This is a genomic window from Paenibacillus sp. J22P277, from assembly GCF_059383675.1.
On record NZ_JBXENS010000009.1, the window covers coordinates 114,754 to 340,166 of the forward strand.

A 225,413-nucleotide genomic window follows, 5' to 3' on the forward strand; every position below is an offset into this window, starting at 1 on the left:
GCCGCCGATATCGTCCGCCGTTCCCCATCTCCCGAGCTCGCGCAGCGCACTAATGGCAAGCGCCGAGTAGATGAAATTATGCCCGACCCAGTGGAGCCCGTCCAGCGTATCGGCCAGCGCCTGCACGATCTCGCGCTCCGCGTCCCCGCAGGGCGTCTCCCCGATCGAACCCGGTCTCGCAGCATGATCGTCCCCGCGCAACGCATGCGCGGCGATCATGCGGTCCGTCTGATGCGCGATAGCCGATTCCGCGGCAGCGGAGAGCCCGTTATCGCGCCGGAACAGATCGCTCGCGATCGCAGCCGCGCCGTAATGCGCTTCCCAGATATCGCCCGTCCGCGCCTTGCAGGAGGCGATGATTCCAAGACCCGCCGACAAGTGCCGAAGATCCGGCTTCGACATCGGTTCTCCTCCTTTTCCTTGTATTCCCCAACTCCCTTTGCTTCTCCGTCTGCCTCCCCGGTCTCTCGCACTCGCCGCCCGCTTACGCTTGCAGCCGCTGGATCAGCGCTTCCAAGCCGATGTCCGCCAGCGACGACAGCCGCAAGTCCACGGCTTCGAACGCCAATTCGCGCGTGACGCCGTTGGGCACCGCGACGCAGCGGAGACCGGCGGCTTTGGCCGCCTTCGCGCCGTTCGGCGAATCCTCGAACGCGACCGCTTCCTGCGGCTCGATGCCGAAGGCTTGAATCGCCTGCAGGTACAGCTCGGGATCGGGCTTCACCAATTTCACGTCGTCGCTCACCCGGATGCACTCGAAGTACGGCAAGATATTCAGCTTGTCCAGATACCCCGTCACCCAAGCGCGGCTGGAGCTCGACGCCAAGCCGATGCGCAAGCCCAGCGCCCGGGCCGTCCGCAAATACGCCTCCACGCCCGGCCGGATCGTCTCCTCCGCCATCAGCCGCTCGAATTTGGACTTGTGCAGTGCCCGGAGCTCTTCCCGGTTGACGGGTCTGCCCAGGCAAGCCGCCAAATGATCGTACGGATCGAAGCCGCTGTTGTTCGTGCCGACGCACTGTCCCCAGACGCCCAGCTCCAGCTCATGCCCATGCTCGGCGAATATTTCCCGGAACGCCGTGTATTCCGGAACCTCGGTATCGTAGATCAAGCCGTCAAAATCGAAAATTATCGCTTTTATCAACGCTGGCTGCCTCCCGAAAATCGAATCTCGCTCTTTAACTACTTCTCGCTCCGGCTTCCCAACCCTTCCGGACGCCGCCCTGCAAAACGCGAAAACGGCAAACCCCGCAGGGTCCGCCGTTCGCCCAAAGCCGTCTCCAAGTGCAGCGGTACGGGTAGATACGCGCATATACCCGGCTGGCCGGCATGCCCCTTCCCCGCTCGACTACGAACCGGCCGACGCTCTCGTCAGCGTCGTCACGATGATGCCGCCCCGATTATCGCCCGACACCATATAAGCGCCCGCTAGGGGTACGCGGATCGCCGTATCGCCGGCGGCCGAAGCCGCATAATACGTCACTTGGTACTCCGTGCCGTCCATGACCGCACTCATCGACCTTCGCTCCTTCAGCGCCGCCAGGTACTCTTCCAGCGTCCAGCCGTACCGGTGCATCAGCGCGCTGTGCGGCATGCCGACATAGCGCAGATGCCACGGCTCGAACCGGAATTCCGTGACGGCGGCCTGCTCCTTGGGATAACGCAGGATGAATCCGTATTCCCAAGCATGCTTGCTCAGCCATCTTCCCTCCGGCGCCCGATCCATCTCCGCCGCGGCCGAGCCGACGTCGAAGGACAGTCCCAAGCCATGCTCGCCGAAGCCCTGCGGCAGCTCGTATAGAGATCCCTTCTCTTCGTATAGCCGCGCCTGCTCCGCGTCATTCCGGTAGCCGCTTAGGATGACGAAACGGCTGATCCCGTCCTTTCGCGCGGCGTCTGCCAGCAGCTGCCACTTATCCGCCGCCCGCTTCGACAGCGACACCGCCGTATTCGCCAAGCCGTACCCGTTCCTCAGCTCCGGGTGGTCGAACAGACGGACGATATCGGTCTGCCTGCCGGCCTCGCGCACGGGATGCGCGCCGTCGATCAGCACCAGGTCCCCCCGGTACGGCTGATCCCGGCCCGCATGCACGGTATGCATCGCCGCCGGCGCGTTCGGCAGCGGCCCCGCGAACTCGCGGCTCATCCAGGCGTTCGCTTGCCGCCCGGCTTCCGCGACGATCAGCGCAAACACGACGAGTCCCGCCAACCGCGCCATCTTCATGCGCCCCATCCCCCCGTACCGCTTTGCTCTCCCAAGCGTAAGACAAGGGGATAAAGAAGAACCGGAGAAATAGTAAACTTTTTCTTAAATTCAGCCGCATTCGGTAAGAAAATCGCCCCGACATCCGGCATGGAAACGCGCCCGGCGCGAAGAATGCCTTCCGTCTGCCCCGAATCGGCAAAGGCCCCCGATCGCGCCTGTCGGGGCGGAACGAGGGCCAATGGATTCAGAACTGCCAAGCATACCGGGCGGAGGCTGCGAATTAGTTATAGTTGGACGCGATCGTTTCCAGATACTGTTCGATCGGAACCGAATTCCGAAGCGCCATCAAGCCCTTCCCTGCCTCGCCGATGACGGTCCGGAACTGCTTGCTCGCCCCGGTGGCTTGCGCCGCGATGGCGTCCACGATCGTTTGCGGATCGTCGAGCTGGCTGGTATCCCGGCTTCCCATCAGCGCGGATAATTTGTTCATCAGATCGTCGTAGGCCGTAATGTTCTCGTCCTTGTTCCAGATGATGCTGTTCACGAAATTATTGCCCGTGGAGCCGCCTTGCTCGATGAGCCGAAGCTCGATGTTCAGCGGCTTGAGCTCGTAATAGAGCCCTTCGGTCAAGCCTTCCAAAGCAAACTTCGACATGTTATACAGCGAGCCGAGCGGAACGGCCGTCGTGATGCCCATAAAGGAGCTGATGTTGATGAACATGCCGCCGCCCTCCGCTCTGAAATGAGGCAGGAATTTGCGGATCACGTTGATCGGACCGCGGGCATTCACGGCAAACTGCCAATCGATGGTATCCTCCGCGGCCAATTCCAGCGGTCCGTACGAGCCCATGCCCGCGTTGTTGACGACAACGTCGATTTTACCGAACGCCGCGATCGCATCGTCCACGGCCGCGGCGACCTCCGCCGGCTTCGTGACGTCCAGCTTGAAGAGTTTAATGTTGTCGTACGCGGTAAGCTCCGCTTCTTTCTCCGGCGTGCGCATCGTCGCGGCCACGTTCCAGCCGAGCTTCGCGAAATGAATCGCCGTCAATTTTCCCAGTCCCGAGCTTGTGCCGGTAATAAAGATCGTTTTCTTTGCCATGATAGAAATCCCTCCAAATTGTGATGTGCATTGTGATGCGCAATTGACCGTTCTAACCAGCTTCCCAATTGAACGTTCATTCTATAAATTGCAAACTTTCTATTCGGACAAGGGAACCAGCTTCATTCCTTGGTAGCCTGCCCAAGCTTCACGACCGATACTCGCAGTCTCGACCAACCTCAATCGAACGTTCGATCTAAAACTAGCAAAAGATTCGGGCCGAACCTACTCGTTCCAACCCTTTTCTTTGCTTACCGCGTTCCAACAGGCGAGAATCGCTTCGTCCTCAAGGTCCTCCGTCAGTTCCATGTAATGCTGCGCGTGCCCCTTCAGTATATACACGATCGATCCGTAATGCATCTGCACCATGAATCGGGGCTCCATCCCGATGAACAAGCCCTGTTCGATCGCCTCTACGTACAGCTTCGCGACCCGTCCGCACCAACCGCCCTTATAAGCCTCGAGCTTGGACTGCTCGTAGATATACGGCGAGAACGAATATTGCTCGATGAACCGAAATCCGTTCGGATACTTCTTGCCGAGCGCGATGACGTTCTTCCACGCCAGCCGAAAACGCGTCTGGATGCTGTCTCCTTCTCGCAAATCTCGGGTCACGAACTCCCCGTTGAACAGCACGATCGCTTTATACAGCTCGTTGACGATATCTTCCTTGCTGCTGAAATAGTGGTAGATGTTGCCCGTCGACACGCCGGAGTTTTTGGCGATGAGCGACATCGACGCCGCCTGCAGTTCCTTGTCGACGATCAATTCCAGCGTCGTTTCCAGTACCGCCTGCTGCACCTTGTTGTAGCGTTCGAACATGTGATTCTCCACCTCCTTTACGCTGCGTTTCGTTTAGATCGAATGATCGTTCTAATCATAAAACAAAATCATGCCCCCGTCAACCCGACCGCGAAGCCGCATGCGCCGGCGGCGGGTTTAAGCCTGAGGGATTCGTCGCCAAGCGACGCCGGAACCGTACATGACAGGTTCGAGCGCGACCGCCCCTTCGCCGCCTTGATCGCTACCCTGGCCGACTTTTTGCCGACCGACGACAACTCACTCGCCGACGCACCCGGTCGGACCATGCCGTGCCGGGTCGGGATTATTTCGCCGTATGCACGGGGTTTCTTGGCGAAGAAAGCGCGAGCTCCCCGCTCCGCAGCGGCAGACGCACCTCGAAGCAGGTCCGCACGACGTCGCTCTGCACCGCGATGGTGCCGCCGTGCTGCTCGACGATGTTGCGGACGATGAACAGTCCGAGCCCGGTGCCGCCGCCCTGATGCGTCCGCGCCTTGTCGCCGGTATAGAACATCTCGAACAGATGCGGCAGCTGCTCCTCCGGGATCGAATCGCCGTAGTTGGCGACCCGCACGACCGCCTCTTCGCCCTCCGCGCTGCAGTAGATATCGATAAAATGCCCGTCCCCCCCGTAGCGTACCGCATTGGTCAGCAGGTTCTCGAACACGCGGGCCAGCAGCTCGCCGTCCCCGAACAGATGCACCTGCGGCTCGACGTGCAGGCGCACCGTCAGCTCGTTGTTCTCGAACAACGGGTACAATTCCTCGTGCAGCTGCACGAGCAGCTCGCTCAGGTCCAGATCCGCCGGATGGAGCGTCGCCATCCCGTAATTGACCCGGGTCACCTCGAACAGTTCGTCGATCAGCTTCTCGAGCCGCCGGGACTTCGTGAACGCGATGCGGGTGTAATGCTCGGCCTGTTCCTTGGACAAGCCCTCGTCCCGCAGGATGAAGTCCAAGTAGCCCAGCACCGACGTGAGCGGCGTGCGCAGGTCATGCGCCAGATTCAGCACGAGCTGATGCTTGCTGTTCTCCTCGAAATCCCCCCGCTTCACCGCCTTCTGCAGGTTCTCTCCCGCCAGGTTGATGTCGTCGGCGATTTGCCCGAACTCGTCCTGCGAGCGAATGACGACGTTCCCGCTGAAATCGCCGGCCGCCAGCCGGTGGATGCCCTTCGAGATATCGGAGAAGTACGCCGCGTACGGCTTGGTGAACAGGTAGAAGAACAGGATCGTCAGCGGGATCATGAGCAGCATGGCGAATTTGAAATCGCCCACGCCGTTCGCGATGATGTGCCGCAGCCGGAACAGCGGGTCGTCCGCGAAGCGCGCGTCGGCCATATAGTAAGATTCAACGGCTTTGTACGCCAAGAAGATCGCAAGCCCGGAGAGCAGCATGCTGAGCCCGAGGAACAGGATCATCTTCAGCCTGAAGCTGATGGCCGGCCTAGCCATTGAACGTATACCCCACGCCCCAAACGGTCTTGATCCATTTGTTCTTGTCGTCGCCGAGCTTCTTGCGCAGGGTCCGGATATGCACCATCACGGTGTTGCCGCTCTCGAAGTAGGCTTCGCCCCAAATGCTTTGGAACAGGTGCTCGGCGCTGAATACCTTCTTGGGGTGGCTGGCCAGCAGATACAAGATGTCGAATTCCTTGGGCGTCAGCTCGACCGGGCTGCCGAACTGCGTCACGCTGTGCCTGTCCGGATCGATCACGAGGCCGCCGGACTCCAGCACCGGCGCGGCGCCCGCGCTCGCGCCCCCCTGCTGGTTGAATTGCAGCGCCCGACGCAGCTGGGCGTTGACGCGGGCGACCAGCTCCATCGGGTTGAACGGCTTGGTCATATAATCGTCGGCGCCGATGACGAGTCCCGTGATTTTGTCGAGATCGCTCGTCTTGGCGCTGAGGAAAATAATCGGCATGGCCGAGTGCTCCCGGATCTGCCGGGTCACCTCGTACCCGTCGAGCCCCGGCATCATGATATCGAGAATGGCCAGATCGACCGCTTGCGTTTGAACGGCTTGCATGGCTTCGAGGCCCGTCGCCGCCTTGATGCAGCGGTAGCCCTCCCTCGCCAGATGCAGCTCGACCAGATCGGCGATCTCCGCCTCGTCGTCGGCAATCAGAATCGTCATGCGCTTCATCCTTCTCCAGCTCCCGGTCGGGGCAAGCCCAGGCTTGCCCGTTTTTCTTTATTTTACCCCATGAAGGCCGGTTTACGGAAATCGGACCTTGGTCGGGCCGGGACTTTTTTCGGCGCCTGCGCCTCCGGCCCCGATATCGCGAGCCGTTCATTATTGCCTGCGCGCATATGCTATAATACGACCGATAACGACGGCAAGATTCGCCGCAGGAAGGAGCATCCCGAGGAATGAAGCGCCGCCTCTTCACGCGCAAGCCGCCCGCGTCCAAATCCTTGCGACGCAGTTTGGTGTTTTATCTGTTGATCGGCAGCCTCCTGCCGCTCGCGCTCGTTGGCGTCATGACGTACTATTCCATCTATTCCATTCTCACGAACAAGATCCAAAGCGGCATCATCGCCAGCCTCGACCAGGAAGCGGCCAGTCTGGAAAACACGATCAACAATCTCGATTTCGCCTCCAAGCAGTTCGCGCTCGACGGGCAGATCGTCGACGAGGTCGGCAGCTATCTGCAAGAGACGCAGGTCTACAAGAAGTCGCAGCTCATGGACAGCATCAACAAGAAAATCAATCTGGTCAATTTCACCAATCCCATTCTCGGCGTGACGGCTTATATCGAGCCCGGCCTGGAGGATCCGGTCCTGTTCACGAACTTCAGCTTGAGCCCGGACTTCGACACGGACAAGCTGCCGCGCTTCATGAGCTATAACGGCGGGTCGTACTTCGGCCCGCACAAGACGATGAACGGCTCAAGCTCCAACATCGTCTTCTCGTCGCTGCGCGTGGTGCGCCTGCCCGAGGCCCAGAACGTGTACATCTATCTGGAGACAAACTACAACCTGTTCGCCAAAATCCTGAATGACCGAGCTTACGGGATGAAGGTGTCCCATCTGCTGGTCAACGAAGAAGGCGCCGTCACGTACGTGGAAAACAAGGACATGCCTCGGGGGGCCGCGAACGTCGATTGGCGCGACGACTCCCAACTGCATGAAGTGAGCGGCGGCTATCATTTCTTCCGGTACATCAGCCCGCAGGGCTGGCAGCTCGTCACGGCCGTCAAGCAGACCACCTTCAACAGCGAGATCTATTCCTGGCTGCTCCGGCTGTTCTTCCTCGCGATGGCGACGTTCGTGTTCTCCGTCCTGCTCGCCTTGTTCATCTGGAAGCAGGTGTACCGTCCGCTGCGGAAGGTGAATTCCGAGATCGTCCGCATGGCGGAGAACATCGAGTCGCCGGTCGCCTTTACGCGCGTGGAGGAATTCGACCTGCTGCTGGGCAACTTCCAGGACATGAAGACGAAGATCAACGGGCTGCTGAACGAGGTCGAGCACAACGAAAAGCAGAAGAGCCGGCTCGAGATCGAGAAGCTGCTCAGCCAGATCAATCCCCATTTCCTGCACAATACGCTCAACACCGTCCAATGGCTCGCCCGGATGAACGGTCAGAAAGAAATCGACAAGCTCGTGACGCTGCTGGTGAAAGTCCTGCAGTACAATCTCGGGAAGAAGAGCATCATCGTGACGATTCAAGACGAAATCGACGCCCTGCAAAACTATATGGAGCTGCAGCGGATCCGCTACGACTATGAATTCGACTACGTGGTCGACGTCGACGAGACGGTCGTCGGCGCCGCGATTCCGCGGTTTCTGCTCCAGCCGCTCGTGGAGAACGCGATCTATCACGGCACGGGCGAACGCCACGGCAGGGTCGTGATCACGATCCGGCCCTTGCCGGGCGACGCGATCTCCCTGGAGGTCGCCGACAACGGGGACGGCATCGATCCCGAGACCGCGCACCGTCTGCTGAACGAGGATCCCGCCGGCGCGAAGCGCGGGCTCGGCATCGGGCTGTCGTACGTGAACCGGCTGCTGCTGCAGTTCTTCGGAGAGCACATGCAAATCTCCATTGCCGGCACGCCCCATGTCGGCACGACGATCACGATTACGATTCCGCATAAAACGAAGGAGGACTTCGATGATTAAGGCAATGGTCGTGGATGACGAGAAGCTCGTGCGCAAAGGCTTTATTTCGATGATCGACTGGGCGGCCTACGGGATCGTGATCACCTCGGAGGCCGCGGACGGCAAGACGGCCATGGAGCTGCTGGCCGGCCAGGAGGTGGACTTGCTGTTCACGGACATCACCATGCCGGGCATGGACGGCTTCGAGCTGCTCGGCAACGTCCGCAAGCGGTTCCCCCGGATGAAGTCCGTCGTGCTCACCTGCCACCACGAATTCGATTACGTGCAGGAAGCCCTGCGGCTGGGCGCGATCGATTACATCGTAAAGACGCTGCTCGACATGGAAAGCGTCGACGACGTCATGAACCGGATCGTCGACCGAATCCGGTGGGAAGAGAGCAGCCGGGCAGCCTACTCGCCCGGCTCGGGCACGGAGCAGGAGCGGGTCTCGGCCGGCACCGCCATCGTCTTCTTCCCGTTCGTCCCCGAAGAAGACCCTTCGGAGCTCTTCCGGCTGCCGTTCGCCCAGCGCCACCCGATCATGGATCTGGGCGGCATCCGGATGGCGCCGCTTCCCAGCCTCGGCTGGTCGCCCGAGCTGCGGCGCGAGCTCGAGGGCCTGCATGCCGGCAAATGGCGGACCGCCTTAATCACCGGCCTGCAGGATCAGCCCTTGGCCGAGGTCAAGCGCGCGCTGGCCGAACGGCTCGCGGGCCAGCTGTTCTACGCGCCCGAGCCGCCGGACGGCCAGCCGGTATCGATTCCATACGAGGCGCTCGGCGCCGCGCGGCCGAACGCGGACGCGGAGCTGGATGCTTTGTTCGACCGGTGGTTGTCCGTCAAGTGGGCCTTGAGCGCGGGCGAATGGGACGCCTTCGCGCGGGCGATATCCGAGCAGCGGCCGGCGCCCGAGCGGCTGGAGCGCTTCGCCCGGGCGCTGGAGCTGGAATGGACGGGCCTGCTGCTGGACGAGGAAGCGATCCATCGGCTGTACGGCGACCGCAGCCCCCGCCGCTCGTGGGCGCAGTGGCGGGATTGGTTCCGGCTGTTCTCCGATCTGGCGCAGCGCCGGATGCTCGAACTGTCCCTTTCCCGGGAGGTGATGGCCAGCCTGATCCAAGCCATCCAATACATGCGCCTGCATGCGGGCGAGAAGATCAACCAATCCGACGTCGCCCTCCATATCAACATGAGCCGCAGCTACTTCAGCCAATGCTTCACGCGCTTCGCCGGGCAATCGTTCGGCGAGATGCTGCGCCATCTGCGGATCGAGCGCGCCAAGACGCTGCTGCTTGCATCCGACGCGCCCGTCTACGAAATCGCCTTCTTGGCCGGCTTCGAGGACGACAAGTATTTCAGCCGCGTGTTCAAGGAGCGCGTGGGCCTCTTGCCGAGCGAGTTTCGGAGCGCCGGTGGGAAAACGGTCGGACGCCGGTAAGAAAACGGTTCGCCAACTGCGAACGTCCCCGCTGCATCTGCGGCTCGTTTTCCCTCCGGGAAAGCGGGCCCGGTCGGGTAGAATGAAAGCGTAAACACGAAGGAATCAAACAAACGGGGGGTTCTTTATGAAAGCGAAGCTTCTGCTGACGGCGATGGCGCTGTCCGTCGCCTTGACCGCGTGCGGCGATAACGGCGGCAACGAGAATCAGTCTTCCGATTCGAATGCCGGCTCCAACAACGAACAGACATCGGGCGGCAACGCATCCGGAAATACGAAATCGGGCGATGATCTGGCTTACGAGAAGACGGCGGAGCCGGTCACGCTGAGCGTCGGGTTCAAGATTCCCGACGACAAGCTGAAGAGCGGCGATACGAACGAGAACAACATCGCCTCGCGTTATTTCGAAAGCCTGACGAACATCAAGGTCGTCCATTCCTGGGAAGCCAAAGGCGACGACGCCTTCAAGCAAAAGGTCAACCTGGCGATCGCGAGCAACGACTTGCCGGATGCCATGGTCGTGGACCGCAATCAGCTCCGCAAGCTGATCGACAACGACATGATCGAGGATCTGTCGGACAGCTACGAGAAATACGGCTCCAAGCTGATCAAGGATATCTACGACACCACGGACGGCATGGCGCTCGCGGACGCGACCTCGGACGGCAAGCTTTACGGCCTGCCTAACGTGGGAATCGAAGCCGATGCCCCGTCGCTTCTGTGGATCCGCCAGGATTGGCTGGACAAGCTGAAGCTGCCCGCTCCGAAAACGATGGACGACCTGGAGAAGATCGCCAAGGCGTTCGTCGAGCAGGATCCCGACGGCAACGGCAAGGCGGATACGGTCGGACTCGAAGGCGACAAAGCGGTCGTCTACGGCCAGAAACCGAATCCGAACGGCTTCGACGCGATCTTCGGCGCGTTCCACGCCTTCCCGAAAAACTGGATCAAGGACGCGAGCGGCAACATTGTCTACGGTTCGACGACGCCCGAGAACAAAGAGGCGCTCGCGAAGCTCGCCGAATGGTACAAAAACGGCCTGATCGATAAACAGTTCGCGCTCTACAAGGAGACGCAGGAGCCGATCGTGGCGAACAAAACCGGCCTGTTCTTCGGCCCGTGGTGGATGCCGTACTTCCCGCTGGCCGACTCGGTCACGAACGACACCAAGGCCGATTGGAAAGCTTACGCGGCGCCGCTCGACGCGGACGGCAAGTTCGTCACGCACATGGCGCCGGTCACGGACCGCTACATCGTCGTGCGCAAGGGCTACGACCATCCGGAAGCGGCCGTGAAGATGCTCAACGTCTTCACCCGCTACGAGCGGAGACAGGATCCGAACGCCGAGGAAGTGAAGAAGCTGGACGATTATGCGGCCGAGACCGGCGTCCATATCCGCAACTTCTATCCGTTCGACCTGCTGCTCGACTACTCGGACGCCGTCGTCAAACGCTACAACGACGTGCAAAAGGCGGTCAAAGGCGAGATCGATCCCGCGACGTTCGATCCCGATACCAAGCAAGTCTATGACTTCACGCTCGCCGAGAAGGAAAATCCGAAGAAAAACATGGATGCCTGGAAGCCGGCCAAAGCGTACGAGATCGGCGGCGCGATCCTCGCCAACCAGCCGATGGAGAAAGTCTACAGCGTGTTCTACGGCATGACGCGGACCATGGAAACCAAATGGGCCACGCTCGAGAAATTGGAGATCGAAACGTTCCTGAAAATCATCGTCGGCGATCTGCCGGTCAGCGCTTTCGACGATTTCGTGGCGCAATGGAAGAAGCTCGGCGGCGACCAAATCACGAAGGAAGTCACCGAGGCCGTGAACGGCAAGTAAGCCCCTTCTGCAGCAGCGGGCTTCCGGATGTTTCCGTCCGGGAGCCTTTCTTTACAAAAATTCAAGAAAAAGCGGTGAGAACCGATGCGCAGGAAAAAGAACGACCTTCACTACAACGTAATGGTTCTGCCGGGCATCGCCTTTCTGGCCTTGTTCAGCATCGTACCGATGTTCTACGCCATCATGGCCTTCCAGAACTTCAAGCCGGGACGCGGCATCTCGGGCTCGGAATGGATCGGTCTCGAGAATTTCACGTACCTGTTCCAACTGCCCGACAGCCGCCAGATCTTCTTCAACACCATCTTTCTCGCGGTCTTGAAAATCATCGCCAACCTGATCGTTCCGCTGTTGTTCGCCCTGCTCCTGAATGAAATCCGGGTACGGTTCCTGCGGAAATGGATCCAAACCATCGTCTATCTGCCGCACTTTCTCTCCTGGGTGCTGCTTGCGACTATATTCTTCGACGTCTTCTCGCTCGACGGCATCGTCAACAAGCTGTTCGGCGTGTTCGGCATCGATCCCGTGCTCTTCTACGCCAGCAACAAGTGGTTCCCGGCGATCATCGTCGGCACGGACGTCTGGAAGGAATTCGGCTTCAACGCGATCGTCTACCTGGCCGCGCTCACCGGCATCAACCCCGTGCTCTACGAGGCGGCGGACATCGACGGCGCGAGCCGCTTCCGCCAGCTGTGGCACGTGACGCTTCCGGGCGTGCGGACGACGGTCGTCCTGCTCGGCACCTTGGCGCTCGGCAACGTGATGAACGCGAATTTCGACCAAATCTTCAACATGTACAATCCGCTCGTGTACCAGTCCGCCGACATCATCGATACGTACGTCTACCGCGTCGGCTTGAACGACCTGCAGTACAGCTTGGCGACCGCGGTCGGCCTGTTCAAGTCGGTGATCAGCTTTGTCCTCGTCATCGTGTCCTACGTGCTGGCGAGCCGCTTCGCGAACTATCGCATTTTTTAACTCGAATGGGGTGATTACCAATGGTGGGAAGGGCCAATCTATCGAACCGGGTGCTGGATACGACGATCCTGATCGCGCTGATCGTCTTCTCGCTCGCCTGCCTCGTCCCGATTCTGCATACGTTAGCCGTTTCGTTCAGCGATAAGGCAGCGGCCGATGCCGGACGGGTATTGCTCTGGCCGATCAACTCCACGACGGCCAGCTACACCAAAGTGCTCGACGACAGCCAATTTTTCCATGCGTTCTACATTTCGATCAAACGGGTCGTGTTCGGCGGCCTGCTGAACTTCGTGCTCACGGTCATGATGGCCTACGCGCTGTCGAAGGACAGCAAGCAGTTCGGGATGCGCAACGTATACATGTGGTTTCTCGTGTTCACCATGCTGTTCAGCGGCGGCATCGTGCCGTGGTTCATGACGATCAAGTCGTACGGCCTGCTAGATTCGATGTGGGCGCTCGTCCTCCCGCACGCCGTGCAGGTGTTCAACATCATCCTCCTGATGAACTTCTTCCGCGGTTTGCCCAAGGAGCTGTCGGAAGCCGCCGAGATCGACGGCGCCGGTCCCTGGTACATCATGGTGCGCCTGTTCGTGCCGCTGTCGCTGCCGGCGATCGCCACGGTCACGCTGTTCAGCATCGTGTTCCACTGGAACTCGTTCTTCGACGGCCTGATCCTGATGAACACGCAGGACCATTATCCGCTGCAAACGTACATCCAGACGCTCGTCGCCCAGCTCAGCGCGCAAGCGATGACCGGCATGTCGCCGGATCAGCTGGCGGAGGCGATGGCGGTATCGAACCGGACGTTCAACGCCGCGAAAATCATCATCTCGATGATTCCGATCCTCCTTATCTACCCGTTCATCCAACGTTTCTTCATCCACGGCATCACGCTCGGTTCGGTGAAAGAATAGACCGTTCCCTCAAGCGTTCATGCCCAAACCGACAAGCCGATTCCGGAATTCCGGGGTCGGCTTGTTTCGTATTGGGCACGCGCGCGGGCGAGAAACGGCGCAACCCGCAGGATTGTGCTGGAAAATGAAGGATACACGAGGATGGGCGCGTTTTCAAGTCCGGTTTTCATCGATTTCATCGGGGATAACCGTCGCCAATGGGTTTTACTTCCTCCTGTGGGCTGCCGTATGATTTAGCTCAGCAAGCGGAAACGAACCGCCTGCATCGGGAGAAAACCCGCGATTACGCGTTTCACAGACGTTGTTCATGACTGTGGAAGAAGCACGGGAGATGCGTTTCTCCATTTCCGGGCTTCTTTGTCGTTGCCAAGAACCAAGGGGGGAATTGCATGGTCATCATTGGCGTATTCGCGGCGGCCTATCTCATCTATCTCGTCTATGCGCTGCTGAATAGCGAGAAATTTTAAATGGCCGGTCCGGCTGCTGGGAGGTGCTTGCATGGAATTCAATGATTATCGCAACCGAATGACCGGCAAGCTGTTGCGCCATGCGCTGCTGGACAGCGTACGGAAGCTGAATCCGGTGCGGATGTTGGGCAATCCGGTGTTGTTCGTCGTCGAAGGCGCGGCCGTGCTGACGCTGCTTATCCTCGCGTTTCCCGGTGCCTTTCACGCGTCCGGCGGGCAGGGCTACACGGCGTCGGTCTTCCTCATTCTGCTGTTCACCATCCTGTTCGCCAATTTCGCGGAAGCCTTGGCCGAGGGCAGGGGCCAGGCGCAGGCCGATTTCCTGAGGAAATCGCAAACGGGCACGCAAGCGAAGCGGCTTCGGAAGGACGGCTCCGTGCAGCTCGTGCCGTCCTCGGAGCTTCGCCGCAAGGACCTGATCCTGATCGAGAAGGGCGATCTCGTCCCGGGGGACGGGGAAATCGTGGCAGGCGCCGCGGTCATCGACGAATCGGCCGTCACGGGCGAATCGACCCCGGTGCTTAAGCGGGCGCACGGCGATTTCAGCTCGGTGACCGGCGGCACCTTGGTCGTGAGCGACCGGATCACGGTGCGGATCACCGCCGACCCCGGCGAAAGCTTCCTCGACCGGATGATCCAGCTCGTCGAGGGCGCCAAGCGGCAGAAGTCCCCGAACGAGGTGGCGCTGAACAGCCTGCTCGTCGTATTCACGATCATCTTCCTGATCGTCGTCGTCACCCTCGCCCCCATCGCCGGTTACGTCGGCGTGACGATCGAGACCCCCACGCTGATCGCGCTGCTCGTCTGTCTCATTCCGACCACCATCGGCGGCTTGTTGTCGGCGATCGGCATTGCCGGGATGAGCCGGGTATTACGCTTCAACGTCCTGGCCATGTCGGGCAAAGCGGTAGAGACGGCCGGGGATATCGGCACCGTCATCCTGGACAAGACCGGCACCATTACTTACGGCAACCGCAGGGCGTACCGCTTCATTCCCGTGGCGGGCGCGGGCGAGCGCGAGCTGGTTGCGGCAGCCGTCGCCGCGTCGCTTCACGACGAGACCCCGGAGGGCCAATCGGTGCTGGAATACGCCAGGAGCATCCCTTTCGAATGGAACGAGGCGGATTACGCCGGAGGTGCCGTCGTCCCCTTCTCCGCGGAGAATCGCATGAGCGGACTCGTGCTGGAGGACGCGTCCTATTACAAAGGCGCCGCGCAGGAGATCAAGGCGCATGTATCGGGATCGGGCGGAGAGTATCCGGCGCTCGCCGACGCGATCGGCGAGGACATCGCGAAGGAAGGCGGCACGCCGCTCGCCGTATGCCGCGACAACCGCTTGCTCGGATTCATTTACTTGAAGGATACGATCAAGCCGGGACTCAAAGAAAAGATGAACGAATTGCGGCTGATGGGCATCAAGACGATCATGTGCACGGGGGACAACCGCTTAACCGCCGAGACGATCGCCCGGGAGGTCGGCGTCGACGAATGCATCGCCGAGTGCAAGCCGGAAGAGAAGATACGCGTGGTGCTCGCGGAGCAGGCGCAGGGCAAGATGGTCGCCATGACGGGAGACGGCACCAACGATGCGCCGGCGCTCGCCCAGGCCGATGTCGGTATCGCGATGAACAGCGGCACGATCGCGGCCAAGGAAGCGGCCAACATGATCAATCTGGACTCCGATCCCGCCAAGCTCATCCAGGTCATCTTCACCGGCAAGCAGCTGCTCGTGACGCGCGGCGCCTTGACGACCTTCAGCCTCGCCAACGATTTCTCCAAGTATTTCGCCATACTGCCCGCGGCGCTGGCGGGCTTCATGCCGCAGATGGACGCGCTGAACGTCATGCGGCTTCATTCGCCGGAGTCGGCGGTGCTGTCCGCCTTGATCTTCAACGCCTTGATCATTCCGGCGCTCATCCCGGTCGCGATTCGCGGCGTCCGTTTCGCGCCGATGAGCGCGGACAAGCTGCTGCAGCGGAACCTGCTGATCTACGGCGTCGGCGGCATCTTCATCCCGTTCCTCGGCATCAAAGCCGTGGATATGGCGTTACGGTTGTTCTATTAAGGGAGGCTTGCCGATGAGATATACCATCCAATCGAAGCTGATGATCGCCTTCACGTCGGCCGGCCTGCTGCTTGGGTTGAACGGGCAATTGTGGTACGGCTTCGCGGAGAAGCTCCATGACCGGCCGCCGGGCGACGCGGCATTCGAGTCCGAGCTGCTGCGGCTGCTCGGGATCACCGTCGGGTGCTTCGCGCTTATTATCGGCATCGGGCTGCTGACCTCGCGCATCATCGCGAGACCGGCCTCCCGCATCGTGGAAAGGGTGGAAGTCATGGCAATGGGCGATTTGCAGGGCAGCGAGCTGCGGCTGAAGCAGCGCGATGAATGGGGGGAGGCCGCCAAAGCGGTCAATCATATGGGCCGGAACCTCCGCGGCCTGATTCGCAGGGTGACCGACTCGTCCGCCGAGCTGATCGCAGGCGTCGACCGGTTGAACGAGACCGCCGAGACGACGGTCCGCGCGGCCAAGCAGATCGGCGAGGCGACGCGTTCCATCTCCATCGGCTCGGAGAAACAGGTCGACCGCGCGGCCGAAGCAGCCTCGTCCTTCCGGGACATCGATCACGGGCTGCAGCGCATCGCCGAATACGCCGAGGACGTGAACGGCTCCGCTTCGAATGCCGTGAAGGAAGCCGAGGCGGGCGATGCCGTCATCGCCCGCAACGTCGAACAGATGCGGACCATTCAACTGGCCTTCGGGCACTCCGCCGATATCGTGCGCAAGCTGGGCGAGCGCTCGCGGGAAATCGGCGGATTCGTCAGCACCATTCGCGCGATCGCCGAGACGACGAATCTGCTCGCGCTGAACGCGTCCATCGAAGCGGCCCGCGCCGGCGAGCACGGCCTTGGGTTCTCGGTCGTGGCGAGCGAAGTGAAAAAGCTGGCGGCCGAAGCCAAGCAGGCCTCCGACCGGATCGCCGCGCTGATCGATTCCGTTCGGACGGAAGTCCGCTTGGCGATCGAGACGATGCGGGACAGCAGCGAAGAGGTCCAGACCGGCATGAATCTGATGGCGGAAGCCAGCCGGTCGTTCCGGCAAATCGTCCATGCCGTCTACGACGTCAGCCAACGCGGCCGGCAGGTCCGGATCATTACGGAGGACGCCACCGCGCAATCGGAACGGATCGCGGCCATGACCGCGGAGCTGGAATTCATCGCGAAGCTGGCTTGGGCAAGCTCGGTCGAAGCCGCGAACTTCTCCTCCGAGCAGGCAGCCGCGATGGAAGGGCTGTTCCAAGCCGCCGAAACCTTGCAGAGCATGTCCCGCGAGATGAACGAGCTGGTGCAACGATTCAAAATCTAGCCACGGCCAAAGCGAAAAGCCCGGTTACGCTCCTGAGGAGCATAACCGGGCTTTCGCGCTGCCTCTCGGCAGATTAAACTCCCTGCCGGGCCAGCGATCTGATCTCTTTGCTGCCCAGAATCGCCGGTTCGAACTCCGCCCTCGCGGCGTGGATCATGGCAAGCCCGAGCTCCCGCAGCGAGACGACGGCGCCCGGCAGCAGCGCGCGCGCGAGCGGATACAGCCACGTCAGCGCGCGGTAATACTTGTGCGCGTTCTTCAGCCCGCGCGTCGGATGGATGTAGCCGGGACGGAACATGTACGCGCGCTTGAAGGGCAGGCGAAGCAGCCCGTTCTCGGTCTTTCCTTTCACCCGCGCCCACATGCTTCTGCCCTTCTCGGTGCTGTCCGTGCCCGAACCCGTGACGTAGCAGAACACCATGTCCGGGTTCGCGCGCGCGAGCAGGTCCCCGGCGCGCAGCGTCAGGTCATGCGTAACGCGGGTATAATCCGCTTCGTTCATGCCGACCGACGAGACGCCCAGGCAGAAATAGCAGGCGTTGTAGCCGGCCAGCTCCGCGGCGATCGGCGACCAATCGTAGAGATCCGGAAGCACGATCTCCCGCAGCTTGGCATGCGTTACGCCGCACGGCTTGCGGCCGATGACCAGCACCCGCTCCACGTCGGGATGCAGGAGGCATTCATGCAGCACGCCTTCGCCGACCATGCCGGTCGCGCCCGTCAAGATCGCGCGGATCGGCTTCCTTGCTCCTTGTCGCGCCATCGTTCGTCCGTCCCCTCTCCCCCGTGCCGCTTATTCTTTCGCGTCCAGGAACTTGCGAATGCCGTCCACCGCCACTTGGTGATCCTCTTCGCCGGCCAGGCCCGATACGGTCACCGTGCCGACCTTCCCCTTGCCGCGCACGAGGATCGGGAACGAGCCGCCCTCGCCTTGGTAGTCCTCGAGCGAGAGGCCGGAGGCGTCCTTGAACGTCGTTCCTTCCGCCTTGTACTTCTCGCCGACGTAGAGCGAGCTGTGCCCGTAATGGTGCACGACGTTCTTCTTCGCGTTGACCCAGTAGACGTTATCCTTGGACGTGCCCGTCATGTAGTGCGTGAACAGCGGGTATTCGCCGTTCTCGATATGTACCGCGATGCCTCTGCCGATCACGGCCCTGGCATGCTCGACGATGATGCGGCCGAGCTCCAAGGCATCCTCGTTCGTGAACGACTCGAATTGCAATTCTTCTTCTTGCGACAGCAGCGCTTTCAGGAAATCGCTCATGGTAGGGTGGTCCCTCGCTTTCGTAGGTTAATCCTCTCTATAGTACGACAAAACGGCCGCCAAATAAAATCGCGCCTTAGTCCACCTTCGCGCCGTGCGAGCGCAAGAACAACACGGCCTGCTCGGCATCCATCCGCACGCCCTTCACGTCGACGGACGGCCAATTGACCCCGTCCATCCCGGCGCCGCGGAGATCCGCTCCCTTCAGCTTCGTCTGGGACAGGTTGACCCGCGTCAGGTCGCAGCCCCGGAGGTCCGCCTTCTCGAGGTTCGCGTTCGACAGATCGGCCTCCTTGAAGCAGATGCCCCTCAGATCCTGCTTCGACAGCCGCGCATGCTTCAGGTTCGTGTAGGACCAGTCGCCTCCGGCGGCGGTGAAGCCGTCCAGCTGCGCCTTGGAGAAGTCCGAGCCCATCATTTTGCAGCCGGTAAACGCGGAGACGAACAGATTGGCTTCGACGAAATTGCAGTTCAGAAACGCCGATTCGGCATGCGTCGACGCATTCAGGAGCGCCCCATGAAAGTCGCATTCCACGAACCGGCAGCCGCTCGTGGCGAGCTCCTCCATGGAAGCGCCGACGAAGCCGCAGCGCTCGAACGTGCAGCGGATAAGCTCGCCGTCCCGCAGATCGCGGCCGCTGAAGCTGACGGCTTCGTAATGCTGATCGATGTATTGAAACACCGGATTCCTCCTCACCGCGCGGAAGCTTTTCCCGTTTCCTGCGTTTTCGTATGTGCATATCCCGTTTATCGTAGCATACTCCCGGCGGCTCGCCTATCGTCCCGTCTCGGGAATCGCGTTCCCCGCAGGCGGAGGGGTTATTGCTCAAGCTTTAAGTGCCATGAGAAGGTTTATTCAAGGAATGCTCGTAATATCGGTACCTTCTATCCGGTAACCTTTGGACTTGCATCAATGTCCTATAATAAGGATGATCACGCTCGAGAAGGAGATGTGCCGATGAAGGATTGGATTCAAATTCGAGGGGCAGCCGAGAACAACCTCAAGAACGTTTCGCTTAACATACCGAAATGCAAGCTGGTCGTGCTGACGGGGCCATCGGGCTCCGGCAAATCGACGCTCGCCATGGACACGCTGCAGCGGGAATGCCAGCGGCAGTACATGGAATCGATGGGCATGGTGTCGGACGCCATCAATAAGCCGAAAGTCGACGCCATCATCGGACTCTCGCCGTCCATCAGCGTCGGGCAGCATGTGACCAACCGCAACCCGCGTTCCACGGTCGGCACGGTGACGGACGTCTACGCGTACCTGCGCACGGTGTTCGCCCGGGCGGGCGAGCGCCCGTGTCCGGCCTGCGGCGGTCTCGTGCCGCCGCCTCCGGCGGAAGCGGCGGGCTTCAGCATCGCAAACGAAGAAGAACCCCAAGCGTGGGTGAACTGCCCGCACTGCGACGCGAGGCTGGAGAAGCTGACGATGTCGCATTTCTCGTTCAACACGCCGCAGGGGGCATGCGCGGCCTGCTCCGGTCTCGGTTCGGTGGCGACGCTGCGGATGGACGCCGTCTTCCATGAGGAGAACAGCCTGCGCGGCGGCGGCGTTCCCCATCTGTACGACATGATGGTCGAGTATTACGCGAATATTTTGCAGGCCTGCGGGAAGCATTACGGCTTCGCGTTCGATCTCGATCTGCCGCTGAAAGATTATTCCGACATGCAGCGCGATCTGCTCTACTATGGCGTCGAGAGCGAGCAATTCGCGCGCCACTTCCCCGGCGCGAAGCCGCCGAAGACGGTGACGCTCGGCAAGTTCGAAGGCATCGTCACCGGCATCTGGCGCCGATACATGGAGAAGGGCGCCGAGGCCGACGGCGGCATGAACGCGGCGGAGTTCTTCCACCAGCAGGATTGCCCGGACTGCCATGGCGCCAAGCTGAACCCCGTCAGCCGCTCCGTCAAGGTCGGAGGCATGGCCATTCACGAGCTCTCGGACTTGCCGCTGGAAGAGGTGCTCGCCTGGTCGGAACGCGTGATTCGCGAGCTGCCTTCCGAGATTCTGGAGATGCTGTCCGCCTTCATCGCGGACGAGATTCCGTCCCGCGTGAAGCGGATTCTTCATGTCGGTCTGGGATACCTGTCGCTGAACCGGCAGTCGGTCACGCTGTCCGGCGGCGAAGCGCAGCGATTGCGGCTGGCATCGCTGCTCGGCTCGGGACTGACCGGCGTGCTGTACATCCTCGACGAGCCGACCGCCGGCCTCCATGCGCGGGATACGGCCGGCCTGATCCTCGTGCTCAAGCAGCTGCGCGACCTTGGCAACACGGTGCTCGTCATCGAGCATGACGTGGAGATGATGCGCGCCGCCGACCACGTCATCGACATGGGCCCTGGGGCGGGCGGCATGGGCGGCCGCGTGGTCGGCGAAGGCACGCTCGAGGATCTGATGCAGGCGCCGGAATCCGTTACCGGCGGCTATCTGCGGGACGAGGCGGCATATAAGGCGCGGGCGAGTCGCCGGCCCGGCAACGGCAGCGCGCTGACCGTCCGCGGCGCCACCGCGAGGAACCTCAAGAACGCGACGGTATCCTTTCCGCTCGGCTGCCTCGTCTCGGTCACGGGCGTGTCCGGCTCCGGGAAGTCCACGCTGCTCTTCGATCTGCTGGCCGAAGGCGCGAACGGGAACCTGCTTCCGGAAGGCTGCGCGGCCATCGAAGGCCTGGAGAACGTCGGCAATTGGATTACCGTCGACCAGTCGCCGATCGGACGGATGCAGCGCTCGAACGTGGCCACGTATACGGATATGTTCACGGCGATGCGCAATCTCTACGCGGGATTGCCGGCGGCGAAGCAGCTGAAGCTCACGTCGAAGCATTTCTCCTTCAACACGGCCGGCGGCCGCTGCGAGCATTGCCAAGGGCTCGGCGTGCTTACGGTGGACATGCACTTCCTGCCGGATATCGAGGTGCGCTGCCCCGCTTGCAAAGGACGCCGTTTCCAAGACGAGGTGCTTCGGGTGACGTACGAGGGCCACTCCATCTCGGACTTGCTCGACATGACGGTCCAAGAGAGCCTCGCCGTATTCGCGAACAACGACAAGATGGCCGATACGATCGCCCTGCTCTGCGAGGTCGGCCTCGGCTACCTGCACTGGGGACAATCGGTGCGGACCTTGTCCGGCGGCGAAGGCCAGCGGCTGCGGCTGGCCAAGGAACTCGCCAAACGCACGAAGAAGCACACGCTCTACCTGCTCGACGAACCGACGACCGGCCTGCATCCCGCGGACGTGCGCCGGCTGACGCTGCTGCTCGACAAGCTCGTCGACGCCGGCAATTCCGTCCTCGTCGTGGAGCATAACCTGGAGCTGATCCGCGAATCCGATTGGATCGTCGATATCGGTCCCGAGGGCGGGGAGCACGGCGGCACGGTCGTCGCCGAAGGCACGCCGGAGCAGGTGGCGCAGGCGCGCGGGTCGCATACCGGGCGATACCTGCGCGAAGCGCTGGGCTGACCAAGGCGGAGTTTGCGGACGAGAAAAGCCGCTCCGCATCCGATTGATCGGAGGCGAAGCGGCCCTTTGCGCTATATCGGGGATGATTTATGGAAATAGCCCGGCAAGCCGAAGCAAGCCGTAAATCGCGACCGCCGCTTCTTCCCGCGTCGTATGCGTTTTGGGCAGGAAGAAGCGCTTGCTGCCTTTCTCCGATCCGGTCATCATGCCGCTGTCCGCAACGGCTTGCACGCTATTCTTCGCATAGTCGGCAATGTCCTTGCCGTCCGCGTAGGTGACGTGACTGGATACGGCAGCTAATTTCAGTCGGAGCAGGGCTGCGGCTCTCTCCAGCATCATTGCCAAATCTTGATGCGTAATCATGCCGTCCGGATTGAATGTTCCGTTCCCCAGTCCATTGATCAGACCAGCCTGATACGCGGCCCCGACTTCGTCCGCATACCATTTATCGGACGTTACGTCACGGAACGGCTTCTCGGCGTTGTTCGGCAAACCAAGCGCGCGAGTGAGCATCGCCGCGAATTGCGCGCGCGTCACCTGAACGGTCGGCGAGAACGCCGTAGTCGAAGTTCCTTCGATCAGGAGCCTGTCCGCCAGCGCGAAGATCCGATCCTTCGCCGATCGGCCCTCCATGTCCTGGAACGCGGCGGCTCTGGCCGCTACCGCGTAGGTACCGTAACCGGGTCGGACGATCGTAACCGTGGTGGTGCCGTCCGCGTTGCTCGTAAAGACTGCGGGCGCAGGGTTGACCAGCTGATTCGCAAGGTAGAGCGCGCCGGCTGCCTTCGGATACGCATCCTTCGGAAGGACGAAGGACTGCTTCACCGAATCCCTGCCTGAAAGCGGCAACGGCCGTACATCCGAGCCCGTTATGCTGCTCACTTCGAACGCAACCGGCGTTCCGATAACCGTAATCCCGGGCACCGCGCTTGAAAACGCGGCGCTTTGCGCGGCTGCGTTTGCCATCGTAATCAGCAGGTCCGCGTTGGCCGGCGCCTTGGCGAGCGCCGCTGCGGGCAGCGCCAGAGCGGAGGCTCCGTTGGTGAACACGACGGAGTTCGCCGCGTTGGACTTGAGCAGCAGCGCGACTTGGCTTGCGGACAAGCGGAGCTGCGATTGCTGCGAAGCCGCGACCGCGATCGGAACGATTACGGCTGCCGGAGCTTTGCTCAAGGCTTGCTGCAAGTCGGCATCGGCGATGACGGCCGTCACGCGGTTTCCGTCCGTTGTCATCATTGGCGTCACGACTTGCTTCGTTTGTCCTTGGCCGATGACGGCCTCCAACGCGTAATCCGTGCTTGGCGCAGACGGAACGATGACAACGCCGCCGGTTCCTCCGCCATCTCCTCCTCCGCTGCTATCATTGCCGACAAACAATTTGCCTTCCGCGACTGCCTGCGATTCATTGCCGCTCTCGTCCCAAGCGCGGACTACAATAAGGCCGCCATTAACAGGCGAAGAAGCCGGTACCAAATAGCTTCCTTCATAGTGCCCCGGAGTCGATGCGCTTTCCTTCATCGCGATCTCGCTTGCTTTCGCGCTGTTCAGTGCCATTGGATACTTGATCCAGAACGAAGCGTTCAGACCGGGATCGCTGTCGAAAGAAACGCGCAGCGTGTCGCCAGGCTTCAAATTCAAATCCTTCGCCGGCGCGAGGCTGGCAATATCCGGCGCGTCCATATCCAAATACACGTTGCGCGAGACCGTGGTTTCATTGCCCGCAAGGTCTTTCGCGGTGACGCGGATTACGTTATCGCCTTCATCCAGCAGACTGCGGTGCGTGAATGATCCGTCGGATTCGACCTTCGCCGGTTCGCCGTTTACGGTTAATTCGTCGAAGTATTCGTCGCCGGTCGTTCCCGTGACGGTCAGCGCTTCTTTATTCGTTCTAAAATCGTCCACCGGCGCATCCAGCGACAGACTCGGGCCCGTAACGTCCAGGATGACAACCGCAGGTTCGGAGCGATCCGTTATTTTGCCGTTCATCGCGAACTCGGCGGTCAAACGGTTCAGTCCGGGAAGCAGCCGGGCGACTAAGCTGAACTTGCCGTCCCGCGTCGTGCCGGTCGCGGCCAGATCCGCGCCGTTATACAAGTTGACGGTGGCCCCGTCGGCAGGCGCCAATCCCTGGACGTCGACGCTATCCTTATTCGTATGGTAGTTTGCGGCGGGGGAATCGATAACGGGCGGATGCAACGGATCGTTCACAAGAGCCCGAATCATCCAGTTCCCGTCCCCGAATACGCGCCACGTTCCATCGACCCCTTGCCAACTGCGGCCTGCCTGCGGTTCGTCGAGATCCACGGACATGCTGATTTGATTCGGATTGTCTCCGACTTGAATGCCCGCGACATAGAAATCGTCGTGCACCATTATCGGCGCAGGCAGCGATACGCTGGTCCACTCCCCGTTCCTTAAGCCCGTTCCCGGGAATGGCCCCGCCAACAGCTTGCCCGGAGAACCTCCCGGTCCGCGCGCGTCATAAATCGCATATTGAAACTGATCCGATCCGGGATCCGGCCAGTTCGCGTCCCAGAACCGGAACAGCGCGCCCGTCAGCAGCACGTTGTCCGATCCCGGCGTCATACGAACCGCATAGCCGTTTCCGCCCTCGTAATAAGCGAATCCGTCTTCGCCCGTTCCGTCGTCGTAACCGATCGAATTGGGATAGCCGACGAAGGGTTTGAGCGCCACGTTTACTTCCGCCGTACCGCCCGGAGAGGCCTTTACGGTCACGCGTTTTAACTGATACTCCTCGGAAGAGACAGACAGCGTGTAGTCGCCTTCGAGCACGTCCAGCTGGAAGGCTCCGTTCTCGTCCGTGCGGACGGGCGCGATATGGGCGTCCTCCATCGCCATGACGACCGCATCCGCGATCGGCTGCTTGGTTCGCTCATCGGTAACGACGCCGGCGATTCGACCTTGCGGTATGGCTTCCAAGTTGAAATCCACCACGCTGTCCGCATCCTTCGCGATCGTCACGGGCTTCGTTTGCGGATAATAACCGTAGGCCTCTGCCAGCAAATGATAATTTCCGGCTAGATAATGGAACGCGTATTCGCCCGTTTGACGGTTCGTGGGGACGGAAAGACCGGTTTCAAGCAGCGTCACGGTTCCGTTGGCCGGCAAACCTTGCGGCTTGGCCATGACAGCCGGTACGGGCGCGTTTTCTTCGACCGTATCCGTCGCCGCTAAGGAGAATAACGGCTGCGCGGGAGCCGGCTGCGAAAGCTGCGTACCGGCATAGGCTTGATCGGCTCGCATGATGGCTTTAGGCGCATCGACGTCCAGCACGCGGAAATTATCGATATACCAGCCCGCAAAACTAACGCCCAAGTCGCTTTCCATGCGGAAACGGAATTGAACTTGTTGGTGCAGATAAGGAGCGAGCTCGTAGCTGAACGTTTCCCAATGCTCGTCCGCGTTATTCCAATAGCCGTTGAAGGAGGCGATTTCCGTCCAGGTCGTACCCCCGTCGGCGGTAATTTCGAAACGGCCGAAATCATAATCGTCGATCTCGTAAAACTGGTGGAAAAGCACGGCCGGATGCTCGGCCTGTCCCAAGTCGATAACGGGCGAGACCAAGGAATAATCGCCCTGATTCGCGTATCTGCCGGCTAGGTTGGTTCCCCATACGTTCGGGGACGACATGACGCTCTTAGGTCCGACCGAAGTCGGGATCCCCCGCGCCCAATCGTCGTTTTGCCCGCCGTGCGTCCAGCCGTTATCCGTCGATCCGTCGAAATCATCCTCGAACAAAGGGATAAAATGGGGGATCTCGACCGTATGCGCCTGCGAAGGTTCGCCCGTGTTCCCGCTGTAATCGAAAGCGGCGACTTGATACTGGGCGATCGTATCATGAATCGCGCCGAAGTCCGTAAAGGCGGCCGATCCGGTCGTTCCGATCTTCTCGGGCGGTCCGTCTCCGGCAGCGCGATACACCTCGTATCCGGCTACGTCTTCGTCGGCCGGGGCTTTCCACGTCAAGCTTACGTTCCCGACGGCATCGGATACTCCCGTTAGACCCGTAGGCGCGGCAGGCGGAAGGGAGTCCGGAGGCTGTACGGACAAATCGTCGATATACCAGCCCTCTTCCAATCCGCCATTTTCTGCAACGGCTAGATTAAACAGGAGATCGATCCGCTGACCGGCGTACGGCCGCAGGTCGATGAATTGCGTTCCCCACTCGCCGTTCTCCCCGGTGAATTTGGCCATTTCGAAGCTGCCGTTACCGGTTGTCACGTATACAATGCCGTAATCGTAATCCGGGACGACTTTATACCAGTTTTTAAATGATAAAATGGCGCCCTCCGGACTCTCCGTCAAATCGATCGGCGGCGTCAACAGAAAGGAATTCGTTCCCACTCGATAAGGCGTCTCCAGATTGGAAGCGGCGGCTTTGCTTCCGGAATAAGCGGCTTTCGGTCCTAATTGAGGCGTGCCTATTCCCCACGTATTATATTGGCCGCCCGTCATGTAGCCCGTGGTGTCTCCTTCGAAATCCTGCACATAGCCCGGCTTGATGCCGTTCGAGACCTCCACGGAATAAACGGGGGATTCGACGCGGTTGTCCCCGTAGTCGGTCGCCGCGATGTAATATTCCATGCCCGCTTCCGGCTTCATCTCTTCGACGGGAAGGGGGGATTCGTATTGACCGGATTTAAAATCGCCGGACACCCTGTTCAGTGGCACTTCGATGTATTCGTCCGCATCTTTGCTTCTTACATAGGCTATTACTTGCTCGACGCTGATATTGTCGGAGACTTGGGCAGACAGCTTCGCGTCTCGGCCCTTATAAACGACCGATACGGGCTGATGCCCGATGGCCGGGGCCAGTTTATCCTCGCCTCCCGTCAGAACCTTCCCGGACACGGCGCCCGTGCCGGAATCGCCAACGACCGAACGGACGGCTGCGTACGCGTTAATGATCCCGTATCCATACGCTTGGTTCGGGGTATCGGGATAGTCCCCGTCCGTTCGAGGCGTAGCCGTGTCCTCCAACACTTGTTCGATTTGGTCGACCGTCAGGGAATGATTGGCCTGCATGAGCAATGCCGCGACGCCGGCCGTCAGCGGGGAAGCCATGGAAGTGCCATCCGCATACAGATACTGGCCGCCCGGAAAAGAGGAACGGATGCTTGCGCCAGGCGCGGAAACCTCCGGCTTCAGCTCGCCGTAGGGAGACGGGCCGCGCAAGGAGAAATAGGCAATCTCGCCATTGCTGTCGGTTGCGCCCGTAGCGAACGATTCCGGATAATTCCCCGGACTCGTCACGGAGCCCGGTCCGCCTGGATTGCTCGGCGTCATATTGCCCGCCGCAAAGGCCGGAAATATGCCCGCGGCACGCCAGGCCTGCACGATCGAACGATAGAACTCGTTCTTGCCGGCTTGCTCGTTGCCCCAAGAGTTGTTCACGACGTCCGGCGCCATCTCCGGGTGCAGCTCGCCACTGCTGTCCGTCGGCGCAAGCAGCCACTGGCCGGCGGCAAGTATAACGGCATCCGTCGACGAAGGATTGAATATCCGGACGGCTATCCATTTCGCGCCGGGCGCGGCGCCGATCCGGTTGCTTCCGTCTTCTTCCGAGCCTACCATGGTTCCCACCGTATGCGTACCATGGCCATCGTTGTCTTGCGGGAGCGGCGCGCCGCTGTGGGCATCATACCAGCTTAGCTCGGGATGGACGATTATGCCGTCCTCGTACGCGCGCCATTTCCGCTTCAAGGCCGGGTGCGTATAATCCACGCCCGAATCGATGCTGGCCACGACGATCCCGGTGCCGTCGATGCCCATCTCCCATGCTTTAGGAGCTTGCACGTAGTCGATGTTCCACTCCACGTTATCCGCGGCGGGCGCTGCCGTATCGGATGAAACGTCGGCTGCCGCGGCGTTCCCGGAAGCCGGTTCCTCTGCCTGCCGGGCATCATCGAGAAAATATTCCTGATTGGGAAGGATGCTTGCAACCTCCGGCCGAGCGGCCAGCTGTTCCATCACCTTCTTGGTGGAGGTGACGGCCATGGCATTGACGATAAAGAAGCTCTTATAGTCTTTGACGCCGCCGTTGGCGGACTTGGCTTTATCCAAGACGGCTTCAATGGAACCCTGCGTCTTGAATGCCGTTTCCCGCAAAGACCCGATCACGGCATTGCGCACGGAAAGTTTGGCGGCGGCGGGGGTGATTTTCTTCTTGAGCGCTTGTTCTTGCGCGAGCCGGGACGCCTCGGCAGCGTCCGCCTGCTCCTTCATCTTAATTAAGTAGGTAACGTATTCGGCCTCGCCGAACGCTTTGACCACTTGGGCATCGATTTTGGTAATCGCGGAGGAGGAGAACAGTGAACCGGAGTCCGTATGTACAGCTTCGTTATGTATAGATTCGTCCGCGGCCGCCGACGCCGGAAGAGTGAGGGCGAGTACGAGAAGGGCAGCGACCCAGACCGATAGTTTTTGCTTCCAGGCTTTCCAAATCACAGTGCATGTCAGCTCCTTGTCAAATGAAATAGAATCATCGAATATGCATTTCTTGTTGGGTTTTGAATGGATAAATGGTAAGAAAGCCTCCTCCCAGTCGAAAAAACAAGCCATATCGAAAATTCCGGAAATGATACAAGGCCTATTATAGGGTCGAAGAGAAAAAGAAGAGTAGAGACTTCCTTAATAGGGAGTTAGGGGTGTTAGGGGGGCTAGCTTAGGTATTCGGATGTACAATGGAGGTAAATGCTTCGGAAGCGGCGGTTATCTTATCAAAATATGCCATTCTTTGACGAGAACGGACACCGGTTTCCGCCATTTCTCGCGTTAAAATTAATTTAAATTTTTAAACTTTTAACGTTTTTCTAGTAAAAACCGTTCCGGTTGCCCCTCACATAGTTCGCATTGCGAGGTTATCAAGCCCTAAGCGGCGAATCGCCTGAACGCAAAAAAAACCGCAAGCGGACACTTTATCGAGGTGTCCCTCTTGCGGGTTCTTTTTTATTAAGTTCACGATAAGCCTTAATCGCTTTGCGGTGACATCTCGTTGTGAAACGCCGCGTCCAATAACATGATTTCTGCTTTTTGACTTACGGCATGGTTTCCAAGCTTTACATCAATGATAAAGTCATTGCTCAACATCTGTCGGTAACGAGAAATAATATCGTTGTCCGGCAATTCTCCCATTGCCTTCGTTTCAGGCGGGATGACGGAAATTCCAGCTTGTTCTGCCAGACGAATGTTTTGTTTAATATCAGCCGCGATCTTACGTAGAATGCCATCGCTTTTTGCTGTCTCTACACCCACCATTCCGTCATGCGTGTAGAAATGCTTGTTAACGATAGCCAAAGCAGCATGAGAAATATGGAAAGCCAACATTTCTTTTTGGATTTCATAATGCAAGTCCACCGTTTCAAATAATCGGGCAAGTTCTTTGACCCTTTCGGTCACCAGTCCATTAATCTCGCCAAAAATGGTTCCTTGATGTTTTTCGGATCCGAATCGGGCAAATAGAATACCCTCTTTGATGTCTCCGCCGGCACCCGGGAATCCTGGAAGCAACCGTTCGCCCACGATTTTAAGCCAACTTTCATACCCAATGGTATTTGTCAAGGTGACAATGGTTTTGCTCAGGTTATTCTTGATCGCAGTCAGGGCAGAATCTGCATGGTCATAACGTACGGGAACAAAAATGCAATCATAAATGTCGTCGTTTTCAAGCTTTTCAATTGTCTTGACCGATATTTGCTTTATCGTTCCATTATCGTTGTACAGCAGTCCGTTTCTTCTCAGTTCATCCAGTCTATTTCCGCGAGCCAGCATGGTTACGTCCTGTCCGTACTGTGCAAAACGCAGGGCATAGACACTGCCGATAACACCTGCGCCAAATATCAAAATTCTATATTGTCTAGTGTTCATAATAATCGTTTCCTTCCTTTCGCAAACTAACCACAATTGCTTAAGCGACACGTGTCGTATATGATAATAAAACAGTGCGCTTATGATTTCAACCAGCAGATGTAATGGGAAGTTGCATAGACAACACCTTGTGATATTCGATGTCTAAGAAGGGGAAGAGAAAATGAATCTGCAGGATCCAAGGGTTTTACGTACTCGACAGTTAATAAAGGAATCATTTAGCGAATTGTTGCAGAGTAAAGGATTCGATGCAATAACCATTAAAGACATCGCCCAGAAAGCTACTATTAACCGCGCGACCTACTATGCGCATTTTGATGATAAGCATGCTTTGCTCGAAGAGACCATCGAACAGGCTTTTTACGATAGGATTCCCGAAGAAGTATTGCATGCGAGGGAGTTTACAAGCGAAATATGCGATCAGTTGATCTTGCTGACATACCGCTATATCGTAGATTTTTATCAAATATGCAGAATGGATTCCAAGAGCGATTTTGCTAAGATTGTAGATGATAAAATAAAGAAAATGTTGGCGCAAACCATAGAGCGCCTATTTTTGAAAGAAGCTAGCCGCCAAACGGCAGTCCACCATCGTACAAGGATGTTGTCGGCGATGACAGGCTCAGCGATTTATGGAGCTGCATATTGTTGGTTTCGAGATGGGGAACCTGATCGAAATGATTTACTCGTAGAGATTGTTCGTCCCTATGTGATGAATGGTCTGGGTTTATATCGGAGTTGATATTCTCTCGAACGCTCGCGCCTCTCATTCAGACACGGTTGCGGTTCCGATTCCTTTGACGCCGGTTTCCATGACGCTGGGGATTCAACAGAACCGCGATGCCCATAATGACGGTGCATGCAGCGGCGCCGATTTCATAACCTTGTTCTCTTGCGCCTGCCAGCCCGCCGATCTCTCCGCTTGCAATCATGCACAGTCCGCAAATCATTCCTGCTACTCCGACCATTTCGAACACTCCCTTGTTTTTCTTATGGATTCATCTTATCGCATCGCAGAGGTGCGGATTAGTAGCCGTTATCATGAAAACCGGCTGACATTTGTCACATAGGCAGGCGGCGGGGCCTTCCCCGCGAATGGGGAAAAGGCGACCGCATGATGCGGCCGCCTCCATTAATCTTGCATGCTTACCGACCAGCATCGGTATACCGGGCGGATGGTTTACGGTATCGCCCTTATTACAGCTTCGTATCGTCCACGCCGTCCAGCCAAGCCTCGATTCCCTTCACCGTGGACGCGACGCCGCCCGGCTCGAACGGCGAGAGCAGGCCGGCATATTCGACGAGCTCGAGGAAGGACCGGCTTCCCCCTGCGCGGCACAGCCGCAAATAACTGGTCCACGCCTCTGCGGCATTCTCGTTCATCCGATTCCAATAGTCGAACGCGCACAGCTGCGCCAACGCGTAGTCGATATAGTAGAACGGATAGTGATAGATATGAAGCTGGCGCTGCCAAAAGCCGCCCCGCTCCAAGAAATCGTTGCCCTCGTATTGGCGGTGCGGCAAATACGTCCGCTCGATGTTCCGCCACATGCGCTTGCGCTCGGCCGGCGTCGCGTCCGGATTTCCGTACACTTCATGCTGGAACTCGTCCACGGCCGTTATGTACGGAACGCCGAGCAGCGCGCTCGAGAGATGATTAAAACGGTATTTGTCCGCGTCTTCCTTGAAAAACCGTTCCATCCACGGCCAAGCGAAAAACTCCATGCTCATGGAATGGATCTCGCACGCCTCCGCGGTGGGGAAGAAATATTCCGGGATGCGCAGATGGCGGCTCTCGTAAGCCTGGAACGCGTGGCCGACCTCATGCGTCAGCACGTCGATGTCCCCCGCGGTGCCGTTGAAGTTCGAGAAAATGAACGGCGCTTCGTACGCGGGCAGGTACGTGCAGTAGCCGCCCCCTTGCTTGCCGGGCTTGCTCACCAGGTCCATCAATCCGCGGTCGGTCATGAAGCGGAAGAATTCGTCGGTCTCCGGGGACATCTCCCGGTACATCCCGGCGCCGTTCGCCACGATCCAATCCGGGTCGCCCTTGGGCGTCGGGTTGCCCGAGCGGAATTTATAATTCTCGTCGTAATACTCCAAGCGGTCGACCCCGATGCGGTTCCGCTGGCGTTCTTTCATGCGGGTGGCCGCCGGCACGATGTGCGCCAGCACTTCCTGCCGGAAACGGCTCACCATCTCCTCGTTGTAATCCGTGCGGTTCATGCGCGCATAACCGAGGGCGACGAAATTATCGAACCCGAGCGTTCGTGCGATTCTCGTTCTGACCTTGACCAGCTCGTCGAAGACGCGGTCCAGCTCTTCCTCGTGCTCCGCCATGAACGCATAGCGGCTTTCCGCGGCCCGGCGCCGCATGTCCCGGTCGGTCGACTGCTCGAAGGGAATCAGCTGCGGCAGCGTCCGCTCTTCGCCCTCGAACGGAATCTTGGCCGAAGCGATCAGCTGCGCGTACGCGGACACCAGCTTGTTCTCCTTCTGCAGGTCCTCGATGATTTCCGGCTTGAACGTGTTCAAGGCCGATGCGGCCAAACGGAACAGCTGGCCGCCGAATCGCGTCTCCAGCTCTTCGCGGAAACGCGATTGGACGAGCGCCCGGTAGTATGCGGTAACGTATTCCTGGATGACCGGCTTGATCTCGTCCATGTAATCCTGCTCGGCTTTGTAGAACGCGTCGGCGGTGTCGACGGAGTGCCGGATCTCCACCAGCTGGGCCTGCGTCTCGAATTCGATGCGCAGCCGGTTGACGGCTTCCATCGCATCGCTCTGTTCTTGCGCGTTCGAGGCTTCGCCAAACGAATGAATAAGTGCCTTGAATCGCAGCCCAAGCTCCTTCGCATCGGGCCGTTCATACGGGTACTGGCTGAATTTCAGATCCGGATTAGCCATACGATCACGCTCCATCGCCTTTTTTTGGAAAACCTCTCCATCGCATTTGAAAACCGCCGCCGGCAATAATCCCATGATTTCCCTGCGTCACCAATAATTTAAACTACCGGCGGCCAAGTTGCAATGCGTCTATCGTAAGGGTACCTGGCTTCTTCCCGCGCGCTCGGCAGCCTGGCTCTCTTATTCGCCCGGAGACTCCGGCTGCCATTCGCAAATCATGACCAGCCTCCCGGCGACGAGCTCGGCGGTCAGGCTGCCGTTCATCTTGGCCATGAGGCTCTTGGCGATGGACAAGCCGATTCCCGTTCCGCTGCCGCTTCGGGTCCTGTCGGCGGTATAGAACCGGTCGAACAAGTAGACGATGTCCTTTTCATTCAGCTGCTCCGCACGGTTCTCGATCGTCAGCCTCACGGCCGCGGGCGTCTTCGCCAGCCGGATCGAGACATCGCCGCTTGCATGCTTGATCGCGTTCAGCAGGAGATTCTCGATGACGCGCTTCACCGCCGAAGGATCTGCCCTGACGAACAGATCCTCCTCCGCGATCGCCATTCTCGGCTCCAGCCGCCGCTGCAGAAACGGCTCGTAGAAGCCCGCCAGGACCTCCAAGACGAGGTCGTTCATGCGGATCGGCTCCGCTTGCAGCGGATAGTCGGGGGACTCGATCAGCGACAGCTCGAAAAAATCCTCCAGCAGCGCCTTCAGCCGGAGCGCCCCGTTCTTGACGGTCGCCGTGTATTCCGCCCGCCGTTCCGGCGCCAAATCTTCCGATTCCAGAAACTGCACGTAGCCGAGGATCGAGGTCATCGGCGTGCGGATATCATGCGAGATGTTGGCGACCGCGCGCTTCAGCTCGTTCTCCGAGCGGCGCCGCTCGGCATGCGCTTGCTTGGCATGGTCGATGAGATTGTTGATGTGCTCGGCCAACGGCTCCAGCCTGCCGTCGTAAAATGTCAGGTCCAGCTTTTTCTCCGTATGTCCGAGGTTGAACGCTTCCAGCTGGCCGCTCGCCCTTCGGAGCTCCCGCCGCAGCAGCAGCAGGCGGACGAGCAGGAAAGCCGCCGCCAGCATCGCCGCTATCGCCACGTAAGCCATTTCGCTCCCCCGCCTTCCGCTACGCCGCTTGATTTTTGAGTCGCCCGTTAGTTAGCGGCTTCTTATTTAATTTCTTTCTTCCGAAACACGTACCCGCCCAAGCACGCGAACGCCAGGTACGTCACGACCGGCACGAGAATCAGCCGCGCCGTCATGCCGGAGGAGGCGCCGGGCACGCCGATCGCATCCAGCAGATGGAGCACGGAATAATTTTGCAGCGTCGCCAGCCAAGCGAACTTCTTGGCCAGCTCGGTCATGATGATGTCGAAGAGAATGAAGAAAAGGATCAGGAGCCCGATTGTTTTGCCGCTGTCCGTCAAGACGATGGCCCCGAGCGCCATGATGGAGGCGAAAGCCGCCGCGAAGAGCAGCGTCAATCCGAGCGTACCCAACACTTCGCCGATGCCCGGCATATCCTGAAAACCGGAGAAGACCGCGGTGCAGACGGTCATGACGACGGGAAAGACCGCTGCCAAGGCCACCGTGCCCAAGGTGAATACGGACAGCTTGGCCCAGAAAATCCGCAAACGGCCGTTGCCGGAAGCCCCGATCGTCTTCATCGTGCCGATGGCGTACTCGCTGGAGATGAAAAATCCCGCGAAGATGCATGGCGCCATCCGGATGACATAGAAGTCGCCCCCGATCGCGGGGCCGGCGAACACGTCCCGCACCGACACCCCGGCCGTGCCGCTATCATAGAAGACCAGTATCGGATACAGCACGGAGAAGACGGCAAGCACGGCAAGCAGCGTCCGGAACGACCTGTCCTTGCGCAGCTTGAACCACTCCGACCGAAGCAGGTTACTCATGGTCCGCACCTCCGATCCGGTTCATGAAATACCGTTCCAGGTCCTCGCCCATCGGCATGAACTCCTCGATGACCAGCCCCGCCCGAACGAGCGCCGTCGAGACTTTGCCCGGGACGTCCATATACTTGAACAGCTTAATGACGCCGTCCGGCATGACGTCGAACTCGGTCGTGCCGAGCTCCGTCTCGATAACCGACGCGGCCTTTGCGGGATCGTCCGTCTTGACGTGCAGGAACTGCCGGCATCTGGCGTTCAGCTCCTCCACCGTCAATTGCTCGAGCAGCTCCCCTTTATGGATGATGCCGTAGTGCGTCGCCAGCAGATGCAGCTCGCTCAGAATATGGCTGGATATGAGGATCGTGATGCCATGCTCGACATTCAGCTTGCGCAGCAGCTCCCGGATCTCCACGACGCCCATGGGATCCAAACCGTTGATCGGCTCGTCCAGAATGAGAAATTCCGGATCGCCCAACAGCGCGATGGCGAGACCGAGCCGCTGCTTCATCCCGAGCGAGAAGTTCTTGACCTTCTTCCTTCCCGCCTGTTGAAGGCCGACGAGCGCGAGCATCCGCGCGACGCACGCTTTGCCCGGTATGCCTTTGAGCAGCCGGTGCGCCTCCAGATTGTCCGCGGCGTTCATCTGCGGATACAGCGCCGGGCCTTCGATAATCGTGCCGATCCGCCGCCGTGCCTCCGTCAAGCGCTCCTCGCCGGCTTGGCCGAACAATTCCACCGAACCCGACGTCGGATAGGCAAGGCCCGCCGCTACCCGGATCAACGTGGATTTGCCTGCTCCGTTTTGCCCGATAAAGCCGTATATGGCGCCTTTCCTGATGGCCAGGTCGACATTTCGGAGCGCATGCTGATGCCTGTAACGCTTCGTCAGCTGCGCAGTGCGCAGAACATAATCGCTCATTTCTTGTACCTCCCTCGTATGATGTCTCCAGTCTAGAAGGGAAATCATAAGAAAGGCTTAAGCGAATCCTTAAGAAGACCTTAAGTCGGTCGCATCGTTGACAGCAGCCGGTCCCCGGCCTCTCGCTTACGGTTTCAGCCGGTAGCCCATGCCCCAGATCGTCTCGATATAATCGCCGTCCGGATCGGCCTTCGCCAGCTTGCTTCTGATGTTGCTCATATGCACGTTGATCGTATTCTCGTCGCCGTGGTAAGGTTCCTTCCAGACGCTCGCGAACAGGTTGGCTTTGGTGAACACCTTCCTCGGCGAGGACATCATCAGCGCGACGATCTCGTATTCGCGGGCGGTAAGGGACACTTCGATCCCCTTGGCCCGTACGGATTTGGCCTCCAGATCGGCGGTCAAGTCTTTATGCGCGAGCGTATCGGCGGCGCTAGTCCCGCTCATCCTCCGGTATCTGCGCAGATGGGAATCGATGCGCGCGGACACCTCTTCGATATCGAACGGCTTCGTGATATAATCGTCCGCCCCCGACCGGAGGAGCTCGATCTTCTTGGCATTCTCCAGCTTGGCCGAGAGGATCAGCACGGGGGCTTGGCCGCGCGCGGCGACATGCGCCAATATCTCCTCGCCGTCCATGCCGGGCAGCATCAAGTCGAGCAAAACCATATCCCAAGCCTGCCGCTCCAAATGGAGCATCGCTTCGGTGCCGGAAAAAGCCGGCTGCGGCAGGTAACCGCTTCGACGAATGATGTCGCACAGCAGCCGGTTAATGTCTCCGTCGTCTTCGACGACCAATATGCGAACGGGTTGCGCCACCCGGATTCACGCTCCTTCCATCGCCGGTCAAGCACGTCGCTTGCCCTATGAACTCCCGTACATTCTAGCACACGGCGCCAAACCGTCACAATCGGGCCGGCGGCGTAGAACAAAGCCCGCGCACCAGCAAAAAAAACCTTGAGCGGCAGGTGCCGCCCAAGGTCCGGGTCCCGGGTATCTTATGATGAATCGGTCCGCTTAAGCGTTGGCGTCGGCCGGCGCCGCAGCGCCCGCGCGCCCGGCGTTCGCCGGCGCGGGGGCTGCCTGCTCCGCGGGCGTCTCCGCCGCGGCCGCCGGCTTCGCCTTGCCGACGAACAAGGCCAGCGGCAGCGCCACGATCGCAATGATCGTGGCGATCATGTACACGTCGTTGACGCTCATCGTGAAGGACATCATCCCGATATGCTGCTCGTTCGCGTCGCCGGCCTTCGCCAGCTCCGTCCCGTGCAGCACCGAGCGCGATGCCAGCAGCGACGTGAAGATCGCGATCGCGAACGAACCGAAGACGTTCCGCAGCCAGTTCGAAATCGAGGAGGCATGCCCGGTCAGATGCCGCGGGATACGCTCCATCGCCGCGTTGCTCGCAGGCATGATGACCATCGCGATGCCGAGGTTGCGCACGATCATCCACCACAGGATGTAGCTGTGGGAAATGTCGATGCTCGACCAGCTCAGCATCAAAGTGCCGAGCGCGAGCAGCGGAATGCCGACTCCCATCAGCCAGCGGGGGCCGATCGACGTGTACAGCTTGCCGACGATCGGCATGACGAGCGCCATGACGAGCGAGGCCGGCAGCAGGATCAACCCCGTATCCATCGTGGAGACGAGCTGGATGCGCTGCAGGAAGAGCGGCGTCAGCAGCGTTCCGGAGTAGAGGCTGATCGTCAGCACGATGGTGATGATCAGGTTGAGCAAGTAACGGCCGTTCTTCAGCACCCGCAAATTCAGCAATGGGGTATCGGTCCGCAGCTCCTGCCAGACGAAGGCCAGCAGCATGATGACGCCGAAGACGAACAGCGAGATGACCCTGGCCGAGTCCCAGCCCCATGAACTGCCCTGGCCGAGCGCGAGCAGCAGCGAGACGCTGCCGAGCAGCACGGTCGCGAAGCCGACGCCGTCGAATTTCTTCGGCACGCTGAGCCGATAATACGGAATATAGGCGGCGACGAGCACGATGGCGATCAAGCCGATCGGAATGTTCATCCAGAACAGGTACTGCCAGTCGAAGTTCTGCAGCAGCCAGCCGCTGAAGGTCGGCCCGATCGCCGGGGCCATCATCGAGGCCAGCGACCATAGCGCGATCGCCATCGCCTGCCGCTCCCGCGGGATGACTTGATAGACGATCGCCATCGAAGCCGGCAGGATCAGGCCGCTGAACGCGCCTTGCAGGATTCGGAACGCAATCAGCGAATACTCTTCCCAAGCGATCGCGCAGAGGAACGACGACAGCGTGAAGCCGACGAGCGCGAACAGGAACAGCCGCTTATAGCTGAATTTCTCGCCCAGGTAGCCGACGATCGGCGCAAACGTTCCCATCGCGAGCATGAAGCCGGTCAACGTCCATTGGATCGTGCTCAGGCTCGTGTGAAAATGATCCTGCAAAATCGGCAGCGCGATGTTGATCGTGCTGGAGGCCAGCACGCACAAGAAAGACCCCACGAATATGGCGGTCATAATGGGCCAAAAGCTCGTTTTCGGCCCGGTTTGTTCCTCCTGTTGAACCATTTTCTCTCCCATCTCCCCGTATCATTTGCTCATATGTTAGTTTTTACATATAATGAGTGCAGTATTATTATAAGCCCACATTCGCCATATGTCAAAATTTACGTATAAAAAGGAGTCGCAATGAACACACTTTCCTACGGCCTGTTGAGCCTGCTCTCGCACGCCGCCGATTCCGGCTACGACCTCATGCTGAAGATCCAGCCGTTCTGGCCCGCCAAGCACAGCCAGATCTACCCGCTGCTCGCCCAGCTCGAAGGCGGCGGATACGTCCAGCACAAGCTCGTCGTCCAGACCGACAAGCCGGACAAGAAGGTCTATTCCATCACCGACAAGGGCTTGAACGCCCTGCGCAATTGGCTCACGCTGCCGACGGACGAGCCCGTGACGCGCGACGAGCTGGTGCTCAAGATCTTCTGCATGGAGCAGGGCGATCCCGCCGATATCCGTCACATGCTCGAGACGCGCCTCGCTTACTACCAGGACCAGCTGCAGTGGCTCCAGTCCAAGAAGGAAACCTATGCCCAGCTCAATCCCTCTCCTTCGCTCGGCATTGTCCTGCTCATGCAGAAAGGGGAATTCTCCGTCAAAGCCGACCTCGAGTGGACGCAGTGGGCCATGCAGCAGGTCATCGCGCACGAAAAAGAGCCGAATCCCGATTGAACGGGATTCGGCTCTTTTTTGCCCTTCAACGGCGCCAGGCAGCAGCGGTCGGCTTGCTTGCGAACTCTTTGCTAAACCGATCGCCAGCATCGTTCCGGCTAATGGCAAGCATTCGCCTTTCGCCGAATCGTGCGCAACAGGCGGACGGTCCGCAAAAACGGGCAAGGAACCGACGCCGGTTCCTTGCCCGTTTCTTGCTTACATGAGAACGCCGAGCAGCGTGCCGCCCGCCGCGCCGGCAAGCACGACCGACCAGGGCGGCAGCTTCCAGAAGGCCAGCATGCCGAACAACAGGACGGCCAGCGCGAAATCCCGCGCGTCCAAGATCGCGGAGGTCCACAAGGGATCGTACAGCGCAGCCAGCAAAATGCCGACGACGGCGGCGTTGATCCCCGTCAGCGCTCCCTGCACGCTCGGCTGGCTTCGCAGCATGCTCCAAAACGGCAGTGCGCCGACGATGAGCAGAAAGGCCGGCAGGAAGATCGCCGCCGTCGCGACGACCGCCCCTCCGATGCCGCCGGCCAGCGCGCCGAGGTAGGCCGCGAACGTGAACAGCGGACCCGGGACGGCTTGCGCCGCACCGTAGCCGGCCAGGAAATCCGGGCGGCTGACCCATCCCGGCGCCACGACCTCCCGCTCCAGCAGCGGCAGCACGACATGCCCTCCGCCGAATACGAGCGCGCCCGACCGGTAGAACCGGGCAAACCAATCCAGCCACTCGGCGCCGCTCCAGCGGGCAGCCAGCGGAAGCGCCAGTAACAGCATGACGAACAAACCCAGGCAAACCAGCCCCGCGGATCGATTGACCGCGCCAGGGAACGCTGGGAGCCTATCCCCTGCCTGCGTCCTGAACAAGCGCATGCCGATGACCGCGGCCGCGGCGATGATCAGCACTTGGCTCAGGGCCGTTTGCCAGCAGACGGCTATGGCCGCGGCGAGCAAGGCGATCGCCGTCCGGTTTCTGCCTGCCGCGAGCTTCTGCCCCATGCCGAGAACGGCATGCGCCACGACCGCCACGGCGACGATCTTCAGTCCGTGAATCCAGCCTGCGCTTGCGATGTCGAACCCGTGAAGCAGGAACGCGAAGGCCACGAGCGCGACGACGGAAGGCAGCGTGAAGCCGAGCCAGGCCACCGCGCCTCCGATTAGCCCGGCGCGCGCGATGCCGATGCCGATCCCGACCTGGCTGCTGGCGGGCCCGGGGAGAAATTGGCACAGCGCGACCAAGTCGGCGTAGCTCTGCTCATCCATCCATTTGCGGCGTTTGACGTATTCGTGATGAAAATACCCCAGATGCGCGATCGGACCGCCGAACGAGGTCACCCCGAGCTTCGCGGATACGGCCAGTACTTCCATTAATGCTGCTGTTTTCCCCCGTTTGGCGGGAGAAGGCGGATACGGATGCTCCATGGAGGCCGCTAACTCCCTTCGATTACGATTCACCATCCCGAGTAGCGTACCACCGCATGATCATCCCGGTGTTAACGCTTCGTCCGCCTCCAGGAACCGAGCGATACCGCAAACGCGAACGAGGGACCCTCGCGCGGTCGGCGAAAGTCCCTTGTCGCATCGGACGGCGAAGGAAGCAGCATGTCTATGCTTGCTCCCGCAGCCCGTCCTCGATATGAAACTGCGTCTCGTACAGCTGTTTGTACAGCGGATCGGATACGACCAGCTCGGCGTGCGTGCCGATCGCGGCGATGCGCCCCTTCTCCATCACGACGATTTTGTCGGCCTTCAGAATCGTGGAGAGCCGGTGCGCGATCACGAGCGCGGTTCTGCCCTCGAGCAGAACGGCCAGCGCATCCTGGATCTTGCGTTCGATGACGGTATCGAGCGCGCTCGTCGCCTCGTCGAGCAGGACGATCTTCGGCCCCTGCAGCAGGACGCGCGCGATGGCGAGGCGTTGGCGTTCGCCGCCGGAGAGCCGGTAGCCGCGCTCGCCGACGACCGTGTCGTAGCCTTCCGGGAGCGCCGCGATGGTGTCGTGGATCTGCGCCGCGCGGCATGCCGCCTCCATCTCTTCACGCGTGGCGGTTTCCTTGGCCAGCTGCAGATTGTTCGCGACCGTGTCGTGGAAGAAGAACGGATCTTGCGGGACGAGCCCCATCTGCGCGCGAAGCGCATGCAGCGTCAAGGTCCGGGTATCCATGCCGTCTACCTCCAGCGCCCCTTCCGCCGGGTCGGAGAAGCGAGGGATCAGGTTCAGCAGCGTCGTCTTGCCCGCGCCGCTCGGGCCGACGAGCGCGACGGTCTCGCCGGGCTCGATGGCGAGGTCGATGTCCCGCAGCGCCCAGCGCGCGCCCTGCCGTTCCGCCGTGTCCCCGCCTTCCGGCCGGTCGCGGCCCGTTCCCGGCTCCGCGTCCTGCGCGGCCGGATGATACGAGAACGACACCTTGCTGAGCCGAATCCGGCCCTGCACGCTATTGTCCGCAATGGTCCGCGTGCCGTCCTTCACTTCCGGCTCGACGTCCATGATGCCGAAGATGCGCCGGAACAACGCGACCGAAGACAAGATGCTGACATGCAGCTGCGCGAGCTGGCTGAGCGGGCCGTAGAGGCGCGAGAGCAGCGCCGTGAACGCCACGATCGTGCCGAGGCCGATCTCGCCCTGCAGCACGAGCCAGCCGCCGTACATCCAGAGCAGCGCCGGTCCGATGGAAGAGAACATGTTCAGCCACATGAACAGCCAACGGCCGACGAGCGCCTGGCGCACCTGCAGATCGCGCAGCGTCCGGTTGGAATCGTCGAACTCCTTCTCCTCCGCTCCCTGGCGGTTGAAGATGCGGATGAGCAGCGCGCCGCTCACGCCGAGCGACTCGCTCAGCTGCACGGTCATTTTCGACAGCCACTGCTGGATCTGCCCCTGCAGCTTTTGGCGCGATTTCCCCACGCGCTGCGTCGGAATGACGAAGCCGGGCACGACGATGACGGCGAGAACCGCCAAGCGCCAATTCATGCTGAACATCAGGAACAGCGTCGCCGCGATGTTCAGGAGATTGCTGACGAACCCCACGAGCGTCGTCGTCACCACGCTTTGGATGGCGGTGACGTCATTGGTCACGCGCGACACGAGATCGCCCGCCTGGCGGGACGCGAAGAACCCGACCGTCTGCCGCTGCAGATGGCGGAAGAGCGAGATCCGGTAATCCGCCATCACGTTCTGGGCGATCAGGTTGCTGAGCCAGGTCTGGAGCACGCCCAGCAAGCCCGTCGCGATCGAGATCAAGATGAGCGCCAGCGTATATTCGACGATCAAGGACATGCTGCGCCGCGCGATGCCGTCGTCGATGATCTTCTGCGTCAGCCAGGCCGGCAGGACGCCGCCGAACGACGTGGCCAGAATGACGATCGTCACGATGATGGTGTACGGCCAATACGGGATGAAGGCGCCCAGCGCCCGGCGAAAGATCGCCCAATCGAAATGCTCGTTCTGGGCGAGCTCCCGCATTCGCCAACGGTTGCCTCCGCCTCCGGGGCTTCCCCCGCTGCCCGCGCCTAAGCCCAATCCGCGAAAATCCTGCATACTGATCGCTCCTTACCGGAGTCACTCCCGAATGTGCCGGGTCGTGCCGTTTTATTCCCGTTCATGTTGGTCTTCCGATTGTGCCACGACGACCTTCACGCCCAATGCCTGAATCCGCTCGATGGCCTCGGGGTCCGCATCCCAATCCGTAATCAGCAGGTCGAGGCCCTCGATCCCTCCCGCCCTCGCGAACCCGTCGTTGCCGAGGGAGCGGTGCGTCGTGACGCCGATGCGCCTGCGGGAAACGGCCGCGACCGTCCGCCCGAACGCCGCCACCTCCGGCGTGGAGACGAATATCCCTTCTTCCGACATGCCGCCTCCGGTCACGAAGCTGATGTCGAATTTGAACTGCCGGATGAATTCGTTCGCGATAACGTCCGTAATGTTGCCGGATCGCTTGACCCGGCCGCCGATCATGTACGTCTCGATCCATTCCCGCTCCCGCAGGGAATCGGCGACGCGGGTGCTGTTGGTCACCACCGTCAGCGGCAGCTGGTCGGGCAGATGCTTCAGCAGCACGTAAGAGAGCGAGCCGCTGCCGATGAATACGGTGTCGTTCGCCCGCAAGTACGAGACGGCCAGCTTCGCCACCGCGTTGCCCTGCGGGGAGCCTTCGCCGTAGCGCGCTTCGGGCGGAGGCGGGGGCTGCCTGACCTTCGTCGACGCGATGGCGCCGCCGTGCGTCTTGCGGAGCAGCCCCTGCTCCTGCATGATGGACAAATCCCTGCGGATCGAATCGATGGAGATTTGAAACCGCTCGGCCAAATCCTTGGCGAGCACCCGCTTCTCTTGCTCGAGCAGCGCGAGTATCTGCTCCCTGCGTTCTTCGGCGAACATGCCCGCGGTATCCTGCGTGGTCATGCGCGATCCCTCCCGAATGTCTAGGTTTCGATAGTCAATAATGCAATTATATTCGTCTTTATTCAGCTTTACAAGAAATTTGCACAACGTTTGTGCCGTTATGTTCAGTTTTGCTCCACAAACGAAACGCAACGCTGGAGAATCACTCCGCCGTCCACGTCTCCTGCTCTCCCATTTCTCTCAAAGGCCTCGCCAAATAAAAAGCACTTCGCGGCGGATAATCCGCCTTGAAGTGCTTACTTTCTCATTCTAATGGTCCTTCTTGCTCCGTCGCGGCCTGCTTGATGCTTGCCATGCTCTCCACGACCGCAGGCGAGCATGCCCAACGGAATATCCCCGCTCCACGCCAAAAAGCCCCGCGCCTATCCGGGGACAGCGCGCGAGGCCGGCACAAGAAGCGGTCAGACCTTCTCCAAGCCATTGAAGATATTATCCTCCAGCACCGTGGATTTATCCCCGTATTCTTTAATGATATGCTTCTCGCCCCAGTCGCACAGCGAATCCAGCACCGACTGCAGGCTCCAGCCGTAGGGGCTGAGCTCGTACTCCACTTTCGGCGGCACCTGTTTATGAACGTTCCGGGTGACGATGCCGTCCTCCTCGAGCTCGCGCAGCTGCTGGATCAGCATCTTCTGCGTAATGCCGGGCATCAGCCGCTTCAGATCGCTTGTCCGCTTCGTTCCCGTGGTCAGATGGCAGAGGATGACGCACTTCCATTTGCCGCCGATCACTTCCAGCGTTGCCTCCACGGTTACCCTGTATTTCTTCTGTTCTCCGCCTTCGTTTGCCACGGCCGCTCCCCCTTGTCATACAAAAGTTACTTTTTGGTGACTATATTACTGCAAAGTACGTACTATCCGATCTTACGCATAGCTCGTATAATAGCATTCACCGGCCGGGTACCGCAAGCTCAAAGGAGGAAATTCATGACTTCACCGAACCGAAAAAGCACATTGGCCTTACTGGCTTTGGCGATCAGCGCCTTCGCGATCGGCACGACGGAATTCATCAGCGTCGGACTGCTTCCGCTTATCGCAGAAGACTTCCATATATCCATCACGGCGGCCGGATTAACCGTCACGCTCTACGCGCTCGGCGTTACCGTCGGAGCCCCCGTCTTGACGTCGCTGACCTCGCAGGTGTCGCGCAAAACGCTCCTGATGTGGATTATGATCGTGTTCATCGCGGGTAATCTATTAGCGGCGACGGCCGGCAGCATCGCCGTCCTGCTCGCCGCGCGGGTGATCGCGGCCTTCTCGCACGGCATCTTCATGTCCATCGGCTCCACGCTGGCGGCCGATCTCGTACCCGAGAACCGCCGCGCGAGCGCGATCTCCATCATGTTCTCCGGGCTGACCGTCGCGACGGTGACGGGCGTTCCGATCGGCACGTTCATCGGCCAACAGATCGGCTGGCGGGCCGCGTTCTTCGCCATCGTGGCGATCGGCATCATCGCGCTCGTCGCCAACCTGGCGCTCGTGCCGTCCAATCTGCGAAAAGGGAACCGCATCCGGCTCGGCGATCAGGTCAAGCTCGTCACGAACGGCCGGCTGCTGTTGGTGTTCCTGATGACGGCGCTCGGCTACGGAGGGACGTTCGTCGTCTTCACGTACCTGTCTCCCCTGCTTCATGAGGTGACGGGCTTCCGCGAAAGCACGGCGGCCGTCATCCTGCTTATGTACGGGATCGCCATCGCCATCGGCAACCTCATCGGAGGCAAAGCGGCCAACCGCAATCCGGCGACCGCGTTGTTCTATATGTTTGCCCTGCAGGCGATCGTTCTAATCGTCCTGTGGTTTACCGCGCCTTACCAGCTCGCCGGGCTGATCACGATCTTCTTCATGGGCTTGTTCGCCTTCATGAACGTGCCCGGGCTGCAGGTCTACGTGGTCATGCTGGCGGAACGCTTCGCCCCGCAGGCGAAGGACGTCGCGTCCGCGGTCAATATCGCCGCCTTCAACGCGGGCATTGCCATCGGCGCTTACATGGGCGGCGTCGTCACCGATTCGATCGGACTGCTCAACACCGCGTGGGTCGGCGCTTTGATGGTCGCGGGAGCCGTCCTGCTGACTTTATGGGCCATGCGGCTCGAACGCAAGGACCGGGCGGCCGGGCTGACGGACGAACCCGCTCTGCGGCAAGCGTAAGCCTGTACGACCATTCACAACCATGAGAGGAAGATGCGAAATGTTGAACCATCTGCAAGATACCGTCACGCTTCATAACGGCGTCCAAATGCCGGGCTTCGGGCTCGGCGTGTTTAAAGTCCAAGAGGGGGACGAGCTTGTCCAAGCGGTGAAAGCCGCCATCAAGCACGGCTATCGCAGCATCGATACGGCCGCGATCTACGGCAACGAGCAAGGGGTCGGACAAGGCATCCGCGAAGCGCTCCAAGAGAACGGCCTCCGCCGGGAAGAGCTGTTCGTGACCTCGAAGGTATGGAACGCCGACCAAGGGTACGAGTCGACGCTTGCCGCGTACGAGGCCAGTCTGAAGAAGCTGGGACTGGACAGCCTGGATCTGTATCTGATCCACTGGCCGGTGAAGGGGAAATTCAAGGACACGTGGCGCGCGCTCGAAACCCTGTATCGGGAAGGGCGCGTGAAAGCGATCGGAGTCAGCAATTTTCAGGTGCATCACTTGGAAGAGCTCATGCGGGAAGCAACGGTGAAACCGATGGTGAACCAAGTGGAGTATCACCCCCGCCTGACGCAGAAGGAGCTGCTTCGCTTCGCGAAGGAGCAGGGCATGCAGCTGGAAGCCTGGTCCCCGCTCATGCAGGGAGAGCTGCTGGACAACCCGGCGCTGCTCGGGCTTGCGGCCAAATACGGCAAGTCGGTGGCGCAGATCATTCTTCGCTGGGATCTGCAGCATGGCGTCGTCACCATACCGAAGTCGACCAAGGCGCACCGCATCGCCGAGAACGCCGCGATCTACGACTTCGAGCTGACCGGCGAGGACATGGCCGCCATCGACGCGCTGAACGAAGACCGCCGCATCGGCCCGGACCCGGACAATTTCGATTTCTAAACCCGTTCGTCACACGCGGCCATCCTAGCGGGGATGGCTGTGTTGATGCGTTCGCGCAGCTCTTAATGGGGCGCCGAGATTGAAGCAAAGACTCGCAAGGCCATTGCCATTGCGAGTCTTATTTTATTTGTCCGCGTGCGATGGGCGATTAAGCGAACAGGACGCCCGCGCTTGCGTAGCCGGCGACCGTCGTGAGGATCTCGATGCCCGTTCCCGTGGCGGAGAATACCATCAACAGGCGGGTTTGCGCCGTAACGGGAATTGTCAAGCCCGTCGTGATGCCGTTCGAGATCGTGCCGAGCACGATGATTCCGGAAAGCGACGGCGCCAAGGTGACGATGGCGCCCGGGATCGGAGCGAAGACATTGTTCGGCGTCGGCGAGCTGTACAGCTGTGCCGTGATCGTAACGGAAGATGTCAGCAGGGTAACGGCCAGCGTCGTGCTGAAATACGCGGAAATCGCACTGATCGTCGTATCCGTCGGCACGGAGAACGCCATGTTGAGCAGCAAGCCCGCTGCTCCGGTAAGATCGATATTCACGCCGGTCAACGCGACACCTATAGCCGAGCTGCCGAAGCCGACCAGGCTCGTCGTGCCGACCAGCCCGCCGAGAACCGTCGTCAATACCGCCGGCGTGCCCGAAGCGAACGGAATGATCGCGCCCGAGCCGGTCGCGCCGGTCGCTCCCGTTCCGCCCGTTGCTCCCGTGTCTCCCGTTGCTCCGGTAGCGCCGGTACCTCCGGTTGCTCCGGTCGCGCCAGTACCCCCGGTTGCGCCGGTTGCCCCGGTACCTCCTGTCGCTCCTGTCGCTCCGGTTGCCCCTGTTCCCGCAGCGCCCGTTGCTCCGGTCGGTCCGATCGCGCCTACGGCCCCTGCCGTCCCCGTTGCTCCGGTAGCGCCTCTCAATCCCGTTTCGCCTGTCGCGCCTGTCGCTCCGGTTGCTCCGGTCGCGCCGGGATCGCCCGTAGCCCCGGTCGCCCCTCTCGGCCCCGGAGGCCCTGGCGGCCCTGGATGTCTGCCCATGCGTAGCTTCCCCCTCGTGTTCGTCTTACGACATCATACAAACAGGGGCAAATGAATGCGCACTTCATTTACCCACATCGGTTAAAATAGGCGATTTTTGCGGAACATTGGCTGATTTTGCGTCCTGGCATGCCATTGTCCCATGCCGTTCGGCAGCGATTGCATTACATTGTAGGAGGAACGTATGCCGAGGAGTGACATTCATGGAGAAACGCCGATTCATCGCGATCATGGTGCCGACCAGACGAGCGCGAAAACCGACCTTGCGCTTCTATCAGCGCTGCTGCGATCCGAATACGGCGATTTATGCCTTCTGTCCGGACGACATCATTTGGAGCGAGCGCCGCATTATCGGGCTGCGGCGGTACAAGCGAAGCTACAGGCAGCGGGTCTTCCCGTTTCCCCTCGTCGTCTACAACCGGTGCTTCAACAAGAAGACGGAAACCGTGCAGCGCTTGGAAGACGCGATCGGACCGGGCAAATGCTTCAACGTTATCAACTTTTTCAACAAGTGGCTGCTGTATAACCTGCTGAAGCCGTCGGAGGCCGGATCGTACGTCCCGGACACGTATCTCTACGACAAAGAAGAGCTGCCGCGGCTGCTGGAGACGTACAAGTTGGTCTACATCAAGCCGCTCTACGGATCGATGGGCAAATTCGTCTACCGCGTGGAACTGCAAGACGGCGGCGAGGTGCATCTGGCGCTGCACAGCCTCTCCGCGAGCCTGATTTGCCCCGACATCGAGGAGATGCAGCGGGTGCTGGGCAAGTATCTGGGAACGCAAAAATACCTGGTGCAGCAAGGCATCCGCACGACCCTGCTGAACCGCAGGCATTTCGACATCCGCGTGCTGATGCAGAAGAACGGGTCGGGCGAATGGGCCGTCTCCAATATCGCCTCCCGCGTAGCCTACAGGCAATACTTCAATACCGCCATCTGCGAAACGATTCGCGACGCGGCGGACGTGCTGCCCCGAATCTTCGAGCCGGATGAACGCGAGGGCATCCTCCGTACGTTGACGGAGATCAGCATCGTCGCTTCGGCGGAAGCCGAGGCCAACATGGGCTTGCTCGGCGAACTGAGCGTCGACTACGTCGTGGATACCGACAAACGGCTCTGGATCATCGAGATGAACGGCAAACCGCACAAAAGCATCTACGCGAACCTGAAAGGCTACGCCTTCCGCAGGCGCATCTACCGGCGGCCGATGGAGTACGCCGCGTACCTCGCACGCTCGGAGCCGGAAGCAAGTCCGATGAGATTTGCAACGGAGGCTCCCGCGGCGCAGGTGACGGAGGCGCTTGGAATGGAGACGCCGATGACCGAGGCGCTCACGGCGGAGCCGTTTGGGACGGTGGAGCCGATGACCGAGGACCTCGCGGCTCAGACGTTTGGAACGAAGGCGCCGGTGACCCTCGTACCGGAGGCTCTGGAGACGGAAGAGCTTGGAACGGAGACGCCACTCGAATCGTATTCGATCTGGCCGGACGCGTTCGCGATGGAGACACCGGGACCGGTAACGCTGGAACCCGGGACGCCGGGATCGCAGACGCCCGTATCGGAGGCACGCGGATCCGAGGCGAGGGGGACGGACCTATGGCATTCGAACGAAACCGATCGGGCCGCGTTCGACATGCACGTCAACGAAGTGCCGCAGATTTGCCGATCGAACGATACCGAACCCGGAACTTCCGAAACGCAACCATTCAATCCGGCAATTGCCGGTCCGGAGCTTGCCGAACCGGGAAGCCCCGGACTGGCGCCGCCGGATCCGGCAGTCAACCAATTAAAGCAAGCCAAAGTGAGAACGCTCGAAGCGCTGCTGTTCAAGCTCCTGAACCAATCCAGGCGTGCCTTCTCGAAAACGCCCGAGCCGGCACCGCCCGAACCGGCGGAGCACCGATCCAAGCAAGCCGGCGCCCCGGAATGAACGCGAATAATCCCCGTCCCTCCTTGCGGAGCCGAACGGGGATTTTCGTTTTTTTCGACTGGAAACGATTGGATTCATGCGTCAAACCGTTTACTATGAAGATAGCATGCGATGCTTTGACAATCGACGGAGGTTTTGGCGAATGATGACGAAAGCAGAAACGATGGACAAGCTCATCGAAGAAAAAGGCGCGCTCGGCGGCGCGGAGGTCATCGCGATAGTCCGCGAGCTCTTCGGCTGCGATCTCGCATCCGCGCCCATGGCGCCCGGCACCCCTGAACCGCAGGCGGCCATCGACGCGTTTCTCGGGCAGCGCGACGGACGCGCGGCGGGAAGCGAGCTGCGCGGGATGATCAACGCGGCGTTCGGGATCAATCTGGATGCCTTATCCGCCCTGGATGGCAAGCGCATCTCCCTCTTCTCGAAGGGACAATGGATGCTGCAGGCGGACGACGACTTATTCGTGGTGTACACCGGCGAAGGGGACGTGGACGTGAAGATCTATCCGACGGGCTATCTCGCGGACCTCACCGGGTCGCGCGCGCTGCCGCCGGAATTGGCGGAGGCGCTGACCCGCCTCGGCTACGCCGACGAAGGACCGGCCGGCTGTACGTACGCGGATCCGGCCGGCCAGGCCGTTCCGGACGCTTTCAAGGGCCAGACCATCATGGCGCTGATGAACGCGATTCGCGCGTCCTACGCGAGCGCGTGAGACGGCGGTCGTTTATTTGCCGAACGACGACAGGAACTTCACGCGGTCGCCCATCGGCGGCGTGTTGTTGTCCTTGAGCGCGATCTCCAGCACGGCCGGTCCCTTCGAACGGAGCAGCCCTTGGATGGCATCCTCCCGGATGTCGTCCATCCCGTTCACGCGATAGCTCGGAATGCCCATGGCCGCGGCCATTTGCGAGATATCGACGGGCTCCTGCTCGAAGGAGGCATGGGCGCGCTTGAACTGCAGCGAGTGGCCGTGGTAAACCATGCCCAGCCTGGCGTTGTTGACGATCACGAACAAGATCGGCAGCCCGTATTCCTTGGCCGTCAAAATTTCCATGCCGTGCATGAAGAAGCAGCCGTCGCCCGTGATGCTGACGACCGGGCGTTCGGGCTCGGCCAGCTTGGAGCCGATCGCCGAGCTGATCCCGCTTCCCATCGCGCCGAAATGGACGTTGATGTTGAACGAATCCGTATCCAATACCTGCATGTGATGAATGACGTACGACATGAACTCGCCGATATCGACGGTATAGCGCGTATCGGCCGGCAGATGGCTTTGCAGGTTCCGCAGCACGTTCGCCGTGTTGTATTCCCCTTCGTCCTTGACGGACGGCCGCGCGTCCCCGTAAATCAAATTCGACGTCCCCCGCGACAAGCCCAGCACCCGCAGCTCCTCGATCAGCATCAGCAAGCTCAAATGAATATCGCCGAGCACCGGAATATCGATCTTGTATTTGCGGTCGAACACCGTTTGGTCAAAGTCGAGCTGCACGGTGAACCGGCCTTTGTTCAGGTTCACGTTGTAATTGTTCGTCGCGGTCTCGCCCAGGCTCGAACCGACGACGAGCAGCGATTGACGCGCGCCTTCGGCGATCAGGGTCGAGGCCGCCTCATGGCCGGCAAAGCCGAATACGCCGACGAACAGCGGATGATCCTCCGGGATGTAGCCCTTGGCCTGCGGCGTGACGACGATCGGCCAGTTCAGGATTTCCGCGAGCTCGATGAGGGACTCGACGGAGCCTCTGACGCCCTGCCCGACCAAAATGCAGCCGTCCTCGCGCTCCATCAGCGCTCTGGCAGCCGATTGGATCGTCTCCAAATCCGGAATCATCGGCTTGCGCTGCGGCAGCGCCGGAATGTCCGCGTTGCCGACTTCGGCGTGCTGCACGTCGATCGGAATGGCGACATGGACCGGACCGGGTACGCCGGAGACGGCGATCCGGCAGGCTTTAACGACCTCGGGCAGCACGTCCTTGGCGTCTTTCACGATGACGCTGTATTTCGTGACGGGCTGAAAGACCGGGGCGACGTTCAACTCTTGCGACGCGTTCAGCCCCATCGTGCCGACGGGCACGGCGCCGGTCAGGAACAGGACGGGCAAATGCTCGCGCATCGCGTTCGCCGCGCCCGTCACGAGGTTCGTTGCGCCAGGGCCGCTGCAGCCGATAGCTACGCTCAGGCTGCCGGCATACTTGGCGTAGGCCGCCGCCATATACGAAGCCGCGCCCTCATGCTTGGCCACGACCGGCTCGATCTCCGGCATATCGTACAAGGCGTCGAAAAACGCGTTGACCGACCCTGCCGGGATGCCGAATAGATGTTTGACGCCGTTCTTCTTCAAAAACTCCAATACCGCGCGAGCTGCTTTCATCGCCAATCCCTCCGCATATAAAATCGTAGCTATCCGAGCTGCTATTAAAGCCCGCTGTTCGAAAACCGTTATTTGATCAAAAACTTCGTCTCCAGGTCCCCCGCCTTCATGGGCCGGCTGAAGTAATAGCCCTGCATCAGGAAGCAGTCGCGGGCCGACAGGAAATCGACATGCTGCCGCGTCTCGACGCCCTCGGCGATGACGCTCAGGTTCAAATTCTGCGCGAGCGTGATGATGGTGTTGATGATCGCGGCGTTATCGTCGTCCTTCGTGATGTCCTGCAGGAACGACTTGTCGATCTTGAGCGTATCGATCGGCAGGCTCTTCAAATACCCGAGCGACGAGTAGCCCGTTCCGAAATCGTCGATGGCGATCTGGATGCCCAGTCCCTTCAGCTCTTTCATCGTCTCGAACGTGAGGTCCCTGTTCTTGATGATCAAGTTCTCCGTCAGCTCCAGATGCAGGAAATCCGGACAAAGGTCGGCTTCCTCCAGCGCGTTCTTGACCATGGCGAACAAATTGTTCTGCTCGAACTGGCGGGCCGACAGGTTGACCGACATGCTGAACGTCGGATAGCCCTGCCGCTGCCAAGCCTTGAGCTGCTTGCACGCTTCCTTCAGCACCCATTCGCCGATCGGCACGATGAGCGCGGTCTCCTCCGCGATCGGAATGAACTGGTCCGGCCCGATCATGCCGCGCTTCGGATGATTCCAGCGCAGCAGCGCCTCCACGCCGACCAGCGAATTCGTCTTGTGGTTGATCTGAGGCTGATAGTAGAGCTCGAGCTCGTTCAACTCCAGCGCCCGGTACAGCGCGTTCTCGAGCTTCACGCTCTCGAAGGTGCGGGTGTCCATGCCCTCGCTGAAGAAATGGTAGCTGTTGCCCGAGATTTCCTTGGACTTGTACATCGCGGTGTCCGCGTTCTTGATGAGCGTGTCGGTCGTGTCGCCGTTATCGGGATACAGGCTGATGCCGATGCTCGCCTTGATGTAAATCTCGTTCTCCATGAGCTGGAACGGATCCCTGAGCGAATCGATCACGAGCTGCACGACCTTCAGCACCTCGGTCTCGTTCTTGATGTTGGGCAGGTAGATCGTGAATTCGTCTCCGCCCTGCCGCGATACGGTCGCGCCGAGCGGCACGCACTGGCTGAGCCGCTTCGCGACGTCGCGCAGCAGCAGATCGCCGAAGCTGTGCCCGAGCGAATCGTTGATGAACTTGAAGCGGTCGAGATCCAGGTAAAGCACGGCGAGCTTCTCGCCGTTGATCTGCGCCTGCATGAGTCCTTGGTTGAGCCTGTCCTTCAGCAGCACGCGGTTCGGCAGGTCGGTCACGCTGTCGAAATAAGCGTGGTACTTGATCTCGGCCTCCATCTGCTTCCGCTGCGTGATGTCCTTGAAGGTGACGACGTCGCCGACGATCTCGTCGCCTTCCCGGATGGAAGAGATGACGAACTCGACGGGAAAGCTGGAGCCGTCTTGACGGTAGAACCGCTCGTCCTGCCCGTAATTGTCCCAGTTCCCTTCGGCCGCAGCCGCCGCGTAGCTCGCGCTTTCACTTCTGCCGTGCATGCCGTGGAAGATAATGCTGGACGGCAGTCCGATCAATTCGTTCTTCGATTCGTAGCCCAGCATGGAAGCCGCGGCCGGATTGCAGAACGTGATATTGCGGTCGAGATCCAATCCGAAGATGCCCTCGCCCGCCGAATTCAGGATCAGCTCCTTCTCCCTGCTGAGCTGCTGAAGCTCCGCCACGACGCGCTCCAGCTCCTGATTCTTGACCGTGATCTCCGAGGTCCGCTCTTCGATGATGTTCTCCTGCTTCTCCATATAGAGCAGGTTCGACAACGTCGAAGCCGTGGCGTCCACGATCGACTGCGCGAGCTCCATCTTGGCGATCGAGTAGTGCAGATTGCCCTCTACCAGCTGAACGACCGAGATCACGCCCAGCACCTCGCCCATCGACACGAGCGGAAGCATGAAGATGCTCCGGATGCCGAACGTCCGGCACAGGTCATGATTCGGCCGCTCGTCCGCGAACACGTCCGGGATCAGGACGGCCTTCTTCGTGCGGATGACCTCTTTAAAAACCCCGTCGTTGCTCTCGTCGATCCGGATCTTGCTGTGCGTGCGCATCCAGTCTTCTTCCGTCCAATCGCTGTCCTTGCTCAGCTTGGCCGGCTTGATTTTGCTCTCCGTAATGGGGTCCAGCAAATGAACGCCGATATTGAAATTGTCCAGCACCTTCCCGAGGTAGAAGAAGCAGCTGTCGAGGCTCTCCTGCATCGTGGAGCACATGGCCAAATCGCTTGTCACGTCGAGCAGCAGTTGTTTCTCTGCGATGAGGTTCTCTTTATGCGTCAAGTTTCGTGCATTCTGTATCGCGACGGCCGCCATGTTGACGTAGGCTTCGACCGTTTGGATTTCGGACTCCGTCAGGTTCATCGGGATGCCATAATCGAAGAGAAACACCACGCCGAACAATTCCTGTTCGAACGAGATCGGTAACACCAGCAGCGACTTGATTTGGAAGCCTTCCACGGCTCTGGGGTCGGGTCTGGAGTCTTTCGAGGTATCCGGGATGTACACGGCCTTCTTGGTTTCGATGACTTCTTTCGCGAGCAGATCCGCTTCCAGGTCGATGACGTGCATGTCCAGCGTCAATCCGTTGATCACCTGCGGCTTCCCGACGTATCCCCTGAAGGTCCCATCCTCCTGCGGCAAATATATGCCAACGGAATTACATTGGACGATTTCTTCGGAGATCGCGGTAGTCACATGCTCCAGGACTTCTCGCAATTCCAGCTTGGTATTGATCAATTTGGTCAGATGCGCTAGGCGCGAATATCTCATTTGCTCTTTATACACCTTCAAGCCCCCGCTCCCGGATCAAGCTAAATTACCGATAACATACAAAGTTCTACAATAAAGGCGAATTTCCTCTCGCAAAAAAAATTAAATCTTGACAAAGATCTCTCGTAAGCGAACGGTATTCGGCACGAATGCGGGATCGCCGCGGCCATTCGAAGCCGCTTGTCGAAAAACCGAGGGTCTGGAGACCTATGCCTGCCGGAACCCAATGAAAAAAGCACCCGAAATCGGGTGCCCGGCGCGATGGTCAGCGAAGCGCGATGGCCCCCCGCGATGGATGAAAAAATCCCGGCTTAGTCCAGTTCCAGGACCGAATCGCCGCTTATGATCGTGCCGTGATCGATGCCCTCGCAAATCTCTCTCATCGAGCCCGGCTGGTCGAAATTGAATACGTGCATCGGCAGCTTGTAATCTCTGGCCAAGATGAACGCCGACTGGTCCATGACCAGCAAATCGCGCTGCAGGACATCGTTGTAATGCATGGCTTTGAACTTCCGCGCGCTGCCGTCCCGCTTCGGGTCGGCATTGAATACGCCGTCGACGCCCTGCTTGGCGACGAGGAGCGCATCGCAATTCACTTCGATTGCCCGCTGTACCGAAGGATAATCGGTCGTCACGTACGGCTGCCCGTTGCCGCCGGCGAAGATGACGATGTAGCCCTTCTCCAGGTGGTGAATGGCCCGCAGCCGGATATACGGCTCGGCGACCGACGTGGCCGGAATGGCCGTCATGACGCGGATCTCCCTGTCCGTGCGCGCTTTCAGCACGCCGCGAAGCATCAGGCTGTTGATGACCGTGGCGAGCGTGCCGATGTTGTCGGCTTCCGCCCGCTCGATGCCCCACGTCTCCGCCATGTTGCCGCGGAAGATGTTGCCGCCGCCGATCACGACCGAGACCTCGACGCCGAGTTCGATGACGGACATGATTTCGCTCGCGATATGCTCCAGCCGCTCCGGCTCGAACCCGAATTCCGAACGGCCGGCGACCGCGCCGCCGCTAAGTTTGATGAGCACCCTTCTGTACCTGGTCAGCTTCAACACCTCCGAATAAAATAAAAACACTAAAGCAATGAATGCTTTAGTGTTTCGAAAGACGAAAATATGAAGACGCATGGGATTGCCTGTCGGAGCGTTTCCGTATCCGCCTCATCGTTTCGCCTCCTTTTGAATGCCGTGCCGTTCCTTAGTGTATCGTTGGCGCGGCCGTTTGGCAACGGGTATCTGGTACCAGGCCGCAGCCCCGGATCAGCGCTGATGCTGCCGTCCGTAGGCATGAAGTCCCCGGCCGGCAAGCACGGCCGCCAAGATGGCGGTCATGACGAGCAGCGCGCAGATCAGCCCGATGACGCCGGGCCATTCGTAAGCCGACAGGAACGATCCGCCTGCCGTGCCGAGCAGGCTGGAGCCCAGGTAATAGAACAGCAGATACAGCGAGGACGCGTACGCCTTGTAGGGCGGAGACGCGATCTTGCCCACCCATCCGCTCGCCACGGTATGACCCGCGAAGAACCCGAACGCGAACAGGACAAGGCCGACGATCGTCATCGACAGGCTGCCGGCGAGCGTGAAGACCGCTCCGGTCAGCGACAAGACGACGCCCGCGCCGATCAACCCGGCTCGCGAATGCCGATCGGCCAGTTTCCCGAAGAAGAACGAGCTCCATGAACCGACCAATTGAAAGACGAACAGGCAGCCGATGACCGATTGGCTCAGGCCGTACGGCGGCTTGGCGAGCAGGTAGCCGATATAGTTGAACAGCGTGACGTAGCCGCCGAGCAGCAGGAAGCCGGTGGCGTAGAGCGGCAGCAGCCGTTTGTTGGAGAGTCCGCCCTTCAGCCCGTCGATCCACAGCCGAAGCGAGATGCCGGCCGGGCGGAAATGCCGCGACTTCGGCAGGTACGCCCAGAACAGGATGCTGCAGACCAAGCTGCATAAGCCGAGTATCAGCAGGCCGATATGCCAGTCGAACAGATCCGTGAGCAGGCTGACGATGACCCGGCCGACGAAACCGCCGATCGCGGTGCCCCCGACGTAGACGCCCATGACCTTGCCGATGCTGGCGGGCTCGATCTCCTCGTTCAAGTACGTCATCGCGATCGCCGGGAAGCCGGACAAGCTGATGCCGAGCAGCAGGCGCAGGACCAGCAGCAGGTGGAAGCTGCCGCTGAAGGACGAGAGGATCGCCAGGACCGAGGTCGCGAACAACGACGCGACCATGATGTTTTTCCTGCCCCAGGCGTTCGAGAAGGCGGAGATGAACATCATGCAGACCGCGAGGCTCATGGTCGAGAACGAGATGACCATGCTGGCCGTGGACGGCGAGACATGGAACCGTTCGGAGAACTCCCCGAGCAGCGTCTGCGGACTATAGAGGACGGCAAACGTCACGATGCTGCCGAGCAGCATGCTGAGCAGCGTACGGCGGTAAGCTTGGCTTCCTTTGGCGATGTGCGGCATGATGCAAGACTCCTTCGGCGTGTTTCGATTGAGTCTTAGTGTACGCCTAGACAATTCATAACGTCCAATTTATTATTGGTATACGAATGATGCCTTTTCGTTACAGATTCCACCGAAGGGAGGCCATGAACCGTGGAGTGGCAGCAGCTGGAATATTTCCGCGTCGTCGCCAAGACCGAGCATTTTACCCGGGCGGCGGAGCAGCTGGCTATCTCGCAGCCCGCGCTCAGCCGGTCCATCACCCATCTGGAGGAGACGCTCGGCGTCTCCTTGTTCGACCGCGTCGGCCGTTCCGTGAAGCTCAACGGGTTCGGCACGCTGTTCTTGAAACGGGTCGAGAAGGCGCTGCAGGAGATCCAGGACGGCGTGAACGAGCTGCAGCAGCTGAAGGATCCCCATACCGGGACGGTGTCCCTCGCGTTCGTCATGACCTTCGGGCTCAGCTTCCTGCCGGATTTCATCAGCGCGTTCAACCGCCTCTATCCGCAAGTGAAGCTGCAGCTGTTCCAGAACACGACCGCCGCGATCTTCAGGCAGCTGCTGGACAGCGAAGCGGACCTCAGCATCGTGGGGTTGATCGATCACCGGAACCATCTGGAGTGGCATAAGCTGCTCGACGAGGACCTGTTCGTCTACGTTCCCGCCAACCACCGGCTGGCCGACCGGGAATCCGTGCGGCTGGAGGAGCTGGCGCAGGACCCGTTCATCAGCTTCAAGAAGGGCTACGGCATGCGCACGCTAACGGATCAGTTCTGCGCGCAGGCCGGCTTCGCGCCGCAGGTCGTCTTCGAAGGCGAGGACGTGGCCACCGTCTCCGTGCTGGTCTCCTCCGGCATCGGCGTCACGTTGATCCCGTCCTTCAGAGGCATTACGCCGAGCAAAATCAAGAAGCTCCGCGTCACGGAGCCGGTATGCCGGCGCGAGATCGGGCTCGCCTGGCTGAAGGGGCGCGCCTTGTCCCCTTCGGCGGACTTGTTCCGCGGCTTTATCATGAGCCAGTTCGAATAGCTCGCGCCCTGGCGCTACGCGAAAGCGCCGCGCTACGCGAAAGCGCCGCGCTACGCGAAAGCGCCGCGCTACGCGAAAGCGCCGCGCTACGCGAAAGCGCCGCGCTACGCGAAAGCGCCGGCCGTCATCCCCTGCGGGATGTCGGCCGGCGCTTGTTCGTGCGGGAGAACCGGTATTACTGCTGGCCGTTTACGACCAGTTTCACTTCGATGTTGCCGCGGGTCGCTTTCGAATACGGGCAGACGCCGTGCGCCGCCTTCACCAGCTCTTCCGCCGTCTGTTGGTCGACGCCGTCCACGTTCACATGCAGCTGCGCCGCGAGCTGGAAGCCGCCGTCGGCTCCTTTGCCGATGCTGATATGCGCCGTGACGTCCGTGCCTTCATGCTGCACCTTCTGCGTCCGCGCGACCAGTTGAAGCGCGCTGTGGAAGCATGCGGCATAGCCGGCGGCGAACAGCTGCTCCGGATTCGTGCCTTCCGCGCCGTTGCCCCCCATCGATTTGGGCATCGTCAAGTTCAAGTCCAGGACGCCGTCCGAGGACGCCACCCGTCCGTTTCTTCCACCCTCAGCCGTTGCGATTGCCGTATACAATGTTTCCATGTCGATCTCTCCTTTTGGTTTATCCGTTTTTGGTGTTCTCATTTTTATTTGTGCACAAATCAATTTTATATAACTTAATTTAGCACAGAAAATCTTGGCGCGCAACCCTTTTTAACCAAAAACTTTTTCGGTTGACGCAGCGCCTCCTGTACCGGGGCCGACGGACCGCCGTTGCTGCGCATAGAAAAGCCGCTCCGTGGACCGGAGCGGCTGCTCTCGCGCGTATCGCGCCCTATTCCCGCGCCCCCGCGCGTTCGGCCTTCAGCCGGACGAGCACGGTCGTGCCCGCGCCGAGCTCCGACACGACGTTAAGCCCGTAGTGATCGCCGGCGTACAGCTTGATCCGCTCGTTGACGTTGTACAGCCCGTACGAGCTCCCGTTGCCGGTGCCGTCGTCCCGGGCCTCGCTCGGCGCCTCCGTCAGCAGCTGGCGCACAAGCGCCTCGTCCATGCCGATGCCGTTATCGGACACGGCGAAGAGCAGATCCCCCTGCTCCTCCCGGGCGGAGATGCCGATGACGCCGGGTTTTCCTTTCGCCTTGCGGATGCCGTGCAGCAGCGCGTTCTCGACGATCGGCTGCAGGATCAGCTTCGGCATCGCGTACGCCTCGACGCCCGGCTCGCAATCCAGCTCGAAGACGAACGTATTCGGAAAGCGGCTCTGCTGAATCTCCAAGTACACCTGCGCCAGGCGCAGCTCGTCTTCCACGCTGACGATCGTCTTGCCTTTGTTCAAGCTGAGACGGAAGTATTTCGCCAAGCTGTCGATCATCTGGCTGATGTCCGACGCCCCCTTGCCGATCGCGATCCAATTGATCGTGTCGAGCGTGTTGTACAGAAAATGCGGATTGATCTGCGCCTGCAGCGCCTGCAGCTGCGCCTCGCGCTCGTGAAGCTGGGCCTTGTACTTCTCCTCGACCAGCGTCCGCACCCGGAGAATCAGGTGGTCGACGCTCCGCTCCAGCAGGTGGAAATCCCCGTTGACGGGCGGCAGCTCGCTGAGGCTGCTCTCCGTTCCCTCCTTGCGGATGACGGTTATGACCTGCTTGACCCGGCGGTTCATGCCGCGCACGATGATGGCCAGCAGCACGAAGGGCAGGAGCAGGAAGAGCGCGATGTACTCCAGCAGCGAGGTCCATTCCGATTTCTCCGTCAGCTGCACGGCGCGGCGCGACAGCTGGGACTCGGTTCCCTGCGCCACCAGCTTCCAGCCGGTCGGGCTCAGCGTCGTGAACATCACGTCATTGATCTCGCCGTTCAGCTTCAGCGACCCGCTTCCCTCGCTGCCCTGCTGGAGCACCGTCAGGACGGCAGGGTCGATGCCGGCGCCGATCCGCGCCCGGTCGGGATGGTAGATGATCGTACCGTTCGGATCGACAAGATACACCTGCGTGCCCGGGGAGAATTGCAGATCCGATAAAATATCCCCCAGCATGCTCTCCTTCACGTCGATCATCAGCACGCCCGAGATTTTATCGTAATGGTTGGGATCGCGCAGCATGCGAGCCATGGAGAAAATCCGCTGGTCCCCCGTATCCAGAAAAGTTTCATTGTAACCGCCCGTCCAGACGATGCCGCCGTTAGCCGCGATAATCGCGTCGTACAAGGGATTGTCCTTCAGGCTGTCCAGCGAGAAGAAATTGATGAGCTCGCCCGCATACAGCTTGGATTGGTCGACGAAGATCCGCACGTGGAAGACATCGGAATTCAACTGAACGGTATCCACCAGGTAACGTAAATCCTTGATGACCTCCAATTGAATCGCGATCGACTGATCGTCGGCGCCGACGGACAGGTACGAATGCAGGTTCGAATTCATGAACGCCGCGTTGCTGATGTCCTTTAGATGCTCCAGCCGGTAAGACAGGTTGCTCCCCGCCTGCTTCAGCGTCTGCTGCATCGTCCGGGTGACCTCGTCCTTCAAAATCTTCGCCGAGCGCTCGTAGTACCCGTACAGGAAAATCCCCGCAGGCAGCACAATGAGCAGCAGATAAGCGATCAGCCATTGGCGCGGAATCGTAAACCGGCGAAGAAAGCGCAGGCTTGCTCCGGCTCCCGAGGCCAGCCGGCTCATGACGTCGGCCTGCCCGCTACGCATAGTTTTCCCGGTAAACGCTAGGCGTGACGCCCGTCGCTTTCTTGAACAGCTTGGTGAAGTAGCTCGGATCGGTGTACCCGATCGCATAGCAGATGTCGTAGAACTTGTACTGCGGATCGCGCAGCAGCTCCTTCGCCTTCTCCACCCGGATTTGGGTCAAATACTCGTTTACCGTCTGCCCGGTCTCCTGCTTGAACAGCAGGCTGACGTAGGTCGGCGTCAGATAGACCTCCTTGCCGATCTCGGCCACGGTCAGGCCGCCATTGGCGTAATTCCGATCGATGATGGCGCGTACCCGTTCGACCAGGTTGGCCGTCTTGCCCGTCCGTTTCTCGCGGATGCGTTCGCAGGCGTCGAGCAGATGCAATTCGATCAGCTGCCGCATCTCGCCGAGCGTCTCCTGCTCGAACAGCGCTTCCCACAAGCTCGCTTCCGCGGATTCCGGCTCGCTTGACTGCGTGTTCAGCTCGAGCAGCAGCTGGTCGACCGTCAGGACGATCTGCAGGCACGCGTTGCGGCCATGCTTCAAGCCGTCGCGCCGCTTGCGGTTCAAGTCCGCGAAGATCCGGTCGAGCACCTCCCGCAGCTTGTCCGAATCCGCCGCTTTGAGCGCCGAGACGAGTTCCTCGTTGTCCACGGGGCCGGTCCGTCCGTAGTCGCCGGCATCCGTCTCGGGGCTGCGCAGGCTGTCCATGGTGATGATCCGGTTCTTGCCGAGAAACCACTTGTGGTCGGCCGCCTCGCGCGCCTGCTTGTAGGCGAGGGCCAGGTCGGACAGCGCGGCGACCCGCTCGCTGATGCCGATCGTGACGCCGATCTTGAGCCAGCGTTCCAGGTTCTCGCGCATGTCGCCCGCGAGCGCGAACAGCGCTTCGACGGCGTCCGGCGCGGCATCGCCTTGCGGGTCGGCCCGCAGGATGCCGACGAACTCCCCGGTGCGCCGTTCGAACGCGAATCCGCCCAGATGGCGGTCGATCAGCTCCTGACCGATGTTGAGCACGGAGTACCAGAGCAGCTGACGGTCCGGCTCGGTCCGGCTGGCCGTCACGTCCGCCATATCGTCGACGGAGATGACCATGACCCAGTACGAAGCATCGACGGGCAGGGTCAAGCCGAGGAAATCCAGCCGCTCGCGTAGATACTGCCTCGGCGCGCCGCGCTCGACCAGCGACAGCAGGAATTTCTCCCGCAGCAGGGGCATGCCTTCCTTCAGCTTGACGGCCACCTCTTCCTTCAGCCGCTGCTCCGCCCGCTCCGCGTCGAGATCGGCCACGACGCGCTTGATGACCGCGCTCAACTCCTCCAGGTTGACCGGCTTGAAGATATAGTCGACCGCGCTGACCTTCAGCGCCGACTTCAAATAGTCCGCGTCGTCGTGCCCGCTGACGAAAATGATTTTCACTTCGGGATAGCGGGCGTTAATCTGCCGCGATAACGTAATGCCGTCCACGTTCGGCATACGAACGTCCGTCAGAATCAGATCGGGCCGCTCCCGCTCGATGATCGCGAGCGCCACGTCCCCGTCGTCCGCCTCGTCCATCACCTCGATGCCGAACGACGGCCAGTTGAAATACGCGCGCAGCCCCGCGCGCACCGTCGGCTCGTCGTCCACGATCAGCAATTTGTACACTGCGCCGTCCTCCTTCCCTTATAGTATCGGACTCCTCGCTTCGCGCGGCGATACGCCAAAGCGGCGGCATCCCTCGAGGGACGCCGCCGCGGCCGGACCGATCAGCCCGTTACGACGCGGAACCGGACGCCTTGGCGCTCCAAGATCGCGTGCAGCTTCGGCATGGAGACGTCCTTCGCGGCGCTGCCGTCGTCCAGCGCGATCGCCGCGGCCGCGCCCGCCGCCTGGCCGAGCGCGTAGCAGGTCGCCTGCACGCGCATCGACGACATCGCGACATGCGTCGCGGAGATCGACCTGCCGGCCACGAGCAGGTTGTCGAACGCCGCCGGCACCATGCAGCGGTACGGAATATCGTAGCCGTCGACCTTGCGCTCGTCCGTCGTTTTCTTCGCGTCGGGACTGTGGATGTCGATCTCGTAGTTGGTCTGGGCAACGACGTCCGCGAACCGACGCCCGCTGACTACGTCCTGCTCCGTCAGCGTATACAGGCCCTCGATCTGATTGGACTCCCGGACGCCGGTCTGCGGGGCGATATGCGCGATCGCATAGGTCTCGAACCCGGTGCGCTGCAAGTAATTGGCAATGGAGAACACCTGCCGGAGCGCCTCCGTCTCCGCGTAGTTGACGTCCTCGATCTTCGCGCCGTTCGCCTTGACGCGCGACATGTTGACGAGCAGCGTGCCGTCGCCGTTTTGCTCCCAATACAATCTCCGGCCCTGCGGCAGATCCGCGACGTCGTTGTATTCGTAGCAGCCCTCCGGCAGGATCGGAACGACCGGCTTGCCGGTGTCCTGCATCGTGAACATGAGCGTCATCGGCTGGGTCAAGCCGTCCTCTTCCCGGCCGGCATGATACGGGACGCCCGCGTCGATCGCCACCCGGGCATCGCCGGTGCAGTCGATGAACGCGTCGCCCTCGAACGCCCGCAGACCCTCGCGCGTCGAGACGATGACCGCTTTGATCCGGCGATCCTCCCGCACCGCGCCGACGAATTCGCTGTGGAAGAACACCTGCACGTTTTCCTTCCTCATCTTCTCGTTGAAATACTGGCGGAACAAGAACGGCGAATATTGCGGCGCGATGGACTGGTCGTGGTCGGCCGGCAGGTACTCCGCCAGCATCTCCGCGATGATCTCGCGGTAGATCCCCGTCACGTTGCCGACCGGCATGAAGATGCTGACGTTCGCGAGCGTGCCCATGCCGCCCAGCTGCGCGGATTTCTCGAGCAATACCACCTGCTTCCCGCTTCTTGCCGCGGCGATCGCCGCCGCCGTGCCCGCCGGTCCGCCTCCGATCACGATGACGTCCGCATGCGCATGCGTTTCGACTTTCCGGTTAAACGAATATTGCTTGCTTTGCATGGTAGGTCTCCTCTCAAGTAAAGGAAGCGGCAAGCTCCCGTGAAACGAGCCGCCGCCGCTTTTGCGTTTATTTGGTCGTCGTCGCGTACCAGGCGTTGATTTCCTTCGCGCTTGCTTCTTCGCCCGCCGCCTTGTACTTCGCTTGGAACGCTTCCAGTCCGGACAGCGATTCCGCGCCCGCGATCAGCTTGATCGTGTAATCGCCGACCATGGTTTCCAGCTGCTGATTGTTCTTCGCGTATTCCGGCATGTACGGCGCCAGACCGAGCTTGTTCTGGATCTTCACTTCGGCCGGCTGCTTGTTGTTCAGAAAGTCGAACGCTTCGAACATGACCGGGCTCTTATGCACGCGAGCCTGCCAGTAGATCGGATAATTGGCCTCGTCCGTACCCGCCATGTAGTTGTTCGCCAGGTTGCGCTCGTCGTTGAAGATCGGCAGGATCGGCATGTAAGCACCGTTCTCTTCCGTGTAATGCTTGCCTTCTTCGCCGATGGCTAGATCCTTGAACGTCTCGGGATCCAGGCTGGCGTTGATCCACTTGATGGCGTCCTCCGGATGCTTGGAAGCTTTCGGAATGAACGTCAGGCGGTCGAAGCCCGCGTTGGCCGCGAAGCCCGCTTTGCCCGAAGGTCCCTTGAGCGCCGGAACGAACGCGAATTTCGCCTCAGGCACGCTCTTCGTGATCGCGTCGGAGATCGTCGGGATATCCGCCCAGTGCACGATGATCGCGCCGGCTTTGCCGCTCGAGAATTTCTCTTTGGCCGTCGCGTCTTTGTTCACGACGAACTCTTTGTCGAGCAGGCCTTGCTTATACAGGTCGGACATGTAGGTGATGTAATCCTTGTACGCCGGATCCAGCACGCGCGGTACCAATCGGCCGTCTACGTCGTTCCACGTATTCGCCATGCCGAATGCGCCTACGATATTGTCGAGCATCGGCAGGTCGCCGCGAATCGTGAGCGGTACGTTCTGGTCGCCGTTGCCGCCCGGATCCTTGTCCTTAAACGCTTTCAATACGGCGGTCAGTTCCTCGGTCGTGGTCGGCATCTGCAGGCCCAGCTTATCCAGCCAGTCCGTGCGGATCAGGATGCTGTTGTTGACTTCATACGTAACCGCAGTCGGGATCGCGTACAGCTTGCCGTCGACCTTAAGCGCATCGATGGATTGCTGCGAGATCGCCGTCTTGATGTTCGGACCGTACTTGTCGATCAGCGGCAGCAGGTCGACCAGCGCGCCCTTCTGCGCGTAATCCGAGTAGATCGCCATGTCGCTGTATGTGGTCACGAGATCGTACGGTTCGCCGGAGGACATGATCAGGTTCTGTTTCTCCGCGTATTTGTCTTGCGGAAGCATGTCGTATTTCACCTTGTAGCCCGTTTTCTCTTCCAGCATTTTGGCGACCGGGTACGTGTTGTAATCCTCGTTCTGCCAAATGCCCAGCCGTTTCAGCTCAGGCTTGGGCTCGTCGGACGGCGCGTTCGCCGCGTCCCCCGCATTTGCTTCGCCCCCTGCGTTCGCCGTATCCCCGGTGTCCGCCGTATTCGTTGCATTCGCGGCATTGTTGTTGCCGCCGCCGTTGTTCGACGAGCAGGCCGTCAACGCCACGAGCATGACTGCCATTGCGGTAACCAAGAATAATTTAACATAGTTCTTCATTGCATGACCCTCCCGAAATATAAGTATATATCATTAATCTCCCGGGCACCCCCGAAAGCGTTAATGCGAAACGGATAGCAGGTCAGCCTTTGACGGAGCCGATCAACACGCCTTTGATGAAATATTTCTGCAAGAACGGATAGACGAGCAAGATCGGGATCGTCGAGGCGATGACCGTCGCCGACCGGACCCCTTCCGCCGGAACGTTCATCCGATCGTCGGCGCTCAAAGCCGAGGACGTGTCGGCGTTCATGACGATGTCCTGCAAGTACAGCTGCAGCGGCTTCAAGGACGAGCTGTTGATATAGAGCATCGGGTTGAAGTAGTCGTTCCAGTAATAGACGGCGTAGAACAGCCCGATCGTCGCGAGCACGGGACCGCTGAGCGGCAGGATGATACGGAACAGAATCGTGTAATTCCGCGCGCCCTCCAGCTTGGCGGACTCCTCCAGGCTTGGCGGCAAACTCTCGAAGTAGCTCTTAATGACGAGCATATTGAATACGCTGACCAAGGCGGGCAGGATGAGCGAGCCCAGATTGTTGATCAGGTCCAGCTGGCGGATGAGCAGGTAATTCGGAATGATGCCGCCGTTGAACATCATCGTGAAGATGAAGAGCACGATCAGCGCGCCGGTGCCGGGCAGCTCCCGCTTCGAGAGCGGGTACGCCGTCATCGCCGTCACCAGCAAGGACGCCAGCGTCCCGATCACGGCGACGAGCGCCGAGATGAACAAGGCGTGCAGGAACTGGCTGGACGTCACGACAAAACGCATCGTATCGAGCTGAAACCCGACCGGGATAATCCCCACCTTGCCCGCCACGATCGCCCATTCCTTGCTGATCGACTTGGACAGCACGTTCGCGAAGGGCAGCAGGGTTGCCAGTCCCATGAGCGTCAAACAGATATAAATCACGCTATCCAGCGCGTAATCGCCGATTTTTTTTCCGCGCATCCCGATCCCCTCCTACCAAATGCTGCGCTGCAGAAATTTTCGGCTGAGCATGTTGCCGATGACGATGAGCAGGAAGCCCACCGCGGAATTGAACAGGCCGACGGCCGTGCTGAAACTGTAATCCTGCTGGCCGAGCCCCATGCGGTACACGAACGTGCCGATGACGTCGCCGCTGTCGTAGACGAGCGGATTGTACATCGTCAGGATCTGTTCCGTGCCCGCTTCCAGGAGGCTGCCGATCCGCAGGATGAACATGAGCATGATCGTCGGCAGCATGCCCGGCAGCGAGATGGAGATCATCTGCCGGATCCGGCCCGCGCCGTCGATGGAGGCTGCTTCATACTGCTCCTGGTCGATGCCCGCGATCGCGGCGATGAAGACGATGGCGTTCCAGCCGATTTCCTTCCAGCCCGCCGTGAACACGACCACGCTGCGGAACCAATCGTTCTCCGTCAGGAACGAGACCGGCTGTCCGCCCAGCGAGCGGATGACTTCGTTCACCAGCCCGCCGGACGGCGAGAGGATGTTGATGAACAAGCCCGAGATGATGACCCACGACAGGAAATGGGGCAAATAAATGATCGTCTGGATCGTCCGCTTGAAGAACATGCGCCGCACTTCGTTCAGGAACAGCGCGAGCACGATCGGGATCGGAAACAGGATGACGATCTTGTACAGGCTGATCAGCAGCGTGTTGAAGAGGACCTGCAGGAACTCGTCCGAATGGATCAGCTTTTGGAACTGCTCCAGCCCGACCCATTCGCTGCCCTTGATTCCGGCGAAAATATTAAAGTCCTGGAACGCGATCAAAATGCCGTACATCGGCGTGTATTTGAACAAGAGAAGAAAAACAAGCCCAGGCAGCAGCAGCGCGTACATGTCGAGATTGCCGCGGATCAGCTTCCATCGCCGCCCGCCCGCCTTCGCGGCAGCCGCGGGTCTCGCTTGGATCGTCATTTCGGCCTTGCTCAAGTCGTTCACCTTCTTTGCGTCTGTTGTTATCTTCATTCTAGTGAACGAGCCGCGGACGCTGTAGCAGGCAATCCTTTGATTTCTGGTTGTTTTGTATAGAGTTTCCGGTGCGACAAAAAAGGAAGCCCCGTTTAGGAGGCCCCTTATTTGCGCGTATTAAAGGAAGCGATCGGAGACAGCCTTTTTCTCTAGAAAAGCGGGATTCCATTTTTGCATAATTCCAAACAATGACGGACTGTTCTAAGATTGCCCTGGAACATCCCGCTTCGGGAAAGCATGATTAGCCATTAGACGTCTTCGTTCAGGCATCCGAAAACGACAAAAAAACGGCCTCGGCCCGACGGGATTCGGGACCAAGACCGTTTTATCGATAATTTTTTGCATGATTTGGACGAAGATGGCGCAGCTCGCGCAGTACAACCTCGGCCCGATTAGATCGAGAACCCGTTTCGGTCTTCGGCAGGCGGACGACGAGCCAGCACGCGGTTCAGAATGGTGCTCTCGTAATGGGCGAAGCCGTTGTCTTTCTCGCGCGGCCTTGCCAGAGAGACCGCGACATCCTGCGCGATCGAGCCGTTCTCCACGAGCACGACCCGGTCGGCGAGGGCGACGGCTTCGCCGACGTCATGCGTGACGAGCACCGCCGTGAAGCGCCGCTCCCGCCACAGCCGCTCGATCAGCTGCTGCATCTCGATGCGGGTGAGCGCGTCGAGCGCGCCGAGCGGCTCGTCGAGCAGCAGCAGTCTCGGATCGCCGGCGAGCGCCCGCGCGAGCGAGACCCGCTGGCGTTGGCCGCCGGACAGCACGGCCGGCCATTCCTTCGCGCGATCGGCCAGCCCTACCAGCTCGAGCGCATCGAGCGCTTGGGCCCGGTCCCCGCCGGGTACGCCGATCCGAACGTTGTCGAGGACCGATTTCCATGGCAGCAGCCGCGCATCCTGGAACATCACCCGCACATCCGTCCGCAAGCCCGGCGAACCGCCGGCTGCGCCGAAGGAGACCGTACCATGCGATGCCGCTTCGAGACCTGCGAGAAGCCGCAGCAGCGTGCTTTTTCCGCAGCCGCTTCGCCCTACCACCGCCAGAAATTGGCCGGACGGAATGGAAAGCGAGAGCTCCCGAAGAACCGCCAGCGCGCCGAATTCAACGACGGCGCCCTGGACGTCGACCTGCAGACCGCGGGCAGCCGCCTCCGGCGGCGATGCCGGGCGGCTCTTCTTCCCTTCGTGCGGAGCGGTTACTTGGGCGGACCGAAGTGTGGATGCCACTGAAGCCATCTCCTTTCCATCAGCTTTGCGACCCAATCCGACAATTTACCGAGCAAGGCGTAAATGATAATGCTGAGCACGACGACGTCCATCTGGAAAAACTCCCTGGCGTTCATCGCCATATAGCCGATGCCGCTGTCCGAGGATATGGTCTCGGATACGATCAACGTGATCCACATGATCCCGAGCGCGAACCGCAGGCCGACCAGAATGGAAGGCAGCGCCCCCGGGAAGACGATCGTCCGAAAGAGCGCGAAGCCGCGCAGGCCGTAGGTTCGCCCCATCTCGATCAAGCCGCGGTCGACGGACCGGATGCCGTGCAGCGTATTCAAGTAAATCGGGAACGCGACGCCGAGCGCGACCAGAAAAATTTTGCCCTGCTCGCCGATGCCGAACCACGCGATAATGAGCGGGATGAGCGACAGATGCGGGATCGTGCGGATCATTTGAATGCTGGAGTCCGTCAGTTTCTCCGACAACGGCAGCAGGCCGTTCACGATCGCCAGGACGAACCCGATGCCGCCGCCGATCGCGAAGCCGATGAGCGCCCGCCGCGTGCTGTCCCCGATATAGACGAACAAGCTGCCGTCCTTCACGAGCTTCGCGCCTGCCTCGATAACGGATGCCGGCGTCGGCAAAATGCGCGCGGATATCCATCCCAAGCTGCCGAACCATTGCCAGAGCGCGATCACCAGAATCGGAATCGCCCACTCGAGTCCCGCGGATTGCAATCGTTTCTTCCACTTGCCGGATGCGGAATGCTTCATGGCCATCGCCCTCCCTTAGCTGACCGGCGCGCGTTCGGACGGTTTAATCGAATTGGCGATCAGCTCTCCGAACGGACTGGTCGAGGTCGGCCCGTCGGCCTGCAGCGTTTGCCGAATGGGGAGCAGCGGGAACACGAGCTCGGCAAATTGGTAGGCTTCCTCCAGATGCGGATAACCCGATAAAATAAACGTCTCGATACCAAGGTTCGCGTATTCCTGCATCAACGCGGCCACCTCGGCAGGATTGCCAACCAGCGCCGTTCCCGCCCCGCCGCGGACAAGGCCGACGCCGGCCCACAGATTCGGATAAATCTCCAGCTGGCTCCGGTCTCCGCCGTGGAGATCGGTCATCCGCTGCTGGCCCACGGAATCGTACCGGGCGAACACCTTTTTGGCCGCGGCGATCGCCGTATCGTCCACCTTGCTGATCAGGCGATCCGCTTCGCGCCACGCTTCTTCGGACGTCTCGCGGACGATGACGTGCAGACGGATGCCGAATCGTACCGTTCTTCCCCGCTCGGCCGCCAAACGGCGAACGCGGTCCAGCTTCTCCGCGACCTCTTGGGGAGGTTCTCCCCAAGTCAGATACACGTCGATATGGTCGGCCGCCACTTCCTGCGCCGCCGGCGAAGAGCCGCCGAAATAAAGGGGCGGGTACGGCTTCTGCACCGGAGGATACAGCACTTTGCCGCCTTCCACTTTCATGTGCTTCCCATCGAAATCGACGGTCTCGCCCGCCAACTCCCTGCGCCAGATATCCAAAAATTCCGAGGTCAGCTCGTAACGCTCGTCATGTCCCAGGAACAACCCGTCCGATGCCAACTCTACCGGATCTCCTCCGGTCACGACGTTGACGAGCAGCCTTCCGCCCGAGATGCGGTCGAACGTGGCGGCCATTCTGGCGGATAACGTCGGCGACATGAGGCCCGGCCGGAGCGCGACGAGGAACTTGAGCTTCTCCGTTACCGGGATGAGCGAGGATGCCGCTACCCACGCATCCTCGCACGAGCTCCCGGTCGGCAGCAGCACGCCGCTATAGCCTAAGCGGTCTACCGCCTGCGCGATTTGTCTCATATACGCGGCGTCGACGGCGCGCGCGCCCTCGGACGACCCCAGATAACGTCCGTCGCCGTGTGTCGGAATAAACCAGAATACTTCCATTTCCATCACCTCTGCTTATAGTTTGGCTTACTTCAGCCTCGCGTCCTCGACATTGATTTTCGCCGGGATGAGCTGCAGGTTCAGAAACGCGTCGGCGATTTGCTGCTGCGCCTCGATAATGGCGTCATCGATCGGCAGCACGCCGTAATCTCTTCGCGCCGATGCTATCTCAAGCGACGGGATATCGATGCCGAGCTGCGGCGACAGAAGGGCTGCCACTTCTTTCTGATTGGCTTTGGACCATTCGTCCACTTTCCCCAGCTCGTCGAGGAACGCATCGATGACCGGTTGATTGGCTTCGGCATACGAGCGCGACGCGAGGTAGAATTCAATGTTCGACACGAGGCCTTGGCCGTCCGCGAGCAGCTTCGCGCCGGTCGCGGTTTGCGCTGCCGCCAGAAACGGATCCCAAATCACCCAAGCGTCGACGCTGCCGTTCTCGAAGGCGACCCTCGCATCGCCGGGCTTCAAGAAGACGGGCGTCACGTCCTTGTAATCCACGCCGGCCTTTTCCAGCGCCTTGACGAGCAGATAGTGAACGTTCGAGCCTTTGTTCAGCGCGATCTTCTTCCCTTTCAGGTCGGCCAGCGAGGCGATCTTGGAATCCTTCGGCACGAGGATGCCCTCGCTTTCCGGGCTTACGGGCTCGTGGGACAGGTAGACCAGCGGAGCGCCCGCGGCCTGAGCGAAGATCGGCGGCGCTTCGCCGGTATGCCCGATGTCGATGCTGCCGACGTTAAGCGCCTCGAGCAGCTGCGGCCCGCCCGGAAACTCGGTCCAGGTCACCTTGTAGCCCTCGGTTTCCAATCGCTTCTCCAGGGTCCCTTTGGCTTTGAGAATATTGACCGTGCCGTACTTTTGGAAACCGATGCGGACTTCTTTGGCGCCTTTTGCCGGCTCGTTCGAAGCGGAGGCGTTTGGCGCGGCCGCGTTATCGTTAACGGCGTTCGCGGACTCGCCGGCGCTGTTCGCGCCGCAAGCGGACAGGAGTAGGACCAGGCTGAGCAGCGAGATGACCATGAGCGGAAATGACCTTAAGGATTGCGTCGTTTTTGTCATGTACAAAACCCCTTTAGGTTTGAATGGCATACGAAAAACCGGAGGTCTCCGAAAGTCCGATCTCCAGGCAAGGAGTATCGGCCTCGGAAACCTCCGGCTGTCCGGTAGGCTTCGTGATTCTGATTTCTCTATAGTATATAGATTATTCCGATAAGTCAACTATGAATTAAAGAAAACGGGCGGCCCGTCTCATGTTCAAGCCTGCGCGCGCATTCCAAAATCCTGCCCGAGACGTCGATTCGCCGCCTTTACGGACGGAGGAAACAGACAAAAAAAGCGAAAACCCCGCCGGGGGATTTTCGCTTTTCAAGCTGTCGGGGCGTCTATGTCTATGGGCGGACGCCCATGATTCCATACTATCGTCCGCGACCGCGTTACTCGAAGCGCTCCACGACGATCTTGCCGATGGTGCTGCCGGATTCCACCTTCGCGTGCGCCTGGCGCAGGTTGGCCGCGTTGATCGGCGCCAGGCGTTCGGTCAGCGTCGTCCGCAGCTCGCCGGACTCCAGCTTGTCCGCCACCCGGTTCAGCAGCCGGTGCTGCTCGATCATGTCCGGCGTTTGGTACAACGCGCGAGTGAACATCAATTCCCACGCGAACGTGACGCTCTTATTCTTCAGCAGGGTAAGATCGAGCAGCTCGTCCGTCTCGACGATCGAGCAGATCTTCCCTTGTGGCGCGATCGCTTCGGCCATGTTCGCCCAGTGCTGCTCCGTCAGATTCAAGCAGAAGATATAATCGACGTGCGCGAACCCGAGCTGCTGCAGCTGCGCCGCGAACGGCTGGCGATAATCGATGATGTGGTCGGCCCCTTGATCGCGCGCCCACTGCGCCGACTCCGGCCTGGACGCCGTGCCGATCACGGTCAGTCCCGCATCCTTGGCGATCTGCGTCGCGATCGAGCCGACGCCGCCCGCCGCCCCGATGATCAGCAACGTCTTGCCCGCGTTCCGTTCCCGGTCCTGGGAGACAACCAATCTGTCGAACAGGCCTTCCCATGCGGTAATCGCCGTCAACGGAATCGCGGCGGCCTCCGCGAAGTCGAGGTTACGCGGCTTCCGGCCGACGATCCGTTCGTCGATCAGCTGGAACTCGCTGTTGCTCCCAGCGCGCGCGATGCTGCCCGCGTAATACACTTCATCCCCCGGTTTGAACAACGTGCAGTCCTCGCCTACCGCCTCGACTACGCCCGCGGCATCCCAGCCGAGTACGCGCGGGGACGCTTCCGTCCGATCCTTGGGCGCGCGCACCTTGGCGTCCACGGGGTTCACGGAAACGGCCATCACGTTCACGAGCAGGTCGCGGCCTTGCGGGACCGGCTTCTCCACGATCACGTCTTGCAGGCTTTCGGGATCGTCGATCGGCAAATACCGGTAGAGTCCGATGCCTTTCATTTGCGTCATATCCTCAGTCCTTTCGAATGGTAATCCACGACGTGATTATATGTGTTAAAATCGGTTTATGTAAGTACGCACATTTTAGTTGTATAGTATCAATTTTTATACTATTGAGGCGGTGGATTGGCCCATGGATGCCCATACAAGACGATTCGGGGAAGACGCCTGCGGGGAAGGCTGCCCCGTGGAGTTTACGCTCGAAATCATCGGCGGAAAGTGGAAGGGCGTCTTGCTCTATCATCTCATCGATGGCCGCAAGCGTTTCAACGAGCTGCGCAAAATTTGCCCGGCCATCACGCAGCGGATGCTCACCCTGCAGCTCCGGGAGCTCGAGGAGGACGGGATCGTTCACCGTGAAGTGTACCGGCAGGTGCCGCCCAAAGTGGAATATTCGCTAACCCCGTTCGGCATGACGCTGAAGCCGATCATTCTAGCGATGAAACAATGGGGCGAGACCTATCGGCAGAACTGCTCGGCGGACCGGGCAAACCGGTAAAAGGGACCTCGGCCGAGGTCCTTTTTGCCATGAGATGGTCCGTCTACCGCCGCTCGCCCTGTTCCTCACTATCTTCCTCCATAACGGTGACATACTGCCAGGGCACGGCATCGCACAGCCATACGCCGTTCTCGGATAGATAAAACCGATGGCCGTCGCGATGCATCGCCGTCGCGTCTATCCGCAGCACGATCGCCTCGCCGCGGCGATCCCCTGCGTTGACCGCGGTGCGGATATCCGCCGACAGGTGCACGTGCTGGCGCGATCGTTTCCGAATGCCCTCCGATTGAATGTTCCCGAGGAACCGTTTCACCTTGCCGTGATACAACGATTCGGGCTAGCCCCGGCGCTTGTACGTCGTCTTGATAAATCCCCCGAACACGTCATGGCTGAACGCAAACCCGCGGCTGAGGTAGAAGTCCAGCGCCGCCTCGTTGCCGTTCGACACGAATATAAAGATAATCTCCACATCGGAGAAGCTCTCCAGCCATTCCATCGCCATCCCGAACAGTTTGGAGCCGAGCCCCAGATGGCGGTACCCGTCGCGGAGGTATAAATTGTTCAAGCAGCCGACCTTGTCCGGCAGATCGTCCCAATCCGGATAGAAGCCTTGGCTGCCTTCGGCGCGGGGCGCCCAGTCCGGATACGCATGCTTGCTGCGCGCGATGTTGTCGATCGTCGAGAAGGCGTATCCCACGGGAACGCCGTCGTCCTTCACGAGGATCACTTGGCTCTCCAGCGCGTTCGCGTAGCGTTCATCGCGTCGAACAGCTCCGGCGCCAGCGTCGCCCGCGATTTCTGAAAGGCCATCAGCTCGTTGCACAGCTCCCGGCAGGGTTCGATATTCCCGTCCTTCACGATCTCGATGGCGATGTTGTTCGGCATGTCTTCACCATTCCTTTCGATATCAGTATAGGGCGGAGCGGCCGTCAAGGAAAACGGCCAAAAAAGCCGTCTTCGGCCGAAGACGGCTTCTCCCGCAACCCGGATTACCCCTTGATCGACGCGATCGCCCCGTTCAAGGCATCGATGACGCTATCGCACCACTGGTCGAATGCCGGATCTTCCTTCTGGTGCTCCGGATGCGCCAGGATGTAGTCCACCGTCTGCTTGATCCCCTGATCGAAGCGCGTCGTCGCGACGAAGCCGGGCACCAGCCGCTTCAGCTTGGCATTGTCGAACACGACGGAATTCGCCTTGTCGCCGATCAACCCGCCGGTATAATCCTCCGTGCTGCATGCCGCCAGGAACGACGAGGCGACGTGGACCGCCTGCAGCTTGACGCCGAGCGCGCCCGCGATCGCTTCGTAGATCTGGTTCCAGGTCAGCGTCTCGTCGGACGTGATCTGGACGGACTCCCCGATCGCGTGAAGGTTGCCCATGAGTCCGATGAAGCCTTTGGCAAAATCGGCGTTGTGCGTCATCGTCCAGAGAGACGTGCCGTCCCCGTGAATGATGACCGGCTTGTTTTCCAGCATCCGCTTGGCGACCTGCCAGGAGCCGCCCCGGCCGTGCACGCCGAGCGGAATGGAGCGTTCGTCATAGGTGTGGCTCGGCCGCACGATCGTAATCGGGAAGCCGTGCTCCCGGTACTGCTTCATCAGGTAATCCTCGCAGGCGATCTTGTTGCGGGAGTACTCCCAGTACGGATTGGCCAGCGGCGTGCTTTCGGACACGCGATAATCGGACAGCGGCTTCTGGTAAGCCGAAGCCGAGCTGATGAAGATGAACTGCTTCGTTTTGCCGTTGAAGAGCCGGAAGTCCCGTTCCAGCTGCTCCGGACGGAAGGCGATAAAGTCCGCGACGACATCGAAATTCAGCTCCCGAATCAGCTCCGCGACGCGCGCTTCGTCGTTGATATCCGCTTGAAGCAGCTTCACGTTGTCCGGCAGGTTTCCATTTCGCGTACCGCGATTGAGCAAATACAGCTCGCATCCGGCTTCCGACAACTGCGTGGTGATCGCGGAACTGATGATGCCGGTTCCCCCGATAAATAGCGCTTTCATTAGACAAGACACCTCCGAAAAGTTTTGGCTCGACAAGCTATATATTCGATTCGCGGCCGCAAAGTCCTCTATATCGGCGGCGCCCGAATGCTTGTCCGGCTCTTCCGTAAGCATCCGAAGCGCGGTGCGTTCGGCCCTTATTCCTTGTCGATCGGCTGTCGGATGCGATCCTCGTAATAGTCGAAGAACAGCTGCCGGTGCGTGCCCCTTACCGCATAGAACACGTCGGACAGCCGTCTCCCCCTGCGGGCGAGCTCGCGCTCCAGCCATTCCTCCGTCAAGCCGTTCATCGCCAGATTGCGCTCCAGCAGCAGGCCGTCCATGACCAGTTCGACGGGGAACGACAGCTCTTTGGCCGGCAGCTTCAAGTCCTTCTTGGTGGCGACCTGGTAATCGTCCTTCTTCAGGACGGACAACATGCCATTATCCTCGAACACGACGTACTCCGCCTCGTCGATGTTGAAGATGCCCTGCTCCCGCAAGGCTTGATCCAAGGAATCCAGCGTATACCTGACCTTCTTCATGTTGGCCTCGAGGATTTTCCCGCCCTCGACGAGCACGGTCGGAGAGCCCGAGATCCAGCTGCGCAGCTTGCGGTTCTTCAAGGCAACGACGGCCAGCAAGAGCGACGTCAAGCCCGTGACGATGAGTGCCAACACCATATAAATCGCTTTTATTTTCAAATTAAAAGCCAGGTTGCCCGCGATGGACCCCAGCGTGATGCCCGTGACGAAATCCAGGAACGTCATATTCGACACCGTCTGTTTGCCGAGCATTTTGGCGATCAGCAGGAGCAGCAGAATAGCTGCGACCGACCTGAGAAACACATCCGCGTAAGCGTTCAACCGCCGCGCCTCCCTTCAACTACACTATTGCCAATCCGCATCCAAACCAACCGCTTCCCGCCCCCCGCCGACCGGTGCGGCAGGCCCGCCCGAAATCGTGGTCCCGACTCGCCGACGGGGTTTTAAATACCCCGTATATGGAGATAGTGGTAAAAAGTACAACATCCGGGTGGTTAGCATGGTTTCCTTCTACGAGGCGATGAAAAAAATGCATAAAAGAGGTACCGGCCGCCACAAATCGCTGGAAAGCGACACGAACAAAACCGAGAATGCGTTAAAAGATACGCTGGACGAAACATTGCGCCTTATCGATACCGGCCTCGGCAACAGCACGGATCTGGTCATTCGGAAGTTTACGATCACCGCGAACCGCCGGCCTTGCCGAACCGCCATCGTGTATATCGACGGGCTTGCCAATCCGCAGGCTCTATTGAATTCGCTGCTGGAGGACGACAACGAGACGCGGAAAGCCATCGAGCACCCCGAAGAGACCCACCCTCTGCAGCTCCTTCGGGATTACGTATTGACGATCGGCGACATGCACGGCGTATCCGACCTCGATACGCTGTTCCATTCGGTCCTCTCCGGCGATACCGTCATCCTGGTGGACGGGTTCGCCGAAGGAATCGTCGCCGATACCCGCGATTTTACCGACAGAGGCGTGACCGAGCCTTCGTCGCAAACCGTCGTGCGCGGGCCCCGCGAGGGGTTCTCCGAAACCATGCGCACGAATACCGCCCTCATTCGACGGAAGATCAAGAATCCTAATCTATGGATGGAAACGAGGCAGATCGGCGCCGTAACCAAAACGGACGTTGCGCTCATGTTCATCAAAGGGATCGTGAACGATAAAGTCGTGGATGAGGTCCGCACGCGTATGGACCGCATTGATATCGATGCCATTTTGGAAAGCGGCTATATCGAGGAACTCATTCAAGACGATGCGTACACGCCGTTTCCGACGATCAACAATTCGGAACGTCCGGATGCGGTCGCTGGCGGGCTGCTGGAAGGGCGCGTCGCCATTCTCGTGGACGGGACGCCCTTTGTTCTCCTGGTGCCCGCCTTGTTCACCCATTTCATGCAGGCCCCGGAGGATTATTACCAGCGCGCGGATATCGGCTCGCTCCTCCGCATCCTGCGCTACGTGTGCCTGTTCATCGCCCTGTTCGGACCGTCCGCTTACATCGCCATCACGACGTTCCATCAGGAGATGATTCCGACTCCGCTGCTCATCAGTATCGTGGCGCAGCGCGAAGGGATTCCGTTCCCCGCCTTCATCGAAGCGATCATCATGGAAGTGACCTTCGAAATTCTGCGGGAAGCCGGGGTTCGCATGCCGCGGACGATCGGCCAGGCCGTGTCGATCGTCGGGGCGCTCGTCATCGGGCAGGCCGCGGTGGACGCCGGACTGGTCGGGCCGGCCATGGTCATCGTCGTATCCATCACGGCCATTTCCAACTTCGTCATTCCGTCCTACAACATGGGCATCTCCGTGCGGATGATCCGGTTCATCTTCATGATGCTGGCCGCGTCGTTCGGCTTGTACGGCATACTCGTCGGCACGATCGTCATGGTGCTGCATCTCTGCAGCCTGCGTTCGTTCGGCGTCCCCTACTTGGCGCCGTTCGCGCCGTTTATCATCGAAGACCAGAAGGACAATATCTTCCGTCTTCCCCAGTGGGCGCTGCTGACCCGTCCCCGTCTGGTCAGTTCCAATAACCGGAAACGGCAAAAAAACCGCCCCCCGCATAAACCCGCACCCTAGCGGCGGTTGATGGGCTTGAGAAGGGGATGATCCTGACATGAGCGTACGAGGAGCAATTCGATTCGTCCTGCTTTGCACGGCCTTCCTGACGGTAACGGGCTGTTGGAACCGCAACGAGCTCAACGAGATTTCCATCGCCACCGCCTTCGGGTTCGACAAGAAGGGCGACCGCTACAGCGTGTCCGTGCAAATCATCAACGCCACCGAGATCGCGACGAACAAAGGCAGCGGCGGGCGGGCTCCGGTCATCACGGTGCAGATGCCCGGGCATACCATCTTCGAAGCAGTGCGCGCGTTGACGACGACGACGCCGAGGAAAATCTATTCGTCGCATCTGCGCATCCTCGTCATCGGCGAGGATTTGGCGCGCGAGGGCATCGCCAAGGTCTTGGACGGTCTATCGCGGGACCATGAGCTGCGCACGGATTTCTATATCATCGTAGCCAGGAACACCTCCGCGAACCAGGTGCTGCAGATTCTGACGCCGCTCGAGCGAATCCCGACGGACAAAATGTACTCCTCGCTGGAAGCGTCCCAGCACAACTGGGGCGTGACGGCGAAGGTCGATCTGCATCAGCTGATCTACGATTTGGTCGATAAGGGGAAGGATCCCGTGCTCGCCGGCATCCGCATCGACGGCGATCCGCGCCGCGGCGGGACCCGAATGAACTTGACCAGCGCAAGCCCGCCGGCCATTCTGACTTACGAAGGATTGGCCGTCTTCCATAAAGACAAGCTCGTAGGCTGGCTGAACGCCAAGCAGAGCAAGGGCTACAACTACGTCCGCGGCAACATCAAGAGCACGATCGTCCCGCTTCCTTGCCCGACGGGCGATGATCTCGATATCGAGCTGATCCACGCCAGCCACCACATCAAGGGCAAGATCGTGGACGGCAAGCCCGAGATCAACGTCAGCATCCGGGCGGAGGGAAACATCGGGGAAGTCGAATGCGACATGAACCTCGCCACCAACGAGGCGATCGCGCTGCTCGAGAAAGAACTGAACGAACAGATCAAGGACGCTGTCGAAGCGGCGATCGCGCGGGCCAAGTACTACAAATCCGATATCTTCGGCTTCGGATCGGCCATTCACCGGGCCAACTTCAAGGCATGGGACCGCATGGAGTCGGATTGGGAAGAAGAGTTCGCCCGCATGCCCGTCCATGTCACCGTCAACGCCAAGCTGCGCCGCACCGGTTCGGTGGTCGAATCCTTTCTGGAACGAATGGGGGATTCTTAAAGTTGCTCTGGATCTCGCTTATCGCGGCCGCCTGCGTGGTGCGCTTTCAATATCCGAAGCTGAAGAAGCGCAAGCAGACGAAGGAGCTGTGGCTCTCCGCGAGCATCCTCGTGTTTGCCGTGGGGCTGAGCATTGCCCAGAGCTTTAATGCGCCCATCCCCAACCCGCTGGACTGGATCACCGTCATATACAAGCCTATGAGCAAGGTCATCTTGTCCGCGCTTAGTTAGCAAGCAGAAAGGAAGTTGGCAGCCGATGATCGAGAAAGGAAAAATAAATCTGCGGCAGTTCGCGATCCTGACGATGCTGTTCAGCCTGGGAAGCACGATTCTCATCGTGCCCTCGGCGCTGACCGCCGTCTCCAAGCAGGACGGCTGGATCTCGGCGATCGTCGGCGTCGGCCTGGGCATGCTGCTGATCGGCCTCTATACCGTGCTCGGATCCCGTTATCCCAAACAATCCCTCGTGCAGTATTCGGAAACCATCCTCGGCGCATGGCTCGGCAAGGTCGTCGCGCTGCTGTTCTTCTCGTTCTTCTTCCTGCTCTCCTCGCTCGTGCTGCGCAACGTGGGCGACTTCATCACCACGATCGTCATGCCCGAGACGCCGATTCAAATCGTCCATTGGATCTTCGTGTTCGCGGTTCTCATGGCCGTCAGCCTGGGCCTCGAGGTCATCGCGCGCTCGTCGGAGATCTTTCTGCCGTGGGTGGTCTTCCTGCTGCTCATCCTGATCGTGTTCCTGGTGCCGCAGATACAGTTCGACCGCATCCAGCCCGTCTTCGAATCCGGCACGAAAGCGATCCTGCACGGCAGCCTATCCATCATCAGCATTCCGTACCTGGAGCTCACCGTCTTCCTCATGCTCTATCCGTACGTCAACCATCCGGAGAAGATCGGCCCGTCCTACTTGAAGGGCGGCGCGCTGGGCGGCCTCGTCATCGTCATCGTGACGATGCTGTGCGTGTTCGTCCTCGGCTGGGACTTCACCGCCCGGCACACGTTCCCCAGCTACACCCTGGCGAAAAAGATCCAAGTCGGCGAATTCCTGCAGCGGATCGAGGTTCTGGTAGCCGTCATCTGGTTCTTGACCATCTTCTTCAAGCTGGCGCTGTGCTTCTACGCCGCGATGCTCGGACTCGCCCAGCTGTTTCGCTTGAGCTCGTACCGTCCGCTGATCGTGCCCTGCGGCATCCTGCTGGCCGTGCTGTCGATTATCGTCTATCCCAATATCGTCTACTTCCGCGTATTCGCGTCGGAGATCTGGCCCTTCTACTCGTTAACCTTCGGCTTCTTCTTCCCCGTGCTTCTGCTGGTCGTCTCGCTGTTCAGGGGAACCGCCAAATAGCGCTTCCCGGCCTGGCCGGTCTCCTTCGATAAAGCTTGCAAATTTATCAATTGAGTAGTAAAGTGATAAGCAAGCAAAACGGAAGGAGGGATGGCGCATTCGCGACACGACGCTGAGTTCCTTGATCTGGGTCCGCATCTCTCGTTTCACGAGCCACAGCAACCAGCTGTCGAACGAATTCCTCAACCGGTTCGAGCTGACGATCGCGCAGTTCGACGTGCTGATGCAGGTCCGGATCCATCAGCCGCTGAATCAGACGGAGCTGGCCGAGAAGGTGACCGTCACGCAGGGCGGCATCTCGCGCATGCTGGCGCGCCTGGAGAAAGAAGGCTATATCGTCCGCAAGCAGGATTGGAAGACGAAGTCGATTCGTCTCACGGCCAAGGCCGAGGCGATCCTGGAACGGGCATTCCCGGAGCAGTCCGCCTTTCAATCAGCGTTCTTCGACGAGGTGCTGAGCGAAGAAGAACAGAAGACCCTGTACGCGCTGATGACGCGCGTCCACAAACACAGCCTGCGGAAAGAACTGCCGCCCGAGTAGGTCCCCTGCTTGAGCAGCAATTTTTTTACCCCATCAATTGACTAATCAAGTGAAAATAGAAAACTCAACCTAAAGGAGCGATATTCATGGCAAACCATCCGATGGAGCAGTACCGCATTCAGCCGAATCACGGCATCGAGTTCGGCTTGTATTCGATCGGGGATCATTTCCCGAATCCGCATACGGGCACCCTTGTCAGCGCCGAACGGCGCATTCACGAGATTATCGAGGCCGGCAAGCTGGCCGACGAAGCGGGTCTCGACGCGTTCGCGCTCGGCGAGAGCCATCAGGAGCACTTCGCGACGCAGGCGCACGCGGTCATCCTGGCGGCCGTCGCGCAGGCGACGGAACGCATCAAGGTATCCAGCTCCGTCACGGTGCTGAGCACGGCCGATCCGGTCCGGGTGTACGAGGACTTCGCAACGCTCGACCTGATCTCGGGAGGGCGGGCGGAGATCGTCGCGGGACGCGGCTCGCGCGTCGGCGTCTATCACCTGCTCGGTTATAACGTGCGGGATTACGAGGAATTATTCGAAGAGAAAATGGAACTCCTGCTGCAGCTGAACCGAAAGTCCGCCGTGACCTGGGAAGGCAAATTCCGCGCGCCGCTGACGGGCGCGAAGATCCTGCCGCAGCCGCTGAACGGGTCTCTGCCCATCTGGCGGGCGGTTGGCGGCACGCCGGCCAGCGCGATCAAGGCCGGCTACGCCGGCATACCGATCATGCTGGCGCAGCTGGGCGGTCCGGCCGTCAGCTCCAAGCGAACGATCGAGGCATATCGCGAGACCGCCAAGGAGCGCGGCTTCGATCCCGCGGAGCTGCCTGTCGCGGTCACGAGCCTCTTCTACGCGGCACCCGATTCGCAGGATGCGATGCGCGAATATTACCCGCATCTGAATGCCGGCCTGCAGGCACTCCACGGCACCGGGTATCCCAAACAGCAATTCGCGCAGGCGGCGAGCGTCCGCGACGTCATGATGACGGGCAGCCCGCAGCAAATCGTCGAGAAGCTGCTTTACCAATACGAGCTGTTCGGCCATCAGCGCATCATGGCCCAGATCGATTTCGGCGGCATCCCGTTCGATAAAGTCGCCCGCAACATCGAGCTGATCGCGACCGAGATCATGCCCGCCGTCAAGAAATACACCGCGAAGCCCGCTTCGAAGGAGGAAGTACGATGAAGCTCGTTGTCCTCTCCGGCTCCAACGTCGGAACCAAGACCAGAACCGCCATGGATTACACGCTCGGAATCGTACGGGAGAAATACCCGGATGCGGACGTCACCCTGCTCGATCTGTCGGAATACGACATCGTCTTCAGCGACGGGCGCAACTACCGGGAATACGAAGGCGATACGAAGTTCGTGGCCGAGACGATCATGAACGCCGATGCCGTCCTCATCGGCACGCCGACGTTCCAGGCGTCGATTCCGGCGACGCTCAAAAACATTTTCGATCTGCTGCCGGTGAACGCCTTCCGCGATAAAGTCGTCGGCATGCTCGTCACCGCCGGCACGGCCAAGCATTACCTCATGGCGGAGCAGCAGCTGAAGCCGATCCTTGCCTACATGAAGGCCCATATCGTGCCGGCGTACGTCTTCGTCGAAGAGAAGGATTTCAACCGCAAGGCAATCGTCAACGACGACGTGCTGTTCCGTATGGAGCGGCTCGTCGAGGATACCGTCGCGTATGCGGAAGCCTTTGCCGCGATTCGGAAAGCGAAGGATGCGGCGTACGACTTCTGATTGGCGCGAACGTGCCGGAGGATGAGCCGTCGTGCGGATTAATCCGTCGTGAAGGATGCGCGCATCGTGCTGAACGAGCGCCGCGCGGGATGAGAATCGTTCGGAACGAACAAACGGGTTGAGGACCTCGTCCCCAACCCGCTTCTGCGTTTGCGATCCGCCGCGATTCTTGCGCAAGCAAGCGCTGCGGCTTTCGGCGCGACTTCGGCCCGCCGCGTCTTCATGCATACGCAAGCGAGCGCGGCACGTTCAAAGGCCTGCCGCCGGCTAAAGCTATTTCGCCGCCTTCGTCCAATCCGTCGCGAATTTGGCCAAGCCTTGGTCGGTCAACGGATGCTTGGAGAGCTGCTCGATTACGCTATAGGGCACGGTCGCGATGTGGGCGCCGGCCATCGCCACGCGCGTCACGTGATCCGGATGGCGGACGGACGCCGCGATGATCTGCGCCGGCAGCCCGTGCACGCGGAACAGCTCGGCGATCTTGGCGACCAGCAGCACGCCGTCCTCCGAGATATCGTCCAGCCGGCCCAGGAACGGCGAGACGTAGGTGGCGCCCGCGCGGGCGGCAAGCAGCGCCTGGTTCACCGTGAAGATCAGCGTGACGTTCGTTTTGACGCCTTTCTTGGTCAGATAGCGGCAGGCTTCCAGCCCCTCCAGCGTCATCGGGAGCTTGATGGTGATATTCTTGTCGCCGTTGTTGATCTTGATCAGCTCGTTCGCTTGGGCGATCATGTCCTCGGCCGTCAGCGCTTCGGGCGTCACCTCGGCGGACACGGATTCCACCTCGGGCACGAGCTGCAGAATCTCCGCGATGCGATCCTCGAATTTCACGCCTTCCTTGGCGACCAGGGAAGGATTTGTCGTCACGCCGGACAGGACGCCGACTTTATAGGCTTTCTTAATGTCCGCGATATTGGCGGTATCGATGAAAAATTTCATGTGAAACGGCCTCCGATTCGTTTGGTTTGATCAGCTTGTCGCTTGTCGTTCGCTTGTCTTTGTCGCGTTCCAGAGCTGCTGGCTGCCCTTGGATTGTTCAGGTCTTCTCCACGGCGTGGCCGCCGAATTCGTTGCGCAGCGCGGCGACCACCTTGCCGGTAAACGTATCGCTGTCGAGAGAACGGTAGCGCATGAGCAGCGACATCGCGATGACCGGCGTGGCGGCCTGCAGGTCGAACGCCGTCTCGACCGTCCATCTGCCTTCGCCCGAGGAGTGCATGATGCCCCGGATATCCTCCAGCTTGCCGTCCTTGGAAAATGCCCGCTCCACCAGCTCGATCAGCCACGAACGGATGACCGAGCCGTTGTTCCAGACGCGCGCCACCCGTTCGTAGTCGAACTCGAAGCCGCTCTTCTCGAGCACCTCGAACCCTTCGCCGATGGACGCCATCATGCCGTATTCGATCCCGTTATGGACCATTTTCAGAAAATGCCCGCTGCCCGCCTTGCCCGCGTACAAATACCCGTTCTCCACGGCCGTATCGCGAAACAACGGCTCCACCGCGGCCCAAGCCTCTGGATCGCCGCCCGCCATATAGCATGCGCCGTTTCGGGCGCCTTCCATTCCGCCCGAAGTGCCGACGTCGATGAACGCGATTCCATGTCCTTGCAATTGTTCGTAGCGGCGGATGGATTCCTTGTAATGGGAATTGCCGCCTTCGATGACGATGTCCCCCGCGGACAGCAGCGGCGCGAGCTCTTTCAGGACAACGTCCACGACCTTATGCGGCACCATGAGCCAGAGCACTCTGGGCGCGGCGAGCGCAGCGGCCAGTTCCTTCAACGTGCCGGCGCCCTTGGCGCCATAGGACTCCATCTCCCGAACGGCTTCGGCATTCAGATCGAAGGCGACCACCTCATGGCGGTGATCGATTAAATTTTGCCCCAGATTCAGGCCCATCTTCCCTAAGCCGATTAATCCCACTTTCATCTGTCTGCCTCCCTGGTTCTTGTTCCGGCGCTGCCGCGCATCTTAATAAAACGAAACGGCGTGCATCCGATCGTTCAACTTCGCGTGCGATATCCTTATTCTTCTCGATTGGCCGCGCCGTTATGAATAACCGGGCAAATCGCCCGAAAAAACGCAAAAAACCGACATCAATGACGATTGAAGTCGGTTTGTTCGGCTGCATATCCGCGCGGCATTACGGCGTGATCATCGCCGGCAAAATGCCGTAGTTGACGAACAAACTTTCGATCCGGGCCTCGTTGCTTCGCAAGTACAGGTTCGTCCAAGCCAGCAGCGGCGCGTTCTTGGGCGGGATCGCCATCGCGATCAGATCCACTTGCTCGGGCATGATATGCAGCTGCAGATCGATGGAACGATCCGGATTGTCGGCGAGCAGCCCCTTGAGCTGCAGCTCGTCGTAATAGATCGCCGCCACTTCGCCGCCGATCGCCGCGTCCATCGATTCCTGCGGCGTGGCGAACTGGACGATCTCGGCTTTGGCGAACATCAGGCTCGCATAGCCGACGTACGAGGTTCCGGCGATCACGCCGATCTTCACCTTGGCCTGGCGCAGGAGTATCAGCGGATCCTCGTTCGCGGAGCCGAGGCGCGCCATGGCCAGCCGATTCAGCAGGATGCCCTGATGCAGCGTCAGGTACGGATCGGAGAACAGCACCTTCTCCGCTCTGGGCAAGGTCGCGCTGAGCTTGGAGACGGCGATGTCCGCCTGCCCTGACGCGACCTGATCCACGACCTCGTCGAAGGACTTGGCCGTGCGGACGTACTTGACGTCCACGCCCAATTGAGCCGCCATGTCCGCGGCCAGCTCCACGTCGCTTCCGGCCAGAACCCCGCCGGCATCGAGATAGAAGAACGGCTTGCGGTCCGCGGCGGGCATAGCCACCGTCAACGCGCCGCGCTCGTAGATCGCGCGCATCTCCGGCGCGTAATACGCGAGGTCCTCTTCCGCGATGGCCCGCTTCGCCGGCGTCACGACGAAGCCGTTCGTCCCGTCCTTCGCCGCCTGCCCGCCCCCCGTCTGTCCGCCCGCGCCGCAGGCGGCCAAGCAGAGCAAGCATAACGCCGATACGGCCGCAAGCCGAATGCCTCTCCACAAGGCCCGACGATGGCTGTTTCTTGCAATCATGCGCGAACCTCCTGGTCGATCACGACGACCGCGCCCGCGGTCGCCGCCGTATGCGTAATGCTGAGATGGCAGCGATAAGAGAAGCCGAGCTGCATTCGGACGGCTTCCGATAAAGCGATGCCGGGTTTCCCCCGATGATCGGGCAGCACCTCGATATCGCGCATGCCGATGCCTTGGGGCAGATCGAGGCCAAGCGCCTTCATCAGCGCTTCCTTGGCCGCGAATCGCCCGGCAAGCCACTCGGCGCGGCGGCGGTCGCCGGTCAACGTCAGGAAGACCGCCATCTCGCCATCCGACAGCATGCGCTTCACGAGCAGCTCGTTGTCCTTCGCCAGCATTTTATCGAAACGGACGATGTCGACTAAATCCATGCCTACGCCGATAATCAATGAATTCCCTCCGCTCGCCGTAAATTCGATTTCGATTCAACTTCGATTGCCGATCACATCAGCGTATCCATCCCCGCGCCGATATGAATGTTCTGTCCGCTCACCAAGCGCTCCGGCGCCTGGAGCAGCCAGGAGAGCGAAGCCTCGGCCAGCTCCCCGGGCTCCGGCAGGTACGGCTTGAGCGTATGGATCTCCAGCTGCTGCTTGAGCTCCTTCCGATCCCCTTCCCCGGCGCCCGCATAATAGCCGTAGGTCACGGCGTTCACGGCGATCCGGAACGGCGAGAGCTCCTTCGCGAGCGATCGCATCATCGCGATCGAGCCATGGTTCATGACCGGCGAAGAAGGATAGCCGGCATAATACAGACTGTCCGCTAGCAGCAGAAAAAGAATCTGCCCGGCCTTCTCTCGGGCCATATGGGCCGCTGCCGCGCGGCTGTACAGGAACCGGGACCGGAGCTCGGCCGCCGTCGCGATGCCGAATTCGGCCGGCGCGGCGACGAACGCGGCTTCCTCGTCGCGCGGCTCCATGCCGTGGATCAAGACATGCAGGCCGCCCAAGCGCAGCGCTGCCCGGTCCACCGCGTCCCGGATGCCGGCTTCGTCCGCCGCGACGCCCTCGATCGGAAAGAACCGTTCGCGGCAAGGCTCGGGCAGCTCCTGCCCGTACGCGTCGGCTTCGCCGGGCTCGTCCGCGACCATCGCGACCGAGCAGCCCTGCGCGAGCAGCGCGCCCAGCAGGTCCCGATTGAAGAGCCGGCCGGATTTGGTCATCAACACCGCTTTGTTCATCGCAGGAATCCCCCGTCTACTTTTAGCACCTGGCCGGATAAGTAGCCCATCTCGCCGGTTGCGAGCGGCAGGATGACCGACGCGACTTCGCCGGCCGTGCCCTGGCGCTTCAGGTTCGTGTGCCTCAGGAAGTTCGCCATCTTGCCGGCGGGAACCTGCTCCGTCATCTCGGTCGCGATCATGCCCGGCGCCACCGCGTTGATCCGGATGCCATCTTGCGCGTAACGGCGGGCGAGCAGCTTGGTCAAGCCGACGATCGCGCCTTTGGCCGCGCCGTAATTCGACTGCGCTTCGCGTCCGTGTATTCCGGATACGGACACGACGTTGACGACGGAACCCCCGCCCTGCTCGCTCATGTACGGAATCGCCTCCGCGGTGCACAGCAGCGTGCCTAGGTAGCTCGTTTGCAGCACGGCGTCCCATTCTTCCACCGTCATCCGCATGGCCAGGTTGTCCCGCGTAATGCCCGCGTTGTTCACCAGCATATCGATGCGCCCGAACTTCCGCTTGACCTGCCGCATGACGTCGTTCACGAAAGCCGGATCGTCTACCGAGCCCTGATAGAAGCCGCCGGGAATCGCTCGGGACGCCATCTCCGCCTGCAGCTGCTCGGCGATATCCCCGCTCTTGGCATAGAGGCCGATGACGGTCGCGCCGGCTTCCGCGAAGCGCTCCCACACCGCTCTTCCGATGCCGCGCGTGGCCCCCGTGACGACGGCGACTCGATTCTGGAGCGTCATGGCATTCATGCCGTCTCCGAACGGCCGTCCGGCTGTTCCTTCACGCTCGACGCGATGAAACGGGCGATCGATTCTACGTCGTGCAGATGCGCTTTCAGCTCATCCGCCGGAATCCCTTCCACCATCACGCCGAACACCACTTCCAAGCCGACCATAATCTCGAAGGCCTCGACCGAGTCGAGCCCTAATCCTTCGCCGAACAGGGGCAGGTTATCGCCGATCTCCTCGGCCGTCACGTCCTCGAGCTCGAGCCGCTCGACGAGCAGCTTATCTTTCACCGCTGCCTTCAATTCCGCGAGCGATGCCGTTTGCCAGTCTTTCATCTGAACTCCTCCTATTCGCTTGTTGTCCCGACGGCGCCGACGATGGCGGCGGCCGCATGACCGTTGACGGAGACGCCGACGGCCAGCACGTTCTGCATGACGCCCGGCCTCACCCACTCGGCGGCGGCGGCGAGCAGCAGCATCGAGCTGATGGATTCGCCATATCCGTATTGCTCGTTTAAGCAGACCGCTAGCACGTTCCGGTCCGCGAATTGATCGAAAATCGCCTTCAAATACGCCGGCTCTTCGCCCGGACGACCCGCAGTGCCGAGCAGCACGCCGTCGATCTGATCCAGTCGCAGCCCTGCCTGCGACGCCGCTTCGCGGATGGACCGGCCCAACGCTTCGGCCGTCCGCGCGGTGAACGGAAATTCGCCGCCGGTCATGCCGAAGCCCTTCAATTCCGCCTTTACCGGCGTTCCGTCCCGCAAGGCGGCCTCCATGTCGGCCAACGCGAGGCAAACGCTGCCCTCCAACGGATGATGCGCGCTTGCCGTCAATCCCTTCGCGCGGTCGATGCCCGCCGAGAGGCCGGACCATTCGTCGCCCGCCGCGACCAGGAACCGCTCGTGCACGCCGCTTCGGATGCTGCCGCATGCGTAGGCCGCGGCAACGATGCCTTCCGTGCCGCCGCTGCTCAGCGAGCTGCTGAACCCGCCGAGGCCGAGCTTCTCCGCGGTCTTCCCCGCAACGGAATTGATCACCGTATGCGGAAAATGAATGCTGCTGGCGAATTCCGGCCCGTTCTCGAACACGCTGTGCAAGAACTTGCCGATGCTGTCCGTGCTGCCGCGGGACGTGCCATAGATAAACCCGGTCTCGCGCCCGGCCTCCCGGCCCTCCGGCCAGCCCGCATCCGCGATGGCCGTCTTCGCCGCGCCGATGCTGAATTGGCACAGCCGGTTCATCCGACGCTCGTACAGCTCGGGCGCGAATTCCTTGAGCGAGAAGGTGCAGGCGCCCGGTTTCTGCGCGATGGCGGGAGCGACGGCATGCCTGTCGGAGATGGCCCCTTTGCCGACGCCGCCTCCCAGCACGGAACCGATGCCGACGATGCCGATCCTCCGCTGCGGCGCGTAGCGCGGCGCGGCGGGAGTGGGATCTTGCGAGGCTTTCGGCGGATGCGTTCTCGCCACGATCGACGCGTTATGGCCGCCGAAGGCGGAGTTGTTGTTGAGGACGTACTCGGGCCTCATCTCCATCATGCGGTTCGCGACGATGCTTAACCCTTCGCAGCCGGCTCGCGGTTCGTCGAAATGCAGCGTGGCCGGCAGCAGTCCGTGCCGGATCGCGTACAAGGAAGTCGTGAATTCGATCGCCGCGGCAGCCCCGAGCGTATGGCCGAAGTAGCCTTTGCTCGAGCTGAGCGGGAGCTCGTTCAGGCGTTCGCCGAACGCCAGCCGGAGTCCCTTGATCTCGGCCTGGTCGTTGGCCTGCGTGCCCGTGCCGTGCGCATTGACGTAGCCGATCCGCTCCGCGGTCGTGCCGGCGTGGCGCAAGGCCATGTTCACCGCCGTGCCGATACCCCGGCCTTCCGGATCGGGGGCCGTCTCGTGGTACGCGTCGTTGCTCAGGCCGTAGCCGCAAATCTCCGCGTAGATCGTCGCGCCGCGGCGCAGCGCCTTCTCCAGCGGCTCCAGAACGACGAATGCCGCGCCTTCGCCCAGGCTCAGCCCGAAGCGGCTGCCGAACGGCGAGGCCGGCACGGCGTTCAATGCCCGCAGCACGTTAAAGCCGGCGTATACGGAATGCGACAGCGGGTCGGATCCGCCCGCCAGCATAACGTCCGCATGGCCCCAGCGAATCATGTCGTAGGCATAGCCGATGGCGTTGCCGCTTGCCGCGCAGGCCGTATGGATCGTCGTCACGGGACCGTTCAGGCCGAAATGCGCCGCCAAGTCGTCGCCCTGCTGATAGAACGGATAGCGGGCCGTACGGGGCACGTCGAGCGCCGTCACCGTCCACTGCGCTTCGAGCGACAGGATGCCGCCGTTGCATGTACCCAGCGCAGCGCCGATGCGCTGATCGGCACCTATGTCTCCCTTCAAACCGCTGTCCCGCAGCGCCTGATCCGCGGCAATGATCGCGTACTGCGCGCACAGATCGTACTTCTCCCGCTGCTCCGGGGTGAAATACGCGCCGTCCGCGATGGCCCGGTTCAACTCCGCTCCGATCTCGCTGTGAAACCGCCCCGTCGGGAAGCGTCTCACCGGCCCGATTCCCGTTTGGCCCTTCCGCATATTGGCGAGCACTTCTTCGAACGTGCCGCCCAGCGCGCTGAGGATGCCCATCCCCGTTACGGCTATGCGCCCTCTGTCTTTGCTTGTTGCCATGCGATTACCCCCCGCTTGCGCTTACATCCTTGTAAGCTATATTTCGCTCCGATATGCCGGTCGCGTACGGTGCGAGCCAGCGGTCCAGCATCTTGCGCATGAACGGCGACTCGCGGTTGACGGCGAAGATGGCGTTCGGAATATTCCGCTCCAACTGAATGAGCACGGATTGCGCGACCAGCATGAACGCGACGCCGGACAAGCGGTACTCCGGCGCGATATAGACGCTGTCGTAGAGCAGCGTATCGTGCGCGATCCGGTACGTCATGCACCAGCCCACCGTTTTCCCGCGTATGCGCAGTCCGAGGCTGTTGCTCTCCTCGAGCGTCAGCCTTGTTTTGAACGGGGACAAGAACGCGGGGTACAAGCTGCCCTCGAGCTTGCCCAGCCTGTCCTTCTCCTCGCCGCTGAGCTCATGCCAGTAGAAGGACCGCATGCCGCCCGGCATGCCCGTCTTGCGGATCCAAGACGCCTCGGCGATGCGGGCGTCCGTCTTGTAGACCTTCCCGTCCATGATCGGCTCCGACCAGCCGCCGCGGTTCAGGAACGCTTCCACCGCGGGCGTGATGGCTTTGCCGGAGTAATACACGAAGGACAGCCTCGCGCAGCCCATGTCGCGCAGGATTGCCTCGGCGCGATGAAGCAGGGCGGACCCGATACCCCGCCGGCGGAATTTGGCCGCAACGAAGACGGAGACCACCTCCGCCGCCGCTTCGTGGACGTTGACCACGAGCAGCCCGGCCGCTTCCGTCATGTTCCCCTCGGTCCATTCCGCGCCGACGGCGATCGTGCCGCCGGCTTGATCCAGCCCGCGGAGCAGGGGACGCGCGTATTGGAAGGTCAACGATTCGTACGGCGCGCTTCCCGCCGCATCCAGCCGATTTACGATGAACATGACAATCCCCCTCGTTTAATCCATTTGCAGCTTGCCGCCCCGCCGCGCGCCCGGTTCGGATTCCGGCTTCTGCTCCGGCGACGCTTCCTCGTCTTCCGTTCCGGCGGCGATCATGACGGTCGAGGCGCAATTGAGCATCACGTTGGCCGCCGTTACGCCGGGATCGATGATGGGATTCACCGCCATCAGCAAAATGACCCCCGTGGCGTAGGGCAGATGCAGCGGGTCGGCGATCAACGAGATCATCGCGATGGACACGATGCCCGGCGAGCCCGCGCCGGCAACGGCCGTCAAGATCGCGCCGGCCAAGGCGACGAGCAGCCCTTCCGGCCCGAGCGACACCCCGTACAGCTGGGCGATGAACACGATGCCCGTCGTATACGTCAACACCATGCTGTACCGGCATAATACGATGCCGAGCGGCACGACCAGATTGACCGTATTCGCGTTCAGCCTGAACCGGTCCCGCAGCGCTTCCAGCACGTAAGGCATCGTGGCGATGCTGTTCTGCGTGCCGAACGCGATCCAGAGCGGCTCCTTCAACCCGGACAACGTCCGAGGCAAGCCCTGCTTGAGCTTGACCGAGACGGTCCAGGCTCCCAGCAGGAGCAGCAGCAGGCTGACCGCATAGATGCAGGCGATGTACTTGACCATGGCCAGCAGCAGGTCCGCGCCGGCGCCGGCGATCTGTCCGGCCATCATGCAGAACATGCCGACGGGCAGCATGTACATCGCCCAGGCGATGATACGCTGGAACGCCTTGAACAGGAGGTCCGTCATCATCAGGAACTGGTCGCCCGCGTGCACCGAGAGCAGCCCGACGGCAATGCCCACCACGACGGAGAAGAACAAGATCTGCAGGCTGTCTCCCTGCCCGAGCGCGATGAAGATATTCGACGGGATGAGATCGAATACGAATTGGAGCAGGCCGTTGCCCGATGCGGCGGGATCCGCGGATTCGGCGGCGGGCTCCCGGTCCAGCACTTCCTGGCCGAGCACCGTTCGCTGGTCGGTCGAGAAACCCTCGCCGGGCTTGCCCAGCCACCCCGCGCCGAGCCCGAGGATGCCGGCCAGAAGCAGTCCCGTCAGGAACACGAGGATCATCCGCCTCAGCACTTTCCCCGAATTCTTCGACATGAAGAGCCGGCCCACGCTCGATACGATCGCCGTGACCATGATCGGGATGACGCACATCTTGAGAAAGGACAAGTACAAGTTCCCGTAAGGAACGAGTTCCGTGGCGAAGCGCGGCTGATACAAGCCGACGACGACCCCGGCGCCGATCGCCCCGATGATCGCCCAGATCGACTTCAGCCATCGGAGGGAGAAGGGAATGCGTTTCATGAGATGCACCGCCTACTGTAAGAAGAATCGTGTATGATCGACTTGGCGTTCCGCCTGTTGCACGCGCGAAGCGCCAGATGCTTTTCGATGGTTGGTCATTGCCTTGGATGTCCGGACGGACGGTGGAAAAAGGCAGCCCGCGGAGCCGATCGCCGCGATCGGGATTCGCTCCGCCGGCCAATGCGGATACAGGTAATCATTCGCATGATCGATTCCAGGCGAGGTGATCGCCGGAACCGCATGTTTGCTCTAACAACCGGATGAGGAGGAACGATTTATTGGCCCAAGGCCGCAGGCAGCATCAGGATCGCTCCGATAGCCGCGCCCGCGTTCGCTTCCGAGCTGTTGCCGCGGAAGCCGGTGTCTTCGCCGAACATGGCCAGCGCGCCGGATCCCACGCCGCTGAAGAAATCGTTGGCGCCTTGCTTGCTGCCGCCCGCGACGCCTTCCAGCTCGCTTTCCAGCAGTTCGTCCGCTTCCGCCGCGAAGGCCGGCAGGATCAGGTTGAGATGGTTCGCGGATTGATCGAGCACGCCGATCTTGAAGCTTGCCGGCACCTCGATGCCGCTCTCTTGTTGAATCGCCGCATGGATGTTGCTCACGCACAGGTTTCTGAATTCCAGGTCCGTCGCCGCGCGCGCGCCTACTTTCTTTACTGCTGCTTCTACTGCTTCTTGCGTCCAGTTCATGGGTGGTGCCTCCTTGGATTAGGTTGGTATCGTAACCTGACGTATCGCCAGGATGAAGATCAAGTTTGCCGGCATCTCTTAAAGAGGCCTTGGCCCGAATGTATTATTCGGCCGTCGGCGGTTTCTCCGGGAGAACAAAGCCGCCTCCGACGGGTTTAACGGGCATGATGCCGATGCCGCCGAATATCGGGACGATCCCGATGCTGTTCTCCCAGCCTCCGTTGCTGCCGCCCGCGACGCCCTCGAGCTCGCTTTCGAGCAGTTCGCCTTCTTCTTTGGCGATCGGGGGCAGGATCAGGTTCAGATGGTTCGCCGATGAATCCAGCACGCCGATCCTGAAGCTTGCCGGCACCTCGAGCCCGTCCTCCAGCCGAATGGCCGCGCGAATGTCGCTCACGCACAGGCTTCTGAACTCCGCGTCCGTCGCCGCTCTTGCGCTTACCTTTTGAATCGCTGCTTCCAATGCTTCTTTCGTCCAGCTCATGAATCGCGCCTCCTGCAAAATCGCTTTGTCTTGCGTGTACTACTGCCCCGAACGGAGCCGTCCCCGGCATCCAAGCAGCCGGGCTTTCCCGGAGAACCCCCGCGCCAGCGGGATTCCTCCGGGAAAGCTGCCGACCGTCAGGCGGAAATCAACCTTTGCCGAGCGAAATGACGGAGCCGATGACGTTGCCTGCGATGGCTTCCGCGCTTCCGTCAGTCGGAATGCCCACGCCTTCCGCGATGCCGTTGAAGAAATCGGTCGCGCCGGATTTGCTGCCGCCCGCTACGCTTTCCAGCTCGCTCTCGAGCAGCTCGTCTTCTTCCTTGACAAACGGAGGAAGGATCAGGTTCAGATGGTTCGCGGATTGGTCCAGCACGCCGATCTTGAAGCTTGCCGGCACTTCAAGGCCGCTTTCCTGTTGAATCGCCGCATGAATGTCGCTTACGCACAGGCTTCTGAAATCCGCGTCGATCGCCGCTTTCGCGCCTACTTTCTTGACTGCCTCTTCAACTGCTTCTTTGGTCCAGCTCACAGATGATTCCTCCTTAAAGTGGTTAAATCTATCATCGACCCGGCCGGATGGCCAGGAGAATGAACAATAGAAATGTACGGGATTCGGGAGCCTGGCCGATTGGCCAGGTTCGTACGACCGCGAATCCCGGGCGGGCCGCTAGGCCGCTAGGCCGCTAGGCCGCTAGGCCGCTAGGCCGCTAGGCCGCTAGGCCGCTAGGCCGCTAGGCCGCTAGGCCGCTAGGCCAGCTGCCGCTTGGCCAGCTCCATGAACAACCCTTCCTGCTCCATCAGATCCGCGTAGGTTCCCGCCTGGACCAGCCGTCCTTTGTCCAGCACGAAGATCCGGTCGGCGTTCATGATCGTGCTGAGCCGGTGCGCGATGACGACGCGCGTCGCGCGGAGCTTCTCGAGGCTTTCGCTGACGATCGCCTGCGTGCGGTTGTCGAGCGCGCTCGTCGCCTCGTCGAAAAAGAGGATCTTCGGCCGCCTGGCGAGCGCCCGGGCAATGAGCAGCCGCTGGCGCTGACCGCCCGAGAGCGTGCCGCCGCCTTCGGAGATGACCGTGTGCATGCCCATCGGCATCTGCTGGATGTCCTGATCGAGCCCCGCCATGCGCGCCGCTTCCCATGCGTCTTCATGCGTGAGGTTCGTGGAGCCGACGATGTTGGCGTAGATATCGCCCGCCATGACTTTGCCGTGCTGCAGCACGACGCCGAGCTGGCTGCGGACGGAACGGATGTCCAGCGATTTCATGTCTTGTCCGTCGTAGAAGACGGAGCCGGACTCCGCCTTCTCGAAGCCGAGCAGCAGCCGGAGCAGCGAAGATTTGCCGCACCCGGAGGCGCCGACCAAAGCGACGAATTCCCCCGGGCGGATGGTCAACGACAGGTCGTTCAGGATGAGCGGCTGCTCCGCGGCGTAACGGAAATTCACGTGCCGGACCTCGATGCCGCCGGCGAGCTCGCCCGGATCGTCGGCCGCCTCGTGCACCTCGGGCACCGTTTGCAGGATCGGCTTGGTGCGTTCGAACAGCGGCACGATGTTAAGCATGGACACCACGGCGCCCGACATGTTGATCATCGCCTTCAGGAAGGCCGTGAACGCCGAGAAGAAGGCGATGAACTGGCCCGCGCTGAGCCCCTGCGCATTGGTCGCGACCAGATAGAACAGCACGATCGAGGTCACGATGGGGTAGAAGGAGCTGAACACGGCATGGATATCGCCGACCCGCCTTGCCTGGAACGAAGTCTCCTTCATTTCGCCGAACAGCTTGGCCCACAGGAAGAACGCCCGCTTCTCCGCCGCGGCCATTCGGAACTTCGAGATGCCGTCGATGATCTGCAGCACGGTTCCCGTCAGCCTGCCCTGCGCCTGCAGCAGCACGCGCTGCTTGCGGACCTGCACGATGCCGATGACGACGGTCACGAGCATCGGGACGATGACCAGCACCGCCGCCGCGAGCGCCAGCTTCACGTCGTAATGGAACAGCAGGAAGAAGTTGAAGACGGAGAAGATACCCGTGAACACCGCGGTGACCGCTACGCCGGACAGCATCTTGCGGATCGCGTTGATGCTGTTCGCCCGGCTGGCCAAGTCGCCCGCCGTGAATTGGCGGAAGAACGACGCCGGCATGTTCAGCAGCCGGTCCCAGACCGCCGCCTGGATGGAGCCGTCCATCTTCCCTTCGATGCGCAGCATCGCCATCGAACGCGTCACTTCGAACAGCGCCGTCGCCAGCGCGATCGAAAGCAGGATCAGCCCCATCTGCAGCAGCGGTCCCCGATCCGATGCCGGAATGACGGAATCGAACAGAATGCCGTTGGCGATCGGAATGAACATCGCGAGCAGGCCGCTCGCGATGCCGAGCGCCAGCACCTTGGCGAAGTCCCGGCGGATCGACCGGTGCGACCCGAATTTCAGAATGTCCAGCACGGACAGCGCATGGGTCGGAAACGGACGATAGAACATATGGGCGACCGACTCCAGCTTCCCGGCGAGCTGCTCCGTGACGACGGTTCCCTCGCCGCCGCCGGCATCGACCAGCCGATAGCCGGCCGCCCCCAAGGGAATGAGCGCGACCGGACCTCCGCCCTCTTCCAGAAAAGCCAGCAGCGGCCCGTTGTCCGTCCGCCACCAGTCGTCCTTCAGCATGACCTGGCGCGAGCGGAACCCGGAAGCCTTGGCGATCTCGCTGACGGGGTCTCGCGATTTCCGCAGCCGCGCGGCCTTGGCCGGCAGGACGTTCAGGCCGGCCGCTTCTCCTACGCGACGGGCCGCGACGTACAAGTCGTCGCCGGTGCGCGCGTCCGCGGCCGCTTCGGCAGTCGAGCTGCCCGTAACGGAAGCGAGCCGCCGAAGGGCCCGTTCCATGACGGCGTGGTCCTGCTCCGTCTTCAGCTTCAGCCGCTCCCGCTCGAAGCGCTCCTCGAAGCGGTACATCCGGCGCAAGGAATCCGCGATGCCGCGATGATACTCGGACAAGCCCTGCAGCGTCGGATCCAGCTCCAGCCACGCGAGCGTATCGTGGACGGACAGGCTGGACGGGACCGCCGCCGTCATCCAGCCGGCCGCCGCCAGCGGAAACAGCGCGCCCGGGCGGTCGACCGCGAGCTCGGCGTCGCCCATCCAATGCAGCTTGCCCGCGTGCAGGCGAATCCACGCCGGATGCGACGTGCGCAGAATCCCCTGCTCCGGCGCCTCGACCGCTTCGCCGGGCGTCAATGCGATGAACGCTTCAACTGGATCCGCGCCCGCGAGGGCCGTCGACCATGCGTCGATCCATGCGTCGACCGAACGTGCGGCTTCCTCGCGCAGCGGCCGCGATTCGGACAGCGCCGCAATGAACGCGGCCCGGTCCAGGCGAAGCAGCCGGGTGCCCGTCAAGCCGGCGATCAGCATGCCGGCCGAGCCGTTCTTGCCGTCGCCGCCGGCATGATAGCCGTACAGGAGCCGGCCAGGCTCCAGGCTGAACAGGAACCGCCGCTGGCGGACGACTTCTTCCTCGTGCAGCGATACGGCAAACACGTCCGCATGGCCTGCTTGCACCATCCAGACCTCCGCTTCGTCGCGGATGATCAAGGGCTGGTTGCCTTCGGCGCCCGCCGCGGAGCCGCGTTCCTCGAACAGCCGCCGAAGCGCGGATAATTCCGTTTGTACCACCGTCTTCCGCTCCTTCCGATGTATGATCAATGCTCCTGAATCAGCTTGGCGTACGCGCCGTTCTTCGCGAGCAGTTCGCGATGGGTGCCCCGCTCCGACACCTTGCCCCGGTGCATGACGATGATCTCGTCCGCGTCGCGGATCGTGCTGAGCCGATGCGCCACGATCAGGCAGGTGCAGCCCCTTCGGCGGATGCTGGCATCCACGAGCTGTTCCGTCTTCGGATCGAGCGCGCTCGTCGCCTCGTCGAGCACCAGCACGGACGGATTGCCCGCCAACGCCCTGGCGATCTCCAGCCGCTGGCGCTGGCCGCCGCTGAAATTGCCGCCGCTCTCCTCGATCGCGTGATCGTAGCCGCCGCCGCGGGAGCTGATCTCGTCGTGAATGCAGGCGTCCTTGGCCGCCCGGACGATGTCCGTCTCCGGGATGGTCGCGTCCCACAGCGACAGATTTTCCTTGATCGTGCCTTCGAAGAGATGGATATCCTGGTCCACGACCGCCACGGAGTTGCCGATCAGCTCCCGCGGGAGCTGTCCCCGCGTCGCGCCGTCGAAGCGAATCTCGCCCGACCACGGCTCGTAGATGCCCGCGACCAGCTTCGCGACCGTCGATTTCCCGCTGCCCGATCCTCCGACGAGCGCGACGCGCGTGCCCGGCTTCAGCTTGAGGCTGAAATTCTCGATGAGCGGACCCTCCAGCCGGTTGTAACCGAAGGTGACCTGCTGCAGTTCCACGAAGCCCGACAGCTTGGCGCCGATCGCCGCTTCATGCTCCGTTTCCGTCTCCTCGATGCCGGCGGCCGGCTCTTGACGGCCCGGCCCCTCGAGCGCCGCGCCCGGCGACGCCGTCAGCTGCGCGTCGAGCTTATAGTTGAGCACGTCGTCGAGCCGCTTCAAGCCGCCTTGCGCTTCCTGCATCGAGCTGCCCAGCTGCACCATCTGATTGACCGGATCGATGAAGCTGGCCATCAAGCTTTGGAACGCGACCAGCATCCCGACCGTCATGACGCCGTCCATGACCTGGAATCCGCCGACGGACACGATCACCGCCGTGCTGATGCCGGACAACAGACCGGGCACCGCCGACAACAACGCCGACGAGACGCCCAGCTGCTGCTGCGATTGCAGCAGCTTGCTCTGGTAGCCGGACCATTTGGCGAAGAAGTCGGATTCCGAGCCGCTTGATTTCAATGTCTCGATGAGCTGCAGGCCCCCCATGGACACGCCCTGCATTTTGCCCGTTTCCTGCAGCAGCCGCATGTTCTGGTCGACCCGTTTCTTGGAGACGAAGCGCAGGAAAAGCACGTTCGCCAGCGCCACGGCCACGGCGATCGCCGTCAGCAGAATGCTGTACTGCGTCATCAGCAGCAGATAGAAGACGATCATGATCGAATTCAGCACCGCCACGGCCAAATCGCCCGACAGCAGCTGGGCCACGCGGTCGTTGATCATGACCCGCGAGCCGATCTCGCCGCTGTAGCGCTGCGAGAAAAATTCGATCGGCAGCCGCAGCACATGCCAGAAGAACCGCCCGGACGTGCTGAGCGAGAACTTCATCTCGAGCCGCAGCAGGTAGCTGCGCTGGAGCCAAGTAAGCGCGGCGCGCATGAACGCCGTCGCGACCATCCCGAGCAGGAGCGGAATCAGCCAATTGTGCAGCCCGCCGAGCAGGATGTTATCGATCAGCACTTTCGTGAACACCGGTATGACCAAGCCCGGCACGACCAGGAACAACCCCGCCAGGATGACGTACGCCAAGGCGGATTCGGAGCCTTTGAGCCGGCTGCCGAGCGCCTTCAGCATGCCGGTCTCCTCGCCGACGCGCCGGTACTGCTCCGACGCCGCGAAGGTGAGCGCCACGCCCGTGAACGACATATCGAATTCTTCCGCGGACACGACCCGCGGACCGGCCGCCGGATCGTTCAAGTACACGCGGTCGCCCTTGAAGCCCTCCAGCACGAGGAAGTGATTGAAATTCCAATGAATGATCATCGGGAACGCCATGTTCCGCAGATCCTCGGGATTCTTCTTGTAGCCTTTGGCGGTCAAGCCGTATTTGCGCGCCGCCTTCAGGATGTTGTTCGCTTTGCTCCCGTCGCGGGAGACGCCGCATTCCACGCGCAGTTCCTCCAGCGGGACATGGCTTCCGTGGTAGCCCATGATGATGGCCAGCGCGGCGGCGCCGCATTCCACGGCTTCCATTTGCAGAACGGTGGGCGTCTTGACCCGCTTCGGCGCGTGGGGCTTGTTCCCCGTGCTACCCTTCGTTTCCATCGGATGTCAGCTCCATTTTCACTTGATCTGCGGAATAACGGACGTGATCGGCTTCTGCTGCTTCACGATGATGGAAGCGGACATCAGCGTGCCGCTGTCGATCTCGACCGGCGGCCCTTCTCCGGTGGACCATTTGTACCCGCTGACCGTCCGGGGATCCAGGATCGGCTCGATCCGCACCTCCAACAACGCCGCGGCTCTGCCCGACAATTCGCCCACCAAGGCCTCGTTGCCGAGCGTCAAGAGCATCGCCTGCGCGGTCACCGGAAACTCGGAGACGGAGGTCACGCGGCCCCGGATGAAGCCGAACTCCTCCCGGTTGACGGAGCTCGGTGCGATCTCCGCCTGCATGCCCGGCAATATCGTCTTCCCTTCCTGCAGCGAGAGATACAACACCGCCTGCAGCGCCTTCGCCTGCTTATCGCCCGACTCGATCGTCAGCAAGGGCATGCCCGCGCCGATCGTCGCGCCTAGTTTGGAACGCACCTCCAGCACGCGCCCGGTATAGGGGCTGACGATCCGGGTCGCGTTCGCATAATCGGATCGGGCACCGCCGATGGCCGACTTGAATCCTTCGATCTGCGCGGACAGCGCAGCGGTCGGCTTCTGTTTATAGCCCGCCTCCGCCGCTTGCAGCGCTTGCTCCAGCTGGCCGAGCTGGCTCAGCAAAGCCGGCTGCTCGATTCGGGCCACGACGTCGCCCTTGTTCACGTAGTCGTTCTCGACCACGCGAACGTCGGTCAGCGTCCCGCTCGCCTCGGAGAAAATATTTTGCAGGCCGCCCGGACGGATCAATACGCCCTGCGAGCCGATCTTCGTGCTCATCGTGCCGCCGAAGCCCCATGCGATCGCCGACGCGAGCAGCACGCCGAGCGCGACGAGCGCGAGCCAGCCTTTCGGGGAAGTTACCTTCATCAGCGTGTCGAGTTGTTCCGGCGAGGACAATCGTTCCACGGAGACCTTGCGAAAAACGTCGTTTTTCATCCGATTGCGCTCCTTTAATTGAGATATTCGAACTTGCCGCCCGCGACCTGCTTCAAAATAATCGGCATGTCCCGCACGTCCCCGTTCTCGTCGAAGGAATGGAGCCCCGAAGCGCCCTGCCAGGCGCTCGTCTCCTGCAGCGCCTGCGTCAGCTTCGACGGCTCGCGCGAGCCGGCCTTGTCCAGCGCGTACGCCAGCAATTTGAGCGCGTCGTAGCCCTGCGCCGCCAGCTTGCCCGGATCTTCGCCGTACTTGGCTTTATAATGCTGCACGAATTGCTGCACCGTGTCGTTGGCCGCCGAAGGATTGAAGATCGAGGCGACGACCGCGCCCTCCGCCGCCGCGCCGGCCGTATCCGCGAGCGCCGCCGAATCCAGCCCGTCCCCGCCGATCACGGGCACGTCGAGGCCCGCTTTCCGCAGATCCGCGATGAGCGAGGCGCCGTCCGGCATGACCTCCGCCACGAAGATCGCGTCGCAGCCGAGCAGCTTCCATTTGTCCGCGATCCGCCGCAGGTCGTTCAAATCCTTGTAGTCGGACACCCGGTCGATGGTCTGCATCCCCATCGCTTTGGCCCCGTCCTCGAACGAATTGGCCAAGCCGCGCCCGTATTCGTCGTTCGTATAGAAAATCGCCACGTTGTCGTACTTCTTGGAGTGGGCGTATTCCGCCATGGTCGTGCCGATCTGCGTATCGTTCGGAATCGTCCGGAACACGCGGTCGAGCCCGGCGGACGTAAGGCTCGGCGCCGTGGAGGAAGGCGCGATCAACGGCAAGCCGGCATGGTCGTACACCTGGGCGGCCGGCACGGTCACGACCGAACTGCGATGGCCGATCACCGCCGTCAGCTTCGGATCGTTCGCGAAAGCTTGCGCGATCGTCAGGCCGTCGGTGACGGAAGAATGGTCATCCTTCTCCAGGAGCCGGATCTTGCTGCCCAGCACGCCTGTCTGATTGATCTCTTCCAAAGCGAGCTCCAGCCCCTCCCGGAATCCTTCATTGCGGTCCGCGAACGGCCATGCCACGCCCACGAGGATATCGCCGGACTGTTTGCCCAGCGTGCGTTCCCGTTCCTGCGGCATGCCGCCCGTGCTCGAGCAGGCGGTGAGGAAAACGGTAAGGAATAGGATCAAGGCGGCCGCGATCATCGTCGCTTTTGTTCTCATCGGTCGGTGTCTCCTTTAACTCGTTACATGTCTTGGTGCCACAAAGCTTACCGCGCATCCGCGCCTTTTGTCGTATAACTTAAGGTATATTTTTAAAGATTCGGCTCGAAAATGCGCAAAAAACCGCGAATAATGTCCTAGATGGACACTACTCGCGGCTTTGTCGGCTTGCCCTCGCAAGCGAAAGTTATAGATGCGAAGGTTATAAATCGTGCAGATGTGGAAGTTCGTGCAGTTATGGAAGTTCATTTTTAGATCGTGCAGTTATAGCAGCTACGCAAGTTATACTTGCAGCCGCGCTTACTCGGAATCGACCAGCAGCTTCATCCGTTTGGCTTCGAGCACGGCCTTGGCGCGCCGGTTGACGTTCATCTTGCTGAAGATCCGATTGGTATGCTGCTTCACCGTCCCGATGGCGATATGCAGCCGCAGCGCGATCTCTTGATTGGACAATCCGAGCGACATGAGCTGGAGAATCTCCAGCTCCCGGTTCGTCAGCGGATCCATCGGCAGGCCCGGCTCGCGATCCGCCTGCGCGGCTTGCTCCTCGTTCGGCCCGCCGTCCTGCGGCACGGACTCCGCGGCCGCCTGCGCTTCCTCCGGCGGAAACAGCTTGAGCAGGAACACCGCCTGCGTGGCCAGCATGCGCAGCATGTCCAGCCGATCGGCCGCGAACGCGCCGGCCTGCTGGTTATGCTCCAGATACAGCACCGCCGTCAGCTGATTCTGGAACCGCAGCGGCAGGCACAGCATCGAGCGGATCCGGCAGCTCATCACGTACGGGTCGCGCGCGAACCGGCCTGCGGCTGCCGCATTGTCCAGCAGCACCATCTCGCCCGTGTTCGCCGTGTACCGGACCGCCGGCAAGCAGACCTCGTCGTACCGCTCCAGCGGGATTCGGCCGCGCTGCATGCCGCCGCGGCCGTCGACCGACACTTCGACGAGCAGCCGCTTTCCCTGCTCCATGACGAAGCAGCCGCGCTGCGCGCCCGCCTCCTTCATGACCGTCCGCACCAGGTGCTCGATCAGCCGCCGCTGGTCGGACTCCACGGCGATCGATTGGAACGCCTGCTGCACGACCGACAGGTCCGGCGCGGCCGGCGAGGCGCCGCTGTCCGGCGCGGCCGCCGCGACGGACAGCATGCCCGCCTCCGCTTCCGCGGCTTGCCGTCCGTCCAACCCCTTGTAATGATCCGCGTACAGCGCTTTGACCTGCTCGGCCTTGCGGGTCGCGCCCCAGTCCCGGTAAAGCGCGTACGCCTCGATCAGGTAGCCTCTCGCCGTCATTTCCCTCGCTTGCGCGATATAGAACCGGCCTGCGCATTCGCAGGCCATCGCGGCATGGGCAACATAACCGCCGCGCTTCGCTTCTCGGACGGCCGCGTCGTACAGATGCCCCGCCCGGTCATGCTTGCCGCGCACGCGGGCGAATTCGGCCTCCAGCAGCAGCGCCTTGTGGCGGATATGCGCGGAGCACTTGCCGGCCGATCGCCGAAGGCTCGCTAAACAGTCCTCGGCCGCGCGCAAATCTCCTGATTGGAGGGGCGTCGACTGGGACAGCAGCGCCAAACCGTGATACAGCTCGTATTCGGACCGGTGCAGGTAATGCGTGGCATCCTGCGCATGCTTGCGGGCGACAGCCGCGCCGCGCAGCGCCAGCTCGCGGTCGCCGAAGTCGAAGCCCTCCTGAAGCAGGCATAGGCCGTACTGGTACAGGAGGTTCGATTCCATGCCCGAACCGGCGATTTGGCGCAGCAGCTCGCGATCGTCGACGCGCGGCTCCGTATCCGGCGCCTTGCCCTTCAACGCCTGTACCCAGCGGCTCAAGATCGCGACGAACGGCAGCAGGTAATGGTTTTGCGTATCGGACAGGAGCTTCTTGTATTCCGGCAGGGTGGCCTCCAGCCGCGCCAGCTTGCCCGTCAGATGCAAATTGACGAGCAGCATGACGATCGAATGGCCCGTAAAGAACAGATCGCCGGCTTCCAAGCCGAAGTCGATCGATTTCTGAAAGCTCGCCTCCAGGTCCCGATCCTCGTCCTCCATGATGAAGAACATGACGCCCATCGTCAGATGCGCCCGGCACAGAATGGAGGGCTGGTTGTAGGCGGCGGCGATCTTCATGCCTTCCTTCAGCGAGGTCCGCGCCAGCCGCAGATCTCCGAAGGCTTGGTTGATCACCCCGCCGAAGCTGCCGAAAGCCGCCGCGGCATGCGGGAAATTCCCGTAGCGCAGGGCAAGCCGGACGCATTTGTACGTCAGCGCGCGGAACAACGGCCTGTTGCAGATGAACGCCGCGCCGGAGAGCTGCGTCAGCACCTGCAGGGCGAGGGTCACGACGGGATCCGCCGCTTCCGTCGCCCTTCCCAGCCCGCCGACTTTGCGGCGCAGTTGCTCCTTCGTGACGTACAGCTCGGTAAGCTGCTTGGCCTTGCCGGATTCGGCGGAAACCCGGATGCCCAGATCCCGCAGGCATCCGAGGCCGAGCGCGATGCCTTCGGCCATTCGTTCCGTGTGCAGCAGTCGGTTGATCTCGATCTGCTGCACCCGCATTCGCTCGTAAGCGTTGCGGGCGCGGCTCAGCAGCGCGCGGAACGTCTCTTCGGCCGCGGGCTGCCAGCCGATCATATACTCGCATTCCAGCAAATCGACGAACATGTCGAAGCAGCCGTCGAAGCTGCGCGTCCAATGCTCCTCGGCGATGTGGGCGGCCGCCGCGCGGAAGTAGACCGCCGCGGCTTCGTAGGCGGTCGCGGACTTCGCTTTTCTCCCCGCTCCGGCGTTCGCTTGGACCAGGTATTCCCGGTCGGCGGGCAGCAGCGCCAGCCGGCTCCCTTTGTTCAAGTGCCCCGCGGCGTCGAACAGATGCCGTTCGCGGGCGAGCGGATCGGGATGCGTCAGCCAGTACTTGCCGGCATGCCAATGCACGCGCTCGCTCTCGGACGGATCGAGCAGCGCGTACGCCGCCTCTTGCAGCCGGTCGTGTACGAACCGGATCCGGCCGGCCTCGGATTTGTCCCCGGCCGGTGCTTCGGTTCCGAATGCCGCATGGAGGATGAGCTGCCGCTCGATCGCCGGCCGCAGCACCTCCAGCGTCTGCCGCGGCGTCTCCCGGCGCCAGGCGGAAAGCTGCTTCAGCGGACTTTCGCCGCCCAGGCAGGACGCCTCGAGCAGCGCTTGGCGCGTATCCTGCGGCAGACGGTTGATACTGTCGGTCATGTAATGGAGCAGCAGGTCGGCCTGCCCGGCGCCTCCGGACGGATTGGCCTCCTGCCAATTCCAAACCCACCGGTCCTGGCGCTCGTCGTAGCGAAGCGTCCGTTCCTCCAGGCTCCGCTGCAGCCAGCGTCGGAACAGGAACGGGTTCCCGTCCGACTTCAGGAACAGCGCATGCGCGATCTCGTCGGCGATGTCGTCGCTCGCCCGCAGCGTGTCCCCCACGATCCGCCGCAAGTCCGCGGGCGTGAGCGGCTGCAGCGCCAGCGACTGCACCGCGACGCCGGAGGAGGCGATCGCCTCCAGCTCTTCTTCGATCCGTCCGGTCGGCGCATGGACCCGGTCGCGGAACGCGCCGATCAGCAGCAGGCTTTGGCTCTGCGGATCCGTCATGAACGAGCGGATCATGCGCCACGATGCCCCGTCCGCCCACTGCAGATCGTCCATGAACAGCACGAGCGGATGCTTCTGATGACAGAACAGCTGAATGAACCGGCGGAACACGAATTGGAACCGTTCCATGGACTCCTCCAAGGACAGCTGCTCGACCGCCGCCTGCTTGCCGATGATCCGCTCCATCTCGGGAATGACGTCCGTAATGACGCCAGCATTGGAGCCGAGCGCCTGCGCGATGGCCTCCCGCCACCGGTCCAGGCTTTGCTTGTCTTCGTTCAACAATTGCTCCGCCAGCTCGCGGAAAGCGGCAATGAGCGGAGACATCGGGGTATCCTGCTGCAAAGGCTCGAATTTGCCGGTGATCAAGTACGCTTGTCCAAGGGCGATCCTCCGGGTCGCTTCTTGGATGAGCATCGTTTTCCCGATGCCCGAAGGCCCCGACACGCAGATCATCTGCGTCGATCCGAGCGTGGTCCAATGAAACGCCTCTCCGATGCGCGCGACCTCGCGATCCCTTCCGTACAGCCCGTCCGGCAAACCGTATTCCTGCGCCAACTCCGTCGTGCGAACTCCCGTTTCCACCTTAACACCCGCCTGATTCTGGTATCTTCTTTGTGTCTAGCATATCATTGTTCGTTCCGTCCCGGTTACAATATTCGACATTTCCCCGCGAAAAAGAGCCTCCGCATCGCGCGCAGGCTCTTCCGTTCGCTCTTCTATTGCTTGCCTAGAAACCCTTCCTCGAAGATCTTCAGCAGATACTCCAGCGTCGTCGGATCGCTGTAGGTGGTCGCTTCGGTATCGATCTCGATCACGTGCTTGTTCTTGACGGCGGGAATGTCCTTCCACGTCGCGGTTTTCATCATCGCGTTATCGCCGGCCGAGCTTCTGCTGAGGACGATATAATCGCCGGCATACTGAGAGAGGACCTCAGGCGACAGCGTGTAATAGCCCGGTCCGAGCGCATCCTGCTTCACTTTCTCCGGCATGGCGAGGCCCATCGCCTGGTACAGCAATTCCGTGCCGCGCGCCCAATTGTTGCCGAAGACGTAGAAGTCCTTGGCATCCGTCTCGAAAACGGATACCGTGGCATTCTCGCCGATCATCGCCTTGATCTCCTTGCCTGCCGCTTCCGCGCGCCGCTTGAAATCGTCGACCCACGTCTGCGCTTCCTGCTCTTTGTTCAGGAGCTTGCCGATCTCCAGCTGCTGCGCCAAATAATCCAGCTTGCCCCACGTGTACACGACGGTCGGCGCGATTTCCTTGAGTTTATCGAGGTTTTTCACCCCGGTTCCGGCAATGATCAAGTCCGGCTCCAGCTCGATGATCTTCTCCAGATCCTCTTCCGATACGACCTCGACGCCCTTCAGCTTCTCGGTGAACAGCGGGTTCTTGTTCGTCCATTCGTCTACGCCGACGAGCGTGCCGCCAAGCGAGATGACATTGGGCGCGTTCGTCAGGCCGACGATCCGCTTCGGGTTCGCCGGCACTTCGACGGGGCCGGTTTCCGATTGGTACGTGATCGTGCCGGTTGCGGTTGCCGCGTCGCCGGCGGAGGCATTGGCGTTGGCGTCGTCCGCCGGCTCGTCGGCGGTTGGCTCGTTGGCGGCAGGCGCGCTGCCGTTGGCCGCGTTTCCGGACGGTTCAGCGGCTCCGTTGCCGGTATTCGCGGCATTATTTCCGCATGCGCTGACGACAAGCGCCAGCATCAGAACGATAGGAATGAGAAACTTCTTCATGTTCGACTCTCCTTGTATGTAGGGCTTGATTCGAATTGATTATTGACGAGAATGATTATCAATATCAATACGTATTAACTATAAATGGCGTCCCCTCGCTTGTCAATCGCTTTTTCGTCCGTTCACGGCAGCCTGTTCGACTACGCGAAAAGGGGCTTTCAGAAACATCCTGAAAGCCCTGGCTTCGTTGCGCAGGCAACGCCAGTCTATTAAGATTCCAAGAACTTTTGTCGAAAAATCTTGCTTCCTAGCACAGAAACCAACAAAATAGAGAGATGGCTGTACGCGACCGGTTCGAAACAGATCGCTTCAAGCTTCATGACATATCGTTGAAAGGTGAACCGAACATCATGAATTTATCACACGCCGCCGGCACGAAGGCGGCCGTCAAGAAACCGTCCTCTCTCCCGCTGCTCTCGCTGACCGTCGGGGCGTTCGCGATCGGCATGACCGAATTCGTCATCATGGGCATTCTTCCGAACGTCGCCGAGGATCTGAACGTCAGCATCTCGGCCGCTGGCCAGCTCATAACGATGTATGCGCTCGGCGTCGCGGTAGGCGCGCCGATCTTGACGATGCTGACCCACCGCATCCCGCAAAAGCAGCTGCTCGGCTTCCTGATGGGACTCTTCATTCTCGGCAATGCCATCTCCGTCATCGCGCCGAACTACGCCGTCCTGATGGGCGCCCGCATGCTGACCGCGCTGACGCACGGCACGTTCTTCGGCGTCGGGGCCGTCATCGCCTCGAGCCTCGTCCCGCCCGACAAACGCGCCGGGGCCGTCTCCATGATGATGGCCGGCCTGACGATCGCGAATATCATCGGCGTGCCGCTCGGCACCTTCATCGGCCAGCACATGGGCTGGCGGGCTTCGTTCGCCGCGATCGCGCTGATGGGCGTCATCACGCTGGTCGGCATCCTGCTCTTCATTCCGAAGCTGAAGCAGGAGAAATCCGCCGGCATCCTGCAGCAGGTTGCCGCGCTCGCCAATCCGCGGCTCCAGCTGTTCCTGGTCATTGCCGTGCTGGGCAACGCCGGCCTGTTCGCCATCTTCACGTATATTACCCCGCTGCTCGTGGAAGTGACCGGATTTGCCGAGCATAGCGTCACTTGGATTCTCGTCCTGTTCGGCTGCGGCGTGACCCTCGGCAACGTCATCGGCGGCAAGCTCGCGGACTGGAAGCTCATGCCCACGATTCTCGGCCTTTATCTGCTCATCTGCGTCATTCTCGCGTTGTTTACCTTTACCGTCCACAATCAAGTCGCCGCCGTCGCGACGATCTTTCTGTGGGGCGCCGCTTCCTTCGCCGTCTTCCCGGGCATGCAGGTGCGGATCATGAGCTTGGCCAAATCGGCCCCCGCCCTCGCCTCGACCACGAGCCACTCGGCCGGGAACCTGGGCAATGCGACGGGCGCCTTCATCGGGGGCTCGGTGATCACGCATCTGTCCTTGACGGCTCTCCCTTGGGTGGGCGCCGTACTAGTGGGCTTGGCGCTCGTCGTAGGCGCGATCTGCTTCATGCTGGACCGGAAGCCCGCTGCGGCCAAGTCATTATAAAGCAAGCCTTGCGATAGCCGATAACCGAAAAATCTCCCTTCGCACGCGCATGGGCGCCCATTCGGGGCCGAAGCGCTGCAGAGGGAGATTTTCTTTTGCTAGGCTATCGAGTTCGACCGAATACGCCGGCGGCTAACGGTGTGCCTCTATGAACGCGACGATCGGCGCCGGATCGGCCAAGCTGTGCGGGTGATGCCCGCCGCCGGGCTTGACGATCAGCTCCAGCTGCCCGCCGAGGGCGCGGTAACGCTCCGCCAGGACCGCGGCGTTCTCCGCGATCGGGACGGCGGCATCCGCATCGCCGGCGACAACGAGGATCGGCACGCCCGCTGCGGCCACGGGGGCGATCCGATCGAGCGGCGACGCATCTGCTACGTCCGCCTGATCTTCCGACAGGCCATATACGGCCTTGCAATCTTCCCATTCGCGGGGCGAGCGGGCGCCCGCTCCCTTGCCGCCCGGCCAGCTGCGGATATCGAGGACCGGCGCATCCAGATACAGCGCCGCCACCTCATCCGGGTACGTCGCGGCATAATTGAAGGCATAAAGCCCGCCCCGGCTGAAGCCGAATAGCGCCGGCCTCGCCGAGAGCCCAAGCCTCGCGGTCACGAAGCGGCGAAACGCGTGCATGCGCGCAACCGCCCCCGGACAGCCGTACATATCGCTTAACCGGAAATACGCAATGGCCCATCCCCGCTCGAGCAGCGCGTCGTCCGCTTGGGCGAAGGCGCCGAAAAATTCCGTCCGCCAGATCCACGGCCGGCCTTCCGCCGGAACCTTCGGCAGAACGACGAAGCCCTCTCTTCCTTCCAGCATGAAGTCCGTCCGCTCGCTGCCCCGCCAGTCCGAGACGCGCCAAGCCTGTCGGAGCGCCGGATCCGAGGCGAGCTCGCGAATGCGCGCTTCCAGCGCAGCCGCCCGCTCCGAAGCCTCGGCCAGCGGAAGCGCGCCCGCCGTGCCGTTCGGGTTCGTATGGCCGACATGCTCCTTCCAGGCCGCGCTCATCAGGCGGTGCCGCTGCCAGATGAGCGAGAAGTAGCGGGAACCCGCAGATGCTTCCTCCGTCTCCTCCACGGATTCCGCCGATCTTTCCGGCAAATAAGCGGGCGCCCGCTCCAGCGTCACGTTGAACAATTCGCGCAGCAATGCCTTGGCGATGATCCAATGCCCCGGCGCGAACGGGTGGATGCCGTCTCCCGACGCATAAGCCGGATCTGCCTTCCGCGCCTCCGCGATTTGGGCCAGCATCGGGCCATGGATCGAGACGACCGCATCGGCCGTCGGGGTCGAGGACATCGCCGTGATCGTCGGCGTTATGGAGGTAGCAGGAGTCGCGGAGGTCGCCGGAATCGCCGGGGTTGCCGAGGTTGACGGAGCGTGACCGGCAACCTCTCCGCCGCCCGCGGTTTCGGCAGGGCTCTCGCCGAGCGTCAGCACCCATTCCGCATAGCGCGCCAACACCTCGTCATACGCCTCGTAAGGCCGCAGGTAGCTGTAATCCGGCTCGCCCGCCGGCAGCAGGCGGTCCGCTGCCCCGTCCAGCGACGGCGGGTCGAACGGAGGCGGCGTCATGACGATCGCCTTGGCTCCGGCCGAGCGAATCTGCTCCAGCAGCCGCAGCATGCCGCCGCGGTAAGCCGTGAAACGCGCCTCCGACAGCGGATGATAGATGCCGTCGTTCATGCCGTAGCAGACGACGACCCAATCGGGCTTCGTCTCCGCGAGCGCCCGCTCCAGCCGATCGTGCACGCAGGGACGGAAGAAGCCGTGCTCCGCCTCGCTGAGTCCCGAGGCGGTCTCGCTGCTGACGCCGAGATTGATCAGCGTCAGGTCGCTCTCCGGGGCGTGCAGCCGAAAATACGCGTCGATCAGCGCGATGTACGTGCCGTCCTCGGTGATGCTGTCGCCCAGAAACACGATCGTTTTCCGGGCGGGTAGTGCGGCGTCCTTGCCGAATAATGGTTTCATGGCAGCCCTCGCATTAGGAATGAAATCTTGTCGTGGTTCATTATACACGCGAATCCTGTCCGCATACAGACATTCTCGCGCCTCTTCGGGCGTGCGTGATTGCGCTAAATGCGTCCAGCATTCGGTCTGCACGATAACGGCGGTCACCTCACGCGCGCACGTCTTTATAACCGCATGTTCGGGCTCCGCCCCTCCGGCCATGCGCCGCTATAACAAATGCATTTTCGCCTCCGCTTCGTCCCAGGTCACCGTGTAGCCGTGCCCCTTCGCGCAGAAGATCGAGGAGGAGCTGTACAGCGGGTCCGCGTCCTTGCGGTAGCCTTTCCGCTCGATGACCGCTTGTGCGTTATGGCAGGCGTCGTACCCGCCGAAGACCAATTGCATGCTGCCCCGGCCATGCGTGAACGAAGCCAGCTCCGTGCTGTACCCCATGAAGGTCGCGACCGGGACCCTGCCCGTCACGACGGCATGGGCATCCGTGGTTTGCGGCGGATCGAACTGCCCGGATGCGCGCTGAATGTCGGAGAGCACCTTGCCGAGATGATCCGCTTCCACCTTGATCTTGAACGCGTAATACGGCTCGAGCAGCACGTTGTCCGCTTTCTCCAAGCCCTGCCTGAGCGCCCGGAAGGCAGCCTCGCGAAAATCGCCGCCGTGCGTGTGCTCGTTGTGCGCGGCGCCCGTGAGCAGCGTGATCCGGATGTCGGTCACCGGCATGCCCGTCAACAAGCCGTGGTGATCCCGCTCGAAGAGATGGGTCTGGATCAAGTTTTGGTTGCCCACGCTCAGATCGTTCGCATGGCACTTGTTCTCGAACGCGAGGCCGCTGCCCCGCTCCCCTGGTTCCAGCCGCAGGTGCACCTCCGCATAATGCTTCAGCGGCTCGAAATGGCCGTACCCGTTCACGGCGGAGGCGATCGTTTCCCGATACAGAATTTCCGGGCTGCCGAAGGAGACGTCCAGCTGGAAGCGTTCCTTCGCGAGCTGCTCCAGCACCTCGAGCTGAATGAGGCCCATGACGTGGATGTGAATTTCCTGCAGGCTTTCCTCCCAGATTACGTTCAAGGACGGGTCCTCCGCGTTCAGGATCCGGAAAGCCCTCAGCACGTCCTTCGCATGCAGGGAATCATCGAAGATCACCTTCGACGTCAGCGTCGGCAACAAGTCGTAGGCGCGTTTATCGGCGAAGCCGCCCAAGCCTTGTCCGGCTTCGGCGCCGGAAAGCCCGGTCACGGCGAACAGATCGCCCGCCGACACCTGGTCGACCGCATGCGACTTGCTCCCGTTGAAGATGAGCAGCCGCGTCACTTTCTCGTGCAGCGGCCCCTCCCTGCCGTCATAGGACAGTTCGTCGCGAATCTTCAGCGTGCCGCGCAGCGCCTTGATGAAGGTGAGCCGCACGCCATTGGCGTCGTGCCGGATCTTGTAAACCCGGCCTCCAAAGGTCCCCTCTTCGTCGTATTCCGCCGCCGTTAACCGGTGCAGCTGGTCCAGAAATTCAATGACGCCGATATCCTGCAAAGCGGAGCCGTACGCGCAAGGAAACAGCTCGTGTCCGCGAATCTTCTCCCGCAGTGCCTGCAGCCAGAATATCCCGTCCTCCGTGCCGGCAAGAAACGCGTCCAATAAACGCTCATCCCGCTCCGCCATGCTTTCGAGCAAGGCTTCTCCGACCTCGCCGTTCGCGAAGTTCCCGGTCAGCATGCACGCATCCGTTGTCAGATGCAGGCGAATTTCGCCGAAGACCCTGTCTACTTCCGCGCCGACCCGATCGGTCTTGTTGATGAAGAAAAATGTCGGAACGCGGTGCTTGCGTAGCAGCTCCCACACCGTTTCCGTATGGCCCTGCACGCCTTCCACCGCGCTGACGACAACAATCGCGTAGTCCATGACCTGAATGGCCCGCTCCATCTCCGGCGAGAAATCGACATGTCCGGGCGTGTCGATCAAATAATAGGCCGCGCCTTCGTACGACATGACCGCTTGGTCCGCGAACACGGTGATGCCTCTGGCCTTCTCGATGTCATGGCTGTCGAGGTAGGCGTCCTTATGATCGACCCTGCCCCGCTCCCGTATGCTGCGCGTATGGTACAGCAGCTGCTCGGCGAACGTGGTTTTGCCCGCGTCCACGTGAGCGAACAAGCCGATGGTATTGGTTTTCCGTTTCATCGTCCTCACCTTATCCCGCTTGTCTATACAACAGAAGCCACTCCGATGAGAGCGGCTTCCAGCTTATTATCGTTATAACTTGTTAACGCGCTTATCGTCGTTTCTTCCAGCGGTTATCCGCAGAGCGCGGATCCGGTAACGCCAAGCCATGCGAAGTATTGCTAAGTAATAGTATACCTCACTTCGTCATACCCGGTAATACCTTGCATTTCGAAATACTTGGTATTACTTTATATGACCCGGCATTACTTCGCCATGCGACGCCATCGCACACATCCACTCTCAGGCTCGTTGCGCTAAGCCCGCGTACCGGTCACAGCCACGAATCGATGTCGTCCTCGTCGATCTCTTCTTCCTCGGGCGGCTGCGCTTCGGCGCGTTTGCCAGCCGCGGACGGCTGTTCGTCCGCCTGCCGGCGTTCGGGTTCTTCCGCCGCAACGGACAAGCCCGCGGATACTTCTTCCCTTACCCGCTGCAGCTCCAGCGTCCCGGAGGTCGCGGCCTCCGCATTCGCCCGCGATCCGGGATCGGTCAGCGCCGGCCGCTCCATCGGTATGCAGGTCTGCAAATTGCGCACCCCGTTGCGCTGCACCTCGTTCTCGATCAGGTACCGCAGCGAATCCATCAGATTCGACTGCGCGTTGATCCACTCCATCACCGCGGGATCTTCCGTCTTTTTGGTTTTCAGGCTGATGTTCTCGCCGGGCTGCTTCGTCTTCTTCACGCGCGTCACCTTCCGCTATCCCTTCATTCGTCACCGGGCGCCGCCGCTCAGGCGGGCTGCACCGCTTTGTTCTTCAACGCCTCGTAGATCTTCCCGCGGACGAAGGCATCCAATCCCATGGCGTTCATCTCGACCGCGAAGTCGCCCGGAATGTACAGCAGCTTCAATTCCCGTTCGACGCAGAGCTCCTCCAGCTGCTTGTACAGGATCGGACGCATCAGAATGCTGCCTCCCCCGTAAACGCAGATCAGGTCGATCTCGTTGCGGGTTTTGGTGAGCTGCCGTTTGACGTTTTGCACGATTTGCCTGACCTGGCTTTCCAGCGGTCTCTTCAGCGTCTTGATGGCGCGGGCGTAGTATTTGTGCTTGGGATTCTTCACGACGTCGCTGAAGAACTGCCGCGGGCTGTCCGGCAGATGTATGAGCCGGTTGAACTCGTCCAGCGCTTCCTCGATGGCATATCCGATGCCATGGTGGCTGCCGTACACGAATTGGCGCAGAAACTTATTCCCTTCCGTGACCGGATACTCGGTCGAGCCGTCGCCGATATCCACGTGGAGAATGCGCTTGTCTTTGAAGTAGCTGCCGTTGAATTTCTTGTCGATGTCGTAGGTTTCCGCGAACTCCTTGAAGATCTCTCCTTCGCGCCAGTTGCCGTCGGCATCCTTCTGCAGCGTGAAGATGACGGGCGTCGCCTCCGGCACCACCTTCGCGAACGGAAACGCGATCTTCACCGCAACGCGGTGGATGCCGAGGTGCACGGTAACATGGTGGGTGCCGGACGTGAAGCGCTTTTCGAACTTGGCCGACGTTTCGTCGGTATGCTGGGTCACCGGCAGCGCCGTGGCCATATCCACTTCCACGTCGATGTGAACCGGGATCGTCTTCTCTTCCTCGTACGCCTTCTGCACGGCGACCGCCGCGATTTGGGCCAGCGTGTTCACGATGGGCAGATCCATGTCGCTTTTCAAATCGATGCCGATCTGCAAATTATCCAGGATCTCGCCGCTTTCGAGCGCGAACGCGCCGACGTAATACATGCCCGGGCGGGCGGCCGGCGAATCGACGGTCACGACCAGCTGTTCCTGCAGGCTCTTGATGAAGCTCTCGGGCGCTTGCTCTTCGCTCCACGGCAGCTCGTCCACCGTGCAATTGACATTGGGCTGCCGAATCAACTTTCCGTCGATGATCAGGTCATGCTCGCTGTTTCCGTTATCGTTGCCTACGAAGAAATGGTAGTTCATGAGGGTCTCCTCCTTTTATATGCCACGTAAACTAAGACTTGGTAATACCTTGCCATACGGGGTGCTATTAAACAACCCGCTGATGGTACCAAATCGCGCTTGCTCTCCGCCGTCGCCGCCGTCGGAATTTGTTGCTTCGTGGCACGCGGCTTCGGCAATATGCGAAAAGGCACCCGGCGGTGCGGATGCCTCTCGCGAATTCAAGATTCGCCGCGGTTCGCCAGCTCCAGCCATTCCGGATATTCGTCGAGGTACCCGTATTGGCTCAGCTCTTGCAGCGACGCGCGTATATTTTGTTCATTCTCGCCCGATTGGCTTGCCAGCTCCAGCAGGTTCGGCAATTCGGTCCGCGGGTTCTCCTTGCAGAACATGAGCAGTCCTTTCGCCGACCAGGAGAGGCGGTCGTCCTGAAACACGCCGACCATCCGCCGAAACAGCTTCAGCGGCAGGATCTTCAGCTCGACGAGGGTTTGCAAGGCTTTCACCGTCTGCTTGTCATCCATGCGGCCCAGCTTGGCGATATCCGATACCTTCGGAAAATTCGATTCCGTGGCAAAGCATTTCAAAATAATATAGACCATCTGCGAGCAAATATCTAATCCCGGCTGATGAAACACTTCGTCCGACAGGGTAAAACTGCGCGTTCCCTCGTTTGCTTGTCCGCTGGACATCCGTTCGTCCCCCTTCTCGCCACGGAGCGTACCCCGATGGCTGCATAGCGTACCGCGTTCGGCCATCATGACGCTTCCATAAGCCTAGCTTGAGATAGTACATAGATTCGCAGCGCGAACCGGATTTGAGAGGAAGATGAGGAGTTTTTAACCTGCGGTTTGGATGGCGGGACCTAGTGGGCTGCGCGCGGGCGGCCAAGAAAACGTCAAAAAGAGGGGCTAAGTCAGCCCCTCTTCACTAAAGACAACCTTACGGATGCCTCGTGCTATAGATGACGATCAGTCGTGAAAATCAAGCCCCGAGCGCACTTCCTTCACATAGCCGGCACGGATGCAGAAGTCGCCGAAATGCTCGCCGTCCTCCCGCTCCCTCGCGTAACGGTTCAGGATCGGCCCCAGCTCGCCGAGAATCTCGTCCTCGCCGATGTTCTCGCGGTACAGCTTGTTCAGCCGCTGGCCGGCGAAGCCGCCGCCGAGGTACAGGTTGTACTTGCCCGGCGCCTTGCCGATGAACGAGATTTCCGCCAGCGCCGGACGGGCGCATCCGTTCGGGCAGCCGGTCATGCGGATGACGATCTCGTCGTCGCGCAGGCCCGCTTCATCGAGAATCGCGTCCAGCTTGTCGATCAGCGTCGGCAGATAGCGCTCGGACTCCGCCATTGCGAGGCCGCAGGTCGGGAAGGCGACGCAGGCCATGGAATTTCTCCGCAACGCGGAGTACGCGGCGCCGTCGGTCAAGCGATACGTCTCGATCAGCTGCGCGATTTTTTTCTTCTTCTGGGCGGTTACGCCGCCGATGATCAGGTTCTGGTTCGGCGTGAGGCGGAAATCGCCGGTGTGCGCCTTGGCGATCTCGCGCAGCCCGGACATGAGCAGGTAGCCCTCCTCGTCCTTCACGCGCCCGTTCTGGATGAACAGCGTGTAATGCCATTTGTTGTTGCTTCCCTTCACCCAGCCGTAACGGTCGCCGTTATGCTCGAAATGATAGGAACGGGTCTCCTGCAGCTTCCAGCCCAGCCGCTGCTGCAGTTCCTCGATGAACCACTCGATGCCGCGGTCGTCGATCGTGTACTTGAACCGGGCATGCTTCCGTACCGCGCGGTCGCCGTAATCCCGTTGGATCGTGACCGTCTTCTCGGCCACGTCGACGATCTGTTCCGGCGTGATGAAGCCGATCGTCCGCGCGACTTGCGGATACGTCTTCGAATCGCCGTGCGTCATGCCCATGCCGCCGCCGACCGCGACGTTGAAGCCCAGCAGACGGCCTTCCTCGTGGATCGCGATAAAGCCCAGATCCTGCGAGAAGACGTCGACTTCATTGGCGGGCGGCACCGCGATGCCGATCTTGAATTTGCGGGGCAGATAGACGGCGCCGTAGATCGGCTCCTGCTCTTCCCCGTCCCTGCTGTCCGCCACTTTCTCTTCGTCCAGCCAGATCTCGTGGTAAGCCCGGGTATGCGGCTCGAGGTGAAGGCTCACCTTCTGCGCCCATTCGTTGACCTGCTCGTGCACTTCCGACTGGTACGGATTCGGGTTGCACATGACGTTGCGGTTCACGTCGCCGCAAGCGGCGAGCGTGCTCAGCAGCTCCTCGTTGACTTCCTGGATCACGGTCTTCATGTTCCACTTGATGACCCCGTGCAGCTGGAAAGACTGCCGCGTCGTCAAGCGGATCGTGCCGTTGGCATGACGCTGCGCGATCCGGTCCATCATGAGCCATTGCTCCGGCGACACGACGCCCCCGGCCGCCCGCACCCGCACCATGAACTGATACGCCGGCTCGAGCTTCTGCTTGCTCCGTTCGTTGCGCACGTCGCGGTCGTCCTGCATGTAGCTGCCGTGGAACTTCATCAGCCGGTTGTCGTCCTCGGAGATCGAGCCGGTAATCCGGTCCTTCAGCGATTCCTCCAGCGTTCCCCGCAAATAATCGCTTCGTTGCTTAATATCCTCCACGTCGCTGTGCGGCGCGCTATTGGGCGATAATAGGTTATTGTCGGACATGCTTCTGCCTCCTTGCTCTCATTTTGCCTCGGGAATCAATAGACGTCCCGCTGATACCGCTTCTCCTGCTGCATCTTCGCCAGGTACGCCGTCGCATCCGCTTCGCTCAGGCCGCCTTCCCGCTGCAGGATCGTCAGCAACGCGGCCTGCACGTCATGCGCCATCTTCTTCTCGTCTCCGCAGACGTAGACGGCGGCGCCTTCCTCCAGCCATTGGTACAGCTCCTTGCTTTTCTCCATCATCCGGTGCTGCACATAGACCTTCTCGGCCGTGTCGCGCGAGAACGCGACGTCCATCTGCGTCAATACGCCGTCTTTCAGCCAGCGCTGCCACTCGACCTGATAGAGGAAATCCGACGAGAAATGCTGATCGCCGTAGAACAGCCACGACTTGCCTTCCGCGCCCAGCTCTTCCCGTTCGCCGAGGAACGCGCGGAACGGCGCGACGCCCGTGCCCGGCCCGATCATGACGATCGGCGTGCCCGGATCGGACGGCAGCTTGAAATTCGGATTCTCTTGGACGAAGACCGGCAGGGTCTGTCCGGGCTCGAGACGCTCCGACACATAGGTCGAGCAGACGCCGTAGCGGACTCTGCCCAGCGCCTCGTAATCCACCTTGCGGATCGTGAGATGCACTTCGTCCGGGTATGCCGCGGGGCTGCTCGCGATCGAATACAGTCTTGCCGGTATTTTGCGCAGCAGCACCACGAACGCATTCGCCGAGACGCCCTGCCATTCGTAATCCTGCGCCAGATCGAGCAGATCCCGATCCTTGATATACGCCCGCAGCTCTTGCTCGCGGCCGGCGGCCAGCAGCTCGCCGAGCCCGTTGCCCGGGACCAGCGCCGCCAATTGCTCGATCAGCGGCTTCGTCAGCACCGTGATCTCGTAGTGGCTGGTCAGCGCCTCGCGCAGCGGACATTGCTCCGTGCTCTTGGGCAGCGCGACAAGCTCATCCGCCTGCCAGCCCATCGCCGCGATCAGCTCGTCGACGAGCCGCGGATGATTCTGCGGATAGACGCCCAGGCTGTCGCCCGGCTCGTAGCGAATACCGGAATCCTCCAGCGAGAGCTCCAGATGGCGCGTCTCGCGATCCGAACCGCGTCCGTTCAAATTCAAATTTTCCAGCACGGCGGCTTGAAAAGGATGGGATCTGGAATAGTCCGAGGACGGCCCCGCCGGAACGGCGGCCGTCACGGCTACCGGCGCCAAGGCCGCGGCCTGACCGAGGGACGCGAGCACGCTTGCCATCCAGCTTTCCGCCGCATCCTCGTAATCCACGTCGCAGTCGACGCGCGGCGCGAGCCGCTTGCCGCCGAGCTCCGCCAGACGCTCGTCGAAGTCCTTGCCCGTCTTGCAGAAAAACTCGTAGGACGTGTCGCCTAACGCCAGCACCGAGAACGGCATGCCCTCCAATTGCGGCGCCCGCTTGCTATATAGGAATTCATAGAATGAAATCGCGTTGTCCGGCGGATCCCCTTCTCCGTGCGTGCTCACGAGAATGAGCAAATTTTGAACCTTTTTCAGCGTATTCGGCTTAAAATCGATCATCGACGAGAGCGTGACCCGGACGCCTTGATCCGTCAGCCTGCCGGCCAATTTCTTCGCCAGCTTCTGGCCGTTGCCGGTCTGCGATCCGAACAGCACGGTCGCTTCCTTGGCGGTCTCCGGCGCGCTTGCGGCCGGCACGCTTGCGGCCGGCACGCTTGCGGCCGGAACGGCCGCGCCCGCCGGGGCTCCCGCGGCCATATGCGCCGCCAGGTAACCGCTCAGCCAGATTTTTTGCCCTTCCGTCAGCGTGGGCAACAAGCGGTTAAGCAGATCCGCCTGATCCTGTTGAAACGGACTATTCGTTACTTGCAGCATGATTCCTACGCACCTCGCTCGCTTGACATGAGAATTATCCCGATCATTCGGATATCATTTATTGACATTGCTCCATTAAAGGTAACATGCAACGATAAGAGTAACAAGACAGAGGATCTTATAGCATTCATAAGCGAATGCTATAAACCCGCGAAAATCGGCCAAAAATGATGACGTAAGATGTTTTTCTCCGCTTGCGTTTGGGGAAAGGCGGGTTTTGGTGTAACATGGCTGTGGGACTGCCGCCTCCCGCTGCGCACGCTGCCTCCTGCCTCGCTTCAACCCTAGACGCGGATGAACCTAGTAAAAATCGGCAATTCTACATTCGGGAGGACCGTATGCGCAGGATCAATATGCTTTCATCGGCTCACAAGGTTAAGGCGCAAGGCGTGTTGTCGGCTTATATCGAACAAGTCCAATTGGTAGAGCGAGGCCTGCACGACAAGTATAAAGTGAGCCTGAACCGGTTGATTCCGGGCGACATCAATCACTATCACACGATCGATCTGAAATTCTTCGTGAGCATCCCCTTCGCCAAGCTCAAGGGCACTACGGTCGCGTACGTTCATTTCGTGCCCGAGACGATCGAGGAAAGCTTGAAATTGCCCCCCTTCGTCAAAAAGATATTTTACGCCTACATGCTTCGGTTCTATCGGTCCGTCGACCGCATCGTCGTCGTGAACCCCTACTTTATCGGCGCGCTCAAAACCTACGGCATCGACGACAAGAAAATCACCTACATCCCGAACGTGGTTTCCGAGGAGCGTTTCTATCGCCATCCCGAGGAGAAGATCCTGGCGATCAAGCAAAAATACGCGATTCCGCCGGACAAGTTCGTTGTCCTCGGCGTTGGCCAAATTCAAACCCGGAAGGGCATAGTGGACTTTGTCGAGGCGGCCAGGCGGCTCCCGCGCGTTCAGTTTATCTGGGCCGGCGGCTTCTCGTTCGGCTCCATCACCGAGGGCTATAAAGAGCTCAAAAAGATCGTCGACCACCCGCCCGAGAACGTGACGTTCATCGGCATCATACCGCGAGACGAGATGAACGACGTCTATAACGTCTGCGATATCATGTTTCTGCCTTCCTATAACGAACTGTTTCCGATGTCCATTCTCGAGGCGATCGCCCTGCCGGTCCCCGTGCTCCTAAGAGATCTGGATCTGTACCGCAATATCCTGTTCGATTACTACCTGAAAGGCGACAGCGTCGAGGAGTTCGTCCGAATCATCGCCGCGATGCAGCCGAAGGGAGAAGAATACGGCAAGTGGCGCGATAACGCCCGGCAATGCCATGCCTTCTATTCCGAACGCCACGTCTTGGCCTTATGGAAGCAATTCTACGAGGGCATTTCCCCCTAAAACAACGCGCACCGACGGGAGTACCGCCAAATGAGGAATAAACTGTTCAACTTCGTGGTCGTCGTCGCGACCTTCGTGATTTTCATGTCGTTCTTCCTCTTCACGAAGGGCCTGAGATCCTTGATCGCGGAGCTCTATACCCTCGATATCGCCTGGATTTTAGCGGCGGCCGCGCTGGTGCTCCTGTTTTGGTTCTTCGAGATGCTTGTCTTGTACACGATCGCCCGGAAGCTGTACGCGATCAAGAAATTGCTAATGAAAGCCGTCAAATTTGAAATGATCGGCCTGTTTTTCGGCGCCGTATCGCCTTTCTCCGCCGGCAGCAACCCCGCGCAGCTCTATGCCATGACGGAAAACGGCATTCCCGCCGGCATCGCCGGTTCCATCTTGATGATCAAATTCATCCTCCATCAGTCGATCAACATCGTGATCCTGGTCGCGGCGGTTTTATTTCAATTCGGCTATTTCAATGCCAGGGTGGACTACTTCCCGTACCTCTGCTTGCTGGGGCTTGCCATTCACGTACTGATCATGGCGTTTGCCATCTTGTTCTCCATTAACGGCAAACTGACGAAACGGCTGTTAACATCGATCCTGCATGCCTTGCACCGGGCGAGACTCGTCAAAAACACGGAAGCCGTCTTATGCAAGATCGAGATCGAATTGGCGCATTTCCACGAGAACGCGTCCTTCATCACGAAGCATGTCAAGATGTGCGCGTACGCATCGCTGTTCACGCTGCTGCAATACGCCGCTTTCTTCAGCATTCCCTACTGCATCTACAGAAGCTTCGGTTATCATTCCGCCGATCCATGGACGCTGATTTGCGCTCAAATTTTCCTCGTCAACTTCATGGCCATTATCCCGCTGCCCGGCGCCGCGGGCGGAGCCGAAGGGGGATTTTACTTGATCTACGGCATGTTCTTCGACGCCGGCACGATCATCACGGCCATCTTCGTCTGGCGGGTATTGACGTATTATGCCACGATTGCGGCCGGCAGCGTCTTCACGCTAATCCTGCCGAATGCAAGGAAGCACCGCTAAGGCTCGCCGCGGCTCGCCGGACTTCGCCGAACAACGGCCGTAAGCCGCTTCGTCTCCGTGAATTCGTCTCCATGAAAGCGCCTGCGATTTCGCCCATGACAAATCCCCCTCCGGCAGCAACGCATGGCGTTGTCGACCGCGAGGGGGATGGCGAGACCGTCGCTAGGATCTGATCTTGTTCCTCTTGGACCTCAGGATCTTGGGAATCGTGAACCGCGCCAACGGAATCGCGACTTCCTTGCTGTCGTGTATCGTGCTGCGGTATTTGTCCAGCACGTGATTCGCGAAGACGCCGCTGGAATACTCGTTCGATTTCCGGACGGCTTCTTTGCTCATGTTGTCCCTTAGATCGGCGTCTCCGAGTATCTCGGCGATAAACGCCGCGCATTCTCCTTGATCCATGTAGGAATAGCCGTTCTTCCCTTGTTCGACGACGCCGTCAATGCAAGGGTCATAGCGGCATACGACGGGGCATCCGCTGCTTAGAGCTTCGATATACGTCAATCCCTGCGTCTCGGACGTCGAGGCATTCACGAAAATCTCGGCCATTTTGTAGTATTTGTATACCTCGTCCGCACGCACCATGCCGGAGAAGATCACGTGGCGTTCCAGCTTTTGATGCTCCACCTGTTCCTTCAAGCTGTTCAGGTACGGCCCGCCGCCTACGATCAGCATTCTTACGTTAGGGGCGATCTTGATGACGTCCGGCAGCACCGTCAATATTTCGCCGATGTTCTTCTCTTCCGCTATCCGTCCGACGTACGCGATGATGCGATCCTCCGGAGCGATCTGCAGGTCCTGCATGATCCGGCGCTTATCCTCCGCCGATAACGATTGTTGGAATTTACGCAGCTCGATGCCCGTCGGGATGACGAAGATCGGCTTGCTGACGCCGTAGCTTAACAGCTTGTTTTTCGTTTTGTCCGTTGCCGCGATTACGCTGTCCAAGCTGTTCAGCATCCGCTGCGTGATTTTGGCCGACAGGTTTTTTTTGATGATTCTACCGCCCAGGAAATAGTCCAAATAATTCTCGTACATGGTGTGATAGGTATGCATATGCGGAATGTTCAATTTGTTGGCGATGTATTTGGATGCCAGCATCATCGAGAATTCGGTTTGGGAATGGATGATCTCGGGGCGCCAGTCCATGATGGCCTGGATGAGCTTGTTATAGAAGGGGAGCTTGACTCTGGCATCCGGGTACACGCCGACCGGGATCGATTTGACGTAGTACACGTCGCCTTCCACCGTCTCGCGGCCGCAATGCGACAAGGTTAATATCCGAACGTCGTGTCCCCCGTTTTTCAATTCGTGGTACAAATTTTTCACCGACGTCACGACGCCGTTGATCATAGGGGAATAAGTATCCGACGTTATTAAGATCTTCACTCGCTATTCCTCCTAATACATCTCTCTCAACCAGTCCCTGCGTTTTCTTGCGCGCGAATACGCCCTGCTCGTGGGATGTAAGGATAGCCGTCCGTATTAGTATTCCCCTTGATTAGTAACATGAACTCATCGTACCACGCAACTATTAAATAATTATGAATTATGAATGAAGCTCGAGCGATTTATTTGGATTATCGTTGAGCTTGACCGAATCATAGAGCCCGGTGCCAAGCCGATAAAGCTCCTTCTATCGCCGCTGCCGGGCAAGCAGCGGCCAAACGCCGAAAAGGGGCTTCCCGCGTGACGGGAAACCCCTTTCTCTGACAGCTCGCTTAAGCATCCGCATGGTGCGCGCGCACCTGTTCGTCCTTGGGCAGAAACACGGCCAGCATGCCGAGCAGCGGCAGGAAGGCGCAGAGCTTCATGATAAACGCGATGCTGGTCGCGTCGGCCACCCAGCCGAGAACGGCCGAGCCCAATCCGCCGATGCCGAACGCCAGGCCGAAGAACAACCCGGAGACGAGTCCGACCTTGCCGGGCAGCAGCTCCTGCGCGAACACGACGATGATCGAGAACGCCGAGGAGAGGATGAATCCGGCGCAAACGCACATGACGCATGTCCATGCCAAATCGCAGTACGGGAGCAAAATGGAGAACGGCGCCGTGCCGAGGATCGAGAACCAAATGATGTTCCGCCGTCCGTAGCGGTCGGCCAGCGGGCCGCCGAAGAACGTGCCCGCGGCCGAAGCCGCCAGGAACGCGAACAGGAACAGCTGCGCGTGCGACACCGAGACCCCGTAATGATCGATCAGATAAAAGCTGTAGAAGCTGGAAATGCTGGACATGTATATATGCTTCGTAAAGACCAGGAACACGAGCACCACGATCGCCCAGGTCACTTGCTTGCGCGTTAATCTCCATCCCGCGGCGCTCTCCTTCTTCTCGCCGGAAGCCGCCTTGGCCTTAGGCGCAGCCGGGCGCGGCTGAAGCGCGTTCTGGCCGTACCAGTGCGCGACGAAGCTCTGGATGACGATCGCGGCGATCGCGGCGATCGAGAACCAGAGCACGCTGATCTGCCCGAGCGGCACGAAGATCGCCGCGCTCATGATCGGTCCGAGCGCGCCTCCGATATTGCCGCCGACCTGGAATATCGACTGCGCCAGCCCCCTCTTCCCCCCTGCCGCCATGTAGGCGACGCGCGAGGATTCGGGATGGAAGATCGCCGACCCGATGCCGATCATCATCACCGCGAGCACCAAGTACGCGTACTCGGGCGCAAGCGCGAGCGCGACGACGCCCACCAGCGTGAAGCATACCCCGATCGGCAAAATGGTCGGACGCGGACGACGGTCGGCAGCCATCCCGACGAGGGGCTGGATCACGGCCGCCGTCACGTTCATGGCAAAGGCGATAAATCCGATCTGTTTGTAACTGAGGTGCATCGAGTCGCGCAAAATCGGAAACAGCGCGGTGACGGTGGATTGCATCGTATCGTTCAACAGATGGACGATGCTGATCGCGAATAAGATCGGAAAGACGGTCGCGCTTATCGGAAGCGCCTTGGTTAATGCTTTGCTCACCTGGAAGTCTCCTTCGGTATCGAATGATGCGCCTTAGGCGCCGAGTTCGACCGCTGCGCCTTGCTGCAGCTGGTACATCGCGTAGTACTTGCCGCCGAACGCCATCAGCTTGTCGTGATTGCCCCGCTCCACGATCCGGCCGCGGTCGAGCACGAGAATTTGGTCCGCCGCGCGGATGGTCGACAGCCGGTGGGCGATGACGAACGTCGTACGCCCCCGCTTCAGCACGTCCAGCGCCTGCTGGATGATGGCTTCGGTCTCGGTATCGATGCTGGCCGTCGCCTCGTCGAGGATCAGAATCGCAGGGTCGAACGCCAGCGCCCGGGCGAACGAGATGAGCTGGCGCTGTCCGGCGGACAACGTGCTCCCCTTCTCGATCACGGGCTCATCCAAGCCGCCCGGCAGCTGCATGAACATCTCGTACGCGCCGACGTCGCGCAGCGCCTGCTCGACCTTGTCCCGCGTAATCGACGGATCGTCGAGGCTAACGTTCGAGGCGATCGTTCCCGTGAACAGGAACGGATCCTGCAGCACGATGCCCATATGCTCGCGCAGCTGCTGCTTCGTCAAGTCGCGCGCGTCGATGCCGTCCACCGTGATCGAGCCGCGGTCGACGTCGTAGAACCGGAAGAGCAGGTTCAGGATCGAGCTCTTGCCCGAGCCGGTATGGCCGACGAGCGCGACCGTCTCGCCTTGCTTCGCCTGGAAGCTGATGTTCTTCAGCACGTCTTCGCCCGCTTTGTACCCGAAGGACACGTCCTTGAACTCGACGTTGCCCCGATACCGCGCCATCCGCTGCTCCGAGACCGCGATGCCCGGCTCGTCGAGCAGCGCGAACACGCGCTCCGCCGAGACCCGCGCGACCTCGAGATTGGACAGCTGGTTCACGATGCCGACGATCGGCTGCATCATCCGGTTCATGTAATCGATGAACGCGTACAGGATGCCGACCGATACCGCCGCTCCCAGCGAGCCGCCGGCGAACATCCAGATGACGAGGAGGAAGATCACGTTGCGGAACACGTTCACCAGGTTGTGGCTCGTCACGGAATTCAGCGTCAGCAGCTTGTTCTGATACCGGAAGTATTCGTCGTTCATCTCGTGGAATTCCGCCATCGTTTCCTTCTCCCGGCGGAATGCTTGAATGATCGGCATCCCTTGGATCGACTCGTTGATCATGCCGTTGATGTCGCTCAGACGCGAGCGGATGACGTGGTTAAAGCGCGACGCGAACTTGCGGTAGATGACGATCCACAGGTACAGGATCGGCAGCAGCGGCAGCGCGATGAGCGCCAGCGTCTCGTCCAGGATGAACAGCGCGCCGATGATGGCGACCATGTAAATGATGCCGGAGAAGAAATTCGCCAGCACGGATACGTAAAGCTCGCGGATCGCTTCCGTGTCGTTCGTCACCCGGGCGACGACTTTGCCCGCCGGGAGATTATCGAAATACTGCACCGGCAGCTCCTGGATATGCCGAAATACGTCGTTGCGCATCCTGCGCACGATCCGGTTCGCCGACACCTGCAGCAGGTATCGCTGCCCGTACGCCAGCCCGGCGCCTACCAGCAGCAAGCCCACATAGATCGCCGCCAGCGTGAAGATGCTCCGGAATTCCGGCTTGAAGAACGCGTACGTCTCGCTTCGGCTCAAGCGGTCGGCGGGAAACTGCCGCGTGCCGCCGTCCGGCGCGGTAATCGTCACCTGCCCGTTCCCGAACGTTCGCGCCCCTTGATCCGGTACGTCCGCCGCGTCGACGAAGTAGTACGTCCGCCCGGATTGCAGCACGCGCACCTCGCGGCCCCGCTCTTCGCCGTCCTTCCAGTGGTCGGTTCTCTTATACCAAGCGCCGTCGTAAGGTACGGCGTAGGCCTCTCCTGGTTCCGCTTCGTACCAGGGCTGCTGGATGCCCATGATATTCGTATCGATCATCCGCTTGGCGAGGAACGGCCCCACCAGCTCCGCGGCGATGGCCAGCGCGAGCAGCAGAAGCGCCAGGAGGATCGGCCGTTTGTACTGCCATGCGTATTGAAATAATCGTTTGCCGTTGTTGCCCACTTGGGTGGTCACCTTCTTTTCATCCATATCTGCTTTTATCGAAAACCCGTTAGCAGCGAAAGGTTTGGCTTATGCTTCCACGACGGAAGCGAGCTGCTGACGGTCATACTGCTCCTTGTACCAGCCCTTGTTCCTTACCAGCTGCTCGTGCACGCCCTCTTCGACGATCCGTCCTTCGTCCAGGACGATGATCCAATCCGCATGCTGCACCGCCGACAGCCGGTGCGTCGCGATGAGCGTCGTCTTGCCCGCGCGCTCCCTGCGAATGCCCTGCAGGATCTCCGTCTCCGTCTTGGCGTCCACGGCGGACAGGGCGTCGTCCAGCATCAGAATTTCCGGATTGGCGATGACCGCCCGGGCGATGCTGACCCGCTGCTTCTGTCCCCCCGAGAGCGCCACGCCCTTCTCGCCGACCAGCGTCTCGAGCCCCTCCGGCAGGAAGGTGACATCCTTGCGGAAAGCGGCCAGCTCCAGCGCCTTGCCCAGGAGCTCTTCGTCCATCTTGCCGTCCGCGGTGCCGTACCCGATATTCTCGCGAATCGTCTTGCTGAACAGAATCGGCTGCTGCGGCACGTAGCCGATCCAGCTGCGGATCTGATTCAACTCGATGCTTGTGAGCGGCACGTCCCCTGCCGTCAAGCTGCCTTGACCCATCGGGTATTCGCGAAGCAGCTGCTTCAGCAGCGTCGTCTTGCCGCTCCCCGTTCGTCCGACGATTCCGAGCGTCTGGCCCCGGACCAGCTTGAGGGAGATGTCGACCAGATTGTCGACCGACGAGGACGGGTACCGGAAGGTCAGGGCATTGAATTCGATCGACTCCGGCACGGGCATCGGCACCGGTGCTTCCGCATCCTTCACATCCGGCTTGACGCCGAGCGTCTCGTTGATGCGGTCGAGCGAGGCGTTCCCCCGCTGCATGATATTGATCAGTTCCCCAATGGCGAACATCGGCCAGATGAGCATCCCGAGGAACATGTTGAACGACACCATCTCGCCGAGCGAGATCTCGCTCCGGAAGACGAGCACGCCCCCGTAGCACAGGCCGATCAGATAACTGATCCCGACCAGGATCTTGACCGTCGGCTCGAAGACCGCGTCGATCTTGGCGACGGCGATGTTCTTGCCGAACACTTCGTCCGTCATCGCGCTGAACCGTTTCCGGTCCGCGTCCTCCTGCACGAACGCGCGGATGACCCGCACGCCGGACACGGATTCGAGCACCTGATCGTTCAGGTTGCCGAAGGCGTCCTGCTGCTCCGTGAAGCGCTCGTGAATCTTCTTGCCGAAATGCTGCATGATCAGCGCCATGATCGGCAGCGGCAGCATCGCCGCGAGCGTCAGCTTCCAGCTGATCACGCCGGCCATCATGACGAGGATCGTCAGCATGAACAACGTGGAATCGATCAGCGTCAGAATCCCGAAGCCGGCCGTCTGCGACACCGCGCCGAGGTCGTTCGTGGCCCGGGCCATCAGGTCGCCGGTACGGTTGCGCTCGTAGAACGTGGGCGTCATTTTCAGAAAATGCCGCATCAGCCGCGAACGCAGGGTGCGCTCGAGCATGAAGGACGATCCGAAGAGCAGCGACCACCAGACGCAGGTGATAAGATAACCGGCGACCGTGAGCCCGCCCCAGAACAACACCAGCTCCATCAGCCCGCGCGTCGTCATCGTGCCCTGCTGGATGCCGTCGATCGCCGAGCCGATGAGCTTGGGCGGAAGGACGTCCATGATCCCCACGATCGTCAGCAGCACGACCGCGAGCGTATAGCGTTTCCAGTGCAATTTGAAAAACCAGCTTAATTTCTTCAGTACGACAAACATGCGGTATCAACAACCTTTCTAACTTTTACCGAACAAAAAAAGACGTACCGCCGTAAGCGATACGCCCGGACCCGGTCGCAGGGCTATGGCTGTTTCGAACCTGCCATAACCAACCGGGTGCGATAAAAAAGGCGCACGATTACGTCACCGTAACCATGCGCCTCATGACCTGCCAAGCGGGAATCCACGATTCTCCGCTTCAGCTGCGTCAGTCTTCGCGAGGGTTACGTCCATTGCGAGTGTATGCTCCGCCGGTTGGCAGAAATGCTGGCACCAGTTGTCGATTGCGCATGTACGTAACCCTCCTTTCCGTTCATCAAAGTATATGTGTCACTTTACCATCGGCTCTTGAACGCTGTCAACGGGGAATTTGAAAATTTGTTGAACTTTTACATTCGGCGCTTTCGGACGCGTCATAATGGCATGCAAGCCAAGCATAAACAGTAGTAGATCAAAAGAATCGACTTGATTGACACGGGAGGTAGAACGATGGAAGAAAACAACGGGGTGCCCCGGAAGTCCGCGGCCCCGCCGCAACAAGCCGGACCAAGCGAACGCGCCGAGCGTCATGACTCCCTGCCGCCGAAGGGGGATATCCCGGCCGCGTACCATTCGCAGACCGTCGGCGAACGAGGGCCCGTGCTGGAGCAGGACAGCGTGCTGCACGAGACGCTGGAGACGTTCGTGCATGCCAAGATTCTCGAAAGACCCGTGCACGTCAAAGGCTGCGGCGCGTTCGGCTACTTCCAAACCGCGCATTCCATGGCGGCGCATACGAAGCTGTGCTTCCTGCAGCAGCCCGGCCAGCAGGTTCCCGTCACGGTAAGGTTTTCCCTTGCCGTCAGCAACAAAGGCACGCCGGATACGGCGCGCAACATCCGCGGCTTCGCCTCCAAGTTCTATACGGACCAAGGCGTATTCGACCTGGTCTGCAATCACATCCCCGTGTTTCTCGTGCGGGACGCCATTCGCTTCCCGGAGTCCGTCCAAGCCTTGTCGCCTTCGCCGGTCAACAACCTCATGGATCCCGAGCGGTTCTGGGGCTTCATCGCACGGGCGCCCGAAGCGACGCATTTCCTGCTCTGGCTCTTCTCGGATGCAGGCACGGTCAAGAGCTTCCGCCACATCCCGGGTCACAGCGTGAACACCTATGTCTGGCGCAACGCGCAGGGCGTCCGCACGTACGTGAAATACCACTGGGTTCCGTTTGCCGGCTTGCAGTACATCGACAGCCGCGAATCGGCCAAGTTAAGCGGCGAGAATCCGGATTATGCCGCTCAAGATTTATACGATACCCTGGCTGCGGGGAAGACCGCCGAGTACGGGTTGTACGTCCAGCTGATGAACCCCGAGGACGCGGCCGTCCTTCCCTACGATCCGCTGGACGACACCAAGGCGTGGGACGAACGGCAGTATCCGTTGGTACCGGTCGGCCGGCTGGTATTGAACCGCAATCCGGACAATTACATGGAGCAGGTGGAGAAACTCGCGTTCTCGCCGTCCAATCTCCTCGAAGGCGGCGAATTGTCGGACGACAAGATGCTGCAGGGACGCGCCAACATATACGCGGATTCGCAGCGCCGCCGCATCGGTCCCGATTTCCGCAAGGTCCCCGTCAACCATCAGGCGAACTGGACGCCCGCTTCCCAAGTCACCAGCGGCGAAGGCCGCTACGTCGAGGGCCGGCTCGTACGGTCCGACCTGCCCAAGCCCGACGATTTCACGCAGGCCGGCCAGTATTATCGCGCCCTCGATCGCGTGCAGCAGGAACATCTGGAGGATAATCTCGCCGCCGGCCTTGTTGGGATTTCCCCCGAAACGCGGCGCGTCGTCATCGGCTATCTATGCGAAGCATCGGCCGAGCTGGCCGGACGCGTCGAGAAGCAAATTCGGCTGCAAGCGAAGGGATAGGGACGATTCCGCGGCAGGACCTCATTTATCGCCATAACGCGTTTATAGGGCACCCGGCTCGGGTGCCCTTCGTTCGGGAACGGCCCCTTAAAGCAAGGCTGCAGCGCCGCGTTCGCAAAAAAGAGCCGCATACCCGCCGTTTACCCGTCCCGATATTTTTCCTTCACCGCTCCGGAACCGATGCCGGCCACGACCATTAACAGCAACGGTCCGAAATTCCACAAAAACCCTCCGCCGACCATCCCGATCTCCAAGGAAGTCAGTTTGTTCAGCATGAGCACGGCCAGCTTGATGACGAGCAGCGCCGAGCCGAGCAGAAATAAAACGTCGAACGCGAATTTCAGCTTCGGGTAGGCCAATCGTTTGCCGTCCTTGATCACCTTTTTCGTCAGCTCCTCGTCGCTTCTTAATAATTCGTCGATGGTGACGCCGAATAGATCGCTCACGTTAATAATGATCTCGATGCCGGGGTAATTTTGGTTGTTTTCCCACTTGGACACGGACTGTCGGCTGACATGCAGCTTCTCGGCCAACTCTTCTTGGGACCAGCCTTTGCGCTTGCGCTCGCCCTTTAGCTTCTCTCCGAAAATCATGGCGGCAATCACCTCTCCTCGATCTGTTCCCATTATGGTTAGACCCCAAGCGAAAAGTAAAGCGAACGTTGGTTGCATGCCTCATAATCCCGGCGCAACCTCGCGTTGCCCCTCGCGCAGCCCGGGTTTTATCGGCGATTGCGCCGCTGCACGCAAAAAAGCCTCTCCGTCCGAACGACCGGAGAAGCTCTGTTAGATGCCGTGCCTGCGAGATGAAAACCTTGCGCCCCGACCTGCGGAAGCGCAAGGGCGCTTCCGATTCAGCCGGTCATTTGCTTGCGATCCATGGCGACGCGCGGGGCTTCCGTCTCCTCTGCCGGCGTTGCCCGCTTAATGAAGAAAGAGAGCAGCAGGCCGACGATCCCGATGCCGATAATGACCAGATACGCGTCGTTGATCCCGAGAATCGAAGCCTCCATGGCCATATGCTCCTGCGTATCCCCCGCGCCGCCGGAACCCATCATCTCCGTCAGATGCGTCGTGGTGCGGCTCGTCATGACCGTGACGAGCAGCGAGGTGCCGATCGCGCCGGCCACCTGCTTGATGGTGTTGGAGATGGCCGTGCCGTGGGCATTCAGCCTGGCGGGCAATTGGTTCAGGCCTGCCGTCGTGATCGGCATCAGGAACATCGCCATCCCGAAGCGCCGTCCCGTGGACATGAGCACCAGGTACGTATAGCTGGTGGAATCCGTCAGGTTCACGAAGCCGATCGTCGTCACGATGGTGATCGCCATGCCGATGACCGATAACCACTTCGCGCCGAACCGGTCGAACAGCCTTCCGGTCACCGGCATCATGACGCCCATCAGCAGCGCGCCCGGAAGCATAAGCAGGCCGGACTCCAAGGCCGTGTAGCCGCGCGCGTTTTGCAAATACAGCGGAAGCAGCATCATGTCCGCATACATGACCATCGTGACCGCAATATTAATAATGGTCGTCAAGGAAAACATGCCGTATTTGAAAGCCCGAAGATCAAGCAGCGGGCTCTTCGAGTTCAGCTGTCTTATCGTGAACAAGATCAAGGCGAGCAGGCCCGCGGCGAGCGATACGATCACTTCGGCGCTCGACCAGCCCTTGCTGCCGGCGCTGCTGAAGCCGTAGAGCAGCACCCCGAATCCGATCGTCGAGAGGACGACGCCCAGGATGTCGATCTTCGGATACGTCCGCTCCGCCACGTTCTTCAGGTAAATAAATGCGCAGGCAATGACGATGACCGCGAACGGAATCATGCCGTAGAACATCGTGCGCCAAGAGAAATGCTCCATGACATAACCGGCGATCGTCGGCCCGATCGCCGGCGCGAAGATAATCGCGAAGCCGACCATGCCCATGGCCGCTCCCCGCTTGTTCGCAGGAAACACCGTCAGGATGACGTTCATGAGCAGCGGCATGATAATGCCCGCTCCGGCGGCTTGAATCAGACGCCCGGCCAGCAGCATGTCGAAGTTCGGCGCCACGGCCGATACGATGGTCCCCCCGAGAAAGATCAACATGGCCGTCTGGAACAGCTCCCGCGTCGTAAACCGCTGCATCAGAAACGCGGTGATCGGAATCAGCACCCCGTTCACCAGCATGTAGCCCGTCGTCAGCCATTGCGCCGTGGACGCCGCAATCTCGAAGTCGACCATCAGCTCCGGCAAGGCGACGCTCATGATCGTCTGATTCAGCACGGCGATGAACGCCCCCAGAATCATGACGAACAGCAACGGACCTTTCTTGATCGCGCTGCTGTCAAACGCTAATCGTTCACTCATTATGCTCCATCCTTTCTAAAATATCGCTCGACTATCACGCGCAACTAATTAACACTGTGTAGTATAATGAACTCAATGTTGAAAATTATAAGCATGCTCCTTCAAATCCACAAGCAACAGCTTTTCGGAAAATGTTGATTAATTGACGTTTGCCGAAGTTCCGTCGCCTAAGGGAAACATCATTTACACGGCGGCCGGAATTTGTCGTGCAGCGCCTATCGGGGAAAGGAATGGAGCGACATGTCCACATCATCGCCGCGGACGGATCCGCGCGTCATCCGCACGCGCCAATTGATTCGCGACGCGTTTATCGATTTGCTCGAAGAGATGGAGCTCGAGAAAATCACCGTCAACCGGATCGCCGGGCGCGCGACCATCAATCGCGTCACCTTCTATCTGCATTACCGGGATATTCCGGATATGATGGAGCGATTCGCGGACGACATGATCCACGACCTTCGGGCAATCTTGCGGGATATCCCGAACCGGTCCCGATCCGGCAGCGACGCCGATTGGACCATCCTGGTCAAAATCCTGGAGCACATCGCGGCCAACGCGAAATTTTACACGGTGCTGCTTGCTTCGAAGCGCATCCCTGTCTTCACCGACCGCCTGATGAAGCTGATGGTCGAACTCATCGCCAGCAGGGCCGAGAAACGCGACGCCGCCCTGGCCGCTTCGACGATCAACGTGCCGACCGACATCGCCATCTGGTACGGCTCCTCCGCCTTCATCGGCACGATCGTCTGCTGGCTCCGCAGCGGCATGCCCTACACGCCGCATTATCTCGCCAAGCAGCTTTCGCTGCTGTTTCGTTTGCATCAGACGGGTGGTTCGGAATAAGCGGACTCGCCGTCAACGGGGGAGGATGAATCGTGGAGAAATGGATCACCAGCGTCGGCATCGATATCGGTACCAGCACCACCAAATGGATCCTGTCGCGGCTGAAGCTGACGCAAACCTCCGACGGATCTGCCCTGCCGAGCTATGACCTTACCGACAGAACGATCGCGTACGTCAGCCCCCTCTATCCGACTCCGCTAAGCGGCGAAGAAACCATCGACGTTCCGGCCGTCGTCGCGCTGCTGGATGCAGGCTATGCCGCCGCGGGGGTCCTTGCGGAGCAGGTGCACACGGGCGCCGTTCTGATCACGGGAGAGACGGCAACGAAACGCAACGCCGAGCAGCTGGCGCACGGGCTCGCCCGGCATGCCGGGCCATTCGTGGCCGCTGCCGCCGGCGCGGATCTGGAGGCGCTGCTCGCCGGCAAAGGCTCCGGCGCGCAGCGGCGGTCGTTGGAGATCGACGGCATCGTCGCCAATGCGGACATCGGAGGCGGCACCGCCAATACGGTTTACTTCCGCCGGGGACAGCCGGTTGCCACGGCGACGTTCCATATCGGCGGACGCCTGATGCGGCTGGAGCCGAGCGGTCGCGTGCACTACGCGGCCCCGGCCCTGAAGGAATGGTCGGCCGGCTCGGGGGACGTCCCGCCGCTGCCTCCGGAGGGATCGGAAGCTTCAATCGATGAGCTGCAGCGCTTATGCCGGGCCATGTCGGACATCCTGCTCCGCTGCGTATGCGGGGAGGCCGCTGCGCTTGCCGGGGCAAAGGCGCTATTCGTCGGACAGCCCGCCCTGCAACTGCCCCGGCCGGACGAAATCTGGATCTCCGGCGGAGTCGGCTCTCTGATGGCGGAGCCTTCGCCTCGCAGCATGGCCGAGACGGCAAAGCACGGCGATATCGGTCCGCTGCTGGCCGCGAGTCTTGCCGAGCAGGCGAAGACCTTCGCCGTTCCCGTGCGGGCCGCGGACCAGTCGGCGCGGGCGACGGTGATCGGGGCGGGCACGCAGAGCGCGGCGCTCAGCGGCGCCACGCTGTATTGCAGTCCGGGCGTGCTGCCGCTGCGCAACGTGCCGGTCGTCGTCTGCGAATGGCCGCCGGAAGCGGCCGATGCCGGGACGGATGCCCGTCTCTTGGCGAACGCCGCGGCCGAAGCCGTCGCCCGCGGGTACGCGCTGCATGGCCGGGAGCAGGGCGATCCGCCGTTCGCCCTCGGCCTTCGCGCGCCGGGCTATATCTCCTACCGCCGTTTGACGAGAATCGCCGACGCGCTGATCGGGGCTTACCGATCGGCGGGGCTGCAAGAGTCGCTCCTTCTGCTCGTTTGCGACAACGATATCGCCAAGGCGCTGGGCAACCGCTTATTCGGCAAACTCGGCGAACCTTGGCGCCATAAGCTGGTCTGCCTCGATCAGCTGGTTCCGCAGGAAGGCGATTATCTCGATGTAGGCGAGCCCCTCCGAGAGGATATCGTGCCGGTCATCGTCAAAAGCCTCCTGTTCGGCGGATAAACGCGCATTCCCGTACGCAGACGTCAAATCCAAGCTCAATCGAAATACCGGCAACAAAGAATCGGAACCAAGAGGGGAGACCGGCGCATGAAACTCCATGCCACGCTCAGAGGAAAGGAATACCGGTTCCGCGATCTGAAGGACCTGCTCGCCAAAGCGAACGAGGAACGCTCCGGAGATGCGCTCGCCGGCATTGCGGCGGCGGACATGACGGAACGCGTGGCGGCCAAAATGCTGCTCGCCGATTGCCTGCTGGCCGACATCCGCCGGCATTCGCCGCTGCCTCCGGACAGCGACGAGGTGTCGCGCGCGATCGAAGAAGGCGTCGACGAGGCGGCGTATGCCTCCATTCGCGGCTGGTCGGTGGCCGAGCTGCGGGAATACGTCCTGCGCACGGAGACGGACGGCAGCGAGCTGCTCCGGATCGGACGAGGGATGACGAGCGAGATGATCGCGGCGCTGTGCAAGCTGATGTCCAATCTCGATTTGATTCAGTCCGCGGCCAAAATCGAGGTAATCACGACCTGCCGCACCTCGATCGGCCATCGGGGCACGCTGGCCTCGCGGGCGCAGCCGAACCATCCGACCGACGACGCGACGGGCATGAAAGCCTCGCTGTTCGAAGCGCTTGCCTACGGCGTCGGCGACGCGGTCATCGGCATCAATCCCGTCGGCGATTCGGCGGAAACGATTAAAACGCTGCTGCACGCGACGCAGGAAGCGATCGCCCGCTGGGCCGTTCCGACGCAGAACTGCGTGCTTGGCCATATCACCACCCAGATGCGGGCCGTGCAAGGCGGCGCTCCGGCGGATCTGCTGTTCCAGAGCCTGGCCGGCACGGAAGAAGGGAACCGCGGCTTCGGCATCGATCTGCCGCTGCTGCGGGAAGCGGATGCCCTGATTCGGGCCAAGGGGACGGCGGATGGCCCGAACCGCTGGTATTTCGAGACGGGGCAGGGCTCGGAGCTCTCCGCGAACGCGCATCACGGCATCGATCAAGTGACGCTGGAAGCGCGGTGCTACGGATTGGCCCGCCGATTCGACCCGTTCATCGTGAATACGGTGGTCGGCTTTATCGGGCCCGAGTATCTGTACGACGGCAAGCAGGTGATGCGGGCCGGTTTGGAGGATCATTTCATGGGGAAAATGCACGGGCTGCCGATGGGCGTGGACGTGTGCTACACGAACCATATGAGGGCGGATCAGAACGACATGGACGTATTAGGCGTGCTGCTCGCTTCGGCGGGCGTGAATTTCGTGATCGGCGTTCCGATGGCGGACGACTGCATGCTGAACTATCAGTCCTTGAGCTATCACGATATCGCGACGATCCGCGAGACGCTGGGCAAACGTCCCGCTCCCGCGTTCGAGACCTGGCTGGAGGAAGCCGGCATACTCGCGGGCGGGCTGCTGACCGCGGCGGCCGGGGATGCCAGAAGGTTCATGTATTAAGCCAAGCATGCATAAGAGGAGGCGGAAACAATGAAGGAGACCGGAGCCGGCCATGGAAAGGATCGTTTTCGGGAGTGGATGTCGCACACGCCGGCCAGGCTGGATGTCGGACGGTCCGGGACTCGGCCGCTGACCAAGGACATGCTGCTATTCCGGCTGGATCACGCGGCGGCGGTGGACGCCGTCTATGGCGAGGTCAAGGCGGAGACGCTCGACGAATTCGGCCTGTTCGCGGTGGACACGCAGTACCGGGACAAGGAACATTATCTGAAGTACCCGGGCAGCGGCCGCCTGCTGACCGAAGCGAGCGCCCGGATGCTAGAGGACCGCTGCGCGGCCGCTCCTCAGGTGCAGATCGTCGTCTCCGACGGGCTGAGCGGCCGCGCGATCGACGACAATCTGGCGGACGTGCTGCCCGCGCTGCGCGATGCCTTGGCCGTGAACGGCCTGGCGGAAGGGACGGCCTTCTTCGTGCGCGGCGGGCGGGTGGGCGTCATGGACGATATCGGCCGCCTGCTGAAGCCCGAAGCGCTCGTCCTGCTCATCGGGGAGCGGCCGGGCCTCGTCACCGCCGCGTCCATGAGCGCCTACATGTGTTATCGCCCGGGTCCGGGCCGAAGGGATTCCGATCGGATGGTCATCTCCAATATTCACGCCGGCGGCACGCCGCCCGTGGAGGCCGGCGCCCACATCGGCACGCTGCTGCGCAAGATGATCGATCAGCAGGCTAGCGGCGTGAAGCTCGACGTCTAAGCTCCGCGGCCGGCTGCTTTCGCCCTACGAATGAGCGGCCCGCCAGGCGTCCAGCTGCCGCTGCACTTCGGCCCGCACCTCGTCGATGCCCGCCAGCCGAAGCTCCTGATTGAACTTCGGCAGCTCCTCGTTGACGTTCACGCTGCCGGTCATCAGGCTGGGATAGTATTTCTCCCAGACCATCTGGATGTTCTGCAGCTGGATCGGCATCCGCGACAAATCCGGGGTGAAGCCCAGCGTGCTCGATTTGACGGCTTGCTTGTTGCCGGCGCGGAACTGGTTCCATTTGTCCAAGGGATCCGGGAATTGCCCGCCCATGGTCTTCAGAATGAACCAATTGCCCTGCGTGTACTGCACGCCCCCGTAGCTGGGCGGCGCGTCCGGGACGGGATTGCCGTTATTGTCCTTGGCCGGCTTGGGCACCACCTGGCCGCTGCGGTTCAGCGTGTAGTGAACGCCCTCGATGCCGAAATTAAACAGGTTGCGCACCTCGGGATCCGTGTTCAGCAGATTGAGGAACTTGACGCTCTCGACGGGATGCTTCGTATCCGCGCTGACGGCCATGACCCCTCCCCGCACGGATTCCGTCGTGACGAGCGCGGGCGTCACGGGATACGCCGCGAGCCTATAGCCGCGATCTTTGCTCCAGCTGTTCTCCGACAGCGGACCGCCGCCCGCGGCCTTCCAAAATACCGGCGCGCCCCGCTTCAGCCCTTGGCTCTCCCGCAGGGCCGCGTCCTCGTTGATGTAACCCTCCTTGTAGTAGCGCCGAAGAATGTCCAGCACGTTCCGGGCTTCGCCCGTCTCGAAAATATTCACCACCGGCGCGCTGCGATCCAAAGCCCGTATCATGAGCGGAAGCGTTTTTTCCGACACGTATTCGTAGCCGTCGAGGGCGAAGAAGTTCTGGGAATCCTTGTCGAGGTCCATGATCTGGTACGTCGGTTCCTTCTGCTTGATCAGCCGGAACAGCGGTTCCAGGGAAGCCAGCGTCGTGTACTTCGAGATGTCGATCCCGTACTTCTTGATCAGCGCTTCCGGGTACATCCATTGGTCGCGCACGGCCAGCTCCTTGTTGGTCGGCACCCCGTAGATGCCACCGTCGTCCATCGTCACGCCCTGCCAGAAGATCGGGTCGATCGCCTCGTACATGTCCTTCCCCGCCGTGGACAGATAGTCGTTCAGCTTCAGCCACGCGCCGCGCTGCGCGTACGTGGTGTACTCCGGCGCGAACGCGATGTCGAAGGGCGTGCCTGCCGACACGAGGGTGTTCAGCCGATCCGCGTACTCCTGCCAGCCTACTTTGATGTACGTGACGGTCACGCCGATTTTCTTGGCCAAGACCTCGTTGATCCGGTCGTTGACCATCTGCAGGTCCGCGTCGGGATCCCCGATCGTGTAATAGATCAAATTCACCGTGTTGCCGGCCTTTGCGGCATGGTCCTCCCGATCGGCCCCGGAGAAGCAGCCGGCCAGCGGCAGCATCACCATTGCGATCAACGCGAAGGATGCCGAGATACGAACCCGATTCCGTTGTTGTGGCATGGCGGCGCTATTCCTTTCTCCTCAGATCCGAGGGCGATTTGCCAAAATAGGAATGGAAATGCGAATAAAAATAGTTCAGGTTGGGATAGCCGACGGAGAGCGCGATGCTGATGATCTTCTCGTCCGTCGCTTGGATGCGTTCCTGCGCGCGAAGCATCCGGAAGGCCATCAGGTATTCCGAGAATTTCATCTGCGTCTCCTTGAGGAACAGCTGCCCGAGGTACGTGCCGTTCATGCGAAACCGTTCCGCGACCGATTTCAAATTCAGGTTCTGGGCATACTCCGCCTTGACGATCAAGAGAATGCGGTTGGCCAGCTTGGACAGGCTGTCGTAACGAACGCCGAGCACCGGGTCCGTGTCCAGGTCGCCCCGGTCCGTGCCTTCGAGCGTACCGTGCAAATCCTCCACGATGATCTTCTCGACCAACTGCTGCAGCTTCGAACGGTCTACGGGCTTGAGCAGGTAGTCCTTGGCGCCGCAGCGAATGGCCTCCAGCGCGTATTGGAATTCGCCGTAGCCGCTCATGATGATGTATTTCGCGGGCAGACGCAGCTCGTTCAGCTTATGGATAGCATCATACCCGCGCTGCTTGCCGATGCATACGTCGAAGATCGCCAGATCCGGCATGAGATCTACCGCCTTCGAGATCGCGCCCTCGTACGTCTCGCTCGTCTCGATGCGGCCGAAGCCGTACTTCTCCCAATCCAGCGTCCGCTTCATTCCCTCCAGAATCTGCGGCTCGTCATCTACGATCAACAGCTTGTACATCGTCGGTAGCCTCCTTGGATAGAATGACGGATACTTTCACGCCCGCTTCCTCGTTATTGTCGATCGTCATGCTGAAGCCCGCTCCGTAGAAAAAGTGCAGCCGGGTATAGACGTTGCGCAGCCCGATGTTGTCTCCCGGCGCGTCGTCGCCCCGGGAAAGCTTGCTGTGAATCTCCGCCAAGCGCGCTTCGGGGATCCAATTGCCGTTGTCCGCGATCTCCAGTACGAAGCGCTCTTCCTCCTCCCAGCCGTTCACGACGAGCAGGTTGAACTCGCTCTCCGGATGGAAGCCGTGGATGAAGAAATTTTCCGCCAGCGGCTGCAGCCAGAATTTCACGGTCGGCAGGGCTAGTAACGCCTCGTCCACGTTGAACTGATAATAAAACCGTTGCGGATATTTGAATTCCATGATTTTCAAGTATTTTTGGAGCAAATTCAGCTCGCTGCCGAGCGGAATGATATTTTCGTTCTTCACGATATCGCGGTAGAGCGCGCCCAAGGTGGCGATGGCGTCGGACGTGTCGTCGGCGCGGTTCACCAGCGCGAACGAGCGGATCACCTCAAGCGTATTATACAAAAAATGCGGATTGATCTGGTGCTGAAGCGCTTTCATCTCGGTCTCCTGCTGCTTGAGCTTGAGCAAATAATTGGTGCGGATATGTTTATCGAGCTGCAGGATCATATCGTCCAGTTCGCGGGCGATCATGCCGTACTCGTTCTTCCGGTAGCGGGCGCGGTTCACCGGCGTGAAATCGGCCGTCTTCGCGCGTCCGATGGCGTTGATGATCCGCCGCAGGAAGTTCGCGTCCTCGCGCAGGTTGTAGACGATGAGCAGCAAGACGCAGATCATGGCGGCCAGCACGATGAGGAACACGATGAGCAGCACGTTCGCCTTCTGACGGATCAGCGGGGCCACGTCCACGATGCTGACGAACCGGTAGTCGAACTCCGTGGAGGCGAACGTCACGAAATACGCGCGGTCCGCGAAGCCCGTCGACAGATAGCCGTGGCTGCGTCCGTCCGCCACCGCCCGGCGAACCAGCTCCTCCGCTTTGCCGCCGCTGCCGGATATGAGGTACACGTCTCCGGAAGCGCTGACCGCCGCCGCCTCGCTCAAATGATCGTCCTGCACCGTCTTGAAGATCCGGTCGCTGCTGACCAGGAAGCGGAATTCGCCCAGCTGGCGGGAGATTTGGTTCGGATCCGACAGCTTCTTGCGGTAAACGAAGCCCTTCTGGATCGTCTCGCTGAACGCCCCGTCCGTGTTGGGCAGCCGGAACAGAAAGCTCGTGTTGCCGTTGTTGTCGAAGCGGACGACGTTGCCCTCTTGCGCGGTATGCAGGCTCACTTGCGTGATGTCGCCCTGCCCGCCGTTGCTCAGGAAGGACTTGATGTCGTCGGGAAAGGACACGAGCGCCCGGTTATAATGGCTGTCCTGCAGCCGGCTCGTCAGATAGCCTTCCGCGCTGTTGCCCAAGAAACAGCGAATGTCGGTCACCAACCCGCCGTTGGAATACACCCGCTGCATGAAAGCCTCGATGCGGTCCGCATCGTACTGCAGGGTGTTTTCCACCCGGGAGAACGCGCCGGCGGCTTCGTTCCGCGAATTGCCCACCCATTGGTCCAGCAGCACCGCGCAGGTGAGCGCGCCGAGCGCAAGGCCGATCAATACCACGAATACCGCATATGCAATGAATTTGCCGCGATAGATCTTGATTTGCATAAATGAACGCATGCGGCGTCTCCTTTGCAATAGGCTGTTGTCGCGCACCTCGCTTGCTCAACCATATAACGCAGCCGCGGATAAAAGCAATGCATAATAAAATGCAACGCTCGATCCATAGCAATCCGTTGGAGCCGCCGCTGCAGCCCGTCAGATTCGATGAGCGTTCCCGCGATCTTGCGTATCGTGCCAGAAAACCCGAACGGCAATCTCCGTTCGGGTTTTCCGATGACGCTCACCGGCAAGGCTTATTTGAAATACGCGTCGATCTGTTCTTGCGCGGCCTTCATGATCGTATCCATGCCGGCGGCTTTCATCTCGGACACGATCTTCGGTACCGTCGTCGCCGGATCGGAAGCGCCCGTCATCAGCTCGTAGCGGTATTTATCCCACACCGCCTTGGTGTTGGCGACCTCGGTGCTCAGCTTGCTGATATCGAGGGCAAAGCCCAGGTTGGTCGAGGACGTCGCTTGGTCGTTCAGCTTGCGCACCTGATCCCACTGATCCTCCGGCGCGCCCTTCGTTACGGCCAAGTCGAAGAACGTGCCTTGCGTATAAGCGGCCAGCGGCCACGTATCCGTCTTGCGCTCGATGACCTTCTCGCCGTCCACGCTGTCATAGTCGACGCCCAGCTCGCCGAAAGCCAGCATGTTGCGCAGCTTCGGATCGGTGTTGACCAGCTGCAGGTATTTCAAAGCTTCTTTCTTGTACTTGGAGTTGGCGGAGATCGCGTTCAAGGAGCCTTGAATCGTGCTCGTCGTGTAGATCGGGCCGAAGATTTGGAACATGTCGTACTTCGCGACGCCTTCGTTGATCTGCCAGCTCGCTTCCGCGCCCGGGAATGCCTGCGCCGCGAAGAACGGACGGGCTTTGTCCGCTTCCGTCTTGGTCGGCGCGTCCGGATTGATGATGCCGTCTTGGTACCATTGATGCAGCAGCTTCAGATCGTCCATGATCTCCGGCTGCTCCAGCACGGAGACGACCTTGCGGGAAGCGTCGTCCACCTTGACGCCGAGCGGCGCCAGGCCGAGCGTCATATCGTCGTAGCCGTTGAAGAAGCCGTTAAACCCGTCGCCCTGCGTCAGCGACAGCGGATAGAAGCTCTTGCCTTCGCCGGCTTTCATGTCGTGCAACGGCTTGTCCAGGTCTTTCAACGTCTTGATGGCGGCGGTATCGATGCCGTATTTCTGCACGTACGTATCGTCGAACACCCAATATTGGGTCAACGACGAGTCTTTGTACGTCGGCACCGCATAAACTTTGCCGCCGACCTTCGTTCCGTCCCACACCTTCTGCGGGATGAGCTTGTAGAGATCCGGCGTCTCGCTCTGCACGTCGTCGGTCAGATCGGCAAATGCGCCCAAGTTGACTTGCTGGTTGTATTTGCTGTTATTCGTAAACATAATGTCGAACGGCTCGCCGGTGTTCACGATCGTATTGATCTTCGTGTCCCAATCGCCCCAGCTGGCGACCTTGATGTCGACCTTCACGCCGATCTTCTCGGCCGTGTACTCGTTCATCGCGGCAATCGCTTTGTCGAAGTTGGCGGGCACGTTGCCCCCGATCGTCCACCAGACGAGCGTAGGCGCATTGGCCGCATCGACAGGCTTATCGGCGTTCGTGTCAGCCGGCGCGTTCGCGTTCGTCTCCGTTTGAGCCGGTTGGTTGTCGGCAGGCTTGTTCGTCGACGCGTCGTTCGTCGCGTTATTCGAACCGCAGCCCGCGAGGCCGGTCGTCAGGAGTGCCGCTGCGCCGATGGCCAGCAAATGCTTCTTTGTCTTTTTCATGTACATTTCCTCCCTTTCGTCTCTTCCGTTACTTGCTCCCGCCGCCCGCATTGCGCGGCGAATATCATAAACCCGGCGAACCGGACTTATTTCGCATCAACCTTTTCGAATTACGCTGCGCTTCTCGAATTATCCTTTGACGGCGCCCACCGTCAGCCCGGAGATAAAGTACTTCTGGAAGAACGGGTAGGCGGCGGCCACGGGCGCCACGATGATGATGGCCACGGCCATGCGGGCGGATTCCTTCGGCATGGTGGCGACAAGCTGCGCGTAGCTGATGCCCATGCTGGCCGCGTTCTTCGCCAGCGCATCCACGTTGCTCATCAAGCTGTTCAGCAACGCCTGCATCGAATACAGGTTCTGATCGTTGATGTACAGCATGGATTGAAACCAGTCGTTCCAGTACGCGAAGCAGAGAAACAATCCGACCGTAGCCAATACCGGCAGGGAAATCGGCATCACGATCGAGAAAAAGATCCTTAGCTGGCTTGCGCCGTCGATCTCGGCGGATTCGATCAGGCCGTCCGGAATGGTGCTTCGGAAGAAGGTTTTGCAAATAATGACGTTGAAGGAAGAGACGGCGAGCGGCAGGATCAGCGCCCAGACCGTATCTTTCAGGCCCAGCAGGTTCGAGTTGATATAATAGCTGGACACCAAGCCGCCGTTGAACACCATCGGAATGAAGACGATCCAGGTCAACAGCCCTTTCAGCTTGTAATTCGGCCGCGAGATCGCGTACCCCATCGAGGCGGTAAGCAGCACGCCGAGCACGGTACCGACGACCGTCACGAGCACGGAGACGCCGAGCGCCCGCGAAATCATCGTTCCTTGCTGCAAGATATAGTGATAGGCATCCCCGGAGATTGCCGTCGGGAAGAGATGATACCCGGTGTGCCGAATCGAATCCTCGCTGGACAGCGATACGGACAGCACCACGAGGATCGGTATGAGGCAGACCAGCGCCAACAAGATAAACACCGTATGGAAGATCGCGTTCGTGACGCGGCCGATGCGGTTGAATTTGTCGAGACCGGTCTGTTCGTTCGTTCTTGCTGCCATGTCCAAGTCCCTCCTTTACATCATGGCGCTGTCCGGATCTACCTTGCGGACGATCCAGTTGGCGATCAGAATGGTTGCGCAGCCGAGCACGGATTGCACGAAAGCGGACGCGGACGCCATCCCCACCGTAGCGGTCTTGAGCTGCTTGTAGACGAGAACGTCGATGGTGGTCGCCACGTTGAACAGCGAGTTGGAATCCCGCGGCACCTGGAAGAACAAGCCGAAATCCGTGTAGAAGATGCGGCCGACGGCCAAGATGAACATCATCACGATCACGAGCTTCATGAGCGGCAGCGTAATGTATCGCGCTTGCTGCCATTTCGAGGCGCCGTCGATCACGGCCGCCTCGTAATACGTGGAGTCGATGCCGGCGATGGTTGCCAGATAGACCACCATGCCGTATCCCAGGCCCTTCCACATATTCATGAACACGAGGAAGTACGGCCAGTATTTCGCTTCCATATACCAGTTCACGGGATCCTTGCCCATATCGGCGAGGAATTGATTGGCGATCCCTTTATCGAAGCTCAGGAACGCCCAGGCGACCGCGGACACCACCACCCAAGACAGGAAGTAAGGCAGGAACATCATCGTTTGATACACTTTCCCCGCCTTGCGGCTGTGCAGCTGCCCGATCATGAGCGCCAAGGTAACGGGCACCGCGATGCCCAGGATGATGAACACCAGATTGTAGCCCAGCGTATTGCGGGTGACGACCCATGCGTCGTTGGACTTGAACAGGAACTCGAAGTTTTTGAACCCGGACCATTCGCTGTGGAAGACGTTGCTCAGAAAGCCCCCGAAGATCTTGAAATTCTTGAATGCGATAATGACGCCGAACATCGGCAAGAAACAAAACAGGATATACCAGACGGTCGTCGGCAAAGCGAGCAGCGTCAGCTCGGTATCCTGCGAGCGCCAGCGCGTTCGCAGGCGTTTTCTCCCGCTCTTCGTGTCCATGTTGTTAGCCACTCCTTCCGTTAGTTCGCTTTCCGATGTGTACGCGCTTTCAATTTTCGATGCGGGCCTCATTCGAAACCTATCCATTAGGTGGGTAAATTTCCATGTAAAGCGCAAACAATCGATCTAACTGATGTCAATTGTAAAGAATTCGTCCGCCCCCCTGCCAGACTAAAAACATGAGACCGCAGTCAACAAACGTTAGATTTTTATGGGGGACGGGTGTAAATTCGCAAGCGCATACGGCCATTCGCCGGAATCGGGCCAAAAAAAGAAGCTTTCCAACCCGCCATGCGGCGATTGAAAAGCTTCTTGTTACGATCCGGGTTATTCGGGCTCCGAGCCGTCGGGGCTGATCGCATCGCCCTTTCATTGCCCTCCCGTTCCCGATCAATAGGTTCGGATGATGTTCTCGATGCAGTCCATCATCTTGTTGAACTCGCCCAGCGCCTGCTCGGGCTCGTGAACCGCGATCGCCGCAAACATCGTGTGATGGTATTCGTACGTATCGTCGAACAGCCGTTTGTCGCCGAGCGGTTCGTTAAAAAACTTCTCGTACATCGCGGCGATCGACTCCAGCACGCTGAACAATATCGGGTTGCCCGCCGCCTTCATGATGCCGCGATGGAACGCCAGGTCGATGTGGGCGGTGTGCTCTCCCGCGTCTTTTAGCCTGCTGTACTCCTTCATGCAAGCCGCCAGTTCCGCGGTCTGCGCCGACGTGATCCGTTTGGCCGCCAGTTCGACCGCTTTGCCTTCCAGCGCCCGCCGGACGTCCAAGATCGCGAGCAGGAACCGCTTCTCTTTCTCGATCTTGATCTTGCCGGCGAACCGGTAGGTGCCGACGTCGCGCACGTAAATCCCTTTTCCGTTATGGACGGAGATGACGTCGATCGCCTCCAGATAACGCAGCGCTTCGCGGAGCGAGGAACGGCCGACGCCGAACATATGCGTCATGGCTTCGACCGACGGCAGCTTGTCTCCTTCCTGCAGCTCTTTCTCTTCGATATAATTTTGAATTTCCTGCGAGACCAATTCGGGTATGGTTTGCCGCTGTACTTTTGCCATCTTGAGTCGCCCCCGCCTTCATGAATCCGACATCATCTCGTATCGGGTACATCATCGCTGCCTTCCGCCGACACAGCCGCCCAAGTCTCGTCCAGGTCGAGGATCAGATCGGCCGCGCTCTCCAGACCGATATGCAGCCGAATCAGGCTGCGGGCTCCCGCGGCGCAGCTCGCGCCCGCCGGATTGACGGTGACGAGCGACTCGAAGCCGCCCCAGCTGACGCCGATCTTGAACATCTTCAACCGGCTCGCCCATTGCCGCATCTTCTCCGGCGGTTCGGGCGATTCGAACGAGAACAGCCCGCTGGAGCCGTTCATCTGCCGCAAGCCGAGCTCGCGCTGCGGATGCGAATCGAGCGCGGGATGATTGACCCGCAGCACGTACGATTGCGCGGCCAGATGCGCCGCGACCGTCAGCGCGCTGCGCTCGTGCCGCTCCATGCGCAGCGGCAGCGTGCGCAAGCTGCGCGTGACCTGGGCGGCCGTATGCGCCGTCATGATGCCGCCGAACAGCATGTATTCGTCATTCGCGATCCGGCCGACGAGCTGCTCGGAGCCGATCACGACGCCCGCGACGCTGTCGCTTTGCCCGGATATGTACTTCGTGATGGAGTGCACGACGAGATCGATGCCGAGCTCCAAGGGCCGCTGGAATATCGGCGTCGCCCAGGAATTGTCGACGATGGTGACGATGCCGCGGCTGCGCGCAAGCGCGGCGCAGGCCGCCAAATCCTGCAGCTGGAACAGCATCGAGGTCGGGCTTTCCAGGTAGATCAGCTTGGTCTCCGGGCGAAGCGCATCGCGGATATGATCCGGCGAGCTTCCGTCGACCAGCGTCGATTCGATCCCGAAGCGCTGCAAATATCGGGTCACGAATTCGCGCGTCGGACCGTACGCCTGGTCCACGCACACGATATGGTCGCCGGTCTTGACGGCGGACAAGATCGCGGCGGAAATGGCGGCCATGCCCGAAGCGAAGCATTTGGCCGTTTCCGCCCGCTCCAGCTCCGCCAGCTTATCCTCCAGATACCGCACGGTGGGGTTGTTGCCCCGCGAATAGACGTGCTCAACTTGCGGATTTCGCGCCGCCTGCTGGAACTTGTCGTACGTCTCGAACGCGAACAAGCTCGTCTGATAGATCGGAATATTGATCGCGCCGTGATGACGCTCGTCGACGGCGTCGTGGTTCACCGACGTGTACGGCCATTCCCGGTCGTTGTTTTTGGTCATCCTTCTCGATTCCTTTCCGTTTCGTGATTCCGGAGTCCGTCATCCGGCGGTTACCCCTTGACGGCGCCCTGCGTCAGGCCGTCGACGATGAAGCGCTGCGCGATGGCGAACAACGCGATCGTCGGGACGACGGACAAGACGGTGCCGGCCGACATGGCCCCCCAATCGACGTCGAACTTCATCACGAACGAGTTCATCGCCACGGGCAGCGTCTTCATCGACTCGTCGTCGATAAACATGACGGCCATGAACAATTCGTTCCAATTCTGCACGAAGGCGAAGATGAACGTGGCCGCGATCCCGTTCAGCATGACCGGCATGATGACCCGAATCAGCGCCGACATCCGGGAGCAGCCGTCGATCATCGCCGCTTCTTCGAGGCTCGACGGAATCCGCTCGAAGAAGCCCTTGAGCAGGATGGTCGAGAACGGGATCAAGCCGACGGTATACATGAGGACCAGCGAGATGCGGGAATTGATCAACCCGAGCCTGCTCATGAGCAAATAGAGCGGCGCCAGCGCCACGAACCCGGGCAGCATCTGCGTCAGGAAAAAACCCAGCATCACGTGCCGGTGGCTGCGGAATTTGAACCGGGCCAGCACGTAGGCGCTGAGAACCGCGATGCAGACGACGATCGCGGCGGCGCTGAGCGAGATCAGCAGGCTGTTGGCGATATAGATGTGGAAATTGGAAATCTTGATGATGTTGATGTAGTTTTGAAAGGTCAGTTGACTGGGCCAGTAGTGCAGGGGAAAGGAGAAGATTTCTTTCTGCGGCTTGAGCGACGTGATGACGATCCAATAGAGCGGGAAGGCCATCACGATCAGATAGAGGGTCAAGAAGACGACTTTCAGCGCTTTTTGCAATGGCCGCTTCATGGTTAGAAATCCCCCAATTTCGCTGATCTGGTCACCGTTAAATAAAAGATCGTGTACAGCATCAGAATGCCGATCATCACGATGCCGATCGCGGAGGCCGCTCCGTAATCGCCGCCGTACATGATCTTGTCCAGCATGAGCGAGGATAATATGTGCGTCGAGCCCGCCGGCCCGCCGTTCGTCAGCCCGTAGATGATCGAGGGATCGTTGAAGATCCAGATCGCGCGCAGCAGCGTGGTCGTAATGACCGTCGGCATGATGTAGGGCAACGTGATGCTGAACAGCTTGCGCGCGCCGTTCGCGCCGTCCATGCTTCCCGCTTCATACAGCTCGGACGGCACCGATTGCAGCGCCGCAAGCAGCATGATCGCGAAGAAAGCGATTCCATACCAGATGTTGGCGACGATGACGGAAGACAGCGCCCATTTCGGATCGGATAAGAACCCGATTCGCTCGTGAATGATACCGAGTCGGATCAGCAAATCATTGATGACGCCGATCTGCGAGTTGAACATCCATTTCCAGATCAGACCGATCAGAAATCCGGACAAGGCCCAAGGATAGAACACGAACCCCTGGAAGATCCCCCGTCCGCGAAAACGCTTGTTCAGCATGAGCGCGACCGTCAATCCGATCGTAAATTGCAAAATCAGCGAGATAAACACCCAATAGACGCTGTTAACCGAAGCATGCTTGAACTTCGCGTCGTTGAACATGGTCTTGAAATTGTCCAAGCCGATGAAATGGACGTTGGTCAGATCGAAGAGCTGATAGTTCTGAAACGCCATCACGATGCCCCGCAGAAACGGGTAGTACGTAAATACCAGGACCAATACCAGCGTCGGCAGCAAACTGAAAAAGATGAATCCACGCGGCGAATTGCGGAATCCCGTCCGCAACCGCCCGATGACGGAAGGCTGCTCGTCGTTCATGAACCACACCACCCTTAAGAGCGTAATGGTCGCGGCGGGCGGCCCCCCCCCCCCCGCCCGCGCCTATAAGGCCCGTTGCTTTATTTCAGGTTTGCCCGCTGATCGGCCCAGAATTTATCCCATTGCTTCAGCGTGTCTTCCACCGATACTTTGCCGAGCAGCAGCGATTGGCCGCTTTCCATCGCGACTTGGCCCCATTGGCTGGTGCCCGGGTACTTCGTGTTCGCTTTCAGATTCACGAATTCATCCGGCTTGCTGGCCATATCAAGCAGCGTTTTATACATATCGGTTTGGAAGAACGGATCCTCGCTTGCCGAAGAATGGATGGGAATAAGCGCGGTCTTGATGGCGAAATACGTATTTTGCTCGGGGCTCGACAGGAACGCGATCAGCTTGAACGCCTCGTCCTTATGCTTCGAGTAGGAGGCAATCCCCCAACCGGCACCGCCCGTGGCCGTGAATGCCTTGCCGCTTGGTCCTTTCGGCATTGGAGCCGTGCCGATGGTGTTGACGTCCATTTTCTCCGTCAACGCCGGAATCGCGTCAGGGTCTTGCAGCAGGATGCCGGTTACGCCGGACGTAAACGCTTGAACCTGCTCTTGGTAGCCCCAGTTGATCGAGTCTTTCGGCGAGCCTTCTTTGTATAGCTTCACATAGAGATCCAGCGCCTGCTTCGCTTCCGGCGTCGAGTACATCGTTTTGCCGTCTTTCAAGAAAGACGAGTCGTCGTGATCGATGTTGTCGAAGTTGTAGTTTTGAATGATCGTATCCGGCACGCCGTTGGCGCCCGCACCGCCGCGGAACGAGAATCCATACCGGTTCTTGCTCGGATCCGTCAGCTTGATCGCGGCCGCTACCATCTCTTCGTAGTTGGTCGGCGGCTGAATGCCCTTCTCTTGGAACCAGTCTTTGCGATAGAACATCTGACGCTGGTACATGCCGTTCGTGATAAAGTACAGCTTGTCGCCGAGCGATGCGACCGTTTTGGCTACGTCGACTTCGGTCGCATAGTCCGGCCAGTCCTTCACGTAATCGTTAAGCGGCTCGAGATAACCGTTATTGGAGAATTCGGAGATCGTCTGATCGCGTACTTCCAATACGTCCAGGTCTTCCTTGGCTCCGAGAATCGTTTTGATCTTGTTGTCGGCCTGGTCGAAAGGAGGCGAGATCAGCTCGACTTTGATGTCCGGGTTAGCCGTCTCGAACTTGGCGATCATCTCTTGCAATACCGTGGTCCGGGCCGGGCTCGTCAAGCTCTCGATCATGCGCAGCGTGACTTTCTTCCCCGAGCCGCCGTTGCTTCCCCCGTCGCCGTTGTCGCCGCAGCCTGCCAAAACCCCGATGAGCAGAACCCCCGCGACCGCACCAAGCAACATTTTTTTCTCTTTCTTTGCCGCCATTGATAACGCCTCCTTTATTATTTAAGCCTCTTGCCCGACTGACAATCTCATCCTTTTCATCCAGGCATATACTCTGCCAGTCAGATAGGTTAATAGTAATTGAAAGCACTTTATTTTACAATTAGTTATCTTGCAATTTTTAATATTTTTTATTTTCTGACTACTGTGGATGCGGTCGAGTGCCGCGGCGATTAATGCAGCCATCGGCAAATAGAAAAAAGCCGTCGCGATGCGACAGCTTTAGTCTCGTGCCCGTTGGTCTAGCGGCCGTTCAACGCATGCTCGATTCGCTTATCCGGCACGAACCACATCACCGCGACGAGCGCGAATAAGAAGCCGGCGATCCACGTGCTCACGTAGGCGCTCAAGACGGCGACCAAGTAAATCACGGGCGACGACTTCCCCTTCCAGTCCTTGCCGATCGCCGAAACGACGGTAGAATTGCCGGCATGCTGGATAAAAATCGCGCGCTGCAGCACCCAATACGCGAACGCCGCGAGCAGCAGCACGATCCCGTACAACGCCGTCGGCGTGGCTGCGAAATGGCTTTCGCCCATCCACGCGGTCGTGAACGGAATCAGGGAAAGCCAGAAGAGCAGCAGCAGGTTGAGCCACATCAGCCGCCCGTTGATCGTGCGAACCAAGTGCAGCAGATGATGATGGTTGTTCCAGTAGATGCCGACATAGACGAAACTGAGAATGTAGCTCAGAATTTTCGGGCCAAGTCCGGCAAGCGCAGCCCAATCATGGCCTTCCGGCACTTTGAATTCCAGCACCATAATGGTAATGATAATCGCCAACACGCCGTCGCTGAAGGCTTCCATCCGATTCGATTTCAGAGTATTTCACCTTTCCCCGCTTCTCGCGATCTTATTATCCGGTCACCATGAGTAGCTTCATATAAAGTGCTGCGGGTTGTCAAGCGGAACTTGCCGGAAGCCAAGAGGATCCGGGCGAGGAGTTCCCGAATGAAAGGGTTGCGCCGATATCCCACTCACATTCACCGCCTCCCCTCTGGTAAAATAGAGAAAATCATAGTTTCGCTCGGGAGGCGGACGGCAACGATGGAACAAGCGCTGCGCGCACAAATCATGCAATGGCACGAGGATCGCGAACACCGGCGGATCGTAGACACGCTGATGAAGATTCCTCCGGCGGACAGGGACTACGACATGATCGGCAGCTTGGGGCGGGCGTATAATAATCTGAGTATGCATGAAAAAGCGCTGGAGCAGTTTGCTTTGATTGCCGACCAGGGGAAGCATGATCCGTTATGGTATTTTCGCGTAGGTTATGCTTATTTTTATCTGAAACGGTATGAGGAAGCGGCAGGCGTCCTGAGCACCGCGCTGGAGCTGGATCCAGAAGATCAGCATGCAGCCAAAATGCTGGACTGGAGCCGGAGCAGATGGGAAAAACAAATCAAGGCGGAAGCCGGCCGAAATCTCGGCAGACAACAGAAAGACCCGGGAACGGTCCCTTTTGCAGGCATGGATCTCGACCGGTTCTGGAAAGACAGTGACTATGCCAGAGAACAATACATTTCGGATCCGCCTTCGGACGAGCTGATTGCTTCCGTAGAAGAGGAACTCGGCTATACGCTGCCGGCGGCCTATATCGCGCTGATGAAGCATCAGAACGGGGGCATCCCCCGTCATACCTGCTTTCCGACGGATGTAGCCACCTCTTGGGCCGAGGATCATATTGCGATAACGGGCATCATGGGGATCGGACGCGACAAAAACTACGCGATCTGCGGTAATCTCGGCAGCCCGTTCATGATTGAAGACTGGGGCTATCCGGATATTGGCGTCGTGATCTGCGACTGCCCTTCGGCGGGACACGATGTCGTGATGCTGGATTACCGTCACTGCGGGAAGGACGGCGTGCCTGAGGTCATCCATGTCGATCAGGAAGATGATTACGAGATTACCTTCCTGGCACCGAACTTCGAAACGTTCATCCGCGGGTTAGTGAGCGATGAAGAATACGACACTTCTCAGGAGGACAAAGCGAACGATCTGCGCAAAGTGGCTGAGGGGAAATTCTCCCCGCTGCTCACGGAGCTCTGCGATCGGGCCTCCGAGGTGGACGGGCTGGCGTCCAAGATACGCAGCGTCTGTACCCGAATCGTTCAGGAGAAAGGCTACTTCGCTTTTCATGCGGATGAACGCTCTCATCTCATGTACGATGTGCAGTTCTGGCTGTACGCCAACGCTTATCCGGCTACCAGCCGCCAGCAGTATCTGGATGCCTATGATCGGATGATCGCATTCGGCGGTGAGTTCGGTCAAAACGGGTACGCCCCCGGCTTCGTCAGCGATTGGCTGGATAAGCGGATCGGAGAAGGCCTTATCGTTCAGGAGAACGGCGTGCTTCGCTTCACGGACGAGGCGCGAAGCAGCGTGATCGCAAAGCTAGCAGCGGAGGCGGAAGCCGCACAGGCACCGGCAGCTGCAGGAGAAGTAAAGGATGTAGCCCCGTTTATCCTCGTGGAGCAGAGTAATGGCGGCAAATCCGTTATTTTGACGGTCGGCCGTTATTTGACCGAGCTATTCGACACCCGGGCAGACGAGGGATTCGCAGGCAACGGATACGATTGGGCCTCGCTCGCGGCGGTGTTCTTGAATGAGCGGATGCCGGCGCTCGCGGACACGATTCGTTTCGACCCGGAAGCCGATATGTTCTGTGCCTACTCGAGCAATGGCGCCGCCGTCGAACGGTTCGCTCAGGCGTTCAAGTCGGCCTGCGAGGATGACGTGCTGATTCACGATTTATTTACTCGCGCTGCGTTGGACTGAGTTAATGTTATGGAATAGTGACCCTGCAAGCAAAACGCGGAGCATTCGACATCGAATGCTCCGCGTTTCCATACATGCCTATGGCGTTTGCTTCGACCCGGCTTGCTGCTTTGACGAACATGCCGCGCAGTGAACGCCTAACGTCTCCACACTCCGATGCTTAATTCCCTTTCTTAATGGCCGCATCATGCGCCTTGGCGAAGTCGACCGGATCGATCTCGTTGCCGAACAACGCTTGAACCTGGTTCAGATGGACCTCGGCGGCGTCGTTCGGCATCAGAACGTCGGCAAACAGGGTCATATTCGTTGCCTTGTTCACTTCCTTAAGCAGATCCACGTAGAGCTGCGGCAGCTGGATTTTCGACGTGTCCACCTTCGTGGCGGGGATGACGCCCGCGCCGTTGACGGATTCCTCGCCCCACCGCTTCACGAAATACCGCACGAACTTCTTCGCCTCTTCCTTGACCGGCGAATTCTCGGCCACGAACAAGCCGACGCCGGGGCCGCCCACCCAGCTGTCGACATTGCCCTTGCCCCCGGCGACGGCCGGAAACTTGAAGAATCCCATGCTGTCGCGGAAGGACTGCGGAACGGCCGCGCTGGTCGTATAATTCGGGAGCTCCCACGTCCCCATCAGGTACATGGCCGCTTGTCCGTCCATGAACTGCGCTTTCGCTTCATCGTTGGACAGCCCGTTGAAGCCTTTGCTGAACGCGTTCATGCCCGCCAAATCCTGAATTTTCTTTGCCGCTTGGATCAGACCCGGATCGGTGAACGAGACGGTGCCTTTGATCGCGTTCGCCAAATTCTCCGTACCCGTGATGCGGTCCGCCAGGTACATATACCAGAGCGACCCCGTCCAGCGATCCTTGTCGCCCAGCGCGATCGGCACGACGCCGCGATCCGCGAGCTGCTTCACGATCTGCAGGAACTCCTCGTACGTCGCGGGAGGCTGCAGGCCGTATTTTGCAAAAATGCGTTTGTTGTAATACACGGGTGCGATATTGAACTCCAACGGGAGCGCGTAGGTCTTGCCGCCGACGTTGTAAGCCTCCGTCGCGCCCGGAAGAAACGCATCCTCCAGGTCGCCATGCAGGAGGTCGTCGAGGGGCGTAAACAGATCGCCTTGGACGAAGTCCTGCAAGTAGCCGGCCGGCCAAGTCAAACCGACGTCCGGCAGATCGTTGACGGCGGAGAGCACGCGGATCTTGGCTTTGTACCGTTCGTTGTCCAAGACTTCCTGCTTGATCGTGACGTTCGGATTCTCCGCCTGATACTCGGCGATGATCTTGTTCACGATCTGATACTGGCCGGGCGCGCCTCCTTCCGGCCATAGATGCATCATATGAATCGTCAGCTGGCCGGCCGTCTCGTCGCCCGCCCATTGCGGCTCCCCGTCCGAATCCTTGGCGCATCCGGCTTGCAGCAGCGCCAAACCGACGAGAAGCGCCGTCAGCGTCCGGCATGTCTTGCGCGCGTTCATCGCTCCACCCACCCATGCTCGCACGGCAAGGCGGGTCGGGACGGAAGGGAGCTGCTTACTCCTTCACGCCGCCAAGCGCCACGCCGGCGATAATATATCTCGACAGCAGGAAGTATATCACAAACAAAGGCAGCACCGTCAGGGAGAGGCCCATATAGATGGAACCGAACTCGGTCTTATAAATATCCCCCTTGAGCAGGCTGACCATAATCGGCAGCGTATATTTACTCTTTTCCGTCAGCAGGATCAGCGGCATGAACAGGTTGTTCCAGCTCGCCACGAAGGCGAATATCGCCTGCGTCGCGATCGCCGGCACCATGATCGGCATGACGATGCGGTTGAACGTGTAAAACTCGCCGGCGCCGTCGATGCGCGATGCCTCCACCATCTCCATCGACAGCGTCGCGAGCAAGTATTGCCGCATGAAGAACACGATCGCCGGCGCCGCGATGGACGGCAGGATGAGCGGGAGGAAATTGTTCGTCCAGTGCAGCTGGTACATCATTTTGTAGAAGCCGATGGCGCTGGCCTGGGCCGGTATCATCATGACCAGCATGATTACGGTGAAGAAGGCCTGGCGCATCTTCCAGTTGTAAGCGACCAGCGCATAGGCGGTCAAGGACGAGAAGTATACCGCGCAGATCGTGGAGAGGCCCGAAATGATCAGAGAGTTGAAGAAACCCTTGAGAGGATCGAAGCTCTTGCTGAGCAGCACATCCAAATTGGTCTTCAAGTGCAGAGACGGAATCAAGGACAGACCGCTTTGAATCTCCGCCGTCGAGCGGGTCGCATTGACGAACATGATCCAGAATGGCAATATGCTCAGCAGCGCCAGCACGATGCACACCGCGTAGACGATTGTTTTGTTCAACGTCAGGGAGACCCTGTTGCCGGATTTGCTTTTGGCCATGATCTACATCCCCCTTGCCGCTGCTTTGGCAGCTTTGTCGCGATTTCTTAATGCCTTCTTGGCTCTTGCCGCGTCCCGGTCCCGCATCAGGTAGAACAGCAATCCCGCCAGAACCGCCGCGATAACGAACATGATCATGCTGGCCGCCGCAGCCCGGTTGAACATATAGCTGCCCTTGAACGCCTGGCCGTAGATAAACACCGACGTCGTAAGCGTCGCATCGTCCGGTCCGCCGTACAGAAACAGCTGCGGAATATCGAACAGCTGCAAGCCGCCGATCGTAGAGGTAATCAAGGTGTAGAGCATGATCGTCCGGAGGCTCGGAAGCGTGACGCGGAAGAAGATCTGCCATCCGCTTGCGCCGTCGATGGACGCCGCCTCGAATAAGGCCGGATTGATGCCCATGACGCCCGCGATCAGGATAATCATCGTATTGCCGTACCACATCCACCACTGGATGAAGGCTACGATCCCCTGGGCCGTCGTCTTGTCCTGCAGGAAATTGACGGGCTCATGAATCCATCCGAACGTCTCGAACAAGCTGTTTATCGGCCCCATCGGATAAGAGAACAGGGAGTTGAACAGCACGGCGATCGTGCTCGCCGTGATGATATTTGGCATATAGAGCAGCACTTTGAAGGCGCCTTGTCCCCGCACTTTCAAGCGCTGGTTGGTGAACCAAGCGGTGAGCAGCAGCGCGAACGCTATCTGGGGAATGAAGTTCAGGATCCAGATCAGCGCGGTATTGGAGAGCGACGTCCGGAAGGATACGTTGTCGAACAGCAGGTATTTGAAATTGTCGAACGGATGGTCCAGGATATGGACCGACTTAGGGATGACGCCCTTCATGTCGGTAAAGCCGATGACCGCGGTGTACAGAACGGGATAGAACGAGAACACCAGGAACGCAAGCAGGAACGGAAGACTGAACAGATAGCCGAATTTCGAATAATTGATGCCCTTGCGGCGCATGGCGCTCACCTCGTCGATGATCAAAATAGGAGGGGCGGGAACTCCCGCCCCTCGGCACTATTACTCGCTGTCGATGCCGAGCTGGTCCTGAACCTTTTGCTTGAAATCCTTCAGCGTCTGCTCCCGACTCTTCTTGCCTTCGGCAAACTGACGGACTTGGTCGCGCCAGATCAGATTGATCGACTCGTCGTATTGGGTGAGGTTCTTGCCCGTCGCGTTGGCGTTGGCCGGTACGAAGACTTCGAACATGTTCTGTCCGCCGAGCAGGTCGACCTTGCCGTCCGATTTGGACATGACCACGGAAGAAGCGACGCTGTCCTTCGTGCCTTGCTCGCCCGCCTTCATCGTACCGTTTGCCCAGAAATTCTGCAGGCCCGTATCGGAAGTATCGAGCGTGACCCATTTAATGAAATCGGCCACGGCCGCTTTCTTGGCATCGTCTTTCACGACGTCTTTGTTCGCGAGCAACCACGTGCCGCCCCAGAAGAATCCGGTCGGCGGTTCGGTGACGGCCCAGTCGCCCGTCGTGTCCTTGACTTGGCCGCTCATCACGTAGTTGATGAGCCAAGCGGGTCCGAAGAAGCCGAAGATCGGCTGTTTGCCGGTGCCGGACATATCGGCGTACCACGCTTCGGTCCAGTCGGTCGTGCCATTGGAGTACCCCTTGTCCTTCAACTGCTTGGAGAAATCCAGGAACTGCTCCCGCTTCGGATCGATATGCAGCTTGCCGTCCACGATCCAGCCCTTGTCGGAGCTGTTCTCGATCGGGTGCCAGATGTCGCCGTCGCCGGATACGATGCCGTAGCCTTTCGCCTTCAGCTTCGCGGCCGCGTCGAAGAATTTATCCCAACCCGGTCCGACATTCGTCTTGATCGCGGCCGGATCGTCCGTGCCGAACACTTCCTTGGCGATCGAGCGGCGGTAGATGAAAGCGCCTCCGGTCGCTTGGTACGCGAGGCCTTTCAGCTGGCCGTCCTTGCTGCCGATATCGACTGAATACTGGGCGATGTCGGCGTCCTTCACTTGCTGATCGTCGAGGCCCAGATCGGCGTAGTTCGCCGCATAGTCGGACGCGTCGCCCTGCGTGTACTTGAGGACGAAGGCGGACTCGGCCGCGTACAGATCCGGAGCGTCCTTGCCGCCGCCGGCCAGCGCCTGGTCGAGCGCCGGCTGGTAAGCGCCGTCCGTCGTCGCGATGACCGTCGTCTTGAAATCCACGTTCGCGTCGGGATGGGTCTCGAGGTATTTCTTCGTCATGTTCGGAATCTCGTCCGTGAAGCTCCAGAGGTTGATCGTGATTTTCTCCCCGGTCTTGCCCCCCGCGTCGCCCGTATTGGCATTCGTCGCCGTATTGCCGGCGTCCGCGTTCGTATTCGACTCGGTATTGCTGGCGCCGGCATTGCCTGCGTTCGCAGTGCCGCCTTCGTTCGAACCGTTCGAGTTCCCTCCGCATGCGGTAAGAACAGAAGACAATAAGAGAATAGCCGTCGTAGCCGTTAAAGCGCGTTTCATGTTTTTTCCTCCCCTTTTTTACGCTCGGTATGTTGTAACCGCATACATTATTATAAAATCCGGAATGTAAGCGCAACAGTAACGGCGATTGGGAGAAATTCCACTTTTATCGGATGGACCGGTCATCCTCGAGCGCCTGCATACGGTACTGCCTCGGACTGCTGCCCTCGTTATCCTTGAAGACCTTGATGAAATACTTGGCGGTGCCGTAGCCGACCTTCTCGGCGATATCCGAGATCGGCAGCCGCGTCGAGACGAGCAGCTCCTTGGCTTTCTGCAGTCGGATGCGGGTCAGATAGTCGCTGAACGTAACGCCGGTCTGTTCCTTGAACAGCACGCTGAAATAACTCGCGTTAAGATGGATGAGGTCGGCCACCTGCTTCATGCTGACGGGCTCCTCCAGATGGGCCTCGATATAACCGATGGCTTCCTTGATCGGCGCGCCGAGCCGCGCTTCGCTGCGCCCCACCTCCAGCAGCTTCGCGTCGACCAGCTTCTCCATGGCCAACATCCGCTCCCGGCCCTCTTCGAGCTGCAGCGCCCGCTGCACGGTTTCCATCAGGATGTCCTTGTCGAGCGGCTTCAGAATATAGTCGAACGCGCCCAGCTGCAGCGCCTTTCTCGCATAGTCGAATTCGGCATGGCCGGAGATGACGATGACGACGGGCAGCGTTCCGCGCCGAGCCAGCGCCTCCAGCATCTGCAGGCCGTCGATCTCCGGCATGCGCACGTCCGTGATGATGACATGGGCTGTATTCGCTTTCAACCATTCCAACGCTTCGACCCCGCTCGCCGCCGTCTCGATCCTGTGCCGGCCAGCCGACCAGACGGTGAGCGTCTTCTGGATGCCCAGGCGCGTGCGCGGCTCGTCATCCACGATCAGCAATGTTCTCATAGGTGCGCCTCCCCTTTCGCAATCATCGTAATTTCAAAGCTTACCGTCGTGCCCGATCCGGGCTTGCTCTCGATATGCAGCCCGCCGTCGCGGCCAGCGGCAGTCGGATAATGGAGCTTAAGGCGGCGCTGCACGTTGAACATGGCCACGCCGGCCCCTTTCTTGGACGCTTGGGGCGCGGCGGCGTCCAAGCTTTGCACGAGCCTGGCCAGCGTCTCCGCGTCCATGCCTGCCCCGTCGTCGCTGACCGAGATGAGGGCCAGGCCAGGCTGCGACGACCGGACGCGGACCGTGACCGAACCCGGCCCGATGCGGCTCTCCACGCCATGCAAGATGGCGTTCTCCACGAGCGGCTGCAGGATCAGCTTCGGAATCGGCACGTGCAGCAGCCCTTCATCCGCATCGATCTCCCACTGCAGCCGGTCGATCAGACGCATCTTCATGATTTGCAGGTAGCGCCGGGTATGCTCGACCTCATCGCGGACGGTCACCCATTCTTCGTGGGCCTCGGCGCTGCCGATGACGTAGCGGAACAAGCCCGACATGGCAAGAATCGTTCTGGCCAGCTCATCCTCTTCCTTCTCCTCCAGCGACCAATAGAAAGCCTCCAGCGTGTTGAACAGGAAATGCGGGTTGATCTGCGCCTGCAGCGCCTTCAGCTCGGTGCGGCTCTGCGTGATCTCCTTCTCGTAGACGACCTGGATCAGCTCGTTCATATGGGTGACCATCCGGTTGTACGTGTGGTTCAGCTCGTTGATTTCCATCGTCCGCAAGGGGTTGCGGGTCGACGGAAGCGGCTTGAGCCCGCCGAACCGCGCGCTGCGCATGCTTCTCATCAGCTGCTGGATCGGCCGGGTGATCATCGTCGACAGCAGCAACGCCAACAGCAGGAAGGCCAAGGCCGCGATGCCGATCGACACGTAAATCGCCGTGCGCAGCACCGATATGCCCTCGGTCGCCGCCTCGACCGGCAGGAGCATGACGAGCTTCCAGTCCGTGACGTCGGAATGCTGCCGGACGGCGAGCATCCGCTCCCCGCCGACCGTGACCGTGCTGCCCGTCTGCGCGGCGACCGCCTGCGCCGTCTCGTCGTTCATGTCCGAGAGAATCGGATTGCCTTCGCTGTCGCTCAGCAGCATGGACTCGCGCGCTTCGGAGCGGTCGCCCGCGGCATCGGAGGCGAACATGTTGAAATAATCCCGGTTGACGCGGACGACCACGTAGCCGCCGGGCGAATAGGCATGATCGAGCAGGTTGATGCGGCGAACCGCCAGCACCGTGTCCGGCGAACGCGGATCGATGCCGATCCAGGCAAGCCGTCCTTTCTTCTCGTCCGCCGCGGCGAGCGCGTCCCCGGAGATGCGGTTCAGGCTGGAGTCGTCCAGCGGAAACAGGCGTTTGTTAGCGATCGTGTACAGCTCGAGGGAGCTGATGCCGGAGGAGTATGCCATGTAATTGTTGGCGATCTGCAGCAGCGACTGGCGCTCGTTGAAATTGGACGGGCTTCCCTCCGCCTCCCGGGACAGGAGCTTCTGCACGTAGGCATCCACGGCAACCTGGGTCGTCAGCGAATCGACCTGCTTCAGGAGCGCGTCCAGCCTCCCGTTGGCCTGGATCGCGGTCTGTTGAATATGCTTCTCCGCGCTTTTCTTAAGGAGCACGGACACTTCGCCGTAGATGAACGCTCCCGCGAAGGTAAGCACGAGAATGATCGTCAGCGTGAAGCTGATAAAAATTTGATTCCGCAAGTTGTTATGTTCTCGCAGCTGGATGAACCGTATTCCCCGTCTTCTCACAGGCAACCCTGCCTCGCTTATGAATGCTAGAAACAACGTAAAGGATTCCCGCAGGAGTGTCAAGCAATGTCAGATGCCACAAAATCCAATGATTTTGGTATTTTTAACAAGCGCAAGAGACGCCGCGAGGCATCGCGGGTTTGTTAGAATAAAGCGTGAACATGACTCTGCGCGATTGGGATGATCAAATTGAAAACGCTTAAATGGGGCGAGCCGCTCGTAACCCATATCTATACCGCCGATCCGTCGGCGCATGTCTTCGAGGGCAAGCTCTACATCTATCCGTCGCATGATCTGGATCATGAGCAGACGTCCAACGACAACGGCGATCAATACGATATGGAAGATTATCATGTCCTCTCGATGGACGGATCGGACGCGGCTTGCGTCGATCACGGGGAGGCGCTGCATCTGCGCGATATCCCTTGGGCCAAGCAGCAGCTGTGGGCGCCGGACGCGGCGTATAAGGACGAGATCTACTACTTGTTCTTCCCTGCGCGCGACCACGATTCCGTCTTCCGCATCGGCGTCGCGACAAGTTCGTCGCCCGCCGGTCCGTTCAAGCCGCAGCCGAGCTATATGCCAGGCAGCTTCAGCATCGACCCGGCCGTATTCGTCGAAGGAGACGAGGCGTACATGTATTTCGGCGGCCTTTGGGGCGGGCAGCTCGAGAAATGGCAGACGGGCGCGTTCGTCGCGAATGCCGAAGGTCCCGCCTCCGATGCGCCCGCCCTCGGTCCGCGCGTCGCCCGGCTCGGCCGCGATATGCTGACGTTCCAAGAGGAACCCCGCGAAGTCTCCATCGTCGGCCAGGATGGCCTGCCCATCTTGGCCGGCGACGAGGATCGCCGGTATTTCGAAGGTCCGTGGATGCATACCTATAATGGCAAGTACTATCTCTCCTACTCGACCGGCACGACGCACAAGCTGGTCTACGCGATCGGCGATAATCCTTACGGTCCGTTCACGTTCCAGGGCACGATTCTTACCCCGGTGGTCGGCTGGACGACCCATCATTCCATCGTGGAGTACGAGGGCCGGTGGCTGCTGTTTTACCACGACAGCTCCCTCTCCGGCGGCGCCGACAACAAGCGCTGCGTGAAATTCGCCGAGCTGCGGTATAACGAGGATGGCACGATTCAGACGATCGATCCGTACGCGTGAAGCCCGGTAACACAAGCAGCCAGCCCGCATTCATTGGAATGCGGGCTGGCCGTGTTCATGCTGCTTTAACTCCACGCTAATGGTGAACGCATTGTCCCGCAGAGGCATCGTTCAGGCTTGAATCATACTTAACAATGCCTTTGCCTCCTCATGACCGGGATCGAGCACCAATAACTCACGCAAGTACTGCGATGCCTCTTGGACTAACTCCAACTCGAAGCAACAAATCGCGAGACAATAGTACACGGTCGATACGACTTCATCTTGTTCTTCACGGACCGATAGTTCCAAAAACCGTTTGGATTCCTCGTACATGCTCATCTCGAACAGGACCAACCCCGCATCGAGCGCAAGGTCATACCGCTGCTCCATGACGTAGTACGAGGACCACATCTGCTGTATGCCGGTCAATAGATCCTGCCTTTCTTCATCGTTCGCTTCCGAAATCAGACTGGAGATCCGCCTCGCGCTCTGAATGAAAAATTCCGCATCGTATCCGCCCAAACGCCAAAAACTTAAGATTTGCTCCAAACCCATGCTTTCTAAATTGCGATCTACCCATACCTTCATGCTAAAAAATTCGTCCGGTCCAAAGCGTTCGATAAACCGACGATAAGCTAATCTCGTCTGGGGATAGTCCATCGGTTGTTCCAAATGAAGCACGCAGCCAACATTAATATTCGTATAATGCTGCGGCGGAAATAACGCCGCGGCTCCTCGTTGTTCAAAGACATATTGAATCGCATGGTAGTTGGCCGTTAAAGAAAAGCTGCCGTGCAGGGTCAACACCGGCGGCTCCGCGAATTTCCAGCTATCGAGTAAGTGATCTCCTTTATCGGCCGTGATTAGTAGAAATCCATGCCGCGACAGCGCGTTGAGCCGCTCTAAGCACGTCAATCCGGCGACGGGGAATAAGATGTGCGAATCTTCGAGCTGTTCCTTGTAGAGGGCAATGACATCCCGGTAAGGATAGGTTGCTTGTTCGTACTCCGGCGTCAGCCGATGCTCATAGCTTAAAGCAATTTGATCCAGCAATTGAGAGGGCTTCAGCGAATCATGATGTTCGGGATATTCGACGTACACGTCCGCTTCGTACACCTGCCCATCGCCTATATAAAGCAGCTCTTGCGGAATGCTGTCAAAAAAGTAATTGGCCACGATGACTAAAGGTTGCTGCAAGTCCCCTTGACCAATCGCTACGTCTGACAGTACGAGATGCAGCGATGTATCATGGACAGCATCGAACCGCGAGAAGTCCAGGATCCCCTCGGCCATATAAGCTTGCAGAGCGGGGTGCTCCCTCCACGCCCGAACATTGTCCATCGCCAAGTCCGTCATCACATAACGGAACGCAGGCAATGCGATCCCTGCGTAATCCCTCAACCGGCATATCTCGCGCAGCACATGGTAAGCAAAACGCCCCGCTCCCGCTCCAAGCTCCACGATCGTCACGGGCTCCGAGCCATATCCCTTATTCGCTCGATCTTGAAGAAAACCGAAAATCATCTCCGCGTATGCGGTCCCGATCATCGGATTGCTCGTTATGTATTGCGGCACTTGATCGTTATTCCAAGCCCTCAATCCTTCTTCTTCGTAATATTGCCTCTGAAGATCCCATATCGGTGCATCGCTGAAGCGATAACGCTGTTTTTGATTGCATGTCATTCGGATTTATCCTGCTTTCTGTAAATTGCGTACCTTGCTTACTTCCATTATAACCAAAATGAAACGACCGTTCCCCGGTAAGTTACCGGGAAGCGGTCGTTGCGTTACGAATGTTGTCGATGTAACCGTATCGGGAAAAGTACGTTCGTCCGGTGGTCTCACAACTCACATGTCGCTGACCGATAAGGCGGGGTTTTCAAATGCCTAAAGTTCGTTCCCTGTTTGCGAATTTCTTTCGCGAATGGCTTCTTCCGTTCGTGGGACAAGGAAATCCACGAACATTGCCGCGTTCGCTTGCACTTCCTCGATGAACGGACGGAAACTCTTATTGTATTCCTGGAACGCAAGTTCAAAATCGCCATCGCTTTTTTGAAATGCGTCGGCCAAAGCGGCCGCCCCGTCTATTGCGAGCGATCCACCCATGCCGGCAGCCGGAGAAGCGCAATATCCTGCATCGCCGACTAGCGCCACCCTGCCTTTTGTCCACGACGGCATTTTCATTTGGCACAGCTTGTCGAAGTAAAAAGTTGTCGCTTTCTTCGCTTCTTCCAGCAATTCCGGCATTCGCCAGCCCATTCCGGAAAACTGGTTCAAGATGATAGTTCGCTGCTGCTCTTCGTTTCTGTAATCGTAAGGGATCTCCTCATCCGAAGAAAAACAAAGGACGATATCGGTTTTATTGTTGTAGGCGTTCAGCATGACTGCCCTTCCCGGCTCATTGTACACTTGCGTCGTATTCTCCCGGATTAACGACTTCTCCACGATCGTGATGGAAAAATACATTTTAAGGAAATGCGAAAATTCCGTTTCCTCGCCAAAGCTATGTTTTCTGACGGCCGAATGAATGCCATCGCAGCCAAATACCAGGTCAAATTTGCGCTTTTCGCCCCTTTTAAAAGCTACGTCGACGCCGTTACTATCTTCCTTCAACGACGTTATGCTATCTCCGAAAATAAACGCGACGTCATCCTTGATCGCCTCGAACATGATATTCAGCAACACATCTCGCTCGATTTCATATTCATCGTCTTTAAGCCGATCGCGGATTACCATTCTTTCGGTGACATCTTCGGAATTTCTGAATTCCATCGCTTCCATATCGAGTTTATTCGACTGGATTTGGTCGAGTAGCCCCATACGTTTCACGATGTCGACGGTATTGTCGCGGATATTTACGGGCGTTCCGCCCTTTTTGAGACCTTTGGCGATTTCAACGACGGTCACGTCGTAGCCCAACCGATTCATCCAGTAGGCTGTCGAGATGCCGGCGAAACTCGCCCCGCTAACTAAGATATTCTGCTTCATATTCAATCTCCCCGCCTCTATACGCATAATGTTGATGTTGTATAAGGTACGATACGTTTATGAATAGAATATTAACGAACTCTGTCCTATTTACGCCCCGGCCTGGTAAACGAGTACGTGGATAGCAATTTGGATATATTAGAACATACAAACGCCGGCCCCCCGGTTAAACTTCATTGATGAAGGGCGGTAACGCGTGCATGTGGATGGACTATGCGAAAGATTCATTGCTGATTGCGGGAAGGATCGCGACGATCTACCCGCTTATGTTAATGATAGGGTTAATCATGGGGAAACGCTCTCTGGGCGAATTGCCCGTATTCGATTTTCTAGTCATTCTCTCTTTGGGATCCGTCATCGGAGCCGATATTGCCGAGCCGAGCGTTAACCACATTCATATCGCAATCGCAATCATATTGATCGGTCTTTTGCAGCGGATCGTTTCCTCGTTATCGATCAAATCGAGAAGATTCGGGAAGCTCATTTCGTTCGAGCCGACCGTCGTCGTACATCAAGGAAACCTCATGGTCCATAACCTCAAGAAAGCACGGTATTCAATCGATAACATTCTTCAGATGCTGCGCGAGAAGGACATTTTTCATCTGGCCGACGTCGAATTTGCCGTACTGGAGGCTAACGGGAAATTGACCGTATACAAGAAAGGCCCCAAATCGACACCGACCCTGGAAGAGTTAGGTCTGGTCAGAATGCAGAGCGACTTGTCCTACCCCCTGATCGTAGAAGGAACCGTATACAAAAATACGCTTTCTTATATCAAGAGAGATACTGCCTGGCTGGACTCCCAACTGCAAGCGAAAGGGATTAGCCAAGACGATATCTTCTACGCTTCCGTCGATGACAAGGGTACCATTTACATCTCTGATACGACACTCGTGAATCCTCCGCCCATTCGGCATTAGTCGCTGGGCGCTCCTGCAACCCATGATCAAGCAAATCCGCGTTGTCGCGATACGCCAGCTCCTAGCCTACAAACCCGATCAGGACGTTTTACTCCATAAGAACATGCTTACCTGATCGGGCGACCTTTTTTGATTAATACGCGCTCGAAGCTCTCTTCGGCATCAATTGCTTCAAACTGTCCAGATTGATCCAGACGGTTCCGGCAATAATCGCAATCACGCCGATTACCGATACCCACGTGAGCGTCTCGCCATACAACAACACTCCGATCGCGAGGGCAATCATCGGGGAAACATAGAGAAAAGTCGTCGGAAAGACGGGATTCGTTTTGGAGACGAGCCAATAGACGAGGCTTTGTCCTACCATCGAGCCGATAACGATCAAGTAAAGAAGAGACCCCATCGCTTCCGTCGTCAGCAAGCTCTCGATGTATACATGCTCCGTGAAGGAAGACAGAATAAGAAGCATCAAGCCTCCGTACAGCATCTGAGTCGCATTGATCGCGGTAGACGAAGCCTCCGGAAATCGCTGAATGACCCGTTTGGAATAGATGACGCCGCAGGCATAGAAGACCCGGCCGACCAAAATAGCCGCGCACCCGATGATCCACTCCGTGTTGGCGGTCACGGTTAGTCGCGGGAGCAGCAACAAGACGATTCCGGCGAATCCGAGGATGCAACCGAATGCGGCGCGCGCCGTCGGCTTTTGCCGGATGACAAGCGTTTGCAGCGTCAGAATCATCATGGGAGCCGTAGCCGACAGTGCAGCCGCAAACCCGGAGGAAACATACTGCTCCGCCCAATATACGGTAGCGTACGTACCGAATGTAAGACCTGACCCCATAAGCAGCATTTCTTTGCGCAATAACAGCTTTAAGCTTGCTTTATCCTTCCATGCCACCAACAGGAGCAAGATCAGTCCTGCAATGAAAGACCTTATTCCCGCCGAGAAGAAAGGCGGCACCGATGCATCGACGCCTAGCTTTATCGCCAGAAACGTCGTGCCGAAGATAAGACAAACAATCAAGTAATTCATGATGATCATGGATACTCCCCCCTTGTAACAGGTAGTATACAAGGGCTTAAGCAGAACAGATGGGTGATAGCAGAACAGATTATCGGGGACGGTTATATAATAGGGGACGGGAGGGACGGTCATTGACGAATGATGCGCTTTTCAGACAGACCTACGATTATATTGTCGCCAAAATCGAACGCGGGGAGTTGAACGCTCACGACAAGCTTCCTTCGATTAGGCTGCTCGCCCAAGAACTCGGGATACACCGGCTAACGGCGTTTCGAGCCTATCAGTTGCTGAAACAAAACGGGAAGGTCTATGTGAAGGAAAAATCGGGCTACTATGTAAGTCCGGATCTTCCGGAGCAAGTTAAAAGCGAGCATGCGGAGAGCAGCCCCCTCGCCTCCTCCGGCTACTCGGAATACTCGCTATCCGACATTAAGCGGATACCCGTCGCGTATCAATTTTCCAAAGCGTTGATCGATCCGAATTTGCTGCCGAATCTGTTCCTGTCCGACTACGTGAAGAAAGTTTTCGACTTATATCCGAAAGCGATGGGGACCTACTCCGATTTGCAAGGGGACGAGGAGCTTCGTGAATTCCTTTGCCGCTACATGATGCAACGCCACCGTTTTCGGCTGATGGCAAGCGACCTGTTGATTACGACCGGAGGGCAGCAGGCGATCGACTTAGTCTCCCGCGTATTCGTCAGGCCGATGGATTTCGTCATGATTGAAAGGCCGACCTATAGTGCCGCGATCGATATTTTTCGTCAACAGGGCGCGCGGTTTATTCCGGTCGATATTATTCCCGAAGGCTACGATCTGGAGAGCGTCGAAGCGCTCATGGCGCAGCACCGGCCCCGTATCTTTTATATGAATCCTACCTTTCACAATCCGACGGGGTACACCGTTCCCGCCGCCCAACGCAAGCGGCTTGTCGAACTCGCCGAACGATATCGCTGTTTACTGGTCGAAGACGATGCGGTTCACGAAATGTACTTTGACCAACCGCCTCCTAAGCCCATGTTTGCTTACGATACGGATGGGTGGGTTGTCCATATCCGCAGCTTCAGTAAATACGTAGCACCCGGGCTGCGTATCTGCGCCGTTATCGGCCGTCCGGCCGTGTTAAAACCGCTCGTTAACGCGAAATGGTTGGCCGATAACGGAACCCCGCTGGTCAACCAGAAAATTTTCCTTCATTATTTTGAGTCGGAACGGATGCAGCAGCACTTGGAGAAGCTGCGCATCGCCCTTCAAGTAAAAAAGGAAATCGCCGAAGCGGAACTGTCCGCTACCGGATGGAAGTGGGTCAGTCCAAAAGGAGGCTTGAATCTGTGGATCGAGCTTCCCGAAGCGTTTCCAGCGGAACGGTTTTTGAACGAAAGCTTCCGGCAGTCCGTCTCCGTGATTCCGGGCGTACTCTGCGATCCGCTTAGAGAGATGCGCTCCTGGATCCGTTTAAGCTATTCGTTCGCCAACGAAGGACAGTTGCGCGAAGGCGTCAAGCTGCTTGCGGATATCGCCCGACGATACTAGGGTTTTAATCGGCCGGATGCCGCGTTCCCCGTCAAAATTAATCCCGCACAGGAACGGATATGAAGGTGACCTTCGACATCGAAACGGGTTTGCGAGCCATCTATCTTTACGTCACTTCGGAAACGATCGAGGCGGGTGTGGCCTATCAGATCCATCCGGTAGACCACTTGGGCAGTTACGAGAGACCATCCCCTGACGTGAGCGCGTCACAGTCGTCTCGCAACAAACGATTTCACACTAGGGATAGATAACGAATAAGAGCCGTTAAGGAGGGCATCTCCTCGACGGCTCTTATGTTATGACGACCGCGAACGGTTGACTAGCTCAAGCTCCTCCGTAAAGGTGGCGCTTTCCCATCATACCCGTACCCTGATTTATCGCTATCGAAGCAGCCGCTTAATGGCCTGCGTCCATGATGACAGTCGGATGGGCAGCTTGCTCCTTTGCCGGCCGTCTGAGCGTGAATGCGAGCAGCAAACCTGCCGCCGCGAGCATGGCGATCAAGAGATACGCGTTATGAAAAGCGTGCGACATCGCGTCCGGAATCGGCTTCTCGCCTTGGTTCGCATAATGATTCGTACGGCTGACGAGCAGCGTCGTCAATCCCGCTATGGCGAACGATCCGAAGACCTGCTGGGCAGCGCTTGTCAACGAGGTCACCTTGCCGACCAGCTCCTTGGGAGCGGTTTGGATCAAGTGCGTGTTCAAGGCGATAAAGGACATGCCCATTCCGAACCCGATCAGCGCACGGGGAGCCAAGAACAACCACGGGCTGTCGCTCGGATCGATGAGCGAGAACAAGTAAGCGCCCGCCGTAATCAAGATCAACCCGCCGACGACTAACGGACGCGCGCCGATTCGGTCGAACAATCGCCCGCTGAACGGCATCATGGTCGCGGAGGCTAACGCCTGCGGCAATGTCCATAATCCTGCCTCGAACGCGCTCATTCCCATCAGCCGCTGCATGAAATACGGGATGGCGAAGATCAGCCCGAACATGGTGAATTGCATCACCCACTGCACAAGAATCCCGCGCGTAAATTGCATGGATCGGAATACCCTTAGCTCCAGCAACGGCTCTCTCTTCCGGCGGAGCTCGATGACCACGAACAAGACCATGCCGACGGCGCCTACGACTAGACCGACGATCGTCTTCGCGGAAGACCACCCCTCTCCCGCTTCGCTTAACCCGTATGACAATCCCCCGAAAGCGAATGGCGCAAGCGCGATGCCCGCGTAATCGAGCGGCGCCGATGCTTTTTTCGGGAGATTCGGCAATGACAGGACGCTCATGACCACGCCGGCGATTCCGACCGGAATATTGATAAGGAAGATCCATTGCCAACTGACGTAGTCGACCAGATACCCGGACACGACCGGACCAAGCGCCGGCGCAAGCAGGACCGGCACGCCCATCATGCCCATGATTTTGCCCACCGAGTCGGGAGGGCTGATCCGGTAGGTCATCGCGAACGCGATCGGCATGACCATCCCGCCGCCCAGGCCTTGCACGATGCGGAAGGCGATTAACTGCTCCGCCGTGCCCGCGAACGCGCAAAGAATCGAACCGACGGTGAACAAGATAATGGATACGATGAACGTCTGCTTCGCCCCGAAGCGGTCGGAGAACCATCCCGCCATCGGAATCACGACGGCTTGAGCCAACGAATACCCCGTGATCGTCCATTGAATGAGGCTTAATGAGCTGTGCAAATCATCGGCAAGCACCGGAATCGCGACATTGACCGCCGTCGTATCCAAGATCACCATGAACATCCCGACGACAATCGCGATCAGCGGAGCAAGGATCGAACGGACGGGCGTAGACCCGTTGGCATGAACTTCAGTGGACATGTTAAACTCCCCCAAGCGTAATCATTTTCTTGCCATTAAAAATACCACATTTTTTTATATAAAGTAAACTAATTTAATAAAAAAAGTTAAATTTATAAATGGTGTTTCTAATCCCCGCGAGATGTTCTATACTAGGAGTTGGTCTTCCTGGAGGTGTTGCGATATGTCGGAAACCGACTGTGACCCGTTATTCGAGAAACGGGAGAAGCTTGTGATGCGCTTGATGCCCTACGTCCAAAAGAACGGCTTAAGCTCGTTGAAAATGGACGATGCGGCCAAATATATGGATATCAGCAAACCGACGATGTATAAATATTTCGCGTCGAAAGCAGAGATCGCGGAAAGTCTCATAGATAAGTTCGTCTTATACGTGTCCCATCAAATGTTGGCGGAGGCCCCGCCTACGCTGTCGCCGAAGCAGCCGTCCGCCGAAGAGCTGAAGTTCTACGGCGACTCTTTCGCCCGAGCGTTCAAGCTCACGATTAAGATGTCATTCTATTTAACCGACATCCTGCTTCAGGATCTGAGCGGAGCCTATCCCGACTTGTACGCCAAGCTTGCTCAGTCCGTGGAGCTATGCAAGAACAAGCTCGCCGACTACTTCGACAGCGGCATTGCGCTTGGCGTTTTCTATCCGATCAATGCACGCCTTTATTTGACCCAAGTGGAGCTCGTCTTCCGGAAGCTTTTGGACCCAAAGTGGCTCATGCTGCAGAACATGACGATGAAGCAGGCTTTGATGGACTTCTACAAGACGATGAAGCACCAGGTTTTCTACGAGAAATGGTTGGACGAAGACGACTCCGCGATGGGCGCCTATTTCGATGCCTTGATCGCCGGAATGCGCGCGTATGAATAAGAAGAGCCTTCTTCGTTAAGCGAAGAAGGCTCTTCTTATTCATACCATTCGTTGATGCTATAATCAGGGTTGTCATTTAAAGCAACTTAATCAGCTCTTCCAGCTCATCAACCAATCCTTTTGCAAGTTCAAAATTAGTTTCTTTTAAAGCCAATTCTATTTTCATTTCAACGGATTTTTTGTTTTGCTCTTTTTCTAAATAGTCTTTATCAAAATGGCTAGCATAAATCATCTGTCTGAATTTTCGCATGCTCATTTTTCTGATCGTCTTATTTTCAATGATTAAAACATAATCCATCCCATTTACAACCGAATAAAAATCATGAGAAATCATGAGAATCGCGCCTTTATAGTCTTCAATGGCTTTCTCTAGCGCGATTTGCGTATAAGTGTCCAAATGGCTTGTCGGTTCATCAAGAAGCAATACGTTTGCTTTACTGGCCGCAACTTTAGCCAACTGAAGCATATTTTTTTCTCCGCCGGATAGGGAGGCTATCTTCTGATTAACGATCTCCCCTTCAAAGCCATAGTTCGAAAGATACGATCTAACCTCGTCATACGCGTTAAACCCGGCATCGATGAATTCTTCCAGCAGGGTATTGGAATCCTTCAGCATCTCGCCTTGATTCTGAGATAGGTACGCCACTTTGGCATCGGCATTGATCGCAATGGCATCGTGATTATGGTTGAAGATATCTCGAAGTAAAGTTGTTTTCCCGGTACCGTTCGGGCCGATAATGGCTACTTTATCCGTGGATTTGATCTCGAAATTAACGTTGTCCAGCAGCAACTCATCAAAGGCAACGCTATAATTACTCACCTGTATAACCGTGCTGTCTTCCATTTCATTATCTATGCCGAAACGAATCGCCGGTTGCTTAATGGCAACGAATGGCGCTTTAATTCTGCGCGCTTCCAATCGCTCTTGAAACCGAACTCTAGCCTTCAACGCTTTCCCTCTAGAGGCTTCCGAATTATAGGTTGCAATAACTCTTAGATTATTGATGATTTTCTCGTTTCGCTCGCTTTCTTCTTTCTCGGCGACTGCGAGTTCTTGTAACTCGACCTTCGTCTGCAGCAAGGAGAAGTTATAATCGATATAGCGCCCATCAAACTCTTGGATCTCCGTGTTTTCAAGGTGTAAGATCTTGTTGAAACAATGATTCAACAGATATCGGTTGTGCGTAACGACGAGCAGTGTTCCTTTATGAGAGTTAATAAGATTTTTAAGCGCATTGAGGTTTTCAAAGTCGAGAAATACGTCCGGTTCGTCCATGATCAAGAGGTCCGGACGACGCAGCATTTCCTTCATGACTTGAATCAGTTTGAATTCCCCGCCGCTCAGGTCGGATACCCGATGATCTTTTAGCCTCATGAGGTTGGCCAGATTCAGTTTCTTATTCAGGTTGCTTTCAAAATCATCCCCGCCGATTGCCTCTAAGGCATCTAATGCCAGTTGATACTTTTCCAATAACGGATCCATATCCGACGATGTTTCCATTTCCGTACAAATGGCTGTGATTTCATCTTGTATCTTAATAAACTCTTCCCCGATATATTCAAAAACGGTCGTTTCTTTCGTTTTGTCCAGTTGCGAGAATTGACTTACATGCCCGATTTTGCAAGTCGGGTCGATTTCTAACTTGCCCTCGAACATATATCGTTCCGGATCCGTCAGGATATCGATCAATGTACTTTTCCCGCTGCCGCTCGTTCCTATAAACGCACAATGTTGTGCCTCTTCAAACGTAAAGGAAATGTTTTTATAGAGTTCTTTTTGCGGAAATGAGAAGGATAAGCGTTCGACTTTTATCATGGTACTACCTTTCTTTATACAAAATAGTAACGATTACTAGGTGCATTGCAAAACATAGAGTTGAGTTTACCGTTGTTAGCGTAACACTGTTTGCAACCAACTACAATCCACTTGTATCCCCTCTGATTCCGGAATTCCCCTGCGTGCCCTACTTACCGGACAGGTCCATCCCTGCTCCTGCGAAGCAGGACTGCCATACAAGTAATTAGGCCATCCTTTGCAGGATGGCCCTTCCTTGATCTCGCTTGTTCACATAGCTTTCCCAACTTAGCTAGCGATGAGATTCGGCGAAACAGCCATCCCATTCGTCACGACATATGAATCCGTGATGGCATGCTTTTGACCATTTGAATCGTCGTAAGTCACGGAATACGTACCGTCAGGAAGAATAATTCCATACTTTCCATTGCTAAAGTCCACCGTTGCAAGACCCACAGCGGCATGATTAGGGTCGCTGCTCAAGGAGAAAAATAAGATTCCGCCTTTCATGGGCGACCCTTCGCTGGATTGGAGGACGCCTTGGACCTTGCTGCCGAGAATGTCGGCGATAACCATCGTAGGCACCTTATCGTCCGTCACTTCAAACTTCTTGCTAACCTGAACATGCAGGCTCATATCATGAAAGGTCCAATAATCGACCCATTCATACGACCCTTTCGGCAAATACAAGGCAGCTTCTCCATTCACCAGGTTGTAGTCGTGCAAGCCATTCCCGGCAAAATGCGGATCGTCCATCATAATGGCGCCTTCCATTTTCAACAGCGCGCCGTTCTGCTTAACCTGCAACCGCACATTCACTGGATGTACGGTAACGTCCACGATCGCATGTCCTCGTTCCGGATCGGCATCGTATATCGCATATACATCCCATTGCCGGTTATTCTCATGATCGATCGTGATGCGATCAAAGAAGAGCTGTCCGCTTTCTTCTACGGAATAGTCCGCTTGACCTTGATAAATGGCGGCTTGTGCTACTCCACCGCTGGTCGATATCACGAGAGTACCTGATTCTACCGGCTTCCCATCCTCATAGTGTACGTTGATCGTCAGATCAGGCTGAGGCTGTGAAACCAGCAGAAATACGCGATCCTGTTTCTTGACAGTAACGGTGTAGCCCGAGAGATTGACGGTGATAGCGGGCGCATTATCCTTCTGCAATACATCTGCCGAATAGATGCCTTCATGTACGTCGACACGATAGTATCCATTTGTAATCTTGGCAGTATATCTGGTGGGTGACGCCTCATCGCTCAAGAACGTGATAGACCCTTGCTGCACAGGCTGCCCGTTTTTATCTGCTGCGTATCCATAGAGGATTGCTTCTTTGTGCGAAGTGGTAAGGATCATTTTCCGATCTGCTGCGTGGTACACAGCATTGATGCCGAATACGCCGCCGATTGCTTTGAATGGCAAGTACAGCCTGCCCTTCATCGTTGTTGGAACCTGAGGAAGGAGAATGCCAGCCCCGTTAATCGTCGCTTTCTTGGAACCGTTCGTCAGGGTAACGATCGTCTCGCCCCATTGCACGTACGTCTTGCCATTCGCATTTTTCACTTTACCGCCAAGTGCTGCCGCGATCGGAGCTACGGGTACCCATGTTATTCCATTGATTTCATAGGACGCTTCCGTCAAAAGTCGATTGTCGACAACGAGCTTCAGTGCTGTTGTCGCAGCGTTACCGTTAGTTCCGTTGGCAGCGGCCTGCGCGTTTCCTTCGAACACTAACATTAACAGCAGCACTACCGCTCCAATGATCGATCGTTGTAGCTTCATATTCATCAGTCCCTGTCTAAAGTTTATGAATCATTATGTATGGTACTGAACTTGTCCCACCAGCAATAACAGTCGGGCAAATCAGTTAATACAATACCATATTTTACCACCATTACACAGAGATGATAAGTCTTTTTTATTATTTTTTCCAATCCAGATCGGACAAAAGTCCCCCTCGCCGGTTTGGACCAAAAGGCCATCCCGCAAAGGATGGCCTTCTCTTGGAGAATGATTTGGTTCAATCGTGCTTGAGATCTTCCCTATTCACGACAATTTCTGTTACGAGTTCCACACGGCCGCCATTGTTTATGTTAACTTGTCCTTACGGCCATGTAATTCTTTGTGCCGCTGGCTCTTCATGGCTTCAATATTCCCCTTTAATGACGAAGAACGTACCTCGAATGGTCCCTGCCAGTTTGGATTTCTGTCTTGCGAATTTGAACTTCTTCTCTTCCAGTTCCTTGGGGACGTCCATTCCCTCGGATAGCTTAAACCCTACGGCCCGTTTCTTGGGATCATCCACCGTATACAGGACGTTGATCGCCAAACCGTCCTCATAAAAAACAAAGGCCCATTGGATATTCTCTACTTGAAAACGCGATGTTTCCAGCGGTCGGGCAGCAAACTCAAGTCCGCGTTCTTCCTTCAAAACCCGTTTCACGTAATCAAGCGTCTCCTGGCTTTCGCCGGCTGGTACGGTCGTAAATTCGTGCTTGTATTTGTTCATGAAATAACGGGCTTCATTCGCACGCATACCAGCTAGTGCTTCCGCTACCGGCGAAGATTCAAGACCAACCGTAGACACAGTTTTGAAATCAACGAAATTGGACATTCTTCATTCCTCCACCTTGTTTGTTTACTTGATAGGTTTATCATAGCTATAAAATATATCAAAATATGATACTGTTTAGTGAACACCAAATGTGTAACGGCAAGATTCAGGGCCACCCTATGCAGGATGGCCCTTTCATTACACGAATATACCGGAAATAGCATTCACAACGCGTCTATAGAGGTAAAGACTCTTTTAAGTAGTCTCTTAGCGTCAACGGAGATCGCCCGATCAGGTCCGCTAAAGCGTTGCTCGTTTGCGCGAAGTCCCCGTTACGGCTGGCACGGAATAAACCCAAGGTGATTGCAAGGCGCATTTCCGGAAATCCTTGGGCAGTCAGATGCGCCCGATACGCTTCGTCCGTTACGACCTTTCGATAGATCGGCCGGCCGACGATATCCGATACCATCGCCGCAACCCCCTCCATGTCGATTGCTTCAGAGGCCGTTAGATTCGGAGATGGACCGTCCCAGCTCTTCTCGTTTAAGATCACCGCAGTCGCTTGGGCCAAATCCGCGTGCGTTGTCCAGGCAATCGGACCGTCCTCGGGAGCAATCAACTCGCCCGTATGGACGGCATCGCCTATTAATCTAACCAAGGAGGAGGCGTAAAAACCGTTGCGAAGAGACGTGTGGCGCATACCCGACTCTTCTAGCAAGTCTTCTGTCGCCGCATGGTGAACCATAGGCGGAAAATACGACGTCGAAGAAGAGCCCATATGACTCGTGTATAGAACCCGTCCGGCGCCGGATTTCTTTGCTGCATTAATCGCGGTTTGGTGCTGACGGAGCCCCGCATCTCCCAACATACCGGTTGAAACAAGGAGAACCTGCGACGCGCCTTCAAAAGCATGCAGCAAGCTCTCCGCGTGAGCGAAATCGCCATGTCGAACACGTACGCCGCGCTCCGCTAGATCCTGCGCCTGGCTCACATCCCGAACGCTGACGCCAATCTGCTCGGCCGGGATGCGCTGAAGCAGCTGCTCGACCACGCCCCTGCCTAACTTCCCATTCGCTCCCGTAACGATAAGCATGTTACCCTCACCCTTTCTTCTCTGTAAAAAGTTTGCTAACGATACCGATTTGTGTAACCATATATCGCATAAGTAAAAGATAAAGGGTCGGAGCCCGGTCAACAATCAACAATAGGCCGATTTCGTTGCGTTCCCGACACAATCGCCGTTTTGATTGTTTTTTGAGATTCGAAGAAAGCGTGGTGCAGCATGCCGGTAAATCCAAGCGACCCCCGTGTAAAGAGAACCCGACAATTGTTTATGCAAGCCTTTAACGATCTGCTCGGCGAAAAAAGAAACATCTATTCCATTTCCGTTCACGACATTGCGAATCGAGCGGCCGTCAACCGCGCAACCTTCTATGCCCATTTTGAAGACAAATTCGCTTTTCTCGCTTATTGGATGACAGAGAAGTATCAACTTATTCTTCGAACGAGACTGCCGGAGGATGCTGCCTTCAGTCCGGACAATCTGCATGTCCTTGTTCAGACCGTCTTTCAATTTCTGGTGCGTTTTCGACAGTACCTCACGCCGGGAGACAAGCAATTCGAGCCGATGCTGGAGAACGCCATGCAAAAGGAATTGTATCGTCTCCTGCTCCAATGGCTACAATCCGGGCCTAAACAGCGCGGCCCGCAAGAAAAGCTGGAAGCCACGGCTCTTGTGGTCAGTTGGGGCATATTCGGGTCGGCCCTGCAGTGGAGCAGGGAGGTTCAAGCCCGCCCGCTGGAGTCGATGGTGGAAGAGGTTATCGAGGTTGTAACGGATAATTTAGGCGCTTTCTGGGAGCAAGCAACCGGATGAGTTTGAACGTGGATGACCGTTTTTTTATTGATTTACCTTGCTGAATTAACCGGCACGTTATCATAATGCCCAAATCGCATCCCGTCAAGGGATAAAGTGCGAACGAGCGACATAGCGGAGAATCCCCCTTATGCGTTCTACATAAGAATGAATTTGCGAGTATGCAGCACGATAGCGCTTTTTCCAATTCATCCGGTATCACGTAAAATAATCTTCAGAGCGATGCGTAATAAGGAAAGGGGATCTGCATGAACAGCGTGGACAAAATCAGATTTTTGCTCTTCAACGGCGAAGTGCCCGAGGCAACTTGTTATGGGTATCTGGAGCTGAATCGGGACGGCACTATGCTCGCGCTCTACAATGGTTACGGCGAGGAAATCGACATGTTTGGCGGACATGAATTCGTCAGGGTACGGGCGCTTGGCAAATTCGATGATGAGGACCGCGATAACTTTTACTCCTTGTTGGAAAGTGATGGCGTAGGATAAACCATAACGACATTGCTGCCGATCTATATGCAGGATGTGATTGTTTGTCGCTATCGGAGCGCAAGCAACTACACCGTTTTAGTACAAATAAAAAGAGAACGCCATTTTGGGCGTCCTCCTTAGTTTTGGCTTGGTGGAGTTTGTGATGGCTATTAAGCAATAAGCCGAATAACCGTCACTTATGATAAGGTTCCCCCCGATTAATCTTCACCGCCCGATACACCTGCTCCAGCAGCACCAGCCGCATCAGCTGATGCGGCAAAGTCATCCGCCCGAAGCTCAGCCGCTGCTGGGCGCGCTTCAAGACGGCGGGCGCAAGACCGGTGCTCCCGCCAATGACAAAAGCCACGTGGCTCCGCCCATACGTGGCTAATGAATCGAGCTGGGCGGCGAGGTCCTCGCTCGACCAGAGCTCCCCGTCCAGCGCCAGCGCGACGACATGCGCGTCCGGCTTGAGCTGCGCGAGCAGCCGTTCGCCCTCGCGCTCGCGCACCTGGGCTTCCTCGGCGGCGCTCATCGTCTCGGGCGCCCGCTCGTCCGCGACCTCCGTGAGCGTGAGCTTCACGTACGGGCCCAAGCGCTTCGCGTATTCGGCGATCCCGAGCACGAGGTATTTCTCCTTCAGCTTCCCGACGGCGGCGATTTGAATGTGCATCCCTACACCACCAAGTATTCCGCGATATTCGCGCAATCGCCCATCTCGCAGGTCGCCGGCGCTTCCCACTCCGCGAACTTCGTCTTCACAAGATCCACGATATCCGGCGCGTCCTCGTACTCGTCCACGAATTTATCGATCGCCAGCTCCACATGCTCTTTGCATACACAATACATAACTTCCGTTTCCTCCAAGCGTCAGGTTCAATCGTCGTAGTTCCATTGTACGCAAAAGAAAATCAGCCCGTCAAACGCAGGTCCCGCTTCCGGGCGCTGCACGGGCTGATCCGTCTTGCGAGGCCATTGCTGCTTAGTCTTCCGTCTTCTCCGCCAGCTTAAACGACGTCGTCTGCTTCTTCCCGTCGCGGTAGAAGGTCACTTCGATGCTGTCGCCGATGCGCTTCTTCCCGTACAGGTACTTGCGCAGCTCCAGCGTGCTGCTGATCGGTTGATTGTCCAGCTTCACGATCACGTCGTTGAGCGCGAGCCCCGCCTCCAGCGCCGGTCCGACCGCCTGCAGCACGATCACGCCCGCATGCACGTCATCCGGCAGCTTCAGATCGGCGCGCGGCACGGTGATGCTATCCTCGTCGCCCTTGCCCGGCAGCGCGTCCTCGGCGCCCGCTCCGGGAGCTTCCGCCTCCGGTCCGCCTCCGTTATCCGTCGATCCGCCGCTATCGCTGCCCGATTGATCGCCGCTCCCGTCGCCGCCGCCATCGCTTGGCGCGCTGCCGACGCTGTCGTCCTCGGATGCCGCAGCCTGGGCCAAATACTGCCCCAGATCCATCGTGTACACACCTAAGTATGGCCGTTTCACTTTGCCGTACTTCAGCAAGCTCTCCACGATCGGCACCGCCTGGTGGGACGGGATTGCGAAGCCCACGCCTTCCACGCCGTAATCCGCGATCTTCATGCTGTTGATGCCGACGACGTTGCCGTCGAGATCGATCAGCGGACCGCCGCTGTTGCCTTGGTTGATCGACGCGTCGATCTGGATGACTTCCTGCTCCCAGTCGTAGTTGCCGTCCTGGCTGAGCGAGACCGGAATGATCCGTTTCGTCTTGCTGACGATCCCCATGGACAGCGAATCGCTGAGGCCGAGCGGATTGCCGATCGCCATGACCCATTGGCCCGCGCGCAGGTCGTCGGAATCCCCGAACTTCGCCACCGCGTCGATGCCCCTCGCATCCATTTCCAGCACCGCCAGATCCGTGATCTCGTCCGCGCCGATGATCTTCGCGTCCCGCGTGTCGCCGTTGCTCATGACCGCTTTCACCGCCGCCGCGTCCGCGATGACGTGGTTGTTGGTCAGAATATGCGCCTTGCCCTTCACGATCTCGAAGATAAAACCGGATCCCAGCGCCGCCTGTTCCAACCCCGAACCGTCGCCGCCATCGGCACCCGGCGCATCCGAACCGGACTTGCCGCTCCCAGCGGCGCCCTCCGGAATCGCCTGCTCGTTAATAATGCTCACGACGGCCGGCCGAACCTTCGCCGCGGCGGTAATCGTCTTCTCAAGCGGGTTGTTATTGTCGCTCATGCCCACCTGGGTGACCCCGGCCACCGCGCTGACCGAACGCTCGCCGCGGTCGAAGCCCGCGAAGACGCCAAACAGCAGCACGGCCGCCGCCGCACCGACGACCGAGGAGGTCAGCGCGAGCTTTACCGGCGTCCAGCGAAGGCCCCGGCGCTTGAAAGGCGCGTCCTTCCTCGCCTGGAACGTTACCCGCGCGCGCCGCGAGACCCGCGTCGAGTAGAAATCATCATCGAATAAGCTCATCTATAATCGCTCCTCTCGACGCCCGGGGACATCAAGATCATTTTTTTACGAATCTAGGAATGATATCGGTAGATTAGACTACAATGGTAATAGAGAGGAAGAACCGTTAACGAGTGTCATCCTCGTTCGGTTCTACCCATAGGAAGAACCGCCCCACACCCATCCCCCGAAGGAGGAACGCCCATGCCGCACAAAGCTTCCGCAGCGCTCGAGCAGCTCAATCTCGCAGCCAAGCTGGCCGATCTCAAGGAAGACCATTACCGCACCCTGCTGACGATCAGCGCCGTGACCGAGTTGCTCATCGACAAAGGCCTCATCGCCCCGGAAGAGTTGGAGCTCAAGATCCGCGCGCTCGACTCCGAGCTGGACGAGCTTATTTCCGCCTCACTTCATCCCATGCCGTAGGCCGGTCATGGTACGTCTCGCGCAGCGGATGCTCGTCGCGCTTGAAGAAGAAGCCGTTGCTCTCCAATACTTCATTCACCGTCATCCGCGCCAAATCAATCAGGTTATGATCGAGGCTTAGATGCGCCAGATAAACCCGCTTCGTGCGGTCGGTCATCAGCTGGCACAGCGCTTCCCCCGCCGCTTCGTTCGACAAATGCCCGACATCGCTCAGGATCCGCCGCTTGATGTTCCACGGATACCGCCCCATGCGCAGCATGTTCACGTCATGATTCGACTCCAGCACCAGCACGTCGGAATCTTCGATCATCCGCCGGACTTTATCGCTCACGTACCCGAGATCGGTGGCGAGGCTCAGCTTCAGCCCGTCCTCCTCGAACACGTAGCCGACCGGCTCCGCCGCGTCGTGCGAGATCGCGTACGAGGTCGTGCGCAGCGTGCCGAAATTCACGGACTCGCCCGTCTCGATCACGACGCGCTGCTCGGTGCCGAGCTGCCCGACATGCCGCTCGAGCGCGCCCCAGGTCGCCTCGTTGGCGTAGATGGGAACATTGAATTTGCGGGCGAACGCGCCCAGCCCCTTAATATGATCGGAATGCTCGTGCGTCACCACGACCGCGTCGATCTGATGCCCGGCAATGCCTTGTTCCCGCATCAGCTCCTCGATCCGCTTGACGCTCAAGCCCGCGTCGACCAGCACGGTGGCATCCTGCCCCTGCACGATCGTCGCATTCCCCGTCGAACCGCTTCCCAATACCGTAAATCGAAGTCCCATAGCTTCCCCAAACCTGTCCTTTCCCCGCTCGCAGTCCGCCGGTCCCACACCAGCCGAACAGCTTGCCCCGCAATGCCGCTTATTCCGTTACGACTTCTCCGCTGATGGCATTCATGTAATACTGTCCGCCATCCTCCAGCAGCACGCGCCATGTCGGCGCCGATACTTGGACATCCGAGTTGAAAATCTGCCCGTGATAGCCCAGCTTGATTTCCTTGATGACCGCGCCGTTATGCAGCTGGTTCTCGATTAAGCTCGTGACCACCTTCGTGGCCGGCAGCACGGACTGCAGCGTCGGCTTCTCCGAAGGCAGGAGCTCGATGACGTCCTGCTTGTACGCGATGATTTTCAAATTGCTATAAAACAGCTCCAGCTTCACGTCGAACATCGGCCGGCCATCGGCTACGCGGTAGAACACGAATTCGCTGTCGCGGTCCTCGCCGAACGCATACTTGTCCAGGTCCGGAATGACGCCGCCCAGGCTCTTCTGCAGGTCCTTCTCGTTGAAGACGATTTTGCTGTCCACGGGCGCCTTCAGCTCCTGCCGTTCGCCGCCGCCCAGCTTCGTCTTCACGCGGAAGGTCAGATCCTTCAGCTCCGGCGTCTCCGAAGGGATGCTCGAATCGAGCTTGATGCCCTTGTCCTTCATGAGCTTCTGCGTCTCGGGACGCAAATCGCTGACCTCCGCGCTCGTGTCCCGCCCCTCCCGGATATTGGACCAGAGCTGGTACCCAAGCACGAGATTCAGCAGCAGGAACGCGATAATCAGCACACTCTTCGCTCTGCTCCAGTCCATTCCGACAACCCCTTCAGCTGAACGTCTACTCCGGCCAAACTCATGCCCGTGCCGCTGCGGCGTCCCTGCGCATTGGCTGACAGCCATCCTGCACCGTCACGCCTCGCGCGAAGCGCAAGAAATGCTGCGAGCTGCTTGCGGATTGTGCTGCCGTCCCGTCAAGATGCAGCGTCAACCTGCCGTACCGGCAATGGCCGCCCGCCCAAGCGCATGAGCGCCTGCGGCCGATCCGCTTCACTGCCGCTCGCCCGAACCCGTGCTATACGTGTTCGTCATCGCCGCGCTTCCGCTATCGGTGACGCTGTTGGTGCCGCTGTCATTTCCGCCGGTCTCATCGCCGTCCTTCTTCGTAAGCGGCGCGCCGCCCGGCTCGCCCGGCAGCGGTTTATAGCCGCCCGGGATCGCCTCCAACAGCATCGCCTGCGTATCGTCGCTCAGACGCACCGCCCAGACCGGATTCAGCGCGATCGACTTATCGTCCGCCGGCGTGGCCAGCAGCGCCGGATACACCGCGACGACGTCCGCCTTGCGCGCATAGTGCGAGAGCGTATTCGCCAGCATGTCGCCGCCCGGCAGCCAGCGCACGCCGCGCTGATCCGGCTTCTTCTTGAGCGTCAGCATGGACCGCTCGTATTCCGAGACGAAGCCCTCCTGCAGCCGCAGCTTCATGCTGCCGAACAGGAACGGATCCATCGGCATGATCGGGAACGAGCCGTAATATTGCTGGAATTTCAATACCTGCGCATCCCCGGGCAGGCCGACATGCACGAACCGGTGCATTCCGTCCCAGCCGCCATGTTGATTGACGAACTGGACGGCCGCGTACACGTTCTGGCTCTCGTTATCGCCCTGGCCTTGGACCGCGACCGGGTCGGTATAGCTGAGCCAGCGTCCATTCTGTTCCACCTGCAGGCCGCGTTTGCCGTCGGTGTAGATCTGCGAGCCGTTGCGGTCGCTGATCGCCCGCGTCACGCCGGGATCGGAGAACAGATAGCTTTGCATCGTTTCCGGCGAATAACTGTCGTAGCTCACGACGGACGCCACGGACTCGATCGGCCCCTCCGGCAGATACAAATCATCGCCGATCCGTTTGTAATTGACCTGATACTCCCCGTACCCGACGTACATCTGCACGTCCTGCGCGGTCAGGTCGGCCTTCACCGACTCGTAAACCGTCGTATTGTCGGCGCTGAAGAAGTACGTCCGCACCTCTTCGCCGTCGGTGCCCGTGTAGATCCAGATCCGGTTCACCACGTCGTCCATGAACGGCGCATCGCCTTCGAGCTTCAGCACCTTGCTCAGCAGCTCCATCGGCACCCCGCGCCCGAACCGGAGCTCCAACCCCTGATCGCCGTCGCGAATCTCGTCCCAGTCGACCGATGCCACGGTATTGCGCTGGAAGCCCTTGAACTCGCGGCTTTTGATTTTATCGAATATCAAATTATAAAAATTCGAAGCCGGATACAGCACCGTATGCTTTGATTTACCCAAATGCAGCACCATGTCCTCGGGGAAGATGACATTCTCCACCTTCTCCTCGTCGCCCATCGGCTCCGCCTGCACGTAATCCTGCTGCGGCGTCTTCGTCACGCCGAGGCCCGGCATGCTGTACGCGAGCAGATAGCTCTGAACGAGGCTAAGCATCACGAGCGCCGTGAGCAGCATCGTCTTCGTCCGATCCATCATGGCGTCTCACCCCCGGCGATCAGCGGCAACACGACCGTAACCGTCGTGCCTTCGTTGAGCTCGGAATCGAGCGCGATGGTGCCGCCGTGCGCTTTCACGATTTCCCGGGCAATGGAAAGTCCGAGGCCCGTGCCGCCCATGTTCCGCGAGCGGGCTTTGTCCACCCGGTAGAAACGGTCGAAGATTCGTCCAAGGTCCCGCTTCGGTATGCCGATCCCGGTATCCTTCACGCTGATCGCGATCGAAGACGGTTCCTGCCGCCGAGCAGCGATCTCGATGCGTCCGCCGTCCAAGGTATACTTGATCGCGTTGGACACGAGATTGTCCAGCACCTGGTCGATCTGATCGCGGTCGAGCCATACCGTCGAGATCGCGTCCTCCACCCGGACGGACGCGCGGATCGATTTCTTCCGCATCTGGAACGAGAACCGGTCCGCCACTTCCTCCAGCATCTCGGGCATGTTGGTCTGCTGCCGGCGCAGCGGCGCCTGGTTGGAATCGAGCCGCGACAGATGCAGCAGATCCGTCACGAGCCGGATCATCCGTTCCGTCTCGTTGCGGATGACGCCGACGAACCGCTGGCCCAGCTCCCGCTCGTCCATAGCGCCCTCGTCGAGCGCTTCCGCATAGCTCTTGATCGTCGTGAGCGGCGTGCGCAGCTCATGCGAGACGTTCGCGACGAACTCCCGCCGCGACTGCTCGAGCCGCTCCTGCTCCGTGATATCCTGCAGCACCGCGATGGTGCCCGATATACCGTGCTCCCGGCGATGGATCGGCGTCAGCGTCACGCGCATCAGCTCATCGTCTTCGCCCTCGGCCTGAACATGATAGATTACGGCCGGGTGTTCGCTTCCCTGCGGCAGCGCGGTCAGCTGCGCTTCGTCCATCCCGAACAGCTCGCTCAGGCGTATGCCCTCGCAATCGTCCCGGCGCAGCATCTCCCGCGCCCTGCGGTTGCTGATAATGACGTACCCGCGCTCGTCCGCCGCCACGACGCCGTCGCTCATGTTGGCCAGGATGGAGGCGAGCTTCTCCTTCTCCTCTTCGTTGGCCGACAGCGCGTCGCGCAGCCGGGACGTCATGTTGTTGAACACTTCGGAGAGCCGCCCGATCTCGTCGTCGCCGAGCACCGGCACCTGCTGGTCGAAGCGCCCTTCCGCCACGCCGGCCGCCTGCCGCGTCAGCGCCTTGATCGGATTCGTGATCGTATGCGCGAGCAGGATGCCGAGCAACCCCGTCAACCCCAGCGCAAACAGCATGCCGGACATGAAGATCCGATTGATGCGGTCAACCGTCCGGTACAGGTCCTTCATGGACGCGACGAGATAGACCGCGCCCACGATTTTATCGCTATAAATGACCGGCTGCGCAATGATTTTCTTGCGCTGCCCGTCCTCGTCGATGATTTCCTCTTCATTGTCGCGAATAGCCTGAAGCGCGCGGCTGACCGCGAGCGACGTATTCTTCTTGCCGATATACGACTCATGGGACTGCGACGACGTCGCCAGTACCTTACCGCTTGCATCCATCACCTGGATTTCCGCTTCGTTGATGCTGAACAGGTTGCTGACCAGCACGCCAAGGTACTCTTCCCGCGTCTGGTCGTCGGGATTGCCCGGCTTCTCCGGCTGATTGGACAGCGTTTGACCCGCAATCTGAGCGATCAGATTCGCCTGCTCGTTCAAGTTGTTCGTGAATGTCGACGTCAGCGAAGTCTTCATCGTGCTGATGAAGTATACGCCGATCAGCTGCATCGCGATCAGGATCAGCAGCACGTAGATGATGATCAGCTTGACTTGGATCGTGCGGAAGAACCGTATGCCCCCGTTCATCCGAATCCGAAACCGCCTGATTTCGGATTGCGCATGAGATACCCTAGTCCGCGCCGCGTCAAAATGTATTCCGGCCGGCTCGGATCGTCCTCGATCTTCTCGCGCAGCCGCCGAATCGTGACGTCCACCGTGCGCACGTCGCCGAAATATTCAAATCCCCATACCGCCTGCAGCAGATGCTCGCGCGTCATGACCTTGCCGCTGTTGCGCGCCAAGTAATACACGAGCTCGTACTCGCGATGGGTCAGGTCGAGCGGTTCGTTATCCTTATAGACCACGTACATGTCGGTATCGATGAACAGGTTGAAGATCGCCAGCCCCTGCTTGTCCGCCGGAACCGGCGCATCCGAAGCGCCGCCGAGGACCGACGCGACGGCCGGCTCGCTCTTCGTGCGGCGCAAATGCGCTTTCACCCTGGCCAGCAGCTCGCGCGTGCCGAACGGCTTGGTCACGTAGTCGTCGGCGCCCAGCTCGAGGCCGAGCACCTTGTCCAGCTCCGTGTCTTTGGCCGTCAGCATGATAATCGGCGTCTGCAGCCGGGTGCGCACCTCGCGGCACACGTCCATCCCGTCCTTGACGGGCAGCATCAAATCGAGCAGGATCAGATCCGGCAATTCCTCGAAAGCCAGCCGTACCGCTTCTCCCCCGTCGAAGGCGCAGATCACCTGATAGCCTTCCTTCTCGAGGTTGAATTTTATGATATCCGCAATCGGTTGTTCGTCGTCGACCACTAATATTTTTCCGTGCATCGCTACACCGCCTGTCGCTTCAGCAATCTTCCTCTATTCTACCATAGGAGTATGCTTGGTTCACAATGAAACTTCCCTCATATCAGGGGAGATTTAGGCGAAAAACGGCGAATTTGCCCAAATTCGGCGCTTTTGTCCGGTTAGATGCAAAAACACCGCCGCAGCCTCGCGGCCGGACGATGTTTCATGTGGAACAATTCCAGATTATAGATATTTAAGCGGGTTCTGCAGCTCGCCGTTCTTATGGACCTCGAAGTGCAGATGCGTGCCGAAGGAATGGCCGGTGTTGCCCATGATGCCGATCTTCGAGCCTTGGCTGACGGTCTCGCCTTTCTTGACCAGGATCTTGCTCAAGTGGCCGTACCATGTCTCGTACCCGTTCTTATGGTCGATGATAATGCAGTTGCCGAGCCCCGGGCGCGTTCCCGTGAACGTTACGACCCCGTTGTCCGCTGCCGTGATATTATGATTGCCGACCATGTCGACGCCGCGGTGCAGCGCACCCCAGCGCATGCCGTAGTAGCTGGTCAGGCGATGCCCGGTGACCGGCCAGGCGAATTGTCCGGTGCCTTCGCTCAGGTTCACCTTCGTGCCCTTCATGATGATCGCGGGAATGGAAGGCTCCAGCACGGCTTCGCTGATCAGCTCCTCGCTCATCAGGTAGCCGTTTTGCTTGACCAGCCGGTAAACGAGCTGCTTCTTGCCGCTCTTGCCCTCGCGGATGATCTTCTGCTCGCCCGACTTCATGTTGCTGTTCTTCTGGACGACCGTCTTCGGTTCGATCGATTCCGTCTCCGTCACGTTCTCGACCGTCTCCACCGTGACTTCCGGCTGCAGCACGGTCAAATCGATGACGTCGCCGACTTTGATCATGTCGTCCTTGATCCATTTGTTGCGCTCGTAGATGACCTGCGGCGAGATGCCGAATTCATGCGCGATGCAGCCGACGCAGTCGCCTTCTTTGACCGTGTAGGACTTCGGCTTGACCGTGCCTTTAATCATCTGCAGGTACAGCTGCTCCGGATCGGCGATGTCCTGCGGCTCGACCTGCGCGTCGTCCGTCGCGATCTTCTCGACGAATTTCACCGATTTGAGCGCCGTCTTCGACTTCACGCTGCCGTCGGCCGAATAAGCGAGCGCGGTGACTTCCGTCTTCGCCGATTTCGTCTTCGGCGCGTATTTGCCCTGCACGCGAGCCAGCAGCGCGTCCGCCGTCGCCTTGTCCTTCACGATGCCTACCCGCTTGCCGTCCACGACCAACTCGACGCCCGTCGCGTGGGAGTCGAATAGACCGCCCAGCTTCTGCAGCGTGGCCGCCGAATCCGGCTGCGCCTTGTAAGCGCTTTTAACCCCATATGTGATCTTGCCCGTGTCAAGCACCATATGTACGCCGGCGTTGTCCGCATCAAGCTTCTTCTGGGTTTGACTGATAAACTCCGCCACCTGCTGCTTGGAGCCTACCTCGCCGATCAAACTGCCGTTCTGGTACACCTCGACGAAATCCACGGTATGCGCCTTCACGTAATGCGAGCTGCTGAAACCGGCAACCGCGAGCACGACGAGCGCGCTCCCTGCAAGCAATATCGGTTTTCTGCGCAGCAGTCGCTGCACGGTACCGTTCTCTATATCGGAATGCTGCTGATTCTCCTGTTGAGGGCTTACGCGCCGAAAAGTCTGCCGGAATGAATCCCATGCTTTTCGGAATCGACCCTTGTCCGTAAAAAAGGTCATGATCGTCTCCTTTTCGCGTTATGGTACCTTGTTTTGAGCGGATCCGACAACAAAAATTCTACATTGTCAATCACGTTCTTTACTGTATCATAACGCTGCATGCGGGTTCAACCGAAGGGCCTTTTACGCGAGATTAATATTTGCTCAGAATAGCCGTCATTTCATCGTACTCCGACCGATCCAAATACTGGGCCATCAGCTGGTTCACCTGCGTCATCTCGTCGTCGGTCAACCCGCCCTCCATCAGCGTGGAAATTTGCTGCCACGCGTCCTGCGGGAGCTTCTTCATGACGTCGAATAATTTCGTTTTGTCCGCTTCGCTGATCTGCGACTTCGCCGCGTTGATCTCGTCCGTCGACATGGCGACCCCGTCCTTGGAAGCATCGCTCGCGTCGGTGCCGGCGCTGCCTTGTCCGGTGACCGCTCCGCTGTTACCCTTCGGTCCCGTGCCCCCGCCGATATCGCTCAGCTCGCCCTCGTCCGTATCGCCGAATGCATCCACCGAACCGTCGTTATCCCCGCCCGTTTGACCGGAAGCGTCCGAATTCGGACTGCCTGCCGTTTCATCCGAATTCGCCGTATCTCCGTTATCCGAGACCGAGCCGTTCCCTGTCGAATTGCCGTCCGCCGCGCCTTTATTCGAACCGTTCGCGTCCTGACTGCCGTTCGCGGACGTGCTGCCGCCATCGGTTTTGCCATTGTCCGCCGACGCATTGTCCGAGCTCTTCGAGCCGGCCGTGTCCGAATCGGCGTTCGCTTTCACTTCCGGATCGGCGCCCCACATCTCGCCCCACAATCCGCTGAGCGCGAACGGCTTCTCTTCCATCGGGATATGAAACTGCTTGAGCAGCGTCTCCACGTAACTGTTCACGACGTAACCGGTCGTCCATATCGACAGAAAACTGATCAACAGCGCCGCTGCCACGAGCTTCCCGACGGCCGCCGCTACCTTCCCCGTTATCTTCCACATCTCTATCACCCTTTGCCTCTTAGTAGCTGAATGCTGCACTTGCGTCTCGCGGACGCAAACGCAAACCAATCAGCTTAGGCAGCTAGATTGGCAAGGGCATCTCGCCCATACTTCCCAGTATGGGCACGGCACGGCGGAACCATTCAAGTTCCGGGCAAAAAAGAAAGAGGACGGCGAACGCTCGCCATCCTCTCTATGTGTTGCTGCTAGATATAAATCGGGGCTACCGGGTTCGTCTGCTCGCGGTTGCGGCCGACGGAGAAGATCGCGATCGGAATGCCCGTCAGTTCGGAGACGCGTTCCACGTAGCGGCGCGTGTTCTCCGGCAGGTCCGCCAGCGTCTTCGCGTTCGAGATGTCCTCGCTCCAGCCCGGAAGCTCCTCGTACACCGCTTCGCACTCCGAGATCAGCTTCAGGCTGGCCGGATAGTGCTCGATGACTTCGCCGCGCAGCTTGTAGCCGGTGCAGATCTTGACCGTCTCCAGGCCCGACAGCACGTCGAGCGAATTGAGGGACAGGCCCGTGATGCCGCTGACGCGGCGCGCATGGCGGACGACGACGGTGTCGAACCAGCCGACGCGGCGCGGACGGCCGGTCACCGTTCCGTATTCATGCCCCTGCTCGCGAATCCAGTCGCCGGTCTCGTTGTTCAGCTCCGTCGGGAACGGACCGTCGCCGACGCGCGTCGTGTACGCTTTCGCCACGCCGATGACCTGCTGGATCTTGGACGGCCCCACGCCGGAACCGATGCACACGCCGCCGGCCGTCGGGTTGGACGAGGTCACGTACGGATACGTGCCTTGGTCGATATCGAGCATGACGCCCTGCGCGCCTTCGAACAGTACGCGCTGATTGCTGTCGATCGCGTCGTTCAGCACGACGGACGTGTCCGTCACGTACGGACGAAGGATCTCGGCATAGCCGAGGTACAGGCCGAGGATTTCATCCGCGTCCAGCTTGTTGCCGCCGTAGACTTGCTCGATGACTTGGTTCTTCTCGATCATAAGGCGGCGAAGCTTCGTCTCGAACTCCTCGGCGTCCAGCAGATCGGCGACGCGAATGCCGTTGCGCGCCGTTTTGTCCATATAGCATGGGCCAATGCCCTTGCGGGTCGTGCCGATCTTGTTATCGCCTTTGCGCTCTTCTTCCAAGCAGTCCAGCTCGATGTGATACGGCATGATCAGATGCGCGCGGTCGCTTATTTTCAGGTTGTCCGTGGAGAAACCGTTGTCATGTATATAATTGATTTCGTCGATGAGGGCGGATGGATTGATGACCATGCCGTTGCCGATGACGCACACTTTGTTCTCGTTGAAAATGCCGGATGGGATCATGGTAAGCTTATATTTCTTATTCCCGATCATGATGGTGTGGCCAGCGTTGTTGCCGCCTTGATACCGGGCTACAACATCTGCGCCGTCCGCCAGAAAATCGGTGATTTTGCCTTTGCCTTCGTCTCCCCATTGGGTTCCGACTACGACTACCGTTGACATGGATATACCCCCATTACATGTTTTGAAGCGCAAACGAACACAACAAATGACTGCCTGTGGCCGGCAGCAGTATTAGTGTAGCAATTTAGTCCGCTAAAGTCAACGAAAAGCGAACAATTGTAGGGTTGCCCCTACAATTGTTCGGAAATAGAAATATAATGTCGAAGTTGGACGGCCAGCTGGCAGCGCCCGTTGTTTTAAGAAGCCGATTCCTGATGGGAGCGATCCAGTCCGACGAATTTATTGAAGTTTTTGAGGAAGGCCAGCTCGACGGTGCCCACGGGCCCGTTCCGCTGTTTGGCGATGATGATCTCGATGATGTTCTTCTTCTCCGATTCCTTGTCGTAGTAATCGTCCCGGTACAGAAACGCGACGATATCGGCATCTTGCTCGATGGAACCGGATTCCCGAAGATCGGACATCATCGGACGCTTGTCCTGCCGCTGTTCGACGCCCCGGCTCAGCTGGGAGAGCGCGATGACCGGCACTTCCAGCTCCCGCGCGATCTGCTTGAGCGTACGCGAGATCTCGGATACTTCCTGCTGCCGGTTCTCGCCGGCTTTGCCCCGGCCTTGGATCAGCTGCAGGTAGTCGATCAGGATCATGCCGAGGCCGCGTTCTTTCTTCAGCCGGCGGCACTTCGCCCGAATATCCGCGACGGTGATTCCCGGCGTATCGTCGATATAGATTTGCGCTTCGGAGAGCGAACCGATCGCCATCGTTAGCTTTTCCCAATCGTCGCCTTCCAAATACCCCGTCCGCATCCGGCCGGCGTCGACGTTCGATTCCGCGCAGATCATCCGCTGCACCAGCTGGGCGGCGGACATCTCGAGACTGAAGATTGCGACCGTCTCGCGGGCGCGTACGCCGACGTTCTGGGCGATGTTCAGGGCGAATGCCGTCTTCCCTACGGATGGACGCGCCGCCACGATAATCAAGTCGTTCCGCTGGAAGCCCGACGTCATTTTGTCCAAGTCCGTGAAGCCGGACGGAATGCCCGTCGAGCCGCCTTTGTTGGAATACAGGTGCTCGACCCGCTCGAAGACTTCCATCAGCACGTCGCGGATCGAGATGAAGCCGCTGCTGGAACGGCGGTTGGACAGCTCCATGATGCGCGCTTCCGCGTCGCTCAGCATGAGGCCGATATCGTCCGCGGCCGCGTAGCCGTCGGACACGATATTCGTCGCCGTCCGAATGAGGCGGCGGAGCATGGACTTCTCTTCCACCATCTGCGCGTAGTAGTCCACGTTCGCCGCCGTCGGCACCGCATTGCCCAGCTTCGCCAGGTAGCTGACGCCGCCGATCTCCTCCAACTGCTGACGGTCCTGCAGGTACGAGGTCAAGGTAACCAGATCGATGGGCTGGTTGGCTTCGCCGAGCTCGACCATCGCGTTATAGATCAATTGATGCGACGGCAGGTAAAAGTCCTCGCTCCGCAGCCGCTCCATCGTCGTAATGAGCGCTTCCGTCTGCAACAGGACCGCCCCAAGGACCGCCTGCTCCGCTTCCATATTCTGCGGCGGAACGCGGTCGAACATCGTCAGCTCGTCACTCATGCCTTCCCGCGCTCCCTCTCTCCCATTATTCTTCCGTTGCATGCACGCTCAGCTTCGCTTTCACTTCGGGATGCAGCTTCACCAACACCTGCGTGACGCCGAGCGTCCGGATCGGTTCCTCGAGTTCGATTTTGCGTTTATCGATCTTCACGCCCAGCGCTTCGAGCGATTCCGCGATTTGCTTGGTGGTGATGGCGCCGAACAGGCGTCCGCCTTCGCCGGCTTTCGTTTTCACGACGACCTTCATCGCTTCCAAACGCGCGGCGAGTGCTTGCGCATCCGCTTTCTCTTGCTCTTTCTTTCGTTTCTCGGCCGCATTTTGCGCGTCGAGCGTCTTCAAGTTGCCGTCCGATGCCGGCTTCGCCAGGTTCTTCGGAAACAGGAAATTGCGCACGTACCCTTCCGATACTTCTTTAACCTCGCCCTTCTTGCCTTGCCCCTTCACGTCTTGCAGGAAAATGACCTTCATTCGAATAACCCCTCTTCCTTATCGATTTCTTGCAGCACCTGCTTGAGGCGCTGCGCGACTTCCGCTACGGTGCCTTCGAGCTGGGCAGCCGCGTTGGTCAGATGACCGCCGCCGCCCATGCGCTCCATGACCACCTGCACGTTCATATGGCCTAACGACCTCGCGCTGATGCCGATCAGGCCGTCCGGACGTTCCCCGATAACGAACGACGCCAGCACGTCCGTCATGTTGAGCAGCGTATCCGCCGTCTGCGCGATCAGCAGCTGCGAATACTGGCGTCCTTGCTCCGTGACCGCGATCGCGACATGATCGTACACGATCTCGGCGAGCTTGATCATTTCCGCCTTCTTGATGTATTCCGCCAGATCCTCCTTCAGCATCCGCTGAATGAGCGTGGAATCCGCGCCGTTGCGGCGCAGGAACGATGCCGCCTCGAAGGTTCGGGAACCCGTGCGCAGCGAGAAGCTCTTCGTATCCACCGTAATGCCCGCGAGCAGCGCCGTCGCTTCCTTCACGTCCAGCAGCACCCGGTCGTGGATATATTGCAGCAGCTCCGTGACCAACTCGCAGGTGGAGGACGCATACGGCTCCATATACACCAGAATCGCATTCGTGATGAATTCCTCGCCGCGGCGGTGATGATCCACGACGACGATCTTGTCCGTCAGGGAGAGAATCCGCGGTTCCTTTACCATCGACGCCTTGTGCGTATCGACGACGACGGCAAGCGTCTTGCCGTCCACGATGCCGAGCGCCTGTTCCGGCGTGATGAAGCGTTTGGCGATGCGCTCGTCTTCCCGCAGCATTTCCATCATCTTCTGAATGGCCGGATTGACGCCTTCCAACACGATATACGCTTCCTTGTTGAACAGCAGCGCCGCTTTGAGCACCCCGATCGCCGCTCCGATCGAATCCATGTCCGGCATCTTATGCCCCATGATAACCACGCGGTCGCTGTCGCGCATCAGATCGCGCAGCGCGTGCGCCACGACGCGGGCCCGCACGCGGGTCCGTTTCTCCACGGCGTTGGACTTCCCGCCGTAGAACGATTGGCGCTGCCCGACCTTGACCGCCGCCTGGTCCCCGCCCCGGCCGAGCGCGTAATCCAGGCTCGTCTGCGCCCAATGGCCGAGCTCCACGATGCTTTCCGCGCCGGCCGCGAAGCCGATGCTGAGCGTCATCGGGATCTTGTTCTCCGCGATGATCTCCCGCACCTCGTCCAGCAGCACGAACCGCGACAGCTCCAGCTGCTTGAGCGTCCGCTGATCGGTAATGACCAGGTAACGGTCCGAGGTGAGCCGCTTCAGATACACGTGGAACTTGCTTGCCCACTCCGTGATCTCCGCCGTGGCCCTGGACATCAGCGTGCTCCGCTGCTGGTCGTCCATGCCCTGCGTGACCTCTTCGAGGTTATCCATCATGACGATTCCGATCGCCATTTTCTCTTCCTCGTACCGCTTGGCCAGCTGCCACTGCTTCGTGATGTCGCGCACGTAGAGCAGGCGTTCGTCGAAGCGGAACATCAGCTCATAGATCGCGTTCCCGATCGATGCCTCCATCGTGCCTTCGCGTTCCTTCGCTTGGGACAAAGTCGGGAACAAATCGTTCAGCGACTCGCCTACCACGGATTCCCGCTCCAGCATGTTCGTGATGAACGCGTTATGCCATTCGATGGTTTTATCCTCGTTATAGAGGATGATCCCGAACGGCAAATCGCTGATGACCTCGTTTCCTGCTTTCTTCACGCGGTAGGACAGCGTGCCGAGGTACATTTTCAAATCCCGGCGAAACGCCCGCTCGGCCATGACCGAATAGAAACCGATGGCGCCGGACAGCACCAGCCCCAGCACCCCCAGCTTCCAATCGTACGTCGCCAGCGTGATCGTCATCAATAACATCAGCACGAATGCCCATAAATGGTGCATCCCGTGCCATCGTTTAATCAAAAACTTCGGCATGTTCGATTCCGCCCCTGTGTCACGATTTCTTAAACGCTCTTCGGATCGGGAATGCCGCATCCAGCACGCCGATCAGGCTAAACGGCGGAAAAATCGCGACAATTACGGATAAAATCACCGGAATTGCCTTGTTCCATCTCCGTTCATGCGCAATAAAGAAGAAAAATCCCATCGCCTGAATGGAGAACGCCAGCTGCATCAGCGGGACCAGGTTGTGGAGCGTGACCGTCATGAAGGAGGTTCCTTCATTCGGCGTCGCCAGATCCGCGAGAAGAACGATTAAATAGTACAGGACGAAAATGCGCGGCAGCATCCATTTGCGGGGCTGCTGCAGCTTGGAGACGGTTATGCCCGATCTGCGGAGAATCGGCGCCGCGACGGCATGCGCGATGACCGTAAACAGGAACGATACGGCAATGAGCGCCATCGGGATGGAATGGACCAAGTTCTGAATGTACGACTCCGTCACTTCTGCCGTCCATGTGCCCGGCATGAGTCCCTCGCTGTCCAAACTGTCGATCGTATTCGTAATCACGCTGCGGATTTCATGGATGAGCGAGAAATCGAACCAAGCATCGGCAAGCACGAGCTCAAGCAGCGAGATGCCCAGCAGCGTCAATACGACAGCGGTCAGCGCTTTGCGCGCCGGTACGCCCTTGCGGTACATATGCCCGAGGACCACGGACGGAATCAAGAAAAATAAGCCTACGATTAAAGCAGCCGGCCCCAGAACAACGGCGCCGATTGCGTATACGACCGCCACGTGCAAGGAAAATGCCCGCCTTGACAACGTCGCATACAGGATGACCATCGGCACCATCATGACGGCTGAAACAAGCACGTTCACGAGCGGTACGGCGATGGCGAGCAGCAGCAGCAGTGCGGCAGCGCTCCAAAGAATCGATTTTACACCGGTTTTCAAACCGTTCACCTCTTGCTCCAGATACTAGTGCGCAGCCTAAGCTTTACTCCCCATTATATCATAAAACAAGTACGGGAAAACAGAACCGCCCTACCCGGGCACCGGAAGCGAGCTTGGCCTGGCCGGCTTTCCTGCCCGCGCCGCCGAAGCAAAACGCCGCCCTCTTCCCGAGGACGGCGTTTCCTGCACGTGCTGCGATCGCCGCCAGGGCGAACGATGATTGCTTACCCGGCAGCCATTTCTTTGTTGGCATTCATTTTTTTTACGATGAGTGCTTCGCAATAATCGATAATATCGCTTCGGCGTACGATGCCGATAAACCGGTTCATGTCATCGACGACGGGCACGAAATTCTGTACCTTCGCCAGGGAGAGGAGGTCCTCCATGTTGGCGTCGATCTGCACGGCTTTATTGGTCAGGCGCATATGCACGTCGGAGAGCTTCACTTTATTCGTTTGCTCGAAGTTCAACTGCGGATTGTTCTTCATATGCCAGAGCAGATCGCCTTCGGTCAACGTTCCGGCATAACCGCCGGCATGATCCAGGATCGGCACGGCCGTATAGCGGTGATGCTCCATCTTCTCCAGCGTCTGCCGGAGCGTCGCATCCATCGTCAACCAGACCACTTCTTGCTTCGGTAATAAGAAAAATGCGATATTCATGCGTTTGTTGCCCACCTTCCTTCTTCTTTTCCACGTGCAGAAAGAGCATTGGGCAATTCCGATTGCCGTTATTTCTTCGCGGTTCCTTTCGCCGGGTTTGCCGACAACGACTGCACCGGTTTCCGAATTTTGTTCTGGTACTCCTCCGGAAGCGGCAGCTGCGTTTTCGTTTTGGCCGGATTCAGCCAGGCCGCGATCAGAGCTTTGGTCCTCGCCAAGTCTTCTTCGTCCGCAAAATAATACCAAGCGCCGCGTGCGACTTTGCGATGACCGCTTCCTTTCAGCGTATGGCTGTAAATCGTGCGATCGCTGCCCTGCAGCATGCTCTTCGCAAGGTCGATCATATGCGCCGGCGTTAAGTCCGTGCTGAAGTTATCGCCCATAATGTCCATCATCTGCGGAATTTTCGTCCACTGCCCGACGCTTGACGCTTTGTTCATGATCGCGTTCAGAAACACCTGGTGGCGTCCTGCGCGGCTTGTATCGCCGCCGGCATCCTCCCGGTAACGAACGTAGTTAAGAGCCTCTGTGCCATTGTAGACATCCTTACCGGCCTTGACGACGAACTTCTCGTGATCGGGATCGTCGTTGACAAGGTCTTTGGTAATGGGAAGCGAAATTCCGCCCATGGCGTCTATGACATCCCGAAAGCCCTTGAAGTTTATTGTAGCATAATGGTTTACCGGAGCGCCAAACAACTTCTCGACCGTTTCGACCGACATTTTGGCTCCGCCGAACGCAAACGCATGGGTAATTTTATCTTCCCACTTCCTGCCCGATTTCGTCGTCTTGCCCACGATATCGACATACGTATCGCGAGGAATGGAAAGCATCAGGATTGCGCCGTCGATCGGTCTGACGATCGTATAAATCATGGTGTCGGAGCGGCCGATTTCTTTACCGCGCTGATCGACGCCCAGCAGCAGCAGGGAGAACGGCTGCTCCTTCTTGTATGACGTCGTCGTCGTTGTCACGGGGGGTTTGCGACCTTCGAGCGGCTTGTAGGAGTTCTCCAGCCTCTTCTCCACGTTGTCCTTCAGGAACGTATCGAATCCCCACATCGCCAACGCTCCGCGGTTGTAATAGCCCAGCGCTCCGCCTGCGACGACGAGGATCAGCAAGGCGGCCAGCCATTTATAACGTCGAGTCCTTCTGGAATTCGCCATGATGATAATTAGCTCCTGTCTTTCCCGAATCTATTTAAACGCGCCTTCATCATTTTAAACGATCCGTTTTGAACGATGGTTACATTTCGTTAACGAAGGGATGTTTACAGAAATAGAAACCGCTAGCAGGACAAATTGTTCCTATCCCCTGCATAGTTCCGCCGCGATGCGAATAAATACCTAACAAAAGGAAGGAGTGGCTGCCTGATGCAAGCGCCGCATTTTGCGCCGGACCGCTCATCGACCGGCATGGATCCCAAGATCGTCGGGCTGCTCTGCTATTTGGGCGCTTTCGTGACGGGCCTGCTGTTCCTCGCGCTGGAGAAACGGAGCTCGTTCGTGAAATTCCATGCGATGCAGTCCATACTGCTGTCGGTGGCTTGGTTCATTATCAGTATTGTGCTCGGCTTCATCCCGTTTATCGGCTGGATTCTTGGCGTATTGCTAACTCCGCTGACATTTGTTTTATGGATTGCCTTAATGCTCCTCGCCTTGCAGGGCCGATGGTACAAGCTGCCGGTCGTCGGCGACATGGCCGAGCAGCAAGCCTCCAAATTCTGATCGTTGCCGAAACGCAAAAAAGGCAGCCGGATTCGGCTGCCTTCTTGTCCGTTCCTATTCCGTTGTGTAAGGCAACAGCGCTACTTGACGCGAACGCTTGATTGCGATCGTCAGCAGGCGTTGGTACTTCGCGCTTGTTCCCGTTACGCGACGTGGCAGGATTTTGCCGCGTTCGCTGATAAATTTACGAAGCAGGTCCGTATCTTTATAGTCAATGTGCGTAATTTTGTTAGCGGTGAAGAAACATACTTTACGACGTTTGTTACGGCCTTTGCGGCCGCCGAATTTGCGTTCTGGACGCTCGTCGCCACCATCTCTTTGCTTAAAGCTCATGTTCATCCGTCCTTTCGTTTAGAATGGCAAATCATCTTCCGATATATCGATCGGGCGCCCGTCATCCGAGAATGGATCACGGCCGTTGTTGTTCCGAGGTGTACCTCCTGAACGTCCGCCTCCGCCTTGACCGCCGCCTTGGTTGCCTCCACCACCGCCTTGACTACCTCCACCGCCGCCGTAGCCGCCTTGACCGCCACCGCCGAAGTTTCCGTTGCCTCCGCCGTAATTGCCGCCGCCTTCTTCACGCGGGCTATTGCCGTCCCGGTTCGCGGATTCCAAGAAACGCACGTTATCGGCAATGACTTCCGTCACGTAGACGCGCTTGCCTTCGTTGTTCTCGTAATTCCGAACCTGCATGCGGCCTTCGACCGCCGCTAAACGGCCCTTGCGTAAATAGTTGGCACAGGTCTCGGCCAGCTGACGCCACGTGACGATCGGAATAAAATCCGCTTCGCGTTCGCGTTCGCCGCCTTGTCCGCCGCCGCTTGAGAACGGTCGATCCACTGCAAGCGTAAATTGCGTTACCGCAACGCCTGCAGGCGTATAGCGCATTTCAGGATCCCTTGTTAGTCTGCCGATGAGAATAACGCGGTTCAACATCGTTTATCGCCTCCAATCAAAACATCGCTTGCGTCGTCCGATGAGACTAGGCTACATCTTTCGTGATCAAGAAACGGATAACTTCATCCGTAATTTTCATGACGCGGTCAAGTTCGTTCACAACTTCTGGCGTTGCGTTGAAATGAACCAGCACGTAGATACCGTCACGAATCTTGTTGATCTCATACGCAAGGCGGCGCTTACCGATCACGTCATGCTTTGTGATCTCTCCACCGTTTCCGATGATTGCTTGGAACTTTTCGGTCAGGGCTTGAACCGATTCTTGTTCCACTTCCGGACGAATGATGTACATCACTTCGTATTTGCGCATTTGTTTCACCTCCTCTTGGACTATGCGGCCCCCTTATGGGAGCAAGGAGCGAGCTAGAGTGCTTTCTCGCATACCTGAATACTATATCAAATTTGGTGCCCACTTGACAAGTAAGGATTTGCTGCTCGTCCTCCCTCATTCTTCCGTTCATGCGGGCCGCGCTTGAGGCGCAAACTAGAAGCCGGGGTTTCCCCTCCCCGCAAGGACTCATGACGGAGGTGCAGCAGCAATGGGCGAATGGACGGAATTTCGGCCGGGCGATCACGCGCCGAACGACGGCACGTACATCGAGATCGGCGAGGCCTCGTTTCACATGGGCGTAAACGATCCGAAGAAGGTGCATTTGAAGAAAGGCGAACAGTTTCCTTCGACGTCGAACAAGGACCGCAAGTGGAAACGAATGCATTAATTTTTTCATCCGGGCCATTGCATAATTCGCTTGGCCTCGAGGCATTATAATTCATGACGGTGAACAAGTGAGAGGTGTGGTTCCATTGAACGTCAATGTGCTTGATCCTCAAGGAGATTCTGTCCACTCAGCATAGAAGCGGAGGGTTGTGCCAAAGACACTTGTCTGTAACACACGCGCACCGATCAGATCGGTGAACCAAGGTTTCGACGAAAGCTTTGTGACGACTGTTTTCTGCAAAACTAAGCACCGTCGGGAAGAGGGCTCGCAAGAGCCCTTTTTTCCTGTGCTGCGATGATTGCGCATTGTGTGCTCGGTAGGCTCACGGCCGACACACGGCACTGCTTCGCCTCAATCGATCAAGCACTCTCGGGGACTCCCTACCCCTCGCCCTGCCCCGCCTTTCTCTGCTCGTCTCAGCCGACTGCGATTACATGTCCAGACCACAAACGCCGAGGCATCTCTGTTGTTAGCAGTCTTGACGTCGCAGGTGCCACGACTCAGCGCAACGGTTACGATTGCATACCTACTGCCTCCACGTAACCGCAAATATATATAAATGAAGAAGAACCAAAAAAGCGATCCATTAGGATCGCTTCGCGTTTAAGGGGTTATGGCGGAGAGGGTGGGATTCGAACCCACGCACGCTGTGACACGCCTAACTGATTTCGAGTCAGCCCCCTTGGGCCTCTTGGGTACCTCTCCATGTGTTTGTCAGTCAGCAAGGAATATCTTATCACGCGGCTCGTCCGAATGCAAGCCTTTTTATTCCGGCGTTGACAAATTGTTTTCCCCTTCGTTTTGCTGCGAATCCGCGGCGGATCGAAGCACTTTTTTCAAGTTCTTTTCGAACTTTGCCCGAGGGATGAGCACGCTGTGCTTGCAACCCACGCATTTGATTCGAATGTCCATCCCCATGCGGATAATCTCCATTTCATTCGTGCCGCACGGATGCTGTTTCTTCATTTGTACGACGTCCCCAAGTTCGAACTGCTTTCTCTCCATCCCGTTCCGTTCCTCCTCTTTATAAGGCTCTCCCTGCATTTGGTGTCCTCATCGGGTTTTTCATCTCCAACGTTCTATTCTTCACATCGCGACCGCTTCGTAACGATCCTCCACCTGTTTGAAAATCCCCCTGATTTCCACCTTTTCTTGAACGATGACCTCCTGGACGGCTAGCAAATCTTCTTCCGGAAATTGAATAGAAAGCGCGCAGCCGGCCGTGATCTGCTTCGGCGTGGGGTACATATCTATTTCAATCTCCGCGTATTCTAATAGCATCTCTGCCCGCAGCGCCTGCTGGGTGGAGTCGAACGCGATCAGCATGGCTCCTCGCCTCCTGACTGATTTTATTGAACATTTCTCCCTGCGGGCAAGTATAAAATGGTTGTCCCATCCATATACTAGTAACCAAGCGCAAGGCCGGCGGCTCTATCAATTTCGTACCTGGAACCGCTGACTATCCGCCGTATATTCATAGCGTTTTGCGGGAGGGGAATCTATGAGACTGCCAGGGATGAAAGAAACGCCGCTTAAGGTGCCTTACACGGAGCCCAACATCACCGGACTTCTTATTAATCGTATGACCTATTTATTGGACAATGTGTCCCCTGATCGCAGAATTGTCGTCGTTTGCGTCGGCACCGACCGCTCCACGGGCGACTCGCTCGGCCCTCTCGTCGGCACCTCACTCAGCAAATACAGGAGCCCGTTCTTCGACTTATACGGCACGTTGGAGGAACCGGTTCACGCCATGAATTTGGATGAGACGCTGATCGACATCAATAAGCATGTCCGCAAGCCGTTCGTGATCGGCATCGATGCCTGCCTTGGCCAAGCGGCGAGCGTCGGCTGCATTCAAGTCGGGACGGGACCGGTCAGGCCCGGCGCGGGCGTGAACAAGGACCTGCCTCCCGTCGGCGATATTCATATCACCGGCATCGTGAACGTCGGCGGATTCATGGAATATTTCGTCCTGCAAAACACGCGTCTGCACCTGGTCATCCGCATGTCCGACATCATTGCGCACAGTCTATTCTCGTCCATTATGAAATGCACGCGTCCTGCTACTTATCCTGCAGCAACGCAAGATTGATCGCTTCGATTTCTTCAGGGGTCAAGGTATAGGCAGACTGCCCTTCTTTGACCGGCTTTGCATAGACGAACGTATTGTCGCGGCCATGAATCCCGCTCATTACCATGCCGTCTTTATCGTCATTGATGAGCGCAACGGAAAAACTGAGATCGCTGCCTCGTTCTGCAAAAGCATTGTAGCGATGAATACCGATATTGCCTTTTTTCTTTTTCATGGTTTCGCTCAATGCGACAACCGTTTTCTTCAAGCTGCGGTGCTGCTCTTCCTGCTCCTGCAGCCGCTGCTTCAATTCGATAATGATGGTTTCCAATCCATCAACGCCCGAACCGCTCATGAATTGCGTGTAGTTCTTCCTCAGTTTCTTTAATTTGCTGCCCAACACGAAATTCCGAATCAGCAAAAGCAATACAATAATAATAAGTCCGGCAAGCATTCCGGCCATTGCCCAATCGAACGGCCTCTCAATCCATTGATCCATGATGCGTTTCTCTCCCCATTCGGTGCTCTTTAGCTGTAATGTCGGCCAATTTCGTTCACAGCCCCAACGAAGGCGTCCACCTCTTCAGAAGTCGTAAAGCACCCCACGCTTGCACGTATCGCTCCCGTCTCCAACGTCCCTGCAGTTTCATGGGCCAGCGGCGTACAATGAAACCCTGTCCGTACGGCCGTGTTGTAGTGCTGGTCCAAAATAAACCCGATCTCCGACGGATCCGCTCCCTCCATGACAAATGACACGATGCCGGTTCTCGGTTTCCCCAACTCCGGTCCCAAAAGTCGCACGCCTTTCACGGCCAGAAGCCCATCCATCATCAGCTGCGTCAATGCCCATTCTTTAGTATGGATGTTTTGAACGGTCTCATGCAGGACATGCTGTACCCCTGCCCGCAGACCGCTGATGCCGGCGGTATTTTGCGTTCCCGCTTCATATCTGTCGGGACGCACGGAAGGCTGTTCGACGGACTCCGACTGACTGCCCGTACCGCCATGCAGGAGCGGCTCTAGGTCCACTTCCGGGTGAACGTATAGCCCGCCGGTTCCTTGCGGCCCCAACAGCCCTTTATGGCCCGGAAACGCGAGCATATCAATCCCCATGCCTTCTACGTCGATTTGCAACAGACCCGCCGTTTGCGCCGCATCCACAAGCAGCTTGACTCCGCTGCGTCTGGTCACTTCCCCAATATCCGCGATCGGCAATATGGAGCCGAGCAGATTTGAGCTGTGATTCACAACCGCCAGCTTCGTATTCGATCGGATGGCTAGCTCCACCTGTTTCGCATCCAACTGCCCTGTCTCGTCCGCTTCTACATAGGTTACGTCGATGACGCCTAGTCGCTTCAAATACTCCAGCGGCCTGCGTACGGAGTTATGCTCCACCGCGGTTGCAACAACATGATCGCCCGGTTTAAGAACTCCTTTGATCGCCGTATTGAGCGCCATCGTCGTATTCAGCCCGAACGAGATATCATTTGGATTTTTGACAACGAATAGTTTCGCAAGCGATCTGCGTGTCTCAAATAAAATCCGGCTCGCCCGAACCGCCATCGCATGAGATCCTCTGCCAGGATTGGCACTATCCCGCTCCATCGCTTCTTTCACCGCATCGACCACGGCAGATGGTTTAGGCCATGATGTGGCCGCGTGATCCAAGTAAATGAACGGTTTATCCACCGGCTGCTCCGCCATCACTCCGCCTCCCTCCGCTTAATCTTAACAATAGCATACTTGATTGGCGGACCTGCATCAAACCCCGCCAATCAAGTATGCTATTAATGGGTGCTTCTTTATTATGATAAGTGTTGCAACAGTTCAAGCAAACGTTCCAAGTCTTGTTTGTTATAATACATCAGCTCGATACGGCCTTTATCCTTTTGTTGTTTAATCTTGACGGTTGTTTTGAATTGTTCGCGCAGCGTTTCCTCGACCTGATCAATGTAAGGATCTTTCTTCTTATTAGAAGCAGTTTCCTTCGCCTTTACTGGATTCGGCTGATCCAAGTTCTTAATGGCTTCCTCCAGTTGTCTAACGCTCCATTCATTTGCAATCGATAGTTCAGCCAGTTCTTTCTTCCGGGAATCTTCTTTCACGCCTACGATGGCCCTTGCGTGACCCATGGACAATGTTCCACGTGAAACATTCTCCTTGATCTGTTCCGGGAGCGAATGCAACCTCAGGAAGTTGGCAATGTGGGATCTGGATTTGCCGACCTTCAACGAGAGCTCCTCTTGCGTCAAATTAAACTTGTCCATTAATGCTTGATAAGCGATCGACAGCTCAATCGCGTTCAAATCCTCGCGCTGCAAGTTTTCGATAAGTGCAATCTCCATTACTTGCATATCCGAGAAGTTGCGCACGACTGCCGGGATAGTCGGATTACCGCACAATTGCGATGCGCGGAAGCGCCGCTCGCCCGCTATGATTTCGTACCCTTTAAGAACCGTCCGAACGATGATCGGTTGAATCACGCCATGTTGCTTAATGGATTCCGCCAGTTCTTTGATGGCATCATCGTCGAACGTTTTACGCGGTTGATAGGGATTCGGTCTAAGCTGCGTCAGCGAAACCTCAACAACCTTGTCGTCTTCGTTTACGGAAAGCGATGGAATAAGCGCATCAAGTCCTCTACCTAGCCGCTTGCTCATACATAATCACTTCCTTCGCGAGTTCAAGGTAAACCTCTGCCCCTTTAGAGCGTGGATCATAGGTAATGATCGATTGCCCATGCGAAGGCGCTTCGCTCAAGCGAACATTACGCGGAATGATCGTCTGATATACCTTTTGCTGAAAATACTTCTTCACTTCTTCAATAACTTGTATGCCAAGGTTCGTCCGCGCATCGAACATCGTGAGCAGCACGCCTTCGATTTGAAGCGATGTGTTCAAATGTTTCTGCACCAAACGAACTGTATTCAAGAGCTGGCTTAAACCTTCCAGCGCGTAATATTCGCATTGAATTGGAATAATGACGGAATCCGAAGCTGTCAACGAGTTGATAGTCAGAATGCCAAGCGAAGGCGGGCAATCAATAAGGATATAATCATACTGATTTTTCACGAGCGCAAGCGACTTCTTCAATCTTTGTTCGCGTGAAATCGTGGGTACCAATTCAATCTCCGCACCGGCCAGCTGAATCGTCGCAGGAAGAATGTTCAAACCTTCGATATTCGTCTGACAGGTGGCCTCATTCGGATGCACGTCATTAATAAGCACATCATAAATACAATGCGCTACATCCGCTTTATTGATCCCGATCCCGCTCGTCGTATTTCCCTGAGGGTCAATATCGACTAGCAGCACCTTCTTGCCCAGCGAAGCCAGGCACGCGCCCAGATTGACGGACGTGGTCGTTTTTCCGACACCGCCCTTCTGGTTCGTTATTGCAATCGTTTTAGACAAACCGTTCACCTCTATGCTGATAACTTATTGGAGTCGAATGAACTCCTATCTATTTTTGCAGCTATTATTGCATCTAGCAAATACTAATAGACAAAATGACGATGCCGTCCCATAACTGGACGGCTGTCAGCAAAGCTATTAGCGTTTCGGAATCTTGATTACGATCTCGTAATGATCTTCGAAATCTTGTTCATCGGTCTTGATTTGAAGTCCTGAACCCGAAACCATGTCAATCGATTGCCGAATGGTATTCAAGGCCAGCCGAACGTCTTTCGTAAACGAGACCCGTTTCGCTTTTTTAGCCGCGGTTTGCACCGTTTCTTTATAGAAAGCGACTCGTGCTTCGGTCTGTTTCACGTTCAACTCTTTCGTCAAAATGTCGTCCAACACTTTGAGCTGCAACTCTTCGGAATCAAGCGATAACAGCGCTCTGGCATGCCGTTCCGTGATTTTACGCTCCATTAGGGCGTTTTTAACGATTTCTCCGAGTCCCAACAACCGAATCTTGTTTGCGATGGTTGATTGGCTTTTACCAAGCCGCTGCGCCAAGCTCTCTTGCGTTAGATTGTGCAGATCAATCAACTTTTGGTATGCGACCGCTTCTTCAATCGATGTAAGTCCTTCTCGCTGCAAGTTTTCGATCAAAGCTATGGAGGCTGCTTGCGAATCGTTGAATTCTCGAATAATGGCAGGAATCGTATCGAGACCTAGTTTCTTTACTGCGCGGAATCGGCGCTCGCCCGCAATAATTTCGTACCGTCCATTGCGTGCCCGAACAACAATCGGCTGAATGACGCCATGTGTTCGAATGGTTTGGCTGAGCTCGTCGATTCGATCATCGTCGAATACCGTTCGCGGCTGATAAGGACTCGTATCTACTTCAACGATCGGAATGTGTTTCACTTCATCAAGGTTCGTACTCTTCTGATCGCTCAAACCGAATAAACGAGAGAATTGTTCTTTCATAGCGTCAACATACCACCCGATTTCAAAATGCCGAGTTTGTCGTTTCTATAACATTCGTCGGCTGCAAGTTGATTTCCTGCTTGACAACGCGATATTCCGAACAAATATCAATGCTATTATTGTTCCACGTGAAACATTTCCGCCTTGAGCACTTTGCTTTTATAGGATAGGCTGTTTTAACGGTAAACCTGCTTTTCTTGGATACTTCGCCGGAGTTGCCGCAAGCTTATCGATGACGATAATATGGCGATCCGATTGTTCAAACGGCAGTTTCAGATGGTGGATATTCGAAAGCTTCCCCTTTAACTCGGATAAACTGCGTTTGGCCTCTTGCGTTTCCTCTGCAGGATCCGCGCCTTTCATGGCCGCAAACGCGCCGCCCTTCCTTGCAAAAGGAAGACAGAGCTCGTTCAATCCGCTAAGCCGGGCAACCGCCCTTGCCGTTACAAGATCATAGGTATCTCGATGGGCAGGTAATCGTCCGATATCCTCCGCCCTGCCGTGGACGCAAGTTACCTCAGCAAGACTAAGCGATTCGACGACATGCCGAAGAAACTGAATCCGTTTATTCAGCGAATCTACGATTGTTACTTTGAGATGAGGAAAACAAATTTTCAGCGGCAAGCTTGGGAATCCCGCGCCTGACCCGATGTCGGCCATAACGTCTATCTCGTTCATTTTCACGAATAAAGAAAGGGTTACGGAGTCATAGAAATGCTTCTCGTAGACGGCTTCTCTTTCCGTAATTCCTGTCAAATTCATTTTCTCGTTCCATTCGACGAGTAATTCATAATAGGTCTGGAACTGCTGCAGCTGGAGCGGCGTCAACGCCACTCCCTGCTGCCGAAGCAAATCCGCAAACCACGTTTCGGTCGGATTCATCGATTACCCCCGCGCTGCGACAACCTTATTGTAATGTTCCAAATACACGAGCAGGATCGAAATATCGGCAGGCGTAACGCCGCCGATCCGCGAAGCTTGCCCAATCGAGAGCGGGCGAATGTCGGACAAGTTCTGTTTTGCTTCCTTGGATAAATTCGTGACGACCCCGTATTCGATATCGTCAGGAATACGCTTTTTCTCCATTTTCGCCATGCGTTCGACTTGCAGCTGCTGTTTCTCGATGTAGCCGGCGTATTTGATCTGAATTTCGACTTGTTCCTTCATGTCTTCCGTCAGCGATTCAGACGAAGGCGACAAACGTTCCACATGCTCATACGTGACCTCAGGGCGGCGCAGCAAGGAAAGCGCGTCGGTGACTTGTTGGAGCGGCGCTGTTCCGATCTCATCCAGCAACGCATGTACATGCTCTTCCGGACGGACCTTCACGCTTTTGAGCCGTTCGATTTCTTGTTCGACCAACGCTTTTTTCAGCGTGAATTTTTGATATCGCGCTTCGGAGATCAATCCGATGTCATACCCCGTCGTCGTCAGACGCAAATCCGCATTGTCATGTCGAAGCAAGAGACGATACTCCGCACGGGAAGTAAGCAGCCGATACGGCTCCGTCGTGCCCTTCGTGACGAGGTCATCGATAAGTACGCCGATATAGCCTTGCGAGCGCTCGATGATGACCGGCGGCTTGCCTTGGACTTTCCGCGCGGCGTTAATCCCCGCCATGATGCCTTGGCCGGCCGCTTCCTCATAACCGGAGGTACCATTGATTTGGCCAGCCGTGAATAGACCGGGTACGACTTTTGTTTCGAGCGATGGCCACAATTGAGTGGGTACTACGGCATCGTATTCGATTGCATAGCCCGTGCGCATCATTTCAACCTTCTCCAGTCCTGGAATAGATCGAAGAATGCTCAGTTGCACATCCTCCGGCATGCTCGTGGACAATCCTTGCACGTAGTACTCCGACGTATTCTTGCCTTCCGGTTCCAAGAAGATCTGATGCTTCGGCTTATCCGCGAAGCGGACGATTTTATCTTCAATAGAAGGACAATATTTCGGCCCTGTTCCTTCGATCGCTCCGGAGAACATCGGGGCACGGTGCAAATTATCGCTGATGATCCGGTGCGTCTCTTCCGACGTATACGTCAGCCAGCACGGCAGCTGTTCATTATCTGAGTATTCCGTTTCGTAAGAGAAAAATTTCGGCTTCTCGTCCCCTGGTTGAATCTCCGTCTTGGAAAAGTCGATCGTATCCCCATGCACCCGCGGCGGCGTGCCGGTTTTGAAGCGCACGAGCTGCAGCCCCAGATTGCGCAAGCTTTCCGACAATTTAATGGAAGGTTGTTGATTGTTCGGACCGCTCTCGTACATCAGTTCGCCCATGATCACCTTACCGCGCAGATACGTCCCCGTCGTCACGACGACCGCTTTCGCAAGGTATTCCGCGCCGGTCTTGGTCACGATGCCCACGCATTCTCCGTCCTCGATGATCAGATCCTCAGCCATTCCTTGGCGAAGCGTCAGATGCTCCGTTTCCTCGATCGTCTGCTTCATGAAGTGCTGATATAGAAACTTATCGGCTTGCGCGCGCAGCGCATGAACGGCCGGCCCTTTTCCCGTATTCAACATCCGCATTTGGATGAACGTCTTATCGATATTGCGTCCCATCTCGCCGCCGAGCGCGTCGATCTCCCTAACCACATGACCTTTAGCCGGACCGCCGATCGACGGATTGCACGGCATGAACGCCACCATATCCAGGTTGATCGTCAGCAGCAGCGTCTCCGCTCCCATCCGCGCAGAAGCAAGCGCCGCTTCGCATCCGGCATGTCCCGCACCTATAACAATGACATCGTAATTACCCGCATGATAACCCATTTCCCTATCCCTCCTTGCCACTTGGACAACTTATTTACCTAAACAGAACTGAGAGAAAATTTGATCGATCAGCGACTCAGCTACCGAATCGCCTATCATTTCGCCTAATTGCTCCCATGCCGTGCGCACGTCAATTTGCACGATATCAATCGGAATGCCGATTTCCGTCGCCTCAATCGCATCCACCAACGACTGGCGGGCTTGATTGAGCAGCGTAATATGTCGAACATTGCTGACATACGTCAGATCGGCCGATTCCAGCTCGCCGCCGAAGAACATTCGCTTAATGACCGATTCCAGTTCATCAAGTCCCTGCTCCTTCAGAACGGATAACCGTACAATCGCGTCCGAGGGGAACTGCTTCTCGACTTCCGTTATGTCCAGCTCGACAGGCAGGTCCGTCTTATTTAACAATACGACGACAGGCCGACCGCTCAGCTTCTGCATCAATTCATGGTCATCCGGATGGAGCGATTCATTGGCATTTAGCACAAGCAATATCAGATCCGCTTCCTCAAGCGCCGAACGCGAACGCTCGACGCCGATTCGCTCTACCACGTCGGCCGTCTCGCGAATACCGGCCGTATCCAGAAGCCGGAGCGGAATGCCGCCCAGCGTAATATATTCCTCGATCACATCCCGCGTCGTGCCGGGAATATCGGTTACGATCGCTTTATTTTCCTGCACGAGTGCATTCAGCAGCGAAGATTTACCGACATTCGGCCGGCCGACGATAGCCGTAACGATACCTTCCCGTAATATCTTGCCTTCCGCGGCCGTTTTTAGCAATCGATCAATTTCCTCGCATGCTTCTCCGCAGCGATTCCGAATGTAGCTGCTCGTCATCGACTCGACATCATGCTCGGGATAATCGATATTGACCTCGATATGAGCCAATAGCTCGATCAATCCGTGACGGAGCGCCTTCACCTTCTTGGATAGCATGCCTTCGGATTGCTTAAGCGCAACGGAGAATGCCCGGTCCGACTTCGACCGGATGAGATCGATAACCGCCTCCGCCTGCGTCAGGTCGATCCTGCCGTTCAGGAAAGCGCGCTTCGTGAATTCACCCGGCTCCGCAATCCGTATCTCGCCGGAACGCAGCAGCAGCTCCAGCACGCGCTTAACGGCTACTACGCCGCCGTGCGTACTCAGCTCGACGACGTCTTCCGCCGTGAACGACCTCGGCCCCCTCATGATCGTGAGCAAGATTTCTTCCACCGTTTCTCCCGTAGCCGGATCGAAGATGTGTCCATAATGAACCGTATGCGTATTCGCCTCGGCCATATTCGACTTGGATCGGAAGTAACTCGAGCAGGCTTGCACGGCCTCCGGCCCGCTTACCCGAATAACGGCAATGCCGCCCTCTCCGACGGCTGTCGAAATGGCGGCAATCGTGTCTTGTATCATCATCGTGTATTCCCTCTTAACTTGGATCAAAATAAAAAACGAGCAATGACCGGTAAGAGCCATTGCTTGAATAGAGCGCTATGCATCGTTATTTCAGCGTAATGACCACGCGCCGATTGGGCTCGTCGCCTTTGCTGAACGTCTTCACCCTGGCGTGGTTCTGAAGCTGCGAATGAATAATCTTGCGCTCGTGAGGTGCCATCGGCTCGAGAACGACTTCTTTTCGAGTTCGTATGACATGCCCCGCCAAGCGATCCGATAAATCTTCAAGCGTCTTGCGTCTACGATCGCGAAAATCTTCCGCATCGAGCACGATTCGCAGATGGCTGTTGGAATAACGGTTGGCCACGATATTGACCAGGTATTGCAAAGCATCGAGCGTTTGACCGCGGCGTCCGATCAGCATGCCGAGATCCCCGCCGCCGGATAACGCGAGAGTCAATCCTTCTTTTGAATCGTTACGAGCAATCGTAATGTCAAGCCCCATGGTTCTTGCCACTTCAATAATGAATCGTTCCGTTTCAAGGATCGCATCTTTCGCTAACGCAGCAGGCTTGTCCGCTGCCGGAGCAGCCGCCGCCGTTATGACCGGCACGGATTCCGCCGCAACCTCGTTATGGGACAATAGCACGAGTTCGACCTTGGCGGAACGAGTTCCGATCAATCCGAACAACCCTCTGCTTGGTTTCTCCAGCACGGTCACGTTTACGCGCTCCGCGGATACTTGCAATTCCATTAAACCATTTCTTACAGCATCTTCGATCGTTTTACCCGATGCCACGATTTTCTTCATTTCGCAGGGACACTCTCCTTATCTTTCGGCGAGTTGCGTACATAAAGGAAATAATTTTGCACAATGGTATAGGTGTTGCTGAAGATCCAGTACAACGGCAGAGCGGACGGAAACGATATTGCCATTACGAAGATCAACACCGGGAAGATCATCATGATCCCTTGCATCGCCGGCATCGTCTTTTGTTGGGACTGCATCATTTTGGACTGCACGAACGTCGTGATGGCAGCCAAAATCGGCAGGATATACGTATGGTCCTTCTCGCCGAGCTGCAGCCAGAGGAATGTATGCTCACGAATGTTCTCATTCATATAGATCGAGTTGTAGAGCGCGATAAACACGGGCATCTGCACGATCAGCGGGAGACAGCCTGCCAGCGGATTGACCTTATGCTGCTGGAACAGCTTCATCGTCTCTTCCTGCTGCTTTTGCGGGTTATCTTTGTGCTTCTCTTTCAATTTTGCCAGTTCCGGCTGCAGAGCCTGCATCGCCTTCGAACTGCGGTACTGCTTGATCGTAAGCGGGAGAATCAACGTACGTACGATAACCACCATCAGCAAAATCGCGATGCCGTACTCGCCGTTGAACCACTTCGCGAAGTTCTCCAACACAAGCGAGAAATAGTAGACGACATGCCGCTGCCAGAAGTTCCCGTGCGATAAGTCATCCATTGAAACCGGGTGAGTAGCCGATGAACAGCCGCTCAAGAAAAACATCACGGCAATTAGCGCGAATGCCGTTATCCATGTTCGTTTCGAAATACGGGACAACATGTAAATCTCCTCTCTGCGTACCATAAGCGCCGCCCCTATCAAAAGGCGCAAGCGATGCAAAATCATTCAGCTAAACTATATCACATTTTATGGCACAAAGAAACAAGCCCGCTCCCCGCGGTAAAGCGATTTCAAGGCTCTTTATTTCTGCTTCAGAAGCCCTGCCCGCTTCAAGACGTGGAGCATGCTTTTCTCGAGTTCCTTTATGCCGAGACCGACGGCCGGTTTGCGTACGATCACGATGAAATCGAGCTGGTCGGCGATGCGGCCCGTCTGATGGCGGACGATCTCCTTCACGAGCCTTCTCATTCGGTTGCGCACGACGGCATTGCCGATTTTCTTGCTGGCCGAGACGCCGAGGCGGAACGGTTCCGCTTTATGCTGGCGGGACCAGTACACGACGAATTGGCTGTTGGCGAACGATTTGCCGTTTCGATAGATCCGGCTGAAATCTTCGCGGTTACGCAAACGCAGCTTTCTTTGCACGGCGCATCTTCACCTTTATTACATAGTATGACCCGTATAAATGAAAAAAAGACCACGTAAAGTGGTCTTGAAGTTACGCGCTCAGTACTTTTCTTCCCCGTTGACGGCGGGCAGCCAGCACTTTACGTCCGTTTGCGGATGCCATACGTTTGCGGAAACCATGAACTTTTTTGCGTTTGCTCACATTCGGTCTAAATGTAGGTCTCATTGATCTATGCACCTCCTAACCATACTCAATCGCCTTGTCTTTGGTCTTCATTCTATACTGATCGTCTTCACGATTCGCGATCGTCGGTTTTCCTATTCGAGCATGCTGCAAGGTCGATAAGAAAAATCGAACGATGAGCATTCTCCGTAAAAAACGCCTTTTCCAATTAAACCACGCCAACATACAAAAGTCAACCTGCAGGCCAGGCGAACAGGCAGGAAGTCTACTACCGAATAAAGACTGTGGATAAACGGTTCTTCGCTCTGATAACCGCGCCAAATTAATAACATGTGGATGATTTTATCGCACTTCCCCGGATTATGTCGAAATGGTAACAAGATATTAACAATATCTAGTGTTGTCGATAAGTTTTGTACACAACCTATTGAATTTGTGGATAAAATGGCCGTTATCGTTGAATATCAAGGCTTCTTTTGCTATGATAAATATGTTTTCTGTGTGGATGACTCCAACTCCCCCTCAACATTATTAACAGCCTGTGGATAAGAATGTGAACAACATTCATCCCCCTTGAATAAGTTTTATTCTCCATCCCTTAATAATGTGGATTCATTTCCTGCCGAATACCCCCTGTTTTCGACATCTTCAGCTGGATAGCGCCCTTTGCGGCGATTTTGATAAGGAGTGACCATTTGTGGATAGCCATACGCACGAAATGTGGCAACAGGTGCTGTCTATCATACAAACCAAGTTGAGCAAGCCCAGCTTCGATACTTGGTTTAAGGCGACGAAAGCTTCGTTCAGCGGAGAATCCGTCGTCATTGTAACAGCACCGACGACTTTCGCGGCCGAATGGCTCGAAAGCCGGTATACCAAGCTTGTGCGGACGACGCTGCAGGAATTCATGGGGCGTCAATTCGACATTAAATTCGTGATTGAAGAAAATAAACCGCCTGAACCAGCGGAGTTCCAGCCGATCGTATTACCCCCCGCCCAAGTCGGCCCGGAAGAGACTTACTCGCACATGCTTAATCCTAAATACATGTTCGATACGTTCGTCATCGGCGCGAACAATCGTTTCGCCCATGCCGCGTCACTGGCCGTGGCCGAAGCGCCGGCGAAAGCCTATAATCCGCTGTTTCTCTATGGTGGCGTCGGACTCGGCAAGACGCATTTGATGCATGCGATCGGGCATTACATTTTGGAGCATAACCCCAACACGCGGGTGCTTTATTTGTCTTCCGAGAAGTTTACCAACGAATTCATCAATGCGATCCGCGATAACCGCGGCGAAAGCTTCCGCAACAAATACCGGAACATCGACGTGCTGCTGATCGATGATATTCAGTTTTTGGCGGGGAAAGAACAGACGCAGGAAGAATTCTTTCATACCTTCAACGCGCTGCACGAGGAACGCAAACAAATCGTCATTTCCAGCGACCGCCCGCCCAAAGAAATACCGACGCTGGAAGAACGGCTGCGTTCGCGTTTCGAATGGGGGCTCATAACGGACATTCAGCCGCCTGACCTGGAGACGCGGATCGCGATCTTGAGGAAGAAGGCGAAAGCGGAAAATTTGGACATCCCGAACGAGGCCATGGTCTACATTGCCAGTCAAATCGATACGAACATTCGCGAGCTCGAAGGTGCTCTCATCCGTGTCGTGGCTTATTCATCCCTGATCAACGAGGATATTTCCTCGCATCTGGCGGCCGAAGCGCTGAAGGATATCATTCCGTCCAGCAGGCCCAAAATGATTACGATGCAGGATATTCAGCATAAAGTCGGAGAGCTGTACGGGTTGAAGCTGGAGGAGTTCAAGGCGCGCAAACGCACGAAGGCGGTCGCATTCCCGAGGCAAATCGCCATGTACCTGTCCAGGGAGCTGACCGACTACTCGCTGCCTAAGATCGGGGAAGCTTTCGGCGGACGCGACCATACGACCGTCATTCATGCCCACGAGAAGATCACGCAGCAGCTCAAAATCGATTCCGAGCTGTTCAAGATCATTCAGACGTTAACGGAGAAGATCAAAAGCCATTCCTGAATATGAATAGGAAGAACGGTGCATAACGCGCGCGAAAGTTATTCACTTCTTCAACATCGAACCGGCAAGCCTATGCACACGCTGTACACATGTGGATAGGCTTGCTTTATCCGTGTTAAACCCACTTATCCACATATTCAGCGCCCCTACTACGACTTCTACTATCTTTCTTTAATAAACATCATCAAAATATAGGTGAAAACGACTCCCTTTTTCGCAGCCGTGATCCCTTTCCTTTAGGAGTGACAATTATGAAATTAACGATCCGCAAAGATCAATTAAACGACGCGATTCAACAAGTATCCAAGGCTTCTTCGACACGTCCCGCGATTCCGATTCTCGGCGGCATCAAAATCGACGTGAATCATCAAGGTATCACATTGACGGCAAGCGACACGGACATCTCCATTCAAAGCTTTATTCCCGTCGAAAACGGCGAATTCGTCATCGCCAGGGTCGAGAAACCGGGAAGCGTCGTGCTGCCGGCGAAGTTTTTCGTCGAAATCGTCAAGAAGCTGCCTTCGGACGAGCTTGAGATCGAAGTCAAAGACGGATTTCAAACGATGATCCGCTCCGGCATGACGGATATCCAGATGGTCGGTCTGGATCCGGAGGAATTCCCGATATTGCCGACCATTGAACAAAGCGAGTCGATTGCCGTTCCGGGCGACCTGCTTAAATCGATGATTCGTCAAACCATATTCGCGGCTTCGACCAGCGAGCAAACGCCGATTTTGACCGGGGCGCTTTGGAATTTATCCGAAGGCCAGCTCAAATTCGTCGCAACGGACCGTCACCGCCTTGCCAGCCGCGCCGCCACGGTCGAAGCACCGGAAGGCTATAAATTCTCCAATGTCGTCATCTCCGGCAAGACGCTGGGCGAACTGTCGAAGATCGTTCCGGACGATCATACACATGTGGATATCGTCGTCGCCGACAATCAAGTGCTGTTCAAAGTCGGCCATGTACTCTTCTATTCCCGCATTCTGGATGGGACGTACCCCGACACTTCCAAGATTATTCCGCAGAATTTCAAAACAGAACTCGTCCTGCCAACAAAAAAATTGACGGACGCGATCGATCGCGCCTACCTGATGTCACGCGAAGAGAAAACGAACATCGTTCGCCTCGTTACCCAAGAAGACGGCTCGATCGAAATTTCGTCCAGCTCCACGGAGCTTGGCCGCGTAACGGAACAGGTGGAAGTAAAAGAAATGACCGGCGAGCAGCTGCGCATCGCCTTTAACTCCAAATACATGCTCGATACGCTGAAAGTCATCGACAGCGAATTCATCTTCATCGGCTTTACCGGCGCCATGAGCCCGATTATCATCAAACCGACCGACCATCCGCACAGCCTGCATCTCATCCTTCCGTACCGGACGACAGGCTAAACGAGGAGACAACCAGCATGAAAGAAATCGGAATTGCCACGGAATATATCGCGCTCGGCCAGTTTTTGAAGCTGTCGGACTGCATCGACAGCGGCGGGGCGGCAAAGTTCTTTTTGCAGGAAAATGAAGTCGTGATCAACGGAGAGCCGGATAACCGCCGCGGCCGCAAGCTGTATGTCGGGGATAAAATAGACGTAAAAGGATTCGGCGCCTTTACGATCGTGAAACGGTAATGCGGCAAACAGCTGTTTACGCCGGCAATGACCGGGAGGCCTTACAGTGCGATTAAATGCTTTGCAGCTTCAGAATTACCGCAATTACGAGCAGATCGAATTAACGACCGGTAATCAGGTCAATCTGTTTGTCGGTCGGAATGCGCAGGGCAAGACGAATCTGCTTGAAGCGATCCTCGTGCTTGCTTTGACCAAGTCGCACCGGACCAGCAAAGACAAGGAATTAATCGGCTGGCAGTCCAGCGAAGCCCGCATAAGGGGAGAAGTCGAGAAACGCTACGGAACCGTGACGCTGGATCTCGCTTTGTCCCAACAAGGGAAGAAAGCGAAAATCAACGGTTTGGAGCAGCGCAAGCTGAGCGATTTCGTCGGTTCGCTCAACGTCGTCATGTTCGCCCCGGAGGATCTCGAGATCGTGAAGGGAACGCCGGGCGTGCGCCGCCGGTTTCTCGACATGGAAATCGGCCAGGTGCAGCCCGGTTATTTGCATGCGCTCGGCCAATACCATAAAGTGCTGCAGCAGCGCAATAATTACCTCAAATCGACCCTGCCCGGCAACGCTAATGCGGCCATGCTTGAAGTTTGGAACATGCAGCTTGCCGAGTATGGTGTTAAAATTGTGAAAAAAAGGCAAAGCTTCATAGAGAAGCTGCAGAAATGGGCGCAGACCATCCATGCCGGCATTACGGCCGGATCGGAAGAGCTGACGATCGCGTATCGGCCCTCTTTCGAAAGCGACGCCAAAGAAGAAGAATCTATATTATTTGAGCAATTTATGATAAAGTTAACGCAAGTCAAGGATCAGGAGCTTCGTCGAGGGATGACGCTCGTTGGTCCTCATCGTGATGACATGGCTTTCTTTATCAACGGCAAAGAAGCGTCGGTTTACGGTTCCCAGGGACAGCAGCGAACGACTGCGCTGTCGCTCAAGTTAGCCGAGATCGAACTCATTCATGAAGAAATCGGCGAGTACCCCTTGCTGCTGCTCGACGATGTGTTATCGGAGCTGGATCAGCATCGGCAAACGCAGCTGATTGAAACTTTTCAAAGCAAAGTACAAACGTTCATTACGACTACGGGGCTTGAGAGCGTCAATATCAGCAAGCTGCATGACACCCGAATCTATCATGTACAGGACGGGCATGTAACGCTGTAATCGCGAAGTGAAGAAGCGGAGGGCGAAGCAATGTATATACATTTAGGCGGGGAGAAAATCATTCGTGCCGCGGAGCTCGTGGCGATCTTCGATATTTCGATCGAGCAGTCCTCCAAGCTTTCCAAGCAATTCGTCGCGCAAGCCCGTAAGCGCAAAGACGTTGAAATCATAGGAGAAGAAGAAGCGAAATCCATTGTAGTAACCGAGCATAAGATCTACTACTCGCCCATCTCATCTTCAACGCTTAAGAAACGTTCGCACCATTTTGCGACAAGTTAGCGGGTTAACGGGCATTCAGCATGCAAAATGGCAAGTAGGTTGCAGGCCCGAGCAGCGAACGAAGTTCGCGGCCAGGGTAGTTGAGAGGAGCAGTGAAACCCAGCATGTCGTCGAATCAGAATACGTATGACGAAAGTCAGATTCAAGTCCTTGAAGGGTTGGAGGCAGTACGCAAACGCCCGGGGATGTACATCGGCTCCACTAGCGGAAAAGGACTTCACCATCTCGTATGGGAAGTCGTTGACAATAGTATTGACGAGGCGCTCGCAGGCTATTGCACGCGCATCGAAGTATCGATTCATGAAGACAACAGCATCACCGTTATCGATAACGGCCGCGGTATCCCGGTCGGAGAGAACGCGAAGCTGAAGAAATCGACGCTCGAAGTCGTCATGACCGTGCTTCATGCCGGCGGCAAGTTCGGCGGCGAAGGCTATAAAGTATCCGGGGGTCTTCACGGCGTCGGGATATCCGTCGTGAACGCCTTGTCCGAGTGGGTTGAAGTCACGGTTAAACGGGAAGGCAAGGTTTATCGCCAAGAGTATCGACGCGGCGCGCCGCAATATGAGATCAAGGTTATCGGTGATTCGGACGAAACCGGCACCACGACCCATTTCAAGCCGGACGGCGAGATATTCACCGAAACGCTCGTTTACGAATACGAAGTGCTGCAGTCGCGGATTCGCGAGCTGGCATTTTTGAATAAAGGGATTGAAATCGCGCTAAGCGACGAACGCACGGGCACGTCCACCACGTACAAATACGAAGGCGGCATCATCGAGTTCGTCAAGTATTTGAACCGTAGCCGGGAAGCGTTGCATGAAGCGCCGATCTATGTCGAAGGATCCAAAGATAATATTCAAGTCGAAGTAGCGCTCCAATACAATGACAGCTATACCGAGAATATCTATTCGTTCGCGAACAATATCAACACCCATGAAGGCGGTACGCACGAATCCGGCTTCAAGAGCGCGCTGACACGGATCATCAACGAGTACGCCCGCAAAATGAACGCCATCAAGGATAGCGACTCCAACCTGTCCGGCGATGATGTCCGCGAAGGATTGACGGCGATCATCTCCGTCAAAATCCCGGAACCGCAGTTCGAGGGTCAAACGAAGACCAAACTCGGCAACAGCGAAGTCCGCGGCATCGTAGAATCCTTCTTCGCCGAGAAGTTCCAGGAGTTTCTCGACGAGAACCCGTCGGTATCGCGTAAAATCGTCGATAAAGGGCTGTCGGCTTCCCGCGCCCGCGAAGCCGCGCGCAAAGCGCGCGAGTTGACGCGCCGCAAGAGCGCGCTGGAAGTCAGCGCGCTGCCGGGCAAACTGGCCGACTGTTCGTCGCGCGACGCTTCGATCAGCGAGATCTACATCGTCGAAGGGGACTCCGCGGGCGGTTCCGCCAAGCAAGGCCGCGACCGCCATTTTCAAGCGATTTTGCCGCTCCGGGGGAAAATCTTGAACGTCGAGCGCGCCCGTCTCGATCGGATTCTCTCCAACACGGAGATCCGAGCAATCATAACGGCGCTTGGCACGAGCATTGCGGATGACTTCGACCTCTCCAAAGCGCGTTACCATAAAGTCATCATTATGACGGATGCCGACGTCGACGGCGCGCATATTCGAACGCTGCTGCTTACGTTCTTCTTCCGCTACATGCGCAAGATCATCGAGGCCGGTTACGTGTACATCGCCCAGCCGCCGCTCTTTAAGATCGAACGAAATAAAGTCGTCCGTTACGCGCAGACCGAGAAAGAGCGCGAAACCATCATCGCCGAATTCGGCGAAGGCGCCAAAGTCAACGTGCAGCGGTATAAAGGTCTCGGCGAGATGAACGCTTCCCAACTGTGGGAGACGACCATGGATCCCGAGAGCCGGACAATGCTGCAAGTCACGATCGAGGATGCCATCGAAGCCGACAATATCTTCGAAACGCTGATGGGCGACAACGTGGAACCGCGTCGCGAATTCATTCAAGAGTTCGCGAAATACGTCAAAAACCTCGACATTTAGCGTAAATCAAACAAGCCGTCCGAAGAATCGGGCGGCTTGTCGTTATTTCATGCGTCTGTCGTAAGCGAGACAGTACCGGTAGATGCGCCGGAACATCGTTTTGTCGCCCAGCTTGCGGAAGATATAGGGATCCGGCAGCGTATTGACCTCCAGGATCCAGGGACGGAGCGATTCGTCGATCGCGATATCGATGCCGATTTCTTTCAACCGCGGATAACGGGTCTGCAGCTGCGCGGCGACAGACTTGCCGATGTCGGCGAGCCACATTTTGTAGCTCTCGATTTGCGGCGGCGTGACATGCGGCTGCATCAATTTGTCGAAGGCCATGGGTACGCCGCCGCTATGGTAGTTGGTCACGATTTTTTGGGGATGGCTGAGCCTTCCGATGATTCCGGTCGTTTCCCATTCATGCTTGGGATTGTGCTGCACCATCACGCGAATGTCGAAGCGCAGTCCGTCGTACGTGAGAAGGGGAATTCCTTGTTGAATTAAGTAGGGGCGGTTTCCGATGCGCTTCTGAAGCGACGCTGCCATCTTGTCGAAGGAGGCGAACCGCAGGGGAACAGTACCGGTTTGATACGTGTATGCGAGGTCCGCGTTCTTTTCCACCCGAACGACGCCTAACCCGAAGGTACCTTGATCGGGTTTGACGTAAACCATGCCGTGTTCATCCAACATGGCTTCCAATTCCGGGATGTTCCAACGTTTCGTGACCGGTATACGCTCACGCAGCTGCTCCGATAGCAGCAGTACTTTCGTTTTTGCCCATTTGCTTTTCACGCGCTGGATGGCCAACCTGGCTCCACCTTTCGTGTTCTTGGTAAGAGGTTCGGGAATACCATGGCATGCAGGAGACAGAGGCGAAAATCAATGTTATAATAGAGATAATGCCTATTTTTAGGTTTATCTGCAGAACGGCTCGAAAATGGCCTCATGATCATGTTAGTTTATGGCGGATATTCGGGTTTGGAGCGTGTATACACCTAGTGCGGAGAAGTTTTAGAGTTGGGTACGCGCGTGAGGCAAGTTTCATGTTTGCAAACGTTTAAGGATGGCAAGAATGAGCCGAAACTATAAATGAATGCTAGTATTCGTTCGATGATTATTCCTGCTCTTCGATGGCGTCGCATTCATCGTTCAACCGTCATTGAAAGCTTAAGCATATGCAAACTCTAGGAGGTTTACGATGGCAGAAGAGAAAAATCTGCAAGTACGGGATCGCGATATCGGTACCGAGATGCGCGAATCGTTTATGGATTATGCAATGAGTATCATTGTCAGCCGCGCGCTGCCGGACGTTCGCGACGGATTAAAGCCCGTGCATCGCCGGATTTTGTTCGCGATGTCCGAGCTGGGCATGTCTCCGGACAAACCGTATAAGAAGTCGGCCAGGATCGTCGGCGAAGTCATCGGTAAATACCATCCGCACGGCGACTCTGCCGTTTACGAGACGATGGTACGGATGGCGCAGGACTTCTCGCTCCGTTATATGCTGATCGACGGACACGGCAATTTCGGATCCATCGATGGTGATATGGCTGCCGCGATGCGATATACGGAAGCGCGTCTTTCCAAGATCGCCATGGAAATGCTCCGCGATATCAATAAAGAAACCATCGATTATGCACCTAACTATGACGGCGAAGAGCATGAGCCGACGGTGCTGCCTGCCCGTTTCCCGAATCTGCTCGTCAATGGATTGACCGGGATCGCGGTAGGGATGGCGACCAACATTCCGCCGCATAATTTGACCGAAGTCATCAATGGAGTACAGGCGCTTATCCGCAATCCGGATATCACCCCGATCGAATTGATGGATTATATAAAAGGACCCGACTTCCCGACGGCAGGCTTTGTCATGGGACGCGAAGGCATGCGCCAAGCGTACACCACCGGCCGCGGTTCGGTGACGATGCGTGCGCGGGCAACTATCGAAGAGAATGGCGGCAAGGCGCGCATTATCGTGCACGAACTGCCGTATCAGGTCGTCAAAGCGCGCCTCGTCGAGAAAATCGCCGAGCTCGTTCGCGAGAAGAAGATCGAAGGCATCACGGATCTGCGCGACGAGTCCGATCGCAACGGCATGCGCGTCGTCATCGAGCTTCGCCGAGATGTCACGCCGACGGTCGTGCTCAACAATTTGTACAAGCATACGCAGATGCAGATGAATTTCGGCTTCAACATGCTGGCGCTCGTCAAGGGCGAACCGCGTACGCTCAACCTGCGGGATATTCTCTATTACTACCTGGAGCACCAGATCGAAGTCATCCGACGCCGGACCGAATTCGACCTGAAGAAGGCGGAAGCCCGGGCTCACATCCTGGAAGGCTTGCGCATCGCGCTGGATAATTTGGATGAAGTCATCCGGCTGATTCGCGCATCGCAAACGACCGACGAAGCACGCGAAGGCTTGATTTCGCGATTCGGGCTCAGCTTTGATCAATCGCAGGCCATCCTCGATATGCGCTTGCAACGCTTAACCGGTCTGGAACGCGATAAAATCGAAGCCGAATATGCGGAATTGCTGCGCAAGATTTCCGAATACAAGGCGATTTTGGCCGATGAGCAGCTGGTGCTCCAAATCATCAACGACGAGTTGGAAGATGTGAAAGAAAGGTTCGGCGACGAACGCCGAACGGAGTTGATGGCAAGCGAAGATGAAATTCTCGATGAGGATCTGATTCCGCGGGAAGATGTCGTCATTTCGGTTACGCATTCCGGTTACGTGAAACGTTTGCCGGTCAAAACCTATCGCAGCCAGAAGCGCGGCGGCAAAGGCGTCATCGGCATGGACACGAAGGACACCGACTTCGTCGAGCATCTTTTCGTATCCAACACGCATCACTTCTTGCTCTTCTTTACGAATAAGGGCAAGGTCTACCGGTTGAAAGCCTATGAGATCCCGGATCTCAGCCGGACCGCGCGGGGAACGCCGATCATTAACTTGATCCAGATCGAACAAGGCGAAACGGTCAATGCCGTTATCCCGGTGGAGTCGTTCGAGCCGGATCGCTTCTTGTTCTTTGCGACCAAGAACGGCATCGTCAAGAAAACGCCGCTCGATGATTACGCCAATATCCGTAAAGTCGGACTCATTGCCATCAATTTGCGCGATGACGACGATTTGATCGGCGTGAAGTTGACGGACGGCAATCAAGAGATCATCATGGGCACAAGCCAGGGGATGTCCATCCGGTTCCCGGAACAGGACGTTCGTCCGATGGGACGTTCGGCAACAGGCGTCAAGGGGATCAACTCCGATGATGACGATGAAGTTGTCGGCATGGACGTCGTAGCGCCGGGAAGCGAGATTCTCATCGTAACGGCCAATGGTTACGGGAAAAGAACGCCGGAAGGCGAGTACCGGTCCCAGAGCCGCGGCGGCAAAGGAATCAAGACGCTCAACGTGCAGGAGAAGAAGGGGCTGATCGTCAGCTTGCGCGTCGTGCAAAGCGACGAGGATCTGATGATCATGACGTCCTCCGGTACGTTGATCCGCATGAGCATGGCCGACATTTCGACCATGGGGCGGAATACGCAAGGGGTTAGATTGATCAATATCCGCGAAGATGACTCCGTTGCGACGGTAACCAGGGTTGCTCGCAGCGAAGAAACCGAAGACGGCGAGGAGTTTGAAGGCGCCGACGTCGAAGATACGTCATCTGACGAACAATAGATTTCCAATGCAGTGTTGAGGCAAGCAACGTGGAGGAGAGACGTATGGGCACGGTATCAGTTTCGCAGGTGAAGCTCGGGGACAAAATCGCGCAAGACGTTCTGACGCCGCTCGGCAGCGTGCTTTTCCATAAGGGAAAGGTCATTACGCCCCGAGAGTATGAAATCTTGCAGGCTTTTCTCGTACCCCAAGTCATTATCGATGGGCCGCCGGAGAAGAAGGAAGCGGAAGAAGCGTCGACTGACAAAAGTCAGGAGCAAGCGAAGGAAGCGACATACGTTAAATCATCGCTTATGGAACAATATGATCGTACGGTCGTACTATTGAAAAGCGTATTTAACCAAATGATGAGCGGACAAACCTTGCCAATGCTCGATATCCGCAATCAGCTTGAGTCGCTGCTGCAGCATAGCCACGAATACAAAATGCTGACGTTCTTTCCGAAAAACGTGCCGAACGAAGATTATCTCTACCACAAAAGCGTAATGTCCGCGCTCAGCTGCTACATGATGGCGCAATGGAACGGACTGCCCAAGAAGGATTGGATGCAGTCCGCGCTTGCCGGATTGCTCCATGATATCGGCAATGCCAAGATCGATCGCGCCATTTTGAACAAACCGACGAAGCTGACGCCCGAGGAAGCGGAAGACATGAAACGCCATACGGTGCTCGGCTATCAACTGCTCAAAAACGTCGCCGCGATTAATGAAGGCGTCAAATTAGCGGCTCTCCAGCATCATGAACGATTCGACGGTAGCGGCTACCCTCTCGGAATCGGATCGGAGAAGATTCATCCCTATGCGAAGTTCGTTGCGATTTCGGACATTTTCAATGCAATGACGATGAAACGGTCGTATCGCAATGCAACTTCTCCTTATTTGGTACTGGAGCAGTTGCATCAGGATTCTTTCGGCAAGCTCGATCCCGCGTACGTACGTATCTTTATCGAGAAGGCCACGCAGTTCCATAACGGAACCGTCGTTCGTCTAAGCGACAATAGGCTTGGCGAGATCGTATTCTCCGACCGCAACCACCCGACGCGGCCATGGGTGTCGGTGAATGGGGCAATCGTGAATTTAGCGAATGAAAGACAGTTATATATAGAAGAAGTCATTACAAGAACGAACGCTTGAATTTAATTTCATATTTAAGCTTGACCTTTTGAGAAGAACTGTGATATATTACTTTTTGCCGCTTTTGAGGCAAACTAATGTATCACAGTTTTTTATTGAAAGAAAATAAAAAAGCTTGCAATGAAGCAAGCATCTGTGATATATTAATCAAGTCGCCGCTGAGACATGGGCGATACGAGAAAAGAACTTGTACCTTGAAAACTGAACAATGAGCGACCTGTCAAACAGGTTTTAAAGTAAGTCAGCGATGAGCTAACAAGCACATCCTGAAAATGGCTTCGGCCACTTTTATGGAGAGTTTGATCCTGGCTCAGGACGAACGCTGGCGGCGTGCCTAATACATGCAAGTCGAGCGGAGCTATCCTTCGGGATAGCTTAGCGGCGGACGGGTGAGTAACACGTAGGCAACCTGCCTGCAAGACTGGGATAACATTCGGAAACGAATGCTAATACCGGATACGCAGTTTCCC

Annotated in this window: 188 protein-coding genes, 1 tRNA gene and 1 rRNA gene (1 of these 190 running past the window's edge); 52 read left to right on the plus strand and 138 right to left on the minus strand. The window is 58.4% G+C overall.

All coding sequences use genetic code 11. The features are described 5' to 3' along the window. The 7 genes from AC50YL_RS30030 to AC50YL_RS30060 all read right to left on the minus strand — a co-directional run. Positions 1–402: the 5' portion of a hypothetical protein gene (locus AC50YL_RS30030; protein ID WP_494836875.1), read on the minus strand. 573 nt of this gene lie to the left of the window's left edge; 402 of the gene's 975 nt are visible here — the first part of the coding sequence; it begins with the start codon at positions 400–402; its stop codon lies off the left edge, out of view. Between the two features lie 82 nt (positions 403–484). Next, positions 485–1,144: an HAD family hydrolase gene (locus AC50YL_RS30035; RefSeq protein ID WP_494836877.1), complete on the minus strand. Its 660-nt coding sequence runs from the start codon at positions 1,142–1,144 to the stop codon at positions 485–487. A 204-nt stretch (positions 1,145–1,348) separates the two neighbouring features. After that, positions 1,349–2,224 carry a M15 family metallopeptidase gene (locus AC50YL_RS30040; RefSeq protein ID WP_494836879.1) on the minus strand — a complete coding sequence of 292 codons (876 nt, stop codon included), beginning with the start codon at positions 2,222–2,224 and terminating at the stop codon, positions 1,349–1,351. Positions 2,225–2,486: 262 nt separating this feature from the next. Then, entirely contained in the window at positions 2,487–3,308 is an 822-nt protein-coding gene (locus AC50YL_RS30045; protein WP_494836881.1) for an SDR family NAD(P)-dependent oxidoreductase, read from the minus strand. A gap of 225 nt (positions 3,309–3,533) precedes the next feature. After that, positions 3,534–4,130, minus strand: a complete 597-nt coding sequence (locus AC50YL_RS30050; protein ID WP_494836882.1) for a TetR/AcrR family transcriptional regulator — start codon at positions 4,128–4,130, stop codon at positions 3,534–3,536. Between the two features lie 283 nt (positions 4,131–4,413). Beyond that, complete coding sequence (locus AC50YL_RS30055; RefSeq protein WP_494836883.1) at positions 4,414–5,562, minus strand: sensor histidine kinase; 1,149 nt, start codon at positions 5,560–5,562, stop codon at positions 4,414–4,416. Then, positions 5,555–6,253, minus strand: coding sequence for a response regulator transcription factor (locus AC50YL_RS30060; RefSeq protein WP_494836884.1), 699 nt, complete (start codon positions 6,251–6,253; stop codon positions 5,555–5,557). The genes AC50YL_RS30055 and AC50YL_RS30060 overlap by 8 nt, the downstream gene beginning before the upstream one ends. Before the next feature lie 227 nt (positions 6,254–6,480). Between AC50YL_RS30060 and AC50YL_RS30065 the strand changes: the two genes are divergently transcribed. The 8 genes from AC50YL_RS30065 (at position 6,481) to AC50YL_RS30100 (ending at position 17,213) form a co-directional block, all read left to right on the plus strand. Further along, on the plus strand, positions 6,481–8,232 hold the full coding sequence (locus tag AC50YL_RS30065; RefSeq protein ID WP_494836885.1) for a sensor histidine kinase: 1,752 nt from the start codon (positions 6,481–6,483) through the stop codon (positions 8,230–8,232). Further along, on the plus strand, positions 8,225–9,649 hold the full coding sequence (locus AC50YL_RS30070) for a response regulator (RefSeq protein ID WP_494836886.1): 1,425 nt from the start codon (positions 8,225–8,227) through the stop codon (positions 9,647–9,649). Before AC50YL_RS30065 ends, AC50YL_RS30070 begins: the two co-directional genes overlap by 8 nt. Positions 9,650–9,776: 127 nt before the next feature. Further along, complete coding sequence (locus AC50YL_RS30075) at positions 9,777–11,489, plus strand: extracellular solute-binding protein (protein ID WP_494836887.1); 1,713 nt, start codon at positions 9,777–9,779, stop codon at positions 11,487–11,489. An 84-nt stretch (positions 11,490–11,573) separates the two neighbouring features. Beyond that, positions 11,574–12,464, plus strand: a complete 891-nt coding sequence (locus AC50YL_RS30080; RefSeq protein WP_494836889.1) for an ABC transporter permease — start codon at positions 11,574–11,576, stop codon at positions 12,462–12,464. A gap of 20 nt (positions 12,465–12,484) precedes the next feature. Then, complete coding sequence (locus tag AC50YL_RS30085) at positions 12,485–13,378, plus strand: carbohydrate ABC transporter permease (RefSeq protein ID WP_494836890.1); 894 nt, start codon at positions 12,485–12,487, stop codon at positions 13,376–13,378. 389 nt (positions 13,379–13,767) lie between these two features. Beyond that, positions 13,768–13,845 carry a potassium-transporting ATPase subunit F gene (locus tag AC50YL_RS30090; protein WP_494837149.1) on the plus strand — a complete coding sequence of 26 codons (78 nt, stop codon included), beginning with the start codon at positions 13,768–13,770 and terminating at the stop codon, positions 13,843–13,845. Positions 13,846–13,876: 31 nt separating this feature from the next. Continuing rightward, positions 13,877–15,910 carry a potassium-transporting ATPase subunit KdpB gene (kdpB, locus tag AC50YL_RS30095; RefSeq protein WP_494836891.1) on the plus strand — a complete coding sequence of 678 codons (2,034 nt, stop codon included), beginning with the start codon at positions 13,877–13,879 and terminating at the stop codon, positions 15,908–15,910. Between the two features lie 13 nt (positions 15,911–15,923). Continuing rightward, the gene (locus AC50YL_RS30100) at positions 15,924–17,213 is read left to right on the plus strand and encodes a methyl-accepting chemotaxis protein (RefSeq protein WP_494836892.1); all 1,290 of its coding nucleotides are present in this window, start codon (positions 15,924–15,926) and stop codon (positions 17,211–17,213) included. A gap of 73 nt (positions 17,214–17,286) precedes the next feature. On the opposite strand, the gene AC50YL_RS30105 is transcribed toward AC50YL_RS30100, so the two are convergent. From AC50YL_RS30105 to AC50YL_RS30115, 3 genes are all read right to left on the minus strand, one after another. Further along, entirely contained in the window at positions 17,287–17,976 is a 690-nt protein-coding gene (locus AC50YL_RS30105) for an NAD-dependent epimerase/dehydratase family protein (RefSeq protein ID WP_494836893.1), read from the minus strand. Positions 17,977–18,006: 30 nt separating this feature from the next. Further along, positions 18,007–18,477: a heme-degrading domain-containing protein gene (locus tag AC50YL_RS30110; protein ID WP_494836895.1), complete on the minus strand. Its 471-nt coding sequence runs from the start codon at positions 18,475–18,477 to the stop codon at positions 18,007–18,009. A gap of 76 nt (positions 18,478–18,553) precedes the next feature. After that, positions 18,554–19,159 carry a pentapeptide repeat-containing protein gene (locus tag AC50YL_RS30115; protein ID WP_494836896.1) on the minus strand — a complete coding sequence of 202 codons (606 nt, stop codon included), beginning with the start codon at positions 19,157–19,159 and terminating at the stop codon, positions 18,554–18,556. A 276-nt stretch (positions 19,160–19,435) separates the two neighbouring features. Between AC50YL_RS30115 and uvrA the strand changes: the two genes are divergently transcribed. Then, positions 19,436–21,943, plus strand: coding sequence for an excinuclease ABC subunit UvrA (gene uvrA / locus AC50YL_RS30120; RefSeq protein ID WP_494836897.1), 2,508 nt, complete (start codon positions 19,436–19,438; stop codon positions 21,941–21,943). An 87-nt stretch (positions 21,944–22,030) separates the two neighbouring features. Here uvrA and AC50YL_RS30125 read toward each other — a convergent pair whose 3' ends face one another. Both AC50YL_RS30125 and AC50YL_RS30130 read right to left on the minus strand, forming a co-directional pair. Next, entirely contained in the window at positions 22,031–28,411 is a 6,381-nt protein-coding gene (locus tag AC50YL_RS30125; protein WP_494836898.1) for a S8 family serine peptidase, read from the minus strand. Between the two features lie 522 nt (positions 28,412–28,933). Continuing rightward, positions 28,934–29,830, minus strand: coding sequence for a ketopantoate reductase family protein (locus tag AC50YL_RS30130; RefSeq protein WP_494836899.1), 897 nt, complete (start codon positions 29,828–29,830; stop codon positions 28,934–28,936). 163 nt (positions 29,831–29,993) lie between these two features. Between AC50YL_RS30130 and AC50YL_RS30135 the strand changes: the two genes are divergently transcribed. Beyond that, complete coding sequence (locus AC50YL_RS30135) at positions 29,994–30,572, plus strand: TetR/AcrR family transcriptional regulator (RefSeq protein ID WP_494836900.1); 579 nt, start codon at positions 29,994–29,996, stop codon at positions 30,570–30,572. Positions 30,573–31,027: 455 nt separating this feature from the next. Here the strand turns inward: AC50YL_RS30135 and AC50YL_RS30140 are convergent, their stop codons facing one another. The 6 genes from AC50YL_RS30140 to AC50YL_RS30165 form a co-directional block, all read right to left on the minus strand. Further along, complete coding sequence (locus AC50YL_RS30140; RefSeq protein WP_494836901.1) at positions 31,028–32,737, minus strand: M3 family oligoendopeptidase; 1,710 nt, start codon at positions 32,735–32,737, stop codon at positions 31,028–31,030. A 180-nt stretch (positions 32,738–32,917) separates the two neighbouring features. Beyond that, positions 32,918–33,829, minus strand: a complete 912-nt coding sequence (locus AC50YL_RS30145; protein ID WP_494836903.1) for a sensor histidine kinase — start codon at positions 33,827–33,829, stop codon at positions 32,918–32,920. A gap of 62 nt (positions 33,830–33,891) precedes the next feature. Further along, positions 33,892–34,638 (minus strand): ABC transporter permease, encoded by a 747-nt coding sequence (locus AC50YL_RS30150; RefSeq protein WP_494836904.1) that lies wholly within the window; start codon positions 34,636–34,638, stop codon positions 33,892–33,894. After that, positions 34,631–35,554 (minus strand): ATP-binding cassette domain-containing protein, encoded by a 924-nt coding sequence (locus AC50YL_RS30155; RefSeq protein WP_494836905.1) that lies wholly within the window; start codon positions 35,552–35,554, stop codon positions 34,631–34,633. Before AC50YL_RS30155 ends, AC50YL_RS30150 begins: the two co-directional genes overlap by 8 nt. Before the next feature lie 126 nt (positions 35,555–35,680). Further along, positions 35,681–36,373 (minus strand): response regulator transcription factor, encoded by a 693-nt coding sequence (locus tag AC50YL_RS30160; protein WP_494836907.1) that lies wholly within the window; start codon positions 36,371–36,373, stop codon positions 35,681–35,683. Positions 36,374–36,571: 198 nt separating this feature from the next. Next, positions 36,572–38,098, minus strand: coding sequence for an MDR family MFS transporter (locus AC50YL_RS30165; RefSeq protein WP_494836909.1), 1,527 nt, complete (start codon positions 38,096–38,098; stop codon positions 36,572–36,574). Between the two features lie 120 nt (positions 38,099–38,218). Between AC50YL_RS30165 and AC50YL_RS30170 the strand changes: the two genes are divergently transcribed. Further along, positions 38,219–38,758 (plus strand): PadR family transcriptional regulator, encoded by a 540-nt coding sequence (locus AC50YL_RS30170; protein ID WP_494836910.1) that lies wholly within the window; start codon positions 38,219–38,221, stop codon positions 38,756–38,758. Between the two features lie 198 nt (positions 38,759–38,956). On the opposite strand, the gene chrA is transcribed toward AC50YL_RS30170, so the two are convergent. The 4 genes from chrA to AC50YL_RS30190 all read right to left on the minus strand — a co-directional run bounded on the left by chrA (position 38,957) and on the right by AC50YL_RS30190 (position 43,936). After that, a complete protein-coding gene (gene chrA / locus AC50YL_RS30175) occupies positions 38,957–40,168 on the minus strand; it encodes a chromate efflux transporter (RefSeq protein ID WP_494836912.1) in 1,212 nt (403 codons plus the stop codon). A 184-nt stretch (positions 40,169–40,352) separates the two neighbouring features. Next, positions 40,353–42,284: an ABC transporter ATP-binding protein gene (locus tag AC50YL_RS30180; protein WP_494836914.1), complete on the minus strand. Its 1,932-nt coding sequence runs from the start codon at positions 42,282–42,284 to the stop codon at positions 40,353–40,355. Positions 42,285–42,335: 51 nt separating this feature from the next. After that, positions 42,336–43,121: a DeoR/GlpR family DNA-binding transcription regulator gene (locus AC50YL_RS30185; RefSeq protein WP_494837150.1), complete on the minus strand. Its 786-nt coding sequence runs from the start codon at positions 43,119–43,121 to the stop codon at positions 42,336–42,338. Positions 43,122–43,546: 425 nt separating this feature from the next. Continuing rightward, entirely contained in the window at positions 43,547–43,936 is a 390-nt protein-coding gene (locus tag AC50YL_RS30190; RefSeq protein ID WP_494836915.1) for a winged helix-turn-helix transcriptional regulator, read from the minus strand. A 135-nt stretch (positions 43,937–44,071) separates the two neighbouring features. Here AC50YL_RS30190 and AC50YL_RS30195 point away from each other — a divergent pair, with 135 nt between their 5' ends. Together AC50YL_RS30195 and pgoN are read left to right on the plus strand one after the other, a co-directional pair. Continuing rightward, positions 44,072–45,292: an MFS transporter gene (locus tag AC50YL_RS30195; RefSeq protein WP_494836916.1), complete on the plus strand. Its 1,221-nt coding sequence runs from the start codon at positions 44,072–44,074 to the stop codon at positions 45,290–45,292. A gap of 40 nt (positions 45,293–45,332) precedes the next feature. Next, entirely contained in the window at positions 45,333–46,175 is an 843-nt protein-coding gene (gene pgoN, locus AC50YL_RS30200; RefSeq protein ID WP_494836917.1) for a glyoxal/methylglyoxal reductase, read from the plus strand. A 148-nt stretch (positions 46,176–46,323) separates the two neighbouring features. Here the strand turns inward: pgoN and AC50YL_RS30205 are convergent, their stop codons facing one another. Next, on the minus strand, positions 46,324–47,199 hold the full coding sequence (locus tag AC50YL_RS30205; protein ID WP_494836918.1) for an exosporium glycoprotein BclB-related protein: 876 nt from the start codon (positions 47,197–47,199) through the stop codon (positions 46,324–46,326). Positions 47,200–47,402: 203 nt separating this feature from the next. Between AC50YL_RS30205 and AC50YL_RS30210 the strand changes: the two genes are divergently transcribed. Together AC50YL_RS30210 and AC50YL_RS30215 are read left to right on the plus strand one after the other, a co-directional pair. Beyond that, the gene (locus AC50YL_RS30210) at positions 47,403–49,130 is read left to right on the plus strand and encodes a YheC/YheD family endospore coat-associated protein (RefSeq protein WP_494836920.1); all 1,728 of its coding nucleotides are present in this window, start codon (positions 47,403–47,405) and stop codon (positions 49,128–49,130) included. A gap of 142 nt (positions 49,131–49,272) precedes the next feature. Next, a complete protein-coding gene (locus AC50YL_RS30215) occupies positions 49,273–49,842 on the plus strand; it encodes a hypothetical protein (protein ID WP_494836921.1) in 570 nt (189 codons plus the stop codon). 12 nt (positions 49,843–49,854) lie between these two features. Here AC50YL_RS30215 and AC50YL_RS30220 read toward each other — a convergent pair whose 3' ends face one another. The 4 genes from AC50YL_RS30220 to AC50YL_RS30235 all read right to left on the minus strand — a co-directional run bounded on the left by AC50YL_RS30220 (position 49,855) and on the right by AC50YL_RS30235 (position 56,824). Beyond that, a complete protein-coding gene (locus tag AC50YL_RS30220; protein ID WP_494836922.1) occupies positions 49,855–51,498 on the minus strand; it encodes a thiamine pyrophosphate-binding protein in 1,644 nt (547 codons plus the stop codon). Between the two features lie 68 nt (positions 51,499–51,566). Further along, positions 51,567–54,350, minus strand: coding sequence for a bifunctional diguanylate cyclase/phosphodiesterase (locus AC50YL_RS30225; protein ID WP_494836923.1), 2,784 nt, complete (start codon positions 54,348–54,350; stop codon positions 51,567–51,569). 311 nt (positions 54,351–54,661) lie between these two features. Continuing rightward, positions 54,662–55,399 carry a UMP kinase gene (gene pyrH / locus AC50YL_RS30230; RefSeq protein WP_494837151.1) on the minus strand — a complete coding sequence of 246 codons (738 nt, stop codon included), beginning with the start codon at positions 55,397–55,399 and terminating at the stop codon, positions 54,662–54,664. 213 nt (positions 55,400–55,612) lie between these two features. Next, on the minus strand, positions 55,613–56,824 hold the full coding sequence (locus AC50YL_RS30235; RefSeq protein ID WP_494836924.1) for an MFS transporter: 1,212 nt from the start codon (positions 56,822–56,824) through the stop codon (positions 55,613–55,615). A 132-nt stretch (positions 56,825–56,956) separates the two neighbouring features. Between AC50YL_RS30235 and AC50YL_RS30240 the strand changes: the two genes are divergently transcribed. Continuing rightward, entirely contained in the window at positions 56,957–57,832 is an 876-nt protein-coding gene (locus AC50YL_RS30240) for a LysR family transcriptional regulator (protein WP_494836925.1), read from the plus strand. A gap of 175 nt (positions 57,833–58,007) precedes the next feature. Here the strand turns inward: AC50YL_RS30240 and AC50YL_RS30245 are convergent, their stop codons facing one another. The 12 genes from AC50YL_RS30245 to AC50YL_RS30300 form a co-directional block, all read right to left on the minus strand. Further along, positions 58,008–58,433, minus strand: coding sequence for an organic hydroperoxide resistance protein (locus AC50YL_RS30245; RefSeq protein ID WP_494836926.1), 426 nt, complete (start codon positions 58,431–58,433; stop codon positions 58,008–58,010). 232 nt (positions 58,434–58,665) lie between these two features. After that, the gene (locus tag AC50YL_RS30250) at positions 58,666–60,507 is read right to left on the minus strand and encodes a cache domain-containing sensor histidine kinase (protein WP_494836927.1); all 1,842 of its coding nucleotides are present in this window, start codon (positions 60,505–60,507) and stop codon (positions 58,666–58,668) included. A gap of 16 nt (positions 60,508–60,523) precedes the next feature. Continuing rightward, the gene (locus AC50YL_RS30255) at positions 60,524–62,161 is read right to left on the minus strand and encodes a response regulator transcription factor (RefSeq protein WP_494836928.1); all 1,638 of its coding nucleotides are present in this window, start codon (positions 62,159–62,161) and stop codon (positions 60,524–60,526) included. 101 nt (positions 62,162–62,262) lie between these two features. Beyond that, positions 62,263–63,522, minus strand: a complete 1,260-nt coding sequence (locus AC50YL_RS30260; RefSeq protein WP_494836930.1) for an FAD-dependent oxidoreductase — start codon at positions 63,520–63,522, stop codon at positions 62,263–62,265. 67 nt (positions 63,523–63,589) lie between these two features. Next, positions 63,590–65,179, minus strand: coding sequence for an extracellular solute-binding protein (locus AC50YL_RS30265; protein WP_494836932.1), 1,590 nt, complete (start codon positions 65,177–65,179; stop codon positions 63,590–63,592). An 82-nt stretch (positions 65,180–65,261) separates the two neighbouring features. Further along, positions 65,262–66,131 (minus strand): carbohydrate ABC transporter permease, encoded by an 870-nt coding sequence (locus tag AC50YL_RS30270; protein ID WP_494836933.1) that lies wholly within the window; start codon positions 66,129–66,131, stop codon positions 65,262–65,264. A gap of 12 nt (positions 66,132–66,143) precedes the next feature. Beyond that, entirely contained in the window at positions 66,144–67,088 is a 945-nt protein-coding gene (locus AC50YL_RS30275) for an ABC transporter permease (RefSeq protein ID WP_494837152.1), read from the minus strand. 446 nt (positions 67,089–67,534) lie between these two features. Further along, positions 67,535–68,380, minus strand: coding sequence for an ATP-binding cassette domain-containing protein (locus tag AC50YL_RS30280; RefSeq protein WP_494836935.1), 846 nt, complete (start codon positions 68,378–68,380; stop codon positions 67,535–67,537). Further along, positions 68,341–69,138 carry an ABC transporter permease subunit gene (locus AC50YL_RS30285; protein ID WP_494836937.1) on the minus strand — a complete coding sequence of 266 codons (798 nt, stop codon included), beginning with the start codon at positions 69,136–69,138 and terminating at the stop codon, positions 68,341–68,343. The genes AC50YL_RS30280 and AC50YL_RS30285 overlap by 40 nt, the downstream gene beginning before the upstream one ends. A 15-nt stretch (positions 69,139–69,153) precedes the next feature. After that, a complete protein-coding gene (ssuD, locus tag AC50YL_RS30290) occupies positions 69,154–70,299 on the minus strand; it encodes an FMNH2-dependent alkanesulfonate monooxygenase (RefSeq protein WP_494836938.1) in 1,146 nt (381 codons plus the stop codon). 27 nt (positions 70,300–70,326) lie between these two features. After that, positions 70,327–71,358, minus strand: a complete 1,032-nt coding sequence (locus AC50YL_RS30295) for a sulfonate ABC transporter substrate-binding protein (RefSeq protein ID WP_494836939.1) — start codon at positions 71,356–71,358, stop codon at positions 70,327–70,329. Positions 71,359–71,732: 374 nt separating this feature from the next. After that, positions 71,733–72,761 (minus strand): zinc-binding alcohol dehydrogenase family protein, encoded by a 1,029-nt coding sequence (locus AC50YL_RS30300; protein ID WP_494836941.1) that lies wholly within the window; start codon positions 72,759–72,761, stop codon positions 71,733–71,735. Positions 72,762–72,885: 124 nt separating this feature from the next. Here AC50YL_RS30300 and AC50YL_RS30305 point away from each other — a divergent pair, with 124 nt between their 5' ends. After that, positions 72,886–73,251, plus strand: coding sequence for a winged helix-turn-helix transcriptional regulator (locus tag AC50YL_RS30305; RefSeq protein WP_494836942.1), 366 nt, complete (start codon positions 72,886–72,888; stop codon positions 73,249–73,251). Between the two features lie 43 nt (positions 73,252–73,294). On the opposite strand, the gene AC50YL_RS30310 is transcribed toward AC50YL_RS30305, so the two are convergent. The 5 genes from AC50YL_RS30310 to AC50YL_RS30330 all read right to left on the minus strand — a co-directional run bounded on the left by AC50YL_RS30310 (position 73,295) and on the right by AC50YL_RS30330 (position 76,102). After that, positions 73,295–73,579 (minus strand): RNA 2'-phosphotransferase, encoded by a 285-nt coding sequence (locus tag AC50YL_RS30310; protein WP_494836943.1) that lies wholly within the window; start codon positions 73,577–73,579, stop codon positions 73,295–73,297. Between the two features lie 9 nt (positions 73,580–73,588). Then, positions 73,589–73,978 (minus strand): GNAT family N-acetyltransferase, encoded by a 390-nt coding sequence (locus tag AC50YL_RS30315; protein ID WP_494836945.1) that lies wholly within the window; start codon positions 73,976–73,978, stop codon positions 73,589–73,591. Then, entirely contained in the window at positions 73,975–74,136 is a 162-nt protein-coding gene (locus AC50YL_RS30320) for a hypothetical protein (protein WP_494836946.1), read from the minus strand. The genes AC50YL_RS30315 and AC50YL_RS30320 overlap by 4 nt, the downstream gene beginning before the upstream one ends. 104 nt (positions 74,137–74,240) lie before the next feature. Beyond that, positions 74,241–75,257, minus strand: coding sequence for an SDR family oxidoreductase (locus AC50YL_RS30325; RefSeq protein WP_494836948.1), 1,017 nt, complete (start codon positions 75,255–75,257; stop codon positions 74,241–74,243). A 137-nt stretch (positions 75,258–75,394) separates the two neighbouring features. Beyond that, positions 75,395–76,102 carry a DUF421 domain-containing protein gene (locus tag AC50YL_RS30330; RefSeq protein ID WP_494836949.1) on the minus strand — a complete coding sequence of 236 codons (708 nt, stop codon included), beginning with the start codon at positions 76,100–76,102 and terminating at the stop codon, positions 75,395–75,397. Positions 76,103–76,310: 208 nt separating this feature from the next. On the opposite strand from AC50YL_RS30330, the gene AC50YL_RS30335 reads away from it, so the two are divergent. The 7 genes from AC50YL_RS30335 to AC50YL_RS30365 all read left to right on the plus strand — a co-directional run bounded on the left by AC50YL_RS30335 (position 76,311) and on the right by AC50YL_RS30365 (position 82,742). Next, the gene (locus AC50YL_RS30335; RefSeq protein ID WP_494836951.1) at positions 76,311–77,870 is read left to right on the plus strand and encodes a spore germination protein; all 1,560 of its coding nucleotides are present in this window, start codon (positions 76,311–76,313) and stop codon (positions 77,868–77,870) included. Between the two features lie 37 nt (positions 77,871–77,907). Further along, positions 77,908–79,110: a Ger(x)C family spore germination protein gene (locus AC50YL_RS30340; protein WP_494836952.1), complete on the plus strand. Its 1,203-nt coding sequence runs from the start codon at positions 77,908–77,910 to the stop codon at positions 79,108–79,110. 2 nt (positions 79,111–79,112) lie between these two features. After that, positions 79,113–79,340, plus strand: coding sequence for a hypothetical protein (locus tag AC50YL_RS30345; protein WP_494836953.1), 228 nt, complete (start codon positions 79,113–79,115; stop codon positions 79,338–79,340). Positions 79,341–79,365: 25 nt separating this feature from the next. Next, positions 79,366–80,457: a GerAB/ArcD/ProY family transporter gene (locus AC50YL_RS30350; protein WP_494836955.1), complete on the plus strand. Its 1,092-nt coding sequence runs from the start codon at positions 79,366–79,368 to the stop codon at positions 80,455–80,457. Positions 80,458–80,554: 97 nt separating this feature from the next. After that, positions 80,555–80,998: a MarR family winged helix-turn-helix transcriptional regulator gene (locus AC50YL_RS30355; protein ID WP_494837153.1), complete on the plus strand. Its 444-nt coding sequence runs from the start codon at positions 80,555–80,557 to the stop codon at positions 80,996–80,998. A gap of 101 nt (positions 80,999–81,099) precedes the next feature. Further along, a complete protein-coding gene (locus AC50YL_RS30360) occupies positions 81,100–82,179 on the plus strand; it encodes an LLM class flavin-dependent oxidoreductase (protein ID WP_494837155.1) in 1,080 nt (359 codons plus the stop codon). Beyond that, on the plus strand, positions 82,176–82,742 hold the full coding sequence (locus AC50YL_RS30365) for an NADPH-dependent FMN reductase (RefSeq protein WP_494836956.1): 567 nt from the start codon (positions 82,176–82,178) through the stop codon (positions 82,740–82,742). Before AC50YL_RS30360 ends, AC50YL_RS30365 begins: the two co-directional genes overlap by 4 nt. Before the next feature lie 273 nt (positions 82,743–83,015). Here AC50YL_RS30365 and fsa read toward each other — a convergent pair whose 3' ends face one another. The 19 genes from fsa to AC50YL_RS30460 all read right to left on the minus strand — a co-directional run bounded on the left by fsa (position 83,016) and on the right by AC50YL_RS30460 (position 107,271). After that, positions 83,016–83,681, minus strand: a complete 666-nt coding sequence (gene fsa, locus AC50YL_RS30370; protein WP_494836958.1) for a fructose-6-phosphate aldolase — start codon at positions 83,679–83,681, stop codon at positions 83,016–83,018. A 97-nt stretch (positions 83,682–83,778) separates the two neighbouring features. After that, complete coding sequence (gene gnd / locus AC50YL_RS30375) at positions 83,779–84,672, minus strand: phosphogluconate dehydrogenase (NAD(+)-dependent, decarboxylating) (protein WP_494836959.1); 894 nt, start codon at positions 84,670–84,672, stop codon at positions 83,779–83,781. A 214-nt stretch (positions 84,673–84,886) separates the two neighbouring features. Further along, entirely contained in the window at positions 84,887–85,837 is a 951-nt protein-coding gene (locus AC50YL_RS30380; protein ID WP_494836960.1) for an ABC transporter substrate-binding protein, read from the minus strand. Next, a complete protein-coding gene (gene acpS / locus AC50YL_RS30385) occupies positions 85,834–86,226 on the minus strand; it encodes a holo-ACP synthase (RefSeq protein WP_494836961.1) in 393 nt (130 codons plus the stop codon). The genes AC50YL_RS30380 and acpS overlap by 4 nt, the downstream gene beginning before the upstream one ends. A 53-nt stretch (positions 86,227–86,279) precedes the next feature. Further along, the gene (locus AC50YL_RS30390) at positions 86,280–87,017 is read right to left on the minus strand and encodes an SDR family oxidoreductase (RefSeq protein ID WP_494836963.1); all 738 of its coding nucleotides are present in this window, start codon (positions 87,015–87,017) and stop codon (positions 86,280–86,282) included. Continuing rightward, positions 87,014–87,766, minus strand: a complete 753-nt coding sequence (locus tag AC50YL_RS30395) for an SDR family oxidoreductase (RefSeq protein WP_494836965.1) — start codon at positions 87,764–87,766, stop codon at positions 87,014–87,016. The genes AC50YL_RS30390 and AC50YL_RS30395 overlap by 4 nt, the downstream gene beginning before the upstream one ends. Continuing rightward, positions 87,763–88,080, minus strand: coding sequence for a phosphopantetheine-binding protein (locus tag AC50YL_RS30400; protein WP_494836966.1), 318 nt, complete (start codon positions 88,078–88,080; stop codon positions 87,763–87,765). Before AC50YL_RS30400 ends, AC50YL_RS30395 begins: the two co-directional genes overlap by 4 nt. A gap of 11 nt (positions 88,081–88,091) precedes the next feature. Then, a complete protein-coding gene (locus AC50YL_RS30405) occupies positions 88,092–90,413 on the minus strand; it encodes a beta-ketoacyl synthase N-terminal-like domain-containing protein (protein WP_494836967.1) in 2,322 nt (773 codons plus the stop codon). A 4-nt stretch (positions 90,414–90,417) separates the two neighbouring features. Next, positions 90,418–91,308: a GNAT family N-acetyltransferase gene (locus tag AC50YL_RS30410; protein WP_494836969.1), complete on the minus strand. Its 891-nt coding sequence runs from the start codon at positions 91,306–91,308 to the stop codon at positions 90,418–90,420. A gap of 15 nt (positions 91,309–91,323) precedes the next feature. After that, positions 91,324–92,652, minus strand: coding sequence for a dicarboxylate/amino acid:cation symporter (locus AC50YL_RS30415; RefSeq protein WP_494836970.1), 1,329 nt, complete (start codon positions 92,650–92,652; stop codon positions 91,324–91,326). Positions 92,653–92,927: 275 nt separating this feature from the next. Further along, a complete protein-coding gene (locus AC50YL_RS30420) occupies positions 92,928–93,341 on the minus strand; it encodes a hypothetical protein (RefSeq protein WP_494836972.1) in 414 nt (137 codons plus the stop codon). Positions 93,342–93,444: 103 nt separating this feature from the next. Continuing rightward, on the minus strand, positions 93,445–93,825 hold the full coding sequence (locus AC50YL_RS30425) for a hypothetical protein (RefSeq protein ID WP_494836974.1): 381 nt from the start codon (positions 93,823–93,825) through the stop codon (positions 93,445–93,447). A 148-nt stretch (positions 93,826–93,973) separates the two neighbouring features. Then, the gene (locus AC50YL_RS30430; protein WP_494836975.1) at positions 93,974–94,357 is read right to left on the minus strand and encodes a hypothetical protein; all 384 of its coding nucleotides are present in this window, start codon (positions 94,355–94,357) and stop codon (positions 93,974–93,976) included. A gap of 218 nt (positions 94,358–94,575) precedes the next feature. Then, on the minus strand, positions 94,576–97,497 hold the full coding sequence (locus tag AC50YL_RS30435; RefSeq protein WP_494836977.1) for an NHLP bacteriocin export ABC transporter permease/ATPase subunit: 2,922 nt from the start codon (positions 97,495–97,497) through the stop codon (positions 94,576–94,578). A 26-nt stretch (positions 97,498–97,523) separates the two neighbouring features. Continuing rightward, a complete protein-coding gene (locus AC50YL_RS30440; RefSeq protein ID WP_494836979.1) occupies positions 97,524–99,770 on the minus strand; it encodes an NHLP family bacteriocin export ABC transporter peptidase/permease/ATPase subunit in 2,247 nt (748 codons plus the stop codon). Between the two features lie 18 nt (positions 99,771–99,788). After that, a complete protein-coding gene (locus tag AC50YL_RS30445) occupies positions 99,789–100,754 on the minus strand; it encodes an NHLP bacteriocin system secretion protein (protein WP_494836981.1) in 966 nt (321 codons plus the stop codon). Between the two features lie 14 nt (positions 100,755–100,768). Next, positions 100,769–101,920: an ABC transporter substrate-binding protein gene (locus tag AC50YL_RS30450; RefSeq protein WP_494836983.1), complete on the minus strand. Its 1,152-nt coding sequence runs from the start codon at positions 101,918–101,920 to the stop codon at positions 100,769–100,771. A 300-nt stretch (positions 101,921–102,220) separates the two neighbouring features. After that, positions 102,221–106,114: an AAA family ATPase gene (locus AC50YL_RS30455; RefSeq protein ID WP_494836985.1), complete on the minus strand. Its 3,894-nt coding sequence runs from the start codon at positions 106,112–106,114 to the stop codon at positions 102,221–102,223. A gap of 134 nt (positions 106,115–106,248) precedes the next feature. Beyond that, positions 106,249–107,271, minus strand: coding sequence for an iron-hydroxamate ABC transporter substrate-binding protein (locus AC50YL_RS30460; RefSeq protein WP_494836987.1), 1,023 nt, complete (start codon positions 107,269–107,271; stop codon positions 106,249–106,251). 350 nt (positions 107,272–107,621) lie between these two features. Between AC50YL_RS30460 and AC50YL_RS30465 the strand changes: the two genes are divergently transcribed. Further along, on the plus strand, positions 107,622–108,830 hold the full coding sequence (locus AC50YL_RS30465) for an MFS transporter (protein ID WP_494836989.1): 1,209 nt from the start codon (positions 107,622–107,624) through the stop codon (positions 108,828–108,830). A 132-nt stretch (positions 108,831–108,962) separates the two neighbouring features. Here AC50YL_RS30465 and AC50YL_RS30470 read toward each other — a convergent pair whose 3' ends face one another. The 7 genes from AC50YL_RS30470 to AC50YL_RS30500 form a co-directional block, all read right to left on the minus strand. Continuing rightward, the gene (locus tag AC50YL_RS30470; RefSeq protein ID WP_494836991.1) at positions 108,963–110,798 is read right to left on the minus strand and encodes a GDSL-type esterase/lipase family protein; all 1,836 of its coding nucleotides are present in this window, start codon (positions 110,796–110,798) and stop codon (positions 108,963–108,965) included. A gap of 207 nt (positions 110,799–111,005) precedes the next feature. Further along, complete coding sequence (locus AC50YL_RS30475; RefSeq protein WP_494836994.1) at positions 111,006–112,967, minus strand: GTP-binding protein; 1,962 nt, start codon at positions 112,965–112,967, stop codon at positions 111,006–111,008. Positions 112,968–113,280: 313 nt separating this feature from the next. After that, on the minus strand, positions 113,281–113,691 hold the full coding sequence (locus AC50YL_RS30480; RefSeq protein WP_494836996.1) for a hypothetical protein: 411 nt from the start codon (positions 113,689–113,691) through the stop codon (positions 113,281–113,283). Positions 113,692–113,738: 47 nt separating this feature from the next. Further along, positions 113,739–114,935, minus strand: a complete 1,197-nt coding sequence (locus AC50YL_RS30485) for a ParM/StbA family protein (RefSeq protein WP_494836998.1) — start codon at positions 114,933–114,935, stop codon at positions 113,739–113,741. A 200-nt stretch (positions 114,936–115,135) separates the two neighbouring features. After that, the gene (locus AC50YL_RS30490) at positions 115,136–115,606 is read right to left on the minus strand and encodes a hypothetical protein (RefSeq protein ID WP_494837000.1); all 471 of its coding nucleotides are present in this window, start codon (positions 115,604–115,606) and stop codon (positions 115,136–115,138) included. A gap of 279 nt (positions 115,607–115,885) precedes the next feature. Beyond that, entirely contained in the window at positions 115,886–117,607 is a 1,722-nt protein-coding gene (gene cysI, locus AC50YL_RS30495) for an assimilatory sulfite reductase (NADPH) hemoprotein subunit (protein WP_494837002.1), read from the minus strand. A 35-nt stretch (positions 117,608–117,642) separates the two neighbouring features. After that, a complete protein-coding gene (locus AC50YL_RS30500) occupies positions 117,643–119,475 on the minus strand; it encodes an assimilatory sulfite reductase (NADPH) flavoprotein subunit (RefSeq protein WP_494837157.1) in 1,833 nt (610 codons plus the stop codon). A 335-nt stretch (positions 119,476–119,810) separates the two neighbouring features. Between AC50YL_RS30500 and AC50YL_RS30505 the strand changes: the two genes are divergently transcribed. Further along, complete coding sequence (locus AC50YL_RS30505) at positions 119,811–120,830, plus strand: glycosyltransferase family 4 protein (protein ID WP_494837004.1); 1,020 nt, start codon at positions 119,811–119,813, stop codon at positions 120,828–120,830. Positions 120,831–120,860: 30 nt separating this feature from the next. Next, positions 120,861–121,874, plus strand: coding sequence for a lysylphosphatidylglycerol synthase transmembrane domain-containing protein (locus AC50YL_RS30510; RefSeq protein WP_494837006.1), 1,014 nt, complete (start codon positions 120,861–120,863; stop codon positions 121,872–121,874). A 162-nt stretch (positions 121,875–122,036) separates the two neighbouring features. On the opposite strand, the gene AC50YL_RS30515 is transcribed toward AC50YL_RS30510, so the two are convergent. From AC50YL_RS30515 to AC50YL_RS30530, 4 genes are all read right to left on the minus strand, one after another. Then, on the minus strand, positions 122,037–123,263 hold the full coding sequence (locus tag AC50YL_RS30515; RefSeq protein ID WP_494837008.1) for a glycosyltransferase family 4 protein: 1,227 nt from the start codon (positions 123,261–123,263) through the stop codon (positions 122,037–122,039). Positions 123,264–123,595: 332 nt separating this feature from the next. Then, on the minus strand, positions 123,596–124,843 hold the full coding sequence (locus tag AC50YL_RS30520; protein WP_494837010.1) for an MFS transporter: 1,248 nt from the start codon (positions 124,841–124,843) through the stop codon (positions 123,596–123,598). Between the two features lie 33 nt (positions 124,844–124,876). Then, entirely contained in the window at positions 124,877–126,913 is a 2,037-nt protein-coding gene (locus AC50YL_RS30525) for an ABC transporter ATP-binding protein (protein ID WP_494837012.1), read from the minus strand. A gap of 57 nt (positions 126,914–126,970) precedes the next feature. After that, entirely contained in the window at positions 126,971–128,722 is a 1,752-nt protein-coding gene (locus AC50YL_RS30530; protein WP_494837014.1) for an ABC transporter ATP-binding protein, read from the minus strand. A 489-nt stretch (positions 128,723–129,211) separates the two neighbouring features. Between AC50YL_RS30530 and AC50YL_RS30535 the strand changes: the two genes are divergently transcribed. Further along, the gene (locus AC50YL_RS30535) at positions 129,212–130,633 is read left to right on the plus strand and encodes a catalase (protein WP_494837016.1); all 1,422 of its coding nucleotides are present in this window, start codon (positions 129,212–129,214) and stop codon (positions 130,631–130,633) included. Between the two features lie 140 nt (positions 130,634–130,773). Here the strand turns inward: AC50YL_RS30535 and AC50YL_RS30540 are convergent, their stop codons facing one another. Both AC50YL_RS30540 and AC50YL_RS30545 read right to left on the minus strand, forming a co-directional pair. Next, the gene (locus AC50YL_RS30540) at positions 130,774–131,226 is read right to left on the minus strand and encodes a helix-turn-helix domain-containing protein (protein WP_494837158.1); all 453 of its coding nucleotides are present in this window, start codon (positions 131,224–131,226) and stop codon (positions 130,774–130,776) included. 260 nt (positions 131,227–131,486) lie between these two features. After that, positions 131,487–132,980: a DHA2 family efflux MFS transporter permease subunit gene (locus tag AC50YL_RS30545; protein ID WP_494837018.1), complete on the minus strand. Its 1,494-nt coding sequence runs from the start codon at positions 132,978–132,980 to the stop codon at positions 131,487–131,489. A 240-nt stretch (positions 132,981–133,220) separates the two neighbouring features. On the opposite strand from AC50YL_RS30545, the gene AC50YL_RS30550 reads away from it, so the two are divergent. The 4 genes from AC50YL_RS30550 (at position 133,221) to eutC (ending at position 137,539) form a co-directional block, all read left to right on the plus strand. Then, positions 133,221–133,823 (plus strand): TetR/AcrR family transcriptional regulator, encoded by a 603-nt coding sequence (locus AC50YL_RS30550; protein WP_494837020.1) that lies wholly within the window; start codon positions 133,221–133,223, stop codon positions 133,821–133,823. 32 nt (positions 133,824–133,855) lie between these two features. Beyond that, complete coding sequence (locus tag AC50YL_RS30555; protein WP_494837022.1) at positions 133,856–135,334, plus strand: ethanolamine ammonia-lyase reactivating factor EutA; 1,479 nt, start codon at positions 133,856–133,858, stop codon at positions 135,332–135,334. An 87-nt stretch (positions 135,335–135,421) separates the two neighbouring features. Further along, complete coding sequence (locus AC50YL_RS30560) at positions 135,422–136,786, plus strand: ethanolamine ammonia-lyase subunit EutB (protein WP_494837024.1); 1,365 nt, start codon at positions 135,422–135,424, stop codon at positions 136,784–136,786. 30 nt (positions 136,787–136,816) lie between these two features. Continuing rightward, positions 136,817–137,539 (plus strand): ethanolamine ammonia-lyase subunit EutC, encoded by a 723-nt coding sequence (eutC, locus tag AC50YL_RS30565; protein ID WP_494837026.1) that lies wholly within the window; start codon positions 136,817–136,819, stop codon positions 137,537–137,539. Positions 137,540–137,563: 24 nt separating this feature from the next. Here eutC and AC50YL_RS30570 read toward each other — a convergent pair whose 3' ends face one another. From AC50YL_RS30570 to AC50YL_RS30625, 12 genes are all read right to left on the minus strand, one after another. Continuing rightward, positions 137,564–139,084, minus strand: a complete 1,521-nt coding sequence (locus tag AC50YL_RS30570) for an ABC transporter substrate-binding protein (RefSeq protein WP_494837028.1) — start codon at positions 139,082–139,084, stop codon at positions 137,564–137,566. Positions 139,085–139,091: 7 nt separating this feature from the next. Next, a complete protein-coding gene (locus tag AC50YL_RS30575) occupies positions 139,092–139,853 on the minus strand; it encodes a response regulator transcription factor (RefSeq protein ID WP_494837030.1) in 762 nt (253 codons plus the stop codon). Beyond that, positions 139,828–141,588, minus strand: coding sequence for a sensor histidine kinase (locus tag AC50YL_RS30580; protein ID WP_494837031.1), 1,761 nt, complete (start codon positions 141,586–141,588; stop codon positions 139,828–139,830). Before AC50YL_RS30580 ends, AC50YL_RS30575 begins: the two co-directional genes overlap by 26 nt. A gap of 236 nt (positions 141,589–141,824) precedes the next feature. Beyond that, complete coding sequence (locus AC50YL_RS30585; protein ID WP_494837032.1) at positions 141,825–143,363, minus strand: ABC transporter substrate-binding protein; 1,539 nt, start codon at positions 143,361–143,363, stop codon at positions 141,825–141,827. A gap of 129 nt (positions 143,364–143,492) precedes the next feature. Continuing rightward, positions 143,493–144,422, minus strand: coding sequence for a carbohydrate ABC transporter permease (locus AC50YL_RS30590; RefSeq protein ID WP_494837034.1), 930 nt, complete (start codon positions 144,420–144,422; stop codon positions 143,493–143,495). A gap of 15 nt (positions 144,423–144,437) precedes the next feature. After that, entirely contained in the window at positions 144,438–145,382 is a 945-nt protein-coding gene (locus AC50YL_RS30595; protein WP_494837035.1) for an ABC transporter permease, read from the minus strand. Positions 145,383–145,772: 390 nt separating this feature from the next. Next, positions 145,773–146,450 (minus strand): FadR/GntR family transcriptional regulator, encoded by a 678-nt coding sequence (locus AC50YL_RS30600; protein WP_494837036.1) that lies wholly within the window; start codon positions 146,448–146,450, stop codon positions 145,773–145,775. Positions 146,451–146,482: 32 nt separating this feature from the next. Then, positions 146,483–147,679, minus strand: a complete 1,197-nt coding sequence (locus tag AC50YL_RS30605; protein ID WP_494837037.1) for a trans-sulfuration enzyme family protein — start codon at positions 147,677–147,679, stop codon at positions 146,483–146,485. A 50-nt stretch (positions 147,680–147,729) separates the two neighbouring features. After that, complete coding sequence (locus tag AC50YL_RS30610) at positions 147,730–148,557, minus strand: carbohydrate ABC transporter permease (RefSeq protein WP_494837039.1); 828 nt, start codon at positions 148,555–148,557, stop codon at positions 147,730–147,732. A gap of 2 nt (positions 148,558–148,559) precedes the next feature. Beyond that, positions 148,560–149,489 carry a carbohydrate ABC transporter permease gene (locus AC50YL_RS30615; protein ID WP_494837040.1) on the minus strand — a complete coding sequence of 310 codons (930 nt, stop codon included), beginning with the start codon at positions 149,487–149,489 and terminating at the stop codon, positions 148,560–148,562. 80 nt (positions 149,490–149,569) lie between these two features. Next, positions 149,570–150,889, minus strand: coding sequence for an ABC transporter substrate-binding protein (locus AC50YL_RS30620; RefSeq protein WP_494837042.1), 1,320 nt, complete (start codon positions 150,887–150,889; stop codon positions 149,570–149,572). 260 nt (positions 150,890–151,149) lie between these two features. Next, entirely contained in the window at positions 151,150–151,728 is a 579-nt protein-coding gene (locus AC50YL_RS30625) for a TMEM175 family protein (protein WP_494837159.1), read from the minus strand. Positions 151,729–151,953: 225 nt separating this feature from the next. Between AC50YL_RS30625 and AC50YL_RS30630 the strand changes: the two genes are divergently transcribed. Further along, positions 151,954–153,690: an Imm51 family immunity protein gene (locus tag AC50YL_RS30630; protein WP_494837044.1), complete on the plus strand. Its 1,737-nt coding sequence runs from the start codon at positions 151,954–151,956 to the stop codon at positions 153,688–153,690. 160 nt (positions 153,691–153,850) lie between these two features. Here AC50YL_RS30630 and AC50YL_RS30635 read toward each other — a convergent pair whose 3' ends face one another. The 6 genes from AC50YL_RS30635 to AC50YL_RS30660 all read right to left on the minus strand — a co-directional run bounded on the left by AC50YL_RS30635 (position 153,851) and on the right by AC50YL_RS30660 (position 161,210). Further along, a complete protein-coding gene (locus AC50YL_RS30635; protein ID WP_494837046.1) occupies positions 153,851–155,173 on the minus strand; it encodes an extracellular solute-binding protein in 1,323 nt (440 codons plus the stop codon). A gap of 55 nt (positions 155,174–155,228) precedes the next feature. Next, positions 155,229–156,083, minus strand: a complete 855-nt coding sequence (locus AC50YL_RS30640) for a carbohydrate ABC transporter permease (RefSeq protein ID WP_494837048.1) — start codon at positions 156,081–156,083, stop codon at positions 155,229–155,231. A gap of 3 nt (positions 156,084–156,086) precedes the next feature. Beyond that, positions 156,087–157,055, minus strand: a complete 969-nt coding sequence (locus AC50YL_RS30645) for a carbohydrate ABC transporter permease (protein WP_494837050.1) — start codon at positions 157,053–157,055, stop codon at positions 156,087–156,089. 60 nt (positions 157,056–157,115) lie between these two features. After that, positions 157,116–158,567 (minus strand): ABC transporter substrate-binding protein, encoded by a 1,452-nt coding sequence (locus tag AC50YL_RS30650; protein ID WP_494837052.1) that lies wholly within the window; start codon positions 158,565–158,567, stop codon positions 157,116–157,118. 106 nt (positions 158,568–158,673) lie between these two features. Continuing rightward, a complete protein-coding gene (locus AC50YL_RS30655; protein WP_494837054.1) occupies positions 158,674–159,462 on the minus strand; it encodes a response regulator transcription factor in 789 nt (262 codons plus the stop codon). Next, positions 159,459–161,210 carry a cache domain-containing sensor histidine kinase gene (locus tag AC50YL_RS30660; RefSeq protein ID WP_494837055.1) on the minus strand — a complete coding sequence of 584 codons (1,752 nt, stop codon included), beginning with the start codon at positions 161,208–161,210 and terminating at the stop codon, positions 159,459–159,461. Before AC50YL_RS30660 ends, AC50YL_RS30655 begins: the two co-directional genes overlap by 4 nt. Before the next feature lie 237 nt (positions 161,211–161,447). On the opposite strand from AC50YL_RS30660, the gene AC50YL_RS30665 reads away from it, so the two are divergent. Continuing rightward, complete coding sequence (locus tag AC50YL_RS30665; RefSeq protein WP_494837056.1) at positions 161,448–162,422, plus strand: glycoside hydrolase family 43 protein; 975 nt, start codon at positions 161,448–161,450, stop codon at positions 162,420–162,422. A 111-nt stretch (positions 162,423–162,533) separates the two neighbouring features. On the opposite strand, the gene AC50YL_RS30670 is transcribed toward AC50YL_RS30665, so the two are convergent. Both AC50YL_RS30670 and AC50YL_RS30675 read right to left on the minus strand, forming a co-directional pair. Next, positions 162,534–164,087, minus strand: coding sequence for an SAM-dependent methyltransferase (locus tag AC50YL_RS30670; protein ID WP_494837058.1), 1,554 nt, complete (start codon positions 164,085–164,087; stop codon positions 162,534–162,536). A gap of 204 nt (positions 164,088–164,291) precedes the next feature. Further along, positions 164,292–165,392, minus strand: a complete 1,101-nt coding sequence (locus AC50YL_RS30675; protein ID WP_494837059.1) for an FAD-dependent monooxygenase — start codon at positions 165,390–165,392, stop codon at positions 164,292–164,294. A gap of 200 nt (positions 165,393–165,592) precedes the next feature. Here AC50YL_RS30675 and AC50YL_RS30680 point away from each other — a divergent pair, with 200 nt between their 5' ends. Further along, complete coding sequence (locus AC50YL_RS30680) at positions 165,593–166,312, plus strand: DUF421 domain-containing protein (protein ID WP_494837060.1); 720 nt, start codon at positions 165,593–165,595, stop codon at positions 166,310–166,312. A 133-nt stretch (positions 166,313–166,445) separates the two neighbouring features. Here the strand turns inward: AC50YL_RS30680 and AC50YL_RS30685 are convergent, their stop codons facing one another. Then, a complete protein-coding gene (locus AC50YL_RS30685) occupies positions 166,446–167,357 on the minus strand; it encodes a DMT family transporter (RefSeq protein ID WP_494837062.1) in 912 nt (303 codons plus the stop codon). A gap of 113 nt (positions 167,358–167,470) precedes the next feature. Here AC50YL_RS30685 and AC50YL_RS30690 point away from each other — a divergent pair, with 113 nt between their 5' ends. Further along, a complete protein-coding gene (locus tag AC50YL_RS30690; protein WP_494837063.1) occupies positions 167,471–168,871 on the plus strand; it encodes an aminotransferase-like domain-containing protein in 1,401 nt (466 codons plus the stop codon). Between the two features lie 396 nt (positions 168,872–169,267). Here AC50YL_RS30690 and AC50YL_RS30695 read toward each other — a convergent pair whose 3' ends face one another. Further along, positions 169,268–170,725, minus strand: a complete 1,458-nt coding sequence (locus tag AC50YL_RS30695) for a DHA2 family efflux MFS transporter permease subunit (protein ID WP_494837065.1) — start codon at positions 170,723–170,725, stop codon at positions 169,268–169,270. A gap of 163 nt (positions 170,726–170,888) precedes the next feature. Here AC50YL_RS30695 and AC50YL_RS30700 point away from each other — a divergent pair, with 163 nt between their 5' ends. Further along, a complete protein-coding gene (locus AC50YL_RS30700; protein WP_494837067.1) occupies positions 170,889–171,584 on the plus strand; it encodes a TetR/AcrR family transcriptional regulator in 696 nt (231 codons plus the stop codon). A gap of 76 nt (positions 171,585–171,660) precedes the next feature. On the opposite strand, the gene AC50YL_RS30705 is transcribed toward AC50YL_RS30700, so the two are convergent. The 4 genes from AC50YL_RS30705 to AC50YL_RS30720 form a co-directional block, all read right to left on the minus strand. Then, on the minus strand, positions 171,661–173,400 hold the full coding sequence (locus AC50YL_RS30705) for an ABC-F family ATP-binding cassette domain-containing protein (protein ID WP_494837068.1): 1,740 nt from the start codon (positions 173,398–173,400) through the stop codon (positions 171,661–171,663). Between the two features lie 267 nt (positions 173,401–173,667). Continuing rightward, positions 173,668–175,173: a copper amine oxidase N-terminal domain-containing protein gene (locus tag AC50YL_RS30710; RefSeq protein ID WP_494837070.1), complete on the minus strand. Its 1,506-nt coding sequence runs from the start codon at positions 175,171–175,173 to the stop codon at positions 173,668–173,670. Positions 175,174–175,537: 364 nt separating this feature from the next. After that, positions 175,538–176,005, minus strand: coding sequence for a DUF8821 family protein (locus AC50YL_RS30715; RefSeq protein ID WP_494837072.1), 468 nt, complete (start codon positions 176,003–176,005; stop codon positions 175,538–175,540). A gap of 175 nt (positions 176,006–176,180) precedes the next feature. Then, positions 176,181–177,038: an SDR family oxidoreductase gene (locus AC50YL_RS30720; protein ID WP_494837074.1), complete on the minus strand. Its 858-nt coding sequence runs from the start codon at positions 177,036–177,038 to the stop codon at positions 176,181–176,183. A 240-nt stretch (positions 177,039–177,278) separates the two neighbouring features. On the opposite strand from AC50YL_RS30720, the gene AC50YL_RS30725 reads away from it, so the two are divergent. After that, positions 177,279–177,821 carry a TetR/AcrR family transcriptional regulator gene (locus AC50YL_RS30725; RefSeq protein ID WP_494837161.1) on the plus strand — a complete coding sequence of 181 codons (543 nt, stop codon included), beginning with the start codon at positions 177,279–177,281 and terminating at the stop codon, positions 177,819–177,821. A gap of 248 nt (positions 177,822–178,069) precedes the next feature. Further along, positions 178,070–178,309 (plus strand): hypothetical protein, encoded by a 240-nt coding sequence (locus AC50YL_RS30730; protein ID WP_494837076.1) that lies wholly within the window; start codon positions 178,070–178,072, stop codon positions 178,307–178,309. Positions 178,310–178,484: 175 nt separating this feature from the next. On the opposite strand, the gene rlmH is transcribed toward AC50YL_RS30730, so the two are convergent. The 3 genes from rlmH to AC50YL_RS30745 all read right to left on the minus strand — a co-directional run bounded on the left by rlmH (position 178,485) and on the right by AC50YL_RS30745 (position 180,743). Continuing rightward, positions 178,485–178,964, minus strand: a complete 480-nt coding sequence (gene rlmH, locus AC50YL_RS30735) for a 23S rRNA (pseudouridine(1915)-N(3))-methyltransferase RlmH (RefSeq protein WP_161743899.1) — start codon at positions 178,962–178,964, stop codon at positions 178,485–178,487. 2 nt (positions 178,965–178,966) lie between these two features. Next, positions 178,967–179,140 (minus strand): CxxH/CxxC protein, encoded by a 174-nt coding sequence (locus AC50YL_RS30740; RefSeq protein ID WP_494837078.1) that lies wholly within the window; start codon positions 179,138–179,140, stop codon positions 178,967–178,969. 133 nt (positions 179,141–179,273) lie between these two features. Next, on the minus strand, positions 179,274–180,743 hold the full coding sequence (locus AC50YL_RS30745; RefSeq protein WP_494837079.1) for a S1C family serine protease: 1,470 nt from the start codon (positions 180,741–180,743) through the stop codon (positions 179,274–179,276). Positions 180,744–180,926: 183 nt separating this feature from the next. On the opposite strand from AC50YL_RS30745, the gene AC50YL_RS30750 reads away from it, so the two are divergent. Then, on the plus strand, positions 180,927–181,148 hold the full coding sequence (locus AC50YL_RS30750; RefSeq protein WP_494837080.1) for a hypothetical protein: 222 nt from the start codon (positions 180,927–180,929) through the stop codon (positions 181,146–181,148). Here the strand turns inward: AC50YL_RS30750 and AC50YL_RS30755 are convergent. From AC50YL_RS30755 to AC50YL_RS30820, 14 genes are all read right to left on the minus strand, one after another. Further along, on the minus strand, positions 181,117–181,923 hold the full coding sequence (locus AC50YL_RS30755) for an MBL fold metallo-hydrolase (protein ID WP_494837081.1): 807 nt from the start codon (positions 181,921–181,923) through the stop codon (positions 181,117–181,119). The two genes, AC50YL_RS30750 and AC50YL_RS30755, sit on opposite strands and share 32 nt — an antisense overlap. A 79-nt stretch (positions 181,924–182,002) precedes the next feature. Next, on the minus strand, positions 182,003–182,719 hold the full coding sequence (gene yycI, locus AC50YL_RS30760) for a two-component system regulatory protein YycI (RefSeq protein WP_494837082.1): 717 nt from the start codon (positions 182,717–182,719) through the stop codon (positions 182,003–182,005). 234 nt (positions 182,720–182,953) lie between these two features. Beyond that, complete coding sequence (locus AC50YL_RS30765) at positions 182,954–184,405, minus strand: YycH family regulatory protein (protein ID WP_494837083.1); 1,452 nt, start codon at positions 184,403–184,405, stop codon at positions 182,954–182,956. Then, positions 184,402–186,237: a cell wall metabolism sensor histidine kinase WalK gene (walK, locus tag AC50YL_RS30770; protein WP_494837085.1), complete on the minus strand. Its 1,836-nt coding sequence runs from the start codon at positions 186,235–186,237 to the stop codon at positions 184,402–184,404. Before walK ends, AC50YL_RS30765 begins: the two co-directional genes overlap by 4 nt. Continuing rightward, a complete protein-coding gene (yycF, locus tag AC50YL_RS30775; protein WP_494837087.1) occupies positions 186,234–186,986 on the minus strand; it encodes a response regulator YycF in 753 nt (250 codons plus the stop codon). Before yycF ends, walK begins: the two co-directional genes overlap by 4 nt. A gap of 204 nt (positions 186,987–187,190) precedes the next feature. Next, complete coding sequence (locus AC50YL_RS30780; RefSeq protein ID WP_494837088.1) at positions 187,191–188,717, minus strand: peptidoglycan DD-metalloendopeptidase family protein; 1,527 nt, start codon at positions 188,715–188,717, stop codon at positions 187,191–187,193. A 133-nt stretch (positions 188,718–188,850) separates the two neighbouring features. Then, positions 188,851–189,687, minus strand: a complete 837-nt coding sequence (locus AC50YL_RS30785; protein WP_494837090.1) for a hypothetical protein — start codon at positions 189,685–189,687, stop codon at positions 188,851–188,853. Between the two features lie 206 nt (positions 189,688–189,893). Next, entirely contained in the window at positions 189,894–191,180 is a 1,287-nt protein-coding gene (locus AC50YL_RS30790; RefSeq protein ID WP_494837092.1) for an adenylosuccinate synthase, read from the minus strand. 197 nt (positions 191,181–191,377) lie between these two features. Next, positions 191,378–192,736, minus strand: a complete 1,359-nt coding sequence (gene dnaB, locus AC50YL_RS30795) for a replicative DNA helicase (protein ID WP_494837094.1) — start codon at positions 192,734–192,736, stop codon at positions 191,378–191,380. Between the two features lie 25 nt (positions 192,737–192,761). Then, on the minus strand, positions 192,762–193,205 hold the full coding sequence (gene rplI, locus AC50YL_RS30800) for a 50S ribosomal protein L9 (RefSeq protein ID WP_494837096.1): 444 nt from the start codon (positions 193,203–193,205) through the stop codon (positions 192,762–192,764). Beyond that, complete coding sequence (locus AC50YL_RS30805; protein WP_494837098.1) at positions 193,202–195,163, minus strand: DHH family phosphoesterase; 1,962 nt, start codon at positions 195,161–195,163, stop codon at positions 193,202–193,204. The genes rplI and AC50YL_RS30805 overlap by 4 nt, the downstream gene beginning before the upstream one ends. A 19-nt stretch (positions 195,164–195,182) precedes the next feature. After that, entirely contained in the window at positions 195,183–196,085 is a 903-nt protein-coding gene (locus AC50YL_RS30810) for a DUF2232 domain-containing protein (protein ID WP_494837100.1), read from the minus strand. Between the two features lie 224 nt (positions 196,086–196,309). Then, a complete protein-coding gene (locus tag AC50YL_RS30815; protein ID WP_494837102.1) occupies positions 196,310–196,747 on the minus strand; it encodes a CBS domain-containing protein in 438 nt (145 codons plus the stop codon). A gap of 68 nt (positions 196,748–196,815) precedes the next feature. After that, positions 196,816–197,913 carry an LCP family protein gene (locus tag AC50YL_RS30820; protein WP_494837104.1) on the minus strand — a complete coding sequence of 366 codons (1,098 nt, stop codon included), beginning with the start codon at positions 197,911–197,913 and terminating at the stop codon, positions 196,816–196,818. Between the two features lie 207 nt (positions 197,914–198,120). On the opposite strand from AC50YL_RS30820, the gene AC50YL_RS30825 reads away from it, so the two are divergent. Beyond that, a complete protein-coding gene (locus tag AC50YL_RS30825; protein WP_494837106.1) occupies positions 198,121–198,474 on the plus strand; it encodes a DUF4870 domain-containing protein in 354 nt (117 codons plus the stop codon). Positions 198,475–198,528: 54 nt separating this feature from the next. Here the strand turns inward: AC50YL_RS30825 and rpsR are convergent, their stop codons facing one another. The 3 genes from rpsR to rpsF are packed head-to-tail and all read right to left on the minus strand — an operon-like array spanning position 198,529 to position 199,741. Beyond that, entirely contained in the window at positions 198,529–198,807 is a 279-nt protein-coding gene (rpsR, locus tag AC50YL_RS30830; protein WP_090649321.1) for a 30S ribosomal protein S18, read from the minus strand. 18 nt (positions 198,808–198,825) lie between these two features. Next, positions 198,826–199,410: a single-stranded DNA-binding protein gene (locus AC50YL_RS30835; protein ID WP_494837108.1), complete on the minus strand. Its 585-nt coding sequence runs from the start codon at positions 199,408–199,410 to the stop codon at positions 198,826–198,828. 46 nt (positions 199,411–199,456) lie between these two features. Further along, a complete protein-coding gene (gene rpsF / locus AC50YL_RS30840; RefSeq protein WP_494837110.1) occupies positions 199,457–199,741 on the minus strand; it encodes a 30S ribosomal protein S6 in 285 nt (94 codons plus the stop codon). Between the two features lie 229 nt (positions 199,742–199,970). Between rpsF and AC50YL_RS30845 the strand changes: the two genes are divergently transcribed. Further along, positions 199,971–200,150 (plus strand): YjzC family protein, encoded by a 180-nt coding sequence (locus AC50YL_RS30845; protein WP_161743878.1) that lies wholly within the window; start codon positions 199,971–199,973, stop codon positions 200,148–200,150. Positions 200,151–200,764: 614 nt separating this feature from the next. On the opposite strand, the gene AC50YL_RS30850 is transcribed toward AC50YL_RS30845, so the two are convergent. From AC50YL_RS30850 to AC50YL_RS30860, 3 genes are all read right to left on the minus strand, one after another. After that, positions 200,765–200,855 (minus strand) — tRNA-Ser (locus tag AC50YL_RS30850). Positions 200,856–200,915: 60 nt separating this feature from the next. Further along, positions 200,916–201,155 carry a DUF951 domain-containing protein gene (locus AC50YL_RS30855; protein ID WP_494837112.1) on the minus strand — a complete coding sequence of 80 codons (240 nt, stop codon included), beginning with the start codon at positions 201,153–201,155 and terminating at the stop codon, positions 200,916–200,918. 81 nt (positions 201,156–201,236) lie between these two features. Next, complete coding sequence (locus tag AC50YL_RS30860) at positions 201,237–201,476, minus strand: putative Se/S carrier protein (protein ID WP_494837113.1); 240 nt, start codon at positions 201,474–201,476, stop codon at positions 201,237–201,239. 175 nt (positions 201,477–201,651) lie between these two features. Here AC50YL_RS30860 and yyaC point away from each other — a divergent pair, with 175 nt between their 5' ends. Next, on the plus strand, positions 201,652–202,245 hold the full coding sequence (gene yyaC, locus AC50YL_RS30865) for a spore protease YyaC (RefSeq protein ID WP_494837114.1): 594 nt from the start codon (positions 201,652–201,654) through the stop codon (positions 202,243–202,245). Here yyaC and AC50YL_RS30870 read toward each other — a convergent pair. The 12 genes from AC50YL_RS30870 to rpmH form a co-directional block, all read right to left on the minus strand. Next, the gene (locus AC50YL_RS30870; protein WP_494837115.1) at positions 202,217–202,723 is read right to left on the minus strand and encodes a DUF4446 family protein; all 507 of its coding nucleotides are present in this window, start codon (positions 202,721–202,723) and stop codon (positions 202,217–202,219) included. The two genes, yyaC and AC50YL_RS30870, sit on opposite strands and share 29 nt — an antisense overlap. Before the next feature lie 29 nt (positions 202,724–202,752). After that, positions 202,753–203,928, minus strand: a complete 1,176-nt coding sequence (locus AC50YL_RS30875; RefSeq protein WP_494837116.1) for an aminotransferase class V-fold PLP-dependent enzyme — start codon at positions 203,926–203,928, stop codon at positions 202,753–202,755. Positions 203,929–204,029: 101 nt separating this feature from the next. Next, the gene (locus AC50YL_RS30880; protein ID WP_494837118.1) at positions 204,030–204,884 is read right to left on the minus strand and encodes a ParB/RepB/Spo0J family partition protein; all 855 of its coding nucleotides are present in this window, start codon (positions 204,882–204,884) and stop codon (positions 204,030–204,032) included. Further along, positions 204,865–205,638, minus strand: a complete 774-nt coding sequence (locus AC50YL_RS30885) for a ParA family protein (RefSeq protein ID WP_161743873.1) — start codon at positions 205,636–205,638, stop codon at positions 204,865–204,867. Before AC50YL_RS30885 ends, AC50YL_RS30880 begins: the two co-directional genes overlap by 20 nt. Before the next feature lie 138 nt (positions 205,639–205,776). Further along, positions 205,777–206,604, minus strand: a complete 828-nt coding sequence (noc, locus tag AC50YL_RS30890; RefSeq protein WP_494837121.1) for a nucleoid occlusion protein — start codon at positions 206,602–206,604, stop codon at positions 205,777–205,779. Positions 206,605–206,763: 159 nt separating this feature from the next. Further along, positions 206,764–207,486 (minus strand): 16S rRNA (guanine(527)-N(7))-methyltransferase RsmG, encoded by a 723-nt coding sequence (gene rsmG, locus AC50YL_RS30895; protein ID WP_494837123.1) that lies wholly within the window; start codon positions 207,484–207,486, stop codon positions 206,764–206,766. Between the two features lie 3 nt (positions 207,487–207,489). After that, on the minus strand, positions 207,490–209,379 hold the full coding sequence (mnmG, locus tag AC50YL_RS30900) for a tRNA uridine-5-carboxymethylaminomethyl(34) synthesis enzyme MnmG (protein WP_494837124.1): 1,890 nt from the start codon (positions 209,377–209,379) through the stop codon (positions 207,490–207,492). Between the two features lie 30 nt (positions 209,380–209,409). Further along, positions 209,410–210,789, minus strand: a complete 1,380-nt coding sequence (gene mnmE, locus AC50YL_RS30905) for a tRNA uridine-5-carboxymethylaminomethyl(34) synthesis GTPase MnmE (RefSeq protein ID WP_494837162.1) — start codon at positions 210,787–210,789, stop codon at positions 209,410–209,412. Between the two features lie 88 nt (positions 210,790–210,877). Next, complete coding sequence (gene jag, locus AC50YL_RS30910; protein WP_494837126.1) at positions 210,878–211,582, minus strand: RNA-binding cell elongation regulator Jag/EloR; 705 nt, start codon at positions 211,580–211,582, stop codon at positions 210,878–210,880. Then, the gene (locus AC50YL_RS30915) at positions 211,579–212,379 is read right to left on the minus strand and encodes a YidC/Oxa1 family membrane protein insertase (protein ID WP_494837127.1); all 801 of its coding nucleotides are present in this window, start codon (positions 212,377–212,379) and stop codon (positions 211,579–211,581) included. The genes jag and AC50YL_RS30915 overlap by 4 nt, the downstream gene beginning before the upstream one ends. A 117-nt stretch (positions 212,380–212,496) precedes the next feature. After that, entirely contained in the window at positions 212,497–212,841 is a 345-nt protein-coding gene (gene rnpA / locus AC50YL_RS30920; RefSeq protein WP_494837129.1) for a ribonuclease P protein component, read from the minus strand. 73 nt (positions 212,842–212,914) lie between these two features. Next, entirely contained in the window at positions 212,915–213,049 is a 135-nt protein-coding gene (gene rpmH, locus AC50YL_RS30925; RefSeq protein WP_308636988.1) for a 50S ribosomal protein L34, read from the minus strand. 655 nt (positions 213,050–213,704) lie between these two features. On the opposite strand from rpmH, the gene dnaA reads away from it, so the two are divergent. The 6 genes from dnaA to gyrB all read left to right on the plus strand — a co-directional run bounded on the left by dnaA (position 213,705) and on the right by gyrB (position 220,134). After that, a complete protein-coding gene (gene dnaA, locus AC50YL_RS30930; RefSeq protein ID WP_494837131.1) occupies positions 213,705–215,057 on the plus strand; it encodes a chromosomal replication initiator protein DnaA in 1,353 nt (450 codons plus the stop codon). 251 nt (positions 215,058–215,308) lie between these two features. Then, complete coding sequence (gene dnaN, locus AC50YL_RS30935) at positions 215,309–216,451, plus strand: DNA polymerase III subunit beta (RefSeq protein WP_494837132.1); 1,143 nt, start codon at positions 215,309–215,311, stop codon at positions 216,449–216,451. Positions 216,452–216,468: 17 nt separating this feature from the next. Then, on the plus strand, positions 216,469–216,684 hold the full coding sequence (gene yaaA, locus AC50YL_RS30940; RefSeq protein ID WP_161743863.1) for a S4 domain-containing protein YaaA: 216 nt from the start codon (positions 216,469–216,471) through the stop codon (positions 216,682–216,684). A gap of 46 nt (positions 216,685–216,730) precedes the next feature. Continuing rightward, the gene (gene recF, locus AC50YL_RS30945; RefSeq protein WP_494837133.1) at positions 216,731–217,840 is read left to right on the plus strand and encodes a DNA replication/repair protein RecF; all 1,110 of its coding nucleotides are present in this window, start codon (positions 216,731–216,733) and stop codon (positions 217,838–217,840) included. A 30-nt stretch (positions 217,841–217,870) separates the two neighbouring features. After that, complete coding sequence (remB, locus tag AC50YL_RS30950; protein WP_090649306.1) at positions 217,871–218,119, plus strand: extracellular matrix regulator RemB; 249 nt, start codon at positions 217,871–217,873, stop codon at positions 218,117–218,119. Positions 218,120–218,223: 104 nt separating this feature from the next. Next, entirely contained in the window at positions 218,224–220,134 is a 1,911-nt protein-coding gene (gene gyrB, locus AC50YL_RS30955) for a DNA topoisomerase (ATP-hydrolyzing) subunit B (protein WP_494837134.1), read from the plus strand. A gap of 42 nt (positions 220,135–220,176) precedes the next feature. On the opposite strand, the gene AC50YL_RS30960 is transcribed toward gyrB, so the two are convergent. Next, a complete protein-coding gene (locus AC50YL_RS30960) occupies positions 220,177–220,929 on the minus strand; it encodes a YheC/YheD family protein (protein ID WP_494837135.1) in 753 nt (250 codons plus the stop codon). Between the two features lie 391 nt (positions 220,930–221,320). Between AC50YL_RS30960 and gyrA the strand changes: the two genes are divergently transcribed. The 3 genes from gyrA to AC50YL_RS30975 form a co-directional block, all read left to right on the plus strand. Then, positions 221,321–223,810: a DNA gyrase subunit A gene (gene gyrA, locus AC50YL_RS30965; protein ID WP_494837137.1), complete on the plus strand. Its 2,490-nt coding sequence runs from the start codon at positions 221,321–221,323 to the stop codon at positions 223,808–223,810. A 44-nt stretch (positions 223,811–223,854) separates the two neighbouring features. Next, on the plus strand, positions 223,855–224,943 hold the full coding sequence (locus tag AC50YL_RS30970; RefSeq protein WP_494837139.1) for an HD-GYP domain-containing protein: 1,089 nt from the start codon (positions 223,855–223,857) through the stop codon (positions 224,941–224,943). A 287-nt stretch (positions 224,944–225,230) separates the two neighbouring features. Further along, positions 225,231–225,413 (plus strand): 16S ribosomal RNA (locus AC50YL_RS30975); the annotation flags it as partial.

Bases quoted from the DNA above. Each gene is read 5' to 3' on its own strand.
- AC50YL_RS30040 (WP_494836879.1), bottom strand. From the start codon at position 2,224: ATGAAGATGGCGCGGTTGGCGGGACTCGTCGTGTTTGCGCTGATCGTC.
- AC50YL_RS30045 (WP_494836881.1), bottom strand. From the start codon at position 3,308: ATGGCAAAGAAAACGATCTTTATTACCGGCACAAGCTCGGGACTGGGA.
- AC50YL_RS30050 (WP_494836882.1), bottom strand. From the start codon at position 4,130: ATGTTCGAACGCTACAACAAGGTGCAGCAGGCGGTACTGGAAACGACG.
- AC50YL_RS30055 (WP_494836883.1), bottom strand. From the start codon at position 5,562: ATGGCTAGGCCGGCCATCAGCTTCAGGCTGAAGATGATCCTGTTCCTC.
- AC50YL_RS30060 (WP_494836884.1), bottom strand. From the start codon at position 6,253: ATGAAGCGCATGACGATTCTGATTGCCGACGACGAGGCGGAGATCGCC.
- AC50YL_RS30065 (WP_494836885.1), top strand. From the start codon at position 6,481: ATGAAGCGCCGCCTCTTCACGCGCAAGCCGCCCGCGTCCAAATCCTTG.
- AC50YL_RS30070 (WP_494836886.1), top strand. From the start codon at position 8,225: ATGATTAAGGCAATGGTCGTGGATGACGAGAAGCTCGTGCGCAAAGGC.
- AC50YL_RS30075 (WP_494836887.1), top strand. From the start codon at position 9,777: ATGAAAGCGAAGCTTCTGCTGACGGCGATGGCGCTGTCCGTCGCCTTG.
- AC50YL_RS30080 (WP_494836889.1), top strand. From the start codon at position 11,574: ATGCGCAGGAAAAAGAACGACCTTCACTACAACGTAATGGTTCTGCCG.
- AC50YL_RS30085 (WP_494836890.1), top strand. From the start codon at position 12,485: ATGGTGGGAAGGGCCAATCTATCGAACCGGGTGCTGGATACGACGATC.
- AC50YL_RS30090 (WP_494837149.1), top strand. From the start codon at position 13,768: ATGGTCATCATTGGCGTATTCGCGGCGGCCTATCTCATCTATCTCGTC.
- kdpB (WP_494836891.1), top strand. From the start codon at position 13,877: ATGGAATTCAATGATTATCGCAACCGAATGACCGGCAAGCTGTTGCGC.
- AC50YL_RS30100 (WP_494836892.1), top strand. From the start codon at position 15,924: ATGAGATATACCATCCAATCGAAGCTGATGATCGCCTTCACGTCGGCC.
- AC50YL_RS30105 (WP_494836893.1), bottom strand. From the start codon at position 17,976: ATGGCGCGACAAGGAGCAAGGAAGCCGATCCGCGCGATCTTGACGGGC.
- AC50YL_RS30110 (WP_494836895.1), bottom strand. From the start codon at position 18,477: ATGAGCGATTTCCTGAAAGCGCTGCTGTCGCAAGAAGAAGAATTGCAA.
- uvrA (WP_494836897.1), top strand. From the start codon at position 19,436: ATGAAGGATTGGATTCAAATTCGAGGGGCAGCCGAGAACAACCTCAAG.
- AC50YL_RS30130 (WP_494836899.1), bottom strand. From the start codon at position 29,830: ATGAACACTAGACAATATAGAATTTTGATATTTGGCGCAGGTGTTATC.
- AC50YL_RS30135 (WP_494836900.1), top strand. From the start codon at position 29,994: ATGAATCTGCAGGATCCAAGGGTTTTACGTACTCGACAGTTAATAAAG.
- AC50YL_RS30140 (WP_494836901.1), bottom strand. From the start codon at position 32,737: ATGGCTAATCCGGATCTGAAATTCAGCCAGTACCCGTATGAACGGCCC.
- AC50YL_RS30145 (WP_494836903.1), bottom strand. From the start codon at position 33,829: ATGGCTTACGTGGCGATAGCGGCGATGCTGGCGGCGGCTTTCCTGCTC.
- AC50YL_RS30150 (WP_494836904.1), bottom strand. From the start codon at position 34,638: ATGAGTAACCTGCTTCGGTCGGAGTGGTTCAAGCTGCGCAAGGACAGG.
- AC50YL_RS30155 (WP_494836905.1), bottom strand. From the start codon at position 35,554: ATGAGCGATTATGTTCTGCGCACTGCGCAGCTGACGAAGCGTTACAGG.
- AC50YL_RS30165 (WP_494836909.1), bottom strand. From the start codon at position 38,098: ATGGTTCAACAGGAGGAACAAACCGGGCCGAAAACGAGCTTTTGGCCC.
- AC50YL_RS30170 (WP_494836910.1), top strand. From the start codon at position 38,219: ATGAACACACTTTCCTACGGCCTGTTGAGCCTGCTCTCGCACGCCGCC.
- chrA (WP_494836912.1), bottom strand. From the start codon at position 40,168: ATGGAGCATCCGTATCCGCCTTCTCCCGCCAAACGGGGGAAAACAGCA.
- AC50YL_RS30180 (WP_494836914.1), bottom strand. From the start codon at position 42,284: ATGCAGGATTTTCGCGGATTGGGCTTAGGCGCGGGCAGCGGGGGAAGC.
- AC50YL_RS30185 (WP_494837150.1), bottom strand. From the start codon at position 43,121: ATGTTCGCCGAAGAACGCAGGGAGCAGATACTCGCGCTGCTCGAGCAA.
- AC50YL_RS30195 (WP_494836916.1), top strand. From the start codon at position 44,072: ATGACTTCACCGAACCGAAAAAGCACATTGGCCTTACTGGCTTTGGCG.
- pgoN (WP_494836917.1), top strand. From the start codon at position 45,333: ATGTTGAACCATCTGCAAGATACCGTCACGCTTCATAACGGCGTCCAA.
- AC50YL_RS30205 (WP_494836918.1), bottom strand. From the start codon at position 47,199: ATGGGCAGACATCCAGGGCCGCCAGGGCCTCCGGGGCCGAGAGGGGCG.
- AC50YL_RS30210 (WP_494836920.1), top strand. From the start codon at position 47,403: ATGGAGAAACGCCGATTCATCGCGATCATGGTGCCGACCAGACGAGCG.
- AC50YL_RS30215 (WP_494836921.1), top strand. From the start codon at position 49,273: ATGATGACGAAAGCAGAAACGATGGACAAGCTCATCGAAGAAAAAGGC.
- AC50YL_RS30220 (WP_494836922.1), bottom strand. From the start codon at position 51,498: ATGAAAGCAGCTCGCGCGGTATTGGAGTTTTTGAAGAAGAACGGCGTC.
- AC50YL_RS30225 (WP_494836923.1), bottom strand. From the start codon at position 54,350: ATGAGATATTCGCGCCTAGCGCATCTGACCAAATTGATCAATACCAAG.
- AC50YL_RS30235 (WP_494836924.1), bottom strand. From the start codon at position 56,824: ATGCCGCACATCGCCAAAGGAAGCCAAGCTTACCGCCGTACGCTGCTC.
- AC50YL_RS30245 (WP_494836926.1), bottom strand. From the start codon at position 58,433: ATGGAAACATTGTATACGGCAATCGCAACGGCTGAGGGTGGAAGAAAC.
- AC50YL_RS30250 (WP_494836927.1), bottom strand. From the start codon at position 60,507: ATGAGCCGGCTGGCCTCGGGAGCCGGAGCAAGCCTGCGCTTTCTTCGC.
- AC50YL_RS30260 (WP_494836930.1), bottom strand. From the start codon at position 63,522: ATGCAAAGCAAGCAATATTCGTTTAACCGGAAAGTCGAAACGCATGCG.
- AC50YL_RS30265 (WP_494836932.1), bottom strand. From the start codon at position 65,179: ATGAAGAACTATGTTAAATTATTCTTGGTTACCGCAATGGCAGTCATG.
- AC50YL_RS30270 (WP_494836933.1), bottom strand. From the start codon at position 66,131: ATGCGCGGAAAAAAAATCGGCGATTACGCGCTGGATAGCGTGATTTAT.
- AC50YL_RS30275 (WP_494837152.1), bottom strand. From the start codon at position 67,088: ATGACGATCCAAGCGAGACCCGCGGCTGCCGCGAAGGCGGGCGGGCGG.
- AC50YL_RS30280 (WP_494836935.1), bottom strand. From the start codon at position 68,380: ATGGCTTCAGTGGCATCCACACTTCGGTCCGCCCAAGTAACCGCTCCG.
- AC50YL_RS30285 (WP_494836937.1), bottom strand. From the start codon at position 69,138: ATGAAGCATTCCGCATCCGGCAAGTGGAAGAAACGATTGCAATCCGCG.
- ssuD (WP_494836938.1), bottom strand. From the start codon at position 70,299: ATGGAAGTATTCTGGTTTATTCCGACACACGGCGACGGACGTTATCTG.
- AC50YL_RS30295 (WP_494836939.1), bottom strand. From the start codon at position 71,358: ATGACAAAAACGACGCAATCCTTAAGGTCATTTCCGCTCATGGTCATC.
- AC50YL_RS30300 (WP_494836941.1), bottom strand. From the start codon at position 72,761: ATGACGCAAATGAAAGGCATCGGACTCTACCGGTATTTGCCGATCGAC.
- AC50YL_RS30305 (WP_494836942.1), top strand. From the start codon at position 72,886: ATGGATGCCCATACAAGACGATTCGGGGAAGACGCCTGCGGGGAAGGC.
- AC50YL_RS30320 (WP_494836946.1), bottom strand. From the start codon at position 74,136: ATGCCGAACAACATCGCCATCGAGATCGTGAAGGACGGGAATATCGAA.
- AC50YL_RS30325 (WP_494836948.1), bottom strand. From the start codon at position 75,257: ATGAAAGCGCTATTTATCGGGGGAACCGGCATCATCAGTTCCGCGATC.
- AC50YL_RS30335 (WP_494836951.1), top strand. From the start codon at position 76,311: ATGCATAAAAGAGGTACCGGCCGCCACAAATCGCTGGAAAGCGACACG.
- AC50YL_RS30340 (WP_494836952.1), top strand. From the start codon at position 77,908: ATGAGCGTACGAGGAGCAATTCGATTCGTCCTGCTTTGCACGGCCTTC.
- AC50YL_RS30350 (WP_494836955.1), top strand. From the start codon at position 79,366: ATGATCGAGAAAGGAAAAATAAATCTGCGGCAGTTCGCGATCCTGACG.
- AC50YL_RS30360 (WP_494837155.1), top strand. From the start codon at position 81,100: ATGGAGCAGTACCGCATTCAGCCGAATCACGGCATCGAGTTCGGCTTG.
- AC50YL_RS30365 (WP_494836956.1), top strand. From the start codon at position 82,176: ATGAAGCTCGTTGTCCTCTCCGGCTCCAACGTCGGAACCAAGACCAGA.
- fsa (WP_494836958.1), bottom strand. From the start codon at position 83,681: ATGAAATTTTTCATCGATACCGCCAATATCGCGGACATTAAGAAAGCC.
- gnd (WP_494836959.1), bottom strand. From the start codon at position 84,672: ATGAAAGTGGGATTAATCGGCTTAGGGAAGATGGGCCTGAATCTGGGG.
- AC50YL_RS30380 (WP_494836960.1), bottom strand. From the start codon at position 85,837: ATGATTGCAAGAAACAGCCATCGTCGGGCCTTGTGGAGAGGCATTCGG.
- AC50YL_RS30390 (WP_494836963.1), bottom strand. From the start codon at position 87,017: ATGAACAAAGCGGTGTTGATGACCAAATCCGGCCGGCTCTTCAATCGG.
- AC50YL_RS30395 (WP_494836965.1), bottom strand. From the start codon at position 87,766: ATGAATGCCATGACGCTCCAGAATCGAGTCGCCGTCGTCACGGGGGCC.
- AC50YL_RS30400 (WP_494836966.1), bottom strand. From the start codon at position 88,080: ATGAAAGACTGGCAAACGGCATCGCTCGCGGAATTGAAGGCAGCGGTG.
- AC50YL_RS30405 (WP_494836967.1), bottom strand. From the start codon at position 90,413: ATGGCAACAAGCAAAGACAGAGGGCGCATAGCCGTAACGGGGATGGGC.
- AC50YL_RS30410 (WP_494836969.1), bottom strand. From the start codon at position 91,308: ATGTTCATCGTAAATCGGCTGGATGCGGCGGGAAGCGCGCCGTACGAA.
- AC50YL_RS30415 (WP_494836970.1), bottom strand. From the start codon at position 92,652: ATGAAACGCATTCCCTTCTCCCTCCGATGGCTGAAGTCGATCTGGGCG.
- AC50YL_RS30420 (WP_494836972.1), bottom strand. From the start codon at position 93,341: ATGAACTGGACGCAAGAAGCAGTAGAAGCAGCAGTAAAGAAAGTAGGC.
- AC50YL_RS30425 (WP_494836974.1), bottom strand. From the start codon at position 93,825: ATGAGCTGGACGAAAGAAGCATTGGAAGCAGCGATTCAAAAGGTAAGC.
- AC50YL_RS30440 (WP_494836979.1), bottom strand. From the start codon at position 99,770: ATGGAAACGAAGGGTAGCACGGGGAACAAGCCCCACGCGCCGAAGCGG.
- AC50YL_RS30445 (WP_494836981.1), bottom strand. From the start codon at position 100,754: ATGAAAAACGACGTTTTTCGCAAGGTCTCCGTGGAACGATTGTCCTCG.
- AC50YL_RS30450 (WP_494836983.1), bottom strand. From the start codon at position 101,920: ATGAGAACAAAAGCGACGATGATCGCGGCCGCCTTGATCCTATTCCTT.
- AC50YL_RS30460 (WP_494836987.1), bottom strand. From the start codon at position 107,271: ATGAAGAAGTTTCTCATTCCTATCGTTCTGATGCTGGCGCTTGTCGTC.
- AC50YL_RS30465 (WP_494836989.1), top strand. From the start codon at position 107,622: ATGAATTTATCACACGCCGCCGGCACGAAGGCGGCCGTCAAGAAACCG.
- AC50YL_RS30470 (WP_494836991.1), bottom strand. From the start codon at position 110,798: ATGAAACCATTATTCGGCAAGGACGCCGCACTACCCGCCCGGAAAACG.
- AC50YL_RS30475 (WP_494836994.1), bottom strand. From the start codon at position 112,967: ATGAAACGGAAAACCAATACCATCGGCTTGTTCGCTCACGTGGACGCG.
- AC50YL_RS30485 (WP_494836998.1), bottom strand. From the start codon at position 114,935: ATGAACTACCATTTCTTCGTAGGCAACGATAACGGAAACAGCGAGCAT.
- AC50YL_RS30490 (WP_494837000.1), bottom strand. From the start codon at position 115,606: ATGTCCAGCGGACAAGCAAACGAGGGAACGCGCAGTTTTACCCTGTCG.
- cysI (WP_494837002.1), bottom strand. From the start codon at position 117,607: ATGTCCGACAATAACCTATTATCGCCCAATAGCGCGCCGCACAGCGAC.
- AC50YL_RS30505 (WP_494837004.1), top strand. From the start codon at position 119,811: ATGCGCAGGATCAATATGCTTTCATCGGCTCACAAGGTTAAGGCGCAA.
- AC50YL_RS30510 (WP_494837006.1), top strand. From the start codon at position 120,861: ATGAGGAATAAACTGTTCAACTTCGTGGTCGTCGTCGCGACCTTCGTG.
- AC50YL_RS30530 (WP_494837014.1), bottom strand. From the start codon at position 128,722: ATGTTTGTCGTACTGAAGAAATTAAGCTGGTTTTTCAAATTGCACTGG.
- AC50YL_RS30535 (WP_494837016.1), top strand. From the start codon at position 129,212: ATGGAAGAAAACAACGGGGTGCCCCGGAAGTCCGCGGCCCCGCCGCAA.
- AC50YL_RS30540 (WP_494837158.1), bottom strand. From the start codon at position 131,226: ATGATTTTCGGAGAGAAGCTAAAGGGCGAGCGCAAGCGCAAAGGCTGG.
- AC50YL_RS30545 (WP_494837018.1), bottom strand. From the start codon at position 132,980: ATGAGTGAACGATTAGCGTTTGACAGCAGCGCGATCAAGAAAGGTCCG.
- AC50YL_RS30550 (WP_494837020.1), top strand. From the start codon at position 133,221: ATGTCCACATCATCGCCGCGGACGGATCCGCGCGTCATCCGCACGCGC.
- AC50YL_RS30560 (WP_494837024.1), top strand. From the start codon at position 135,422: ATGAAACTCCATGCCACGCTCAGAGGAAAGGAATACCGGTTCCGCGAT.
- eutC (WP_494837026.1), top strand. From the start codon at position 136,817: ATGAAGGAGACCGGAGCCGGCCATGGAAAGGATCGTTTTCGGGAGTGG.
- AC50YL_RS30570 (WP_494837028.1), bottom strand. From the start codon at position 139,084: ATGCCACAACAACGGAATCGGGTTCGTATCTCGGCATCCTTCGCGTTG.
- AC50YL_RS30575 (WP_494837030.1), bottom strand. From the start codon at position 139,853: ATGTACAAGCTGTTGATCGTAGATGACGAGCCGCAGATTCTGGAGGGA.
- AC50YL_RS30580 (WP_494837031.1), bottom strand. From the start codon at position 141,588: ATGCGTTCATTTATGCAAATCAAGATCTATCGCGGCAAATTCATTGCA.
- AC50YL_RS30585 (WP_494837032.1), bottom strand. From the start codon at position 143,363: ATGAAAAAGACAAAGAAGCATTTGCTGGCCATCGGCGCAGCGGCACTC.
- AC50YL_RS30590 (WP_494837034.1), bottom strand. From the start codon at position 144,422: ATGGCAGCAAGAACGAACGAACAGACCGGTCTCGACAAATTCAACCGC.
- AC50YL_RS30595 (WP_494837035.1), bottom strand. From the start codon at position 145,382: ATGGACACGAAGAGCGGGAGAAAACGCCTGCGAACGCGCTGGCGCTCG.
- AC50YL_RS30600 (WP_494837036.1), bottom strand. From the start codon at position 146,450: ATGGCAAAAGTACAGCGGCAAACCATACCCGAATTGGTCTCGCAGGAA.
- AC50YL_RS30605 (WP_494837037.1), bottom strand. From the start codon at position 147,679: ATGACCAAAAACAACGACCGGGAATGGCCGTACACGTCGGTGAACCAC.
- AC50YL_RS30610 (WP_494837039.1), bottom strand. From the start codon at position 148,557: ATGAAGCGGCCATTGCAAAAAGCGCTGAAAGTCGTCTTCTTGACCCTC.
- AC50YL_RS30615 (WP_494837040.1), bottom strand. From the start codon at position 149,489: ATGAACGACGAGCAGCCTTCCGTCATCGGGCGGTTGCGGACGGGATTC.
- AC50YL_RS30620 (WP_494837042.1), bottom strand. From the start codon at position 150,889: ATGGCGGCAAAGAAAGAGAAAAAAATGTTGCTTGGTGCGGTCGCGGGG.
- AC50YL_RS30630 (WP_494837044.1), top strand. From the start codon at position 151,954: ATGGAACAAGCGCTGCGCGCACAAATCATGCAATGGCACGAGGATCGC.
- AC50YL_RS30635 (WP_494837046.1), bottom strand. From the start codon at position 155,173: ATGAACGCGCGCAAGACATGCCGGACGCTGACGGCGCTTCTCGTCGGT.
- AC50YL_RS30640 (WP_494837048.1), bottom strand. From the start codon at position 156,083: ATGGCCAAAAGCAAATCCGGCAACAGGGTCTCCCTGACGTTGAACAAA.
- AC50YL_RS30645 (WP_494837050.1), bottom strand. From the start codon at position 157,055: ATGCGCCGCAAGGGCATCAATTATTCGAAATTCGGCTATCTGTTCAGT.
- AC50YL_RS30650 (WP_494837052.1), bottom strand. From the start codon at position 158,567: ATGAAACGCGCTTTAACGGCTACGACGGCTATTCTCTTATTGTCTTCT.
- AC50YL_RS30655 (WP_494837054.1), bottom strand. From the start codon at position 159,462: ATGAGAACATTGCTGATCGTGGATGACGAGCCGCGCACGCGCCTGGGC.
- AC50YL_RS30670 (WP_494837058.1), bottom strand. From the start codon at position 164,087: ATGACATGCAATCAAAAACAGCGTTATCGCTTCAGCGATGCACCGATA.
- AC50YL_RS30675 (WP_494837059.1), bottom strand. From the start codon at position 165,392: ATGAAGCAGAATATCTTAGTTAGCGGGGCGAGTTTCGCCGGCATCTCG.
- AC50YL_RS30680 (WP_494837060.1), top strand. From the start codon at position 165,593: ATGTGGATGGACTATGCGAAAGATTCATTGCTGATTGCGGGAAGGATC.
- AC50YL_RS30685 (WP_494837062.1), bottom strand. From the start codon at position 167,357: ATGATCATCATGAATTACTTGATTGTTTGTCTTATCTTCGGCACGACG.
- AC50YL_RS30695 (WP_494837065.1), bottom strand. From the start codon at position 170,725: ATGTCCACTGAAGTTCATGCCAACGGGTCTACGCCCGTCCGTTCGATC.
- AC50YL_RS30700 (WP_494837067.1), top strand. From the start codon at position 170,889: ATGTCGGAAACCGACTGTGACCCGTTATTCGAGAAACGGGAGAAGCTT.
- AC50YL_RS30705 (WP_494837068.1), bottom strand. From the start codon at position 173,400: ATGATAAAAGTCGAACGCTTATCCTTCTCATTTCCGCAAAAAGAACTC.
- AC50YL_RS30710 (WP_494837070.1), bottom strand. From the start codon at position 175,173: ATGAAGCTACAACGATCGATCATTGGAGCGGTAGTGCTGCTGTTAATG.
- AC50YL_RS30715 (WP_494837072.1), bottom strand. From the start codon at position 176,005: ATGTCCAATTTCGTTGATTTCAAAACTGTGTCTACGGTTGGTCTTGAA.
- AC50YL_RS30720 (WP_494837074.1), bottom strand. From the start codon at position 177,038: ATGCTTATCGTTACGGGAGCGAATGGGAAGTTAGGCAGGGGCGTGGTC.
- AC50YL_RS30725 (WP_494837161.1), top strand. From the start codon at position 177,279: ATGCAAGCCTTTAACGATCTGCTCGGCGAAAAAAGAAACATCTATTCC.
- AC50YL_RS30730 (WP_494837076.1), top strand. From the start codon at position 178,070: ATGAACAGCGTGGACAAAATCAGATTTTTGCTCTTCAACGGCGAAGTG.
- rlmH (WP_161743899.1), bottom strand. From the start codon at position 178,964: ATGCACATTCAAATCGCCGCCGTCGGGAAGCTGAAGGAGAAATACCTC.
- AC50YL_RS30740 (WP_494837078.1), bottom strand. From the start codon at position 179,140: ATGTATTGTGTATGCAAAGAGCATGTGGAGCTGGCGATCGATAAATTC.
- AC50YL_RS30745 (WP_494837079.1), bottom strand. From the start codon at position 180,743: ATGAGCTTATTCGATGATGATTTCTACTCGACGCGGGTCTCGCGGCGC.
- AC50YL_RS30750 (WP_494837080.1), top strand. From the start codon at position 180,927: ATGCCGCACAAAGCTTCCGCAGCGCTCGAGCAGCTCAATCTCGCAGCC.
- AC50YL_RS30755 (WP_494837081.1), bottom strand. From the start codon at position 181,923: ATGGGACTTCGATTTACGGTATTGGGAAGCGGTTCGACGGGGAATGCG.
- yycI (WP_494837082.1), bottom strand. From the start codon at position 182,719: ATGGACTGGAGCAGAGCGAAGAGTGTGCTGATTATCGCGTTCCTGCTG.
- AC50YL_RS30765 (WP_494837083.1), bottom strand. From the start codon at position 184,405: ATGATGGATCGGACGAAGACGATGCTGCTCACGGCGCTCGTGATGCTT.
- walK (WP_494837085.1), bottom strand. From the start codon at position 186,237: ATGAACGGGGGCATACGGTTCTTCCGCACGATCCAAGTCAAGCTGATC.
- yycF (WP_494837087.1), bottom strand. From the start codon at position 186,986: ATGCACGGAAAAATATTAGTGGTCGACGACGAACAACCGATTGCGGAT.
- AC50YL_RS30780 (WP_494837088.1), bottom strand. From the start codon at position 188,717: ATGACCTTTTTTACGGACAAGGGTCGATTCCGAAAAGCATGGGATTCA.
- AC50YL_RS30785 (WP_494837090.1), bottom strand. From the start codon at position 189,687: ATGTGGAAGATAACGGGGAAGGTAGCGGCGGCCGTCGGGAAGCTCGTG.
- AC50YL_RS30790 (WP_494837092.1), bottom strand. From the start codon at position 191,180: ATGTCAACGGTAGTCGTAGTCGGAACCCAATGGGGAGACGAAGGCAAA.
- dnaB (WP_494837094.1), bottom strand. From the start codon at position 192,736: ATGAGTGACGAGCTGACGATGTTCGACCGCGTTCCGCCGCAGAATATG.
- rplI (WP_494837096.1), bottom strand. From the start codon at position 193,205: ATGAAGGTCATTTTCCTGCAAGACGTGAAGGGGCAAGGCAAGAAGGGC.
- AC50YL_RS30805 (WP_494837098.1), bottom strand. From the start codon at position 195,163: ATGCCGAAGTTTTTGATTAAACGATGGCACGGGATGCACCATTTATGG.
- AC50YL_RS30815 (WP_494837102.1), bottom strand. From the start codon at position 196,747: ATGAATATCGCATTTTTCTTATTACCGAAGCAAGAAGTGGTCTGGTTG.
- AC50YL_RS30820 (WP_494837104.1), bottom strand. From the start codon at position 197,913: ATGGCGAATTCCAGAAGGACTCGACGTTATAAATGGCTGGCCGCCTTG.
- AC50YL_RS30825 (WP_494837106.1), top strand. From the start codon at position 198,121: ATGCAAGCGCCGCATTTTGCGCCGGACCGCTCATCGACCGGCATGGAT.
- rpsR (WP_090649321.1), bottom strand. From the start codon at position 198,807: ATGAGCTTTAAGCAAAGAGATGGTGGCGACGAGCGTCCAGAACGCAAA.
- AC50YL_RS30835 (WP_494837108.1), bottom strand. From the start codon at position 199,410: ATGTTGAACCGCGTTATTCTCATCGGCAGACTAACAAGGGATCCTGAA.
- rpsF (WP_494837110.1), bottom strand. From the start codon at position 199,741: ATGCGCAAATACGAAGTGATGTACATCATTCGTCCGGAAGTGGAACAA.
- AC50YL_RS30845 (WP_161743878.1), top strand. From the start codon at position 199,971: ATGGGCGAATGGACGGAATTTCGGCCGGGCGATCACGCGCCGAACGAC.
- AC50YL_RS30855 (WP_494837112.1), bottom strand. From the start codon at position 201,155: ATGGAGAGAAAGCAGTTCGAACTTGGGGACGTCGTACAAATGAAGAAA.
- AC50YL_RS30860 (WP_494837113.1), bottom strand. From the start codon at position 201,476: ATGCTGATCGCGTTCGACTCCACCCAGCAGGCGCTGCGGGCAGAGATG.
- yyaC (WP_494837114.1), top strand. From the start codon at position 201,652: ATGAGACTGCCAGGGATGAAAGAAACGCCGCTTAAGGTGCCTTACACG.
- AC50YL_RS30870 (WP_494837115.1), bottom strand. From the start codon at position 202,723: ATGGATCAATGGATTGAGAGGCCGTTCGATTGGGCAATGGCCGGAATG.
- AC50YL_RS30875 (WP_494837116.1), bottom strand. From the start codon at position 203,928: ATGGCGGAGCAGCCGGTGGATAAACCGTTCATTTACTTGGATCACGCG.
- AC50YL_RS30880 (WP_494837118.1), bottom strand. From the start codon at position 204,884: ATGAGCAAGCGGCTAGGTAGAGGACTTGATGCGCTTATTCCATCGCTT.
- noc (WP_494837121.1), bottom strand. From the start codon at position 206,604: ATGAAAGAACAATTCTCTCGTTTATTCGGTTTGAGCGATCAGAAGAGT.
- rsmG (WP_494837123.1), bottom strand. From the start codon at position 207,486: ATGAATCCGACCGAAACGTGGTTTGCGGATTTGCTTCGGCAGCAGGGA.
- mnmG (WP_494837124.1), bottom strand. From the start codon at position 209,379: ATGGGTTATCATGCGGGTAATTACGATGTCATTGTTATAGGTGCGGGA.
- mnmE (WP_494837162.1), bottom strand. From the start codon at position 210,789: ATGATACAAGACACGATTGCCGCCATTTCGACAGCCGTCGGAGAGGGC.
- jag (WP_494837126.1), bottom strand. From the start codon at position 211,582: ATGAAGAAAATCGTGGCATCGGGTAAAACGATCGAAGATGCTGTAAGA.
- AC50YL_RS30915 (WP_494837127.1), bottom strand. From the start codon at position 212,379: ATGGTACGCAGAGAGGAGATTTACATGTTGTCCCGTATTTCGAAACGA.
- rpmH (WP_308636988.1), bottom strand. From the start codon at position 213,049: ATGAGACCTACATTTAGACCGAATGTGAGCAAACGCAAAAAAGTTCAT.
- dnaN (WP_494837132.1), top strand. From the start codon at position 215,309: ATGAAATTAACGATCCGCAAAGATCAATTAAACGACGCGATTCAACAA.
- yaaA (WP_161743863.1), top strand. From the start codon at position 216,469: ATGAAAGAAATCGGAATTGCCACGGAATATATCGCGCTCGGCCAGTTT.
- remB (WP_090649306.1), top strand. From the start codon at position 217,871: ATGTATATACATTTAGGCGGGGAGAAAATCATTCGTGCCGCGGAGCTC.
- gyrB (WP_494837134.1), top strand. From the start codon at position 218,224: ATGTCGTCGAATCAGAATACGTATGACGAAAGTCAGATTCAAGTCCTT.
- gyrA (WP_494837137.1), top strand. From the start codon at position 221,321: ATGGCAGAAGAGAAAAATCTGCAAGTACGGGATCGCGATATCGGTACC.
- AC50YL_RS30970 (WP_494837139.1), top strand. From the start codon at position 223,855: ATGGGCACGGTATCAGTTTCGCAGGTGAAGCTCGGGGACAAAATCGCG.